Origin of the sequence: Brevibacillus brevis, from assembly GCF_900637055.1 — a bacterium.
GTDB lineage: Bacteria > Bacillota > Bacilli > Brevibacillales > Brevibacillaceae > Brevibacillus > Brevibacillus brevis.
Genome location: NZ_LR134338.1, coordinates 425,001 through 655,686, shown reverse-complemented (window position 1 = coordinate 655,686; position 230,686 = coordinate 425,001). Strand labels below are relative to the sequence as shown.

At 47.3% G+C, this 230,686-nt stretch carries 206 protein-coding genes, 5 tRNA genes, 1 rRNA gene, 3 other RNA genes, 5 pseudogenes and 1 riboswitch (2 of these 221 only partly in view); of the genes and pseudogenes, 84 read left to right on the top strand and 136 right to left on the bottom strand.

Translation table 11 applies throughout. From position 1 onward, the window contains the following. From EL268_RS03535 to EL268_RS03425, 23 genes and pseudogenes are all read right to left on the bottom strand, one after another. Positions 1 to 826 carry the 5' portion of a phage tail sheath subtilisin-like domain-containing protein gene (locus tag EL268_RS03535; RefSeq protein ID WP_106657188.1) on the bottom strand. The gene continues 512 nt to the left of window position 1, outside the view, so 826 of the gene's 1,338 nt are visible here — the first part of the coding sequence; its start codon is at positions 824 to 826; its stop codon lies beyond the left edge, outside the window. A gap of 2 nt (positions 827 to 828) precedes the next feature. Then, on the bottom strand, positions 829 to 1,020 hold the full coding sequence (locus EL268_RS03530) for a hypothetical protein (protein WP_106657187.1): 192 nt from the start codon (positions 1,018 to 1,020) through the stop codon (positions 829 to 831). Further along, positions 1,020 to 1,469 carry a hypothetical protein gene (locus EL268_RS03525; protein ID WP_106657186.1) on the bottom strand — a complete coding sequence of 150 codons (450 nt, stop codon included), beginning with the start codon at positions 1,467 to 1,469 and terminating at the stop codon, positions 1,020 to 1,022. Before EL268_RS03525 ends, EL268_RS03530 begins: the two co-directional genes overlap by 1 nt. Continuing rightward, complete coding sequence (locus EL268_RS03520) at positions 1,454 to 1,699, bottom strand: hypothetical protein (protein ID WP_115984484.1); 246 nt, start codon at positions 1,697 to 1,699, stop codon at positions 1,454 to 1,456. The genes EL268_RS03525 and EL268_RS03520 overlap by 16 nt, the downstream gene beginning before the upstream one ends. Before the next feature lie 190 nt (positions 1,700 to 1,889). Next, a complete protein-coding gene (locus EL268_RS03515) occupies positions 1,890 to 2,543 on the bottom strand; it encodes a hypothetical protein (RefSeq protein ID WP_106657184.1) in 654 nt (217 codons plus the stop codon). 250 nt (positions 2,544 to 2,793) lie between these two features. Continuing rightward, positions 2,794 to 2,991, bottom strand: coding sequence for a hypothetical protein (locus tag EL268_RS03510; RefSeq protein WP_017251814.1), 198 nt, complete (start codon positions 2,989 to 2,991; stop codon positions 2,794 to 2,796). After that, positions 2,988 to 3,215, bottom strand: a complete 228-nt coding sequence (locus tag EL268_RS03505; RefSeq protein WP_017251813.1) for a hypothetical protein — start codon at positions 3,213 to 3,215, stop codon at positions 2,988 to 2,990. The genes EL268_RS03510 and EL268_RS03505 overlap by 4 nt, the downstream gene beginning before the upstream one ends. Beyond that, positions 3,161 to 3,499 (bottom strand): sigma factor-like helix-turn-helix DNA-binding protein, encoded by a 339-nt coding sequence (locus EL268_RS03500; protein ID WP_106657183.1) that lies wholly within the window; start codon positions 3,497 to 3,499, stop codon positions 3,161 to 3,163. Before EL268_RS03500 ends, EL268_RS03505 begins: the two co-directional genes overlap by 55 nt. Before the next feature lie 479 nt (positions 3,500 to 3,978). Next, positions 3,979 to 4,029 carry a putative holin-like toxin gene (locus EL268_RS33185; RefSeq protein ID WP_231504337.1) on the bottom strand — a complete coding sequence of 17 codons (51 nt, stop codon included), beginning with the start codon at positions 4,027 to 4,029 and terminating at the stop codon, positions 3,979 to 3,981. Between the two features lie 234 nt (positions 4,030 to 4,263). Then, a pseudogene (locus EL268_RS03495) lies at positions 4,264 to 4,741 on the bottom strand (DinB family protein). Between the two features lie 28 nt (positions 4,742 to 4,769). After that, complete coding sequence (locus EL268_RS03490; protein WP_069851832.1) at positions 4,770 to 5,327, bottom strand: DNA-3-methyladenine glycosylase I; 558 nt, start codon at positions 5,325 to 5,327, stop codon at positions 4,770 to 4,772. Between the two features lie 123 nt (positions 5,328 to 5,450). After that, positions 5,451 to 6,194 (bottom strand): type I methionyl aminopeptidase, encoded by a 744-nt coding sequence (map, locus tag EL268_RS03485; RefSeq protein ID WP_106657182.1) that lies wholly within the window; start codon positions 6,192 to 6,194, stop codon positions 5,451 to 5,453. 135 nt (positions 6,195 to 6,329) lie between these two features. Beyond that, entirely contained in the window at positions 6,330 to 7,145 is an 816-nt protein-coding gene (locus tag EL268_RS03480) for an alpha/beta fold hydrolase (RefSeq protein ID WP_106657181.1), read from the bottom strand. Between the two features lie 96 nt (positions 7,146 to 7,241). Continuing rightward, the gene (locus EL268_RS03475) at positions 7,242 to 7,571 is read right to left on the bottom strand and encodes a DUF2085 domain-containing protein (protein WP_106657180.1); all 330 of its coding nucleotides are present in this window, start codon (positions 7,569 to 7,571) and stop codon (positions 7,242 to 7,244) included. 334 nt (positions 7,572 to 7,905) lie between these two features. Further along, the gene (locus tag EL268_RS03465; protein ID WP_106657178.1) at positions 7,906 to 9,429 is read right to left on the bottom strand and encodes a YcdB/YcdC domain-containing protein; all 1,524 of its coding nucleotides are present in this window, start codon (positions 9,427 to 9,429) and stop codon (positions 7,906 to 7,908) included. Between the two features lie 70 nt (positions 9,430 to 9,499). After that, positions 9,500 to 10,378: a PepSY domain-containing protein gene (locus EL268_RS03460; protein ID WP_106657177.1), complete on the bottom strand. Its 879-nt coding sequence runs from the start codon at positions 10,376 to 10,378 to the stop codon at positions 9,500 to 9,502. 12 nt (positions 10,379 to 10,390) lie between these two features. Beyond that, the gene (locus EL268_RS03455; protein ID WP_106657176.1) at positions 10,391 to 11,755 is read right to left on the bottom strand and encodes a HAMP domain-containing sensor histidine kinase; all 1,365 of its coding nucleotides are present in this window, start codon (positions 11,753 to 11,755) and stop codon (positions 10,391 to 10,393) included. A 3-nt stretch (positions 11,756 to 11,758) separates the two neighbouring features. After that, the gene (locus tag EL268_RS03450) at positions 11,759 to 12,445 is read right to left on the bottom strand and encodes a response regulator transcription factor (RefSeq protein ID WP_106657175.1); all 687 of its coding nucleotides are present in this window, start codon (positions 12,443 to 12,445) and stop codon (positions 11,759 to 11,761) included. Positions 12,446 to 12,542: 97 nt separating this feature from the next. Next, entirely contained in the window at positions 12,543 to 13,883 is a 1,341-nt protein-coding gene (locus EL268_RS03445; protein WP_307724123.1) for an SLC13 family permease, read from the bottom strand. A 56-nt stretch (positions 13,884 to 13,939) separates the two neighbouring features. After that, positions 13,940 to 15,124: a glycerate kinase family protein gene (locus EL268_RS03440; protein ID WP_106657208.1), complete on the bottom strand. Its 1,185-nt coding sequence runs from the start codon at positions 15,122 to 15,124 to the stop codon at positions 13,940 to 13,942. A gap of 142 nt (positions 15,125 to 15,266) precedes the next feature. Further along, positions 15,267 to 16,265: an ABC transporter permease gene (locus tag EL268_RS03435; RefSeq protein ID WP_016741326.1), complete on the bottom strand. Its 999-nt coding sequence runs from the start codon at positions 16,263 to 16,265 to the stop codon at positions 15,267 to 15,269. Position 16,266: 1 nt separating this feature from the next. After that, on the bottom strand, positions 16,267 to 17,757 hold the full coding sequence (locus tag EL268_RS03430; RefSeq protein WP_106657173.1) for a sugar ABC transporter ATP-binding protein: 1,491 nt from the start codon (positions 17,755 to 17,757) through the stop codon (positions 16,267 to 16,269). A 92-nt stretch (positions 17,758 to 17,849) separates the two neighbouring features. Next, positions 17,850 to 18,872, bottom strand: coding sequence for a sugar ABC transporter substrate-binding protein (locus tag EL268_RS03425; RefSeq protein ID WP_106657172.1), 1,023 nt, complete (start codon positions 18,870 to 18,872; stop codon positions 17,850 to 17,852). Between the two features lie 362 nt (positions 18,873 to 19,234). Further along, positions 19,235 to 19,354: riboswitch (SAM riboswitch) on the bottom strand. Between the two features lie 202 nt (positions 19,355 to 19,556). On the opposite strand from EL268_RS03425, the gene EL268_RS03415 reads away from it, so the two are divergent. Next, positions 19,557 to 20,810 carry an ATP-binding protein gene (locus EL268_RS03415; protein ID WP_174769414.1) on the top strand — a complete coding sequence of 418 codons (1,254 nt, stop codon included), beginning with the start codon at positions 19,557 to 19,559 and terminating at the stop codon, positions 20,808 to 20,810. 157 nt (positions 20,811 to 20,967) lie between these two features. Here the strand turns inward: EL268_RS03415 and EL268_RS03410 are convergent, their stop codons facing one another. From EL268_RS03410 to EL268_RS03395, 4 genes are all read right to left on the bottom strand, one after another. Then, the gene (locus tag EL268_RS03410) at positions 20,968 to 22,677 is read right to left on the bottom strand and encodes a hypothetical protein (RefSeq protein WP_106657170.1); all 1,710 of its coding nucleotides are present in this window, start codon (positions 22,675 to 22,677) and stop codon (positions 20,968 to 20,970) included. Beyond that, positions 22,661 to 23,206, bottom strand: a complete 546-nt coding sequence (locus tag EL268_RS03405; RefSeq protein WP_047069596.1) for an RNA polymerase sigma factor — start codon at positions 23,204 to 23,206, stop codon at positions 22,661 to 22,663. Before EL268_RS03405 ends, EL268_RS03410 begins: the two co-directional genes overlap by 17 nt. A gap of 21 nt (positions 23,207 to 23,227) precedes the next feature. Beyond that, positions 23,228 to 24,757, bottom strand: coding sequence for a hypothetical protein (locus EL268_RS03400; protein ID WP_106657169.1), 1,530 nt, complete (start codon positions 24,755 to 24,757; stop codon positions 23,228 to 23,230). Between the two features lie 100 nt (positions 24,758 to 24,857). Next, a complete protein-coding gene (locus EL268_RS03395; protein ID WP_106657168.1) occupies positions 24,858 to 25,601 on the bottom strand; it encodes an IclR family transcriptional regulator in 744 nt (247 codons plus the stop codon). 190 nt (positions 25,602 to 25,791) lie between these two features. Here EL268_RS03395 and EL268_RS03390 point away from each other — a divergent pair, with 190 nt between their 5' ends. Continuing rightward, positions 25,792 to 26,667: a dimethylarginine dimethylaminohydrolase family protein gene (locus EL268_RS03390; protein WP_106657167.1), complete on the top strand. Its 876-nt coding sequence runs from the start codon at positions 25,792 to 25,794 to the stop codon at positions 26,665 to 26,667. Between the two features lie 59 nt (positions 26,668 to 26,726). Here EL268_RS03390 and EL268_RS03385 read toward each other — a convergent pair whose 3' ends face one another. The 3 genes from EL268_RS03385 to EL268_RS03375 form a co-directional block, all read right to left on the bottom strand. Then, the gene (locus EL268_RS03385; RefSeq protein ID WP_106657166.1) at positions 26,727 to 28,130 is read right to left on the bottom strand and encodes a hypothetical protein; all 1,404 of its coding nucleotides are present in this window, start codon (positions 28,128 to 28,130) and stop codon (positions 26,727 to 26,729) included. Continuing rightward, complete coding sequence (locus tag EL268_RS03380) at positions 28,127 to 28,684, bottom strand: sigma-70 family RNA polymerase sigma factor (RefSeq protein WP_106657207.1); 558 nt, start codon at positions 28,682 to 28,684, stop codon at positions 28,127 to 28,129. Before EL268_RS03380 ends, EL268_RS03385 begins: the two co-directional genes overlap by 4 nt. Positions 28,685 to 28,823: 139 nt before the next feature. Further along, the gene (locus EL268_RS03375; protein WP_106657165.1) at positions 28,824 to 29,564 is read right to left on the bottom strand and encodes a GNAT family N-acetyltransferase; all 741 of its coding nucleotides are present in this window, start codon (positions 29,562 to 29,564) and stop codon (positions 28,824 to 28,826) included. A 145-nt stretch (positions 29,565 to 29,709) separates the two neighbouring features. On the opposite strand from EL268_RS03375, the gene EL268_RS03370 reads away from it, so the two are divergent. Continuing rightward, the gene (locus tag EL268_RS03370; protein WP_106657164.1) at positions 29,710 to 30,882 is read left to right on the top strand and encodes an NAD(P)/FAD-dependent oxidoreductase; all 1,173 of its coding nucleotides are present in this window, start codon (positions 29,710 to 29,712) and stop codon (positions 30,880 to 30,882) included. A 46-nt stretch (positions 30,883 to 30,928) separates the two neighbouring features. Continuing rightward, positions 30,929 to 31,795, top strand: coding sequence for an RNA polymerase sigma-70 factor (locus EL268_RS03365; RefSeq protein ID WP_106657163.1), 867 nt, complete (start codon positions 30,929 to 30,931; stop codon positions 31,793 to 31,795). Positions 31,796 to 31,885: 90 nt separating this feature from the next. Here the strand turns inward: EL268_RS03365 and EL268_RS03360 are convergent, their stop codons facing one another. The 3 genes and pseudogenes from EL268_RS03360 to EL268_RS03350 form a co-directional block, all read right to left on the bottom strand. After that, positions 31,886 to 32,452, bottom strand: coding sequence for an SMI1/KNR4 family protein (locus EL268_RS03360; protein WP_106657162.1), 567 nt, complete (start codon positions 32,450 to 32,452; stop codon positions 31,886 to 31,888). A 29-nt stretch (positions 32,453 to 32,481) separates the two neighbouring features. Then, positions 32,482 to 32,586: pseudogene (locus EL268_RS33180) on the bottom strand (histidine phosphatase family protein); the annotation flags it as partial. Positions 32,587 to 32,654: 68 nt separating this feature from the next. Continuing rightward, entirely contained in the window at positions 32,655 to 34,721 is a 2,067-nt protein-coding gene (locus tag EL268_RS03350; protein ID WP_106657161.1) for a methyl-accepting chemotaxis protein, read from the bottom strand. A gap of 248 nt (positions 34,722 to 34,969) precedes the next feature. Between EL268_RS03350 and EL268_RS03345 the strand changes: the two genes are divergently transcribed. After that, a complete protein-coding gene (locus tag EL268_RS03345; protein ID WP_106657160.1) occupies positions 34,970 to 35,539 on the top strand; it encodes a DoxX family protein in 570 nt (189 codons plus the stop codon). 235 nt (positions 35,540 to 35,774) lie between these two features. Beyond that, the gene (locus EL268_RS03340) at positions 35,775 to 37,406 is read left to right on the top strand and encodes a peptide ABC transporter substrate-binding protein (RefSeq protein WP_106657159.1); all 1,632 of its coding nucleotides are present in this window, start codon (positions 35,775 to 35,777) and stop codon (positions 37,404 to 37,406) included. 57 nt (positions 37,407 to 37,463) lie between these two features. On the opposite strand, the gene EL268_RS03335 is transcribed toward EL268_RS03340, so the two are convergent. From EL268_RS03335 to EL268_RS03225, 22 genes are all read right to left on the bottom strand, one after another. Then, a complete protein-coding gene (locus tag EL268_RS03335) occupies positions 37,464 to 38,483 on the bottom strand; it encodes a vWA domain-containing protein (RefSeq protein ID WP_115984481.1) in 1,020 nt (339 codons plus the stop codon). Positions 38,484 to 38,557: 74 nt separating this feature from the next. Further along, the gene (locus EL268_RS03330; RefSeq protein WP_115984478.1) at positions 38,558 to 39,676 is read right to left on the bottom strand and encodes an AAA family ATPase; all 1,119 of its coding nucleotides are present in this window, start codon (positions 39,674 to 39,676) and stop codon (positions 38,558 to 38,560) included. Between the two features lie 16 nt (positions 39,677 to 39,692). Beyond that, entirely contained in the window at positions 39,693 to 40,901 is a 1,209-nt protein-coding gene (locus EL268_RS03325; protein ID WP_106657158.1) for an MFS transporter, read from the bottom strand. Between the two features lies 1 nt (position 40,902). Then, a complete protein-coding gene (locus EL268_RS03320) occupies positions 40,903 to 41,382 on the bottom strand; it encodes a DUF6530 family protein (RefSeq protein ID WP_106657157.1) in 480 nt (159 codons plus the stop codon). Positions 41,383 to 41,405: 23 nt separating this feature from the next. Next, positions 41,406 to 41,642 carry a GIY-YIG nuclease family protein gene (locus EL268_RS03315; protein WP_106657156.1) on the bottom strand — a complete coding sequence of 79 codons (237 nt, stop codon included), beginning with the start codon at positions 41,640 to 41,642 and terminating at the stop codon, positions 41,406 to 41,408. A 213-nt stretch (positions 41,643 to 41,855) separates the two neighbouring features. Further along, the gene (locus tag EL268_RS03310; protein WP_106657155.1) at positions 41,856 to 42,944 is read right to left on the bottom strand and encodes a C45 family autoproteolytic acyltransferase/hydrolase; all 1,089 of its coding nucleotides are present in this window, start codon (positions 42,942 to 42,944) and stop codon (positions 41,856 to 41,858) included. Between the two features lie 17 nt (positions 42,945 to 42,961). Then, a complete protein-coding gene (locus EL268_RS03305) occupies positions 42,962 to 43,426 on the bottom strand; it encodes a GNAT family N-acetyltransferase (protein ID WP_106657154.1) in 465 nt (154 codons plus the stop codon). 12 nt (positions 43,427 to 43,438) lie between these two features. After that, complete coding sequence (locus EL268_RS03300; RefSeq protein ID WP_106657153.1) at positions 43,439 to 44,569, bottom strand: mandelate racemase/muconate lactonizing enzyme family protein; 1,131 nt, start codon at positions 44,567 to 44,569, stop codon at positions 43,439 to 43,441. Then, on the bottom strand, positions 44,566 to 46,032 hold the full coding sequence (locus EL268_RS03295) for a serine hydrolase domain-containing protein (RefSeq protein ID WP_106657152.1): 1,467 nt from the start codon (positions 46,030 to 46,032) through the stop codon (positions 44,566 to 44,568). The genes EL268_RS03300 and EL268_RS03295 overlap by 4 nt, the downstream gene beginning before the upstream one ends. A 41-nt stretch (positions 46,033 to 46,073) precedes the next feature. Further along, on the bottom strand, positions 46,074 to 47,714 hold the full coding sequence (locus EL268_RS03290; protein WP_106657151.1) for an ABC transporter substrate-binding protein: 1,641 nt from the start codon (positions 47,712 to 47,714) through the stop codon (positions 46,074 to 46,076). A 161-nt stretch (positions 47,715 to 47,875) separates the two neighbouring features. Continuing rightward, complete coding sequence (locus EL268_RS03285; protein WP_106657150.1) at positions 47,876 to 49,189, bottom strand: helix-turn-helix domain-containing protein; 1,314 nt, start codon at positions 49,187 to 49,189, stop codon at positions 47,876 to 47,878. Positions 49,190 to 49,209: 20 nt separating this feature from the next. Beyond that, entirely contained in the window at positions 49,210 to 50,214 is a 1,005-nt protein-coding gene (locus tag EL268_RS03280; protein WP_106657149.1) for a dipeptidase, read from the bottom strand. Positions 50,215 to 50,231: 17 nt separating this feature from the next. Further along, positions 50,232 to 51,338, bottom strand: coding sequence for an aminopeptidase (locus EL268_RS03275; protein ID WP_106657148.1), 1,107 nt, complete (start codon positions 51,336 to 51,338; stop codon positions 50,232 to 50,234). Between the two features lie 21 nt (positions 51,339 to 51,359). Then, a complete protein-coding gene (locus EL268_RS03270; RefSeq protein ID WP_106657147.1) occupies positions 51,360 to 52,322 on the bottom strand; it encodes an ABC transporter ATP-binding protein in 963 nt (320 codons plus the stop codon). Further along, positions 52,319 to 53,308, bottom strand: a complete 990-nt coding sequence (locus EL268_RS03265) for an ABC transporter ATP-binding protein (RefSeq protein ID WP_106657146.1) — start codon at positions 53,306 to 53,308, stop codon at positions 52,319 to 52,321. The genes EL268_RS03270 and EL268_RS03265 overlap by 4 nt, the downstream gene beginning before the upstream one ends. Positions 53,309 to 53,345: 37 nt before the next feature. Beyond that, the gene (locus EL268_RS03260) at positions 53,346 to 54,200 is read right to left on the bottom strand and encodes an ABC transporter permease (RefSeq protein WP_106657145.1); all 855 of its coding nucleotides are present in this window, start codon (positions 54,198 to 54,200) and stop codon (positions 53,346 to 53,348) included. Position 54,201: 1 nt separating this feature from the next. Then, entirely contained in the window at positions 54,202 to 55,137 is a 936-nt protein-coding gene (nikB, locus tag EL268_RS03255) for a nickel ABC transporter permease (RefSeq protein WP_106657144.1), read from the bottom strand. Positions 55,138 to 55,369: 232 nt separating this feature from the next. Continuing rightward, positions 55,370 to 57,259 (bottom strand): alpha/beta fold hydrolase, encoded by a 1,890-nt coding sequence (locus EL268_RS03250; protein ID WP_106657143.1) that lies wholly within the window; start codon positions 57,257 to 57,259, stop codon positions 55,370 to 55,372. Between the two features lie 57 nt (positions 57,260 to 57,316). Further along, positions 57,317 to 57,889, bottom strand: coding sequence for a TetR/AcrR family transcriptional regulator (locus tag EL268_RS03245; protein ID WP_106657142.1), 573 nt, complete (start codon positions 57,887 to 57,889; stop codon positions 57,317 to 57,319). Positions 57,890 to 58,235: 346 nt separating this feature from the next. Beyond that, positions 58,236 to 59,081, bottom strand: a complete 846-nt coding sequence (locus EL268_RS03235; protein ID WP_106657141.1) for a DUF2785 domain-containing protein — start codon at positions 59,079 to 59,081, stop codon at positions 58,236 to 58,238. Beyond that, entirely contained in the window at positions 59,078 to 59,806 is a 729-nt protein-coding gene (locus EL268_RS03230; RefSeq protein WP_106657140.1) for an alpha/beta fold hydrolase, read from the bottom strand. The genes EL268_RS03235 and EL268_RS03230 overlap by 4 nt, the downstream gene beginning before the upstream one ends. After that, the gene (locus EL268_RS03225) at positions 59,787 to 60,965 is read right to left on the bottom strand and encodes a DUF4272 domain-containing protein (protein WP_106657139.1); all 1,179 of its coding nucleotides are present in this window, start codon (positions 60,963 to 60,965) and stop codon (positions 59,787 to 59,789) included. The genes EL268_RS03230 and EL268_RS03225 overlap by 20 nt, the downstream gene beginning before the upstream one ends. 145 nt (positions 60,966 to 61,110) lie before the next feature. Between EL268_RS03225 and EL268_RS03220 the strand changes: the two genes are divergently transcribed. The 3 genes from EL268_RS03220 to EL268_RS03210 all read left to right on the top strand — a co-directional run bounded on the left by EL268_RS03220 (position 61,111) and on the right by EL268_RS03210 (position 63,794). After that, a complete protein-coding gene (locus EL268_RS03220; RefSeq protein WP_106657138.1) occupies positions 61,111 to 62,199 on the top strand; it encodes a suppressor of fused domain protein in 1,089 nt (362 codons plus the stop codon). A gap of 171 nt (positions 62,200 to 62,370) precedes the next feature. Next, complete coding sequence (locus EL268_RS03215) at positions 62,371 to 63,204, top strand: leucine-rich repeat domain-containing protein (RefSeq protein WP_106657137.1); 834 nt, start codon at positions 62,371 to 62,373, stop codon at positions 63,202 to 63,204. 53 nt (positions 63,205 to 63,257) lie between these two features. Beyond that, a complete protein-coding gene (locus tag EL268_RS03210) occupies positions 63,258 to 63,794 on the top strand; it encodes a hypothetical protein (RefSeq protein WP_106657136.1) in 537 nt (178 codons plus the stop codon). An 85-nt stretch (positions 63,795 to 63,879) separates the two neighbouring features. On the opposite strand, the gene EL268_RS03205 is transcribed toward EL268_RS03210, so the two are convergent. The 8 genes from EL268_RS03205 to EL268_RS03170 all read right to left on the bottom strand — a co-directional run bounded on the left by EL268_RS03205 (position 63,880) and on the right by EL268_RS03170 (position 71,155). Further along, positions 63,880 to 64,170, bottom strand: a complete 291-nt coding sequence (locus EL268_RS03205) for a hypothetical protein (RefSeq protein ID WP_106657135.1) — start codon at positions 64,168 to 64,170, stop codon at positions 63,880 to 63,882. Then, positions 64,167 to 64,469, bottom strand: a complete 303-nt coding sequence (locus EL268_RS03200; protein ID WP_048034874.1) for a DUF2089 family protein — start codon at positions 64,467 to 64,469, stop codon at positions 64,167 to 64,169. Before EL268_RS03200 ends, EL268_RS03205 begins: the two co-directional genes overlap by 4 nt. Before the next feature lie 138 nt (positions 64,470 to 64,607). Further along, positions 64,608 to 65,084, bottom strand: a complete 477-nt coding sequence (locus tag EL268_RS03195; RefSeq protein WP_106657134.1) for a DUF1579 family protein — start codon at positions 65,082 to 65,084, stop codon at positions 64,608 to 64,610. Between the two features lie 133 nt (positions 65,085 to 65,217). After that, positions 65,218 to 66,714: a YcdB/YcdC domain-containing protein gene (locus tag EL268_RS03190; RefSeq protein WP_106657133.1), complete on the bottom strand. Its 1,497-nt coding sequence runs from the start codon at positions 66,712 to 66,714 to the stop codon at positions 65,218 to 65,220. A gap of 109 nt (positions 66,715 to 66,823) precedes the next feature. After that, positions 66,824 to 68,518: a YcdB/YcdC domain-containing protein gene (locus EL268_RS03185; protein ID WP_106657132.1), complete on the bottom strand. Its 1,695-nt coding sequence runs from the start codon at positions 68,516 to 68,518 to the stop codon at positions 66,824 to 66,826. Then, positions 68,505 to 69,053: an RNA polymerase sigma factor gene (locus tag EL268_RS03180; RefSeq protein ID WP_106657131.1), complete on the bottom strand. Its 549-nt coding sequence runs from the start codon at positions 69,051 to 69,053 to the stop codon at positions 68,505 to 68,507. Before EL268_RS03180 ends, EL268_RS03185 begins: the two co-directional genes overlap by 14 nt. An 84-nt stretch (positions 69,054 to 69,137) precedes the next feature. Beyond that, positions 69,138 to 70,664 carry a YcdB/YcdC domain-containing protein gene (locus EL268_RS03175; RefSeq protein ID WP_106657130.1) on the bottom strand — a complete coding sequence of 509 codons (1,527 nt, stop codon included), beginning with the start codon at positions 70,662 to 70,664 and terminating at the stop codon, positions 69,138 to 69,140. Between the two features lie 110 nt (positions 70,665 to 70,774). Then, complete coding sequence (locus tag EL268_RS03170; protein ID WP_106657129.1) at positions 70,775 to 71,155, bottom strand: winged helix-turn-helix transcriptional regulator; 381 nt, start codon at positions 71,153 to 71,155, stop codon at positions 70,775 to 70,777. A gap of 236 nt (positions 71,156 to 71,391) precedes the next feature. Between EL268_RS03170 and EL268_RS03165 the strand changes: the two genes are divergently transcribed. Then, the gene (locus tag EL268_RS03165) at positions 71,392 to 72,054 is read left to right on the top strand and encodes an NAD(P)H-dependent oxidoreductase (RefSeq protein ID WP_106657128.1); all 663 of its coding nucleotides are present in this window, start codon (positions 71,392 to 71,394) and stop codon (positions 72,052 to 72,054) included. Between the two features lie 192 nt (positions 72,055 to 72,246). Further along, positions 72,247 to 72,675, top strand: coding sequence for a hypothetical protein (locus tag EL268_RS03160; protein ID WP_106657127.1), 429 nt, complete (start codon positions 72,247 to 72,249; stop codon positions 72,673 to 72,675). Positions 72,676 to 72,783: 108 nt separating this feature from the next. On the opposite strand, the gene EL268_RS03155 is transcribed toward EL268_RS03160, so the two are convergent. After that, positions 72,784 to 73,980, bottom strand: a complete 1,197-nt coding sequence (locus EL268_RS03155) for a hypothetical protein (RefSeq protein ID WP_106657126.1) — start codon at positions 73,978 to 73,980, stop codon at positions 72,784 to 72,786. Positions 73,981 to 74,156: 176 nt separating this feature from the next. On the opposite strand from EL268_RS03155, the gene EL268_RS03150 reads away from it, so the two are divergent. Both EL268_RS03150 and EL268_RS03145 read left to right on the top strand, forming a co-directional pair. Beyond that, a complete protein-coding gene (locus EL268_RS03150; RefSeq protein WP_106657125.1) occupies positions 74,157 to 75,473 on the top strand; it encodes an MBL fold metallo-hydrolase in 1,317 nt (438 codons plus the stop codon). A gap of 201 nt (positions 75,474 to 75,674) precedes the next feature. Beyond that, positions 75,675 to 76,322: a hypothetical protein gene (locus EL268_RS03145; RefSeq protein WP_106657124.1), complete on the top strand. Its 648-nt coding sequence runs from the start codon at positions 75,675 to 75,677 to the stop codon at positions 76,320 to 76,322. A gap of 285 nt (positions 76,323 to 76,607) precedes the next feature. Here EL268_RS03145 and EL268_RS33175 read toward each other — a convergent pair whose 3' ends face one another. Beyond that, positions 76,608 to 76,766: a hypothetical protein gene (locus tag EL268_RS33175; protein WP_232030241.1), complete on the bottom strand. Its 159-nt coding sequence runs from the start codon at positions 76,764 to 76,766 to the stop codon at positions 76,608 to 76,610. A gap of 123 nt (positions 76,767 to 76,889) precedes the next feature. On the opposite strand from EL268_RS33175, the gene EL268_RS03135 reads away from it, so the two are divergent. Continuing rightward, the gene (locus EL268_RS03135; RefSeq protein WP_106657123.1) at positions 76,890 to 77,747 is read left to right on the top strand and encodes an SDR family NAD(P)-dependent oxidoreductase; all 858 of its coding nucleotides are present in this window, start codon (positions 76,890 to 76,892) and stop codon (positions 77,745 to 77,747) included. Between the two features lie 38 nt (positions 77,748 to 77,785). On the opposite strand, the gene EL268_RS03130 is transcribed toward EL268_RS03135, so the two are convergent. Beyond that, a complete protein-coding gene (locus EL268_RS03130; protein ID WP_269149407.1) occupies positions 77,786 to 78,271 on the bottom strand; it encodes a DUF2165 family protein in 486 nt (161 codons plus the stop codon). A 348-nt stretch (positions 78,272 to 78,619) separates the two neighbouring features. Here EL268_RS03130 and EL268_RS03125 point away from each other — a divergent pair. Beyond that, positions 78,620 to 78,940: pseudogene (locus EL268_RS03125) on the top strand (aminotransferase class I/II-fold pyridoxal phosphate-dependent enzyme); the annotation flags it as partial. 155 nt (positions 78,941 to 79,095) lie between these two features. Here EL268_RS03125 and EL268_RS03120 read toward each other — a convergent pair. After that, on the bottom strand, positions 79,096 to 80,052 hold the full coding sequence (locus EL268_RS03120; protein WP_106657121.1) for a carbon-nitrogen hydrolase family protein: 957 nt from the start codon (positions 80,050 to 80,052) through the stop codon (positions 79,096 to 79,098). Positions 80,053 to 80,244: 192 nt separating this feature from the next. Between EL268_RS03120 and EL268_RS03115 the strand changes: the two genes are divergently transcribed. Then, the gene (locus tag EL268_RS03115) at positions 80,245 to 81,540 is read left to right on the top strand and encodes an MFS transporter (RefSeq protein WP_106657120.1); all 1,296 of its coding nucleotides are present in this window, start codon (positions 80,245 to 80,247) and stop codon (positions 81,538 to 81,540) included. A 75-nt stretch (positions 81,541 to 81,615) separates the two neighbouring features. On the opposite strand, the gene EL268_RS03110 is transcribed toward EL268_RS03115, so the two are convergent. Together EL268_RS03110 and EL268_RS03105 are read right to left on the bottom strand one after the other, a co-directional pair. Continuing rightward, complete coding sequence (locus EL268_RS03110) at positions 81,616 to 81,798, bottom strand: hypothetical protein (RefSeq protein ID WP_007723975.1); 183 nt, start codon at positions 81,796 to 81,798, stop codon at positions 81,616 to 81,618. Positions 81,799 to 81,810: 12 nt separating this feature from the next. Continuing rightward, the gene (locus tag EL268_RS03105; RefSeq protein ID WP_106657119.1) at positions 81,811 to 82,641 is read right to left on the bottom strand and encodes a hypothetical protein; all 831 of its coding nucleotides are present in this window, start codon (positions 82,639 to 82,641) and stop codon (positions 81,811 to 81,813) included. Positions 82,642 to 83,146: 505 nt separating this feature from the next. On the opposite strand from EL268_RS03105, the pseudogene EL268_RS03100 reads away from it, so the two are divergent. After that, a pseudogene (locus tag EL268_RS03100) lies at positions 83,147 to 83,771 on the top strand (hypothetical protein). A 42-nt stretch (positions 83,772 to 83,813) separates the two neighbouring features. On the opposite strand, the gene EL268_RS03095 reads toward EL268_RS03100, so the two are convergent. From EL268_RS03095 to EL268_RS02990, 23 genes are all read right to left on the bottom strand, one after another. Further along, positions 83,814 to 84,899 carry a DUF5050 domain-containing protein gene (locus EL268_RS03095; protein ID WP_106657117.1) on the bottom strand — a complete coding sequence of 362 codons (1,086 nt, stop codon included), beginning with the start codon at positions 84,897 to 84,899 and terminating at the stop codon, positions 83,814 to 83,816. Positions 84,900 to 85,159: 260 nt separating this feature from the next. Beyond that, complete coding sequence (locus EL268_RS03090) at positions 85,160 to 86,134, bottom strand: ABC transporter ATP-binding protein (protein WP_106657116.1); 975 nt, start codon at positions 86,132 to 86,134, stop codon at positions 85,160 to 85,162. After that, positions 86,131 to 87,177, bottom strand: a complete 1,047-nt coding sequence (locus tag EL268_RS03085) for an ABC transporter ATP-binding protein (RefSeq protein ID WP_106657115.1) — start codon at positions 87,175 to 87,177, stop codon at positions 86,131 to 86,133. Before EL268_RS03085 ends, EL268_RS03090 begins: the two co-directional genes overlap by 4 nt. Continuing rightward, entirely contained in the window at positions 87,153 to 88,133 is a 981-nt protein-coding gene (locus EL268_RS03080) for an ABC transporter permease (protein WP_106657114.1), read from the bottom strand. The genes EL268_RS03085 and EL268_RS03080 overlap by 25 nt, the downstream gene beginning before the upstream one ends. Then, positions 88,130 to 89,101 carry an ABC transporter permease gene (locus tag EL268_RS03075; RefSeq protein WP_106657113.1) on the bottom strand — a complete coding sequence of 324 codons (972 nt, stop codon included), beginning with the start codon at positions 89,099 to 89,101 and terminating at the stop codon, positions 88,130 to 88,132. Before EL268_RS03075 ends, EL268_RS03080 begins: the two co-directional genes overlap by 4 nt. A gap of 85 nt (positions 89,102 to 89,186) precedes the next feature. After that, entirely contained in the window at positions 89,187 to 90,932 is a 1,746-nt protein-coding gene (locus tag EL268_RS03070; RefSeq protein WP_106657112.1) for a peptide-binding protein, read from the bottom strand. Between the two features lie 202 nt (positions 90,933 to 91,134). After that, complete coding sequence (gene ltaE, locus EL268_RS03065; RefSeq protein ID WP_106657111.1) at positions 91,135 to 92,190, bottom strand: low-specificity L-threonine aldolase; 1,056 nt, start codon at positions 92,188 to 92,190, stop codon at positions 91,135 to 91,137. Next, a complete protein-coding gene (locus EL268_RS03060; protein ID WP_106657110.1) occupies positions 92,187 to 93,443 on the bottom strand; it encodes an ATP-grasp domain-containing protein in 1,257 nt (418 codons plus the stop codon). The genes ltaE and EL268_RS03060 overlap by 4 nt, the downstream gene beginning before the upstream one ends. Beyond that, positions 93,418 to 94,470 (bottom strand): PLP-dependent cysteine synthase family protein, encoded by a 1,053-nt coding sequence (locus tag EL268_RS03055; protein WP_106657109.1) that lies wholly within the window; start codon positions 94,468 to 94,470, stop codon positions 93,418 to 93,420. The genes EL268_RS03060 and EL268_RS03055 overlap by 26 nt, the downstream gene beginning before the upstream one ends. Then, on the bottom strand, positions 94,460 to 95,986 hold the full coding sequence (locus EL268_RS03050; RefSeq protein WP_106657108.1) for an argininosuccinate lyase: 1,527 nt from the start codon (positions 95,984 to 95,986) through the stop codon (positions 94,460 to 94,462). The genes EL268_RS03055 and EL268_RS03050 overlap by 11 nt, the downstream gene beginning before the upstream one ends. Positions 95,987 to 96,038: 52 nt before the next feature. Continuing rightward, the gene (locus EL268_RS03045; protein ID WP_106657107.1) at positions 96,039 to 97,310 is read right to left on the bottom strand and encodes an MFS transporter; all 1,272 of its coding nucleotides are present in this window, start codon (positions 97,308 to 97,310) and stop codon (positions 96,039 to 96,041) included. A 93-nt stretch (positions 97,311 to 97,403) separates the two neighbouring features. Continuing rightward, complete coding sequence (locus tag EL268_RS03040) at positions 97,404 to 98,303, bottom strand: GHMP family kinase ATP-binding protein (protein ID WP_106657106.1); 900 nt, start codon at positions 98,301 to 98,303, stop codon at positions 97,404 to 97,406. A gap of 13 nt (positions 98,304 to 98,316) precedes the next feature. Further along, entirely contained in the window at positions 98,317 to 107,079 is an 8,763-nt protein-coding gene (locus EL268_RS03035) for a non-ribosomal peptide synthetase (RefSeq protein ID WP_106657105.1), read from the bottom strand. A gap of 18 nt (positions 107,080 to 107,097) precedes the next feature. Continuing rightward, positions 107,098 to 109,140, bottom strand: coding sequence for a condensation domain-containing protein (locus EL268_RS03030; RefSeq protein ID WP_106657104.1), 2,043 nt, complete (start codon positions 109,138 to 109,140; stop codon positions 107,098 to 107,100). 79 nt (positions 109,141 to 109,219) lie between these two features. Continuing rightward, complete coding sequence (locus EL268_RS03025; protein ID WP_164724427.1) at positions 109,220 to 115,591, bottom strand: non-ribosomal peptide synthetase; 6,372 nt, start codon at positions 115,589 to 115,591, stop codon at positions 109,220 to 109,222. 11 nt (positions 115,592 to 115,602) lie between these two features. After that, positions 115,603 to 122,724 carry an amino acid adenylation domain-containing protein gene (locus EL268_RS03020; RefSeq protein ID WP_106657102.1) on the bottom strand — a complete coding sequence of 2,374 codons (7,122 nt, stop codon included), beginning with the start codon at positions 122,722 to 122,724 and terminating at the stop codon, positions 115,603 to 115,605. 781 nt (positions 122,725 to 123,505) lie between these two features. Beyond that, positions 123,506 to 123,670, bottom strand: a complete 165-nt coding sequence (locus EL268_RS32625) for a hypothetical protein (RefSeq protein ID WP_164724426.1) — start codon at positions 123,668 to 123,670, stop codon at positions 123,506 to 123,508. A 70-nt stretch (positions 123,671 to 123,740) separates the two neighbouring features. Beyond that, entirely contained in the window at positions 123,741 to 128,708 is a 4,968-nt protein-coding gene (locus EL268_RS03015; protein ID WP_106657100.1) for an Ig-like domain-containing protein, read from the bottom strand. Positions 128,709 to 128,897: 189 nt separating this feature from the next. After that, entirely contained in the window at positions 128,898 to 129,425 is a 528-nt protein-coding gene (locus tag EL268_RS03010) for a hypothetical protein (protein ID WP_106657099.1), read from the bottom strand. After that, a complete protein-coding gene (locus EL268_RS03005; protein ID WP_106657098.1) occupies positions 129,406 to 131,190 on the bottom strand; it encodes a sensor histidine kinase in 1,785 nt (594 codons plus the stop codon). The genes EL268_RS03010 and EL268_RS03005 overlap by 20 nt, the downstream gene beginning before the upstream one ends. Beyond that, complete coding sequence (locus EL268_RS03000) at positions 131,187 to 131,867, bottom strand: response regulator transcription factor (RefSeq protein ID WP_106657097.1); 681 nt, start codon at positions 131,865 to 131,867, stop codon at positions 131,187 to 131,189. Before EL268_RS03000 ends, EL268_RS03005 begins: the two co-directional genes overlap by 4 nt. Positions 131,868 to 132,155: 288 nt before the next feature. Next, on the bottom strand, positions 132,156 to 134,726 hold the full coding sequence (locus EL268_RS33630; RefSeq protein ID WP_106657096.1) for a winged helix-turn-helix domain-containing protein: 2,571 nt from the start codon (positions 134,724 to 134,726) through the stop codon (positions 132,156 to 132,158). 240 nt (positions 134,727 to 134,966) lie between these two features. Continuing rightward, positions 134,967 to 136,085: a hypothetical protein gene (locus tag EL268_RS02990; protein ID WP_106657095.1), complete on the bottom strand. Its 1,119-nt coding sequence runs from the start codon at positions 136,083 to 136,085 to the stop codon at positions 134,967 to 134,969. Between the two features lie 135 nt (positions 136,086 to 136,220). Between EL268_RS02990 and EL268_RS02985 the strand changes: the two genes are divergently transcribed. The 3 genes from EL268_RS02985 (at position 136,221) to EL268_RS02975 (ending at position 138,353) form a co-directional block, all read left to right on the top strand. Beyond that, complete coding sequence (locus tag EL268_RS02985) at positions 136,221 to 137,294, top strand: RDD family protein (RefSeq protein ID WP_106657094.1); 1,074 nt, start codon at positions 136,221 to 136,223, stop codon at positions 137,292 to 137,294. Positions 137,295 to 137,601: 307 nt separating this feature from the next. After that, positions 137,602 to 138,018 carry a hypothetical protein gene (locus EL268_RS02980; protein WP_232030237.1) on the top strand — a complete coding sequence of 139 codons (417 nt, stop codon included), beginning with the start codon at positions 137,602 to 137,604 and terminating at the stop codon, positions 138,016 to 138,018. Positions 138,019 to 138,026: 8 nt separating this feature from the next. After that, positions 138,027 to 138,353 (top strand): hypothetical protein, encoded by a 327-nt coding sequence (locus EL268_RS02975; protein ID WP_106657092.1) that lies wholly within the window; start codon positions 138,027 to 138,029, stop codon positions 138,351 to 138,353. Between the two features lie 85 nt (positions 138,354 to 138,438). On the opposite strand, the gene EL268_RS02970 is transcribed toward EL268_RS02975, so the two are convergent. The 4 genes from EL268_RS02970 to brnQ all read right to left on the bottom strand — a co-directional run bounded on the left by EL268_RS02970 (position 138,439) and on the right by brnQ (position 144,925). Then, a complete protein-coding gene (locus EL268_RS02970; RefSeq protein ID WP_106657091.1) occupies positions 138,439 to 140,751 on the bottom strand; it encodes a S9 family peptidase in 2,313 nt (770 codons plus the stop codon). A gap of 197 nt (positions 140,752 to 140,948) precedes the next feature. Further along, positions 140,949 to 142,550 carry a sensor domain-containing diguanylate cyclase gene (locus EL268_RS02965; RefSeq protein ID WP_106657090.1) on the bottom strand — a complete coding sequence of 534 codons (1,602 nt, stop codon included), beginning with the start codon at positions 142,548 to 142,550 and terminating at the stop codon, positions 140,949 to 140,951. Positions 142,551 to 142,718: 168 nt separating this feature from the next. Then, complete coding sequence (locus tag EL268_RS02960; RefSeq protein WP_106657089.1) at positions 142,719 to 143,366, bottom strand: 2OG-Fe(II) oxygenase; 648 nt, start codon at positions 143,364 to 143,366, stop codon at positions 142,719 to 142,721. Between the two features lie 212 nt (positions 143,367 to 143,578). Beyond that, positions 143,579 to 144,925 carry a branched-chain amino acid transport system II carrier protein gene (gene brnQ / locus EL268_RS02955; protein ID WP_106657088.1) on the bottom strand — a complete coding sequence of 449 codons (1,347 nt, stop codon included), beginning with the start codon at positions 144,923 to 144,925 and terminating at the stop codon, positions 143,579 to 143,581. An 883-nt stretch (positions 144,926 to 145,808) separates the two neighbouring features. Here brnQ and EL268_RS02950 point away from each other — a divergent pair. Further along, a complete protein-coding gene (locus EL268_RS02950) occupies positions 145,809 to 147,287 on the top strand; it encodes a hypothetical protein (RefSeq protein ID WP_106657087.1) in 1,479 nt (492 codons plus the stop codon). 310 nt (positions 147,288 to 147,597) lie between these two features. Beyond that, positions 147,598 to 148,188 carry a DUF2306 domain-containing protein gene (locus EL268_RS02945; protein WP_232030235.1) on the top strand — a complete coding sequence of 197 codons (591 nt, stop codon included), beginning with the start codon at positions 147,598 to 147,600 and terminating at the stop codon, positions 148,186 to 148,188. 291 nt (positions 148,189 to 148,479) lie between these two features. On the opposite strand, the gene EL268_RS02940 is transcribed toward EL268_RS02945, so the two are convergent. The 5 genes from EL268_RS02940 to secG all read right to left on the bottom strand — a co-directional run bounded on the left by EL268_RS02940 (position 148,480) and on the right by secG (position 156,178). Further along, positions 148,480 to 151,878: an AAA domain-containing protein gene (locus tag EL268_RS02940; RefSeq protein WP_106657086.1), complete on the bottom strand. Its 3,399-nt coding sequence runs from the start codon at positions 151,876 to 151,878 to the stop codon at positions 148,480 to 148,482. A gap of 273 nt (positions 151,879 to 152,151) precedes the next feature. After that, positions 152,152 to 152,507: a transfer-messenger RNA gene (gene ssrA / locus EL268_RS02935) on the bottom strand. Positions 152,508 to 152,660: 153 nt separating this feature from the next. Beyond that, a complete protein-coding gene (gene smpB / locus EL268_RS02930; RefSeq protein WP_016740379.1) occupies positions 152,661 to 153,134 on the bottom strand; it encodes an SsrA-binding protein SmpB in 474 nt (157 codons plus the stop codon). A gap of 148 nt (positions 153,135 to 153,282) precedes the next feature. Next, a complete protein-coding gene (gene rnr, locus EL268_RS02925) occupies positions 153,283 to 155,793 on the bottom strand; it encodes a ribonuclease R (protein WP_106657085.1) in 2,511 nt (836 codons plus the stop codon). 142 nt (positions 155,794 to 155,935) lie between these two features. Next, positions 155,936 to 156,178: a preprotein translocase subunit SecG gene (gene secG / locus EL268_RS02920; protein WP_007728789.1), complete on the bottom strand. Its 243-nt coding sequence runs from the start codon at positions 156,176 to 156,178 to the stop codon at positions 155,936 to 155,938. Between the two features lie 281 nt (positions 156,179 to 156,459). Here secG and EL268_RS02915 point away from each other — a divergent pair, with 281 nt between their 5' ends. From EL268_RS02915 to EL268_RS02895, 5 genes are all read left to right on the top strand, one after another. Then, positions 156,460 to 156,855: a YqzM family protein gene (locus EL268_RS02915; RefSeq protein ID WP_106657084.1), complete on the top strand. Its 396-nt coding sequence runs from the start codon at positions 156,460 to 156,462 to the stop codon at positions 156,853 to 156,855. A gap of 82 nt (positions 156,856 to 156,937) precedes the next feature. Beyond that, entirely contained in the window at positions 156,938 to 157,690 is a 753-nt protein-coding gene (locus EL268_RS02910; RefSeq protein WP_106657083.1) for an ABC transporter ATP-binding protein, read from the top strand. Beyond that, positions 157,687 to 158,451 (top strand): ABC transporter permease, encoded by a 765-nt coding sequence (locus EL268_RS02905; protein ID WP_106657082.1) that lies wholly within the window; start codon positions 157,687 to 157,689, stop codon positions 158,449 to 158,451. The genes EL268_RS02910 and EL268_RS02905 overlap by 4 nt, the downstream gene beginning before the upstream one ends. Positions 158,452 to 158,558: 107 nt before the next feature. Beyond that, positions 158,559 to 159,083 (top strand): RNA polymerase sigma factor, encoded by a 525-nt coding sequence (locus EL268_RS02900; RefSeq protein WP_106657081.1) that lies wholly within the window; start codon positions 158,559 to 158,561, stop codon positions 159,081 to 159,083. Then, positions 159,073 to 160,311 (top strand): YjgB family protein, encoded by a 1,239-nt coding sequence (locus EL268_RS02895; RefSeq protein WP_106657080.1) that lies wholly within the window; start codon positions 159,073 to 159,075, stop codon positions 160,309 to 160,311. Before EL268_RS02900 ends, EL268_RS02895 begins: the two co-directional genes overlap by 11 nt. 43 nt (positions 160,312 to 160,354) lie before the next feature. On the opposite strand, the gene EL268_RS02890 is transcribed toward EL268_RS02895, so the two are convergent. Continuing rightward, complete coding sequence (locus EL268_RS02890; RefSeq protein ID WP_106657079.1) at positions 160,355 to 161,365, bottom strand: ABC transporter substrate-binding protein; 1,011 nt, start codon at positions 161,363 to 161,365, stop codon at positions 160,355 to 160,357. A gap of 182 nt (positions 161,366 to 161,547) precedes the next feature. On the opposite strand from EL268_RS02890, the gene EL268_RS02885 reads away from it, so the two are divergent. From EL268_RS02885 to EL268_RS02875, 3 genes are all read left to right on the top strand, one after another. Continuing rightward, positions 161,548 to 162,555, top strand: coding sequence for a FecCD family ABC transporter permease (locus tag EL268_RS02885; RefSeq protein ID WP_106657078.1), 1,008 nt, complete (start codon positions 161,548 to 161,550; stop codon positions 162,553 to 162,555). Continuing rightward, entirely contained in the window at positions 162,555 to 163,592 is a 1,038-nt protein-coding gene (locus EL268_RS02880) for a FecCD family ABC transporter permease (RefSeq protein WP_106657077.1), read from the top strand. The genes EL268_RS02885 and EL268_RS02880 overlap by 1 nt, the downstream gene beginning before the upstream one ends. Positions 163,593 to 164,086: 494 nt before the next feature. Continuing rightward, positions 164,087 to 164,914 (top strand): ABC transporter ATP-binding protein, encoded by an 828-nt coding sequence (locus EL268_RS02875; RefSeq protein ID WP_106656303.1) that lies wholly within the window; start codon positions 164,087 to 164,089, stop codon positions 164,912 to 164,914. Between the two features lie 77 nt (positions 164,915 to 164,991). Here EL268_RS02875 and EL268_RS02870 read toward each other — a convergent pair whose 3' ends face one another. Further along, a complete protein-coding gene (locus EL268_RS02870; RefSeq protein WP_106656304.1) occupies positions 164,992 to 165,402 on the bottom strand; it encodes a MerR family transcriptional regulator in 411 nt (136 codons plus the stop codon). A 112-nt stretch (positions 165,403 to 165,514) separates the two neighbouring features. On the opposite strand from EL268_RS02870, the gene EL268_RS02865 reads away from it, so the two are divergent. Next, positions 165,515 to 166,279: an SDR family oxidoreductase gene (locus tag EL268_RS02865; RefSeq protein WP_106656305.1), complete on the top strand. Its 765-nt coding sequence runs from the start codon at positions 165,515 to 165,517 to the stop codon at positions 166,277 to 166,279. A gap of 78 nt (positions 166,280 to 166,357) precedes the next feature. On the opposite strand, the gene eno is transcribed toward EL268_RS02865, so the two are convergent. From eno to EL268_RS02805, 12 genes and pseudogenes are all read right to left on the bottom strand, one after another. Continuing rightward, positions 166,358 to 167,644: a phosphopyruvate hydratase gene (gene eno / locus EL268_RS02860; RefSeq protein ID WP_048034946.1), complete on the bottom strand. Its 1,287-nt coding sequence runs from the start codon at positions 167,642 to 167,644 to the stop codon at positions 166,358 to 166,360. Between the two features lie 85 nt (positions 167,645 to 167,729). Further along, on the bottom strand, positions 167,730 to 169,271 hold the full coding sequence (gpmI, locus tag EL268_RS02855; protein ID WP_106656306.1) for a 2,3-bisphosphoglycerate-independent phosphoglycerate mutase: 1,542 nt from the start codon (positions 169,269 to 169,271) through the stop codon (positions 167,730 to 167,732). A gap of 12 nt (positions 169,272 to 169,283) precedes the next feature. Then, complete coding sequence (tpiA, locus tag EL268_RS02850; RefSeq protein ID WP_106656307.1) at positions 169,284 to 170,042, bottom strand: triose-phosphate isomerase; 759 nt, start codon at positions 170,040 to 170,042, stop codon at positions 169,284 to 169,286. Between the two features lie 21 nt (positions 170,043 to 170,063). Further along, positions 170,064 to 171,248 carry a phosphoglycerate kinase gene (locus EL268_RS02845; protein ID WP_106656308.1) on the bottom strand — a complete coding sequence of 395 codons (1,185 nt, stop codon included), beginning with the start codon at positions 171,246 to 171,248 and terminating at the stop codon, positions 170,064 to 170,066. Positions 171,249 to 171,347: 99 nt separating this feature from the next. After that, entirely contained in the window at positions 171,348 to 172,352 is a 1,005-nt protein-coding gene (gene gap, locus EL268_RS02840) for a type I glyceraldehyde-3-phosphate dehydrogenase (protein ID WP_106656309.1), read from the bottom strand. A 19-nt stretch (positions 172,353 to 172,371) separates the two neighbouring features. Beyond that, the gene (locus EL268_RS02835) at positions 172,372 to 173,736 is read right to left on the bottom strand and encodes a Na+/H+ antiporter NhaC family protein (RefSeq protein WP_106656310.1); all 1,365 of its coding nucleotides are present in this window, start codon (positions 173,734 to 173,736) and stop codon (positions 172,372 to 172,374) included. Positions 173,737 to 173,754: 18 nt separating this feature from the next. Continuing rightward, positions 173,755 to 174,780: a sugar-binding transcriptional regulator gene (locus EL268_RS02830; RefSeq protein ID WP_106656311.1), complete on the bottom strand. Its 1,026-nt coding sequence runs from the start codon at positions 174,778 to 174,780 to the stop codon at positions 173,755 to 173,757. Positions 174,781 to 174,946: 166 nt separating this feature from the next. Further along, a complete protein-coding gene (locus EL268_RS02825; protein ID WP_174769413.1) occupies positions 174,947 to 175,225 on the bottom strand; it encodes a glutaredoxin family protein in 279 nt (92 codons plus the stop codon). After that, the gene (gene rpoN, locus EL268_RS02820) at positions 175,225 to 176,598 is read right to left on the bottom strand and encodes an RNA polymerase factor sigma-54 (RefSeq protein ID WP_106656312.1); all 1,374 of its coding nucleotides are present in this window, start codon (positions 176,596 to 176,598) and stop codon (positions 175,225 to 175,227) included. Before rpoN ends, EL268_RS02825 begins: the two co-directional genes overlap by 1 nt. A 148-nt stretch (positions 176,599 to 176,746) precedes the next feature. Then, positions 176,747 to 177,205 (bottom strand): annotated as a pseudogene (locus EL268_RS02815) (FecCD family ABC transporter permease); the annotation flags it as partial. Positions 177,206 to 177,604: 399 nt separating this feature from the next. Next, positions 177,605 to 178,384 carry a hypothetical protein gene (locus EL268_RS02810; RefSeq protein WP_106656314.1) on the bottom strand — a complete coding sequence of 260 codons (780 nt, stop codon included), beginning with the start codon at positions 178,382 to 178,384 and terminating at the stop codon, positions 177,605 to 177,607. 55 nt (positions 178,385 to 178,439) lie between these two features. Beyond that, complete coding sequence (locus EL268_RS02805; protein WP_106656315.1) at positions 178,440 to 179,453, bottom strand: helix-turn-helix domain-containing protein; 1,014 nt, start codon at positions 179,451 to 179,453, stop codon at positions 178,440 to 178,442. A gap of 161 nt (positions 179,454 to 179,614) precedes the next feature. Between EL268_RS02805 and EL268_RS02800 the strand changes: the two genes are divergently transcribed. The 46 genes from EL268_RS02800 (at position 179,615) to EL268_RS02575 (ending at position 210,207) form a co-directional block, all read left to right on the top strand. Continuing rightward, positions 179,615 to 179,827: a Rha family transcriptional regulator gene (locus EL268_RS02800; protein WP_092266365.1), complete on the top strand. Its 213-nt coding sequence runs from the start codon at positions 179,615 to 179,617 to the stop codon at positions 179,825 to 179,827. Between the two features lie 22 nt (positions 179,828 to 179,849). After that, the gene (locus EL268_RS02795; protein WP_106656316.1) at positions 179,850 to 180,164 is read left to right on the top strand and encodes a hypothetical protein; all 315 of its coding nucleotides are present in this window, start codon (positions 179,850 to 179,852) and stop codon (positions 180,162 to 180,164) included. A gap of 15 nt (positions 180,165 to 180,179) precedes the next feature. Then, positions 180,180 to 182,114, top strand: a complete 1,935-nt coding sequence (locus EL268_RS02790) for a Mu transposase C-terminal domain-containing protein (protein WP_106656317.1) — start codon at positions 180,180 to 180,182, stop codon at positions 182,112 to 182,114. A 12-nt stretch (positions 182,115 to 182,126) separates the two neighbouring features. Next, on the top strand, positions 182,127 to 183,026 hold the full coding sequence (locus EL268_RS02785) for an AAA family ATPase (protein WP_106656318.1): 900 nt from the start codon (positions 182,127 to 182,129) through the stop codon (positions 183,024 to 183,026). A 148-nt stretch (positions 183,027 to 183,174) separates the two neighbouring features. Further along, positions 183,175 to 183,354, top strand: a complete 180-nt coding sequence (locus EL268_RS02780; protein ID WP_106656319.1) for a hypothetical protein — start codon at positions 183,175 to 183,177, stop codon at positions 183,352 to 183,354. Further along, positions 183,351 to 183,584, top strand: a complete 234-nt coding sequence (locus tag EL268_RS02775; protein WP_092266360.1) for a hypothetical protein — start codon at positions 183,351 to 183,353, stop codon at positions 183,582 to 183,584. Before EL268_RS02780 ends, EL268_RS02775 begins: the two co-directional genes overlap by 4 nt. 9 nt (positions 183,585 to 183,593) lie before the next feature. After that, on the top strand, positions 183,594 to 184,040 hold the full coding sequence (locus tag EL268_RS02770; protein ID WP_126435337.1) for a hypothetical protein: 447 nt from the start codon (positions 183,594 to 183,596) through the stop codon (positions 184,038 to 184,040). Beyond that, on the top strand, positions 183,946 to 184,845 hold the full coding sequence (locus tag EL268_RS02765) for an ATP-binding protein (RefSeq protein WP_092266359.1): 900 nt from the start codon (positions 183,946 to 183,948) through the stop codon (positions 184,843 to 184,845). The genes EL268_RS02770 and EL268_RS02765 overlap by 95 nt, the downstream gene beginning before the upstream one ends. Positions 184,846 to 185,044: 199 nt before the next feature. Continuing rightward, complete coding sequence (locus tag EL268_RS02760) at positions 185,045 to 185,224, top strand: hypothetical protein (protein WP_106656320.1); 180 nt, start codon at positions 185,045 to 185,047, stop codon at positions 185,222 to 185,224. A 236-nt stretch (positions 185,225 to 185,460) separates the two neighbouring features. Then, positions 185,461 to 185,533: hammerhead ribozyme type II (locus EL268_RS02755), an RNA gene on the top strand. A gap of 22 nt (positions 185,534 to 185,555) precedes the next feature. Beyond that, positions 185,556 to 186,047, top strand: coding sequence for a host-nuclease inhibitor Gam family protein (locus tag EL268_RS02750; protein WP_164724425.1), 492 nt, complete (start codon positions 185,556 to 185,558; stop codon positions 186,045 to 186,047). A 217-nt stretch (positions 186,048 to 186,264) separates the two neighbouring features. Continuing rightward, an RNA gene (locus EL268_RS02745) (hammerhead ribozyme type II) lies at positions 186,265 to 186,335 on the top strand. Positions 186,336 to 186,479: 144 nt separating this feature from the next. After that, a complete protein-coding gene (locus EL268_RS02740; protein ID WP_106656322.1) occupies positions 186,480 to 186,935 on the top strand; it encodes a hypothetical protein in 456 nt (151 codons plus the stop codon). Then, the gene (locus tag EL268_RS02735; RefSeq protein WP_106656323.1) at positions 186,932 to 187,348 is read left to right on the top strand and encodes a regulatory protein GemA; all 417 of its coding nucleotides are present in this window, start codon (positions 186,932 to 186,934) and stop codon (positions 187,346 to 187,348) included. Before EL268_RS02740 ends, EL268_RS02735 begins: the two co-directional genes overlap by 4 nt. Further along, on the top strand, positions 187,345 to 187,683 hold the full coding sequence (locus EL268_RS02730) for a Mor transcription activator family protein (protein WP_232030231.1): 339 nt from the start codon (positions 187,345 to 187,347) through the stop codon (positions 187,681 to 187,683). The genes EL268_RS02735 and EL268_RS02730 overlap by 4 nt, the downstream gene beginning before the upstream one ends. 118 nt (positions 187,684 to 187,801) lie before the next feature. After that, positions 187,802 to 188,122 carry a hypothetical protein gene (locus EL268_RS02725; protein WP_106656324.1) on the top strand — a complete coding sequence of 107 codons (321 nt, stop codon included), beginning with the start codon at positions 187,802 to 187,804 and terminating at the stop codon, positions 188,120 to 188,122. Next, complete coding sequence (locus tag EL268_RS02720) at positions 188,115 to 188,417, top strand: hypothetical protein (RefSeq protein WP_092266353.1); 303 nt, start codon at positions 188,115 to 188,117, stop codon at positions 188,415 to 188,417. Before EL268_RS02725 ends, EL268_RS02720 begins: the two co-directional genes overlap by 8 nt. After that, positions 188,417 to 188,959 carry a phage protein Gp27 family protein gene (locus EL268_RS02715; protein ID WP_106656325.1) on the top strand — a complete coding sequence of 181 codons (543 nt, stop codon included), beginning with the start codon at positions 188,417 to 188,419 and terminating at the stop codon, positions 188,957 to 188,959. The genes EL268_RS02720 and EL268_RS02715 overlap by 1 nt, the downstream gene beginning before the upstream one ends. Further along, positions 188,946 to 190,583: a phage terminase large subunit family protein gene (locus EL268_RS02710; RefSeq protein ID WP_106656326.1), complete on the top strand. Its 1,638-nt coding sequence runs from the start codon at positions 188,946 to 188,948 to the stop codon at positions 190,581 to 190,583. Before EL268_RS02715 ends, EL268_RS02710 begins: the two co-directional genes overlap by 14 nt. Beyond that, entirely contained in the window at positions 190,583 to 192,094 is a 1,512-nt protein-coding gene (locus EL268_RS02705; RefSeq protein ID WP_106656327.1) for a DUF935 domain-containing protein, read from the top strand. Before EL268_RS02710 ends, EL268_RS02705 begins: the two co-directional genes overlap by 1 nt. Further along, positions 192,087 to 192,776, top strand: a complete 690-nt coding sequence (locus tag EL268_RS02700; protein ID WP_164724424.1) for a phage head morphogenesis protein — start codon at positions 192,087 to 192,089, stop codon at positions 192,774 to 192,776. Before EL268_RS02705 ends, EL268_RS02700 begins: the two co-directional genes overlap by 8 nt. A 92-nt stretch (positions 192,777 to 192,868) precedes the next feature. Continuing rightward, entirely contained in the window at positions 192,869 to 193,891 is a 1,023-nt protein-coding gene (locus EL268_RS02695; RefSeq protein WP_164724423.1) for a phage protease, read from the top strand. After that, positions 193,891 to 194,292: a hypothetical protein gene (locus EL268_RS02690; RefSeq protein ID WP_106656330.1), complete on the top strand. Its 402-nt coding sequence runs from the start codon at positions 193,891 to 193,893 to the stop codon at positions 194,290 to 194,292. Before EL268_RS02695 ends, EL268_RS02690 begins: the two co-directional genes overlap by 1 nt. Positions 194,293 to 194,305: 13 nt before the next feature. Further along, on the top strand, positions 194,306 to 195,199 hold the full coding sequence (locus EL268_RS02685) for a Mu-like prophage major head subunit gpT family protein (RefSeq protein ID WP_106656331.1): 894 nt from the start codon (positions 194,306 to 194,308) through the stop codon (positions 195,197 to 195,199). After that, complete coding sequence (locus EL268_RS02680; protein ID WP_106656332.1) at positions 195,199 to 195,555, top strand: HI1506-related protein; 357 nt, start codon at positions 195,199 to 195,201, stop codon at positions 195,553 to 195,555. The genes EL268_RS02685 and EL268_RS02680 overlap by 1 nt, the downstream gene beginning before the upstream one ends. A 13-nt stretch (positions 195,556 to 195,568) precedes the next feature. Beyond that, on the top strand, positions 195,569 to 196,012 hold the full coding sequence (locus tag EL268_RS02675) for a gp436 family protein (protein WP_106656333.1): 444 nt from the start codon (positions 195,569 to 195,571) through the stop codon (positions 196,010 to 196,012). A 1-nt stretch (position 196,013) separates the two neighbouring features. Beyond that, positions 196,014 to 196,520 carry a phage virion morphogenesis protein gene (locus EL268_RS02670; protein WP_106656334.1) on the top strand — a complete coding sequence of 169 codons (507 nt, stop codon included), beginning with the start codon at positions 196,014 to 196,016 and terminating at the stop codon, positions 196,518 to 196,520. After that, entirely contained in the window at positions 196,517 to 197,014 is a 498-nt protein-coding gene (locus EL268_RS02665; protein WP_106656335.1) for a hypothetical protein, read from the top strand. Before EL268_RS02670 ends, EL268_RS02665 begins: the two co-directional genes overlap by 4 nt. Then, entirely contained in the window at positions 196,992 to 197,216 is a 225-nt protein-coding gene (locus EL268_RS02660) for a hypothetical protein (RefSeq protein WP_106656336.1), read from the top strand. Before EL268_RS02665 ends, EL268_RS02660 begins: the two co-directional genes overlap by 23 nt. Then, positions 197,213 to 198,628 (top strand): DUF2586 family protein, encoded by a 1,416-nt coding sequence (locus EL268_RS02655; RefSeq protein ID WP_106656337.1) that lies wholly within the window; start codon positions 197,213 to 197,215, stop codon positions 198,626 to 198,628. Before EL268_RS02660 ends, EL268_RS02655 begins: the two co-directional genes overlap by 4 nt. Continuing rightward, positions 198,628 to 199,062, top strand: a complete 435-nt coding sequence (locus tag EL268_RS02650; protein WP_106656338.1) for a hypothetical protein — start codon at positions 198,628 to 198,630, stop codon at positions 199,060 to 199,062. The genes EL268_RS02655 and EL268_RS02650 overlap by 1 nt, the downstream gene beginning before the upstream one ends. Positions 199,063 to 199,100: 38 nt before the next feature. Continuing rightward, on the top strand, positions 199,101 to 199,430 hold the full coding sequence (locus EL268_RS02645; protein WP_106656339.1) for a DUF6848 family protein: 330 nt from the start codon (positions 199,101 to 199,103) through the stop codon (positions 199,428 to 199,430). 219 nt (positions 199,431 to 199,649) lie between these two features. Next, positions 199,650 to 201,956 carry a phage tail tape measure protein gene (locus tag EL268_RS02640; protein ID WP_106656340.1) on the top strand — a complete coding sequence of 769 codons (2,307 nt, stop codon included), beginning with the start codon at positions 199,650 to 199,652 and terminating at the stop codon, positions 201,954 to 201,956. A gap of 13 nt (positions 201,957 to 201,969) precedes the next feature. After that, the gene (locus tag EL268_RS02635; RefSeq protein WP_092266336.1) at positions 201,970 to 202,491 is read left to right on the top strand and encodes a hypothetical protein; all 522 of its coding nucleotides are present in this window, start codon (positions 201,970 to 201,972) and stop codon (positions 202,489 to 202,491) included. After that, the gene (locus tag EL268_RS02630) at positions 202,491 to 203,231 is read left to right on the top strand and encodes a hypothetical protein (RefSeq protein ID WP_106656341.1); all 741 of its coding nucleotides are present in this window, start codon (positions 202,491 to 202,493) and stop codon (positions 203,229 to 203,231) included. The genes EL268_RS02635 and EL268_RS02630 overlap by 1 nt, the downstream gene beginning before the upstream one ends. Further along, on the top strand, positions 203,228 to 203,527 hold the full coding sequence (locus tag EL268_RS02625) for a hypothetical protein (protein ID WP_106656342.1): 300 nt from the start codon (positions 203,228 to 203,230) through the stop codon (positions 203,525 to 203,527). Before EL268_RS02630 ends, EL268_RS02625 begins: the two co-directional genes overlap by 4 nt. A gap of 4 nt (positions 203,528 to 203,531) precedes the next feature. Continuing rightward, positions 203,532 to 203,930 carry a contractile injection system sheath initiator gene (locus tag EL268_RS02620; protein ID WP_106656343.1) on the top strand — a complete coding sequence of 133 codons (399 nt, stop codon included), beginning with the start codon at positions 203,532 to 203,534 and terminating at the stop codon, positions 203,928 to 203,930. Then, on the top strand, positions 203,923 to 205,083 hold the full coding sequence (locus tag EL268_RS02615; RefSeq protein ID WP_106656344.1) for a baseplate J/gp47 family protein: 1,161 nt from the start codon (positions 203,923 to 203,925) through the stop codon (positions 205,081 to 205,083). The genes EL268_RS02620 and EL268_RS02615 overlap by 8 nt, the downstream gene beginning before the upstream one ends. Further along, on the top strand, positions 205,080 to 206,042 hold the full coding sequence (locus tag EL268_RS02610) for a hypothetical protein (RefSeq protein ID WP_106656345.1): 963 nt from the start codon (positions 205,080 to 205,082) through the stop codon (positions 206,040 to 206,042). The genes EL268_RS02615 and EL268_RS02610 overlap by 4 nt, the downstream gene beginning before the upstream one ends. Beyond that, positions 206,039 to 206,428, top strand: coding sequence for a hypothetical protein (locus EL268_RS02605; RefSeq protein ID WP_106656346.1), 390 nt, complete (start codon positions 206,039 to 206,041; stop codon positions 206,426 to 206,428). The genes EL268_RS02610 and EL268_RS02605 overlap by 4 nt, the downstream gene beginning before the upstream one ends. Before the next feature lie 45 nt (positions 206,429 to 206,473). Further along, positions 206,474 to 207,550: a hypothetical protein gene (locus tag EL268_RS02600; RefSeq protein ID WP_106656347.1), complete on the top strand. Its 1,077-nt coding sequence runs from the start codon at positions 206,474 to 206,476 to the stop codon at positions 207,548 to 207,550. Between the two features lie 18 nt (positions 207,551 to 207,568). After that, positions 207,569 to 208,546: a hypothetical protein gene (locus EL268_RS02595; protein ID WP_106656348.1), complete on the top strand. Its 978-nt coding sequence runs from the start codon at positions 207,569 to 207,571 to the stop codon at positions 208,544 to 208,546. Between the two features lie 2 nt (positions 208,547 to 208,548). Further along, a complete protein-coding gene (locus EL268_RS02590) occupies positions 208,549 to 208,857 on the top strand; it encodes a hypothetical protein (protein WP_106656349.1) in 309 nt (102 codons plus the stop codon). Between the two features lie 15 nt (positions 208,858 to 208,872). Beyond that, positions 208,873 to 209,010 (top strand): XkdX family protein, encoded by a 138-nt coding sequence (locus EL268_RS02585; protein WP_106656350.1) that lies wholly within the window; start codon positions 208,873 to 208,875, stop codon positions 209,008 to 209,010. Positions 209,011 to 209,023: 13 nt separating this feature from the next. Then, positions 209,024 to 209,950, top strand: coding sequence for an N-acetylmuramoyl-L-alanine amidase (locus tag EL268_RS02580; protein WP_164724422.1), 927 nt, complete (start codon positions 209,024 to 209,026; stop codon positions 209,948 to 209,950). Then, a complete protein-coding gene (locus tag EL268_RS02575; protein WP_106656352.1) occupies positions 209,950 to 210,207 on the top strand; it encodes a hypothetical protein in 258 nt (85 codons plus the stop codon). The genes EL268_RS02580 and EL268_RS02575 overlap by 1 nt, the downstream gene beginning before the upstream one ends. 190 nt (positions 210,208 to 210,397) lie before the next feature. On the opposite strand, the gene EL268_RS02570 is transcribed toward EL268_RS02575, so the two are convergent. Further along, positions 210,398 to 211,018, bottom strand: a complete 621-nt coding sequence (locus tag EL268_RS02570; RefSeq protein WP_106656353.1) for an iron chelate uptake ABC transporter family permease subunit — start codon at positions 211,016 to 211,018, stop codon at positions 210,398 to 210,400. Further along, positions 211,011 to 212,021 (bottom strand): FecCD family ABC transporter permease, encoded by a 1,011-nt coding sequence (locus EL268_RS02565; RefSeq protein ID WP_106656354.1) that lies wholly within the window; start codon positions 212,019 to 212,021, stop codon positions 211,011 to 211,013. The genes EL268_RS02570 and EL268_RS02565 overlap by 8 nt, the downstream gene beginning before the upstream one ends. Before the next feature lie 145 nt (positions 212,022 to 212,166). Here EL268_RS02565 and EL268_RS02560 point away from each other — a divergent pair. After that, a tRNA-Arg gene (locus EL268_RS02560) sits at positions 212,167 to 212,241 on the top strand. Positions 212,242 to 212,299: 58 nt separating this feature from the next. Here the strand turns inward: EL268_RS02560 and EL268_RS02555 are convergent. Then, on the bottom strand, positions 212,300 to 213,271 hold the full coding sequence (locus EL268_RS02555) for an ABC transporter substrate-binding protein (RefSeq protein WP_106656355.1): 972 nt from the start codon (positions 213,269 to 213,271) through the stop codon (positions 212,300 to 212,302). A 212-nt stretch (positions 213,272 to 213,483) separates the two neighbouring features. Between EL268_RS02555 and EL268_RS02550 the strand changes: the two genes are divergently transcribed. Then, positions 213,484 to 214,053, top strand: a complete 570-nt coding sequence (locus tag EL268_RS02550) for a TetR/AcrR family transcriptional regulator (protein ID WP_106656356.1) — start codon at positions 213,484 to 213,486, stop codon at positions 214,051 to 214,053. A gap of 86 nt (positions 214,054 to 214,139) precedes the next feature. On the opposite strand, the gene EL268_RS02545 is transcribed toward EL268_RS02550, so the two are convergent. Beyond that, positions 214,140 to 215,180 carry a FecCD family ABC transporter permease gene (locus EL268_RS02545; protein WP_106656357.1) on the bottom strand — a complete coding sequence of 347 codons (1,041 nt, stop codon included), beginning with the start codon at positions 215,178 to 215,180 and terminating at the stop codon, positions 214,140 to 214,142. Further along, positions 215,173 to 216,189, bottom strand: a complete 1,017-nt coding sequence (locus EL268_RS02540; protein ID WP_106656358.1) for a FecCD family ABC transporter permease — start codon at positions 216,187 to 216,189, stop codon at positions 215,173 to 215,175. Before EL268_RS02540 ends, EL268_RS02545 begins: the two co-directional genes overlap by 8 nt. A gap of 272 nt (positions 216,190 to 216,461) precedes the next feature. Here EL268_RS02540 and EL268_RS02535 point away from each other — a divergent pair, with 272 nt between their 5' ends. Then, positions 216,462 to 217,478 (top strand): ABC transporter substrate-binding protein, encoded by a 1,017-nt coding sequence (locus EL268_RS02535; RefSeq protein ID WP_106656359.1) that lies wholly within the window; start codon positions 216,462 to 216,464, stop codon positions 217,476 to 217,478. A gap of 75 nt (positions 217,479 to 217,553) precedes the next feature. Here the strand turns inward: EL268_RS02535 and EL268_RS32620 are convergent, their stop codons facing one another. Beyond that, positions 217,554 to 217,712, bottom strand: a complete 159-nt coding sequence (locus EL268_RS32620; protein ID WP_164724421.1) for a hypothetical protein — start codon at positions 217,710 to 217,712, stop codon at positions 217,554 to 217,556. Between the two features lie 194 nt (positions 217,713 to 217,906). On the opposite strand from EL268_RS32620, the gene EL268_RS02530 reads away from it, so the two are divergent. Together EL268_RS02530 and EL268_RS02525 are read left to right on the top strand one after the other, a co-directional pair. Then, positions 217,907 to 219,775: a PAS domain-containing sensor histidine kinase gene (locus tag EL268_RS02530; protein ID WP_106656360.1), complete on the top strand. Its 1,869-nt coding sequence runs from the start codon at positions 217,907 to 217,909 to the stop codon at positions 219,773 to 219,775. Between the two features lie 35 nt (positions 219,776 to 219,810). Next, complete coding sequence (locus tag EL268_RS02525; RefSeq protein WP_015893478.1) at positions 219,811 to 219,945, top strand: DUF4023 domain-containing protein; 135 nt, start codon at positions 219,811 to 219,813, stop codon at positions 219,943 to 219,945. Positions 219,946 to 220,197: 252 nt separating this feature from the next. Here the strand turns inward: EL268_RS02525 and EL268_RS02520 are convergent, their stop codons facing one another. Further along, complete coding sequence (locus EL268_RS02520) at positions 220,198 to 221,433, bottom strand: branched-chain amino acid ABC transporter substrate-binding protein (RefSeq protein ID WP_106656361.1); 1,236 nt, start codon at positions 221,431 to 221,433, stop codon at positions 220,198 to 220,200. 215 nt (positions 221,434 to 221,648) lie between these two features. Continuing rightward, the gene (locus EL268_RS02515) at positions 221,649 to 222,116 is read right to left on the bottom strand and encodes a copper amine oxidase N-terminal domain-containing protein (protein WP_106656362.1); all 468 of its coding nucleotides are present in this window, start codon (positions 222,114 to 222,116) and stop codon (positions 221,649 to 221,651) included. A 214-nt stretch (positions 222,117 to 222,330) separates the two neighbouring features. Between EL268_RS02515 and EL268_RS02510 the strand changes: the two genes are divergently transcribed. Next, positions 222,331 to 222,552: a hypothetical protein gene (locus EL268_RS02510; protein ID WP_026043328.1), complete on the top strand. Its 222-nt coding sequence runs from the start codon at positions 222,331 to 222,333 to the stop codon at positions 222,550 to 222,552. Positions 222,553 to 222,683: 131 nt separating this feature from the next. Beyond that, positions 222,684 to 223,286: an ATP-dependent Clp endopeptidase proteolytic subunit ClpP gene (clpP, locus tag EL268_RS02505; RefSeq protein ID WP_007720441.1), complete on the top strand. Its 603-nt coding sequence runs from the start codon at positions 222,684 to 222,686 to the stop codon at positions 223,284 to 223,286. Positions 223,287 to 223,398: 112 nt separating this feature from the next. Here clpP and EL268_RS02500 read toward each other — a convergent pair whose 3' ends face one another. The 13 genes from EL268_RS02500 to EL268_RS02440 all read right to left on the bottom strand — a co-directional run. Then, the gene (locus tag EL268_RS02500) at positions 223,399 to 223,584 is read right to left on the bottom strand and encodes an H-type small acid-soluble spore protein (RefSeq protein ID WP_106656363.1); all 186 of its coding nucleotides are present in this window, start codon (positions 223,582 to 223,584) and stop codon (positions 223,399 to 223,401) included. Between the two features lie 15 nt (positions 223,585 to 223,599). Then, positions 223,600 to 223,782 carry a hypothetical protein gene (locus tag EL268_RS02495; RefSeq protein WP_106656364.1) on the bottom strand — a complete coding sequence of 61 codons (183 nt, stop codon included), beginning with the start codon at positions 223,780 to 223,782 and terminating at the stop codon, positions 223,600 to 223,602. Between the two features lie 128 nt (positions 223,783 to 223,910). After that, positions 223,911 to 224,168 carry an HPr family phosphocarrier protein gene (locus tag EL268_RS02490; RefSeq protein ID WP_048034964.1) on the bottom strand — a complete coding sequence of 86 codons (258 nt, stop codon included), beginning with the start codon at positions 224,166 to 224,168 and terminating at the stop codon, positions 223,911 to 223,913. Between the two features lie 49 nt (positions 224,169 to 224,217). After that, positions 224,218 to 225,165 carry a DNA-binding protein WhiA gene (gene whiA, locus EL268_RS02485; RefSeq protein ID WP_106656365.1) on the bottom strand — a complete coding sequence of 316 codons (948 nt, stop codon included), beginning with the start codon at positions 225,163 to 225,165 and terminating at the stop codon, positions 224,218 to 224,220. Between the two features lie 8 nt (positions 225,166 to 225,173). Then, positions 225,174 to 226,184 carry a gluconeogenesis factor YvcK family protein gene (locus tag EL268_RS02480; protein ID WP_106656366.1) on the bottom strand — a complete coding sequence of 337 codons (1,011 nt, stop codon included), beginning with the start codon at positions 226,182 to 226,184 and terminating at the stop codon, positions 225,174 to 225,176. 78 nt (positions 226,185 to 226,262) lie between these two features. Beyond that, entirely contained in the window at positions 226,263 to 227,144 is an 882-nt protein-coding gene (rapZ, locus tag EL268_RS02475) for an RNase adapter RapZ (protein WP_106656367.1), read from the bottom strand. A 235-nt stretch (positions 227,145 to 227,379) separates the two neighbouring features. Next, positions 227,380 to 228,339, bottom strand: a complete 960-nt coding sequence (trxB, locus tag EL268_RS02470; protein ID WP_106656368.1) for a thioredoxin-disulfide reductase — start codon at positions 228,337 to 228,339, stop codon at positions 227,380 to 227,382. Positions 228,340 to 228,403: 64 nt separating this feature from the next. Continuing rightward, positions 228,404 to 230,047, bottom strand: coding sequence for a tetratricopeptide repeat protein (locus EL268_RS02465; RefSeq protein WP_106656369.1), 1,644 nt, complete (start codon positions 230,045 to 230,047; stop codon positions 228,404 to 228,406). Between the two features lie 146 nt (positions 230,048 to 230,193). Beyond that, a tRNA-Gly gene (locus EL268_RS02460) sits at positions 230,194 to 230,269 on the bottom strand. Positions 230,270 to 230,310: 41 nt separating this feature from the next. Further along, a tRNA-Lys gene (locus EL268_RS02455) sits at positions 230,311 to 230,386 on the bottom strand. A gap of 5 nt (positions 230,387 to 230,391) precedes the next feature. Continuing rightward, a tRNA-Phe gene (locus EL268_RS02450) sits at positions 230,392 to 230,467 on the bottom strand. A gap of 31 nt (positions 230,468 to 230,498) precedes the next feature. After that, positions 230,499 to 230,575: transfer RNA gene (locus EL268_RS02445), tRNA-Asp, on the bottom strand. Between the two features lie 50 nt (positions 230,576 to 230,625). Continuing rightward, positions 230,626 to 230,686: ribosomal RNA gene (locus EL268_RS02440) — 23S ribosomal RNA — on the bottom strand; it runs 2,881 nt beyond the window's last position.

Sequence of the window (230,686 nt, the reverse complement as noted above, 5' to 3'; positions counted from 1 at the left end):
GGCTGCCATATACTTTCCCGTTGTTGTGTTGACCAGCAATAGCACTGTTCACGACAAAACGGGCATTTTGCGCCACAGATCGCTCGATGTGCTTCGCCATGTTCTCGTCATCCGCCGCCTTGCCGCCGATCACCAGCGTGCTGAGCTTCTTATTTTGCGCACGACGGTCGCTCATGAATTGTTTCGCTGCCGCTTGTACAGCCGCATCGTCAAAAGGCAGATACATCGTGTCAAAATCAGCGCCGGACACAGCCATGAACAGCTTAGTCGAGTCCGCAGAAGTGAGCGCTGCTGTACCGCTTGTCGCTCCTGTCAGCGCTGTATCTGGCACAATTGTAACGGCAGTCTCACCCAGCTTTTTCACACGCACATAATTGGATTGGCTCGTTTTCGCTGCCAGCTCATTCGCATCCGCAAACGAAAACTTCTCGGTTTGAAGCGGGCCTGTTACCTGGAGTTCCTTCTTGCCTGGCTCAGACGTTGAGGCAGTGATCGCAACCTTCAACTCGTTACCTACCAAACCTGGGTACAGAGCCTCGACTCTGATCGCATCGGCTTGCTCATACGCTGCTTTTGTGGCTGTGCCATTCGTCATGCGGTACGCGAGAATCGTCGCGCCACCTTCTGCTGCCAGCTCCACGGTATCGACCTTGCCAAATGTATGTGCAAGCCGCTCCTCAAAGCTCCCCAGCTTGACGAGCTCATCTGGCGCGCCCCACTCTGCTTGATACGGCACCAGTACGACACCGCTCTTCGGTACTACACGTTCTTTTGCTTTTGCGATCAGTTCTACCGTTACACCCGGACGTTCACGTTGAATGGTCATGCTTACACCCCGCCTTTGTATTTGGTCAGTCGGCTCTTCACTTGTCCTTCTGCCAGTTCTTGATTATCTGCTTCAGAAAAAAGAGCACCTGCTACCTCGAACCGTTCGGCTCCAAGATAGGCGGCGCTCTTGATCCACTCTTGTTTGGTTTGCACAAGCTCTGGGGCCTGTGCTTGTTGATCTTTTCGTGCCACTATGATCGGACCCCCTCTACATCAAATTCGTTGATTTTGTCTGTGGCTGCTCTCTGCACCGCCACGTTGTAGGTGAACTGGAACGCGATTTCCGTCCGGTCCTTTTTATCCCGCCAAATACGCAAGGTGGAGCTGTCGATCTCGATGGACAATCCAGACGTCCTGCCTTGATAGCTGAACTGCCTTTGGCGAAGAAGCTCACGCAGCGGCTCTGCTGAAAGCGGCTGGTAGACACCTGCTACCTTTGGATAGTGGAGGACGATGGCTGCTTCTGAGACCACTTGATAGGAAGTGAGGCTTCTTCCTTCTTCGCGGACCCCTTGCGTCAAAAGAAACGCGATAGGCGGCTGGAATCGCTGCGCCATCCAGTCGTCCACATTCACAACAATAGCCAGCCCTGGATACGCTTCATTCACCAGTTCAATGAGAACGGCTAGCTCTCGATCCATCCAGCTCCACCTCCCATGCTTGCGGTATTCTCTTCTGTCTTCGTCACATGTCTCTTCCCCCCACTACTTCCCTTCATTTGGCAAGGCATCCACGGCAAATGCCCGCCGAGCAGGGAGCGAGTAGCCTGTGGCTTTGAACTCGCAACATCGTGTGGCGCCAATCGCCATTTTCCCTGATCGCCGGACATTAGAGTCGGCGGTGTACATAAAAAGCCACCCGACAGCTTCATCGGATGGCTCGTATCTCTCTTACTTGTTTCGCTTGACTCAAGTATAACCGATTCGGAGAAAAAACCGGGAAAATGACCCGATGTGTCAGGAAGTGTCAACCTTTGTCAGCCTCTGCCATGCTTGCGAAAATGAAAAGAAGCTGTCATCATCAGACAGCTTCTCGTCTATTGAGCCAGGTTCTGTTTTTCATTATCCAGTCTGCTGAGCCTGATCGCCATACATCGCCCATGCCATTTTCATCACGGCACTGCGCTTGATTTCGTAATACCGCTGACGGGACACGCCGATTTCTTTTGCAATCAGATTGTTCTTGTCGCCATCCAGCAAAGCTTCGACTACCAATCGCTCCTGCTCACCCGGAATCGTCTCGACCGCTTTATTGATCCGCTCGATTTTATCCTGCAAATTTTGCAGCCTCTTCCATTTCCGCTCCCGGCGTACAACCTCCGCGTGCGTCTTATCTCCCGTAGTACCCTTTCCTTTTGGCATGCCTGCATCCAATCCGTACTGTGCGACCATTCCTTCCCCCGCCTCGCGCAAAAAACGCTGGATACGCACGATCTCGATCTGCATGTAATTGTAGTCGCGGATTTCTTCCTCGGCTTTTTGTAGAAAATCTACGATGGGTGCTTGCTCACTCAACCGGACTAAGCCTTCTTTTCTAGCGGATACTGTCTCTTGCTGCCCTTTTGCCTCTTGATCCCGCATGTACTTGTCCCACTCCGGGCAAGATTCGATTTTTCCTACGTGCTTATCATGAACCTGGCAATGTGATTTCTTTCCCCAGCACGTTGCCGGACACACCTCGCATACTGCTTCCATGAAAACATCTTTGCTGATCAAGGCACTATTCCCCCTCGGTCATATATATGAAGTCCGTATGATTGCTTATCGGTTTTCGTTGACTCTTGCGTCTTTTCTTAATCTTTGAGACAAACCGATCTGTCCGATAATGACTCCGATCAATAAGACAACTGCTCCGATTAATGCTGCTTCTATCATTTCGTACGTATCTCCTTTGCATCATCATTTTCTTGTATAATGAAAGGGGGCAAAGAGGATACTCACCAGTTGTATTCTTTGCCCCAAGCCTTCAATGGGGATTCCGATCGTCAGTCGGAGTCTCCTTTTTTTGTTCCAGTTGCTCTTTCTTTTTCTCTTTGTTTGCCTTTAATTGCAGGTTGAACAAGTTATTAATCCGAATCTGCAAATCTACCTGCTTAAACGTGACGATTAAAGCAAGGAAGCACACGACAACCGCGAGAACCTGAACGTAATCAATCGTCATCATAGCATCACTTCTCCACTGCGGATCGCTTCGAGCATTGCGGTTTTCATCTCTTGCATGCTCTCTTCGCGAGGTAGTTTGATAAAGGAAGCAAGATACTCCATGTCGGGAAGCAGAAAGTCGAGGATCGTCAGTACGGCCCGATTATCCCCTGACTGTGCTTTTTGGAGGGTCAGGCTGAACGAGTCAGCTTCTCGGCCAATTGGCGCAAATATTTGTTTTTGCATTTACTCACTCCTTGTCTGGTCATATTCAGTTTTTTGGCTACCTGTTCTTCCGTCATTCCATGTATGACGACATGCTTGATAATGATCCGGGCTTTTTCTGGGAGTTGCATCAACACCTCCTGAACATACAGTTCCGACAGGTTGTCCTCGATCGCTTCCGTTCCCCGCATCCCCTCTTTGATCACCGTCTCCCTGTACAAACGCTTCTTGGCGGCGTACTGCAATCGCCAAGCAATCCTTTTGAGCACTTTTCTGCAATGCTCTTTTAACTGCTCATCTGTCACATGCTTCACCTTCTGTCTTTTTCATCCGGAAATAGGAACACTCGTTCTCTTTGTAGTACAAGTATCTCATACTCGGAATCAAAGTTCAAGTTTTTTCCACTACATTTTTTGGAATGCCTACCTCTCAAAAAACATGAAAAAGGCACGATCCATAACCAAGATCGTGCCTACGTATATATATTCGATTGTCTTACAAAACGAACTCACCTTACATCCCGAAAGTACATAATTCTCATACTTTTTCATTTTCATCATTTGTACGTACGTAAGACCTTTCATGATGGGTTTATTGAACAGAAAACACAAAATATGATATAGTAAATAAAAATCCGTTGTAAAGTCATTTCTTCAAGAGTTCTGGATATAAATAAAACCGTAGGTGTTCCAGCACCTACGGTTGATCCAATAGACGTTCCCAAAAGGGATCGGCTCATAGGTTACAGCGTATAGACCGCCTGGCTCCCAAGCTCAAGGGCGGTCTACTTCTTTTTGAGGTATGTCAGTAAGGCAAGAATGAACATGCCAAACATGAACATAAGCGAAAGCGCCTGATATACCTCCATCAGCATCACCCCCCCATTGTTAGACATGAGTGAGTGAGCCGACCACCCTTGAGAAAGCCGATCTATTGAATTGCATTAATTTTACGAGAATTCCTAATTGAACACAATGTATACAGCCCCGTTATTATAAAATAAAAAAGCAAGCCCCCCTCGCATATCACAATAGAAGAGTTGGCTTGCTTTTCTATCTTTCGCACTCTTTTAATCCCAAATATTCGGACGTTCAACACCCATGCTTCTCATATAATCTAGCAGTTGACCGGTATGTACCGACTCATGATAGGCGATTCGCAGCAGCATGTCTCCAAGCGTGCGGACATAGCCTACATCGGATCGATCGATGCGGACACTCTCCAGGTCGCTCTTGGACAACCCTCTGACGAAGCGGAGAAATTCTTCTCGATACGGCATAGCAAAGGCCAAATCTTCATCTACAGTCGAAAACTCTTTGGTTTCATACGGATTGGGGATAGTAGACAGAGCGGCACTCCCCCGTTGGATCAAAAATCTGGTGATACAAAAACTCACCCTCGATGACATGGCGAATCATTTCCCCGCACGTGAACGCTTTATCGTCAGGCTTCCAGTTCAGCATTTCTTTAGGAATTGCCCTCCAAACTTTGATGCTTCTACGTCTTACTTCCTCAAAGTTTAAGATTAAGAGATCATTTTCGTTCATGTCATTCTCCCCTCTCCGTTAGCTCGTCCTAGTTTTTTTGATAGAGATCACATGTCGCTACGTGATCATTAACCATGCCGACTGCTTGCATAAAGGCGTAGCAAATTGTTGAACCGACAAACGTAAAACCGCGCTTTTTCAGGTCCTTGCTCATCTTGTCGCTGATTTCGGTAGAAGCAGGCACATCCTTCATTTCCTGAAAATGATTATGGATCGGCTTCCCGCCTACAAACGACCAAATATAGCTGCTAAAGGACCCAAACTCCTCCACAACCCGCAAATACGCGTGGGCGTTCTTCACGACACCGCGAATCTTCAGCCTGTTTCGAACAATGCCTTCGTCTGTCAGCAATTGCTCGATCTTGGCTTCATCGTATTGAACGATTTTCTCCGCTTCAAAGTTATCAAACGCTCTTCGATAATTTTCCCGCTTCTTCAAGATCGTGTACCAGCTCAGTCCGGCTTGAGCCCCTTCCAAATTCAAATATTCAAAGAGCAAGCGATCCTCATAGACAGGAACTCCCCACTCGTGATCGTGATAATCCATATAGATAGGGTCTTGATTCACCCAGCCGCACCGATTCATGGAAAGAAACCTCCTCTACATAATACGAACATATATTCTTATATAAAGAATATACAATCATTGGGTATTCTGCAAGTTTTTCTTTACAAAAAAAGACCTCATCAACCTGAGGTCTCCATGCAATCAAGCAGTTAAAATAATTGGCTTCCCCTTCGTTATAACGATGGTGTGCTCGTATTGAGCTACGTAACTCTTATCAGGCGTAATGATCGCCCAACCGTCCCTGCCATCCTCCACAAATTCCGTCCCCGTTGAAATAAATGTTTCGACTGCCAACACGAGACCTTCTGTGAGCAAACGCCTATCCTTCTTATCATAGTAATTCAAAATGTAAGCAGGCTCTTCATGCAAGCTTTTGCCGATGCCATGTCCCGTAAGGTTTTTGACCACTGTAAAGCCTTTTTTCCTGGCCTCCTGGTGGACAATGCGACCAATCTGGCTTAGCTTTGATCCCGCCTTTGCTGCATCCAATGCCTTGTACAGCGACTCCTCGGCGCATTGGCATAAGGATTGCTTCTCAGGCTCGCCTCCCCCTACCACGATAGAAGCACCTGTATCGGCAAAATATCCATCCAGCTCTGCCGAGACATCAATATTGATGATATCGCCATTTTGCAGAACTGTATCATCAGGGATGCCGTGCGCAACAATGTGATTGACACTGATGCACGTATGCCCAGGAAAATCATATGTGATATTCGGTGCAGACCGCGCTCCGTACTTTGCCAAGATCTCTCCGCCAATCCGGTCGAGTTCTTTTGTTGTCACGCCTGCCCGCACTGCTTTTATCATCGCCTCTCTTGCTTCTGCCACAATGCTACCGATCCGCTTCAAACAGATCAAATCATGTTCATTTTGAATCGACATGTGTTTCCCTCCTTTTCGCATTTACCAGTATTTACCCGATCCGTTTCTTCATTTGAACATTTTTCTTCGCCAATCGCAACCTGCAGAAAAACAAAGAACCCCAGAAGCATCCTCTGCGGCTCTTATCTTACGAAACTAGGCTAGATTCAGTGCATATATTCCTTGCGATGCGGTCGACTGCTTTTGAATAAACCCGATGGAGATTCGGTTAAATTCTTCCGGCTGATCGACATTGACGACATGGCCGCAGTCAGCGACTAGACTCAACTGTGCAAATTGTCTTTTTTTCACACGCATCTGGACGAACGGCAAAAACATATGGTCTTCGTCACCCATAATGAACAAGGTAGGGATGGGAGACTCTTTATCAAAGAGGGTTCCTAGGAAGCGATTAATGCCTTTTGTCAGCTTGAACCATCTCTTGAATTCTTTTTGACAAAGCTTTTTGGCTTCGCGGATAAACAAGGACCGCGATTCTTTATGACGCTTACTCGGCATGATCACCCAGGCAAACAGTCGATACAGCCACATGTACGGGATGAAATGTTTGACCATATTCCCCAGCGTGATCAGCACCCGCGACCGCACGTTCATGTGCGTCACAGCTCCTGCCAACACCATAGAGCGCATTCTCTCTGGGGCCTGCTCCGAAATAATCTGCACAATGATCGTCCCCAAGGAAATCCCCACAAAATGGGTGGAAGTGATTTTTAAATGATCCAAAACCTCTATGATATCTCTGCTGACATCATCAAAGGTGTATGTTTTGAACAGCTTGCCTGGGATGTTCTTCGATTTTCCGTGACCACGCATATCTACTAGAAGAACATTGAATTTCTCTTTGTATGCCTTAAGTTGTTTATACCAAATCGATGAGCTGCCCCCTGCCCCATGGACAAAAGTCACCCATTCGCAATCTTCACCACGTATGTATGTCTTATAATGGATCACTTATATATCCCCCCACCAGTATTATATAGGAGGGCTGTCCCAGGTGAAAGGATTACCATAATATTGAAATTTTTGTGTACATAAAGGCATATCGTTTCACCCCAGTCTCTCAACCAAAAACCAAACGACATTTGAAATGAGTAAAGACTGTCCGATTCCAAAACTGAACCCTGTGAAAAATCGCAGCATGTTATTGCTTGTCCGCCACTTCCATTGTTGGGTAAAGCCATCAATCAGCATCGGCAATAACAGGAATCCAATCAAATAGTAAGAGGTCACGATATGCATCCCTGCAAAAACAGGCGCCAGCAGGTATCCAGCCAATATCGAAACACATCTGGCACATAGCGGCATTTTTTTACCCGCTATATAAAAGGAACGTTCTGGGCGCCGATGACATGGTATCCACTGCAAATTGATCTTCATCAGCTCCCTCAATGTGAGCAATCTGGCTTGCAATCGCAATCGGGTGTATCGCAATCTGGAACCGGACAATCAGCTGGAATATAGTTGCAATCTAACGAACAACTTTTACGCTTCTTACGATAGAAGATGATCATGCAAATAAAAAGAAGAAGACCTACACCAATCAAGACTCCCCCCGTTACATAATCCCCTTCATACAAGAATACGCCTCCCGCAATCCATGCGATCATGCAAAACGTTAATCCAACAAAAAACAGAAACATCCTCTCCCTTCTTTTCTTTCTACGTTAAAGAGTATCCGCCGTTTCACTGTGCTGGATGATCGCAAGCAAAATCATCTACCTGGCAGGCTTGTCATTGCGTCGAAATATTTATAGCGCTCTGTACATGTGTATATGAGCTGATAGATTGGGATCGGAACAGGGGCTTTTTCCCTTCTACTTTTATCTCTGTCCTCCACTTGCACATATTCCAGTTCAATGTGAAACAGACGTAAGAAACTCTCCGCTGCCCTCCGAGTAGACACAACAGAGGAGGGATCGGGAATCTCCTTATTTTTGCGAGCATCGTGCTTGTAAAAACCCGTTACCTGGCCTGTCCAAGGATTGACTTTTACTGAGTAGACTCGATTTGTAAGTACGATCCCTTGTCGGCGCTCATAGAAATAATAGGTATTTCCGGTACCACGTAAAGAACACAGTTCATAATAGTGAAGCTCGGTAATTCCCTGCTCGATGTATTTCTCCAAAAACCTCTTTCCAATTTGCAACGCATCGTGCTCCGAAAGCCGTGGCGCTATATATTTCATTTTTTGATTAACCGTAAAGGAAAGCAGCTCGTTGGTCGTTCGATTGAGTGTAACCCATACAACGTCAGGATCGTAAACGGTTTCAGCGTCCTCATCTTCTGGTAATGGCCAGAAATAATGGATAGTAGAAGGCCAACCAGGTTCCCGCGCTTCGGCAACGAATCTGAAATATCCGGTCATCGGATTGAAAGTTTCCCCATCCTCATTCGGAGTCACAAGCGTTTTTCTTTTCATCCCTGTGTGAGTCAAATCTATTTGAAAATGTTCCTTTACCCATTGCTCGATCTCCTGCAAATTTGGGAAAACAAGGGATTCTCCTTGGGCCATGATTGGGATGACCTCTGAGTATTTTTTTATAATTCGTCTTTTCCCTATGACCGTCTTTGCTATTTGGCCTGTCTTTGCATGAATGACGACATCGTCCAGCGGTGCCTCATCAGGGATATACTTGAGCTTCCCTTCCTCCTGTTCATCGCATATGAGCATCATGTTTTTCTCCAATAAAGCAAGGTACGCTTGTTTCGCCTCCTCCTTCGTTATCACTTCTGGCTTGGGAGGCTTATTTTTGCGATCAAAATCGTGAAATCCGTGGTATCGGATGTCTACCAAATTTCCAGACTCGTCTAAAGCGATTCTCAAAGACACACCTGAATGCGGAATCCCATGAAAAAAATAACGATAGTACAGCTCCCATTGTTTTCCATCTTTATACTCTCTCAACTTTGCTAAATGGTCTCTTACCATTTCGTTCAGATGATCTCCGTATAATTTTTCCGCTACTTCTATGGCCCGCTCCGTCGCTGACTCGGCATCGATTGGTTCGCCAGAAGGAAACCATTCTCGATCTTTTTTATCCAAGTCGAAATCAATCATATATCCCGTCTCTTTGTCTATCTCCAGTTCTGTACGGTTATGACCTACTCTTATCTCACAAGTTATCCACTTATCGTCCATATTGATTTGCAGATGAGACATTTCACGCAAACCAGGAAGCATAGCAAACCATTTCTCCATCGTCTCTCGAACCGCTTCTGTCGGATATGTAATCATCAATTTCCCTCCCGAACGAAAAAACCGTCAATGCAGACACTGACGGCTTTCTCTATTTAAATGCTAAATCCTAATCATCATCACCATCATCCAGATCATCGTCGTCGGTGTCATTCGTGTTCGTGTCATCACTTGTAGATGCATCTGCCGGAGCGCTGCCATTTTTATCGGCTGGTGTCTGGTCATCATCGTCATCATCATCATCGGTAGAGCTATTGTCGATGGTGGTAGTCGAGAGCACTTTTCCGGTAATGGCATGTATGCGTACATCTACCGTTTGGGAGTCTTTTTTCGTGATCACTCGATAGACTGCTCCACTCTTTGTTTCGATTAAATCAACATCATCGATCTTGCCGCCACTTGTTCTTTCCGTCGCAATCTGTTTCGCTTGCTGTTCCGTAATTTTTGTCTGTGGCTGCGCTGGTGGATTTGAGCTTTGATTCGGCTTCGACTGCTGCTGTGTTTGTGTCTGGGTTGAAGTAGCAGGCTGTTGTTTGCCTGGCGCAACAGTCCCCATCATTCCCGCTCCTGCTGGTTTTGTCGCGTTGCCTGAAGCATCCTTCCCGCTGCCGTTCGGTTGCGCTGTGCTGGCTGTCGGATTTGAACCCGGCTGCGTTGAATTCGTCGCCGTTTCATTTGCCTTCGGCTGCGCAGTGGCTGCGACCAAGGAGAGCTCTTTCAAATCAATAATTTCGCCCGTCTGTGCATTCACCATCACACTATACGTTCCGCGCTCATTGAGGAGTTGGAGATTGTAGATGCTGTTTTCTCCTACGTCCGTCATGGAAATCGATTCAATCTTCCCCGGGTAGCGGGCCGTCACGATCTGTTTGACTTCCTCCGCTGACAATGACTGCAAATCCATGCTCGCGAAGATCCGTTGCATGCCAAATGCCGTCGTGACCAACAGAAAGCTCGCCAGCAGCCCTATTTTCCATTTTTTATTCATACGTACCTCCTGCTATTTCTTAGCCTGCCCTGGCAGAAAAACGGTCACGAGCGTCCATTTCCCTTCTTCGCTATCCAGTGCAATATCGCCTTGATGGGCATCAACGATCTGTTTGGCAATGGAAAGCCCCAGTCCTACGCCACCTGTTTCGCGGCTGCGGGCTTTGTCAACACGGAAGAAACGATCAAAAACATGCTGCAAATCTTCCTTGGGAATCCCCATTCCGTAATCCTTGACTGAGATATATGGGCGGTCCCCTTGAAGCCCCACCCCAACCTCGATTTCATTCGAGCTGTATTTCATCGCATTGTCGAGTAAAACGACGAGCACTTGTTTTAGTTTTTGTTCATCGGCCATCACAGGAACCGATTCGTGGTTTGCGCCCAGTTGAAAGGACCTGCCATACGCATTGGTTAATTGCGAAATGGTCGTTTGGCACATCGGGATCAAGTCGATTTCTTTGACATCCAGATTCCATTCGGCGCTATTGTTGGCGAGAAGGAGCATTTGATTGGTCATATCCTTCATGCGCACGGCTTCCGAATAGATCGCTTCCACCGACTCTGCCAGAACCTCCGGCTTTTTCGTCCCCCAACGCTTCAATAGCTTCGCATAGCTTTCTACTACGGTCAGCGGCGTCTTCAATTCATGGGAAGCATCTGAGACGAACTGCTGCTGCTTCTCGAAGTTTTGCTGCAATAAATCCATCATTTTATTAAAGGTACTGCCTAACGCGTGCAATTCATCCTTGGATGTGTGCTCAAGCGGTATTTTCTTAAAAATACTGCGCGCTTGAATGTCTTCCATCGTTTGAATCATCGAGTTGACTGGTCGCAAAATCAGATTGCTCAACATGCGTCCAGCAAAAAATGCAGGAATCAGCACGAACAGCGAAGCAAATAACAGAACGTTTTGCAGCAGGTTCAAATTCTTTTGCAAGCCCGCAATACTTTCAATCACTTCTAGCGTGACAATTTTTCCATTCGTCCAAATAATCGGGACCTTGACGTACGCGTATTTCACACCTTTGACATCGAAGACACCGTCACTCGCCTTTCTTTCAAAGAGGGGCTTCGGGGCCGGGATTGGTTGCGTGCTGTCTACTTCCTGCGTGACGATGGCCCGTGACTGCTGATCGATAATCCGGATCATCCCGTACGATGGCAAATACGGCTGTAGCAGCGTAGCAGGGTCAAAATTTTCCACACCGGTCTGATTGAGTCCACTCTGGATATGCAGAACTTCTCGTTGCAGACGATCCAGCTCTCCGTCTGTTGTCACTTTGTAGAACACGAAGTAAATGAAGCTGTTGACCATGAGCAGCAGAAGCAAGAGCGCGACCGTGGAGAACAAATGAATTTTATTTTTGATTTTCATAATCTACCCCTTCAGCATATAACCAACGCCTCGTACTGTATGCAAAAGCGGGGTTTCATACCCTTGGTCCACCTTTTTACGCAAGTAACGGATATACACGTCAACGACATTTGTGTCTCCGAAATAATCAAATCCCCATACGTGTGTAAGAATCTGTTCACGATTCAGAACTTGGTTTTTATTCTGCATCAGATAAAGCAACAAATCGAATTCACGCGGTGTCAGCTCGATCTGACTGGAACCTCTTGTTACTTCCCTCGATTTTTCATCCAGGCTTAAATCTGCTACTTCTACTTTGCAGCTGGCTTCCACTTTTCTTGTCATTTGGGACAAGCGGAGGCAGGAACGGATGCGAGCCAGCAGCTCTTCGATTTCAAAAGGCTTCGTGATATAGTCGTTCGCGCCTTGATCGAGTCCATTTACCTTGTCCACGACAGCATTTCTTGCCGTCAACAAAATGACTGGCGTCGCGGAGTCCTTTACCCGAATCCGGCGAAGCACTTCTATCCCTGACAAGCCTGGCAGCAATACATCGAGCAAAATCAAGTTCCATCCGCCTCGATTGTATTGTTCCAGCGCCTCTAGCCCTGTTTTGGCGATCTCGCTTTCGTATCCTTCGTATTCCAGCTCTAATTGAATCACACGAGCAATTTTCTCTTCATCTTCCACAATTAATATTCGCTCCGACATGTAATCCTCCTAAACCTTGCATCCATTATCCAGATGAGTTTAGCAAATATTGGCTGTGGATCAAAGAGTAATCCGTACGAAAGATATAATTTTTTACTTATATCGTTAATCCCACCCACTGCCAGTACGCGTAATAAAAGACGACCATCAGGATCGCGTGGGCTACACCTGCATACAAGCTCAATCGCAGCAAATCCTTAGGCAAAAAGGTTTCCTTGCCGCTTTCCTGGAACATGAGCAATGCTTTGGAGCTGACAGGGAAGGTCAGGCAGTAGTTCATGCCGATCATTCCTAAGAACAACACGGTCACTTCATTCAAATCAAGGCTGCTCGCAAAGTAGAGAAGCGGCGGAACAAGAATGACGGCTCTCGTCGTGTGCGATGTAATGTACAGATGGGATGTCAGTGTCAGCAAAGTAATAACCACAATAATCAGAAGCGACGATTCGCCTTCCAGCTGCTCGGTGATCGCGAACAGCTTCTTCATGATCCACTCTGCCGCGCCGCTCTCCAACAACGACTTTCCGAGGGCAATGGCCGCCCCTACAAACAGAATCAGGTTCCACGAGACAGACTGTACGCCATCCTTCCACTTCATGACGCCCACATTGGGGAGTGTCAAAAGAAAGGCGCCGACAACTGTCGTGGTAGCAATCTCGATTCCGTGAAAACGCTCTGTCAGCCAGAAAATGACCATCGCCCCGATCACAGCAACCGTATATTTTTCGTTGCGGGACAAGGTAAGAGAAAGCTTTTTACTCGCGAGTGGGCGCTGCATCTCTTCTTTAGAGAGAAACAGAGCCAGAACAATCCGGCAAGTAACGATGCTGGCCACAACCCCGAACGGCAGTCCCCACAACAGCCACTCCGCGAAACTAATCCCTTCCCCATTGAACTCCTTCAGCATATCGAGTGCGATAAAATGGGAGCCCGCTCCAATCATGGTGGAGCTCGTCGATACTAAAATAATCGTCGGAATCAGGATCGCCATGGCTTTCGTAATTTGTTTGTTCCCGATTTCTGAGGTCAGCGAGTGGAAAACAGGCAGTAGCACCGCTGCGCGTCCAGAAGTAGACGGGATAAAGAATGCGAGAAATTGAACGACGACCGTCAAGAGCCAAAACAAGCTTTTGACATTCTTTGCCTTGCTCACGACCAGATCTGTGAGTTTTCCTGCCAAGCCTGTCACTTGGAGAGCGCCGCCGAGAATGAACGAGCCAATCATTAACCAAATGACATCGGAGGCGAGCGAGTCGAACAAAATTTCCTGGTCAGCCGTTCCTGTCACGACGAGGAGTAACACGGAGCCAATCGCTACATAGGCGGAGTTCATCGAGGTTGTCGTCCACAGGATCACAGCGACACAGAAGCCGAACAAGCTCCATTTGGCCTCAAATGTCAGGGAAGACGGCAGCATGAGCAGTAATTCAACGAACATAATCAGGACGATCGGAAGGACCCACGCAGGCCTTTCCTTTGCAATAGTCTGTGCAATCACGATACTTGCTCCTTCTCCATTAAACGATTTGCGAGCTGCAGGCCCACCATGATGGTTCTCATGGAGCTTTCCGAGCAATCGGTCAGCCATTTCTGCGCATGCATGAACGCTTCCTCCAACGTAGACGGCATTGGCAAAATACTCGTGTATGCATCAATACCGTATTCATAATTGAGTCGCGCGCCTTTGCCAACAGTCCCAACCAAAGCCACTACCGGCAGGGCATGCTTCTTCGCTCTCTTTGCCACTTCTACTGGAATTTTTCCTCGCGGTGTTTGAAAATCAATGCTTCCTTCTGCCGTAAACACAAGGTCTGTCTCTTGAAGCATCCGATCCAAATCAATGTATTTCATGATGATGTCGTAGCGTGGATAGAGATTCGCACCCGTCAGCGCATGCAGTCCGGCACCCAAGCCACCCGAGGCACCACTGCCCGGCATGTTTCTGACGTCGATACCGAAATCTCGCTCGATGATAGCCGCGAATTGTTCGAGTGCTGCTTCCAACTCAACGACTTGTTCAGGTGTCGCTCCCTTTTGCGGGCCAAACACGCGAGCGACCCCGTTTTCCCCACACAGCTTGTTAAACCAGTTGCAAGCCACATCGATTTGCACCTGCTTGAGTCTTTTGTCCATGCCGGAAACATCGATTTTCGTTACTTTTGCCAGCGAGATTCCGCCTTCAATACGGATTTCTTGACCGCTGTCATCCAAAAATTTCGCGCCAAGTGCTTGCGCCATGCCTGCACCGCCATCGGAAGTACCGGAATCGCCGCAGCCTAGCAAAATACGATCTGCCCCCATGTCCAGCGCCGCTTTGATCAATTCACCGACGCCATGTGTCGTCGTTTTGCGCGGATCACGCAAGCTTCTTGGAACCAGTCGCAGTCCGGCTGCTGCTGCCATCTCAATCACAGCTGTTTGACCTGTCGTCTTTGACCCGAATATCCCGAAATGGGAAGGAACCTTTTCTCCTACGGGACCTGTTACTTCCTTATCAATAATTGAGCCATTCGAAATTTTCACAATCGCTTTTGTAAAGCCTTCTCCTCCGTCTACCATCGGCAGTGTTTGTACTTGGGAGAGCGGGAGTACGCGCAGAATTCCTTCTTTCATGCACTCAGCTGCTTGCTCGGCATCTAAACTTTCCTTAAAGCCCGAAGGCACAACGAGTATACGCATAAAAAACAACATCCCTTCTCTTTATTTGAATTTGCTTTCGCATTTGTCTCACTTGAGTAAGACCCATACTAAGCTTCAAAAAAGAGAAGGGAATAATAGGAAGATGAGAAATTGATGAGAGAAAAGCAAGAAGATTACGATTCTAAGCGTTTCGTTTTCTGCGCAGCTGATAATAGGTCACAGCCAGGGCAAGCGCCAGTACCGTCCCCTTAATTATATCGTAAGCATAATACGGCAGATTGAGCATCGTCATGCCGTTGAGTAGCACCCCGATCAGGATGGCTCCCACAAATGTACCAAAAACGTTTGGCTTTCCTGCACCGAATACGGAGAAGCCTACGAAAGCAGCCGCTACTGCATCCATCAGCATGGAGCCGCCGCTACTCACCTGCCCGGTACCGATCCGTGCTGCCAAGAGCATCCCGCCCAAGCCTGCAAAAAGAGCGGAGAGCACATAAGCCAAGGTACGATAGCGATTCACAGGAATCCCCGACAGACGGGCCGCTTCCAAATTGCCGCCTGTCATGTACAGCATCCGCCCCTGCCTCGTATAGGTCAAGTACACATGCGTGATCGCCACAAGTAAAAAAGTCAGGATAACAGGAACCGGTACGGAGAGAATTTCTCCTTGGCCCAGCCATAGGAACCATTCCTGGAATTTTCCCGGAGCCTGTGAGCCGTCCTGCATTGGCATGTTTGCGTAGATCGAGTAGCCTTGGGAATACGTCATATGAATGCCGTTGACGATGTAGAGCATCGCCAGAGTAGCCAGCAAATCAGGAATGCGGATTTTCACAACCAGGAAGGCGTTGACCAGCCCGACGAGCAAGCTGAGTACAATCGGGACAACCAGTGTCGTGAAAACTCCTTGTTCGTACCAAACCATCATCGAAGCAGAAACGACTGTGGTCAACGAAACCGTCGATCCTACAGACAAGTCAAAGCCTCCGACGATCAGCGAGAACGTAACGCCAATCGCAACAAATGTCACAATCGAGATGGAGCGAAGAATGTCCGTCAAGTTGTCGTACGTGAAGAAATACGGGTTGGTCAAACTGAATAACAGCATGACAATGACAATAACTGCAACCGTACCGTATTTGTAAACAAAATCAAATAAACTAAACTTTTTATCTGCCACGTTACTCACCTCCGCTTGCGTAGTACATAATCAGCTCTTGTGTTGCTTCCTCGCGACTCAATTCCTTCACGATCCTGCCCTCGAACATGACGAGAATCCGGTCTGCGATCCCGATGACTTCCTGAAACTCACAGGAGAAATACAGGACACCCTTTTTCTGCTCAGCGAGATTTCCGATCAGGCGGTAAATGTCGCTTTTCGCGCCAATATCTACCCCTTTTGTCGGCTCGTCAAACATAAAGAGGTGAGCGTTTGTATCCAGCCATTTGCCGATTGCGACTTTTTGCTGGTTTCCGCCGCTGAGGAAACCGACCAGCTGCTTGATATCGGCTGTTTTCACACCAAGGCGCTGCACGAGCTCTCTTGCGTTAGCCGCTTCCGCTCCTCTTTTGATAAAACCGAACCAGGACTTCTTTTTCAACGAGGCGACAGACAGGTTGTTCTGCACAGACTCCTCTACGAAAATTCCTTCCTTGCGCCTTTCCTCCGGAACGAGCACGATTCCAGCATCGACGGCGTCTTTTGGCGAGCGCAGTTGGATACGTGTTCCATGCAATCGAACGGCTCCAGCCTTTGCCTCATCTGCACCGAAGAGCAATCGGGCAAGCTCGGTCTTCCCTGCCCCAACCAGACCGACGACGCCCACGATCTCTCCCTCGCGAACCTGCATGTCGACTCCGCGTACTTTGCCGCCAGCCACACCTGACACCTCAAAAATCGTTTCGCCAATCGGCACTTCCAGCTTCGGGAACTCCTCGTCGAAGCTTTTGCCCAGCATGTTCGCGATCACTTCGTCCATATTGGTCTTCGCCGTGTCTGTGGTCACGACATGCTGACCATCACGCATAATCGTGATCCGATCACAGATTTCAAAGATTTCCGGCAGGCGGTGGGAGATATAAATGATCCCGACCCCAGCTTTTTTCAACTGGGCAATGATTTGAAACAGCCGTCCGCTCTCCTTTGTGCTCAACGGCGCGGTTGGTTCATCGAAAATAACGTACTTGGCCTTTTGAACGGTAGCCCGTGCAATCAAAATCAATTGCTTTTCCGACAGCGTACATTCTTCGACGAGCATCCTCACGGGAATGGAGAAGCCGAATTTTTTTAAAATCTGCTCTGATTCGTTGTACAAGCTCTGCCAGTTGATCAGCCCCTTGGTTTTTGCTTGGACAAGCTGGTCGAGCAAAATATTTTCGGCAACGCTCAAATACGGGATCAAGGCGGTGTCCACTTCCTGATATACACATTGAATGCCCTGTGCTTTAGCGTCCTGCGGAGATTGAATCGACACGGACTGGCCATCGATGGTGATTGTACCGCTATCTGCCTGATACGCTCCCGTGAGAATTTTCATCAGGGTACTCTTCCCCGCGCCATTGGCTCCGAGCAGTGCATGAACCTCCCCTGCGCGCACCTCAAAATCAACGGATCGCAGGGCAGGAACCCCAGAAAACTGCTTCGCTATCCCTTTCATCTGCAATGTGGGCATCATTCACACCTCCTGTTTACCTGCGTGTTCCAACCTCTATAAGGAAAAATCCCGTTGACGATACAGATCAACGGGAAAAGCCAATTTGGTTCTTACTTGCCCCACTCTTGCACGTATTGGGACAGGTCGCCCATCGTTACTTTCTTATCCTTCGGCAGGTCTTCCTGTTTCACCAGCACTGGATTCAGCTTCACGTTGTCTGGCACTTGTTCGCCTTTGATTTTTTGGAACACGGTTTGCGCATGAATGCGTCCGATATTGGATGGGTCTACTGCTGCCGTCGCTGCCCACGGAGAGTTTTCCGCCTGAATCATTTGCAGATCCTCATCACTCAAATCGATGGAGTATACTTTGATTTCCGTACGCCCTGCCTGCTGGATGGCACGTGTAGCCCCTTTGGCAAATTCATCCCAAGCCGCCCATACTGCTGTGATGTCGCCTTTGTTCGGATACTTTTTCAAGATCGCTTCCATCTGCGTTTGTGTATCGAGTGCCGTATTGTTGGTGGCAGAACCAAATGCCGCAATTTCTTTCAAGTCCGGGTATTTCTTCTGGAAAGCTTCATACGTGACTTGGCGTTTTTCCATAGGAGCAAAGCCAGCTACCCAAATTTTGACGATGTTTCCTTTGCCGTTTGTATCCGCTGCCAGCTTCTCCAGGCTCAGCTCTGCCAACTTGTTGTCATCCTGCGCCACAACTGGCACACCAGGAATGTTGATGTCTGTATCAAACAGGACGACCGGGATTTTTTTATCCACGGCCTTTTGCGTGCCCTGCTGCAACGCTTCCGCCGTACCATGGTCGATCAGAATGCCATCAAACTTTTGGTTCACAGCCGCGTCGAGGTTGGACGCCATTTTTGCCAGATCGGTATCTGCGTTGAATACGGTCAACTCGCTGCCGTTTTTCTCCACCTCTGTCTTCACGCCATTGATGTATTGTGCAGAGAATGTTCCTACGTTTTGACGCATGATCAGTGCGATTCTCTTCGCCTTCTCTCCCGAAGCACCGCCGTTTGTGCTGCCAGTTCCCGTTGTCGCTCCGCTGCCGCACGCCGTCACAAGAATAGATGCTGCCAAAACAAGTGATGTAATCAGACCGAGTTTCTTTTTCATTGAGATGCTCCCCCTTTTTCTTTTTGAAAACAGATAACAAGATTAAATATTTTGTTTCCCTTCATTCACTTTCAAGAAGGAAACAAAAGCCTCGTAGAAGAAGCGTATTTCCAGTCCAAGCGCCTCTGGAGCCCACCCCAGCGTAGGAAGAAATGGCGGGGAATTTCAGCTTCAGTTATGAAATCCTTCCTCGAACCTTCTACGTTTGAAGCGCTCCCGCCATTTCTTCCGAAGCGGACAGTCTTCACTCACAGCGGGGCGGAGGCCGAAGCGTAGACTGGAAATGCGCTTCTTCCCCACGACAGCTACGCAAAAAATCCTCTTTCACAGAGAAAGAGGACAAAAATCGACAAGATTCTCGCCTCTTATCTGTCAGGTATTCTACCTGTTGGAGTTAGCACCTTGGCTCGAAAGAACGCATTCTCTCGTGCTAGGTTGCCGGGCTTCATAGGGCCATTCCCTCAGCCTTCTCTTGATAAGAGTAGTTTCTATTTTCAAAACGTTTGTATAAGTATATACAGAATATAATCTGGCAATTAACTATCTGTCAACTAGGTTTACCGAAAGAATTTTCTTGATAAATATTCCAGTTTCTTGTGTAACACCAAGAGGGATTTTGTTGTGTCTTGTCGAATTATCGTAGATTGATACAAGCCTAGCAAATATTTGCGATGGGGATGCTACATGAGTCTATTAAAAGAAGTCATTCTTCAATGGTTTTTCGCGATTATCCCGTTTGTGTTTTTCAACATTTATTACCGTGACAAAATGAGGAACTACAGCCGTTCCTTTATCGTCATCACCAGCTCAGCCTGCATGTTTCTCGCGATGACCTTCGCCCCGAGTGTCACGACTGGCATGTTTTTTGATATCCGACATGTCATCATTCTTTTCGGACTGGTTTATGGCGGAATCGAGATTGCCTTGCTCCTTCTGATAGAAGCCTTGGTTTATCGTTACTACCTGGGTGGAGAAGGAACATGGGTTGCCCTGCTGATCCTTACAGTCAATTTTGTCTTGTCACTCTTTTTGTATCGACACTACAAAGCCAGTTATCGGAAAACACTGTATCTTTTTATGACGAGTGCGATTTTTTCTACGGTTGCTTTAGGGACTACTTATTACTTTTTTCCCGCGTATGTAACTCAACACCTCGTTTACTACACCATGCTGATTCCTATTCAAAACTTTTTCGGCCTCTGGTTATTAATGTCGCTTTTCAGCAAATGCGTTTCGGATAAGGAGCTGTTTATCCGCCACGCGCAAAATGAAAAAATCCAAACGATGAGCCATGTTGCTGCATCGCTCGCACACGAGGTTCGCAATCCGCTGACAGCAGTCAAAGGCTTCTTGAAATTAATACAGGAATGTCCGGAAAATTTGGTAAAAGTCGAGCAATACATTCGCATCAGTCTCGATGAAATCCAACGGACAGAAGCCATTTTGACCGAGTACCTTGCGATTTCCAAGCCGCTCAAGGAACGGCATGAGATCATTAATGTTAGCGAGCATTTGCATGCCATCCGCGAGGTGATGCTCCCCTTTGCCAATATGCATAACGTGGAGCTTACGCTGCAAGATTTTGAGAGACCTGTGACGATCAAGGCCAATCCAGACGAGTTCAAGCAAGTATTGGTGAATTTCATCAAAAATGCCATCGAGGCGTGCGCGGATATTTCGGACGGAAAAGTCTCCCTGGACTTGCTCATCGAGCGAAACAAAGCCCTGTTGGTCATCAAGGATAACGGCGTCGGCATGGATGCAGGACAGATCAGCCGCCTCGGAACGATTTACTTTTCTACGAAAACAACTGGGACCGGCCTTGGATTGACGTATTCCTATCATGTCATTCATGCGATTGGCGGAACGGTCAATGTAACCAGCAAACCACGAGTAGGAACCAAGTTCACCATTATGCTTCCGTATAAGGCACAGTAGCTGCATGCAGGTTTTGCAGAGGGACTGTGTCTTTTTCCATTCGATCGCTAATGATGCAAACGACGGTCGGTTGCCCTTCCCCTCACGCTTTACTATGCAATTTCCGGGAGGCATTACGCAAAACAAAACACCAGGAGTCTCCCCCTGGTGTCTCTCTTTATTGGAATGGCAGCCATTCTCCCGTAATGGCATCCACATCCCCGTTGCTTTTCAGTATCTCCGCCGAATAGACCAAGACCGGTTGCTCTTGAATCCTATTGTTTTCAAGCGGGAATAGATAACGGGGACTGAGTGATTTATGTTGGAGATAAACCCGCGCCGCCTCTTCTGCTGAAATCACCTTGGACGCATCTGGGAAGGTCTCCTGCTCATGCGGGAATGTTAAATTCACCCCGATAATTTCTCCTGTCTGCCCGTCGATCGTGACCTTATAATACTGATCCGGCACCATTACGCCGTTTACTTCTCGGACAAAGTTCAATTCAACCTGTCTGCCCATCACATAAATTTGCTCCTGCATCCGAACAGTCTTCACCCGTGAATCCAGATACGGCTCCAAAAACAAGATCGCTCGCTCCTGCAATTCTGCAACGGCAAGTGTCGGATCACCTTCTCTCAGCTCAGGATAAGATATCTTGAACGCTGCTGCCCGATTGTTGACGGTAGTCAGCTGCATGAATCGCTCTCCTTTTTTGGCCTGGTATTCCCGTTCGTTGTCTCCCATCATATATTCAGGCACATTACTCCCGGTAAATGTGAAGCCCTCCACCTTCTGACCGAAGAACTCCATGGCGGCCGCAGCCTCTTTTTCCGATGCAACCATTGTCTTCTTGCCTCCGGGATTGACGGCAATACTGTCGCGAAACGACTCCCCGCGCCACAAGGTCGTTTTCACTTCCTTGCCAGTACGAGCGTCGAGATACCCGGAGAAGTTTTCCGTGTAGCGAAGAACGTAGTCCACATCCTCCTTCCCGACTCTCTGATACGTCAGTTGCATGACTTCCGCAAGTCCGCTCTCCGTTTTCTTCGGAGAAGGCCGCTCAGCAATTGAAGGAAACTGCCCGGTGTCCAAATTCATTCCCGTTGAATCCCCTGAATTGACATAGCGAATATGCCCGGCATCGCTCATGCCGATCCCATAGTTATCTCCCTCTACCTGCACGTCATTCACGTAGCGTTGCAATCGGACGGCTTCATGCGAAACGGTATCTGCTCCCTCTTGCCCATCTACTTGTTCGATCCGATACTGTTCCAGATTTTTGCCCAGAAACGGTTCCATAAATGCCTTCGCCTGTCGCTCTATTCTCTCCTTGGAAGGCACTCCTTCGACTTTCTCTTGCCCTGGAATCTTTTCCAGGTCGAACCCGAGCAAGAGTCCGCTTTTGGCGTCCAATTTCGCTCTGGCATATAGCGACACTTCTGTTCGATCTTTGTTGCTGAACGTGCGAAAATCTATGTTGTACACCTCGCGAGGAGCTTTGGTTACGTAGACCCTCTTTTCCGCTTCCCGAAAAGGAGGATATTTCTCGTACAGCTTTTCCAACGTTCTAATCGCCGCTTGGCTTAGCTCGCTTTCTGTTATTTCTGCCGATGAGAAGGAGCGGGGTACCAGATGCGCTTGTGATTCAAACCGAGATTGCTTGAATATCTCCGGGGTTACCCCCATCATCCATACTGCTGCTGCCACCGTCGCAGCGGAAACTGTCCATGTCGCCAGCTTGAGGACGATTCTTTTCGGACGATTCGTTTTGGTGCGTGCCCGTTGCACCAGCTTTGCTTCCAGCGCTTCTACGAATTCGCTTCTTGGTTCCGCATCCTTTGACCGAGGAAGAGCCGCGAAGAATTGCTCGTCATTTGGAGTATTCATTGGCCAACCCTCCTATCCAATCGACATGCAAAACTTTTTTGAGTTCTTTTGTGGCCCGATGAAAATCTACGCGGACCTTGGCTTCGCTTGTCCCGAGGATTTCTGCCGTTTCCCGAATACTGTAGGCCTTGATGCCACGCAAAATCAGTACATTCCGATGATGCGGCTTCATTTTCTGCATCGCCTGCTCAATTTCCAGCTGTTCTTCCTTGGAAGCCAGCTCCGCTTCCGGCCTTCCCAGAAGAGAAGGCAGCCCTTTTAACAAATCCATGCCAAAAAGCGTTTGCACCCGCCTCTTCCGGTAATCATCGATGGCGACATGCTTGGCAATATGCAAAATCCATGTCTTCACACTGGAACGCTCTTCATATCTGGCTAAAGCGTCCAAGACCCGGATAAACACTTCCTGTGTCAAATCCTCCGCATGCTCACGCTTCCCCGTAAAGTAGTAGAGATATTGATAGACATCACGGTAATGCTCGCGATAGATCGCTTTAATCCGCGCTTCGTAATCGACTGTGTCCTGCACTGGATTTCCTCTCCCTGCTCCCTACTTGATAAATTGACCTGTAACCGCGTCAACCTTTCCGTTTCTTTCTTTCGGCTCATAAACAAGGACAGGTGTTCCCTGGTACCGTCCGTTAAGGGAAGGAAACACGTAGCGCAGTGTAAGCGGATTAGCTTTCAACAATGCTTGTACGGCTTGCTCGGGCCCTACGACATTTGAGACATCATCATAGGATAATTTACCAGTAATTACTGGTAAACTGGCGGATACAATGTCTCCCGTATGCATGTCAACTTTTACTGAATAGCCCTGTCCCTCAACCATAATCCCTTGGTGTACAGGGGAAAATAGAAACGTTTGCTTGCCTGCTTCTCTGTTATTCATTTGTGGTACCAGCTCCATTTGTGGCACCAGCTCCGTTACCTCTGCGTCTACAAACGGTTGCAGAAACACCACTGCTTTTTCCTCGGCAGCTGCCTCTGTAATCACTTTCTGCTTTGGTGGGTTTTCAACTACATGGAAGTACGTAATCTGATCATTTACTGTCCTCACTGAGAACTTTTTGTTTCCAACCACGGCATCATACTCCTTTTCCCCTTCGAGAACTGGCGCACCTTTGGTTATTTTAAACTCAATTCCTTCAGGCAATGGAATAAAAGTGGAGAGTGCGGTGGCTATCTCCTCATTTGTTTTGGCGAAGACCCGCTGGTTGCCAGGCGTTATCGGGATTGGTTTCCCGTACTTATTTTTCTTGGTCCATCCGGACTCTACCTCGGCTCCTGATCGTGCATCCAGATATCCGGAAAAATTCAGGCTGTAGACTGGGCGGAAGCCAGCGCTTATGTCTCTTGCTTTTTGCTCATAGCGAAGGTGGAGCATGTCTTCTAATTGTTTGCCGAATTCGTCTGGATTCTTAACCCCTGACGGAGCGGCGAATTTACTTGCGTCCATCTGCAATCCTGTTGTGTTTCCTGCGTTTATATAGTCTAGCTCGCCTACACCATTGATCGCTACTACGTAAAGATCGTCTTTTACCGGAATCTGATTCACAACCCGAACGAAACGCACATTTGCCACGGCCTCTGCACCCTCACCATCAACTGTTACCTCGTCTATTTGGTATTGCTTGATGGCGTCACCGATGAAATCCTTCAGAATACTCGGCGCTTTTTCTTTTCCCATCGCTTCCGTAGGAGGTGCAGTCGGTTTCTTTTTGGGAATGTCGTGTGCAGAGAAGAATAACAGCATACCGTTGTTTGCATCGATTTTGGCATCCGCATACAGGGATACTTCCGTCCGCTCCTTGTTGCTGAAGATGCGGAATTGGATGTGGAAGACATCTCGCTCCTGATTGTTACGCGAAATGGTTTTTTCCGCATTTTTTAATTCCGGGTAGTGTTTGTTCAGCCTGTCTACGGTTTTTTGGGCTAATTTGCTCAATTGGGGTTGTGTCGATTTGACTGCCGCGGCTTGTACAGTTACTTGTGGTTGCGCAACCCACAATGGGCTTGAGAAGAGCAAAACAGCAGCTCCTACTGTGATCATCAGCTTTTTGGTTGCGTATGGTTTCATTTTGAATTTCCTCCTGGCTTCCTCTTTTTTTACGTTCATAGCCCAATAGTCGGAAGCAAAAGGGAAATGTTACAAGGAAATCAAAATAAAAAAAGGCCAGTCAAGCCTTTGACAGGCCGCCTAGCCGTTGCGAGGTTTTGTGAGCGACATCCTTTACCCGTTCAATCAAATACTGGAGCCGTTCCTCCTTCAAATCATACGTAACAATTCCAATGCTTAACGCCCCGATTACCTTTTGGGTGTAATCAATCACCGGTGCTGCGACGGACGCCGTATTTTCCGTCCGTTCCGCAAAGCTGACCGCATGACCAGCTGCTCTGATCTCCTGGAGCTTCTCCATAAAAGCAGGCGCCTGCTCTTCACCCACGAGCTGGACTACCGTTTGTCTGGCTTCTTCCACAGGCATGTGTGCAAGCACGACTTTATTGGCCGCACCGATATGCATCGGAATCCGCAAGCCCAACTGGTCGTATATGCGAATATTGTGCTGACTGTCTACGCGATCGACGACAATGGATTCGAGTCCGCTAGGCTGACTGAAATAAACACTTTCGTTCACTTCTCTGGCGAGCTCCTCGATCATCGGCTTGATTACTTTGCGATAATCGATCCGATCGAGCACCCGCAAGCCGAACTCCATCCATTTAATCCCCAACGTATATTGCTTGGTCGCAGCATCCTGCTCTACCAGTCCATGCTTCATCAACGTGTACAACAGTCGATAAATGGTGCTGACCGGAAGCTGGCATTCCTTCGCTAAATCATTGATCGTCCACCATTTTCTATGCTCGTCCGACGAAAGTGCCGTTGCAATCGCCATCGCTCGATCAAACGATTGGATCACGGTCATCCCCCCTTTTCTCTCTATCTTCTCATATGAAACTATGTTAAACCATTTGCTCCAATTTTGTGAATCGCAAAAAAACTCCAGGTACGAATCACAGATTGACAGTCAGAAATCAGAATGTGTAAACTAATGAAGAACATTTCGAAATATGAATAATATTCTGTAATGTGGAAAAAGGGAGGCAACTATGTTCCAAGGCAGCCAATCCATGGTCAAAAAGATGAAAACCGTCATCATCAAGCATCCCCATCAAGCATTTATCAGTCAAGAACATCTCGATCAATCGTGGAAAACCTTCAACTATACAGACCGCCCTGACTGGGACACGGCTCTTCATGAGTACGCCAAATTCGAAGCGATCCTGCGCGAGCATGTGGAAAATGTCTTGCATTTGCCACAATCCGATAAGACCGGATTGGATTCCATTTACGCCCACGACCCGGTGAAATTCACTTCCAAAGGGGCGATCATTCTCAAATCTGGCAAGGAGCTCCGTCAGGGAGAAGCAGAAGTATACAAAGCCTTTTTAGAAGAAAACAATATTCCGATCCTGGGACAGCTCACAGGCGATGCCTTGTCAGATGGCGGCGATCTCGTGTGGCTGGATGAAAAAACGCTCGCGATCGGCCTTGGCTTCCGTACGAACGAAGCGGCTATCGCTCAAATTACGGAAATGGTCAAGGATTTTACGGATGAAATCATCGTCGTCCAGCTTCCGTATGATCGCGGTCCTTCGGAATGTCTGCATCTAATGTCGATTATCAGCATGGTCGATCATAATTTGGCAGTCGTCTACTCCAAGCTGATGCCTGTATTTTTCCGCCAACTGCTCATCGACAGAGGCATTCAGTTAATTGAGGTACCGGATCATGAGTACGATAATCTTGGCAGCAATGTTCTCGCCCTCGCGCCGCGTGTGTGCATGGTCGTGGCAGGCAACCCGATTACCAAGCAGCGCCTCCTCGACGCAGGTGCGACTGTGTACGAGTATGAGGGCGAGGAGATTTCTTACAAGGGAACAGGTGGGCCTACTTGCCTGACAAGCCCGGTGGAGAGAGTGTAACAAGTCGAAAAAGCACAGAAAAGACCACATTCCGTGGTCTTTTCGTTATTTCAGCACCGTTATTTGGTAATAGGTATCACGCCATCCAAAGGGAATCTTTCAAACTCCAGTCCGCTCATCTCTACCTTGTATATTTCCTGTTTGGGTACCTCGAAAGTAAGTGAAACGGTCTCCAGGTTCTCTGCGATAATAAAATCCTTGTAATACTGACCTTCTACACGCAGATTAATCTTCTCTGGTCCTTCGTTCGGGATGACGATGAAAAGCTTGCCTTTGTCGTAATACACCTTTTCGATGTTCAGCTTATTCTTTTTGCCAAATGAAATGCTTTGCGGGTACTTGGCATTCCGATCCAGCACGATGTTTTCTTTAATGGACTTATTCGCAGATACCTCGTCGAATCGAAGCTCGAGTTTTTCCGGTACGTCGTCAAAGAAGAGAGATGGGGAAAACTGCATGGTATACTTGTCGCTGCCTTGAACCCGGGTAGCATCGCCACCTCGAACCCGTTCCAGATTCTCATTGATTCGGTCATCTATTGCCGGATATTCCTTTCCCTTCCCATCTACCAGCTTCACATTCTCCAAGCGATACAGCTCGAATCCATCCTGCAAAGTAGCTTCCAGCTCCGCTTCCATCACAGTCGGAGAAGCTACTATCTGGTTTACTTTAAGCCTCGTCAACAGGCTGTCTGTTTCTAGCACAGCCTCTACTTCTGTGTCCGGTTCGATTACTTTTTCTGCTGCAGCGACGGACCTTGGTAGGGGCAGCAACAGCTCGGCTACCACTTCATCAGCTTCTTTCTTGCGCATATCTACAATTTGCACAGGCAGAACGGGCTTCGTCTGATTCATGATCTCTCGCATTTTTTTCTCGTCAATTCGGTAATTCGATTTGATGATAAGATAATGCACACCATCGATCAATTGAAAATCCTTACTTGTACCGCCAATTTCTCTCAGCTCCCCCAAATCTACACCAAGTCTCCCATAAAGCATATCGCTTCTTTTCGATTCGTCCGGAATCCGCGCAATCTCCTCCATTTTTTCACCGGAGATTAACAGCGTAAACGTAATCCGTCTGTGATCCACCATGGCATCCCTGATCTGATAAACAAAACCATCCTTCTCCAATTTCACCTCTGGCAGAATCGGATAACCGTTCTTCAAAGCATGCGTGAAACCTTCATCTGGCGTGATCCATTCAAATACTTCCTGGCCTCGCTCTGCACCAGTCAGTCCCCACAAGCTTCCATCAAAGGGCTGAGCAATCTGGAAGAAAAGGGTAGCAGCAACTGCCACTCCGGCTGCCCAAGAAGTTACTTGCCAGCGACGGCGACGCTTCTCACGCTGAATTTTTGTGAGTACTTCCTGCTCGAATTTTTCCAAATGAAACGGATATTTCTCACGAACGGATTGCTTTGCTGATTGACTCCATTCCCGCCACATGCGATCATCGCTCATCCTTTTACCTCCTTAGACATGGTCTTCTTCAATTGCTTTCTGGCTCGATGCAAACGCGTACGGACGACCTCCTGCGAAACCGAGAGAATCTCCGCTACTTCCGCAATCGACAGGTCTTCGTAATAGTGCAAGAGGATAACCTGCCTGTATTTCGGTGCAAGCGATTGAATGTATGTGACGATCTCTTCCCGCTTCACCCGGTTCAATATCTCTTCCTCTACCTGATTGTTTGCCTGCCGATCCATCAGGTCGCCCAGATGATCATCCATCGTCGGAAAAATGTTGCGGAACGACCAAGACCGAAAATGCTTTTTGCTTTCATTCATCGCGATCTTGTAGAGCCAATGCTTGATCTGTCCGTCCCCCCGGAACTGATCGAGATGCCGATATGCTTTGATAAACACGTTTTGGGTAATATCGTCCGCCAAGGCATGATTCTTTACCGTGAGACTCACCAGATGAAAAATCTTCTCCCCGTATTGCTGCATTAGCCATTTCAGTCTGGCTTCCCGTGTAACCTCCAGACTCGCTGGCATTGTTTCAACTTCGTTCAACCCGTTCACCTCATCCGTTGATTGCTTGCTATTAGGTATGATCCGTCTCACGGCAAAAAGGTGACAGAAAAAGCAAAAAGAAACCGCTGTGGCTTCCAAAAGGCTACTTCGCTGTTTGTTCTTCGCGCAATGCTTTGCTTTATAAAACATGCTGCATCCAAATATTCGGCTCGATATATACCACTTCGTCCTTTTCCACGTCAACTTGCACGGGAACTAATGCGTCTGGAATGATGTACGATCCGGACTCCGGGAATTTCATCCCTGTCCAGCTTTCCCAATCCTTCAGATTTCCTCTGATCAGCATGGATTCCGGCGCCACCTGCATGATTTTCGCTCCCAACTTCCAATGCGTGCGCACCCACGGATCAAAAGGAGCGTCATCGCTCGTTTTCCACTGAATGTACTTGTCCATTGGCGTGAGCGGGTACTTGTGCTTGAGCGATGGACGTACAGGTGCCACCAAGTGCACCAAGCCATTTTCCTTGGCGATATCCTTCATCGATGTAACCATCTGCTTGCTCAGACCGAGTCCGCGATACTGGGGATCGATGGAGATGGAGAGTGCCGATAACGCGTTTGGCTGTTTTTCTTGGCGGTAGTCTTCAATCCCTTGCAGAAAGACATCATCCCAGCCTTTTGGCAGCCCTTCTGCAGTGCCATCCCAATAAAAGGGAATCGCATTTCCTACAGCCATTACCTTGTCAGCCTCGTCCGTCAGCATGAATTGATAAGAAGAGAACCAGTCATACAGATGACCGTAATATTCGTTAGCCACTTCGTCATTCAGCATGAAGGCAGACCAGCTTGCTTCAATGAGTGCATCAGCTTGATCTTCTAGATCCGATCTTTGTGCGAAAGTGTAGATGTTGTATGACATGCTTGGAATCCTCCTACGAGCTCTGATGTGCCTATCTTCCCATCTATTCCCTATTCGTTTTTTTTCGACATTTTCCTCTTACGGTGTGTCACACAATCACTCCCACTCTCGTTACATGGTCAAACCAAACGAGGAGCTGATTGGCATGAAAGAAGTAACATGTGTGATTGTCGGAGGCGGGTACGCAGGTATCAACGCACTAAAAGCCGTTCGGGATACATGCAAAGGACGCCCGATCCGCTTCATCTTACTTGATAAAGAGCCTCATCACCTTCGCAAAGTCCTGTTGTTCAAACCAGCTGCTGCCAAAACAGACATCTCGATTCCGCTAAAAAATCTGTTTCCAGAGGGCGTCGAATTCGTGCAAGGTACAGTCACGTCGATCAAAGGGAAGGAGAAAACCCTCTTATTCCGGAACAAAAACGGCCAAGAACAACCGTTGCCCTACGACATTCTCATCCTGGCAGTAGGAAGCGTCATTCGCCAACCGGAACCAGAGCAAGGCGGCATTGCTTTGACGGGCGTCGAGGCGGCCGAGTCCATTCGGGATAAGTGGCTTGCCAACATGCGCCAAGCCGTCCATGAGAAACAGCCATCCGAACGAGAGCGATTGTTGACGATCGCCGTTGCGGGAGCGGGCATCAGCGGGATGGAGACTGCTGCAGAAATGGCTTTTGCCATGCGTGGGGAAGCGAAGAGCCTCGGCATCCATCCTGATGAAGTCAAAGTCTATCTCATCAACGCACAAAATCGTTTGTTTATGGAAGGGTCCGCCAAAATGGGGCGCAAGCTGGAGAGTGCACTCACGGATGGCGGCCTAACCATTCTGCATGGTCAAAAGGCACTTCATGAGCGGGACGGAATGCTGACGCTAGCCAGTGGTCGCACACTTGCTGTCGGGCTGTGCGTCTGGTCGCTTGGCTTGCAGCCTAATCCCGCATTGCGCAGCATGGGCGTGCCACTGACCACACACGGACAGGTGGTCGTCGATGAATCCTATCGTGTAGCGGGAACGCCGGGGGTGTACAGTATTGGCGATTGTGCACGCATCGTAGATCCAGCAAGCGGTCAAGCGGACACGATGACCTGCAAGGAAGCCTCCGGACAGGCGATACGTTTGGGAAAAATTGTGCTGGCTGACTTGGAAGGAACCCCTGCTCCCACACACAAAAGCTACATGGACATTTACTGCGTCGGGCTCGGCCCTGAACGCGGAATGGTTTGGACGAGAAAATGGGGACTCGATATCATTTTGACAGGGAAATTGGGGTGGAAATTTCGCGAGTTCACCTGGAATATTGCCAGCATGATAAAATAAGAAAAAAACAGGGACGCACGAAGACACAAGAGGAAGTGACACAGCCATGGAGGCTCTGTACAAACAATATAAGGGGCTCATGTTCCGCCTTGCCTATCAGATGCTTGGCTCGGCCACGGATGCGGAGGATATCGTGCAGGACGTATTCGTGAAGTCCCATGATGTCTCGCTGGAGCAGATGTCCGAACCGAAGGCCTACCTGTGCAAAATGACCACAAACCGCTGCCTCGATTTGTTAAAATCGGCCCGCAAAAAACGGGAGCTGTACACTGGACCATGGCTGCCAGAGCCCATCTCTACCCCTGATGCAGACAGCTATGATTCTGTCATTATCAAAGATTTGCTATCCTACGCAATGCTCGTCCTCTTGGAGCGGCTGTCTCCCGCAGAACGAGCGGTGTTCGTCCTGCGAGAAGCCTTTGACTTCCAATACGACGAGATTGCCGAGCTGGTTGGAAAAACCGAAGCGAATTGCCGCAAGATCGTTAGTCGGGCAAAAAAGAAAATGGGGATTGATCCTGCGGAACCTCATCTCCCCCCAGAAAAAGAGTTCGGCGAAGAATGGATCGGCCGTTTTCTGTCTGCGCTGGAGCACGGAAATGTTGAGACATTGCTCACGCTGCTTGCCACAGATGCGGTATTGCTCTCCGACGGCGGCGGCAAGGTCACCGCAGCTCTGCATCCGATCCTATCTGGCGAACGCGTGGCTTCCTTCTTGCTCGGTTTGATGCGCAGCTTCTCGAAGCGTCCAGATTTTTCTGTAGAGCTCGCACCTGTAAACAACCAGACCGGGTTTGTGATCAGACAGGACGGCAGAATCGACACCGTGGTGTTTTTGCATATCGAACATGGAGTCATTCGCAACCTCTACTTTGTCAGAAATCCTGATAAGCTAAGATTCATAGAGTCGTAGTCGGCTCCTAGCGTATCAAACGATTCTCACAAAAATCTCACAAGCAAAACCCTCTTTCCTATTTTAGTGAAAGAGGGTTTTGCTTTCGCGTCATGCGCGTTCTAAAAAAGTGTGGTCAAAATAAGATTTGAAATTCGGATACAAAAAGATCAGTGATTCTTTCAATTCGTTGCGTTCCGTATTTTCTTCATCCATCTCAAATAATATTTCATGATCAATTTCGTAGATGGCACACTTCTCTTCATCCGGGCTTTCTTGCAAATCGATACAGTATAGTTTGCCGTACTCCGTATCCCATGAAAAAGGAAGGTAGCCTAACTTGCAGAGCAATGGATTGTACATATCCCGAATACGATCAAATGGCTCATCAATCCCTTGTTCAGGAATGACGTCGAAATAATGATGATAGGTAGAAATGAAGGCTTTATACCACTCCGGAAATTTCAACCCAAATTCTTTTTCGAGCGCAGCCACATCCTCGTGACTTACGATAGAAGGAACCAGCTTCCATCTGGACCATTCGTCATCGACATCCGCTACCTTCATGGCATCAGGGACGTCTGGCCGCATCCATCTGCAAAAGCCTTCCTCTGTCACTTGGTTATATCGGGCATAGTAAGCTTCAAAACCATTCTTGATATACTCTTTTATATCCATATGTAAAGCCTCCGTTTTCCTATAGGAAGTCAGTTCCCCCATAATCGCTTCGTTTCCACGAGCACTTCATCCTGGAATTCCATTTTGTATATATCGGGCTTTGACGTCGTCAATAAAAAATCCAAGTCGTACTGCCTACATCCTTCCTACAAATATATTACAACAAAACCCCCTTTCCATTTTTACTAGAAAGGGGGCACTTTTAGATTTTGAACCGATGCACGATCTCTTCCATCGTTTGCGTCAAGCCGACATTTCTCTCTGAAATAGCTGCGACCTGTTGGTTGTTATCCGCAATAATGTGCGATTGCTCTGTGATCGCCTCCACACTGTGTGCACTTTTCTCCATGGAGTTCGTCACTTGCTCTACGACAGAAACCACACTGCTGATTGTGGAATTCAACTCTTCAAAAGAGGCATTGAATTCTGCCAGCAACGTATGGAAATGGTGTGCATCCAAATTGTACTTCTCCGATGTTTCCATCATGCTATCATAGTCAGGACTGACCTGCGTATCGATGAAATCCAATACGCTCGACGAATGAGTCGCCAGATTGTCTACGGATTCACGCGCGACTTGGATAATGCGTTGAATATCAATCACGACCTCAGACGATTGTGTCGCCAGTCTGCGTATCTCGTCCGCTACGACAGAGAAACCTCTACCGCTGTCTCCTGCACGTGCAGCTTCAATCGCCGCATTCAATGCCAACAGATTCGTCTGTTCAGAAATCGTGAGTATCGCCTCTGCCAACAGGTTGATTTTTTCCATCGATTCCTTCGAGTCGATGATCGCGATTTCCGTTTGCGCCTTTACATTCATATAGAGCTCTGTCGTCATTTTATCCGCAGCCAATGCATGTTCCCGCAAAGCAGTTGCCCGCGAGCTGACATCCTGCGCGGTCGCAGCCGCTTCTTCCGTTCTTTTCGTAATCGAGTGAATGACGTTCTGCATATCATTCAAGGTCGCATTCATCTCTTCTGTGGCCGCCATCGTCTCTTGCATATGTGCGAGCAAGATGCCCGTAGCCTCCGCGGTTCCACTGGACTGCTCGCTTACTTTGTTAGTAGATTGCTCGACGCTCTGCGCATTTTCAGCGACCGAGCGGGACACGGCTGCCAACTTGCTCACGACCTCGCTCAATTGCTCACGCATGACAATGATCGACTGTGCTGTCAATCCAATCTCATCCTGCGTGCCCTGCTCGTTCACCGCCATTCTTTCCCGCAAATCAAATTGAGCTGTCTGCGTAATGATCTCCCTCATTTGATCAATCGGGCGGGTAATCCAGCGACTCAGCAGGAAGGATAGAAGCAATGCTCCTGCCACGGAACAAACCAGCTTCCAGACAACGGACTCCAGATTTTCCGCCAGCTTCTGGTTCAGCCCTGTATTATCATACACAATCTTGATGACACGTGATCGGCTGAGATCTTTGGGATCTTTGCCCAGCTTGTACGGGACGAGGCGATAAGTGAGATCTTTCTCCTCAGTTTTTTCATGAAACTCTCTGATCTCTTGTGATTGGTATGCTTCCGTAAAAATCGGCAAGTGACTCTCGATCACTCGCAAAGCTTTCCCGTCGCTCCCTGTTCTCCCCAAAGCGTAACCATCGTGAGAAAAGACCAGAATGTCTTTTACCATGTCGTATTTCTCCGTGATCGCCTGCGATACAGCCAAGAAATTAAAGGTCTGGAAAAGAGCGCTGTCCTGCAAATTCACACTGACTTCAAACAGGTACTTCTGGTCAAACGTAGGGAGATAAGCGAACTTTTTGATTTGACCTGTATTGACGGAAACCTCCATGCCATCGGCAGAAAACTCATTTCCATCGATCCGCTTTTTCAACAGCTCCGTAAATGCCCCGGCATTGCTGAAATCCAGCCCAATATCAGTTTTGACGCTGGAATGAACGACCTTGATATTTCGGTCAATGATGAAAATATCCATCCCATACTGCTCACGCAGGGCTGCATAGTCCCACGTCTCCACCGCTGGATTTTGCCGATAATTGTTCGTTAACACTTGCAGTGTTTGCTGCATGCGGCTTTCCATGTCTTTCTCAAAAACGCCGTATGCCATATCCACATTCTTCACTGCATTCGTGACATGATCCTCTACCAGCTGGTACTGTACCGCTTGGTCAGAAATAATATTCGCCTTGAACTGAACATAGTCCGTAATAGACAACACAATGGCTACCAGCATCGTAAATAAAGAAATCATCAAGGTAAGCTTAGTACGAAAAGACATCCACATTCGTTTCATAAGTCTGCTCCAAGAAGTTTTATTTTTTTAACATAACTTAACATAATTTACCACATCTTAACTTGTCAATCCTTTCATGAATTTACTGTATTTTGGCAATATACACACTAGGATTTACCATTAACACCGTGCTTATAGTGTCAATGAACACCGTATGAACTTATGCCCAAACCGCACTACACCGCCATTTGTTATGTTAAAATCGGCTCGAACAAAGATATGCAAAACGTATGTAGGAGGACACCCACATGCAAAATCGTCAAAACGAAATTATTATTCCTGAAAATCCTGTTTCACACTTCCTGTTCACCAGCACCAAATCGGCTGCGATCTGGTTGATTATCAGACTGTATGTCGGCTATTCATGGATTACTGCCGGATGGAAAAAAGTCCAGTCCGATAGCTGGACCGGAGATGCGGCTGGCGGAGCGATTCAAGGGTTCGTAAAAGGCTCCTTGGCAAAAGCAGCCGAAGGAAAGGACGTAACGGGGTGGTACGCCTGGTTCCTGGAAAATATGGTATTGCCAAATGCCAAGGTGTTCGGCTTCCTCGTTGCTTGGGGTGAGGTACTCGTTGGACTCGGCTTGATCCTCGGTTGCCTGACAGGGATCGCAGCGTTTTTCGGCGGCTTGATGAACGTCAGCTTTCTGTTCGCAGGAACCGTCAGCACCAACCCACTCCTTTTTGTTTTTGCCACTTGGCTCGTTCTGGCTTGGAAGGTTGCTGGCTGGTATGGTCTTGATCGCTGGGCGCTTTCTTATCTCGGAACACCTTGGACGAGAAAATCGCGCGATGGTGTTTTGCCGATGAACAAGTAATCCTTACTTTAACTCCCTAATGACAAAGCCACCTTTTGCGGGTGGCTTTTGTTGTCCCTTCAAATCGATCGTTCATGAAGGAACGGACAAATTGTATGAATTTATTCCGACTTGTAACCATGATTTTTGGTGAATATTTATACATTATGTTGAATGACTGTCTGATTGCTGTGCATTATTCTTTTGAGGAACTATAAATTTTCTTATTTTTCAAATAATTTAACAGGAGGACTGTATGAACAAGTGGCTACTAGGCATTTCTACTGCTGTTTTGTTGTTTAGTCTCTCAGTCGGCTGTAGCTCGAAGCCCGCCGACAATATCCAATCCCCTCCAGCGGAAGTGACAGCAAAGCCTACTACCTCAGAGCCAATGGTCTTGCAATGGAGCATCACCGGGGAGCCGTCTACCATGGATGCCGGCATTGCAACAGATTCGACCTCGATGGACATGATCAATCTCACCTTCGAAGGACTGACCAGCGTCGACCGTCAAGGCCAGATGATCAACGCTATCGCGGAGAGCTATACGCATACTCCTGACTTCACTCATTTTACTTTTACCATTCGAAAGGACGCCAAATGGAGCAATGGCGATCCTGTTACCGCTCACGATTTTGAGTACGCCATCAAGCGCAATCTCGACCCCAAAACCGCTTCCGGCTACGCGTATCAGCTCTTCTATATCAAGGGTGGCGAGGATTATTACTCCGGAAAAGGCAAGCAAGAGGACGTCGGGGTAAAGGCAAAGGACGACTACACACTCGATTTCACCTTGCGCTCACCAACACCGTTCTTCCGCGAATTGACCTCATTCACTACCTACTACCCGCTTCATAAAAAGACCATCGAGAGCAATCCCCAGTGGGCAACAGAAGCCAAAACGATTGTCGGCAATGGCCCGTTTATCATGGATACGTGGGAGCACAAGTCCAAGCTCACCTTCAGCAAAAGCCCTACCTATTGGGACAACGCCAACGTCAAGCTAGACCAGATCCATATCGTCATCATCGAGGATAACAACACCGCCCTGTCCATGTTTGAAAATGGCGACCTGGATTGGGGAGGCTACCCTTCCTTTGGTTTGTCGCCGGATGCGGTCGGTCAGATCAAAGAAGAAGGCAAGCTGCTCGTCGCAGATAACCCCGGCACCAAGGCCGTCATCTTCAATACAGAGAAGCCCCCTTTTACCAACAAAAAAATTCGCCAGGCGTTTTCGTATTCGATCAACCGCCAGCAATTGGTGGATAACATCCTACAGACCGGTGTTCCGCCCGCTTATGGCTGGGTTCCCGTTTCCATGGGGTTGAATCCGGACGGCTACTTTAAAGAAGATGTGGCGAAGGCGAAGCAGCTTTTGGCAGAAGGCATGAAAGAGCTCGGGCTGACTCAATTCCCTAAAGTCACGTACTACTACGACACCGGAGAAACGGACAAGAAATTGGCTCAAGCACTCCAGGACGAGTGGAAGAAAACATTGGGCGTCGACATTGATATTCGCACCTCAGAATGGAAAGTGTTCAACGAGGATGTCCAAAATGGCAAATACGACTTCGGTATCTGGCTATGGGGAGCCGATTTCAACGACCCGATCAATTTCCTCGAAATGTACAAGGACTTGGGTGGCAACAACGTCGTTCGCTTCGACAACAAGGAATACCGCGATCTGCTCAATAAGAGCTACTATGAGACCGACGAGCAAAAGCGCAAGCAGCTGATGTTTGACGCCGAAAAAATTCTCATGGAAGAAATGCCGCTCGCACCGCTGCACTTCCGCGGCAATGCTTATGTGAAAAACGACAAGGTGAAGGACTTTGTAATCTTCCCTCTCGGCGGTTCCTACTTTAAATACGCCTATATTGAAAAATAATAGAGCGCGGGCATCCTCTCTATGCGAAACAGATAGAGAGAGATACCCGCGCTTCCATCATAAATACCGAGCGATAATCCGAACTAACTTTGCAGGGAACTCATGTAAATTGGTAATATCCAAAAATCTTTCATTCCCATAGATTTTACTTATGACATCCTTGTCTTGACCGATTGCGGCTGCAAGAAATGTGACTCCTTTTCGTTCATATTCCTGTATGGTCTGTTTCATATCTGTAACAGCGTAACTTCCGGTATAGTCATCCATTGCTTTCGGTTGTCCGTCACTTATGCTAATCAACAGTTTTGTCTTTTGGGGAGAAGCGGCTAATCGTTCCGCCATAATTCTAAGAGCCATTCCATCGCGATTATTACTTCTCGCATGAATTCTCATTAACCTGAAGCGGTCATTGGCATCCGCTTTATCGAAGTCGGCATAGGCAAAGATCGACATTTGCTCCAATCTGGAAACATCCGCCGTATCGCCGTAGATCAAAATAGGGATATGACACAGTTGACAATATTCATATACGGCGATCACTGCTCGTTTTGCTGCTTCTAATCTCCCGTAAGCCGACATAGATGCGGATTCATCAACCCTAAGACCAACCACAAGAGAAGGAGATTCCGTTGGAGGACGTTTCTTGGCAAAATACTTGTAATCCCTGTAAGCAACGCTGTCTGCCTGAAATTTGCTGCCATAGTAACGATTCCTCGCAAAGTCGGAAGAAATCTCATGTTTCAGATACGGAAGTGTCTTTCTGGCAATCTCTTGCACGATAGGCATGAGTCCCTGACAAAGCCGGACATATTCCTGTTGGTTTTCCTGATCATAGTCTGGACGGTGAACAATGAGCTTTACTTTTTTATGAATCGAATCGGAAATGACCTCTCTTGCATCTCGATTCAGCTTTTTACGAAAATCGCGTTCCTTTTGTTTCGCTTCCTCTGACATGGATTCAGGATTTGCCTGATGATAGTTGGGAGAGCCATCCTCACCCAAACCTGAACGTTCCATATGGGTAGAATCATCGGAGACACGGGAAGAGCTTTCGTCACTATCGGCAGATTTTTTCAATGCGATTCCTTTTTCCTCTCCATGGTTGTCTTTGCCAAAATCAGTGTCGTCTATATCTCCCCATGTCCTGATCTCTATGGCGTCGTCAGATTTTCGTTTTTTTTTAGTTCAATCTCGGCTTCTTCCAAGCTGGCAATCAAACCATGATTGATTAGTGCTTCTTCTAAAAGCTTTATTTCTTCCGAATCGGTTGTTATCTTGTAGATAACCTTATGATAAAGAGATTCTTTTGCGGAAGCTCCTCCAGCAATTGCATCTGCCCAGTAGAAAAAGGAACGCATTCCCGCCACGCCCTTGATCGCATTGGCCCGCGCTGTTCTGTCTAAAACCATAATCACGTCCGCTAAAATACCCAACACCTTTCCATCTTGAAAACCGGTTTTGGCCATCACACGTTCGATCATGATTTCTTTGGTCGGCAGGTCCATCTTTTCCGTATGCTGAACCCTGTCGCGCAGCGCTTCGTTTAACGGTCTGGTGCCCGCATAACTGCGGTTTGTTGTGATAACCGCGATGAAGTCTGGGTGCCTGCGTATGATCTCGGTGGGAAGATTGATGCTGCCATCCAGCTCCAAAGCAGAGTTTAAGGCCATTAACACCGCAGCATCACGAATAACGTTTGGTTCTTGGATTTCCAGAAGATAACCCTTTTGATAGGCTCTGACGATTTCGGAAGGGTAAAACCGGTACTCAATCGCTTCGCCATCAGTGTTTTCCGCTGCACGCTTCAGTAATTGCTTCATCTTTAAGGCAGCCTGTTCCTGTGTAATCCCCAGTGCGTCCATCAAAATTTCAGATATGCTTTGAAACCCATCGCTCTCATATATTACTTTCCATACCGTTTGCTCGGCAGGCTCCATTTTCTCTAGACGTTCAGAAGAAATGACCGGCAAAATAGCGCCGATAATATCGGATTTATCCATATCAGCAAAACAAGTCACTTTCGTATACGGCAGCCCGAAATTAGCCGATAATGCTTTGGCTAGTTGTGTTTTACCAGAACCGGCGTCACCTTCTAACAGTATATTGGCAATTTTCATTTCCCCGCGATGCCAGTTGCGTTTGATTTCTTTACAAATGCGCTGTTCTTCTTCACTGACCTGATGCGTGGAAGGCTTTTTCCACACAAGCTTTTTTTCTGCATCCGTCAGCTGTCTTTCGGGTGACAAAGCATATTTTTCATTTTCAGTCATCACATTTCTACTCCCCTCATAGCGCCGGTCCACTCTGATCTTTGCCCTTTTTCTCAAGAAGAAGAGGAAGCAGCAAAGACGCACCAATTATAATCAACACACCGCTCACCACATATACCGCAACTAGCGAGAACGTATCCTTCAGATAGCCGGATATAAACATGCCAATCACCATCATCCCCATAAAAACAGGCGTGATCGTACCAGATACGCGGCCCATAAATGCCCCTTCTGTGTTACGTACAAGTAGCGTCTGGATTCCGCTTTGAATACAAGGGAAAAAGAAACCGCTGATCACTAATAGAGCAATGGTTAGCCAAATCATTGCAGATGCGCCTATTCCCATCGTACAAACGGCCGTGACAAGCAAGCCTACCATGAGCAACATCTGTGGCCTTATCTTTTTCGCTATCCCGATAATGATAGCTCCTCCTGCCAACATGGCTGCCCCATTGGCCATAACCAACCATTGCAGAAATTGTTTGTCCTGCCCCAAATTCTCGATGACAAGGAAGATCTGAAGCGGCTGTGTCAGACCTGACGCCAATCCGACAGCTGAAAAAGTCAAACAGAGAGTTCGTAAGGATTGATTGGTCCCGATATAGCGCAGTCCGGCCTTCAATTCCTTTATGAAGCCGCCGGCATCGTCAGACTTCGGTTCCTCCACGTCACGGGGAAGCGTCACTAATATGAGGGAAGACCCTAGGAACAGAACGGCAGTCAGAATCAGAGAGACTGTAATTCCAAACTGGATGAAAATAAACGTGCCGATGACCGGACCTAAAACCATAAAAATAGCGACAAGCGTTTGGGACATTGCCATTGCGCCCTGCAGTTGTTCAGCTGGCACATGACGCTTGTACAGTTTCATGGCCGAGGGTTGAGAAAATTGAGACAGGCTGGCAGAAATAAAGGTTCCGATGAGAAGGGCCACCCATCCCCCATTCATGAGTACAAGCAGCACAGCCCCGACGGACACGGCAGACAACAGATCGCTCCAAACCATTGTCCGCTTCGGCCGCCATCGGTCGGCAAAGGTTCCGCCAATAAGGCCGAATAGAAAAATGGGTGCGAATTCTACAACCGAAATCAGTGATACATAAACCGGATTATTATTCGTCCATTCGCTAACGAAAAGAAGAACGGCATAATTCCGAATCCAAATCCCCAAATGCAGCAGCACGCGGGAGAGGACAATCGTTCGAACATAAACATTGGAAAACATTTCAATACCCCATATCCTTTACTAGTTTTGATAATGTGCGCAGACGTTCGCTGATCATCTCATCGTCGTTGCTCAGAGCTTGGCTGAACAGCTTAATGTCTTCATGAAGACCCTCATTGTCCGTACATATCGCCACGTTCATGGCATCCCCTTGCAGGGCAACCCGGTCGATGACGGGCTCCTGCGGGTCATAATAATGCTCATATCTGTATGCGTCGCGAAAATGGGCCAAAGACCTACAAATCAGTATGGCCATATCAAGAACGCGATGGAGAGGCAGTTCCTCCGATTGTTTTGACCATTCTTCTCCCGTGTGTCTCCATACCTTGGCGGATAAATCGACCTTTCTTCTGGAGCTGCCCTCTGCCACTCCCAGGGAAAGTGCTTTCGCATCTGTATTCCTGGCAAATCGGCCATCAACACGCTCATAGTTATCCGACACGACAACAGGCTTATGGTTCAAGTTAGTAGGTATTTTCATTTTCTTTCCCTCTTTTCGTTTGATTATTGCTCTTTCTTTTTTTCCTGGTTGTATCCGCGCTCTCCGTACTCATTCCATTCCCGTTGAAGCTGCTTGTTTATATGCGAACCCATTTTGAGACTGAACAACTTTCCGTTCATCGTCTTGAGGTTGCGGGTGGCGCTGATCCAGATTTTTTGGTTTTGGTTGTTTTTGATCTGATACACCCCTGCCTGCGTTTCCGATTCTTTATACAGTTGTTTCAGTTCTTCTCGATTCATCGTTTCTCCCTCACTTTTCAATGACCAAAATTAATAAACGAAATGAGTTTTTGTTTGTTATTTAATAAACATAATGATTCATTGTCTTGTATTTGTCAAGCAAACAAAAAAACACCGGAACATGTCCGGTGCCTAATTTCGGTCGGGTTACAACGAGTACAAGGCAAAAAACCTCCAACAAACAATAAAGAGAAATGTCTACGCTTATGCTTGTTAGCTGGATGAAAAGCGGTACGTATGGTACGGCGTATTGCACGGTTGACCCTTGGACAATTCAAACTGTCCTTCTGTCAGATTCATCACGATGGAAAATAACGTGCGACCGACCAGCTCTTCTGCTCCAGTCGACTCCGCGTCCCCATGTCGGCATATGGCTTCTGGAAAGCTCATATGGTCACGAAAGATCGCCTTGATGTGGTCAGCTTCGATCTGTCCTTGCGCTGCCGCCAATAGCTTCATGGCCCGCCCCATGCGCAGATGCGTATCGGCTTCCCCCATTTTCGCTTGATCATCTACAGCTATACGGGACCCGACAAAGTGATTGGCATGCGCGATATACCCTGCCATTGGATAGAGAACTTCGTGCGCTCTTGAAGTCGCTTCCACATCCACCGTCTCTCCTTCCCGATGCGCAAGCAAATAATTGGCTGAAGTGCCGCGTGGTAGACGGGTTATTTGTCGGATGGCTTGTGAGAGCGTCCCACTATTCAAGATTCCCCGCAATACGATATGGATAGGAACTCCGACGGTTCGCTCCGATATTCGCAAAAAATTCAGACAAACACCCATACCTTTGTCGTTCATTCCGATTTTACCTACGATCCCCGCTTCGGTAATCATCAAAATGGTTGGACGTGGCTGTTGCTCGATCTCCAGTACAACAAGCCCCTTTTCCATGAGGTGTATCCAATCCCAGTTTTGCCCGATGATGGTCTCTTGGTTTTTCGTTGCAGGAGGGACGGCCGCCACACTCGTACACCCATCTGTTTTCCCAAATGGATCGCCTAAGTTGGTCATGATTTCACTGCGAACATTAAGCGTCACAATATCAAGCAGATCCCGCTCCGCCCCTTCGCTAATTCCTCTGATTTCCTCCATAATCTCTTGGTCATACTGCTCGATCCAAGGGATGAACTGAGTGGCATATTCGGTTGCGTCCTTCCAGCGAAGACCTGCTCCCTCGTAAAAGGTCCGTTCGTACGCTTCGAGATTGATCCATATTTGCTCTTTGGTGAGTTGGCCCATTTGTTGGCCCCGTTCCCGCGCTGTCCCCCTGATCCGATAAACAGGAAACCGTTCCATCGTAAGCGACTCCCCTTTTATAGCGTTTTCTCCATATAATAGCGATCGTTTCCACTACCATATTCCGCAATCCGTGTCTCGATAACCGCAAAGCCTGCTTTTTGATAGAGTCCAACTGCTCCAGTATTATCAGGACTTACGGTCAGGCAAATCTGACGAAACCCATCCTCACGCAGCTGCTCCAGCAATCGGTTCAAGAAAGAGAATCCATACCCCATCCCTTTACGATCTGCACGGATGTAATACCCGTACATGTAGCACTTATCCGGTTGACGAAAATCCCTTATGAGCTGGCATACCCCAACAGGATGCGCTTCCTCTGTTTCCATGAAAAGTGCAACGCAGCCATGTCTCGCGAGTGGTACGAGCACCCATTCGTCAATCGCTCCATGTGGGCCAAAAGCCTCCTGCTCCATTGCCTTGATCATCTGAAGCTGGCTCTCTGTCAATGCCTCGACAATTTCTATGCGCGTATTTTGCATTCAGTCCTCTCCCTATACGGGCTGCCGCTTCGCTCCGATGACCTGCTCTGACTTAACCGTGATGTCGGCAAGCACCGCTTCATCTAGCTCTACACCTAACCCTGGCTGATCTGACACGACAATTTGGCTCCCGTGAATCGCAAGCTGAGCCACATCCCGTGAAATGATCGTAGGTCCTGCCAGCTCGTTGGAAATGATGTTTTTCTTCGCCAGTGACAAATGAGCACCAGCTGCACTGCCAATCGAGGACTCCAGCATCGAACCGATCTGACACTCCATCCCTGCCATTTCCGCCTGATTCACCAATTTGAGAGCGGGATAAATCCCTCCACTTTTCATCAGTTTGATGTTTACTTTATCTGCAGCTCTTTTCGCGATGACTTCCCGCATTTCCTTCATCCCGTGCAGTCCCTCGTCTACCATAATTGGAATCGTCGTTTGCCTGCGAATTTCCGCCAGAGCATCAAGATCATCTGCCAAGACAGGCTGCTCCATCCAATCAATGTGACAATCCTCGATCTGTCTCAAAACAAGCAAGGAGTTTGCACGGTTCTCCCACCCTTGGTTGGCGTCCACCCGCAGCCCTACGTCAGGGCCAACTGCCTGCCGAACAGCCCGGATTCGCTGGATATCTGTCCGAAGATCGGCTCCCACCTTTATTTTGATCGAGTCATACCCAGCTGCCACTGCTTGCCTAGCTTCGGCTGCCATGACCTCTGGCTCTAAAATACTTAACACATAGGGGAAGGAAAGCGTCGTGTGATATTTTCCGCCCAAGAAATGATAAACAGGTTGACCAGCCGCCTTGCCCATCAGATCATAGCAAGCGATATCGATGGCGGCTTTTGCTGCTGGGGCTCCCCAAACAGCCTGGTTCATCTTCTCGTGAATTCTCTCGATATCAAACGGATTCTCTCCGATCACAACAGGCGCCAGGTTTTGAACGAGCATCGTATAAGTAGACTCCCATGTCTCTCCGGTGACATTTTGATCTGGTACCGCTTCGCCTAGTCCGACCAAGCCATTGTCTGTCTCCACTTTTACAATAATGGACGGCATATCCGCATAAGAGGCGTACGCGATAATAAATGGGCGTTTTAGCGGCAACCTTATGGCATGAACCCATACAGACTTTATTTTCATACTCGACTACCCTCCGCAGCTGCTACTCGTGGTATGATTCGATAAAAAAGGGACATGGCTGTTACAGAGCCGTCTTCGCCTTTCACAAACCCAACTGTAAACTCGCTCCCCTCTCTATCGATGAGAAATTGATGCTCTCCAATGGGTCGCAATAGATAGTTCAGTTGTTTTCCACCAAACGCATTCGACGTCTTATCTATCATCATCAGGACATCCTCTACCACATATACGATGATATCCATTCCTTCCCCACTCACGTACCGACCGACATACTCTCCTAATTGGGCAGCAGGGACACTGTATGTCTCGAATTGGTACTGCGGCGTATTCAATGGACGCCCTTCTATGGCATGGAATGCTGTCAGTGTGGCTTTTTCGACTGGGCTTCCGATCAAATTGGCTAAAGCCATGGATGTAATGCCCCGCTCCGGAACAATCGCTAACTGGGCGGCGACACCTTTGATCGCTCCACCGTGCTTGATCAAGGTACCCCCATAGTAGTCGGGTTGAATGAATAAGCCATATCCGTAATACCTGCTGTAGCTGTTCTTGACATGCGGATGGATCATTTGTTTGACGCTCTCCTCGGATAAAATCCGTTCCTTGCCCACGCATCCGCCCGTACGGAAAATTTCAGCGTAGTTCAACATGTCATGCACTGTTGAATTCAAATGCCCCGATGCCGCTACGAGTAGCCCATCCTCCCAATTTGGATCAGGGTAAATCTCAGATACGCCATTGCTCTCTTTTGAATGATAGATGGTCGTTACATCCGGCAGGTGTGGCAGATCGCTCAGAAGAAAGGTGCTGCTCTTCATGTCTGCTGGTTCCAAAATATGCTCTTTGACATAAACGTCATACGACTTCCCACTTACTCTGGCTATGATCGCTCCCAGAAGAGAATAGCAATCATTCGAATAGCTGAACAATTGTCCTGGAGAGCCCACCAGCTCATATTCCGCCAGGGCAAGAGCTTCCATCAGCTCTTCGAACGTGTAGATTGGTTTCTGGTACTCCTTTTTCAAATAACGGTGTAGCGGGTTATCCTCGTCAGCCATGTCTTCGAGCATGGAGTTGCGAATCGCCAGGTTATCAATAGGCAGCGGCGGCATACCCGTCGTATGCGTCATAAAATGGTGGATCGTCATCTGCTCCGTTTTTTGACGATCCGGGGTACGGAACTCAGGGAGGTATTTGATCACCGGATCATGAACAGAGAGCTTCTTCGCTTCCTGTAGCTGCATGATCGCCATGCATGTAAAGGACTTCGTAACGGAGGCCAATCCCATCACGGTATCAGGAGTGATTTCGAGTTGCTTTTCACGATCACGATAGCCAAAACTTTTGCGAAACAGGCTCTTCCCATTCAGATTCACACCCATGACGAAGCCTGGAACTCTGGCTTCCTTCATTTCTCTTTCAACCAGTTCTTCCCACTCTACTAACCAGCCTTGCTGTCTCATTTCTTCCACCTCTTTCGAATGTTGTAATGCCAGACCTACTCCTACTCGTTCACCCACATGTCCTGAATAATCAAGGATGCTAATGGATTTGGCTTGACGCCTTGAATCCGGTTACTGACAACCACGAATGTTTTTGCGGAATAGAGCGGAATCCAATAGGCCTGTTCCACGATTCTTTTTTGAATGTCCGCAAAAACCTGCTGCCGCAGCGCTTGGTCTGTTGTCGTTCGTCCTTTATCTAGCAGGCTATCGAGCTGTTGATCACTGAGGCGAAAGAAATTCAATCCCCCGATCTGACTCGAATGCAGTAACAAGTGCAAAATATCTGGATCGACGCTGCCATGACTCGTTGAGAACAAATCGAACTCGCCCTTCAGTGCCTGTTCAAGAGCTGTCGCTGATTCATACTTTTGGATATGCAATTCGACACCAATCTCTTTGAACATGCTTTGCACCAGCTGATGTCCGGGATTTGTATCTTCGATGAGCATCGTCAGGCTGAGCGTTTTCCCATCCTTTTCCCTTATCCCTTGCGCGTTTGTCTTCCATCCTGCCTCTTCCAGCAGTTGTCTGGCTTGATCAGCATTGTACTTGTAGCCGTACTGCTCTACTGCCGCATCGTATCCGATCATCGTTGGTGGGATCGGTCCGTAGACAGGCACCCCCTCTCCTTGCAGATCCGCTATGATCAATGCGTCTTTGTTGATCGCCAGGTTCAGTGCCTTTCTCACGCGGACATCCTGCAAGATTTCATTTTCGAGATTCATCCCAATAAAATTCTCTGTAGGCTGCATCCCTTCCAACAGCGTAAAATCTTTGTGATCCTTGTATTTCTTCGCGTCTTTCGGGGGTACAGTGGCAATATCAATCGTCCCACTGTCGAGAGCAGCTATCATGGTCTGGTTGTCTTGAATAAATTTCAGAACGAACTTGTCGGGTCTTACAGGTCCTTGATTCAGAGCAAAAGGAGCTGCCCACTTATACTCGTCGTTTCGTACCAGTGTGATCGATTCGCCTGTTTTCCAGCTCTCGAATTTCCACGGACCTACCCCGACAGGATTGCGCCCCAGCTCATTTCCGTATTTGTTTCGTGCCTCTATGGAAATGGGTTGCTGGTAGCCGCCATATGATAAGTTAGAAAGTAACGAAGCGGAGGGCTCATCCAAATGAAAGATCAGTGTGGAATCATCAGGAGCTGAAATGGATTTGATCGAAGATACGTCCGGTCCCGTAACCGGTGAGGCTGTTTTCGGATCGAGTGCACGTTCATAGCTTTGCTTAAAAACTTTCGCAGTGAGCGGTGTTCCATCATGGAACTTCACGCCAGGGCGTATCTTGAACGTCATGGTCTTGCCGTCTTCCGAGATCGTGTACGATTCAGCCAGATGCGGCTTCAACTCAAACGTAAAGGGATCGAGGATCAGCAGAGCTCCCCCCAATAGGCCCCCAACAAAATTTCCCGCTGGCAACGACGTCTTTTGCGGGTCCAGCGTATCTGGCTCCATCTGGTAGCCCATGGTGATCGTCCCACCCTTTTTGGGCTGGGAGTTTTTTGCTGGTTGATTTGCTTGCTTCCCGTCTGTAGCCGGAGTGGGAGCAGAGCTGCAGCCAACGATGGAAAAGACGAGTACACACATGAGTAAAACGCTGCGTATTTGGACTTTTGACCGTTCTGATAGCATGTCGCGCCCTCCATTTTTCGAGTCATTTCCATTCGAAGCCTTCTTGCGTCGGTATATAGTCGCTAATTAGATCGGATTGCTTCTGAGATGAGGGATGTGGGGGTCCCGGACTTCCTTCACAAACGGAAAAACCGGGACAGGTAGATGTTACATGAGGAGAATCATGGATGATTAAGGCGATACACAGCCCGCGGGCGTCCTTGCTGATATGGCTGCTCTTCTCCTACGACCTCTACGACCTGATGCTCGATCAGCTTTTTCAAGGTTCTTTCTGAGCTGCGGCGACTGATTTGGAGGTACTCGGCTAAATCGGAAGCTGTAAAGCGGTTATCGCGGCGAAGCTTGACAAACTGCATAATTTTCGTGATCGTAGCGACACTTGCGCCAGTCTTCTCCGCGATCTCCAGCACTTCCTTGTTCTCGCTTTTTAAATGGAACGTCTTCGATTCGGTATTCAACGGACCAATCACTTCTTTTTCATCCGTTACCAGATACGCACTGCTTTCCTTTGTTTTCTGGGCATGATAAATCGCAATGCGTGCGTTGGCTTCGGCCTCTTTCGCGGTTAGGCCAAAACCAAATCCGATGGCAACCGTCACTTTGGCAAGCAGATCGACATTGCCCAATACTTGCATGAGCTTCCCGGATTCAATCATTTGCTCGATGCTGCCTCTCGTGCCATAGATGATGAATTGATCCATTCCCAATTTTTGAATGGAAGCGTCCGTCTCTTTGACGAGCTCCAGCAGCTCTTGCAGCAAAATAATCGTCGCATCCTGCCATTGTGTTTCTACTGGCGGACCATCATTTTGCTGGATCGCTGCAATTCCCACAGCTATCTGCGAATTTTTGCTAATTTTCAATTGACCATAAGCAACGGCTTGATTGACGGCATCGCGAATATTTTTATCTGGACAGACGAGCGATGCGGAAGGGATGTTCAGCTCACGTAATCGACTGTATACGTAGTCAACGCCAGTCAAAGCAAAATGGCTCTGATTCCGTTCCCAGCGCTCCTTGTGGAACTGGATAATCTCCTCCACGTCAAATGTCGTCCCGCCTTCTTCAATAATCTCACTGTAGTCTTTTACATACCAAGGCGTAGAAGTTATGCCCAATTCTTCAGCAACCTTCTCAATATACTCCGCTTTTGGCAGATCTATCGAGATGCGGTCCAGTCCTCCTGGAACGTTCAGCAAGGTATGAAACAAAGAGAGGGAAATGGTATATTCATCGAGCGGAATGTACACCGCAGGCAGCTTCTTTTGCTCTACCTTTTCCTTGGAAAAAAAATAAGGAAGTGGGCCAGCAAAAAGCAGCACATCGCAGTCATGGATTTGATCAAGCAACGCAGCGCTCTCTTTGGGGTTCTGGTAGGTATACGAAGTCAGTTGGATGTAATCAATGGATTGGGTATGCTTCAAGATTCTTGGCAAAAATTCTTCCGAAGAGATTATCGCTATCGTAATGGTCAATGTTCCACTCCCTCATCTCTCTATGATTTCCACACGTCCTTGAACACGCGGATGAAGTTTTTGCCCAAAATACGCTCTATCGCTTCATCCTTGTACCCTCTTTTGGCTAGGGCACGCACAAGCTCCGGAACCTGGGTATGTCCTTTTACGATATCAAACTCTTTGCGTCCTGCTTGGATAGGCATATCTGGAGAATCGTATTTCATAAATGGCTCGATGATGTCCAGACCCAGTCCCACGTGTTCAACCCCAACCAGCTTCACGACGTGATCGACGTGGTTGATCATGTGCTCAATATCAGCCTGGTCGTCTGTGTCCGCTACGAACAGATTGACGCCATTGATGCCGATTACGCCGTTCGTGAATGCGATCGCTCTGATTTGCTCATCCGTCAGATTGCGCATGGAGCTTGCTAGTGCCCGACAATTGGAATGGGAAGCGATGATGGGCTTACGAGCTACCTCGATCAGATCCCAGAAGCCTTCGTCATTCAGATGGCTGACATCAATGATGATCCCCATCGCTTCTGCCTCTTCGACGACTCGGATGCCGAACTCGGTGAGCCCGCCCTTGCGTCCTTCCCGTACCGGACTAAAATGACTGCCATCTCCAACGAAGTTCCGCCTGCTCCACACGAGACCCAAAAGGCGCACGCCCAGCTCGTAAAAAACACGAAGCATGCTCAGATCATTATATAACGGTTCCGCGCCTTCCAGAGAGAGCACAAAACCAATTTTCCCCATTCGCTTCGCGGTCTCGATGTCGCTCACACTTTTGCAAACCATGATTTTATCAGGTGATTCATCTGCCTCCGCATGTAGCGCGCTGATTTGTTGCAGAGCTTTTCTCAAGCCCATCTCCGGCAGGAATTTGTTGTCGATATAAATCGCTGCGACAACCGTCTGTACCCCGCCCGCTACGAAATCGGGCAAGTAATCCGTTTCAATAACTTTTCGCCTGCCATGCTCCCGTTGAATAGCAACATCCAGCAAAAGGTCAAAATGCGCGTCGATTCCATGTGTCATGCCTTATGCTCCTCCTGTTATTTCAGGTTTTCCGGGTTAAGTGGTGCAAGCTCCGGCAAAAGAAAGCGTCCGTCTTTGCGAATCAAGTGGTCATCGAACCAAATCTCACCGCCACCGTACTCCGGGCGTTGAATCATGACCATGTCCCAATGGATATTCGACTTGTTACCGTTGGATGCCTCGTCATAGCATCGTCCCGGGGTAAAGTGGAAACTGCCGTCGATTTTTTCATCGAATAAAATATCCTGCATAGGCTCCCGAATGAGCGGGTGGACTCCCAAAGCAAACTCCCCAATGTACCGGGCACCTTCATCCGTATCCAAAATGTTGTTCAAGCGCTCCGTGTCATTGGCTGTGGCGTTAACGATCTTCCCCTCCACAAACTCCAGCCGTACTTTTTCAAAGGTAAAGCCTTGATAAGGCGAGGGCGTGTTAAACGATATGACACCGTTCACCGAATCGCGAACAGGGGCCGTAAATACTTCACCGTCTGGTATGTTATAGTGCCCCGGACATGGAATCGCTGGAATGCCTTTGATAGAGAAGGTCAGCTCTGTGCCAGGTCCGGTGATTTTCACGCGGTCAGTTCGCTCCATCAGATCCTTGAGCGGCTGCATGGCTTTTGCCATTTTGACATAATCCATCGTGCATACATCGAAGTAAAACTGTTCGAACGCTTCTGTACTCTTGTTCGCCAGCTGCGCCATGGAAGGCGTCGGATAACGGAGATAGACCCATTTCTTTTTGAGACGCACGATGCTTACTTCTTTTAAAAAGGACATAGCCAGCTTCATCTGCTCATCAGGGACATCAGACACTTCATTGATGTTCAGCCCACCCTCGATAATGATGCACGCTTGCATTTTTTCCATTCGTTCTTTGTCCATCTCTGCCCCTAAACGGAATTGCTCCTCTGTTCCCGCTAGCAATAACTGACGGCTAATCGAGGATTCACGCAGGTTCACAAAAGAATGTCCGCCTGCTCGCGAAACTGCTTTGACAAGCTCCTTTATCAGAGCGGCGTCCACCTCCATCGCTTCGATTAGCACGTTATCTCCCGGCTGAACATTCGTAGAGTAATTCACCAAAACATTCGCCAGCTTCGTAAGACGTGGGTCCAACATCTATCTATCACTCCTGCTCCCTTATTTTTCATAGAGATGACACGCAACCAGTCTGCCATCTGTTTCTGTAAATGGAGGGGCTTCTGTCTTGCACACGTCCATGCATGCCCAACAACGCGGATGAAACTTGCAGCCCTGCGGCGGATTGGACGGAGACGGCAGATCCCCTGTTAAAATGATTCGCTCTTTTTTCTCGTCAGGATCCGTGATGGGAATGGCAGAGAGAAGCGACTGTGTGTAGGGATGCAGCGGACGTTGAAACAGCTCTTCTTTTTTCGCCAGCTCAATCACTTCTCCCAAGTACATCACCGCTACTCGATCCGCGATATGCTCGACGACACTCAAGTCATGCGAGATAAAAAGATACGTGAGCGAAAGCTGCTCCTGCAAATCCTGAAGCAAATTGAGAATTTGCGATTGGATCGATACATCCAGAGCGGACACAGGCTCGTCAGCTATGATGAGCTTTGGCCTGAGCATCAAGGCGCGAGCGATCCCGATTCTTTGCCTTTGTCCTCCGGAAAACTCATGCGCGTATCGCGACAAATGACTTTTGTTCAAACCGACGATCTCCATCGTCTCTTCGATCATGGCTGCTCGCTCGCGCTTTGGGATACCATGGGCTATCAATGGCTCTGACAAAATGTGCTGGATCGTCAGCTTTGGATTGAGGGTATCAAATGGATTTTGAAACACCATTTGCATGTCGCGCCGCAGCTTCTGCATGTCTGCCTTCTGTAAGCTGCGGATATTTTGACCCTCGAAAACAATCTCGCCGTCTGTCGGCTCGATCAAGCGCAAAATGCATCTGCCCAGTGTCGACTTGCCACAGCCTGATTCTCCCACGATTCCCAGCGTTTCACCTGCGTTGACACTCACGTTCACTCCATGGACGGCTTGCACGTAACTCGGCTGCTGAAACCATCCTTTGCGGACAAGGAACTTCTTATTCAGGTTCTTCACTTGCAAAAGAGGCGTCTTCATCCATTCACCGCCGTGCTTTCCCTGTTCTCTCGATACAGCCAACAGCGGCACTCCGACTGTTGATCCACATCCAGCAACGGGGGATTTTGTTCCAAACAGACAGGCATCGCCTTCTCGCATCGCGGAGCAAAACGGCATCCCTTCGGATAATCATCGGGGGTCGGCACACTTCCCGCGATACTGTGCAATCTCTTCTGGCCTTTGGCATTATGTGGCGTTGATTGGATCAAGCCCATGGTGTACGGATGCTTGGGGCTGCGCAGCAGTGTGCGAACATCAGCCGCTTCAATGACCTGCCCGGCATACATCACCAGTACCCGGTCACATGTCTCAGCGACGACCCCCAAATCATGCGTGATCATGATGAGTGACATGCCCAGCTCTCTTTGAATTTTTTTCATGACGGCCAATATTTGCGCCTGGATCGTTACGTCTAGTGCAGTCGTTGGTTCGTCCGCTATCAACAGCTTTGGATGGCAGGCTATCGCCATCGCGATCATCACGCGCTGCCGCATCCCCCCTGACAGACGATGCGGGTACTCGTGATAGATTTCATTGGCACGTGAAATGCCTACCTGCGTCAACAGCTCGAGCACTCTTTGTCTCGATTGGTCTCGGTTCATGCCCTCATGCTTTTCCAGTCCTTCGCTCAATTGCTTGCCGATAGTCAGTACGGGATTCAGCGAAGTCATCGGCTCCTGAAAGATCATAGCAATCTCTTTTCCCCTGATCTTCTGCATCTCTTTTTCGCTATAGCGCAAGAGATCGGCTCCGTTCAGTTGAATACGGCCTGCAATGCTTCCGTTTTTACTGAGCAAGCGCATCATGGATAGGGAGGCAACGCTTTTTCCACATCCTGATTCTCCGACGATCCCGACCGATTCACCTTTTTTCACCTGCAAGCAAAGATTGTCTACAACCCTGAAAGCCTTTTCATTTTTCGAAAACGTGGTAGTCAATCCTGTCACTTCCAACACGTTTGTCACGTTACTCACTCCTTTTTCGGGAATGGAAGCTCGTAAACTATGATTTGGGATCAAAGATATCGCGCAAAGCATCCCCGAGCAGATACACCGTAAAGACGACTGCCGTAATCGCAAGACCAGGAAAAGTAGCGAGCCACCAAGCTTCTCGCAAGTAATTTTTCCCTTCATTCAGCATCGTTCCCCACTCCGGTGTAGGAGGCTGGGCACCCAAACCGATGAAGCCCAGTGCCGAGGTACCTAAAATGGCACCGCCAATAAACATGGTCGTATAGACGATCAGCACGTTGGAGATGTTTGGAATGAACTGGCGCGTAATGATCCACCAATTCGAGCTGCCGATGGAGCGGCTTGCTTCCACATAGCCGGATTGCTTGATCGAGAGTGCCGCACCACGGATTAGAATCGAAAAGGCCGGAATCGATGATATTCCAATCGCGATCATCGCATTTTCCTGACTCGGTCCGAGTACAGCTACAATGGCTAAAGCCAGCACAATACCGGGCAACGCCAGCATGATGTCCATAATTCTCATGATCAGATTGTCAACAATTCCTCCGAGGTAAGCACATGTCACACCAATCAGCGTTCCTGCTACAAACGTCATGACAGACGCCAGCACAGCTACGGTCAGTGTCACTCGTGTTCCGTACAGCATCCGGGATAAAATATCGCGGCCAATCGCATCTGTCCCTAGCCAAAAGTCCTTCGACGGCCCTTGCATAAATGCTTCGTAGTACGTTTTCGTAGGATCATGCGGAGCAATCCACGGCCCGATGATTCCCAGCAAAACAATGCAGAGCATCATCAGAAAGCTATATTTCGCTTTCTTTTGCTGCATGATCTTCTCCCATAATTCGAAACGAGGCATGGACCATTTCCTGCTCCAGAACACGCTACACCCCCTCCTTTGCGGTATAGTCAATGCGTGGATCGAGAAGCGCGTACAGGACGTCAATCAAAATGACGACAAGGACATACACGGTCCCAATAAACAGGGTCGTTCCCTGAATCATCGGAAAATCCCTCGAGCTAATCGCTTGAATCGCCAAAGTACCCACTCCCGGCCAGCCAAAAACCTGCTCGACAATCACAGCCCCGCCCAGCAATCCAGCCAATTCCAGGCCAATGACAGCCACAATCGGAATCATCACATTGCGAAAAGCGTGCCGCAGCAGCACAATTCGTTCATTCATCCCTTTTGCACGGGCTGTTCGGATATAGTCATTGGACAAAACCTCTACCATGCCTGCACGAGTGAGTCGGCTGAGTGCCGTCGCCATCAATGTCCCCAAGGTAAACGCTGGAAGAACCATGTCTTTTAGCCCCGTCCCTCCTGCAATGGGAAACCAGCCCAAATGGACGGAGAACACAAGGATGACGAGCAACCCTAACCAAAAGCCGGGTATGGACATTCCAAAGGTGGAAAAGGTCATGATCGCTCCGTCGATGGGTGTATCCTTGTATTTTGCCGCTAGGACACCCAGCCCGATACCGATCACAACTGCTACTACGAGGCTGGCTACTGCCATTTTTGCTGTTGCGGGAAAACGATCAGCAATTTCTGTGCTGACAGGTCGGCCCGTTTTCAGGGAAGTGCCGAGATCCCCTTTCAAAACACCAGAAGCATAGTCGAGATACTGAACGACCAAAGGTTTGTTCAAGCCCAGCTCTCCGCGAAGCGTCTCGATTTGTTCCACAGTCGCCCGCTGCCCCAGCATGATCCGCACAGGGTCGCCAGGGATGAGATGAATGAGCAGAAACGTAAAAACGGAGAGTCCAAACAGGACAATGATGCCCGACAATAAGCGCTTTACGATAAATTGCTTCATGAGGTCTTCACCCAGATGTGAGAAACCGTATAAACTAGCTTCTTCTTGTTGCGTTCCAGCACTTTGCTCTCCTCCCTTTTTTTCACTAACGACACTTGTCGTTATAGTGTCGCTATTAGTTAAAAATAGTCTATTCCAAATTTACAGAAAGTTCAACTCGTTTTTTTCACGCCCCAGTCAAAAAGAGCATGGTCCCTTTCTACCATGCCCCTTTTGAAGAATCGCTTCGTCGTCATTTTTTGCCGTGCCTCATCTGTAGCAATACGTTTGCCGTTAGCTGTGGATGACTGAGTGGAAAATGATGAGCAACGGAAAGCCTTTCGATCTCTACATTTGCTTTTATGAATGCATCCGCTGTTCCTTTTGTCAGCTGATACGTTTTATCCTGTGTCCCCCATACGATCTGGGCTGGAAAAGGAAACGGCTGTGTTGTTGTTAGCGACATTTGCCGGTATTCATTCATAAAATAGCGTAGCACGTCTGTATGCGTCTTGCTGATGCGCGGGGATTGCAGGAGCTTCCCCGCCTTTTCTACATAGCCTTCTGGCATTTCATCCGTGGACTGGAATACCCCTTGCTCAAGCATTGCTTTTTCCATGTTGGCTGGCGTTAGCTGCTTTTGCAAAAAACGCTGAAGAAGGGCTGGACTTTTCCCCAATCCCGCCAGCAGCAAAGAATACTTCGGCGCATGCAGAGGCGGCTGCAAAAGGTATAGCTTCTCGATTTTTTCCGGTACTCGCTTTGCTGCCTCCCACGCCAAAAACCCGCCAAATGAATGTCCTGCAAGATGAACCGGAGACGGCAGCTGTCGCAATGCCTCTGCCACTGCCTCGATAAAGCCCTCGATCGGTTTTTCATGATGGTGATAGGGCGATCTGCCAAACCCGGGCAAATCCAGTAGCCATACTGCCTGTTCACCCAGCTGTTCAGCGAGCGGGAGTAAATCGCTCATCTCACTGAAAAGCCCGTGCACGAGCAGCCACGGAGTACCCGAGCCTTCTTTCTTGTACGCAGCCATGCCTGCGATTTGCTCACGGTGAAAGTGAGGAGGCACTTTCTGATCCTTGACCGACAAACGATAGTCCAGGTCGGCAATCACACTGGGAAGATACGCCGCTACGTCGTATGCATCGATGCTTTTTTTCGCTTTCATTTGCTGAAAGGGAGCGAGCGGGAAGTCTTTCTTTACGAGAAAATCCATCGAATTGGCAGGTACCCCGAGCAAGCGGCTGCCGCCGTTATGGAGAATTTTTTTCAAGACCGATACCGGGAAAGGAATGGTTGGTGGCTTCATCCGTAATTCTTTAGCCATCAACGAAATCAGCTCTGAAAAAGCTGGCGTGGCACTCCGCTCATTTAAGGCGTAATACGTTTGATGCTCGATGTGATTTGTCTCTACAATCCCCACAATGACCTGGGCAAAATCGTCGACGGAAAGCAAGGGCAGCCACCACTCCTTACCACCGGGAAGAACAGGGATCTTACCACGCCGCATGGAGCTGATCACGAGCCCGAATCCATCTGTTTGTTCTGTGTTCCCGGTGCTTCGCGGGCCTATGATCGTACACGGATTTACCACGACCAGCGGCATTCCTTTTTGATACGCCTCTTGTCTGAGGTATAGATCTGCCAGAAACTTGTATTTCTCGTAGCCCCCTGCCTCTCGATAAAAATCGGTTGGCGCAAAAACATCTGTCGCCAGCTTTCCACTCTCATCGTCAAACGGACTCATGTAGCCAACGATATGAATCAGCTTTTGCAGACGCTGTTGTTTATGCAATTCGTTTGCTACTGCTGCGAGGTGACTTGCTCCTTGCAAAATCACGTCCCTCCCCACCGTTTCATCCATCGAAATATCCATCGGGACACCTGCATGGATGATGACAGTTGCGCGCAAAACCTGCTCGTAATCGCTCGCCGATAATCCCAAGCCCTCCTTTCGCAAATCACCCCGCACGGCATTGCAATAAGACCTCTCTGTTGGTGTCATCTGCATCAGCAATTCATCCCACTTCTCAAGCGAACGAACCAGCGCCAGTACGGTATGACCAGCCCGCGCCAACTGCTTGGTTACCTCCTTGCCGATAAATCCAGTCGCGCCGGTTACAAATACGAAAGCCATTGTTTCTGCCTCCTTTATTTTTAGTACTAATTAGTACTAATCGGTTTCAAAAAAATCCTACACTTGAATCAAGTGTAGAAGTGTCTGACCAGTGTTTACGAGTACCTGTGTATGCCCCTGCGATTCAGCCATGAGCATCGCTCCTTCCATAATGGTCACGAGCAAGACTGCCGTTTGCGGAATCGAGATATTTTCCTTGAATTCTCCACGGGCGATTCCCTCCACGAGCAGCTTTTCCGCTAGGTTCTGCCATTCGATCAGGAACTCGTTGATTCGCGCTTTGACTTCTGGTATTTGTGCTGACAGTAAGGAAAGGATCGGACAGCCTCCTACGCAGGAGCGCCCCTCCAGTTCCTCTGCGATGGTGGTAAAAATCAGCCCCACCCGTGCGGAAACAGACAGGTCTGTTCGTTGCAGGATGGCTTCCAGTGCTCCTCTCAGCACATTCATTCTGTAGCTGAGCACAGCTACGACGAGCTCCTCCTTGCTTTTGAAATGGTAGTAAATGTTGGACTTGGAGACTCTGCTATGGGCTACGACGTCATCCATGCTGGTATTCATGAGTCCTTTTTGCAAAAACAAATGGGATGCAGTGACGATGACATGGTCACGGTTTGAGGTTCGTTCCATAATTAGGACTATATAGTACTACTTGGTGATTGTCAATCAGTGGAGGAGAAGAAAAAGCGCAGTTCTCTTCGACTCTGACACGCCAGCGGGGGGGATTTACTGTCCGTCTCCACTTCAAAAAGGGGACCGTCGAGCCAAAGCCACCCTACGGGCGGAAGGTTCTCGAGGAAGAAGTGTTCGACAAGCTGGTCCCCTTTTTGAAGTTCCGACTGGGTAGGCGTTGTCAAGGTCTACGAGCCCTGCGCTTTTTCTTCTTACCAGCTTTGTTGGTTCATCGCTACCGTTTAAAACTTCGTATAAAAAAGAAAAGGTTGATGCCGTCTGTCACGGCATCAACCTTCACCCATTAATTGATCGCAAACCTGTTACATTTTGTTACGGCAGCAAGCATAGTAGCCGTCAGCTCATTTTCTTGGCTATCTCTGCCTCTTCTGAAATAAAGACAGCGTAAAAAGTTCTTGCTGTTCACACGAGCAATAACTTGAGTACGGCTTTTCGGTAGTTCTGCACAGCTTGCTAAATCATTGATCCAGTCAGAGAGCTCCTGCTCTGGGAGCAAGTTTTTCTCTATCATGGTATCCACGATGCTCGCGAGTCGTTCGTCCTCTTCCTCATTGAAAATGTGCTTTCCGTTATGCAGCACACCCTGGATCGCATGAAGAACGTCGCGCTGTACGGCTTCATCACTTTCTGGGCACTGCACCAGCTCTACGAATACGTCTGCACCGTGAGCGGTACTGTGAGCCCATCCTCCCTCGGACAAATAGCCGCGCAAATCCTTTTCTTCTTGAAAATAGCGGAGCAGGGCATCTTTCACGTGCTGGAAATCGGCGAGCTCCAAAAATGGCTTCTGTCTGTGACGGCGCACAATCAATGCGATCGGCAATGAAGAGAATGTTCTCGTAAAGACGGATGGGTCACCATCGTTGCCGATCAGATAGAACAAACGCTTCTCGTCAGTCAGTTCTCTGAGGAGGCTGCGCAGTTGCGCTTCTGTCAGCTGGTTCTCGTCGAGAATCCAATAATAAAATGCCGGGTAGATGAGGTTATCCCGCAATTCCGGGTCAGGGTCCCCAATGTATTGCAGCAATAGTCCGACGAAATCTTGCAGCTGTTCCCCTTCACGTAACTGGTATTGTTCTTGCTCCAATCTTTGCAGATCCAGCATGAGCTTGGTTCTTGTATTATTCACGTGTTCATTCCCCTCAACATAATCAAAATTTCCTCGATCACCATTTCCGGTTCATCGTGATGAATATAATGCCCGCTGCGAGTAGCCATTCTTTGCTTGCTTGACGTTGAAAGCCTAGTGAAATCGGCTTGCAGACGTTGTTCGATTGCTAAGATTTCCTCGTTCGGCCACTCCTCGTCCCACACGTCCGGCAGGCCTCTCGTGATAATCGAGACAGGTATGTCACTTTGCCGAAAAGAGTCCACGATCTCTTGATAGCTCCGTATCTTATCAATCTTCTCGCTGTTTCGCATCGGATTCTCGTAATATTCTCGATTGGCTGCGATCAGGTTGTCAGGCAAAACCTTTTCATAGGCGAGCTCCTTGTATTCAGGTGCAGCGTCAACCAAAACCATCCCTGAAACAAGATGCGGATATAGACTAGCAAATAATCGAGCAACCAAACCTCCAAAAGAATGTCCGACTAAAATACACGGTGGTTCCACGTCAATCTCCTGCAGCAAATCATATAGCTCCTCGACCAGATCACGGCAAGTCCGCGGTATGACTGCTGCCGCTGGACTCCTGCCAATCCCCGCCCGATCATAGGATAAGGTAGACGCTTCTTGCGAGATTCGGTCTTGAACGATCTTCCATGTCTCACCGCTATCGCCCATTCCTGCTAAGAAGATCACACTAGGTGTCCCACTTTTTCGCGAATACAGCCTATGTATCCGTCGAGACATGATCCCAGTCATCCTCCATGTAACGAACCAGCCAATTCAATGCTCTGTGTCTTTCCACAACGACTTCGTCATTCAAACCGCCTGCAACCACACGATTGTTGATACGCGCATCCACGCATGCCCAGTCATAACGATAGATTAAATCCGCTTGGTCGAGAATCTCTTGTTTGCTTCTCACAACCGCATTGCTGTAGAAGGTGTCATAGTCACCTGCGCTTCTGAGAGCGTCAATCGCAGTGTTTACATCACAAATCTCATCTGGGAAATGGAGTTCTTCTACATAGCCAAGTGCCCACAGCAGTACCCAGTAGCATTCGTACATCCACACCATCTGAATCATATCGGTTCGGTCTGGCTGTGGATCATTCAAGAAGTCTCTCTCTTTTTCCGTAAAGAATTCAGCAGCGCCAAACTGCTCAATAATTCCCTCGATAAACTCCCGCTCTTCCTTGATTTGTCCGTTTTCGGCGATCCCTCCGGCATATACCGCAATCAAGCACAGGGCAATCGCTCGCTGAACCACTTCATCCTTGCTCCTGATGACAGCGTCCTCATCCCCTACGATGACAGGAAGATGCGGGATGTACGGAATGCCTTGCTCCTGCAATAGCTTGATGCTCCGCTCCTTGCGCGCTTCTCCTGACTGGGAGGGCTGAATATGTCCATCGATCAGGTCTACGCTGACCGTCACCAGAAAATCGTCCACTTCCGATTCCCCTGCCGTATTGAGAATCAGCCTTCCTTGTTTATCGAGCATATCTCCGGTAGGGAGAAAGACGATCCCGTGCACTTCTTCGGCAATCGTTATAATAGACGCAAACATCTTCTCATCGATTTCCTTGCTCGCCACGATCCCTACCGCCACATTGAGCGCTGTAATTTGGTACAGCAGCTTTTGCTGGACCTTCTCGTGGGCCGTTTCGATCTGTGCGAAGTAGCCGTACATCCCTTTTTTCATCTGGAGAAACTCTTCTTGGTCATCGTCCTCGCGCATAAGATTGAAGGTGATCTTACTCTTGCTAAACCATTTTTTATCTGTCACGGTCACTGACCGCTCATCTTCAGATACCTCTACCAATAGATCACGAAAAGCCTCGACAATCGCAGCGACTACTTTTTCGCATTGTTGGATGGAGACATAGATGGTGCATTGGTTCATCTGGCAACCTCCTTAGCTGGGGAAAAATTTTCACAGTGCTGAATTTTGTAATCAATAGTCAATTATGGTATTCTAACCCTGTTTAATCAAGCACAAATCTTTATAGTTATCGGCGAATCTATCACGATGATTGAAGGTGAAACCTATGAAAAACATCCTATTAGAGGAGTTCTCTCCGATTTGTCCGATTCAAGCTTTTGTCGAAGAAGATGAGAACGGCGTCTTTTTTTATTTGTGGGATTATCCCGGTGAGGAGCATGCTAGCATTCGTTCTTGTTGGGTAAGAAATTACGGACCTGCACCGGACTCGATCGATTTCGCTGCCATGGAGGATGGTCAAGCTCCCATGCTTCCACGCGATTGCTGCGCTCATCCGGATGGAGCAGACAGGCTAGACCCGGAACAGCTCTCGATCGTATGGCTAGAGGAAGGCGATGCGGCGGCACTCCTGTATGAGGATGAGGTACTGTGTGTGATTCCCGGCTGGGCTGGCCCTTCCCCGGACGGCTCGCACTATCCTTCTTATGCACGAGATTGCACCGGAGAATCTCATCTGTGCTTTCCGCTGGGAACACCAGAGACGAACGCCATGTTTGCCCGCATCGAAGCTGCCCAGCATTTTTGGGCGAGCTGGGATGGCAACCCTTGGCCTGACATCCAGCACCAGTTCATGGATGCAATTACCTCGACCCTCGGCCCAATTAAACAGTATTACGGCATCGACGGCGGACACTGGCCCCCGAAAGCATTGGTGACCATCGAAAAAGGCGACGTTACCTATGCGATGACCCTCGGCGTATCCATTTTGCGTCAGCCAAAAGTCGAGCAGTATACAGAAGAGCCGGAGCAATTACGCCGATTCGAGCTGGCCTTTGCCTGCGACACCAAATGGCTCGCCCAAAACGAACAGCAATTGCTGGCCTACATCAGCGGCCAAACCTCTCTGCCGTGGTCGTATATGACGTTCCTCGCACAAAGTCACACCATTCCGTGCCAGGAAATCAGTCAGATCAACAGCAGCTTCTCCTCTATGCTGCTCGCAAAACCTGAGGATGCACCAAGCATTCCACTTCCGCTCATGGCGGGCGATCCTGTGAATCTGTTATGGATGATTCCGATTACCGCGGAGGAACAGCAGTATGCAGAAATGCATGGGTCTGAGCAATTGCTTCAACGTTCCTCGGGAGATGGTGCGGATTGGATTTTTAATGGAGAAACAAAATTTATGAAATAAATGTGCTCCTCGTTAGATCGAGTGTGTGAAGCAGCTCAGTAGCTATGGGCTGCTTCACGTATTTACACTGTTTTTTTATTTCATTGCTTTGTGCTCCTCAAACAGAAACCATTTTATGGAATTCCGCGTCCTATCATAATAATAACCGTTCTAAAAAGTGGGGGATGAATCTTGAAAAAATGGATTACTCTGTTGATCATTTTAGGTGTATTAAGCGGGTGCGAAGCTAACGAAAAGAATTTAAATGAATTCACGCAAGAGCGCTATCAAATGGAAAAGCTCTCCCCAGTTCTATTAGAGTCCTTGTCTAAATCAATAAATAAACCAGTTCAGGATATCAAAGTCGAGGATTTTTTAAATATCGAAGAACTAACTTTAGATACAGATAGTTTTCCTCTGGAACAAAAAGATGAAAAAATTGATTTATCTGTTCTATCTAAAATGAAAAAACTAAAAAATCTATCTTTGAATAAAATAAATGCTAAAGACTATCTTTTTCTAAAGGATTTAAATGAACTTGAATATCTTTCAATCACTGGTTTTCGGGAAGATCAGCTACCTGCTTTAAATAATAGTAAACTAATTAGCCTCTCACTGGATGAGGGGGATTTATCAAGTTTGAGAATACTTGAAAACAGTAAATCTGTTACACAATTATCTATTAGGAATAATAAAATAAACGATTTGTCATTCATTCAACTACCTAATCTTACTTTCTTAGATGTATCAAATAATCCTATTCCTTCAATAAATTTTGTAAAAGAACTACCGAATTTGGTACGTTTACAAATTATGAATGCACCCATCACAGATATAGCAGCTGTACAGTATACACCTAAACTTAACTACTTAGATATTAGAGGGACTAAAGTAACTTCTATACATCCACTGATCAACCTTGAAGAACTTGCGATTCTATTAGTCGATCGAAAAAGCATACGTGATTTAAAACTACTGAAAAAAGAAATCAAAGTCGCTGAAAATGGTTATGAAATTAATGATTGAAAGTAAGACTCTCGTATAAATATGACTGTAGCAAACAAGCCTGGAGGTCGTGGATGAAAATCAGCATATTTCCAATTATGTTTATCCTTATAGCTTCCATAATGGTAGCCTGTTCAAACGAGAAAACCTTACAAACGAATCAAGCGGAGATAGAAAGGTTACAAGCGGAAATCACTCAATTGAAAAACAAAAACAAAGAACTTGAAGCCTCTTTAGTTGAGGAAAAACAGAAAAATGATATGAATACTAAAATCTATAAATTACGAGATATCATTGATCTACAGACAAGAGAAATGTTTCGAGCCATGATGAAAGGTGACACTGAAAAAGTCAAACAGTATATTTCCAAGCAAGCTACTGTGGAAGGAAAGAATTTTGTTTATAAAGTGGCGAACGAAATCATAAGCATTCCATTCGTTAAGGAGGGAAGCACTTTTCGGCAGAGGTCTTTTGATATTTATAAAGATGGACGATTTATTACAGATTATGAAGTATGGATAAACGATGAGACTTACTCAGGAACACTAGAGTTAAGCTTCACAGAGGAAAATAACGAATGGAAACTAAGTAGTATGCAAGGCGATAGATAAAACATAAAAGCCCTCAAAAACGAGGGCGTCAGGTTGACCTTGCCTGCAGTCGACAGTCCTCCTCTTCTGCAGGCCTTAGATCCACTTACAAATCAAGCAGCTCCATTCTCTCCATCTCTTTCTTCCTCTTCGCCTTCATCGCTCTTCTGCCTTCCGACCAAGCCAATGATAGAATCGCAATCCCACCAATTGCTACCAAGATCAACGTCAGTTCACTGCCTTCTTTAAATAAACCTGTGACATAACCGTAGACCAGGTACGCAAGAAAAAAGCCCGGGAAAATAGCCCCCCAATAAGCGTGATTCAGCCTGCCGAGTAAATTTTGCATGCCTACAATGCCGAGCCCAGCCAAAAATTGAATCATCCCCATACTCATCTGTTCTCATCTCTTTCTTGTTTGTATTTTTCAATAATGAGCTTGGCTACCTCCAAACTCATCCGTTCGTCAATGACCAGGTTTTTGATCATTTGCACGAATTCCACTTCCGCTTCCTTGCTATGTAATTCGATCTTTTTAATGATTCGGTCGAGCTTGGCCCGAACTGTTGGGTACGATACACCATACTCATCTGCCATACCCTTGAGAGAGCCCGAACTGATGATAAACTTCCTGATAAATTCGAGGGTTTCCTTGTCTAAAGCTAGCACCCAAGATGGAATTTCGTCGCGCTCCATGATTCGCCTCAACCTCCTGTCCTTTAATTATATTAAGATAAACTTTAATTTTATTCAAGTGTTTTTGAATAAAATTAAAAGAAACCAACAAAAAAGGAGCATCCTCACCTGATGCTCCCTCACTGCTCCTCCACTTTTTTACTCCATCTTCGTCAATCGAATATCCATCCAATGTGTCCATTTCTCATCATTGCCCAACAACTCCCAAGTGCCAATGAGTGTGTTGCCATCCACACTAAACTTACCGGAAAAACGTTCGGTATTCCCTGTTATCTTCCAGTCTCTGCCCAAAAGATTCGCATAGTAGGAAGCCATACTTCCATGGTTGTCATAAGCGTGTGTGAAGTACACCTGATGAGACGCATCATAGCCGATGATCTCAATGGTTTTGACTTCTTTATCCCCTATCAAACCATCTACATGGTGAATAAGAAAAAATCCCCCGGGTAGCCATTCGTATGTATCTATTGCTTTCAACTTCACGGCTGGCCCTGACGGACTTTCCGTAATCAGTCCTTCTGTCATCCATTTCCCTACAAAAACGTTCAGATGAGAAAGAGCCGGATCAGGCTTGAGCATCTCTTGTGAAGTATGATTGACATGTTCATTCGTCATTCGGAATTCCTCCTTATCGGACAGTGAATTACTGTTTATTCTAGGGGATTCATGGAATGCATGCTTCTTATCGATTGCTATTTACCAACAAAAATCCCGCCCCTCATGATGGGAAGCGGGAGAACGTATGTGTTTACTTGAATGCCTTTCCTGTTACCGCATCCAACTTGAAGTATGACTTTGTGTCTATCGAATATGCTGGAACTGGCTGTGCTTGCACTTTTCTGTTTAGAACAGGGAACACATACCCCAACTCTGTAGGATGGGCTTTCAAAAACAGTTTGGCAGCTGCTTCTTTGGAAATGGCTTTCTTTTTGTCCGGGAAGGGAGCGGTCGGCTTCGTGAAGTAATCCATAAAGTTCACAATTTCCCCTGTCTGTCCGTCTACATTTACGAGGTATTCCTGGTCAGAGACGACAACACCATCGTACAGGGCGAAAAAACTGAAGCTGTACGCCGTGGCAGTAGGCATCGAGATTTTGCTTTGATCGATTTTCAGCTCTTTCACACTTGCGTCAAGGTAGGGTTGCAAAAACTGAACGGCTTTTTCCTTTGCCTCTTCATACGTAAGCTGGACATTTTCTGGATTGTTATGATGCTGTGTGGCCTTAGCTGCCTCGCCATCTTTGCGGATTTGGAAGCCAGTCACGTCCTTGTTGTTCGTATAAACCAAGATCTTGTCAGTTCCTCCCTTAGACTTGAAAAGCGTCCCCTCTACTCCTTTCTTTTCCGGTAGGATCCGCTCATCCGTATCAAAGCTGATTCCCTCCATATTGAGCTGGAACTGTTCTGCTAATACTCGCTTCACGTCATCGGCATTTCGAGCTGAAAACCGCTTACCTCCAGACTTGACCGCAATAACTTCAGAGTAACGACTTGTATGCGAAGAGGCGCTTTCGACCTTTTCTCCTGTCACTGCATTCATATATCCACTCGATTTTAGCGAATACGTCAAAGCAGGCTTTCCTGTTGCCTTTTCATGCGCGGAATACGTAAGTTCCATAAACGACGCTACTTTCTCTGGGAGCTTAGCTTCCACCAACACTTTCCCCGGCTGGACAAACAACTCAGATGATGCTCGTAATGGCGCACCTTCCAACGTATCCACGTACATAACACCTTTACCGTTGACGCCGACGACATAACGATCGGTGAAAACAGGCAAACCATTTTCGTAGCGTGTATACGTTACCTGCCAATCATTCGATTCTTGACTGGCTCTGTATTTGTTGAAATCGTCGCCCAATAGCGCCTGTAAGAACGCGTCCGCATTTTGTTTGGCAACTGCTGCTGATGGCTTGTTCTTCTGCTTCGCCTCATATTCGTTTTCATACGTATGCAAAGCACCAGTCTCTGCATCAAGTAGCAGCCTAGCATACCGCTCCTTTTGATCTGTAGAATTAAAAAGCAACTCGTACACACCACTTTTCGGCGGGTTGATCATGAGGTCCATACTTTTCAAGTCCGGCTGGAGAGTGTAAAGCGTTTGGAGTGTTTGTTCTGCTGCTGGCGGCAATCCCAGATTTGTCTCAGCTTGTGCAGTCAGCACTGGATGCTGGCCCCACATTGGGGTCGTTGCTAAAATACTTGCCGTCAGCATTGTTGTTACCAGTTTCTTTGTATAATTCATAATCTTTTCCCTCCATAGTAATTTTTTATTTCCTCTATGTAATAGTCGAAAAATAACCACGGAGGTTACAAAATAGGGAGCATCTTCACCCGATACTCCCTCTCTTTTACTACTTGACTAACTTTCCTGATATCGCATCAAGCAAGAAATAAGCCCTCGTGTCTACGGAATAAACCGGAAGTGGTCTTAGCTGCAGCGTCTCCTTTTCTAAAGGCAGTATGTAACCCAATTCAACAGGGTGACTCTGCAAAAATTGCTTGGCTGCTTCTTCCCTCGATATGGCCGTATCAAAATCCGGGAAAGGTCCAATCGGCTTGATAAAATAGTCCATGAAATTCACAATCTGTCCTGTCTGCCCATCTACATTGACGAGGTAATTCTGGTCAGTGACGACTACGCCATCATGCAGGGCGAAAAAACGAAAGCTATACGCTGTTGAAGTAGGCATCATGATCTGACTCTCATCGATCTTCAGTTCCTTCACACTACTGTCCAAATAAGGCTCCAAAAACTGAACGGCTTTTTCCTTTGCCTCTTCATACGTAAGCTTTGCATTTGCAGGCTTGTTATTATGCTTTGTTGAACTAGCCGTCTCGATTTTCCCGCGAATTTGGAAGCCTGTTAGCTCCTTGTTATTCGTATAAACCATAATCTTTTCTGTTCCACCCGAGGACTTGTAGAGAGTCCCTTCCACACCTTTCTTGTCAGGCAATATACGCTCATCTGCCTCAAAGCTAACCCCATTCATGTCAATCCCGAACTCCTCTGCCATTACTTTCGCTACTTCATCCGCATCCCTAGCCGCCAGCTTTTTACCTCCTGGCTTGACAGCAATCAGGTCAGAGTAACGGCTCGTATGTGAGGAGACACTCTCAACATCTTCTCCTGTCTCCGCATGAAAATACCCTGTCGTCTCAAGAGAATACGTTAACAACGGTTTACCTGTATCTCTCTCTAATGAATAGGTCAGCTCTATGAGCGTTGCCACTTTTGCGATCACCTCTTCTTCGGACAAAAACGTGCCCGGTTTCGGAAATGCCTCTGACGATACAGGGGGTAGTGCACCTTCAGGTGTATTTACATATGTGACTCCCTTACTGTTGACACCAACGAAATAGCGGTCCAAAAATACCGGCAGCCCATTTTCATAGCGAGTGTACGCAACGCTACTCCAATCATTATTGGTATTCTGACTTACTTGGTATTGCTTGAATTCGTCTCCCAACAGCGTTTGTAAAAAGGCAGCAGACATTTGCTTTGCCTGTTCTTCTGTAGGCGAAGGGGCTTCCTCATTCATCGCTTTCTCATTTTCGTAGTTACTGATTTTCCCCGTGACTGCCACCATCTCGACAGACGCGTACCGCCGTTCTTTTCCTTGCACCGTTTGATAGAAGATAATCTCATAGACCCCATCTTCTTTTCCGATGACCTCGGGTTCCAGCGTTTTTAGTTCAGGAACAAGATTAAATAGCTTTTCCAAGGTTTGCATGGCGGCAGGGGATACTTCCGTAAGCTCCAGCTGCTGACCCTTTAACACAAGTGGAGCTTCTGGCTGAGTCGTCACAACCGACTCCGGATTGGTAATGATGCGGGTAAAAATCGGCGCCAGCAAAAAGACCGCGAGAACGACCGCTGCGGTTAATCCCAGTCGGATTGTCGTGCGTCTAGTTTTGCTTCTGCTTCGATAGATTTGATCAACCTCGACAAGCTTTCTTTCCAATGTGTGCAAAAACTCGCTGCGGGGGACTGCATCCGGTCTGTTTTGAAATTCCTGTAACACTTCTTCATCGCTAGGAAATTTCATGCACACCATCCCCCTTTTCATAGATGTGTAACGCCGTTTCTTTTACCATCTTCATCGCGCGGTGAAAGTCTACCTTGACCTTCGCCTCTGTGCATCCGAGAATTTCTGCTGTTTCCTTGACTGTATACTCTCTGATTCCCCGCAACACGATGACATTTCGGTATTTCGGCTTCAATTGCAGCAGCGCATTTTCAAAATGAGTGCGTTCTTCTTTATCCTGCAGTTCTTTTTCCGGCAACCCCTCTGAACTGGGCAACAGCTTCAATAATGTCCCGGCAAAAATCGTCTGTAGACGTTTCTTTCTGTATTCGTCGATCGCGACATGCTTGGCAATATTCAAAATCCAGGTGCGCATACTCGAGCGCTCCTCAAACCTGTGCAGGGATTTAATGACGCGCACAAACACCTCTTGGGTCAAATCCTCTGCTGCTTCCCGACTTCCGATAAAATGATAGAGATACTGATAGACTTCTTTGGAATACATCCTGTATATCCCTGATATGTCTTGCTGACCTCGATCTTCTCGAGCATCCAAGGCTTCTTCCTCCTCTTCTCGCGACAGGGCATGTCTACATGATGGAATCCCGCCCCTCATGATGGGAAGCGGGATCGAATACGATTATTTGAATGACTTTCCTGTTACCGCATCAAGCAAGAAGGAAGAGACTGTGTCGATGGAATAAACCAGAGTCGGCTTTGCTTGCACCTTGTTGTCCTGAACAGGGAACATGTACCCCAGCACAGCAGGACGGTCTTTCAAAAACTGTTTAGCGGCAGCTTCTTTGGAAATGGCTGTCTTTTTGTCCGGGAACGGAGCAGTAGGCTTCGTAAAATAGTCCATAAAATTCACGATTTCCCCGGACTGTCCGTCTACGTTGACGAGGTAATGCTGATCTGTCACGACTACACCGTCATGGAGAGCATAGAAGCTGAAGCTGTATGCCGTTGCAGAAGGCATCATGATCTTGGTCTGATCAATCTTCAGCTCATTTACACTGGAGTCGAGGTAAGGCTGCAAAAACTGAACCGCTTTTTCCTTGGCTTGCTCATACGAAAGCTGGGCATTTGCTGGTTTGTTGCCATGCTGGGTAGCACTGGCCATCTCGACTTTTCCTCGGACTTGGAAGCCGGTCACTTCGTTGTTGTTCGTATAGACCGTGACCCTGCCGTCTCTTCCCTTGGACTTGTAAATCGTTTCCCCTTCCCCTTTCATATCCGCTGGGGTATGCGTATCTGTCTCTAACGCGATTCCATCCATCTTGATTTGGAACTCTTCTGTCAGTACCTTCGCAGCTTCATCCGCATTGCTGACTGTGAACTTTTTGCCGCCTGGCTTGACCGCTATGGCATCAGAGTAGCGGCTTTTATGAGAGGAGGCACTCTCGATTTCAGCTCCTGTGACGGCATTCACATATCCGGTCGACTCCAGCGAATATTTCAAGGCAGGCTTTCCTGTCTCCTTTTTATGCGCGGAATACGTGAGCTCCATGAGCGAAGCGACTTTCCCCGTCACTTCTTCTTTGGACATTACCTTTCCTGGCTTGGCAAACAAGGAGGAGGCTGCTCGGAGCGGGGCGCCTTCAAACGTGTTCACGTACATGACACTCGAACTGTTGACGCCAACGACATAGCGATCAGTGAAAACAGGTACTCCATGTTCGTGACGCGTATAGGTAACAGCATCCCATTCGCCCTTTGTTGTCTGAGTGGCTTTGTACTTTTTGAAATCATCGCCCAAGAGCTTTTGCAAAAATGCCGCTGATTTTTGTTTGGCAATCGCTTCCGATGGCTGATTGTTTTGCTTCTGCATTTCCTGTTCGTTTTCGTAGCTATGCAAAGCTCCTGTCGTTGCATTCAAGCCCACCATGGCATACAGCTCCATCTTGCCTGGGGCAATTCCTTTGTCAAAGCGCAGCTCGTACACGCCGTTTTTCGGTCCGTTCATCTTTTTGTCCATGCTTTTTAATTCAGGCTGGATGGCGTATAGCTTCTGGAGTGTTTTTTCTGCTGCTGGTGAGAGCTTCACTTCCTGCCCCTGATTGGTCGCAGCTTGTACGGTCATCGTTTGGTGTTGCAGCCATAGCGGAGTTGTCGCCAACAGGCTTGCCATCAAAAAAGTACCTGCCAATTTCTTTGTATGCTTCACAGTTGTTCCCTCCCGAGGAATTTTGTGTTTGTTTTTTTGTCCTATGTAATAGTCGGAAAAACCACAGGGAGGTTACAAAATAAAAAAACCACCCATTCAGGTGGCGGTTTTCAGGACCCGTGAGCAGTAGATAGAGACTCTTCTGGTTCCTCTGTTTGAAAATGTTCTCCCCATTCTCGCAAATACTCAATGACAGGTCCCAAGCCTTGCCCTAGCTCGGTTAACTCGTATTCTACTTTTGGCGGAACGACAGGATACACTTCACGCTTGACGATTCCTGCTTCCTCCAACTCCCGCAATTGTTCTGCCAGCATTTTATGATTCACACCGATTATATTTTTCTTTAACTCTCCGTACCTTTTTTTCCCTTTGAACAGCTGACAAATGATTGATACCTTCCATCGTCCCGCAAAAACCGAGACGGCAAGCTCGATCGGGCATGGATATTCCTTGCCATTTAATAGGTACCTCATCGCTGGTTTCTTCTTCATCCCACTCACTTCCCTTTTCGTAAGTATTAACCGAAAAAGTGCGTACTTACTTTTCTTTAGTGTATTCGGTATGCTCTATTTTGTAAAACAATTTTAAAGGAGGGAGCTCATGGAAAAGCAAGTTCGGGTAGACCAAGTTGACGTCGCTCTCCACCCCTAAAGGGAGAGACCCTCATCGGAAATCGCCCATTTTCTATCAACGGTTTCATAAACTTATTCGAAAGTAGGATGACATTATGCATAAAGATCAAATCATAGAAGCTTATCAATTCAGACATGCCTGCAAAGAGTTTGATGCAGCTAAAAAAATTACGACGGAAGACTTTGACTTTATTATGGAGACAGCTCGCCTGTCGCCCAGCTCCTTTGGCTTCGAGCCATGGAACTTCCTTGTGCTGCAAGATCCGACTCTTAGAGAGAAGCTGTTACCCGTCACATGGGGTGCACAAAAACAACTGCCGACCGCAAGCCATTTCGTCATCGTACTGGCGCGGACGAAACAAGATATGGCAGCTGATTCCGAATATATCCAACATATGATGAAAGACACGCAGGACTTGCCGGAAAACGTTGTACAGCAAAAAGGCGCTGCTTACGATCACTTCCTGAAAAACGACTTCGCCCTGTTTGACGACGAGCGAGTCATGTTCGAATGGGCATCCAGACAGACCTATATCGCGCTTGGCAATATGATGACGTCTGCTGCCATGATCGGCATTGATTCGTGCCCCATTGAAGGCTTTGCAAAAGAAAAAGTTGAGGATATCCTTGCGGCCGAGGGACTCCTCGACAGAGAACGCTTCGGCGTCGCTTGCATGGTGGCTTTTGGCTACCGGAAAAATGAGCCCCGTACGAAAACCAGACAAGCGAAAGAAGAGATTATTCGTTTTATTGGGTAAAACCAACAATTGGGTCCACGTAAAAAGCATTCGTATTCCGAATGCTTTTTGTCGTTTTATATAAATTTCAGTGAGTCTTCCTAATCACTAAATGTGAAAGATTAGTGAACACAGTTAGCATATATTTACAATTATCCAAATAATTGATATGTTTTATTTGTCCCAAATTTTACATACTCAGGAGGTATTTACATGAAAAAATTTGCTACTACTGGTCTACTTGCCCTAACACTCGTACTAAGTACATCTGCATCCGCATTTGCTGCCGTATACCATGATAATGAGCCAAACAATAACAGAGACACTGCAAATGTTTTTCATGTAGCTGATGGAAACCAAATTAACGGTAAACTGGATAGAAATAACGGAGACCAGCAAGATTACTTCAAGTTTACTCCTACCGTAAATCAAAAAGTCCGTTTTCAACTCGCCTACTCCAAAGCTCCTAAGCAAGAATTCAGACTAATAATGGGTTCAAACGAGACTACTTTAACGAAAGATTATTTCGATGTGGATTTAGTTGCTGGAAAAGAATACACTTTTAAAGTTGAAGGACACTCTTACAATTACGATTACAACAACTTCAATTATTCTGTATATACTTATGTGTTACCAAACTAATAAACATGACAAAGTCGCCAGCACTGGCGACTTTGTCTCTTTTCTTTCCTGTAAAATAACAGCCATCGCCAAAACTACAAGCGATAGCTAATAGGTTAATACTACGCCTTATTCCGTATACTGAAAGCCTACAATACGACCGGATTCATCTACAGAAATGGTGATCCCCTTGCCGTTGGCTGGTCGGAATGTCACATCTGCTGTCACAAAGCCATAATCATAGTCTTCAAAAATGGCACCGCCACCGCCCCGCTCGACCTTTGCCTCTACTTTATACTGGCTTGCTTGATCACCCACCAGCTGTTTCAAGAAAGCGGCTGCTTTCTCTTTTGCCACCTTCTCGGCAGGGAGCTTTTTCGACACCCACTCTGGATTTTGGATCATTACTTTACTCAATTCATTTGTACGGGTATCCATGATAACGAAAGCTTCTGCACGAGGAGTCGGACTGTATACCCGTTTTTGCGCTTCAAACATTTTCAGCAGTTGCCAGTTACCTTCGATGCCGTAGTTATCATAATCGGAAAACTGTGCAGTGTCTGGGAAAAGCTTGGTTACCTCGGCTACTACCTTTTCCACCTCAGGGGAAAACTTGCTCTGCTCCACACCCGCTGGAATGCTCACTTCGAATGTTTTCTCGTCAAAAACGGGTTGGAAATCCACCTTGTCTACGGTGTACGAAAATGCTTGTGCTTGATTGTGGGTGAAGGTGCGCTTGAGCAGCAGCCCCGTTTCTCTGTCAATCCACAGGTCATCCTGGTAATGGTGAGGCTTGCCATCGATTTTCGCCTCTTCTTTTTTGACGACGTGATACACGGCTCGATTCAACAGTTGTGCTTCCTTCACGGTGATCGCCACCTTCGAATCTGGCAACGCCACTTTCAAGCGCTGTAGCTCTCGCTTCGTCTTGTTGATTTCGTTATCGTATGTGCCAATCGTTGCGGAGTGAACAAATCCTCTGCCACCTTCTTGATACGCTGCCACCTGGCCTGCCTTCCCTACGGCATGCTGAACCCTTTTCCCGTCTGAGATTTCCTCTCTCCATTCTCCTTTGATCGTGTTATCCCATGTTTTTGCCTTTTGGATCCCGGTGCCCTGCTTCGATTTTGATGTGTGCGTCGATTCGATGTACATGGAAACGGGTTGTTTTTTGTCCATTTCTTTGACCAGCTGATCAAAAGTAATCGCTTGGGCTTTATCCGCGGCGACTACCATGTTGGTTTGTGCCTGTGCGATCCCGAATGGGGATACCGCTGAGAGAAGGAGTGCTGCCATGCCGACGGTAACAAGTGCTTGCTTTTTCATGTCGTTTCATCCTTTCGACTCGTTGATTGCTGTTCACTTGTTACGATCCTCGTCATGCACAGCTTGTGACACAAATCCCTGAAAAAATATTTTTTTCAAATTCCTGTCACGTTTTTCTCCCCGGCAGGATCATCCCTTTTAGCAAATCGCTAGTATACATAGGGAGAACAACTCACATGAAATTTCAAATGGTCAACCACGCTTCGTTTCTATGGGAACATGATTCCATCAAATTAATGACCGATCCTTGGCTAACGGGAACTGCCTTTGATAACGGCTGGGGCTTGTTAGCCAAGACCCGCTTCACCCCTGAGGATTTTGCCGAGATTACGCATATATGGTTTTCTCATGAGCATCCGGATCATTTTCATCCACAGAGTCTTCGAACCATACCCGAGGAGTATCGCAGACGAATCACGATCCTCTACCAGCAGTCAGCCGATAAAAAAGTGATCGAATGGTGCCGTGCCTTTGGCTTTCAGCAAGTCATTGAGCTCTCCCCGGACAAATGGTACTCCTTATCCGACGATGTTTCTGTCTTGTGTCGGCCATTTCCGGTCGGCGATTCCTGGCTGTGCATCAAGACACCTGACATGACGATCCTGAATCTGAACGATTGCGAGGTCAGCACCACCCAAGAAGCGAAGGATATCCTTAACCGTGTCGGTGACATCGATCTATTATGGACGCAATTCTCGTATGCGGGCTGGGCAGGGAACAAGGAAGACTTCCTACTCCGCAAAAAAAGAGCCATGGAAAAGCTCGCCCGGGTGAGAAAACAGGTGGAAGTCCTTCAGCCTCTCTACGTGATTCCCTTCGCCAGCTTCGCCTGGTTTTGTCACGACGAAAACTATTACATGAATGATGCAATCAATAAAGTAGATAGAGTGTACCGCCTCCTGCAGGAAGAAACGGATGCCATCCCAATTATTTTGTATCCCGGCGATACGTGGACGCCATATGAAGCTCATGATCCTGAGAAGGCGCTCGCCCTCTACGCACGAGACTATGAGAAGATGGCTTCCTCTCCCACTCTTCTTCCTTCGGTCAAAATCGAACCGGACAGGCTCTTCCAGGCTGGCTTGGACTTCAAGGAACAGATACGGAAAAATAATCATTCGCTGTTTCTCTCTATCGTTCGGCCCGTTACCTTTTATTTGTCAGACTATCAAAAGACTTTTTGCTTTTCCCTAGCCGATGGGTTGATCGAATCCCCATGCGATCCACTCGATTGTGATGTGGAGCTGTCATCTGAAGCCCTGCATTATTGCTTCACCCATTTGTGGGGATGGAGTACGCTGCGCATCAATGGAAGACTGCAAGCTCCGAAAGGTCGGAATGCCCGTTTCAAGCGCTTTGTCATGCTCGGGCATGTCGCACAGCTGAACAATTTTGGTATTTATATGGGATGGAACTGGGCGTTTGTCCGTTTTGCGGTAAATTATGTGGGAGAGAAGATTCGCAACCGCTATATGACGACACACAATATATGAAAATAGGAAAATACACCCATTTTTCCATCAGATGATTGGGTGTATTTAGTCCTAATACCTATGAGCATGTAAGAGAGGAGGACTATTATTCGAATATTCTCAATTAACCTCATCTATTCCCATTATTATACACAGCATGATAGAATCGGAAAGGAAATTCCGTACATTTCCAATTATGTATAAAAAGGTGGATCAATTCAGATGAAAAAACTAGTATCCGTAGCTTTGTTGCTCTCCATGTTGGCTGTCTCCGCTTGTTCGAACAAGCCAGCTGAGACAAAGCCAGCTGAGCAAAATGCAGCACAAACCACAGAAGCTGCTAAAACAACTGAAGCTCCAAAAACAGATTCGGCTGCACCAGCGCCAACTGCAACCACAAACGACAAGCTGGAAGCGAAAAAGGTTCTGAACGACAAAGTGGAAATCTTGATTCCAAAGGGCTTTACTGTCATGTCTGAAGAAATGGCGAAAGTAAAATACCCAACGGAAAATCGTCCTTCCTTGATTTATACCGATGAAAAAGGTTCTATTAACATCGCGTTTAGTCATACGGAAACACCTGCTCAGGACAGCATCATCAAAGACATGAAGGACCCTATGAAACAAGCGTTCTCCAACATGTACCAAGATGCAACCTGGTATCGCGATGAAGTAATCCAAATCAACGGGAAAAACGTTGGTGTGTTCGAACTGCTGACTCCTGCTGCTGATACGAAAATTTACAACCTCATTTTCTTTACAGAGCTCGACGGCAAAATGCTGATGACCACTTTCAATTGCACCGAAGCACAAATGGAAGAGTGGAAGCCGCTCGCGCAAGAAATTTTGATGTCTTATAAAGTGCAATAAGGAAACAACATTCCCTTTATAGAGTAAAAGCACCCTCCCATGGGTGCTTTTTTTTAGCTTTTTCTTTTTCTGCATCCAACTCTTTCTTCCAACGAAGCAAAGCCTCCCGAGAAGGGTACGGATTGGGCTTGAGCATGCATCTCTGCCTTTCTTTGCGCGTCCCACCTATACACCTCTGCTTGAAACGCTTTTCCGCTATCATGTATCCATGTTCGACCATACCCTACCTGTTTGCCACCTAATCAATAAGCTATCCATTTGGGCAGCCACTATGGGGGCAGCCAATTATTCGGAAACCGTGTAGCCTTGTCCCTTGAAATTGGCGATCAGATGCCAACGATCCTCGTCCTGCTTGGCGATCACGCGAATGCTGCGTTCCGATTCGCTCCATAATGGTCTCACCCATTTTCCTAGTCTAAACAAAATATATGCTTCTTTTTTCACCACATGCCCTCACAGTATCATCGATTACACTCGCGCACAAATAAAAATAGACATTTTTATAATTTGTCTATTATAATCAAAACAATATTTTATATTGTCTGCATTTTAAAGAGGAGGCTTATCATGAATCAGTTTGAAAACAAAGTAGCGGTCATTACCGGAGCTGCCAGCGGTATCGGACGTGCATTGGCAACGCGCTGTGCTGAAGAGCAGATGAAGGTTGTCCTTGCCGATGTGGAAGTAGCGGCGCTCCAAAGAGTAGAGCAGGAGTTACAGGCGGCAGGAGCAACTGTCCTCGCTGTCGTAACGGACGTAAGCAAAGAAAAAGATATCCAGATGCTTGCACAAAAAACGCTAGATGCGTTCGGTGCTGTCCATCTATTGTTCAACAATGCAGGGGTTGGCGCAGGCTCGACAATCTGGCAAAGCACCCTTGCTGATTGGCAGTGGGTCATGAATGTGAACTTGTGGGGAGCCATTCACGCTACACGGATATTTGTACCCATGATGGTAGAACAAGGGACAGAATGCCACATCGTGAACACAGCCTCTCTCGCTGGCCTTGAATCCGGACCAGGGAATAGCATTTATCGTGTAAGCAAGCATGCGTTGGTCAGTCTGTCGGAAACCCTCTACCACGAATTGAAAATAATCCAATCTAAAATCGGTGTTTCCGTTTTATGCCCCGGCTTTGTTCAGACGCAAATATGTGACGCCCATCGCAATCGTCCAGCCGAGTACAGCAAACCAGAAGATATCGCGGAACCTTCACCGATGACTACCGCTATCGACCAGTTCATTCGTTCAGGTGTCGAGCAAGGAATCTCTCCGAAAGAAGTAGCTGATCACACCTTCCTGGCGATCAAGAGCAATCGCTTTTACATTCTGCCAGATCTATCGTATAAAGAGACTGTGCGTCAGCGAATGGAAGATATCTTGAACCAGCATAACCCGACATTCGTGATTCCTTCGCATATGTAACATAAAAGCCACGCTCTCCAAAGAACGTGGCTTTTATGTTACATATCGGCTATTTCTCGATCTCGCAAGGAAACCAAGATAACGAATCCAATCATCACCTCTGTAATATTAAACGCTACCTGCTGACCATTCCATACTTGTGATTGCCACATGGCGAACCACTCTGCGCCCACAATCGCAAATCCGAAAAACCAGATGCAAAAAGCGACCATATAAGCGATGTATGCGAATGTTTTCGAGTTATTGAACGTTTTTGCATCCTTCTTTACATTACGCAGCATATTTCCAGCCGCGATCCACCCAAAAAGTGAGAATAGCCCTTCCGCAATAATGATTCCGATATAAGCAATGGTGTGAGCAGTCGGATCAGTAATCGCTCGCCACATAAGTGCGTTCCCCTCAAACGTGGTATCCATGGACAGAACATGTTGGACAAATTGATAATTGGAATGGTAGTCCATAAGATTCCCTAGGAAAATGGACGTCCCAAATGCTGCGGATAAGGCTACGACCAAAACCTTCAAATACCGTAACGTTAAATTACTCAATGATGATCACGCCTCTTTTCCCTTCTTCTTTACCCCTATTCCCATATACTGTCTTTACTCATTCTCGATCGGATTGACACCCCCTTTCTCTTTGCAAGAAAAATCTATCTATTTTCATCACGAGTATTCATCTCCACTAGATGGAAACCTAATCATACTTATTCGGAAATGGAACCATCCAATTCATGATTTTTTTCCCCATCCATGTTCAACAGTTTGGAACGGTTTTGTCACATGTGTTTTTCTTAACAATGTTATGATGAAATGGATTCCCCCATATAACAAACAACGAATATGTGCAAGGTTGTGATTATCATTTGGAAGCTTGAGGACGATCCTTTCAGTCTGACTTCCTATGACGGCAAGCCTCCACTACCACTCAAATCATTGGATCAGCTTGGCTCCGTAGTCTATATTGGTTCCTTTTCCAAAATTGCTGCATCCGGTTTACGAGTCGGTTGGATGGTGGCGCCTCATTCCGTTGTCGAACGTTTGGCTGATGCCCGCCAACAAATGGATTTTGGCCTGAGCGTGGTGCCACAAAAAATCGCGGCCCAGTTTTTGCATTCCGATAACTTCCTGCCGCATTTAGAGCGATTGCGTATGCATTTGCAGTACAGAAGAGATTTGCTTGTGGAAGCTGTGGTCGGGGGAAGCCCTGCCACATGTTTTCCAGTCGCCTGTATCCTCTCTACGTTCGGGCGGTCTCCTTCCAAACTTCTCCTCACTACAGCAAACTAAGTAAGAGCTCCACCGCTTTTTACCAAGCAATGGAGGTCTTCTGCATTTTACAAAAGGACTTACTTCATCCACTTCACATTCTCTTTTTTCTCTTCATTCACCAACAACGTAAAAACATCCGGTCGCGAGTAATGTCCAACGACATCAAAATCGAATTGGCTATAAGCGATATCGCGAATGTCCAGATCAGCATAGAGAATCTCCTCCCGACCAAAAACAGGCTCGACGATATAGTCACCCAACGGCCCCACAATCGCACTTCCACCTCTGCTCATCTCGTCTGGCGAAGAAGCCAGATCGTCGTAGCAAGCCAAATCAGTCGGATACATATCTTTTGTTACGTACTGATTGCTCGATAAGACGAAGCATCTGCCTTCCAGTGCGATATGGCGGATAGTCGCTTGCCATGCATCCCTCGCGTCTGCTGTTGGTGCGATGTAGATTTGAACGCCTTTTGCATACATCGCTGCTCGCGCTAACGGCATATAATTCTCCCAACAAATTAGAGCCCCGATCTTACCGTACGGAGTATCAAATACCGGCAAAGTACTTCCGTCCCCTTCGCCCCAAATCAACCGTTCGGATGCAGTCGGCTTCAGCTTGCGATGCACGCCGAGCAACTCACCATCAGGTCCAAAAAATAAGACGGAACAATATAAGGTGCCGCCGCTGTTTTCATTGTCTCTCTCGATCACACCAATGACGAGATACACGCCAGCTTTGCGTGCTGCCTCCCCGAGCTTGTCTGTCTCTTCACTCGGGACGACAATGGAATTGTCCCAATAACGAAACCAGTCTTTACGACCCTCATGGGAACGACTGCCTACTTTTGTCCCAAAAGTAAGGCCTCTCGGATACGCCGGGATAAAAGCTTCGGGAAAAACAACGATTTTCGCTCCTTTTTCTCCTGCTTCCAGTGTCAGTGAAACAGCCTTTTCCGTACTTGCCTCAAGATCCATGATGACAGAAGCAGCTTGAACAACAGCAACTCGAACGTTTTGTTGCGGATTAGACATATTGACCTCCCCTGCTCTCCTAGAGAAATTCGCTTGTTCTCCTACTATTCGGTGTATCCAAGGGTCTTCCCTACTGCGGTGTTTTTTCTTTTGCAAAGTGTTTCCTAAACAGGATTCTCCTTGTGTTTACCCGTCGCCAATACTATACTGAATGCAAATTCCCCAGTCATTTCCACACGAAAGGTGGATCAGATGTCACTCAAACCTGAATATTTACAAAACTACATCGACTCCCCAGATAAACAGCAAAGACTATACAAACGAACGCTCTGGATTGTAGTCATCTCACAAATTTTCGGCGGTGCAGGACTTGCGGCAGGTGTCACCGTAGGGGCTCTCCTCGCTCAGGATATGCTCGGTTCGGAAAGTCTCGCAGGTATCCCTTCCGCATTGCTCACGCTTGGCTCTGCTGTCGCTGCCTTGCTGGTGGGTCGACTCTCTCAACGCTTTGGACGCCGTTTGGGACTCGCTAGCGGATTCTTGGCCGGAGGTATTGGCGCAATTGGGGTGGTTATCGCAGCCGTCGCAAACAGTATTGTCCTTCTGTTTGCTTCCTTAATTTTGTATGGGGCTGGCACCGCTACTAACCTGCAGGCCCGCTATGCAGGCACAGACTTGGCAAAGCCTAAACAGCGAGCGACTGCCGTGAGTATTGCCATGGTCTCCACTACATTCGGGGCCGTTGCAGGACCAAACCTGGTGGAAGTCATGGGACGATTCGCTACATCCATCGGTGTCCCCGCACTGGCTGGTCCTTTCATCTTGGGTGCGGCAGCCTTTATCCTCGCTGGTCTCGTATTTTGGGTGTTGCTTCGCCCGGACCCGTTCATCGTTTCGAAAGCAATCGCCGAAGCGCAGCAGGTGGATCAGAACTCGTCATCCTGTCTAAATGAGAATCAGCTTGCAAGCAACAACCGGGGAATCATCGTGGGAGCCACCGTCATGATTTTGACGCAGATTGTCATGGTTGCCATTATGACGATGACGCCTGTACATATGAAGCACCACGGACATGGTCTCTCTGAAGTAGGTATCGTCATCGGTTTTCATATCGGTGCGATGTACCTTCCCTCGCTCTTGACGGGGGTACTCGTTGACAAGATCGGTCGCTCCACAATGGCCTATGCTTCAGGTGTCATACTGCTTGCGGCCAGCCTGCTTGCTGCTTTTGCGCCAGCCGATTCGATGCCGCTACTCATTACCGCTCTTGTGCTGCTCGGACTGGGCTGGAATTTTGGATTAATCAGCGGCACAGCGCTCATCGTGGATGCAACGCAGCCCGCCACTCGTGCGAAAACGCAGGGAACGGTTGATGTCTTGATTGCCTTGGCTGGTGCATCCGGTGGAGCCCTGTCTGGTATGGTCGTCGCCAATGCCAGCTACGCAACACTTTCCCTTGCCGGAGGCGCTTTATCGCTGTTGTTGGTCCCTGTCCTGATATGGTCCCACAGGAAGAGCAAACACAGTGTAGAGATCTCCCAAAACTAAAGCCACCCTCAGCAGGTGGCTTCTCCTCTATCCCAAGTACCCCGAAACAAAAAATAACACTGCTCACAGGCAGTGTCATTTTCCTCCAACCACTTTATTATCATGCCGCTCATTCGGACTATGCTCATCTACAATCTGTTTCAAGCTAGCGAAGCCAGGAGTAAATTTGCTGTTGGGAATCTTCTTCTTGGAAGAGAGATTTTTCGAGTAAACAGCAGTTTCGTTGCCTCTTTTCGCGAAGAACTCAGCTAATTTCATCGTATCCCACTCCTAACTAGCTCTCTTTAAGGTTTTGACCTTATTCACAAACTTGGTAACAAATCCTAATAATAACATATACGTAGTCAACCGCTCGAACTCCTGCATATTTTCGGGAGTAAATGTGTCATTCTTGTAAACAGCGACCGCGAATCCAAGCCTGAACTTTCCAAAATTTTTTACAATCGCAAATTGTTCAATATCCGTGTTTTGAATGCGTCCCTTTACTTGTTTATCGGCAATTCTACAATCCTCTTGAAGCATGGAAGACAGTAGCAGCGTACGTACTGTTTCAAAATCTTTCAACTCGGTTAAGTAAAACACTTCAAACTGCTTGTCATTATTCGTAGGTACGATCCAATAACAGCATAGCTCGTCCGGCTTCAATCCATAAATCGTCTTTACTTCCATTTCAAATGCCTTCATAAACGTGATCGCATTCGCATTAATAATAGCTGATGATTGACCACTTCCATCCAAACTGTAAATCGCATTGGCCAATTCTTTCTCACAATATTTCACTTCCATCTGAAACTCGATATCGTTCCCTCTAATCTTGTTGCAGATGAACAAAACGATGAATACCATTCCTGCCAAAATGGCGGAATACAAGATAGACAAACCTAGAACAGAGCCTAATGAAGCTAGTTTGTTTTCCTCAGGTGGCGGTGCTAGGATAAACAGCCATTCGATCGGTTGAAACATCCACTTATGTATGACTGCTATCAAATCTGGCAGCAAACCTTTTAACAATTCAAATACGAGCCATGAGACCAGAACGAACAAGATGCCAAGAACAGAAAAAACAATTTTTACATTGCTCTGTACAAGATTCTTTAGCACCTGTAAACCTCTCCTTCTGGTAAAGTTTTACATTATTTTAACATTTTATTTCGATTCTACAAATAGGAAAAAACTACCTACATTTAGGTAGTTTTTTAGGCGTCTCTATCGTAATCGTACTGACTTTTTGATTACCTATGTACTGTATCGTCTGCTGTACAATCTTGCTGTTTTCTTCGATTCTCTTTAGCGGTTTAAATGAACTCAACAATTGCGAATTCCCCCTATCGGTATACTGGGTGTACTTCGTAACGAAACGCTCCTTTATTGGTCTGCCCATTTTTCACCTCTATCAAACACGAAATGATCATCATGACCTTCAGCCTTCTAGGCAATACCCCATACCTTATGCCGTTCTGATTTTGTTTAGACCCCTCTTCTGGGTGCTGCTTTTCCACTGTTAGTGACGGTTTTGTTACAAACAATGTTGCACCCATTGACACAATAACCTTCCACATTCCTTGCAACAAAAAAGGATAATCCAAACGAAAAGGAGTTAGTCAGAATGAATTCAGTGATATCGAAGAATGAAACCATTCTTTCCTATATCATTGCCATAGCGCTTATCTTGCTCATGGTAGCGGCTTCCGCCATACTCGATGATCCCGAAGTCATTCTACCTGAAATAGCAGCGATGGCGATAGGCATTTGGGTATATCGAGAACCGGGATGGATCAGGCAGCCTTCTAAAATTTTTGTGGCTCTCCGTCGTCATTTTTTCCTTTCTCATCATGCTCGGCGTTCTCGCCTCCAAACTGAATGGCGGTCTGGAGAAGAAAGTGAAGATACCGTATCAGTATATGCTCGTGTTCTTGATTTTGACTTTCGTTTGGATCGGTTTATGCTGGGTGGCTGGTTACCCACAGTTAGCAGCTATTCCGCCCATACTCGTCGTTGTATATGAATCTTTTCACAAGCCGATGTTCAACGGCAAGATGGCCTTCAAGCTCGGATTGGTGTTAACCATATCAGCGACAGTCGGTACATTGCTCTACTTTGCGATTGATTCGTGGGTGATTGTCATGCTGCCCGTGAGTGCGCTCATCGCTTCGACTTTCTTCTTTGGCTCCGTGCTCATATACAAGAAGTGGGAAAGAAAAAGAAGTCAGCTTCATGCCCCGAGGAAATAGCCCATAACAATAGAGCCACCCATCTAGGGGTGGCTCTTATCCTTATTTCGCCTTTGAGGTTACCTTCTCTACTTTGTTTTCGCCCATTTTCACTTTGAATACATCTTTTTTTTCATGATCGGAAGCTTGATATTCGTAAAAAAAGATGAACTCTCCCCCGATGTTTATCGATTGATTGGAATTGCTGCCTAATGGATACAGCGGGGTTGTCTTGCCGTCCGTCATATTCATTCGGCCTACCGTGTGTACCCCTTTTATTTCTGAGATGTAGTATAGATACTTCCCAGCAATAATGATCGGATTCTCTGCTGGAGGCAATCCTTTCTTGACGAGAGCAGTCTTTCCATCCGTTAGTCCGATTTTGTAAACATCGACGACTCCCTTATCGTTGACCCATTTTGTGTAGTAAATGAAATCACCAGACAGACCGACAAGGGTCAGCCCTGTGTCTTTGCTTACGACCTTTTTCTGCGTTCCATTCCGCTTCATTTTGTATAGTTGACGACTCTCATTGGTGTAGAAAATCCAATCCTGATAGAAATAAAATTCCTCAAACTGATCAAGCAGCTTCTTTTGATTTTTGCCGTTCGTGTCCATCCTGTACAAAGGACCATAACCATCTGCGTAGTAGATGATATCTCCCACTACATACAATCTATATACGTTATTGCGATCCCCTTCCGCAAGGCTTCCACTTTTGATGACTGTTTTCGAACTGCCGTCTGTCTTGATTTTCATGAGCTCCGTCACATCTTCATACGTATCATTGATATCGAAATGGGGCATCTCTAGCTGATAGATTTCTTTCATAGGCTTATTGCGCGTATAGTAAATCCAGTCACCTACAACATTCAAATTATCGGCCCAATCACTGCTCAACTTTTGAAGAGAGCTTCCATCCTTTTTGATTTTGTATAAGCCATCGTTGTTATAAAAAATCCACTCTCCTTGCACGGTGACAAAGCTTCGATCTGAATTGATATTGACTGGATCGCTGCCCAAGACATTTATCACTGGCTTTTTGGTTGGCGCAGTCGCCATTGTTTGTTGATTGCCAAAACCAAAGACCACAATCAGACATACTGCCATCGCAATGGTGATTATCCATTTCCCTTTATGTTGCACCATGCACCCTCCCGTTCATAGCCTACTATAGACACAGTGGAGATATCCCCCATTCCTATACAATCCGGCAACACTGATTGATATGTACCAAAACGAATCCGCTTTTGTATACCATTATATGGATTTTTTTCAAAAATATATACAGAAAATACTAATACATTTGAACAATGTAACCTCGTGGCGGCAATATGTCAGTATTACCGTTATCGAGTTATTTTGAGAAGAGAAGAAGCCACCCATCATAGGTGGCTCTCTCTCTGTCTCTATGCTAAAGGGAAATGACACGCGACCTGCCGATCCTGTCCAACCTCTATAAGCTCGGGAATCTCCTTGCTGCATCTCTCCTGCGCCATTGGACAACGAGGATGAAAACGACAACCTGACGGCGGATTAGCCGGAGATGGTACATCCCCTTGCAGGACGATCCGCTCTTGTCGCCTATGCGGAGTAGGCTTCGGAATCGCCGACAACAATGCCGCCGTATACGGATGCAGTGGCTGTGCAAACAAGTCATCCGTTCGTGCAATCTCCACCATTTTCCCCAAGTACATCACGCCTACCCGATCAGAAATATGGCGTACCACATTCAGACCATGCGCGATAAATAGATAGGTCAGCCCCATCTCTTTTTGTAATTTCATCATCAGGTTCAAAACCTGTGACTGTACGGACACATCCAGCGCAGAAACAGCTTCATCCGCCACAATAAACCGTGGTGAGAGTGCAATCGACCGCGCAATACCGATCCGTTGCCGCTGTCCCCCGGAAAACTCATGCGGGTACCGATTCCGCCTCGAAGGATCAAGTCCCACCAGACTCATCAGCTCGACTACGCGATCATCTATTTCCTTTGCAGACGCACGCAGATGAACCCGTAACGGCTCTCCAATAGTATCACTAACCAAAAATCGTGGATTCAACGAACCAAACGGGTCTTGGAATATAATCTGCATATCCCGTCTCAGCTTCAAATTCTCTTGTCTGTTCACTTGATGAATATTGGTTCCATCAAACAAGACTTCTCCACTCGTCGCCCTTTGCAAATTCAGCACGACACGCCCCAGCGTCGACTTCCCGCAGCCGGATTCTCCTACGAGCCCAAATGTCTCCCCTGGCCGAATTCCGAATGATACATCATCTACCGCTTTTACATGACCGACGACACGACTCAACAAGCCTGCCTTAATCGGAAAATACTTTTTGATATCTTTTGCTTCGATCAAATATTCCCGGTTCATTGGGGGTTCACCTCTGCTTTGCTTCCAGCGACTGAATTGGCACGCTGATTTCTTCTGAAGTGATTGCTGACATCTTCGTTCAACCAGCAAGCCACTTGTTGTCCCGTAACCACCTCGCGCAAGATGGGTTCCTCTTTTCGGCATTTGTCAATCGCATGCGGACAACGCGGGTGAAAACGGCAGCCCGTCGGCAATTGGGTAATGCTCGGGATGGTGCCCTGGATCGTGTACAGTTCACCACCGCGCTCCCCTTCAAATCCGGGAATGGACTGCAGCAAGCCAATCGTGTAAGGATGCCGGGGCTCGTCAAAGATCCGTTCGACCGTTCCCTCCTCCACAATCGTTCCTGCATACATCACCGCGATACGATCCGCCATCTCTGCTGCTACCCCCATGTCATGAGTGATCAGTAAAATCGACATGCCCAATTCCTTTTGCAGCCGTCTGAGCAAATCCAAAATTTGCGCTTGAACCGTTACATCAAGAGCAGTAGTTGGCTCATCTGCTATCAGCATTTCCGGGTTGCAGGCCAAGGCCATCGCGATGACAACACGCTGGCACATTCCTCCGGACATTTCGTGCGGATACTGCTTCACTCGTACTTCCGGCGCCGGAATCCCAACCAGGCGAAGCATTTCGATCGCTTTTTTAAACGCATCCTGCTGGCTCATATTTTGATGCAGCATCAAGCTCTCCGCAATTTGATCGCCTACCGTAAACACCGGATTGAGAGCCGACATCGGGTCTTGGAAAATCATCGCGATTTTGTTTCCGCGAATGTGCATCATTTCATCCAAGTCCTTTGCCGCCAGATCCTGACCGTGAAACATGACGTTCCCACTCTGAATAAATCCGCCCGCATAATCAATCAGTCGCATGACCGCAAGTGACGTCACACTCTTCCCGCTGCCGGATTCCCCTACCAAGCACACCGTCTGTCCTTTGCCAACGTTGATGCTCACTCGATCCGTGGCCTTGACCGTGCCGTCATCCGTAAAGAAGCAAGTGGTCAAATTTTTTATTTCGAGGATGTTGCGTTCCACTTGTTCAGCCTCCTTTTCGGGTTCTTCTTTTTCTTCCGTGGGTCGAATGCATCGCGAATACCGTCTCCGACGAAGTTAACCGCTAGCACCACGAGCAAAATACAAAGACCAGGATAAAGTGCTTGCAAAGGATCGACCAGCATGAATTCCTGCGCCTTGCTCAGCATTAATCCCCAGCTTGTTTCAGGTGGTTGAATCCCCAAGCCTAAATAAGAGAGACCTGACTCTGACAAAATGGCCGAACCAACCATGAGAGTTGCGTACACAATAATCGGAGCCATTGCATTGCGAATCAGGTGACGCGTAATAATGCCCCAGTGCGAAACGCCGATCGCTCTTGCTGCTTCCACATACTGCATTTCCCGTAGCTGCAAGAACTGGCCGCGCACCAGACGTGCCACACTTGTCCAGCTCGTCAGTGACAAAATCAGGATCATGTAGATAAATTCCGCTCCGAAGAGAGCCAGAACCAGAATGTTAAAGAACAAACTCGGAATGGAGTTCATCACGTCCACGAGACGCATGAAGCAGGTGTCAATCCAGCCGCCGAAATAGCCAGAAATCGCTCCAATCAGCGTCCCGATGACAACCGCAGCAAAAGCAACGCTGAAGCCGACTAGCATGGACACCCGGCTGCTATGAATGAGGCGGGATAAGATATCACGACCGAGCTCGTCTGTTCCGAGCACATACCCTTCTGTTCCAGGAGGCAGGTTGGTAATCATAAAATCGACCTTTGCTGGATCATGCGGCGCAACCCAATCGGCAAACACAGCGATCCCAATAAAAAACAGGAGCACGATCAAGCCACCAACGGCATACGGATTGCGCATGAATTTTTTGCCCGCAGTTGTCCAGAGCCCAGGGGGCTTTTGGCCAACAGGATTCGTCGGGAGCTGTCCACCCGGTCGATTCGTTTCAACAACAGTGTCATCTTGAAGCTGTACTTGACTCATGCTGCCCTGCCTCCTTTGCGTCCAAGCTGCACACGTGGATCAACCAGTGCGTAGATTAAATCGGCTAGCAGGTTTCCGATAATTACCATCAGCGAAATCAGCAACGTGATCGACATCAACACAGAATATTCACGGGCTACAGCCATTTCTACAAACAGACGCCCCATGCCTGGCCAGTTAAATACACTCTCTGTCAATGCTGCACCTGCTACCAGAGTCGGCAAATCCAATCCGATGATCGTCACAACAGGAATTAGTGCGTTCCGCAGAGCATGGCGGAAAATAACGCGTCTTTCCTTCATCCCTTTAGCACGAGCCGTCCGAATATAATCCTGCTCCAAAACCTCCAGCATACTGGCGCGCGTATATTTGACATAGGCTGCAATGTTCACCAGTGTTAACACCGAAACAGGTAGAATCAAGTGCAAAATGAGGTCGCTTACTTGTCCCTCTTTCCCCATCGTGTACATGTCAGATAGTGGGAGCAGATTCAACTGCATCGCGAAATACTGTTGTAGCATAATCCCAAACCAGAAGGTCGGCATCGCGAATCCGAGATAGGCAACGATGGAGGCGATTTGGTCAGATAGGCCGTATTGTTTTGTGCTGTTGTAGATCCCCCAGGGGATGGCGATCAGCATGGAAAGTCCCCACGCTACAGACATGAGCACAAACGTATTCCAGACCGTTGGCCACAATATATCGCCAACAGGAACGTTATTTTTAAAGGTATGGCCCAAATCTCCTTGCAGCAAATTACCGACCCATTTCATGTATTGAATATGGACTGGCTGATCCAACCCCATATTTTTCATCTGGATGAGCTGTGCTTCAGGAGACATTCCTGGTGAAAGCATGACTTTTAGCGGTCCTCCGGGTGCTGCATGCATAAGTCCGAACGAAACCACTGTGATCAAAAATAAAACAAGCACGGCTTGTAGTACGCGGCGTACTAAATATTCAGTCAATCAGCATCCTCCTTTCGTTTGAAAGGGGAAGGGACATAAGGCTGCCCTTCCCCCTTTTCCTATTGCTAACCGCTACCAGCCGAGCTTATTTTTTGGTATCGTCGATCCACCAGTTCAGGAAGCCAAAGGTCTCCCCATATGGAATCATGGATACTGGTTTAAACTCATCCTTATATTTGACGCGAGAAGTCATGCCTCGTGGCGTTCCGTACTGATACATGAATACGTATGGCAGGTTCGTCGAGATTTCTTTTCCGACTTCTTTATAGATCGCTGCACGCTCCTCTTGTTTAACCGTGGATACCGCTTTTTCCCAGAGCGCATCCAGCTTCGGATTGTCGTACCAGCCAGCGTTGTTGCCAGGCGGGAATGCCTTTTTCCCGAAAGTAGAAATGCCATCTGGATCTGGATCAGACAATTGCCATCCGAGTAGCAGAACCTGGAATTTACCAGGGTTGGCATACTGATCGACAAGAGCCGAGAAGTCTAATGCTTTTGGCTTCGCTTCAATTCCGACCTCTTTCAGGTTTTGCTGAATAACAACTGCTGCCTGTTCACGACGACTGTTCCCCGAGTTGAAAATGAATTCAAAGGAGAAGCGATTGCCGTCTTTGGCAAGGATTCCATCTGTCCCGGCTACCCATCCGTCTTCTTTCAGCAATTGTTTTGCTTTCTCTACACTATATTCGTAATGGACTGCTGCATCGCCCGGGTCTGCCCATGTACCTGGCAGGAACGGTGCATCCATAATTTTTCCGGTTCCTTTCAAGATATTGTCGATAATACCTTGACGATTGATTGCGTGAGCGATGGCCTGACGCGTTTTTTGACCTTCAAACAACCCGTAATTGTTCGGGAAGTTCTTCTTGTCGAAGTTGAAAGCAAAGTATTCATAGCTAGGACCTGGCTCCGTCGAAATGTTGATATTTCCTTTCGCCTTCACCGCTTCGAGCTGCGTGACAGGAATAGAATCTACCAAGTCAACGTCGCCTTTCATCAGAGCCTGTACTTGTGTGTTTTGATCCGCATAGATTTTGTACACAACCTTTTGGATATGCGGCTTCTTTTCACCCCAGTAATTTGGGTTAGCATCTAGGACATGGAATTCCTTTTGTTTCCATTCTGACCATTTGTACGGTCCGGAAGTAGGTGTCTTGGCTGGATCTTTTCCGTAAGGATGTGCTTGCAATTCTTTAAACGGTACGTCTTTCAGCACGTGGGCTGGTGCCAACTTTTGCATTAATCCAAAAGCAAATGGAGCGTACAATTGAGTCAATTTGATTTCTACGGTGTAATCATCCAGTTTTTTCATCTCTTTAACTTTGTCGTATTTCGTAATTTCTGGTGATCCAGTCTCAGGATTTTTGATGGCATTAATGGTATAAATCAAGTCGTCAGCCGTAATTGGCGTTCCATCGGACCATTTCGCATGATTCTTCATCTTGATTGTATAGGTGAGGCCATCCTCGCTTATTTTCGGCAACTCAGCTGCAAGGGACCAAGGGTAAACAGCTAAATCAAAAGATGGATTTCGATTGTACAAATACGCCTGGGTGTACTCCATCACGTCGCCGGATGCCGTGTCATTTCCGAAAATCGGATTGATCGTGACGATGTCAGACGTCGTAGAATGCGTAAACGTTCCACCGTCTATTGGTTTCTCATCATCCGTACTGGTCGCCTGAGGAGCCACCTGCTCCACCGGTTTTTTTGTTGGTGCGGGTGTTGCAGTTCCTGGCGAAGCGTTGTTCCCGCTTGAGCACCCGACCAACAGCGCGCCGGTTAACGAGAGCAACGCTAACGGCTTCAACCAACCTTTCCCTTTTTTCAAATCATTTCCCCCTCTTTCACATGATTTCAAGCCTTTTCCATAATGGGCAATACATCCCAAGACTTGTCTTTTTAATATTAAATAATTTTCTGTTATTTGAAAATATTTTCCCTTTAAAAGATTTGAAAAAATCAGATGATTTTATATCCTTTTATAAATTTTAACAAATCCCCCTTCTAATGAAGGGGGGTGAAATGCCTGTCTAAACAGATTGATCCCGCAGTAATTCACGTACAATGCTCAGCGCCTTGTCGATATCCGCTGTCTCAATACCTGAATGAGTCACCGCTCGAATTCTGCCGTGACCGAGCTCAGCTACGCGCAGCCCATGCGCATGCGCGGCTTCTATGAAGGTCTGCCACGTATGGACTGGATGGTCAATCCGGAAGAACACAATATTGGTCTCTACATCCTCCACATGAATCACGATTCCTGGAATCTCCGCCAGACCACGTGCCAAGCGAAGGGCGTTTGCGTGATCAACTGCCAATCGATCCGTCATTTGCTGCAAGGCAACCAGGCCTGGCGCTGCAATAATTCCTGCCTGACGCATACCACCACCCAGCATTTTGCGAAGACGATACACTTTCTGAATAAAATCCTCTGTTCCCACGACAATGGAACCAATCGGGGCTGACAACCCTTTCGACAGACATATTTGCACGGAATCCGCATAGCGCGCAATCTCAGACGCATCCACGTCAAGAGCAACTGCCGCATTGAACAAGCGTGCGCCGTCCATATGAACTGGCACAGCCTTTTCGTTTGCAAATGCGCGAACCTCTTCCAAATAAGACAGCGGTAGGACACGTCCCCCCATCCGGTTATGCGGGTTTTCCAGGCAGATCAGGGAAGGCAATGCGAATTGTGGATCTTCTGGCTCCAACGGAAATACCTGCTCCATATCAGCGATGTCCAACCTTCCATCTGACTGTGTCGGAATCGGCTCGTACATAATGCCGCCACACACGGCCGCACCACCCGCTTCATAGATGTATATGTCGGTCTCATTGCCTACTATTACTTTGGAACCGCGAGGACAATGCGCCATTAAGGTTGCCAGATTGGCCATCGTTCCACTCGGCATGAGAATGGCAGCCTCTTTGCCCAGCTTCCGGGCCGCTTCTTGCTCCAATTGGCGAACCGTAGGATCTTCCCCATACACATCGTCACCGAGCACCGCCTCTTGGATTGCATCCATCATCTGCTGTGTCGGCAAAGTGAATGTATCGCTTCTCAATTCTATCAACGGTTTCATACCCCACTCTCCACTTGCTGTTCTACTTGTACTGTCAGGCAGTCTTTCACCTGCTGGATCAGCTCAGCGGTCTCGCTGTAATGCTTGCCTTCCACAATGACATAGCCTAGACGATGCGAGAAATTTTGCGGAGGCTGGACGTTTTGCCCGATTTTCGCATGCATCGCCACTTCAGCAATCCCCGGCAGGTTGAGAACGTTATCCATTCCATGCATCCCGCTAAAGGTTCCGTGACTCTCAGACACGAGAAAATGAATACCTGCATAGCGTTGCTCTTCGAGGGTTTGAGACAATTCAGGAGCCAGTCCAGCCGCACACCGAATCTGTTGCAAAAGCAGATCAATCCCTGTTGAACGGCGAACCAGCTCTGGAATCATTCCACCGGCAAGCCTTGCGTTGACTTCGATGACAACACAACCTGCTGATGTCCACTTCACTTCTGTATGGGCAGCACCGAACTGGTAGTTCACCGCCGCTAACGCCCTTTCCACTGTTCGCTCGATCTCCTGCTTAACTTCTGTAGACAGCGGTGCAGGGAAAATATGCCCTGCTTCCACGAAAAATGGATATCCCGTTAACCGTTTCTGGGTAATGCCGATGACAAAGCATTGCCCTTCCCACGAGAACGTCTCTACACTAAATTCAGGGCCCTCGACATACTGCTCGAGAAGAACTGTTCGAGCTGTTTCTTGACCGCGCGCATTGTACTTAATCGCAAGGATTTCCGCTACCATCTGCTCCACTTCCTCCCAGCTAAAGCACAGCCGCACGTTATTCGACCCGCTATCGTCAGCAGGCTTCACCACGCAGGGCAGAGAAATGAAAGAGCGCGCTTCCATCAATGCCTCTAGAGAGCCTATTGCCAAAAATTCAGGCTGAGACACTTGATGCCCCTGGAGCTTCTTCCGAAATATCGCTTTATTGCGGCAGGCCTCAATGGCCTCCAGAGAATTCCCTGTCCAACCGAATTTTCGGGCCAGCTTGGCTACCGATTCGAGGTAATAGTCGCTTGTCGACATGATTCCAGCTATCTCTCTGCCTTCCTTAATCACTTGTGCTACACTGTCAGTCAGCTCTGCTTGGGAATTCGTATCTGTCATGACTACGTGACATTCCAACTCATTCAAACCGTGGTAACGTTCAGGCTTCTCTGTGAAAAATAAGGGGGCAAACCCCAATTCGCGCGCCTTTTTCATAGCGAGCATACCTGTCCCCGTCGTATTCGCTTCAACGAACAGAAAGTGTTTGTTCATTTGGATACATCCCCATCAATTTGGAATAGGACCAGCTAGTCACGACTGTCTTTGGTTCCACACATTGCGGCGTGTCTCGCAGGTTCATTTGCATCAAACCTTTGCTCTCTCGGTAGGAGTGGCTATAGATCGTATCGACATAGCGATCCCCTCGATCGGGCAATATGGCCACGATATTGCACTCACTCCCGACTTGGCTCGCTAACCAGTTGGCTACGGCGTACACGGAACCCGAGCTGTTGCCAGCAAAAAGATGCTCGTTACGGGCCAACTGCAAGGTAGCCGCAAATGCCTCAGCATCGTTCAACCAATGCACTTCATCGATCATGGAAAAGTCTACATTTTTGGCGATCAAGCTGTTTCCCAAGCCACCTTGTAGACGCGTAGGCTGATCGGGCTGTCCGAATATCACACTCCCCGCTGCATCAACCGCAACGACGCGCAGCTCCTTATAATGACGCTTCAGTTCTCTGGCGGTCCCGGACAAGGAGCCTCCGCTGCCGACTGCACCAACAAGCACGTCAATTCGTTCGAGGTCCTGCATCAACTCGGATGCCAGCGCAGCATATGCACGCGGATTTTCCGGATTATCGTATTGTCGAGGCCAGAACGCTCCCGGATACTCGCTCAATAATTCTTGGAGTCGTTCCAGTCTGGCGCTTTGCCACCCTTGTTTCCCCATCTGCGAAACTATATGAACATGGCAGCCAAGCGAGGTCAACTTGGCATAGGTAATCGGGTCAATTCTCGGATCAGTCACGATGTGTACGTCGTGCCCCAACTGACGCCCAACCAAGGCCAAGCCGCAAGCCAACGTTCCTGACGAGCTCTCGATAATCGGCATGCCCTCCTGAAGTTCTCCCGACTGTATCGCTGCCAAGATCGACTGCTTGGCTACACGATCCTTCATGCCGAACGGATTCATTAACTCGAGCTTTGCAAATACGGAACCCACTGCCCTTTCATCAAGTCTCAGCTTGACCAGAGGGGTATCCCCGATCGTATCGGCCAACTGTTTATACCGCATCAACGCTCACATCCTTCCCTTGCTTGCCAGAATGAAGCCTCTTCATTACCCTCTCCCGCCTTTCTTCGATCGCCTGCAATTGCCCTTGTCGATCTTGCCACTCCCGTTGCAGCTTCTCTGCATGCTCCCTCTGTGCTGTCAGCATCCGCTGTACTTCCTCCGGATTCGTGGAGCCTGTTGATTTCTTGGCGTACAAGCCGCCCTGCACATCGAAGGAAGCAGCAAGGAGTGCAGCCGTATCCGGTACTTGAAAGCCTGCTTCCGCGCAAGCCTCATGGAGTAACCGTGGATCTCCCGGCTCCGGCGATACACCGTGTTCCAGCGCGCTAACGATGTATCGGCCTGCGATTACCTGGGCGGTGCGATACGGAATCTCATGCTTCAACGTCAGCAAATTCGCAAGAGTAAATCCTCCAAAAAAGTCCCGTTTACATATTTGGAGCAAACGCTCCTCATTGAATTGCAAATGATCGATAACCGCTTTTAACAGGCGCAGCAACGTTTTGGTTTGTTGAAACAACGTCAGAAGATGAGTGCCTGCCTCTTTGGACGTCTCTACCAAATTCGTGAAAGCAGTATTGCGCTGACCTAGCACCATATCCATATAAAATCCGGTTAGATGTGCACTCTTCCCCCGGATACGCTCCAGGATCGGGAAGTTTCTTTTTTGTGGCATGGCAGAAGATATTCCGGATAGCTCATCCGGCAATTGGAGGAAGTTCATTTCGCTGCTGCCCCATTGAATCAAATCCGTTGTAAACCGGGAGACCAATACCGAGAAATTGGACAGCTCTCCTGCCATCCTCAAAACCCATTCCCGAGATGCGACCGCCGACAATGCACTCATCCGAGGCTGTCGGAACCCAAGCAGCTTGGACAACCGTTGACGATCCCACGGCAGTTCCACCCCTGCCATGGCCCCTGCCCCAAGCGGGCACTGATTCATTTCGTCATAGATTTGTATCCATCGATTCAAGGCTTGCAAAAATTCACCGTTAATAGAGGAAAGATAGAATCCAGGGGTAATGATTTGTGCGGATTGGTAATGAGTATATCCTGGCATGGGAACCGAACGATATTGAACAGCCAATGTATGCATCGATTGAATAAGCTGTCCCAATTCTCCCATCGCCTCCAGCCATTGCGCACGACCAAATATCACCTGGGCGCACGCTTGAACATCATTGCGGCTGCGATCCATATGCCAACACGGTACCGATCCAGGGAGCAAACCTTCGATATAACGCTCGAGGGCAAAAGAGATATCAGACATGTTCCGTCCGGGGTCAGGAGCTATTGTTTCTGGTGTAGCGCCCTGAAGAGCCTGTGCGATAGGCAAAGCGTCTTGTCGTGTAATCAAGCCCATTCTGACATATTCCAAAAGCATGGCGAATTCAATCTGAATATACCCAGGCAGCAAATGATCGACTTCATATTTGAACTGTGGTTCCAATACTTCATCATGCAAGAGGCGGCTTGGTGTCGAAGCTATACGGCCCGTTAATTTTACACTCATGCAAAAATTACACCTCGCTTCCGACTGAGTAACGATCCAACCAGGAGTTGCACTAAAGAGAGATTCCCCCTGATTTCTGTTCCGCATAATCGTAGTGATGCTCTTTTTTCATTCTCAAGTGTGGATTCATCAACATGAGAACCACAATGAGAAGCCCGGCTCCGCCAATGATTCCAAATATCGTAAAGATGGAAACAAGACCTGTAGTCAGACCTACCAGGAAGACGGAGACAGGCATGGCGCACAGAACCATTACACTGATCAAGCTCGATGCTCTTCCCAAGATTTCCTTAGGCACCATCAAGGTAATCAACGTACTCATTTTGATATTGACGAATGCCGAGCCTATCCCATTCACGAATACACATATAACTTGCCAAACAAGCGGAATGCCAAACGCAAACATTCCGATTCCGATACTGAACAGACTAATGCCGCAGCAAATGTAAATAATCGCATCGTATCGATTCAAATAAGTAATGCATAGGGACCCAAGCAAAATCCCGATAAAAAAGCTGATCTCAAGCATGGCCAATTCGGTAACATTGGTAACGACCAGTGGCAGCAAAATCGCTTCTGGAGCCGTCAAAAAATTAAGGATGGTAAAATAAATCATGCAGTTTCGCAAAAAATCATGCTTTGTAATCGCATGGATTCCATCCTTCAAATCCGTCATGATCATCCTTGCTGTAAACTCACTGACAGTAGATAGGACAAGCTCCCTTTCGTTAATCCATAAAATAATCAGTGCACCTAACAAATAGGTGACGACATTCAAAATAAAAGCATATTCCATTCCAAACGCAATCAACCCCGCTGCCAATGCCGGAGCCGCCAAACTGACAACCGTTTGAATCATCTGCGATAAACTTTGGGCTTGCGTCATATACTGTTCAGGAACCAGTGTCCGTATCGCTACCGTGAGTGCAGGCCTGAAGAAGGCACTGACCGTGGTCAGCAAAACGGCAATGATGATCAGTACAGCAGGATGCAGCATGTCAAACAGGAACAACAGGACAATGCATAAAAGGAGCGCAGCTCTCAATAAATGCGAAACCACCATGATCCTCTTTTTATTTCCTCGATCAACAAAAACGCCCGCGAATAAACCGAATATGATCAATGGAATGGTCTCCGCTGCCAATAAAACCGACATTAACAAAGGACTTTCCGTCAAAACCTTCATTAGCCAAATAAGCGCTAATCGATACACTCCATCTCCCATATTCGAGACAAATTGCGAAAAGATTAAATAGCGATAACTTTTCAAGCCAAGCAACGCCCGAAAAGATACCTTTTCATTCACGCTTACTGGCTGTTCCATCTCGATAATCCACTCCCAATACGAACGGAATCAAATTTTTTGGGAAAGATGACTTCCGAGCCTGTCAGAAGCCATCTCTTGGGATCTGATCCTCTAGGTGTGGTACACATGCACTTCTTTATTCAGCTCACTCAACCATCTATACCCCAGTTCCAGCTTTTGATAGAAGTCAGGTTCTTCTTTCAACAATAAAATACCGAGGCTGGTCCCACTGTGTGCCACGACAGTACCTAACCCTCCAATTTTCTCGTTGATCTCCATGACTTCCGGCAATAATTTTTTAGGCAGAATTTTTTGATTCAAAATCGCACTTCGGGAAGACACGGCACCTATCGTGTGTACATCCCTTTCTCTGATCGCTTTCGAAATTTTTTGCAGCAGGAGACTGTATTCCATCTTTTCCTCATGGGTAAATGGTTTGGTTTGCTTGTTAAACTCAACCGTATCAATTGTTCCCCCCTCATCAATACTTACAATACACAAGGGCGGGAGCTCCCCAAGATATTCTCGGAGCTTGACCTCCTTATGGTAGTAAGCAACAGCTCCTTCATACATCACTCCGTCAGTCGGCTCTATCGTCGATAAAAACAACTCCAGTAAAGCAGGCTCCATTTTTATATGAAAACAATTTTCTACCGCTCTGGAGGCAGCCACCAAATCTGCTGATGAACTTGCCATGCCTTTTCCTACTGGGAGTTCCGAATTGATCTCCAAAATTCCGCCAGCTGGAAAGCCATAATGCTTGAGTATTTTTTCTACGAGTCTTTTCGATTTTTGCTTGGAACGAGGTACGATGACGATCTCTTGTAAGGTTGGAATCGAATAAAAAGTAGCATAGGATGCATTTTTAATAGGCAAAGTCACTAGAAAATCCCGATTATTTTCCCCGAGAATCCCCTGCAGAAGCTCCCCAAAAGTACCGTTAGCTGCTCCGATCCCTACGTCTGTTGTTTGAGGAAAATTACGAATGGAACTCGTCTTTATCATGCTCATAGAGGCCCCCCAATTAAATGGATATCGTTTCTGCAGGATGATAGTTCTTCATAAAATAATCAAAGAATTCTATTTTGTTAAATTGACTTTTATTCGTACTAATAAACACCCCCAGATTCTTTTCTGGCAGCAACCACATGAAGGAGTTATACCCGATTACCTCGCCTGCTTTCGCCAAAATATTTTCATGGACATAATCAGGATGGAATTTCGCAGTGAAGCCATACCCTGTATAAGCCCCTTGTGGGTGAGGCACCGCTTTACTGGCGAACATTTTGCCAATCGAATCTTCTTTTAGTACCCTTTCAGTCCCATAAGCGCCTTTGTTTAATAGCGTCAGCATCCATTTTGCCATATCGTCCCCAGTTGAGAGCAGGCTGCCATCAGGAGAGTCCGCAGGGCTAAAATCGTATCTTTGAATCGGATTATTTTCCAGATCATAGCCTGTTGCCAGCTTCGCCTCCAGCTCTGGCTGCAAAAGAAAATTGCTCCTTCTCATTTCGAGAGGCTTAAATAATTTCTCACTGACATAGCGATGGAAGGGAACGCCAGTCACTCTTTCTACTAAGTAACCTGCCAACATAAAAGAGAAATTCTCATTGCAGTATTGTTCCCCAGGTTGATAAATAACTGTTGGCATATAGTGTTGAATGTATTCCCGCAAGGTTAGGGACTCACGCTCGCCGTAATGGTAGCTTTGGTCATTTCCCGTAAACGGATCGTCAAATCCTGCTGTGTAACTGAGTAAATGCTCAACCGTCAGTGGTCCTTCAACCTTTCTCGGTATTTCCATATCATCTAGATACGGCTGAATATCATCGTTCCATCCAATAACTCCCTGCTCCACGAGTTGGAGGATGGCAGCGACTGTGACAATTTTGGATATGGAACCTACCTTCATTACCGTATCATCCGCACTCATCCGCACTCTTTCGTTTCGATTCGCGTATCCATATGCTTTCTTTAGTTGCACTTGACCCTGATGGACGACAACAACGACGGCACCAGGAATATCATTCATCCTAGAAGCATCAAAAAATCCGTCTACCACTCCCTCGAAATCTACCGATTCTCCGGGGATTCCGCGGTCAGTACTGTTGTGTATTTTCGTCAAGCAATGTTGAATGACTTCATATAAGCTCTCCTGAAGGCATGTCGCTAATCGTTCGATGGTTTCATTTTTATACTGGTTCTCACTGTAAGCCACCATAATGTGAAAACGGCCTTGTAACACCACGCACTCAATATCGATCTTGCATTCTCGGGACTGATCAAGACTCATAGATTCGCCACCAGAAAATGTCGACAATTGAATGTCGCCATCCTCTTCTTTTCGATCCAGATCAAACTGCCCCAAATAATTAAAGCTGACCTCAGGCATTATGCTGTTCTTCCGAGGATTTGCCGCCAAATATTTCAATATCCCGTAGTGAATCCCTTTGTGAGGGATCTGGCGCACATCCTTTTTCATTTTATGGATGATAGCAGACAGATTCTGCTCGTTGCCAACGTCTACAATCACGGGATATTCACTTGTAAACCAGCCTACTGTGCGGTTTATCTCCACATCAGGTAGAATCGATTCCCTGCCGTGCCCTTCCATATTGATGGCGAATCGATCGATATTCGCCCATTTTTTAAAGGCCACCCCGATCGCAGACAACAACAACTCATCAATTTCCGTGTGATAAGCCCGATTGGCCTGTTTCAACAATTCTCTGGTCTGTTGCTCATCCAGCATGATTGTTTTTGTCCTGGTTTGCTTCCGAAGAGGTTTCCATTCAACGTAATCGGTTGGCAACGATTGAAGTTCCATCTCCTCGACACGATTCCAATAGGCACGCTCGACCTCGATTCTATCGCTATGAGCATATTCGTTCAGCTTTTGCGCCCACAATTGGTAGGAATCGCTCTTAAGAGGCAGCGTCATCTCCTTGCCTTGAAGGAGCTGTAGATACGCTCGGTTGAAATCCTCGATTAGTATTCGCCACGATACCCCATCTACGAGCAAATGATGAACCGCCATCAGCAGATGATCGCCATTCTCGCATTGGAATAGCCCTAACCGAATAAGTGGACCATCAAAAATATGAAGACGGGATTGTATTGCGGTGCATTGTGCATCCAACACTTGCTGTAAATTTGCCTCGGTTATATTTCGATAGTCCCACACTTCCAGACTGTACATGCCGTCGCTTTCGCTGACCCCTCGGTTATAGGCTTGATAGCCCGTCTCCGTTTCTCGGAATACCATTCGTAGTGCATCATGGTGTTGCAGGAGCTTTTCCATTCCTTTGCGAACCAGCCTCTCATCAAACCGGTCTTTTCGATAGAGCATAAAAGATTGGTTATAGTGATGGGGATGCTGATTGTGCTCCTGAAAAAACCAATGCTGAATCGGGGTCAGCTGTACAGCACCTTCGATATCCCGCTGATCAATTTTTTGTTTCATCGGTTTCAGTCTTGTACCCAGTTCTGCAATAGTTGGAGATTTAAACAGATCTCTGATCTCCATCTTGTATCCCAAGGATGATAATTGAGAGGCAACTTGTATGGACTTAATAGAGTCCCCGCCAAGCTCAAAGAAATTATCCGATATCCCAACCTGCTTCTCACGCAAAACGTCTTGCCATACTGATACCAATGTCTTTTCGATCTCTGTTTGGGGTTCAACGAATTGCCTATCGCTACGCAGCGTTATGTTGAGTTCTGTTAACGCTTTTCGATCAATCTTTCCATTTGGGGTCACTGGTATTTCATCTAGCTGAACGAAATAAGAAGGTACCATGTACGCCGGCAACGTTTTTCGTAGCGCCTCTCTCACCATGCTTGCTTCCAGCTCTTGCGCAGCCACACAAAAGGCAACCAGCCTCTTTTGACCTGATTCATCCTCTTTTGGGATAACGACAGCTTCTCGAATATCGCTTGTTTTTAACAATTCCGCTTCGATTTCTTCCAATTCGATGCGATTGCCACGTATCTTGACTTGATTATCGAATCGCCCTAAAAATTCGATGTTTCCGCTGGGGAGCCATCTAGCCATATCCCCTGTCTTATACATTTTTTCCCCCGTACAAAACGGATTCTGAACAAATTTTTCATTCGTCAAATCTGGTTGCTTGAAATATCCCCTTCCTACTCCCCGTCCACCGATATACAGTTCGCCAGGAATCCCCGCAGGCACTGCATTGCCGTTCGCATCCAAAATATACATGTTCACTCCTGGCAGCGGCTTTCCAATCGGCAAAAACTTGTAATCTTGCTGTGTCTCTTTCTCGTAATAGGAAGCATCAATGGTTGCCTCCGTCACGCCATAGCTGTTAATGATGCGCATGGTGTGACCGTACCTGTCTACAAGGTTGTGGAATACATGCAACGGACATTGATCCGATCCAAGAATGAGTATTTTCATAAAATCCATGTTGAGGCCCTTCTCATAAATATCGTTCATGAGAGGGATCAGAAGGACCGGAGTGGATTCAAACAGGTTGATTTCGTGCTTTTCCATCAGCTGATAAATCCGTTCCAAATCAATTCTTGCGTCCGCTGGGCAAATGACCAGCTTTCCGCCGTATAACAGGCTCCTTATATAATCTCCAGTAAAAACATCAAAAGCAAAACTCGCCCATTGCAAGCATCGGACCGGGAATTCGTCCAGCTTGTATTCTTGCTTCCATGCCTGTGCAAGCGCTTGAAGCTGTTGGTGCTCGATCATGACTCCCTTCGGCGTTCCCGTTGTACCTGATGTATAAATGACATAGGCTAGCTGATCGAACTGTATGGATAATCCCAAATTTGTATGCTCATGATGATAGGATTCATGGTCATCGAGTACGATTATTTTTTTGTCAAAATCGACTTTCTCTCTTAATGCTTGATGCAGTAGTAAAACTTCCGCTCCCGAATGCTCTAGCATATACCGAATCCGTTCTTCCGGATAATCAGGATCAATCGGAATGTAGGCTCCACCTGCTTTTAAAATCGCCAATACACCGACAATCATCTCAATCGATCTCTCAGCCATGATGCCTACCAATTGATCGGCGCAGACACCCTCCGCTACCAATGTTCGCGCCAGTTGATTCGCTCGTTTATTCAGTGCGGAATAGGACAGCTCTTGCTCTTCAAAAACGACAGCAATGCGATCTGGAGTTCTCGCACTTTGCTCTTCGAACAGTTCAATGATCGTTTTATTTTCATCCCCATTGGTAAAATGCACGTCTATAAATTTGCTTACCGCAGCCTGTTTTTCTTCCACGGACAATAACTCTATCTGTTTGAGAAAAATAGTTGGCTGATTCACTACTTGTTCGATGATAGTATGCAAATATCCAAGCATCCGTTGAACAGTTTCTGGCTGAAATAAATCTGTCCGATATTCAACGCTAAGACTCGCCCCATCTTCTTGATCCAGGCATACAAGCGACAAATCAAAGTTCGTCATGGAATTATAGGATTCGACTGCCTTCATTTCCAGGCCGCTTATCTTTCCGTCTTCCTCTAACTTTTCAATATATTGGAACATAAAAGAAAAAATAGGGTTGCGGCTTACATCTCGCTCAGGGTTAATTTTCTCGACCAATTTATCGAATGGATATTCATTGTGCGCGTATGACTCCAGCGCCAGTTGTCTGCAAGCCTGAAGCGCTTCAACAAAAGTGTGCTTCCTATTCACTTCAAGCCTTAAAGGAAGGGTGTTCACAAAAAATCCGATGACTTCTTCGATATCCATGTTGTTTCTTCCCGCTTCCGGAGTACCGATGATAATATCCTGTTGATTCGTCAGCTTGGACAGCCAAATGCCGACAACGGATAAAGTCACCATAAACATGGATGCATCATACTGCTGAGCAATCTCCCGCATACGACCGAAGATATTTTCTGGAAGATGATAAGATTCCACTGCCGAGAAAAATGTTTGGACGGGCTGACGCTGATAGTCTGTAGGCAAGTCCAATACAGGAATTTCTTTTTGGAACGTCTTCAACCAGTACGCTTCTGATTCTGCCAGCTCTCCGTGATTGATAGCATGGTTTTGCCAGACTGCATAATCTTTATACTGAATGTGCAGAGCAGGTAATACGGGATCGATCCCTTGCTGCAAGGATTCGTAAATCTGACTGAAATCCTTCAGTAAGATCCCCCATGACCATTGATCACTGATCATGTGGTGCATGTTCAGCAGCAATGTATATTTTTCTTCGGCCACCTTACATAACTTCACGCGAAACAGTGCATCGCTCTCCAGGTCAAAGTACGTCTCCGACTCTTGTTGCATGATCAGTTGAATGGCTTCTTGCTTCGCGGCTTCTGACTGCTTGGAAACGTCAACAAATGAATAAGTAAAATCATGATTCCGCAGCACCTGTTGCACCGGATGTCCGTCTTTTACCAGGAATTTCGTTCGCAGAACTTCATGCCTTTGAACCAAGAGCGAAAATGCCTTATGCAGGATACGCTCCTTCAAGGGTCCCGTTATATGGTAAATCGTCGGCATATTATATGCCGTACTTTGAGGCTCCAGCTGCTGAATAAAAAATAATCTCCGCTGCGCATGTGAAACCGGGTAGTAATCCTTCTCCTCTGCCTTGTGAATCGTCGTTCTCTCCTGACTGGTATGGAGCTGACCACTTGCTGACTCTTCCCTGTTAGCCAGTAAGGAGGATAACTCTCGAATCGTTCGATGCTCGAACAAATCCTTGATCGTAGCTTCAATGCCCAACTCTTTTTTCATTCGCAAGCGAACCTGAATGGTTTTCATAGAATGTCCGCCAAGTTGAAAAAAATCATCATCGATCCCCATGTCATCTATGCTGAGCACTGTACTCCAGATCGCTGCTAGCCTTCGCTCCAAATCGTTACGAGGTGCGACGTATGCTTCATTCTTGGTTTGAACCGTATCCACTGCTGGCAATGCTTTTTTATCTACTTTTCCGTTTCGATTAAGAGGCATCGCATCGAGGATCATGATACGCTCTGGAATCATATATTCCGGCAGAATCGTTTTGAGATATTGCTGGAACTCCTGTTCATCCTGTTTTTCATGCAGGACAACATATGAGACGATTCGATTGTCTCCATTCCCATCCTCGCTTACGACCGCGACACATTGTCTAACGCTCTCATGACGTAAAAGGGCACTTTCTATCTCGCCAAGCTCAATGCGATGTCCGCGTACTTTTACTTGGAAATCGGCACGCGTCACGAATACAAGTCTCCCACTTGGCAAATAACGTCCCAAATCGCCTGTTTTATAAAGTCTTTCTTTTTTCTCTTTCAAAAAGGGATTCTCTGAAAATGCATGCTCGGTACGCTCGGGATCATTTACGTATCCCCGCCCTACTCCCATCCCGGAAATGTAGATTTCTCCTACACAACCAGTGGGAACCGGACGCATCCATTTGTCCAGCAAATAGTGCTTCATATGGTCGATGGAGTTGCCCAACGCAACATACGGATAATCATCATGCTGATAAGAACGATCAATGATTTCATGCATCGTATCATCCGAGCATTCTGTCGCTCCATATGTGTTCACTACAATGCCTTCAGGGTACAAGGTCTGCCACTTTTTACACAGTGTTACCGGCAGTCCCTCACCAGTAGAGATCATATATTGCAAGTGTGGCAAGGCTTGTTGTTCCGGAGAGAGAGCCAGCGCAGAGTTGTGCACGGCTTCAATCATTGCTGGAACCATTTGAATCACCGTTACCTTGTCACGGCTTATGGAATGAAACAATAACTCCGGGTCAGTTGCTGTCTCGTTGTTATAAATCACCACTTTCCCCCCTACCATCAGGGGAGCCAGGAATTGCCACACCGATATATCGAAGCAATGGGAAGCATTCTGTACAACAATGCTGTCTTGATTCAGGCCGAGCACATCGATTTTTGCAAATAGGTGATTCAACATTCCTCTGTGCTCAATCATTGCTCCTTTTGGTATTCCGGTAGAGCCCGAAGTAAAAAAGACATTTGCCAAATCATCAAAGGCATTAATGATCTCAGGATCATACGTATCCGCTGTTTGCAAAGAAGTCTTATCCGGACTTACGCCGTTGCCCTCGTTCAAGCAAAACACGATTGGTTTTTGCGCTACTTCCATTGCCAATGTCATGCTGCGTGACTGATAACTCTCCTCGGTCAGTATAACTTTCGCCTTGCTATTTTCCATAATCGTAACCAATCGTTGATCAGGGTGAGCGGTATCCAGCGGAACATAGCAGCCCCCTGCTTTTAGAACGGCCAGAATGCCAACCAACATATCGATGCTTCTCTCTAAAAAGATGGCAGCCAGATCATTTCTACCAAATCCTTCTTTGCGGAGCCAATGAGCCAAACGATTGGAAGTTTCATTCAATTCTCTGTAGGTAATAGAGTGGTTCATATAGACAGCAGCGACAGCATCAGGATTGCGCTTAACCTGTTCTTCTATGATTTGCTGAGCCAGTTGATCCATGTTTCGATGTGACTTCGCAAAATTGCCCATCACGTTCGTCATCATGTTTTGCTCTTCATCCGTCACGGCATTCAGATCGCTGATTTTCATTTCGAAATCCGAGCAAACCTGCTCAAGTATACGGATGTAATGAGACTGTAGCCTTTCCAGATCGCGCTTGGCAGAAGCATGGGGATGAATGAATTGAATCTGTATGGACTGGCCAACCCTCACCATTATTTCAAGCGCGGGAAGGCCACCTCGATAAAGGACGAGCGATTCATAATCATCTCCTACACCACTCACTACCGTCACTATTGTTCCGATGAAAGGATGATCTTCCGGGACTCCAGCATAGTTACGAATCATCTCTTGTGTAATGAATTGATTTTGTTGCAATTCTTCCCAGCTTACCTGAACGATCTTTACAAAATCACATATGTTTTGATTCGCATGTAATGTCAGGAAGACTGGCAAGCTGTGAGCCAATGGCCCAACAATGGTATCTGCCCCTTCCAGTGACTCAGGTCTCCCGGAGACGGTAACACCAGTCGCCACCTTTTCATCCCCACTATACATATTTAATAACAGCAGCCAAGCAGCCTGAAAGACAGCTTCAATCGAGACACCTTGTTTGAATGCCATGCTCTTGATTGTTTGGGAGAATGGTTCGGAAAGTACAGCATGGCAGCTGGTCTGCTGATTCGCTTCCTTTTGTGCGCCCTGTACTGGATAAAATATGGACTCGTTATCATTGTGATTGATTTTATCTATCCAATAGCTTTTCGCTCTGGAGCCATCTTGACTTGACTCCCAGATAAAATAGTCTTTGAATAATGTTCGCTGATGATTAGATGAATGATTGCCCTTTGCTCTCTTTAGCCATTCCTCCAGAAGAAGGCCGCGACTGACATCGTCCATACACAATGCATGATTGGTCCAAATGATAACCGTTTGATTTTCCTCCATCTGCATCACAGATAGTCGGATCAATGGACCTTCCTCAAAGGCAATAGGCTCCTGATGGGATGCAATCTCAGAAAGATACCTTTGCTCTTGTTGTTCAGGAGATAATCCTCGCAGGTCGTGCCAGTCGATAGAAATCGGGAATTGCTTTAAAACCACTTGTACATGTTTATTTTTTAGTTTACGAAAAACCGTTCGCATTAGCGGCGTCTCACTGACTATTTCATTCCACGCTTCTTGAGCTCTTTCCCGTTCGATAGGCTGTTTGATCAGATAGCGCACCGTTGTCATCATGTCTTGGTGTAACAATTGCTTCTGCACCATCGAAAGCTCAATTACTTCCCCTACATTTTCTTTTGTTAAATGCTGCAAGCCCGTGCACCTCTTTCGCTAAAGGAATAGTTGCTCATAATCATCATTTGAAAGAAATTGGCTGTTTAGATGACTGACAAGTTCACGGATTCGTTGATGCGGCTGGGCTATCACACTTTGCAATACGTATTCATATTGGGATAACATTTTTTGCGCGGTCTCCCTCTTGAACACATTTGCATGATAGGTAATGGTTCCATGCAGTTGACCTTGTGACTCGTGGATGCGGAATTGAAAATCTATCGTGGAGTGTGGTTCTTCCTCGTTCATTTCAAACAAAATTTGCGGCTCAGGTTGTCCATGCAGCAACGATTCCAAGCCGTCTTTATATTGATAGGCTTCTTTTACCTTGCGCTGTACTTGCAGAACTAGCTCGGAAAAAAGTGGATTTCCTGATAGATCCGTTCGTAGCAATATGAAAGAAATTCCTTGTAGCTGATCACAACCCGCCCGAAATGCCAGGGCCATATCCTCCTTCTGGCTTTCAGCATGCAAGAGGACCAAAAATGTACTCATGAAAATCTCAAACGAAGAGCAGTCCCAAGATTGAGCCAGACGGGATATTTGAGTCGACAGCACCCCTGTTATTTCAAACTTCTCCCGTTCAAACACAGTTGAATCGCTAGAAAGACCGCTTCCTTCCTCCGGCAATATTTGAAAGGATGGAAAATTGGCAAAGTTCTTCGTCCAGTAGTCTTTTATTGCTTGGCTTTTTAGCATCAGAATATTTTCGCTATCATTTTTCAAAAGAAACAGACTGGCAGCTTCAAAATCGGCAATCCATTTGACGACCGTTTCTTCGTTCAAAATATCCGCATTGTATTCAAATCCTGCCAATATGTCCTGTCGGTTGTCCTTTTCAACCACAAAACATAAATCATACTGGGATATATTTTTATGAATAGGATAAGAACTGATTGTTAAGCCATTGCTTTGAAACGTATTTTGGGCATTGCCCACAAAATAGGCCCCCTCTTGCTTAATCGCTTTTTGATGGACAAAAGCGGTTGAAAAAAAGGACGAATATTTTTTATCGCGATCATAATCCAGCTCTCCTGCTATCAGAGAAAATGGGTAGTTTTGATACTGGGAGTATAATGACAGCTCTTCTTGAACAAGTCGGGCTAACGCTTTAAATGAACAATTCTTCGGGATCTTGATTCGGAGTGGCAGCATTACAAGACATGGTCCCATGATGGAATAAAACTCCTTTTGGGGCCTGCCAAATCTAGGTACACCGATAGTAATGTCATCTTGGCCTGAAATACGAGAAAGAAAAGCAAGGAAGAGAGACAAATAAATAACATCCGATTGATAGTGATGATTTTTACGGTAAGCGATCATCTCATCGCGAAGCTCGTATTTGCACGTAAAGAAAGAAATCCCGCCTTTAAACGACGGAGTACTGGGACGAGTTTTATCCATCGGCAACTCTAGCCTCTTTAGAGGTCCGCCCAGCTTCTTTTTCCAAAAAGCTCTCGCTTCCTCTCCTTCTTGGCTGGCTAAATAATTCAGTTCCCACTCAACAAAATCCGCATAATGATGTGTGGACGGTTGTATCACAAGCTCTTGATCTGCTATCAACTGTTGATAGATCATCGTAAATTCATCGAGCATGAGCGAAACACTCCACCCATCTGAGCAGATGTGGTGGTACTTAAAGCTTAGAATGCTGCCCCTTTCTTTATAATCCAGCAATCTGCAACTGAATAACGGCCCCTCGTCCAACTGAAACGACTTGCTCAGTTCCTGATTCAGATATGCTCGAATCGTCATATCGTCCCAGTCATCAGAAGCCACATGCTCAAAATCCAATACAGGCTCGCTGTAGACTTTTTGTATGGGCTCGTCTTCTAATACAAAAATGGACCGATTGATTTCATGACGCTTCACGATCTCGGTAAGCGTACGTATCGTCATCGTTACATCCAATCGCTGTTCGAATCTGAAAAGAAACTGCTCATGATAAAAAGCACTTGTCGGGTGTACCAAATAGTGAATAAAGTAATCCTTTTGTGTTTCAGACAGCGCGATTGTTTTGATAAAGGTTCTCTGCTTCATTCATGATCACCCCGATACTTTACTGCGTAATGGTTAGGCATGCGGCTTTCACCAGCATGCCCGACAAGCAATCAAGCCGTTAGCTGAACAGTTCATTGAAATCGTATTCTTCCGCCAATTTCAATTGAGATAAACGCTGCCTTGGATTTTCAGTCATTTGGCATAGGATGTGCTCGATTTGACTCATAAACGTATCCATGGCATTCCTGCTAAATACATCCGCATTATATTGTGCAGTAAATGTGAGCTGGTCATGATTCGTGGACAAAAATAACATCATATCCAATTGATCATCTTTTATAAAATGGCTGCCTTCATATGTTTTGACCATCGTTTCATCCAGGAAACGACTTAATGGACAATACCTGTAGATAATGCCGTTTGATTCAGTTAGATTGTTCGAGGCTTGTTGTCCAATAAAAACAACGGAATACAAATTCTTCTTCAGGCCCTTGGCGGCTAGTTGGTCCTCTACGACCAAATTGTACGGATACTCTTGATTCTCATACGCCCCATACGACGTTTCTCTCGTTCTCTTCAACATTTCCAAAACGGTTGGGTTGCCGGACAAATCTGTGCGCATGGCGACGGGATTGATAAGAGGACCAATAATTCCTTCGAGGTCCGCCTGGGTACGGCCAGATAAAGTAGATCCGACAGTAATGATCGTTTGGTCCGTGATGAGCGAAAGCCAAATGTTTATCGCCGTAAGCATGGTCGTATAAACGGTACCGCCTGCCATTCGAGTCAATTCAGAAAGCGACTGTGCTGTCTTTGATTCAATGGGAAGCGACGTTACATTTGAAATCTGGTTGTCGCGAGTGAATGGATGTGCCTCTCGCGGTATGAGCGGTGCATCGACATTTTGTTGCAGCTGTTTTAACCAATAGTCCCGCTGCCGATTCAATTCTCCATTTTGTAACCGGGCTTGCTGCCACAAGGTGTAATCAATATAATCCAGCGGTTTGGAAAACGGACGATGCCCCCCGCTACTTTCTTGTTGATACACGTCCGCCAAATCATTCATAAACACATCTAACGACCAGCCATCAAATCCAATATGATGAGTGCCCAAGAGGAAGAAGTGCTTCGTTGGTGCGACTCGATATAGCCTCATCCGAAAGAAAGACTCTCGGGAAAAATCAAATGGCTTGTACAAGTCAGATTCCAAATCCATTTTGATGCGTTGCTCGCCTTCCGTAACAGATAAGGAAGACAAGTCCACATACTCGTTGTCCGCCTTCAGGTCATCATGCACTTTTTGATACAATTGCCCTTCCTTTTCTATGATGGTCGTACGCATAATTCTGTGCCGTTCAAACATGAGACCCATAGATTTGTGCAGGACATGACTATCAACGGGGCCCTCAACTTCAAAGAGGTACACCCCTCCCACCGCTTCCTGGTCACTGAATTTTGCATGGAACCATTGTCTTCTTTGGCCGTGGGATACTTCAAATAATGACTGACCCGGCTGATCCTCTACTCGTGAAACTTCATGAATATGGGTGTTCGACTCGCTACCTTGCTTGATTTCAGCTATCCGGGCTGCTAGAGCTTCGATCGTCGTAAACTCAAATATGGTTCGCAAGGGGATGTCCATTCCCAGAACTGCTCTCATACGGGATATCACTTGGGTAGCCAATAAGGAATGCCCACCTATATCAAAGAAGGAGTCCTTGATACTAATCTGATTCAGCTGCAAGATATCGCACCAGATGGAGTAGATAAGCTCCTCAGGAATCGTACGCGGTTCAGCGATAGAGGAGTCGGATGGTTTCATCACGGGCATTTTCAGTGCGTTGCGATTAATTTTTCCGCTCGTTGTTTTCGGGATGCTGTCCAGCTTTGTGAAATAGGTCGGAATCATATAAGCAGGCAATTGTCCCTTCAGGAATGTACGCCATTCGTTTACATTCCCTTCGCCCACGATATACGCAGCCAGCTCTGTAGATCCCCTGTCGTTTTGAACGGAAATGACGGCTGCTTCACGAATGGACGGAAGTCTGCTCAATGTCGACTCAATCTCCCCTAGTTCAACCCGGATGCCTCTTATCTTGATTTGATTATCTTGTCTGCCAACAAATTTGATATTTCCGGAAGGCAAGTAATATCCTTTGTCTCCGGTTCGATACATTCTTTCCCCTGCTACAAATGGATTCTCTATGAAAGCTTCCTTGGTTTTTTCAGGATTGTATAAATAACCTCTTGCCAGTCCCAGACCACCGATATAAAGGTCGCCTATGACACCAATCGGAACCGGGTTCAAATTTTTGTCCAGAATGTATATTCTGTTGTTGTCAATCGGCTTTCCTACACTGACACAATCCTTTCCAAACGCGTCCTCGGGCGAGCAGGTATAAATGGTAGAGTCAATTGAGACCTCTGTTGCCCCCCACGTATTATGGAGCTTGGCGTTCAATTTCCGGTAGAACTTGCCTACTGTTTCCGGTAATAGCGCTTCTCCACTGGAGATGACATTTTTTAATGTCCCCAATTTTGCTGCATCATCAGGTGTAAGGGCATCGACAAACATGTTGAGGATGCTCGGCACAAATTGAATGCATGCCACTTGATACTGAATAGCCGCCTGAATAATTGCCTCTGGATCTCGATGCAACCACGGCTCCATCAGTGAAATCCGACCGCCTACAGACAATGGCCAGAAAAACTCAACAGCTGCATCATCGAATGTCAGTGTTGTTTTTTGCAGGACGGACTCCCCTTGCTCCAAGCCATGCTGGCGCTGCATCCATAGCATTCGATTAACCCATCCGACATGGAGGTTTTCAACCCCTTTTGGAATGCCCGTCGATCCTGATGTGTAATAAATCGAAACCAAATCCGTCGGTGTTACGGTTTGCTCCGGCAATCCCTCAGGCATGCTTGCTATCTTTTCCTTGTCTGCCTCTAGCTCTATGCATTGAACATGCGTCGCTTGCTCGAACAGATGCCTGAATTCCCGTTCTGTTATGCAAATATACGTTTTTGAGCTTTCCAGCAAATGAGCCATCCTTGCTTCCGGCAGCTCGGTATCTAAGGGAATAAATGCTCCGCCTGCCTTTACGATGCCGAGAATCGATATGACAAGTTCAAGGGAACGATTCATGCATAGCCCGACAGGTGTATTGGGTCGAACGCCCAGCGTAATCAAATAATGCGCCAGCTGGTTAGAACGCCTGTCCAGTTCCCGATAGGTTATCGTTTCACTGCCCATTTCGGCAGCGATTCGATCCGGGGTCTTTCTTGCCTGTTCGATGAACAAATCATGCAAGCATGTATTCTCGGGAACGGTTGCTTCTGTCCGATTCCAATCCCATACGATTTTGTGACGCTCATCCTTGGGTAACAATTCGAGCGATGCAATCGGAGCGTCCGGTGCATTCACCAGTTCTTGCAGCCAATTTTCGAAATGAACAGCCATTCTTCCCATGGTTGCTTGGTCAAATAAATCCGTGTTATAAATCATGTTCATGATCAGACCAGCTTCAGACTCACCCATGGATAACTCAATATCAAATTTTGATACATTATGACGAACTGGCATGATTTCCAACGCCCCGGCAGACGATTGATAAACATTCGATGACAATTCAGCCCACGTGAACATGGTCTGAAAAACCGGGGAGTAGCTGGTATTGCGTTCAAGCTGAAGCGTCTCTACGATTTTTTCAAAGGGAACATCTTGGTTTTCCTGTGCCAGAAGTGCTTTTTCTTTTACGCGAGCAAGCAGTTGTTTAAAGGTAGGACCGTCTTGAAAACTTGCCCGATATACGAGCGTGTTCACGAAGAATCCAATTAATCCCTCGATTTCTTTTCCATTTCGATTCGCTACAGGGCTCCCCACCAAAATATCCGACTGTCCGGTATATCTGGATAAAAAGCTTTGATAAGCTGCCAACATGGTCATAAATAAAGTCGCATTCTCTTGCCGGCTTACGGTTTTCAATTTCTCAAGCAACGTCGATGGCAGCATGGTCTTATACATACTTCCTGCATAACCTTGAATCGCAGGTCTAGGCCGATCAATCGGCAATTGCAAGACGGGAAGCTCTCCAGACAGTTCCGCTTTCCAATAATCTAGCTGTACACCTATCGCTTCGTCCGTCAGCCATTCACGCTGCCACACAGCGAAATCGGCATATTGAATCGGTAGGGCAGCAAGCTCCGCACGACTTCCACTCTGTGCCTCCTCATAGAAGGCCAGCCATTCTTTCAATAAAATTTCCTCAGACCATCCGTCCGTAATGATATGGTGCATGGTACACAGCAGAACGGACTCTTCTTCCCCTAATGCAATCCATTTTGGCTGAATCAAGGGGCCTCGATGCAAATCAAACCTTATGCTTGCTTCCTGCTCAATAAAGGCGTTGAGTTGCTCTTCTTGCGAGTCCTTGGTTCGTTCTCTCAGATCGATGACAGGCAAAGGTGTAAACTGATACGGTTGGACAGCTTGGAAAGGTTGACCATTTTCATTTGGAAAAACTGTACGCAATATTTCATGGCGCGAAAGCAGCGCATTCCATCCTTTTTCCAGCGCACTTGCATTCCACGGTCCAGTCAAACGCCAAATATGAGGAACGTTGTAAGCTGTACTATCCGGTTCCAATTGATGCAAAAACCATAGGCGCTGCTGTGCATGAGATAATGGGAACTTTTCTGTATGCGGCGCTTTCGGAATCGTTGGTATCCGCTCTCTTTTTCCATTCTGACTGAGCTCCATTATTCTTGTATGTAAACTCGCGATCGTCGGACATTCAAACAAGATTCGCAACGGTATAGACAGCTGGAAAGCGTCCTCCAGGCGGGATATGAGCTGTGTCGCAAGCAGAGAGTGACCGCCTAAATCAAAAAAGGAGGAGTGGATACTAATTCGTTCCACTTTTAAAGTCTCACTCCAAATGGACGCTATCCGACTCTCTGTCGCGGTACGTGGTGCGACAAATTCCTCCTCCATTATGACGGTTTCTGGCAATGGCAACGCCTTTCGGTCCACTTTTCCTTGCGTGGTAAGCGGAAATGCTTCCATTTTCACAAAATAGGACGGAACCATAAAAGGAGGCAATTGCGTACTCGCATACTTTTTCCACTGTTCGACATCTCCATCTCCAGCCATATAGGCGATGAGCCTTTTATCGTCAGCTCCATACTCCTGTGCAATGACGATGGCTTCCCTGACGTCTTCCGGCTGATTCAAGACGGTCTCAATCTCGCCCAGTTCGATACGGTACCCTCTTATTTTTACTTGGTTGTCTTTTCGACCAATAAATTCAAGTCCTCGATCAGGCAAATATTTCACCATGTCACCCGTCTTGTATAAAATGGCTTCCGGGTCTGGATCAAAGGGATGTTTAATAAATTTCTCTTGATTAATCTCGGGTCGATTCCAATATCCCAGAGCCAGTCCCTTGCCACCCACGTACATTTCCCCTACGAGACCAACAGGCACAAGCTTTTGCTTATCGTTTAAGATATACACTTCTGTGTCATTGATAGGGCGACCGATCGAAACGGAGTGTTGGATGGCGCTTCTATTGGTTACTGGATAAAAGGTGGCAAATGTCGTGGTTTCCGTAGGACCATAGCAATTGATCAATAACGTACCAGACAAGTTGTCTACTACCTTTTGAGCGTGCTTGGGGGACATAATATCCCCACCCACCAGCAATTGACGTAACCCTTTTACATCCTCCAGATGGAAATCAATCAGTTGGTGAAAGACTCCTGCTGTTAGCAATAACGTACTGACTCGATAATCACGCAATACCTGCCCCATCTCGCCAAGATCAAGCTCTTTGTATGGAAAAACAACGAGCTTCGCTCCATTTAACAAGCTGCCCCATACCTCGAAGGTGGATGCATCAAATGAAATCGACGCCATATGCAGCATGGTTTCTTCCGCCGTAAGCGATACATAGGATACATGTTTAACGAGCCGGATCACGCCGCGATGAGGAATGAGTACCCCTTTCGGATTTCCTGTCGAGCCGGAAGTATACATCAAATACGCAAGGCTTTCTGGAGTTGCATGCTGCTCCAAATTCGCATCTGATTCCATGCTGATCGCCAGTTGGTCACGCTCAGGGCATACGACCTTCAAGCCTTCTGGCAGCCGCGATACCAAGCTTTCTTGTGCGAGTACTATCGTAATACCTGCGTCTTGCAGCATATAATGGACTCGCTGCAGAGGGTAGGCAGGATCAAGCGGGACATAAGCCCCGCCAGCCTTTAAAATCGCTACCATACTGATGATCATTTCGAACGAACGATCCATATACAAGCCGACCTTGCTATCCGTCCCTACCCCACACTTTTTCAAATAATTTGCCAGCCTGTTGGCCCTGCTATTCAGCTCTTGATAAGTGAGTGAGGCATCCTTCCATAGCAAAGCAATGTTGTCAGGATGAAGCTCAACCTGCTCCTCAAAGAATGCAGTGATGGAATTGTTCATACAGGCCCCTCCTAATTGCTCTTCCATAGTTCCAGCAATTGCTTTTCTTCATCCTCGGTAATGAGCCGCAAGTTTTCTATGCTCTCGTCAGGATATGCCGTCACTTGTTCAAGCCAATTCACAAAATGCCCGATCATTCGTTGTATGGTGGCATACTCAAACAAATCCGCATTGTATCCAAACGAAATCCATACAGAGTGCTCATTCATCACTTCGATTGAAATAGACAAGTCAAATTTGGCAACTTTGATTGCAGTCGTCACAGGCTCAACTTTTCGATTCGGCCATTCCTTTACGTTTCGCAGATGAGTATTCATTGTAAAAATCGTTTGGAAAACAGGAGAGTAGCTTGTATTTCGTTCTGGTTGAAGGGCTTCTACTATTTTTTCGAACGGTACGTCCTGATTCTCTTGTCCACGCAATGCTTTTTCCTTGACTTGGGCGACCAATTGCCTGAAGCTCGGCCCTTCTTCTACATTCGCACGGTAAACAAGCGTGTTTACAAAGAACCCGATCAATCCTTCCATTTCTTTGCGATTGCGATTGGCGACCGGACTTCCGACCAAAATATCTGTTTGTCCGGTATAGCGGGAGAGGAAGCCTTGATAAGCGGCCAGCAAGGTCATGAACAGGGTTGTCCCTTCCTGTCTGCTGAATGCTTTTACTTTCGCTAATAAGGCAGGCTCCACTTGTATATGCTGCATGTCCCCTCTATAGCTTTGAATGACTGGCCGTGGATGATCGAATGGCAACTGCAACACGGGAAGGTCACCCGCCAGCTCATTTTTCCAATACACCAGCTGCTCGTTTACTGTCTCATCCGTTAACCAATCCCTCAGCCACACTGCATAATCCCCGTATTGAATAGCCAATGGCGGTAGATCGATTGGCGTGTCACTGACTGCTTCTTCATAGAAAGCCATCCACTCGTCCAGCAAAATATCCTCTGACCAACCATCGAAAACAATGTGATGAACGGTACACAAAAGAACATACTCCGACTCATTCTTTTTAATCAGCTCCGCTTCAATCAGCGGTCCTTGACTCAAGTCAAATACGCGCTCAGCATTCCGTTGAATATGATGAGTGACGTGCCTTTCCCCTTCTTCCATAGAGAGATGGCTGAGATCAATGACAGGCAACGCTAACGGTTGATAAGGCTTGACGAGCTGTACAGCGGTATCATTTTGTTTTGCGAATACCGTACGAAGCATTTCATGACGTTCAATCAATCGGTTGAAGCCTTTTTCCAATCCGCTAACGTCCCAAGCACCGCTTAAACGCCAGACATACGGAATGTTGTAGACGTTGCTTCCGGGCTCCAGTTGGTCAAAAAACCATAGCCGCTGCTGCCCAAAGGATAGCGGAATCGGTTTCGTCCTATCCACTTGATGCAATGCGGGCAATTGAGCCACTTTTCCGCCTAGACGCAATTCGGATATCCGCTTGGCCAGACTCTCGATGGTCGGACATTGGAAAATATCTCGCAGAGGGAGATGCTGACCGAACACTTCTCGTATGCGCGAGGCGACCTGCGTCGCTAATAGAGAATGGCCTCCCAAATCAAAGAACGAATCAGATACGCCAATTTGATCGATACGCAAAATATCGCTCCATATGAGTGCTAGTAATTCCTCTGTTGTGTTGCGAGGAGCTGTATAGTGATGGCTTACCGTATGGCTGTCAGGCAGCGGCAATGCTTTGCGATCCAATTTGCCACTTGATGTGAGCGGCATTTCCTCCACCTGTACAAAATACGAAGGAATCATGTAAGGTGGCAGCTGTTTTTGCAGAAGGAGCTTATACTCTTCGACCGATGTGGTACCACTGTAATAGGCGATTAACCGTTTATCTCCCGGCTCAAATTCATGGGCAATCACAGCGACTTCCCCAGCGCCTGGCTGCTTCCTCATGAGCGCTTCGATCTCACCCAATTCAATTCGATATCCGCGAATTTTCACTTGGTTGTCCATCCGGCCCATATACTCAATATTGCCGTCTGGCATCCACCGCGCATAATCCCCTGTCCTGTACATTTTTTCTTCCGATAAACGACCATATGGATTCGGGATAAAACGCTCTGCTGTCAGCTCGGGCTTTCCTACATACCCTCGCGCAAGCCCTACGCCCCCAATCACTAACTCTCCCATTACGCCAACGGGCTGCAAGTGACATTCTTTGTTGATGATATAAGCCTGCGTATTATCAATCGGTTTCCCAATGGGAATGACCGTACTGTCCGCGTGACAATCATAGTAGGTCACTTCAATGGTCGTTTCCGTCGGACCATACAGATTGTGGAGAGTCGTTTGATTCCGCTGCTGAATCAATCGATGAAAGCGTTGAACCTGTTCCGCAGTCAAAGCCTCCCCAGTCGTATACACACGCTGCAAGCTTTTGATTTCATCCGCACAATCGTTGCTTTCCAGATGGTCTAAAAAGATGCTGAGCATTGATGGAACAAAGTGAATATAGGTAATCTGGTGTTTGGCGACCGTTTTTACAATCAGCTCCGGGTCTTTTTCTGCATAAGGAGCGAGAAAACATAGCTTGCTGCCGGTGAAAAACCATAAAACTAATTCGGTTACCGAAACATCAAAGCAATAGGGAGTTTTTTGCATGATCGTGTCGTGTTCGCCCAGAGGATAGCGATGAACCATCCAGTTCATGCGATTGACGACAGAGCGATGTTCGACCATGACGCCTTTTGGTGCTCCCGTCGAGCCTGACGTATAGATGACGTAAGCCAAATTTGTCGAGTAAGCAACTGGTTCAAGATTGTCGCATTCTACTTCTTGCTCAGGCATATTCTCGCCAAAGTACAGAACCGGACCATTGAAATCGATCGATGTCCTGAATTTCTCTTGCATGACGACTACTTTCGTATCACTATCCTGAAGAATATAGGACAGTCTTTCTTTCGGTGCCATCGTGTCCATCGGCATATAAGCCCCACCAGCTTTTAAAATGCCAAGGATACCAATCATCATGTCAGGTGAACGTTCCGTCATTAACCCGACTAATGTATCCGGTTTCACTCCCAAGTTTCGCAATTTTCTTGCCAGGAAGTTGGCACGATGGTTGATTTGCCGATACGTCCACTGTTCGTTTTCAAATATGACCGCGATTTGCTCTGGTGTCTGTTCAGCTTGCTCCTCAAAAATTTGATGAATGGTTTTCTGATCCGCAAACGCAACAGAAGTGTCATTCCACTTCTGGAGTATTTGATTCTGCTCAGAGACGGTCAACATTGGCATAGAATGGAGCGTTTGGTCACTGTGGGTAAGAACACTTTTCAGCAATTCGATATAGTGCTCAATCATGCGGCGCATGGTAGATTCGTCATACAAATCCGTATTGTATTCCCAATCCAAGCTGATACTCCCGTATTCCTCCTTCGTTAATAGAGAATGGGAGAGCTCAGAGTGGTTCGTCACTACCACGTTAATATCAAATTTTGCCGATCCGTTGCTAATGCCTTCGGTGAGTTGAATATCCAAATCGGATACAGGTAAATGGGTAACTTTCGTGTCTTGGAAGCTAAACATGACCTGGAATACAGGGTTCCGGCTTTGATCGCGTTTCAGTTTTAACTCATCGACTACCTGATCGAATGGAATTTCTTGATTCTCATAGGCTTCCAATGCTGACATTTTGACTGCTTGCAAAGCATCCTGAAACGTCATCTGATCGGTAAACTGCGTCCGAATCACAATATTGTTCACAAACATCCCGATCAGGTCTTCGGTGTCTTTCCAGCGCCGATTCGCGATACCCGAACCTACAATAATATCTTCCTGATTCGAATACCGATGCAGCAATGTCTGAAAGGCAGCCATCATGACCATGAATAAGGTCGTGTTTGTTTTCATGCAGTAATCACGCAATTGAAGATACAACTCTTCCGGTATTAAATGGGTGAACATGTTCCCGTTAAATGTTTGATTGACCGGACGTGGCCTGTCGGTTGGCAGTTCCAGAATCCCGTTGGCTCCGTTCAACAAATTCTTCCAGTATGTTAACTGCTTATTCTCCTTGCCTCGTTTAAACATCTCGTTCTGCCATACGCAGTAATCTGCGAATTGAATCTGCAATTCCGCGAGTGGAGATGGTTTATTCTCCAGATACGCACTGTACAGCGTAAAAAGTTCTTTCAGGAATTTGCGGAACGACCATCCATCGTGAATCAGATGATGCTCAACAAACAGAATGACCGATTCCCTATCAGAGATCTTGTAAACCAGCCATCTAGCCAATGGCAGCTGCGAAATATCGATCGGCTTCTTGATCTCTGCTCGAATCAATCTCTGCACTTCACGTGCACGATCGCTCTCAGGTACATGAGAAACATCAATAACGGGCAATTTCACATCGAATGGTTCATAAATGACCTGATACGGCCGCCCATTTTTCTCAAGAAAAACGGTTCGAAATATTTCATGTCTACGTACAATCTCGGTAAAGCATTGATTCAAAATGGGGATATCTAGCATCCCTCGCACTTTCATGGTTGCCTGAAAGATGTAAGCCAAATTATTGGAGCTTAACTGTTCTAAAAACCACACTCTCTCCTGCGAATAAGAGAGCGGCAAATCTCTGTCTCGCGATGCCCTGCTTATGGCAGGAAACGCATCCATCGAGTATGTATCCTCTGCGGCATTGATGACTGGCACGATGCTTCGGATTGTCGGATATTGAAACAGGGTAGACAACGGGAGTTCTTTCTTGAAGACTGCACGGATTCTTGCTACAACCTGCGTCCCTAACAGCGAATGTCCTCCTAATTCAAAGAAATTATCCTCTACGCCAATCTCCTCATATCCAAACAAATCTTTCCAAATGTCCAAGAGCTGTATTTCCAGTTCTGTTTCCGGTTTTTTATATTCCGCTGAAATATGCGGTCGGCTATTCCCTGCCTCTGGCAGTGACTTTATATCAATTTTTCCGCTGGGCATAAGCGGGAAAACATCCATTTTCACAAAATACGCTGGAACCATATACTCTGGAAGCTGAGCCTTCAAATAATCACGCCATTCCGTTATGCTTCCAGTCCCTATCACATAGGCGATAAGCTTGTTATTTTCATAGGAATCCTTTTGGGCCACTATAATGGTTTGCTCAATAGATGGATGAGTGCTTAAAATGGTTTGAATCTCCTCAAGCTCAATCCGGTATCCTCTCACCTTGACTTGATTGTCATTGCGACCAAGATACTCCAGATTACCGTCGGCCGCATACCGAGCCACATCTCCAGTTCGATACAATCGCGAATCTGATTCTGGATGATAAGGATTGGTAATAAAGCGCTCTTCGGTTAATTCAGGACGGTTTAAATACCCTCTTGCTACACCTGCTCCACCAATATAGAGCTCGCCAGCCACTCCAACGGGTTGGATTTGTAAATGCTCATTGAATACGTACAATTGTGTCTGACAGTTTGGCTTTCCAATGGGGATCAAAGAGCGATGATCCTCAGGCATACATTTGTAGCTGGCAACCTCGACGGTAGTTTCCGTTGGACCATAGGTGTTATATAAGGTTGTCCCATAAGGAATCGTCAGTAGATGCGTAAATTTCTGGGCAACTTGAAGTGGAAGCACTTCCCCACCGGCAGTGACATATTTCAGAGAGGATAGGGAAGAAGACGTACGATCATTCTCGATATAATCCAAGACTACTTTTAACATGGATGGCACAAACTCAAGATGGGTAATGTTATACCTCTCCACTGCTTTTACTAGCAGGGCAGGGTCTTTCTCTTCGCCGTTAGGGAGGATGTACAAGCTCGCACCTTTCAACATCCACCAATAGAGCTCCCAGACAGACGCATCAAAAGAAATAGATGTTTTCTGCAAGATTCTGTCTGTATTCGTCAGTTCACTACGCTTCTCCAGTGTTTGAAGAAAATTCATAATGGAGCGATGTTCGATCATGACCCCTTTCGGATTGCCAGTCGAGCCCGAGGTATAGATTACATAGGCCAGATCGTTGCCATTCACTTGGTTATCAGGCTTTTCCATGCTTTCATTCGAGATTATTTCAGAATCATCAGATAAATTGACGGTTTTTATTCCGTCAGGTATTCTTGCGACAGATGCTTCACCCACGATGACGATTGGCAAATCTGCATCTTCTATCATATAGTGCAGTCTTTGAACAGGATAAGCAGGGTCCATCGGGACGTAAGCGCCTCCTGCTTTCAACACGCCCAAGATGCTCACGATCATTTCAATAGAGCGCTCCAGGCATATGCCAACGAGTGTCTCACTCGTAACACCTATCTTTCTAAGATGATGGGCCAACTGATTCGAGCGTATATCCAATTCCTTGTAGGTGACTTCCTCTTGCCGGAAAACGAGTGCGATGGCCTCAGGATGACGATTAGCTTGGCCATCAAAGGCAGCCAAAATGGTATCCGGAAGCCCAAAAGCCTCGTCATTCCTGCACCACTCGTCCAGCAATTCGCTTTCCTGACTTTTCGTGATCAATCGCAATTGATCGACAGGTGTTTCCCTATTCGTTACAACCTGTTCGATCCAGTTACAAAAGTTTTCAAGCATTCTTCGGATGGTATCTTGTGTAAACAACCTGGCATTATAGGTGAAAGATATGCGCAAAGCGTCTGCCTCTTCAACATCCACACGCAAATCTACAGTTGACTCGTCGTACTCGATAGAAAGCTTGTCCATCGTATCTACATTTCCGGCTTTTCTTACTCTCATTAAGGTATGAAAGAATGGCGTGGCTGCTGAATGACTTGCGAACATCTGTCCCTTCTCTGCTTTATCCTTGCCCTCGGTTAGTAGCTGTTTAAAATTCATAGCTCCATCAACAATGGCTCGATTTATCCAAAACGCAGAGTCTGTCACCGCACCAACCCGAATATCCTTTTGACCCGTATACCTGTAAAGATAACTGTGATAGGCAGCTAAGAGTACCGTAAACAGATCGGCCTTTTCTTGTATCCCCACCTGTATGGCTTGCTTGCTCACCGTATCTGAAAGATCAATCGTTTGAGTCTCGCCCACATATCCAGTATGGTGATGCCTGGAGATATCTACCGGAAGCTGTAGCAATGGAGCTTCTCCAGCTAATTCTGACAGCCAATGGTTCATTTGATCTTCCATGGACATGGTTATCCTCCCTTTTCGCGTTTGGTAATGATGAGAATCTCCAAAACGAGCGAAGGTCCTCACCTGTTCTGATTAATCAACACGACACCTCCCCTCCTCTCAGCAATGCCGCAAAGGAATCAATGAGTGGCTTCATCGCACAGCATATGAAATAATCAGGCCAGCGTCTGATAATCGGTCTTTGTCAGTGCTGACACGCTAGTGGAGTATGCAATTGGAAGAATACCAAGAATGACAGTTTGATGAATCGACAATTCTAGCCCACGACTGTAATCTCGCCGCAGGGTGACTCTTCTTTTTAGTTGAAATGGGAGTATAGATTTCATGTGGGAGTTGAATGAGTAGCGCTTTCATACACTAGTTGATTGGATTGCTATGATGGAAGATGGAGTGTAGAGTGAGGATGTTGTTATGTGTAATCAAACCAATGCAGGACATTGTACTTGATCATGAAATGGTTCTTTTGAATCAGAGTTGCTAAACTAGCTACTGACTCTATCAAAGGAGGGAAACTTGTTGAAATGCAAAGTAGTTGGTTAGGAAAGAATCGCAGAGAATTACCCATATCAAGTATGAATTGTAACCTTTTGCCATTTAAGGATATTATATCATGTCTGAATTTTATGTCAAATAAGATGATATTGAGTCGTCTTTGCTCAATCAGAAACTGTAATTGGAAAATTTTTACACATAAAAAAACAGAAGACATTTCTTCTCCCTTGTGCTAGGTTCGATTCACAGCTTACCTAACACCAAGAAAGGAAAAATGTCTCATACATTTCTAGGAAAAGTTATACACACCTACGCCCAACGACACGGCCAACAAAATACCAAAGTACCACTTCGTAAACCGAAGACTGAACCACGAGCCTTCCCACCATAAGATCCCAAATAGAATAGCCCCAATCAAGATGCTACTTGCAAAAGCAATGAGTGCATTTTCCATGTTTCTTCACCTTTTAAACAGAATGGAAAAGAGGCTGCCCTCCACAGCAGATCGAACAGCCCCTTTTCATTTACCAGACCGTAATCTTAATCGTAATCGTTTCGCCGCCGTATTCCACTGTAATGGTTGTTTTACCAGATTCCAGTGCGGTTACAACACCATTTTCTACAGTTGCGATCTCAGGATCTTCCACTGTCCATACGGCATCTTTGGTGACGATCTCCTCGTATCTTTTTTCATAGACCGCATACAGGACGATCTCTCCAGTCTTGTCTGCCTTCAAGCGCAGCGAAGAGCGCGATACTCGCAAATCTTTCACTTTCTTTTCCTCTACGACGAGCACACGATTGGTTACTTTTTTACCGCCATATTTCGCAGTAATGACAGCCTTCCCTTCAGCCAGCGCTGTCACTTTTCCCTCTTTTGTTACCTCGATGACCTCTTCGTCGCTTGAGGACCAAGTTGCTTCCTCTGTCACCTCTTCGGTGTTCTTGTCACTGAAGACGGCTGTCAGCGTTAGCTGCTTCTCCTCATCGATCTCCAGCACCAAATCCTTGAAGGAAGTCGTCAACGAACGAATGGTTTTCTTAGAAACCGTCACCGGAATCTCCAGCTCCTCGCCCATATAGCGAACGGTAACGATGTCTTCTCCCTCTTCTTTGCCTGCCGTAATGCGGCCCTGCTTGACGGTAACCAACCCGTTTTCCGTGTCGTATTCAACATTTTTGTCTCGCGTGATGTCTTTGCGTTTTTTGCCTTCTACCTTATAAAGGCGTAGGGTCGCGGTTCCTCTTGGCTTAATCCAGAAGGACGGCTCGTTTGTTTCCAACTGGAAGGTGGCTATTTCCTTAACGGTGATTTCCACCGAATCCGTTTTGTTCCCGTCCTCGGTCGTCACTGTGATCGTCGCCGTCCCAGGAGCTACTGCCTTGATCTTGCCTTCCTCATCTACCTCGACGATCTCAGAGTCGCTGCTCTCCCACTTGACTCGTTTGTTGGTGGCATTCGCTGGTTTTACAGTGGCACGAAGGCTTTCTGTTTCGCCAACACGCAGCGTTAACTCCTCATCCTCCAACTCAACTCCGGTGACCGGCTCTCTTGTTGGTGGATTCGGCACATTTGGCACATATAGCTCAATGGAATCATCCAGTTCGACGGTGTTTCCTGCCTGGTCGCGAAGCTGAATCAGAACTTTTTTCATCCCATTGCCATAAGGCAGGTTCCACGGTACTGTTCCCGTCACTTTTTCCCAGCTGCTCCACTTGCCTTGGTCATTGGAGATGCGCATCTCTACATCTCCCAAATTGTCCGTGGCAGTAACATGCAGTCTCACGCTGGTGGAATAGGTTAGACGATCATCATTGTTAATGACGAACGTTCCCGTTGGCGCTGTCTTATCCAAGGTAAACGTGATCTTGGTTTCGTTTCCGGAAGCATCTACGACCCGCAGCTCATGCTTGCCTTCACTGGTTACCTGGTCGCCACTTGCAAACGGAGCACTATTCAACGTCGCGGTTCCTTCGTTGAAGGTGATTGTCACGTCATCTTTGTAAATGCCTTTGTCCTCGACTCCTGTGACAACTGGCGCATCTGCATCCATCTCGATCGTATCGGAAACGGTTGTGACGTGCCCTGCCCTGTCCGTGATCTGCATCTCGACGGTCTTGGTTCCATCACCGGAGTTCAACTGCCATGCTTTGGTTGCAGTTGCTGCCTCCCAATCGCTCCAGTCGTTGTCACCATTTGCGAAGCGGATTTGTACATCGCTCGTACTGTCGTTCGCTGTGATGGCGAGCGTAACATGACGAGACTTGGTGGAGTTGTCTCCGTTATTGATCGTGATCGATCCAGTCGGCGCCACCACATCCAGCTCAATTGTATCGCTTAGCTTAGTGACGTTCCCCGCTTTGTCCCGCAGCTTGACATATACCGCTTTGGTTCCGTTTGTACTGCCATCCGCCAGCTTCCATGCTTTTGAGGCTGCGAACCGCTCCCAGGTTCCCGAATTGTCATCGGCGTTAGAGATCGCCATTTCGATGTCGTCTATATTTCCTGACGCAGTGAGTTGCAGCATAACGTCTTCTGTTTTCGCAAATTCGGCTCCGTTATCGATGCTGAGCGTTCCAACCGGTGGTGTTTTATCCAGCGCGAAACGAATTGTGGTGTTGTTTTTCGCTTCATCTGTCACGACCAGCTCATACGATCCTTCAGCGCTGACAACAGAACCGCTCGTAAACGGATTGCCGTTCAGCAATGCTGTTCCCTCGTTGAAGGTAATCGTTACGTCGCTCGCATAGACACCATCCTGGGCAACTCCTGTGACGACTGGTCCAGTGGAATCCAGCGTGATTTGCTTCTGGAGGGCCGTTTGGTTTCCAGCCGAATCTTTCAGCTCGAGATAGACCGTTTTGGTTCCATCAACACCGCTCAGCTCCCATGAAACGTCGCCTTTGGCGGGTGCTGTTTTCCAATCGCTCCACGTCAGGTTGTCATTGGACAAGCGCATTTCCACTCCATGGGCATCAGCCGACTCCACACTCAACGTAACCTTGCTCGTGTTGGTATACAACTGGCCTTGATTGATCTCGAAGGTACCCGTAGGGTTGGTCATATCGAGTGTGATCTCATCGGTAAAGCTGGCAATATTCCCTGCTTTGTCCTTTACTTCCATGTAAACCGACTTGGTTCCGTCCCCAGCGGACAAGGTCCACGCCTTTGTTGTGGTCAGCGCTTCCCAGGAAGTCCAATTGGCTGAATCACTCGTATCATGGGAAAAGCGCATCTGTAGATCATTACTGAAATCGGTAACGGCAATTTGTAATGTCGTTGCAAGTGTATTGGTATAATTGGCGTCACCATTGATCTTGAGACTGCCTGAAGGCTTCGTTTGATCGATCGAAAACGGAAGAGTCGTTGTATTGCCCGCTTCATCAGTGACAATCAGCGTATAAGCGCCATCCTCATTGACGATTTCTCCGTCAGCTATCGGCTTTCCGTTCAAGATCGCCTTCCCTTCGTTGAAGCTGATCGTAACACTCTGATTGTACAGCTTGTTGTTCTCTACCCCTGTGACAACAGGTGCAACTGTGTCGAGTGTAATCGATGCCTGTAAATCATGGGTGTTGCCAGCTTCGTCGATCAACTGTAGATAGACCGTTTTCTGTCCATCCCCATTTGTTAGCTTCCAAGCCTTGGTGGTCGCCACATCCTCTGGCGCACTCCAGCTACTCTTATCGTTGGACAGCTTCATTTTCACCTTGCTGGAAGCGTCCGTGGCATCGATTTGCAAGATGACATCCTCGTTATTCGTATGGGTGGCTCCGTTATTGATCGCAAGTGTTCCGGTAGGCTCGGTTTTATCCAGGGTAAAGGTTACCGTAGTCGTATTTCCCGCTGTATCCGTCACTATCAGCGTGTACTTGCCCTCCACACTTACCTTTGTGCCGCTGGCAAAAGGAGTACCATTCAATGTTGCTGTGCCATCGTCGAAGGCTGGGGTGACATCTGCCGTGTAGAAGCTGCCATTTGCAACCCCCGTCACAACAGGTGGTGTTTTGTCTAACACGATAGTATCGGATGTATAATACAAATTCCCTGCATTATCCCGGAACTTCGCGTAGACTGTTTTTTGTCCGTCTCCACTAGCCAAGCTCCATTCCAGCTTGTTGTTGGCTGGGACAGGAATCCAACTGCCTGTAAAGCTGTTATCATTCGACAACATCAGTTCTACCGGGCCGCTCGCATCACTACCCTGAATGGTAAGCTCTACCTTTTCCGATGAAGTGGCTACGTTCCCGTTATTGATCTCGATGGTCCCTGCCGGCGGTGTCGTATCCAGCACAATGCTATCCTGCGCTTGCAAGACCGTTCCTGTTCCGTCACGCAGCTCCATGAAGACCGTTTTGGTCCCTTCGTCTGTCGTAAGGGTCCACGGTACAGGTGTCGCAAACGACTTCCATTCGCTCCAAGGACCGCCTTGCACGTTCGTCAAACGGTACTCGGGCTTGGCAGCGTCTGGGTCATCATGGGTCATGGTGAGCGTCACATTGGAGGAATTCGTAACGGCAGCACCGCCATTAATCGTAACCGTCGCTGACGTAGGCGGTTCATTTACATCCGTGACCTGAATGGTCATCACCTTGGTGAATATATTGCCAGCCGAGTCTGTTGCAGTGATCGGTACAGCGTAAGTCGACTTCGTTTCAAAATCAAATTTCTCTGTCGCCTTCAGTTGATCTCCCTCAACAGTAAATGGAACCGTAGGGTTTTGAATACTGAAAGTAACAGTGTCTCCTTGATCAGGATCTGTTGCCAAAAGCGTACCAACTACCGCTCCTATTGGATTGTTTTCGGGAATCGAATTGGATGATAAGAGGATATCGGTTGGTGGAGTGTTGGGAGCATAAGTGATTTCTAGCTGAGAAGCATAGCTAAGATTTCTTTTGTCGTAGAAAATGATTTGAGGCTGATACAAAACAGGAGCAGGTGGTGCTGTTTGTCTTCCTCTTAAAACAAAGGTAGCTTTTTTGTCTACAATATTGGTCTTGATAAAGCTGGTTACATCAAACGATTTCCACCCTGTGAAATTAGCAGGAATAAACTCATTTGTTATGATTCTTTCATGATACGAAGGCAGCACAGTTGTAAAATCATCATTCCAGTTGTCATCAAACGAGCCCCATAGATCAATGAAAGGCATATCTCCGCCTGTTGCTTCTGCCTTATGCACATAAATTTTCAGGGCAGCAGACTCAATTTTCCTCTCACTTTTCACCCCGCTCAGGTCAAAACGCAGGGCAGCATTCGCAGCCCCATAATCCTCAGCATCGTCTCGCGCATACCCGACGATCAGCGCATTCGGAACACCCTGATAATTCAGACCCTCAGGATAGGCACCAGACGCATCCACGAACTTGTCTGCCTCTACTCTAATCACATCTGGAAGATCAGCTGCATTCACTTTTTCTTGAAGAAACGCAGGTTGGACGATTGCGAACAGCAAAGTAAATACCAACAAACGAGCGATTATTCTTTGCATGAATAATGTTGTCCTCCTTTCTTCTTCATTTCAACTCCCCCTACTGTCGACACAGTCCCCCAGCAAAACATCTAGGTGAAACAAAAATATGGTAACAACAGTCTTTTGCAAAAAATACTAACTAAAGTTATGTCTTTTCGTGATGCAAACAAAAAGAACCCCAAAAATGAGGTTCCAATTGATCGGGCGTTATTTAAGGGTTAGCTCCTTCTCCCATGTCTTTTCATTGCCTTGCTCATTTCGAAATACCAAGATCAATTTCCCCTTTTCCCCCTTCAACTCATCCTTGTAAAAGAAACCGGTGAACTGTCCATTGCCACTGATGTAAAAGCCATTCCCACCAGGGATACCTTCTGTGTCGTTTTTGATCGCTTGCTCTATCGTGTTTACGATGTCAGTTTTCTCAGACTTCCACTGCATGCTAGCTAACGAATAGCCGGCAGGTAGCTGTTCAATAAAGAAATCGAAGCTATTCCCCTCGATGGGTTTCGGTTCCTGGTCGACCACGACGAGAATTTCTTTTTCCTGCTGCTCTGCGGCCATGTCTTGTGCAACGTTCTCCGGTTGTTTCTCCTTGTTTTCTTTGTTCTCCTGAGGAGCTTGCGGCGGCACTTGACCAGTCGATTCTGAAGGAAGCGGTGTGCCACAAGCACTAGTAACGAGTGATAGGACCAATACAGCCAGTAAGCTTTTCATTTTATTCTTTTTCAGATTCATCGTCATTTCCACCTTTGTTTTCATTTTCAACCAACGTGAAGGAAAAAGCGACTCCATTCACGGTATTTTCCGCACCATAATAACTGCCATGCAGATCGAGGATATGTTTACAGATCGCCAATCCGAGACCCGTGCCTCCAGATTTCCGCCACCGAGAGCTATCTACTCGATAAAATTGCTCCCATATCCGCGTTAGTTGATCGTCTGGGATGTGCGCTCCTTCATTTTCGATTCGAAACCGGATGCACTCCCGCTCGCGGGTCCCCGTAATCCGAATCTCACTTGATGGATTGGCGTGCCGGACTGCATTGCCGAGCAAATTCACGATCACTTGCTCGATACGTCTTGGATCTGCCCATACGTTGGTCTCTTCAGGTAAGGCGAGCCATAGTCGTACCTGCTTGTTTGCCAGTTGTAGTTGAAAGGAAGCGGCTACACGATCTATGATTTCCGATACGGGAAACGATTGTCTACGAAGCAAAATGGCTTTGGCTTCGAATTTGGACAACTCCAGCATATCCATAATGAGCTCGTTCATCTTGTCGACTTCGCTTAAAATGACGTCCATGTATCGCTCCCGCTTTTCATGTGCGACATCATCCTTTAGCCCTTCCGCAAAGCCCTTCACAATGCCAAGCGGGGTCTTGAGTTCATGAGAGATGTTAGCAATCAATTCTTTGCGAAGCTGTTCCATTTTTTCCTTATGCTTGAGATCCTCGCGAAGAGTGACGTTGGCACTCGTCAGGTCTTTTAATGTCTGATCCAGCTTGCCAGCTAACGTATTCAGATGGCGAGAGAGCTCACCGAATTCATCCTGAGAATGAATCGAAGCAAGTTCTGTGAAGTCCAGATTAGCCATGCGTGAAGCGGAATGACTCAGCGTAACTAATGGTTTCGTGATGATCTTCGAAAAGACAAAGGAAAGCAGCAGTAAGATGACGAGGATGACTGGCGTCGCGTATAGGGAATAGCTGGTCAGCATACTTACCGCATCGCTCACTGGCTGCAACGTCGTCACCGCCAGTATGTAATTCGCCCCTCCCTGATAGGAGAATCGATGAATCACGATGGCATAGTTTACACCACTCCACGGATCAGTCCACTTGCGCTGGATGAATGATCCGCTTTTCATCTGCGTAATCTCGTCGTATTGCTGCGTCAGCCATGGTCCGATTTGATCCGCTACGAGAGAATCCTGATAAAAAGGGTTATGTGCCCGCTGGTGACTAGGCAGCATGAGCTCAGAAATAACAGCCGTAACCCGGGTTAGTCCATTTTCCGACACATTTGTGGATGGACTTTGCCTTGCAATCCGTATCGGCTTCATGATCGTATCGTTCTCATCCATATAGATTCCGTCGATGGTAATCGTGTCTCCAACATGAAGTCCTTCAGGGAGATCGGTCCTTTTCATTTCTTTTAGCGGTAAGGTAATCACTTGATTTTTATTTGCTGCTTTTATTTCCAGAAAATAGGGATCGAGATTCAATTGCCTGAGCTGCTCATCTACAATCGCGATGCTGGCATCTGTGCGATTCATCAATGTCCCCACCATCTTATCCAGCTTGTGCTTGTCGGGAGGGAGTTTGGCGTACTCATCCGGGAAAGATGCCATTGCTTGCGAGAGCTCGCTTACTTTCGCATTTAAATAAAAGCGCTCAAAGAAAAACTTTTCCCCTATCAATATCAAAGCGTAGAGCAAAAAGACAAAAACAAAAGTGGCGGCAAATAATTTTGTCACAACGTTTAGTCGAAGTCGTTTCATTGTTTTGCCTCAAACTTATATCCAAAACGGATCATCGTCTGAATCAGATGCTGCTCTGCATCCAGCTTGGCACGCAGTTTTTTCACGTGGGTATCAACGGTGCGATGGTCGCCAAAGTAGTCCATCCCCCAAACCCCATTCAATATGCTATCTCGGGACAAGACCGTCCCTTCATGCTTGATGAAGAACAGAAGCAGCTCATACTCTTTTGGTGTCAATGAAATCGGGACGCCTGCAATCGTAACGGTGTGAGCTCGTTTGTTTACCGTCAATGCTCCAAACTGGGCGATATCATCTCCCCTCCCGATGCTCCCCTCTGCCCTTTTCATCAGAGCTTTGGCACGGGCCACTAATACTTTTGGGCTAAACGGTTTGGTGACATATTCGTCCGCGCCAAGCTCGAAACCCATCAACTGGTCATCGTCGTCTACTCTGGCTGTAATGATCATGATGGGAATGTCGGATTGTTGACGGATTTTTCTGCACACCGACCAGCCATCCATCTCGGGCATCATAATATCTAGCACAACTAAATCGACAGGGTGCAGAGCGAAAAGCTCCATCGCCATTTTACCGTGCTGCGCTTCGAACACTTCCCAAGCTTCTTTTTTAAAATAATCCGATACAAATTCACGTATGAGCTCGTCGTCCTCAACGAGTAACACTTTCCGTTTCATTTCCGCACTCCTTACTCGTGGTTGTGCATTTATTGCATAGATTACCAGTTTATTGTGAAACTTACGAATCCATATCTCACCGTCACCATTCTTATGACGACCAACCTTGGTTTTACAAGTTGAGTATAGATCGCTGATGTGATCGTTGTGTGTACATGAGATGGATTTGCAAAGAAAACAAACACCTGAAAATGGCTGAGGGCACTGAAAACATGCAAAACGAGCCTTAGAATCGATTCTAAAGGCTCGTTTTGCTTTTTCAGTGGCCTCCGTAAAGGCGGGGCGATTCTAATGGTCGATCTCACTTTCTCTTAATCTGACGATGGCTTGTGCCCGATTCTTTACCTGGAGCTTGCTAAAAATTTGATGCACATGCCCTTTTACCGTCCCCAGTGTGAGATGCAGCTTGTCCGCAATCTCCGAATTGGATAACCCTTCACCGATCAGTGCCAGCACTTCCGACTCTCTTTCCGTCAATTTTTCCAATGCAGGGGATACCCGAATTTGAATATCAAGCGTAGGAAAATCCTTCTCCACGCTTTTGAGCAGCTTCGAAAGATAAGCCATCTCTTGCTTGGATACGTTTTTGCTTTTATAGAGCGAATAGAGCATTTTGGCAACGCCAGGGCCTTCATCCAAAAAAGTTCGTACATAGCCTTCTGGCGCGGCTAACGTCACCGCCATGCGCATACACTCCATCGCTTCATGCTGCTGTTTTTGGATCATGTAAGCTTGGCTGAGCAGAAGAAAGGCTTCAATTTGACTTCCGAGCCGATCCTTTATTTCTGCCTCATGCTTTAGACTAGTTAGCAGCATGATGGCTGCACTGTCGTTTTTTAAATAGAGGTATACCCGGGCCAACGTCATTCGCTCAAATTCATGTCGGGAAGCGACAATATCGACATTCATTTTCGTGTAGGGCTCGGCCCATTTTTCTATTTCTTCCCGTCGATTTTCTTCGATCCATAATCGGACGCGGAATGTTTCTACAAATGACATCCAATGGGGAGGCGCATCATGCTGGCGGCAGAGCGAAGTGATTTCCTCCATGGCCAGCCACATCTCGTCGTTACGATGCTCTGCTTTTCTCCATCGGGCCAAAGTCAGATACACAGGGACCAATACACCAAAGTTCAAGGAGATGGTACCTAACTGGATTGCTCGCGGAACGAAATATTTTAACTGCTCAAAATCATTTTGCTCATAATAAAACTCTGCCAACACGATAGAACCGTAGGCTAATATACCAAGACCACTGTGCTTCCAGATCGCCCTTAATTTTGGATAGTATTCTTTCACGTGGGACAAATACCCGCTCAATCCCACACGACTACGAAGCACGTATGGCTCATCTGAATTCAGCTCTATGCCTACAATGAAGTAGCGGCTGAATTTTGGCTTCATTTGAACCGATTCTTCCATATATGTAAGAGAAAGATATACATTGCCCCGCATCACTTCGATATATCCCCGAAGCACACACATTTCTACTCGACAGTCGTCAAAGCTCCCATGATTGGTCCGTGTTGCTTCGTCAGCCAATTGAAGGAGGATTTCCGCCTGATCAATTTCGTTGGATACCGCATGCAGCCAAGCAAAAGCAATGCACAGCTCAGGGTTGCATGCCAACCAGGACTCCTCAAAGTATTTCATCCATCTGCGCAGTGTTATATTCTCGTACTGTTTCAACATCCACGGCGCATGTGCGACGATCAAACGGCTCGCCCGGGTCCAATCTTTTCCGAGAAGCGCATGCTCAGTCGCCTCCATTACCCATCCGTGACGTTCAAACCAACAGCTTGCAGAAATATGTAGGGCAGGAAGCAGTTCATTATATGTTTTCCTTACATGGGAATGCAGAAGTTCCGCGAACAAATGGTGATAACGATACCACTCATTTACGCCATCCAGTGCGATGACAAATGAATTCGTTCTCTCCAGCATGCGAAGGATACCGTGAGCGTCCGGCTCTCCGGTAACAGCTGCGCATAGATCTCCTGTCAGACGCGGCAGTATGGACGTTTTCAGCAAAAACATCTGTACTTTTTCTGGCAGTCGTTTCAATACTTCTTCCGTCAAATAGTCCCCGACATACTTGTCATTACCGGAAAATTGATGAATGACCTTAGACACTGCGGGCTTTCCTTGCATGGACAAGGCGGCTAACTGCAATCCAGCCACCCATCCCTCTGTTCGTTTGCTTAGCAAGTCAATGTCTTGTTCTGACAAACTCAGACCCAATTGCTCGCGGAATAAGCGCCGGCACTCCTCCTCATTGAACCGAAGAGTGTCTGAGCCCAGTTGCTTTAGCTGTTTTCGAACGCGTAGACGGTGCAGGGCAAAAGGAGGTTCCTCCCTCGTAATCAGGACGACATGCATATATAAGGAAGCATGCTGGATCAGTGTCTGCAGTCCTTCATGAATGGAAGGCTCCTTTATAAGATGGTAATCGTCCAATACGAGATAAAAATCACGTTCAAACCCCGCAATTTCTTCGAGCAACACGGACATCAGCTGCTCAGCAGAAGCCGTGTACTGTGGGTGAAGCACTGAGGAAGATGCTTTGCCCAAGCCTTCCTGTGCCCTATCAATTGCCCTGGCAAAATACCGCCAAAAGCGCACGGGATCATTATCGGATTCATCCAGAGAGATCCAACCGGTCGGTCTGCCGGAATTTTGCGTCCATTGACTGACTGCTGTCGTTTTACCGAAACCCGCTGGCGCGCACACGAGAATCAATCTTGCTTCGCCCGCGTCATCGATTTCTTTCAAGATCTGATGCCGAAGCAACAAGTCCGAACCATACTTCGGAACATGAAGCTTGGTTGCGATAAGTGGACTGTACGTTACTAAATCCATACGCATCTCCTGCCTAGAAGTAAAATGACATTCATGAAGGAAACATGGAAAGTAGCCTTGCTATCGATGTCCTGAAGCGCAATGAGGTTGGCTAACGGGGAAAAAGAGATCATATAAAGATAGGAAATATTGCTCAGATTAAAGATACAGCAAAGTGATCCCTGCGTGGGTATTTTTTTTATGAACGTTGCATCCAAACAAAGAAAAACCCGACCGTTGCAGTGTCGGGCTTACCTTGAGTCATCTAAGCATTCTGTTGATTCGTCTGGCTTCTATCGCGACTTTTTTACTGTACAGCCTTTTATCCTGTTTGAGTTGCAGCACCTTGGCACACTGGTGCGCCTTTCTCAAAACGTTACAGCTGTAGTTGTTTGTCGATTTCAACATCTGGTCTGCCCAGCGGTACGCTTCTCTAGCCAAAGAATCATTGCTGTCCTTTGCCATCAAGCTGATATCCAGCAAGGTCTCGCTCAAGCTTCTGCCCAAACCGGCACTCCTCCAGGAGGAAAAGAGCTTGAGCTCTGGTTCGCACTGCTTGACGCTGGCAAAAGACTGTCCCCAGTCCTGCTTGAGCAAATGGATTTCGGCAATTTTTAACCAAAGGGATACTTTGTCAAAAGAATCTTCCTGTTCGGTGAGATCTTGTGTGAGATAGTGAAGCGCTTTGTCGTACTCCCCCAATTCTTTTGCGCGATGATACAGCAAAGAATAATTCTTTTTGTCAGAGCCAAGCTGCTCCTCCAGCTTTTCCAGCAATTTTCTGGCTTCTTCCATGTTACCAAAATCGCTTGCTCTGTCCATTAACGTAATCAAGGACTCATCCTCGAGATTGGCAGGATAATTCCTGGCCTTGGATTGAAACCATCGCTCCAAATCTTCAGCCGTATACATCGTTTCCAGCTCCTCTTTCTTATCCTGAAAAAAAGAGCTGAATCGGTACAGATCATTCTCTTCGATATACGTGATCGCCTCTTCAATTCCGCCCGAAATGATATATTCAGTGTCAAAGCCATAGTAGGTATCGAAATTGCTTAATTTTGCCTGCTCAAACAGTCGGATATGGTTGACATCCTTAAACTTTGCCAACAAATAAGCCACGATGTCCATGGATTCATGAAATCCCTGATACGGATGGGACTTATGCATCTCAATCTCTTGGCTCATCAAATAGTGCAGGAACTCCTTGTCTGCTTCTGTCACAGTCTGATCGTATTGCAGCTGAACAATCAGCGCGTATCTTTTCAGCCCGTTCTTGTCATAACCGTATGCATCCTTACATTTGCTGTATGCAAAAGAGCTCCAGAGGTCTTTGGAATGTTTGATCAATGGCAATTGCTCTGGTATTTGGTGGATTTCCATATGCGATTCTCCTCTCGCCGGAATGGGACGGCAGCGCCCAGTTATCTTTTCCCATTCTAATCGTCTACAATTGACAATACAATTTTCAAAGTGGTTAAATGTAATATGTTTACATTTTTCAGGAGGTGCACAAAATTGGAGCAACAACCGCCATCACCATCGGTACCGACAGAGTTTTCTCCCCTTGCCCAGCATGAACCACCAAAAAACATGGGGGATTTATCGAAATCGTACGACAGGGCGACGATTTTTTTCACGAGATGGGGAGCCCATGTTCTTGATCATATTCTCCTCGCTTGTTTTCTAATCGGATTGCTCTCACTTGGGGTTTCCATCGATAAAGACGCCAACAGTCTCTACTTCTTCATCCTAGCCGCAATTATCCTATGTTCTTATTATGTACTGTTAGAAGGACTCACCGGATATACGATCGGAAAATTTACTTTCCGCATCATTGCTGTCAATGCGGAAGGACGACCACCGGGGTTATGGAAATCATTCATCCGTTCCCTCATTCGTCTATTCGAAGCGAATGCATTTCTTCTAGGCGGGTTGCCGGCTGGTATCAGTGTGTTGGCTTCCGACAAAAGACAACGGTTAGGCGATCTAGCAGCGAATACGTACGTCGTGAAAGTGAAGGATTTGAACAACGTCAGCAAAAAGCAAACAACCGTACTCGCTGTTGTCTTCTCCATCGTAGCTGTTTTATCCATCATTGGTATGATTTTTGGGATAGTCGATCTCGCATCAAGAACGCCTACCGAAGAAATCTTCTATAGCAAGGATAAAAAGATTCAAATAACAGCCCCTTCCGATTGGGGCAAGGATTCATCCCTTCACGATGAAGCTGATTTAGAAATCTCCAATCGTTTTAAAGAAAAGTATGTATTGGTACTGTCAGAATCGAAAGAGGATCTAGACAGTTCATTCACGCTTCAAGATTATACGCAAGCGATTGAAGCAAACCTTCAAGAGGCAGTAGAGAATGTATCCGTCGATAAACAGATTCGTACTGTAGTCGACAACCAGGTGGCCATCCAATTCAATGCGAAAGGCGAAATAGACGGCATTAAGGTCGCTTATATTGTGACATTGGTCGAAACGCCTACCCATTTTCATCAAATCATGGCTTGGACAGAAGAGAAAAGGTTTGAGTCCCTCAAGCAAGAGCTGCAAAAGGTCAGTGCAAGTTTTCGCGAGGTAAAATAGCGACTGAACACAGAAGCCACCTTCATTAGGTGGCTTTTTTCCTTTGTAAAAGTAGGGACTCTATTCCTAGTTGTAGACAGGACCATATAACGATTGAAAAAAGTGGTGTATATGTATAATTGAAGGGTAGTCCTCCTTTTCATATAATGTTAAAGTAATACAGAGAACCATTTTTTTCTAGAAGATTTATTCCGATAAGTGTTAATTTTCAGGTCAGAATTCCACTAGGTTTTCTGCCTCCACCACTACGGGTAGCGCTCTTATTTCTTAAGAGTTACTAATAATATTTCTTGAGGGGTGCATGTACATGTTTATGGGGAAAGGAACAGTCCGCGAGCTCGGAAATCAAATCGACAAGGTTCTTGCAGATATTAAAGACATCCAGGCAGAAATCGACCGCGACTCCGATAAAATTGACAACGAATTGAATTCTTGCTCTCGTGAGCTGATCAACGCACAGACAACGCTGGGTGAAATTCAGCCACTGATCGAAAGTCTCGTTGCTCAGGTTGGTCAAAATGCTCCTGATCACATCAAAGTGCTTGTTGGTACCATTGCAGATGGTATTACGGGTAAAGTGAAAAATACGCTGAACAACCTGGCAGAGGTTCAAAAGAACGTGAAGGACGTTGACAAGCTGACAGACGCCATTGATGGGCATACGGATAAAATTGCACAAAAAGTAAAAGAAATCGATAGCATCACTGACAAAGTTCAAAAGTAGGTGATCGAATGTCGTACATAAACAATTCGAACGGTTGGGGTAATCAGCATACGAATCATGTGGCAAATAAGGTTGACCATCTCGCCGACAAAATTTCCTTTGCAGTGGATATGGTAGCCAATGCAGCGATTAACCTGGACGGCGCTCAACAAGAGCTGCTTACACTGGCAAATGCACCCTACCCACCACAATCAACCCAATTAATTTCGTTAGCGAATCGCATTGCAGCGAATAAGCGCCAGATTGATGATGGATTGGCCAAGATCAAAGAAATGGCCCGCATCATCGATCAAGAAACGAATCATATCCAGACCCCTCCTCAAAGAGGCTGGTAATGGACGGAGGTTCTACTTTTGTAGAACCTCTTTTATTTTTGCGACGCTGCATGGGTTAAGAATTCTTTCCTCTCGCGCTACTTCTCTATCGCTCTTTATCACTGGGCTTTTTGCTGGCTATGTGATTCCCCCACGGAGGCTCTGTTCTCATCAAGTGCCGTACAAAATAATCCCATTTTCTGCGGATAAAATACGGTTCCAATGAAAAACCGTGATGTCGGTTGGGCAAAATCAACATGTCAAAATCTTTATCCGCTTTAATCAATGCATCCGCCATTCGAATCGTTTGGGAAGGATGCACATTATCATCCAAATCTCCGCTCACCAGTAAGAGCTTTCCTGTCAGATTGGCTGCCAGACGTGCATTATCTTGATCCCTGTACAAGTCCGGGTCATACAAACCTTGATAGCGTTCTGCCCATGCTGCTATATACAGCCGTTGATCATGATTACCACACGCGGAAACCGCAGCCTTGTAAAACTCAGGAAATGAGAGTATGGCCCTTGCCGAAGCGTAGCCTCCCCCTGAGGAGCCCCAAACGCCTACCCGATCAACATCTACATACGGGTAGCGCTCAGCCAATTGCCTTACCGCTGTCACATGGTCAAGCAAACCTCCTGCTTCCTCCAATTTTCTGTTGGAGATGTCATGGAACCATTTGGAACGATAAGGTGTCCCCATTCCATCCAGGATCAACACGATAAACCCTAACTGCGCCAATGATTGTCCCCCACCAAGCGGGTCATGGTTTCGACCGGGATCAAGCGCGAAAGCTTTCGGTGTATTGATGATCTGTGGTCCCCCGTAAATGTAGTCTACGACCGGATACTTGCGTGAAGGATCAAACGGGAATGGACGCAGCATCACCCCATAAAGATCGGTCACACCGTCTCGTGCTTTGACGGTAATCCTTTCTGGAAATTGGTACCCCATCTCGAGCAGCATTTCTACATCAGCGTGTTCCAATTCGCGAATCAGGCTGCCATCTACCGAGCGAAGAACAGAAACAGGCGGCAAATCAACTCGCGAAAATGTATCGACGAAATACTTCATATTGGGAGAAAACACAGCATCATGCTCTGCATCTTCTGGCGTCAGCAACGATAGACCCGTTCCATCGAGACGAACGCGATACAGGTGTTGATAATAAGGATCGCGCCCCTCCTCGAGCCCCCCTCCAGTGATATACACCCATCCTTGCTGCTCGTCCACTGCCATCAGCCTACGTACTGTCCAGGAACCCGATGTGATCGGATTGCGAATCTCCCCCGTTTTGCCATCGCAATGGTAGAGGTGGCTCCACCCATCACGCTCCGAATGCCAGATGAACGAACCATCGGCCAATAACCGAATATTCGGATTGGATGCTCCGAGATTATGCAGGTCTTGATTCAAAAACGTATCGCTTTGTTCCCGCAGTAGCGTGCAAACCTCACCGGAGCATGGATCAGCTACGGAAAATTCGACAGAGCGGGCATCACGGGACATCCGGGCGAAATATACCTGTTTACTGTCGGATGACCATCCGGCCATTTGCATCCCCGGAGTGAGGGGTGAGACTGGGCATGCCATTAAAGGCTCGCTTTCAATCCGGACTGTGGTTCGCCTTTCCAGGTCACAGACGACCAGCTCTGCCAACGGTACGTGTGGATCGCCAACCAGTGGATAACGGTACGAGTGCAATACCGGTCTGATTTCTTCACCTTTCGGAACTGATTGGATCAGATGCATATTGCGTACCTTTCTTCGGTCAAGTCGATGGGTCAGCAGCATTTTGGAATCGGGTGACCAAATGGCTACAGGAGGGAGCTTAATGTTTTCCAATCGCTCCGCCAATGTCGATAGCCGACATTCAGGTTGGGTTCCGTAATCATAGTAAGCCATGCCGTCGCGGGTCAGCCTGATACGATATCCAGTCTCGAGTGACCGAACATACAAGTTGTGATCGTAGACAAACGCCACCCACTTTCCATCTGGAGACGGCAGTTCCTCCATCGATGGCTTCTTCAAATTATCTAAAGGCTTGCAGCTGTATTCCTGTAACTCGCAGCTCCAAACAGTACCGTCCACCTCAAACTTGAATAACGATCCATTCTCGGTAAACATAAGTTCCCCAAGTGGCAATGTTTCTGCGCTATACGTTTCTCCTGCAATTCCTGACAAACAGACAGCTAATCGTTCGTGATCGAATGCTGGCTGACTCGTATTCTGTTCAGCATCCACGATCACATATTGCCTGCCAGTCCCCTTTTCCAAACGGATTTCACGGATGTACCAGAACTGATTCCCGCTGATCCAGTTTGGCCTGATAAAAGCATTGAATACTGCGTCGTAATAATTGGCAGGATGCAAGCGTTGTGCCCTCTCATACTGTTCCCATGTGACAACATTCTCCATTTGAATCCCCCTCTTTCAAAGTGAGATACAAGAATCATGTGCTTCACATTTTTGAACAAAATAAATTTCCTTAATTATCCATTTGTAACATGCATATGTAAAATCCGAGATAATATATCTCCGAATTTACTTTTTTAGCACCTGAGAAGTAAGTCTTTCTTTCATGAAGAAAGAGGCGATCTCTCGCCTCTTCGCTCTTAACACGGATCACTCACTTCCGCTATCACTGTTTGGTTCCTACCCGATCTCTTCGCCTTGTACATGGCCTCGTCAGCTACATTCATCAGCTCTTCGGCCGAAACAGCATGGGAAGGATAGTGCGCAATGCCTTGTGACACGGTTAGCGGCTGCCCGATTGGATTTGAACTTGTTTCTAAGGCAAGACGAATTCGTTCGGCAACCTGATAAGCCTCCTCCAGTCCAGCATGGGAAACAAGGACAACAAATTCCTCACCGCCAAAGCGACTGCTCACATCTTCGGGCCGAAGTGATGAAGAAATGATTTTCGCAAAATGCCTCAACACTTCATCTCCAGCCTGATGGCCAAATGTGTCGTTAATGGCTTTAAATCGATCAAGGTCCATCATAATAAGAGAAAAGGGGATTTGCTCCGCCATCCATTTTTGCATGGTTTCCTCGAGCGTTCTTCGGTTCGTTAGCCCTGTCAACGGATCTGTTCGCGCATCATGGGCCAATTGCTCCGTCTGCTTTTTGATATCGGTTAATGCAAAGCGAATGGCACGAGATAACAGCTCGGCCTCCCGATTCCAATGCTGGCTACCCTCAGAGAGTTCCACCTCTTCTCTCCCGGCCTTACTCACAAGATCGGCCAAGGATACGAAAGGTTTCGCTACTTTGCGCGCAAGCCCGATCACAACTAGCATTAATACTAAAAAGGGAGGCAGCGTATACAACAAAACGGATTGAATATCACGATTTAATTGTTCTTGAACAACACTGATAGGTGACACGACAACGACACCCCAGTCATTCGCTGGAACCTTTACGTACGCGGCTAATACCGTCTCTCCCCTCAAGTTGACGATCTGTTCATAGCCACTTTTCCCTTGGATCAGCTTGCGTACGGCTGGATTGGCACTGATATCCTCTCCGATCCGATTTGTATCACGGTGGAACAACAAATGACCATCAGATCCTACGATGTAAAAAGAGGAACCTAGTTCGTCTGTTGGATTACTTCCAAAGATCGTATTCAAAATGTTATCTTCATGAAGATAAATCGTTCCCCCGATAACCCCCCGGTAGATCCCGTCTTTATCAAATATGGGCTCGCTCATCAATACAATGAGTCGCTTCGTGCTTGTTGTTACGTAGGGCTTCGAAATGTATGGCGTTTTTATAGCCAATGCCGTTTTCCCCGTTTTCGATTTAACATAGCTTCCTACTGTACCAATAGATCCGGGAGACACACTTCGAACAAGCCCCGTTTCATCTACCACGGTAACCGAATTAAAATAGTTGTTTGTACGACGGATCAACTCAAGCTTGGAATATACCTCATCCGCATTCATCTCGTTCCGATTGGAAAAGATGCTCGCCGAATACTGTAAGCTACTGCGCATGGATTTAATCAAAGCATCTAGGGTATGACTCATTTTGGTTGCACTTGTATGATTTAAGGTCAACGTGGTGTGAATCAGTGCCTGTTTTTTGGACTGATAGAATGAGATAAGGAGAATGGTAACAGTCAGAACAACGGATAAAGAGACTAGTCCTGTTAATAGTGTCACCAGACTAATCTTTTTTGAGTGGTTTGCTTTTTTTCGTAAGACAGGCATTCGATGCCCCCTTGTATTTGGCATGTAGCTATTATGCAATAAATAAAAAATAGTCTAACACTTGATAATATTCGTTTCAAGTATATAAGAAAGTTCAAACTGCCGACTCTTGGCTTGTGGACACAAAAAAGCCACCTTTTTCAGGTGGTAGTTTTCGTACATCATCATCTAGGAGACCCGAATGCTTTGCCTTCTCATCCACATCGTTGCCACCCACTTTTCCCCATGGATCACTTGTGTCCCAGCATGCAAAGTGAACTCGTTTACTTCTTGATTTCTATAAAAATATTCAAAGTAGACAGCCATGCCTTTGGTAGGGAAAACAGATAAATTAAGCAAAGGGAACACCGTTTCTCCGCCTTGCTCCACATCATTCAAATACATCACGAGCGTACTAATGCGATTGTTCGTACTTGCTCGACTCGTTTCTGCAAAGAAATCATAATGGGGTTTATATTCTTGACCAGGGGTATATCGTAGAACTTGCAAGCCATCACCGTGCTCAATCGGAATATTCATGATTTGAGAGATTCGCTTCTCGATTCTTGCAATCGTCTCCGTCTGCTCGCAGAACACCCCGCTGCTCGTTCGAATAGAATTGACTGAACGATCTTCGCCTATTTTTGAGCGTTCCAATCGTTCTCTGGAATGTTCGATTAGCTCATCACATTCGCTATCGCTAAGCACATTTCCTAACACGACAATCAGCGGTTCCTCATACTTAGCAAGGATTCGAATCTCTCGATCTTCTGTCTTGATCCTATTCCCAGTATGATCAAAAATCGTCCGTTCTTTCTCTGTTGTGTGCCCTACCATCATTATGCACCCCATATATATGACATTCATCGCAAAAAATAGAATACCATAAAGTGGGTAAAACCAATCAGCAAACTTTAGAAAAATCCAAATATTTTTAACTGTGACTCGATGCTGATTGACTTATGAACACAAAACCCGTCTCCTATATGGTAAGAGACGGGTTTGTAAAGCATCTTATAAGTGGCATGTGTCTATGTGAAAAGCTATTTTCATGCCTCCTTTTGTTTTTGAACGTGGTACGTATTCTTCCGGCATACACTGATCATGTATCCGCATATCCCCCCTATTAGAGAGGGCAGCAGCCAGCCCGAACCTACCTCATACAGTGGAAGGTACTGAGTAAAATAATGATGGACAACACTGTTGTCAATCCCGCCAGCCTTTAAGCCATCAAACAGACTAATCAGAAAAGTGAACAGTAAACTTCCTTGATACACTTCTGGCCTGCCATTGAATGCTTTGTGCAGAAACGTCAAGAAGAGTAACGAGATCGCAATCGGATACATGGTCATTAAGATCGGAACGGAGACCTTAATGAGTTGCGTTAGTCCAATATTGGCAACGAGTGTACTGAAAACAGACAAAATAACCGCAAATTTTTTGTAAGAGATCTTCGGAAACAATCCATGAAAAAAAGAAGAACAGGCTGTAATAAGCCCTACACTTGTAGTCAAACATGCCACTGTAATCATTAATCCCAATAAAATGGCACCATAAGAACCAAAGTAGTAATGCGAAACTTTCGCCAAAACTTCAGCGCCATTTTCTAAGTGGCCCAACTTTTCCACACTAGAGGCACCCATAAAGGAAAGTGCGGTATAGAAAAGAGCGAGAAGGATACCGGCTATGATTGTTGCTTTTGCGCTCGTAGCCAAAACTTGTTTTTTGGCAGTCACTCCTTTTTCTTTAATCGCATTCACGATGATCATTCCAAAAACAAAAGCGACAAGCGCATCCAATGTTAAATACCCTTCTTGAAAACCCTTGAAAAATACATGGGATGTGTAATCTGCTTGCGGAGCTTGAAGGGCTCCAATTGGATAAAGAATAGCCGTTACTGCAATAATTCCGATAAATGTCAATTTAATTGGAGTTAAGATTTTTCCGACTACATGGATAATTTTCATAGGATTGAGCGATAAGAAGCAGGCAATTGCGAAAAACAGGATGGTGAATAGAATCAACGGTGCCGGACCTGCCTGTTCTGATAGGAAAGGCTTTATCCCAATATCAAACGATACATTGCCGGATCTAGGTATCGCAAAAAACGGACCGATTGCTAGATATAGAACAATCGTGAATACCATTCCGAATACGGGATGCACGCGACTGGCTAAGGAGCGCAAGTCGTCTTTTCCCGAATAAACTAAGGCTGTGATCGCTAGTAATGGTAACCCAACCCCTGTCACCAAGAAACCTGCATTGGCTAGCCATACATTTGTTCCTGCTAATTGGCCAAGCATTGGCGGAAAAATTAAATTACCCGCTCCAAAAAACAAAGCAAATAACATGAATCCTATCGTAACTACAAAAGAAACTGGCGCTTTCTGTGACACAACAATCCTCCTAATTGTTCTATATCTCTCATTCATAAATGTTCATTCAGTTGGTTGCTTACCAACCCCAAATTTATTCATTCTGATACTATACTCTAAATAAACATTCTGTTCAAACACATATAACTCAAAGTACTGCCCCCAAGAGAAAGAATTATCTTTCTCTTGCAAATATGGAGTGGGCTCAGGCTCAGGTACTCCATGGTTACCGGACATCAAGCTTACACCCCTGATACAGTATACTACAAGCGTCCTTAGTGTCGCATCTGGAAGTACCTTCCCTGGATACGAGAAGGGAGATTCGACCCCCTACCCTTCCTAAAAAGTTGGTGGAGCTTTTCGACTCCTGTACCCCGGATCCCTGGAATGAACCGTCGTATCTAAGACATCACCTAAGTTTTATATATTTCAGAAAATATTTATTTTTCTTAACTTGAAATCAATTGTCAATTTTCCTTATAATTACAATTAATCCTTTTGTTGAAAGTAAGCACATATAGTTCCATCCTTTTGGAAAGGAGGTGTAAACTCATGAAAAAAGTCGTGAAAGTAGCAGTAAACAAGAACAAACACGTACAAGAAATGAAAGCGTTGAAATGGCGCGTAGTTGTTGATGTTTGCTTGTAAGAGAGTCAAAAAAGTATGCATGATCTCCGTAACCATATAAAAGTTAGGAAGGACGGATTGCCATGAAAAAGGTAGTGAAAGTACAACTTTCTAACAATCAAAACGTTCAAGAAATGAAATTGCTTTTCCATCCAATTATGACCCTTGCGTGTAAAAAGTAATCGATTGTTCAAGAGCACCTCGTGTGCTCTTGAATTTTTTGCAAAGAGTTCTCGCTTTCTAGGCAGTAAGCAAACATGACGGGATGGTGCAGTTAATGAATCAAGCGCATTTGTTGGATAGATATCATCAGTTAAGAGAGCTTGCCGAGGATGCAGACACATGGCTAGAATCAGAGATCGGTTCCGATCTTTGGGTGGATGGAATTAACGTATTTTTAACGGTATCAGCAGAGGATTTTATGGAAGGACTTGAGCGATTCGAGGGTAACTACGGTTTTCAGAACCATGGAATTGTAAGCGATATACGTCAATTTCAACGTTATTGTAGAGAAGCATCAGCGGATGGTGAATTTCCTTTATATCAGGCTCTAGCAGTTGGGATGACCTGGTTGAGCTTACAGCCTCAAATAAACGGCGGCTATTTCAACTTGCCTGTTCAAATTACCAATCACTCCATCGCTTTGTTGTTAAGCCCAACCTATTTAGCTGTTTGGGCACATAGTTACAATGAGGGGATTGGATTATACTTAGATTTGCACTCGACGCTACCCACGTTATTCCGACCAGAGCATGGACGAATCTATCAAAATGCAGGCTCGTATTTGGAGGGAAATCACATCAAGTTTCCTTTCCAAAATTACTTCCACGAAATTGCTCATATCCTCTTCTTCCATGACGTCTATCAACGTGTACTCGGGAGCGAAGCCGAATGCAGAAGCTACTGGACACATATCGAAGCATGCATTTATGGACTTGAGGAGCAGGTGCTCGCTGAAATGATGGAAGTGCAACCAGATTTGCACGCCATCGATGATGGGTTCGGAAGTAGTAAAGGATTCGAGGATTTTATCTCTTATCGATTTGGTATTCTTGGTGCTCAAGAGGATAAATCGATACCAAAAGACGCGGTTCGAACGTACATCAAAAGAAACATGCAATTAGGCGAAGCTAATGAAAGCATCCCTGATAATCAGGTAAAAGCAAGGATTCTTGCTAGTCATAAGCTAGATGAGGAACGATTAGAAGAGCTCGATACACACTGCAAGTCATTTGCTACTGCCTTGCAGGTACATAGCTTGTGGGGGATCAAAAGCTATCAACGAAACTCGATTCCAGCGTTTCGTGAAGTGGTAGAGTTACTCTCTCCTGATGCGTACTGTCTGCAAAAACTCGAAGAATCTTTGCGACCAGATGCATGGGGTACATTAGAGGATTTGTTATCGAAAAATCCGTTTGTTGAGATATGCTCTCAAACAAGAGAAAAGAATATACAAGCATGGAACTGGCGTGATACTATGTCGCGCTTGGCAGAAATGCGCGGATATTTGGCAAACGCGAATGAACCTGGTTACGATGAGACCAATCAAGAGCTATTTGAGATAGCAAAGCGTTTAGCTAAAGCCATTCACGAGGAGAAACAAAAAGAGGGTCTGGAAGAGCAGTATGAAAGCCAGTACGCGGACATGAAGCGGGAAATAAGCGAATCTTTAAACCGATTGTCTAACGTGGAAGTACGCGATCATTTGCACAATCTTCTCTCCAAACCGTATTACTTTGTGTTAGAGCCCAATTAATAGCTAAATATGAGTCAAAGACCGGCGATATTTACTATGTTGGTCTTTGTTTTTTTATGCAAGGAACGGGAATTGTGATCCAGCCAATCCAGTGATTGGTATTTTCCTAGATCAGTTCCATTACTTTCATCTTTACTACCTCCCTGCATCAGCCTGTCTCCTCAGCAAATCAGTGTTAATCTGCTGAATCATTTGTTCTACCCCATCACCTCTAGTTTTTATCCTTTTTTTAGAAATCGGTTAGGGTTTGTTTTGAACTTGCGTTTAGGATGGGCATAAGACAAATGATTCAGAAGAGAGAGGTTTTTGCGTGCTTGAGAAGCTTCCTAAAATTTGGTGGGGATTATTTCTTGTATCTCTTGTGGTTATCCTTCCATTTATGGCTCCCTATTTAACATTGGATCCTGCAAACAGTCGCATAACGATTATTTCCGGCACTGTTCACTATCCTTTATTAGTTGCTCATATCGTTTCTGCTTTCATTGCTCTTCTCACTGGTTTTTTCCAGTTTGTCGACCGGATTCGCCTACAGAAACCAAGAATACATCGTTTTCTTGGGAGAGTTTATGTGTATAGTGTGTTTATCAGCGGACTACTCTCTTTAGGGAGTATCTTTTATGCAGAAAATTTCATGAAGGCAACACGCTTCCTTATCTTATCTTTGGCTTGGCTGTTCACCTGTTGGAAAGGGTATCGTACCGCCATCAACAGGCAATATGAGGAACACCGAAAATGGATGATTCGCAGTTTTGGAATCCTTAGTTGCCGTAAGCGCGCGTCTATTGGTGCTAGTATTACTTCTTCTGTACTTTATCCTACACGGTTTTTCTCTTCCGCATGGTATGGAAACCGTCATTGGAGAGGTATTGAATGTAAACATTTGGGCTGGGCTTATTCTTAATATTGTGATTGTCGAGTGGGCTATATTGAAGAAATCTTAATATCCACAGTGCCCTCATGGATGCTTTAACAATTAAATAAGCTGACCAAATTGGCCAGCTTTCCTGTTATAGTCCTGTGATTATGTATTGGTGGAGGCGGGGGGATTCGAACCCCCGTCCGAAAACAGCGATACATGAGCATCTCCGAGCGCAGTCACTCATTTAAATTTCGGCACCGGATTCGCGGAGTGACGCGCTGACCTGGCATTATCTGCTTAAGATACTCCCTGTGCAATAAATATCTCTAAGTTTTATGCCATCTGCATTACTTTTCTCTTCTCCAAATCAGAGCAAATCTGCTGAATCATTTGTTCAACCCCATCACCTTTATAGACAAGAGATGTTTCATACCTGCACCATGGATCATTTGGACTTCGCCTTGCTGATAGCCAGTTAAAAGATCCTTCAATGAGTAATCTATTATCTACCCAAAGCGTCTTGTTGTGGATACGGTTGGCAACGACAACTTTAACTCCCGCACTTTGCAATGATTCTTTTGCTTTAACGAAATTGTTTCTCTGCCTTTCGTTTTGCTCGTTTAGTTTCTCATCGGTGTATATAGTAACTTGAGTTCCATTTCGTATGGTGTCAGCAAATACCTCAAGCAATCCGTCCGCTTCGATTGCCACCGAAGACATGAACGGTGAAACAATATGTATTTCCTTCTTGGCGGCACGAATGCATTCTTTCAACACTCTTCTATGTTCACCCAACTCCCTTATATGATGGACGGCTCCGCTGAGATTTGACAATGCACGTGACGAGATTCTGATATTCTTTATTTCATTTGCTTCATCTGCAAACAGATACCGTGCCAGCAAACCGGATGGCGTAGATGCATTGGAATCAAAAATCTGCATATCCCCGAACACCAGGAAGCTGTCTTTTGCACGGGATACAGCAACGTTCATCATGTTGACTCCATTATCAAAAAAATATCCCGATTCTGTACTGCTGTCATACACTGGCGAAAAGATAACGATTGGTCTTTCCGCCCCTTGAAGTGCATGAACCGTCCCCACCTTCATATCCTTTATTTCGGCTCTTTTCAACGCAGTTTGAATCAGTTGTCGTTGCTGGGTAAAAGGGGTTACGACTGCAATAATATCCTCTATTTTAGATAGTTTTTGATCTTCATACATCTTTATCAATCGCTCTTGATTGTCCAATATCCAGTTAACGATAACATCTGCTTCAATCCGATTACGATTACTACCGCTAAATTTTTCGGATACCCCTTGAACATGTGCGTAGCCCAGATGTGGCAGTGGATAATCAGATTCACTTCCTCTTTTCGGCAAGAGTCGTCCCTTGTATGCCAATCTGTTGCAGTAACCGATGATTTCCGGCACACAACGACGATGTTCAGTCAGATACATCCCTCTGGCTTCATTATATTTCTGATACTTGCTTGCCCTTTGTGCAATATGCATCACTGTGCCATTGGAAGCACCAATGTATTTGTTCAACACGGTTTTTTCTGCATCATCATATGTGCTGGCAAGTTTGAATTTCTCCATGTTTTTCAGATCAATTGATTTTGGAATGTTCCATACTGGTTCAATTTGCAATGTATCTCCAACAACCAAAGCTTTCTTTGCCAGTGCAAATGTTGCTCCTGCTATCTCAGGACTCACTTGCCCCGCTTCATCTATAATCAGCAGGTCAATGAACTTATACAACGGTATTGATTCGCCTTGGTATGCCTTGAAAAAAGATGGCGTCATAAACAATGTTGAAACAAAGCATGGGGTAAGTTTCGCGTTTCTTCTCCACCTTGTTTTCTGCTTTGCTTCACCACGAGAGTCTTCATAGTTAGTAGAAAACTCATTCTGCATTTGCAGTATCCAGCGTCCTTCCCAGTAGTGGGTTGCCAGTTTAAAAGCATTGTATCTGTAACCGCTGTCCAATCTTGAGAGCAAATCTTCCTCTTCATTCAAACGCAATTTGTTTTTCCAATCGTTCCATACATTACGTGTATTCTGATACCATTGCTGATCTTTCTGTACCAGTTCAAATTCTTCCTGAGCCATATCGAAATCCCGCTGAAGATTCTTTTTACTCGTCTGGATAGATGTTGTAAACTCGTCCTCTTCCATTTCGTCATATCCATATGAAAGCATGAATATCTTGTTTCGCAATCGTCTCTTTTTGTCGACGTAGCCTTTAAGCGGAAAGAAATTCAGTTTTGTCATCCACCACGGTTGAGAGTACAGATGCTTGTTCCATTCGATTTCCGTCTGTTTTTTTGTGTTTAACTCGTACTGTATTTGTTCAAGCTCATCCCTTTTATCCGCTAACGCTTTTTCGATTCCCTGCGGATACTTTTCCTGCTCAATTTTGTTGATATGCAAAAACTCATGGTAGTCCTTAATTAACTGTCTCTGCTCATCTACAGTCTGCTTCAATTCACCATGCAGAAATTCCACCGCTTCCTTAACCGTAGTGAATGTCTTTTTCGCATATGAACTACTTTTTTCTAAAAAGAGCTTCTCTGCATCTGCAACATATTCTTGTGTCTCAAGTTTGGTTGTAAATCCACGCGGCTTCTTCTCATCCCTTTGATACGGATAGACTGTCTGGAAACCTGGATTCTCATCTTGGGAGATAGACGACAAATATAATCCATAGCTATGAACATTGGGTATCCACCTGCCCTCAAGCGAATTAGGCTTTTCAGTTATTTTTCCAAAGCTGTCTATTACATTGGTTACAGCTTGATTATTAGTTGAAGTAACAACGATCACTGGAGGTTCTGTTTGTTCATACGCCGCTTTAATCCATAGTGTCGAAACAACGCTCTGTAGCATTGTTGTTTTTCCTGTTCCCGGTGGCCCGTTGACGGCAAGAATTTCTCCTTCATTCAATGTTAAAAAGTGATGAATAGTTTCCCGTTGTGATTCTGATACAGGAAACACATTACTCATCTGCCCCAAATGATTTCCTGATTGTAAAATGGAATCCATATCATCCAATAGGGGTTTTAGCTGTGTATCTTCTAATGAAGCATAACTTTTCAAAAGTGGTGGTATGTATTTCTTTCTCCTGATATCGTCGTACAATTCAATAATATTTTTGGACATACCTCGTTTGACTGATTCATCTGAAACAAATGCCTTTTTCCATCTCATATACTGTTCGTGTTCAAATGCAGACAACGCCTGTCCTGTGACTGAGCAAAACAGATTCAGGGCATAATTCCAATAGTCTGTCCAGTTTTCTTCAGGTTGACGGTGAGAGGACAAAAATACATCCATGCTCTCCAATTTGCCAATAGGAATAATATCTGAAGAACACGGCTCAAGAAAGTTCCTTGGAATCCACGGAAATGCATCAGGTTTCACTTGAAGCTGACCTTCTTTGTGCATTTTGGCAGGAACCCATAACGGAACCAGCACTTTCAAGTCTTTCTTTAAAGTCGCCCCATGTTCAGTCTTGATATAGGCAACAACAGGAGCAAGCAGAACATCTATCACTTGTTCCTCTTTATACTTATCTTTGCTGAAATATGCCTCAACAATCGCAGGTGGTAATGTACCACGCTCAATATCCGAAAATGCTATTTGTTTGGGAGAAGAGAGTTTTGACAAATCCAGATTCAGACGATCTGCATCCGCCAGACTGTTTCTCCAATAAGTGATCACTTTCATTTTGAACTTTCACCTACCTCTACCCCTCAAAGTTTTCCCCTAAAATTATACAGGAAAGCAAGTAAAAGATATGCTAATTCTTTGAAGTAATACTTGATTATTTCACATATATGGTGTTCACCGACTCGAATAACATCAAATATTCTTCGCTATACATTTACTCAACTCCCCACAATGCTTGATATAACAAGCTTTCCAAATCGCTATGTGTAGCGAAACTTCCCAATAAACGCAAAAAAACCACCCTCATCAGGTGGCTTCACTTTATGTATTTGGTGGAGGCGGGGGGATTCGAACCCCCGTCCGAAAACAGCGATACATGAGCATCTCCGAGCGCAGTCACTCATTTAGATTTCGGTACCGGATTCGCGGAGTGACGCGCTGACCCGTTACCTAGCCTGATTGATCTTCTTCCTTCGGCTCCAGGCGGAAGCCTCCGGCGTATCCCACTAAAGTTGAGCGCTAGTCATGCCACATGGGCGATGGAATGGTAGCGCCTCACTGGTTATTAAGCAGCGAGAGAAAGTTGTTTGTTGCCAGTTAATGGCGTTCCGCGTTGTTGACGAGGTCCGCAGCCCCCCGGCTCGCTTCTCATGCTCTACCATCCCCGTCGAATCCAGAACGCCCCCAGGTAGGTGAGAAAAAGTCTAGGTGAAGAGCCATTACATCCACACCTAGACTATATTAAACAGTGTATTGGCTTGTTGTTGCTTATTAAATATAGCACAGGCGACAGCCAAAACTCAACGTTGATTGCTGCCAAGCCTGCCAGTGCAATCCAATCAGCCTTTTTGGCGTTCGCGCAGAGCACGCTCGATATCACGCGCAGACTCTTTTTTCTTGAGGTCTTCGCGCTTGTCGTAGTTCTTTTTCCCTTTGACAAGTGCGAGCTCGACTTTGGCCCAGCCGCCCTTCAAATAAATGCTGAGCGGGACCAGCGAGTACCCTCTTTCGCGAATCAGACCATTGAGCTTGAGGATTTCCAAGCGGCGCATCAGCAGCTTGCGAGTCCGCTCTGGCTCATGGTTAAAGCGATTTCCCTGCTCGTACGGACTGATGTGCACATTGTACAGAAGCAATTCGCCATTCTGCACACGGGCGAAGCTGTCCTTGAGCTGGACACGCGCCGCACGCACGGACTTGATCTCCGTACCGGTCAGCTCAATGCCTGCCTCGTATACTTGCTCGATGTGGTAATCGTGGCGCGCTTTTCGGTTTTGGGCGATTGTCTTGGTTCCGGCCTTATCTTTTGACATGGAGATCACCTCACTTGTACGTACTGCGTTTCGTACCAGTTAGTCTAGCAAATTTTGCCCATTGTGGCAAGTCATTTACCCGGTAAATAAACATCCCCGAAAAGGGAAACGGATCGTTCCGAGTACTTTTCGGGGTTTAAACAACTGTTTAACGGCGTTTCCGTTTCGCTTGACTGGCTACGTTTTTGCGATTCTTTTTCTTGGACTTGACGAGATCTTCCCAGAATCCCTTCTGGCGTTTCGCTGGGGTATCTCCTTCTCCTGCACTGATTGGCAGCACTTCCTCACCGCTCGATGCTTTGCCCGATCCAGCACGGCGAGGGGCGGTGTTCCCTTCCGCTTTACGGCGATCCTTGTATTTCTGACGGATTTCCGCCGGATGCTTTTTATCCTTTTGACGATCTGGTTTGCCAGGACGATCTGCACGGCCTGCGCGTGAACGATCTTGTTTGCCACGTGTCGGCTTACGATCTCCACCGCGACCATCTATTACGCGAGGCGTACGCTCACGGCTACCACGGAAGCCAGCCTTCGGCATCCCGACGATTTCGAAGTCGATGGTGCGTTCATCCACGTTGACATTCGCTACACGTACCTCGACGACATCTCCGATCCGGTACTGCTTGCCTGTGCGCTCACCGACCAGCGCAAACATTTTCTCATGGTAATGATAGTAGTCGTCGGTCAAAAAGCTGACGTGCACCAAACCTTCAATGGTGTTAGGCAGTTCGACGAAAATCCCAAACGAAGTGACACTGGAGATGACACCTTCGAATTCTTCTCCCACTCGCTCCAGCATGAACTCGGCTTTTTTCAGATCGTCTGTTTCACGCTCGGCATCGACAGCCAACCGTTCACGCTGTGACGCATGCTCCGCGATTACTGGCATTTGCTCTGCCCAGTACCCCAGACGTTTTTCTGATATTTGATTCCCCAACTCGATCCATTCGCGAATGCGACGGTGGACGATCAGGTCGGGATAACGGCGAATCGGCGAAGTAAAATGGGTATAAAACTCCGTAGACAAGCCGTAATGCCCCAGACTTTCCGCGTCGTAGCGCGCTTGCTTCATCGAACGCAGCATGACGGTGCTGATAATAATTTCTTCCGGCGTTCCTTTTACCTCTTCCAGCAACTGCTGCAACGCACGTGGATGAACAGAATTGCCCTTCCCGCGGATCGAGTAGCCAAAATTCGTGATGAACTCCATGAAGGCCATGAGCTTTTCAGCGTTCGGGTCTTCGTGAATCCGGTACATGAACGGCTGCTTCATCCAGTGGAAATGCTCTGCCACTGTTTCGTTGGCAGCGAGCATGAACTCCTCGATGATCTGCTCCGCAATCGATCTCGTACGGAAGCCGATTTCCGTAGGGGTTCCCTCTTCATCGACGTAAATTTTTGCTTCGCGGAAATCAAAGTCAATCGCGCCGCGCTGCATCCGTTTTTTACGCAGCTTCAAGGCCAGCTCTTTCATATCCTCGAACATCGGAACGAGTCTGCTGTATTTCTCGGTCAAGGCTTCGTCCTTGTCTTCCAAAATACTGCGTACATCTGCATACGTCATACGTTCATCTGTACGAATCACACTCAAAAAGATGTCGTACTTCACGGTGTTTCCGTTCGCATCCATCTCCATATCGCAGGAAATCGTCAATCGATCTACCTGCGGATTGAGACTGCATATGCCATTGGACAAGCGATGCGGCAGCATCGGAATGACGCGGTCAACTAAGTAGACACTGGTACCGCGACGATACGCCTCATTGTCCAGCTGGGACTTTTCACGAACATAATAGCTGACGTCAGCGATATGCACGCCGAGTCTTACATTTCCGTTTGGCAGCCTCTCCAGAGAAACGGCATCGTCCAAGTCTTTGGCATCCGCACCGTCAATCGTAACCATCATTCGCTCGCGCAAATCACGACGGCCGCTGATCTCCTCCTCGGAAATCTCATCTGGTGCTGCCTCAGCCTCTGCTAACACGTCTTCTGGAAAAGCTTCAGGCAAGTTGAACTTGCGGATAATCGACAGGATATCGACGCCCGGATCATTCTTATGGCCGAGAATCTCGACGACTTCACCCTCAGGATTCACTCGTCCCTCTGGGTAGCGAACGATGTTCACAACTACCTTGTGACCATCTACGGCACCGTTATAGGCTTCTTTGGGGACAAAAATATCCTTGCCGAGCCGCTTTTCATCGGGAATGACAAACGCATAATACGTCTCGTCCTTGAACGTCCCGACAACCTGCTTCATTCCCCGCTCGACGATGCGAATAATCTGCCCTTCCAGACGATTGCCGCCCGCTTCCTTTTCCACACGAACCAGTACGGTATCCCCATGCAACGCACCGTTCATATCATTCGCATGAACGTATACGTCCTCCGTGCCCTGTGTTTCCGGGATCACAAATCCGAAGCCCTTCGGATGACTTTGCAGACGTCCACGTACCAAATTCATTTTTTCAGGCACGCCATACCGATTCGCTCTGGTGCGGATCACCTCTCCGCTCGCTTCCAGTGCATTCAGCGTTTTCACAAGCTCCTTGAACGTGGCAGAATCCTTGATTCCAAACGCTTCTTCCAGTTCCCTCACCGTCATCGGGTGATATGCTTGCTCTCGCATAAACGCGAGTATTTTTTCTTGGTCTTCCATTCACAAACCTCCTTTTTCGCGTGGCATTCCCGCGTTTCTCCATGACCATCCTATTATGTAGTATTCACCGTTCCCGCATATCGCAATCGGAATAGAGAAAAAGACAGCAAGTTGCACTCGCTGTCTTTCGGCCGTTCGTCTATTACGCTCCTGATTTCAAGAAATACCCGAGCAAAATCGCAAAAATCATGAAGCCAACCGCAAATACAACGGTCAGTTTCCCTAAAAGTGCGTCAATCCCGCGGGCTTTTTGTTTGCCCATCAGTTGCTCTGCGCCGCCACCAATCGCTCCGGAAAGGCCGGCACTTTTTCCCGATTGCAGCAACACGACGATAATTAAGCCAATACTTGCGATCACAAGTAAAATTTTCGCAGCCAATGCCATTTTCATTCACCTCAAAACGTATTTCCAAGGCGGAAAAAACCAATACAACAACTTTATCACACTTGTCTGGTAACAGCAACCCGCTATCCCTTCCATTATAAGAGAAATTCTCTCAAATAATATTGACCGTTGTAAGGTAGAATAAGAGCAACGTGTTTTTAATAAAAAATGGCAAATTGTGTACTTTCTTTGTCTTGTTTGGTAGTCGCCTTGATATTGTCAAACTTTTGCCGTAAAATTACCATGAAACTTTATTATTTGCTTTGGGAGGTCTTTGTCAGATGGCTGGGTCCAACAAAAAAGACATGAATCAAAACGATGTAATTGATTCCGCGAAGGCCTTTTTTACTTCGTTTGGTATCTTGTTTCTAGTTTTTCTCATTGCACTTGTAGGATCAATCATTTTCCCACCAACACATGGGGAAGAAGCAAATGGTGGCGGCGCACCAACTGCACAAATTGACGCTGCTGCTGTATTCAAACAAAATTGCGCTTCCTGTCATGGTCAAAATCTCGAAGGCATTGCAGGTCCAAACCTGACGAAAGTTGGAGCAACACACAGCGCTGAAGACATTGCCAAAATTATCAAAGAAGGTAAGGGCGGCATGCCTCCTGGATTGCTGAAGAAACAACCAGAAATTCAAGCGGTTTCACAGTGGCTGTCGGAGAAGAAATAAGTACATAGATAGCCAGTAGGAAAGAAACACCGAAGACTCGTCCTCTTCGGTGTTTTCCGCGTTAATGGGGAGGCTTTTACATATGACCATCAAGATCGAAGCTTTAGGGAAACAAATCCACTCTCCCACGAGTACATGGTTGTTCCGTGACGTAAACGCCAGTATTACAGAGCCTACGATTATTGGAATTCTGGGAAAATCAGGCCAAGGAAAAAGCACCTTGCTCCGTATTTTGGGTCGTCTTCTGCAGCCTGACGCCGGTACGGTTTTCTTAGAGAATAAAGAAATGTTACTGTGGGACGCGAGAGCTTGGCGAATGAAAATCAGTTATGTGGCACAGCAGGCTGTTATGCTGCCAGGCAGCGTGGAAGACAACCTGCGTACAGTGAGCAGCCTGCATCAGCGTCCTTTTGATAAGAAGCTCGCCTCTGACTTGATGGAGCAGTTATATATGGAAGAGATCGATTGGGCAAAACCAGCCGCTCAACTGTCCGGCGGTGAAAAGCAACGGCTCGCTCTCGTCCGCAGCCTGTTGCTTCAGCCACCTGTCCTGCTCCTGGATGAGGTCACTGCTTCACTTGATCCGAAAAGCAAGCAGGCTGCTGAGCGGCTCCTCGTCGATTTGCACCGCCAAACGGGTACGACCTTAATTTGGGTCACGCATGATTTAGAAGAAGCACGAGTCGCTTGCAAGCGCATCTGGTTTATGGCCAACCACCAGCTCGCAGAAGACGCTGATTGTGATGCATTTTTTCACTCGCCCCAATCCGTTGAAGCCCGTGAATTTTTGCAAGATGGCTATGTCCATGCTGCCCTAAGTGAGGTGCAGCGATGACGCATACGTTTACGTTTTCATACACGTGGCTACTCTTTGCCTATGCCTTTGTTTTCATTGCCCTCCTGCTCTCTGTTTGGCAGAAGCTCGGTTTGGAAAAAGACATTTTGATTGGCACCATCCGCTCTACCGTTCAATTGCTCGCGATCGGCTACGTCCTACATTTTGTCTTTGCTGCCGATAGTGTCTGGTTTATTTTATTGATCATTCTCATGATGATCTTGGTCGCTTCGTGGAACGCCGCCAGCAGGGCGAAACGGTTATCGGGGATCTTTTGGCGGATCTCCATTTCACTTGCGATAACAGAGGTCATCACCATGGGACTGTTGATTGTACTCGGGCTTGTCTCTCCTACGCCGCAGTACCTTATCCCGATGAGCGGCATGATTATTGGCAGCTCCATGATCGTCACGAGCCTTTTTCTCACGCACATGAACAGAGAAGTGGAAGCCTCCCGTGGGGAAATCGAGACACTGCTTTGCCTGGGAGCCACGACTCGCCAAGCTGTGCATGTGGTGTTGAAGCGCGCTGTTAAAGCGAGCATGATTCCTACCTTCGATACGATGAAAACAATCGGACTCGTCCAATTGCCAGGGATGATGACCGGAATGATCGTCGCGGGTGCCAGTCCCATCGAGGCCGTGCGCTACCAAATCCTCATTATGCTCAGCTTCAGCTCCTCTGCGGCCATTTCGGCGGTTCTGATCAGCATGCTCAGCTATCAGCTCTGGTTTACACGGGATTCCATGCTCCACTCTTAAATACACGCACTGTCGGACCTCTGCTTCCGGCAGTTTTTTTGTTTTTGTAATGAAATGCCCCCTGAGTCGTCAAATTACAAGTAGAACGTACAAAAGGTGGTTCAGCTATGGACAAAAACGGTTTAATGGAGCAATGGTTCCTGCGCTATGGCGATGATATTTACAAATTTCTTATTTACTACACCGGAACCCGCGATGTAGAAGATCTCGTTCAGGATGTCTTTTTAAAAGCGCTTCGGTCTCTGGATGCATTCGAAGGCAGATCGCAGCCAAAAACTTGGCTATTGACGATCGCGAGGAATACCGCCATCGATCATAGACGAAAGCAACGTCTTCGCAATTGGCTCCCAGATAAATGGCTGGCGAACATAGAGACTGAAGAAAAAACACCGGAAGAAATTCTGCACGTACATGAGGAGCAGCAAGCACTTTACCATGCAATCCGTGATGTAAAGCCCGCTTTTCGCGAGGTGCTCATTTTGCGCGGAGTCAAGGGACTGTCCTCCAAGGAGACGGCTGAAATACTTGGGTGGTCCGAAAACAAAGTAAACGTGACACTGCACCGTGCCATGAAAGCGGTCAGGGAAATACTTGAGCGTGAGAAAAAGGAGATGATTGGCGATGCGATCTAATTCAGACCATGACTTACTAGCGAAATTGAAAGGGATGCCGGATATGAAAATGAGCGGAGAAAAAAAGCAAGAGATCGTTTCTGCTATTCGCCAAACAAATGTGAGCAAAAATGGAGGGACTACTTCTTTTCGTGGTTTCTCTGCGCTTGGCAAGGGATTGGCCCTCTGCTCCGTACTCGCTGTGACCGTCTGGCTGGGAGCCTCACTCCTTACGAACCAACAACAGAGCACATTGCCAGACACCGTTGCGCCTATCGCTCCTGGCTCTCCTACCGCTTCTCCGGGACCGAGTCCGAACAACAGCGTAACAACACAACCTGCTCCGCAGTCAGAGGAGCTATTGTCACAAATTCGCTCAAATGCTAAAGAAGGCAGAGTCATCTCCCTTCCTTTCGTTCTGGAAAAAACGGTAGATGAAGTGGAAAAGGGCTGGGGAAAAGCTGAGAAAACCTACACAGCAAATGGACTGATCTACTCCGCCTACCCGAAAAAAGAAGTCGTGTTTGGCTACAACAAAGGCATGCAGATCGTAGACATGCACAGGACAGATTCACGTTTGCAGCAAATCAGCCTGTCTGCCGTCGAAAAGAGCTGGGGAAAGCCGGGGCGTATCAGCGAATTTGGCAATCAAACGATTTACACCTATGATGTCACAAACAACTATCAGGTGAAATTCCTCTTCCAAGGAACAAAAAGCACGGGCAAGGAAGAACTGATTCTTGTTGAATACCATCTGTATTACCCACAAGGAAACAAAAATCTGATGCTGTATGGGGACAATGCCGAGATGTTGCAAAGCGTGCGTGATCTCGCCGGGAAAGGCCAAATCTTTGGCAGTCAGTATCGAGTAGAAAAAGATGTGTTCGATGAAGCAGAAAAACAACTTGGCAAACCGGATGTCGTCTCTGTCATCAATGGCATCACATATAATACGTACCGGGATCTCAATCTAGTCTTCGCCTTTAACAAAGGAATGCAGATCGTTGATATTCGTTCCTATGACCCACGTCTGCAAGCAATCACACTTGCCGAGGTGCGTGAAACACTTGGGGAGCCAGTTAGCAAAACCACCACGGGCGGCCAAACCATCTACACCTACAAGGTAACCCCTGATTATGAATTGAAATTCATTTTCTCAGGCATCATGACCGATGATCCAAACAGCCTCTACATCGATCATGTAAACATTTACTACCCGCGAGGAACATTCAACAATATGGCGGGATAACCACACAAAAAAGACGGGAGCATAATAGTCCCGTCTTTTCTCATTATTTACCGATGATGTGGCCTTCCAGCTCATCCAGTACTTTATTCGCTGCGATTACGCCACCGGAAGTATTCCAGATGGTGTCATCCACTTTAATTGCTTTGCCTGCTTTCACGACGTTCAGGTTTTTCCAGAGAGGATCATTTGTCCACTCTTGCTCCAGCTTGGAAGCCTCGCCTTTGCCTGTTTCGTACGTGAAGTAGAACATGATGTCGCCGTCCATTTCTGGAATGCGCTCTTTTGTAACTTCTGCTGCGAATTCGTCTTTGTCTTGGGAAGCTGGACGAGCCAGGCCAAGGTCTTTGAAGATAGCACCAGTGAAAGTGTCTTTATAGTAGATGCGAACTTTACCAGGCATAAAGCGTACAACAGATACTTGTGTGTTTAGCTTGTCGCCAGCTTTTGCTTTAAAGTCTTCAACGCGCTTGTTCCAATCAGCGAGGACTTTTTCTCCCTCAGCCTTTTTGTTTACTGCTTCTGCGAACAAGGAGAAGTTTGCTTTCCAGTCGCCGCGTGGCTCTTCAACGAATACGGTTGGAGCAATTGCAGTCAATTGTTGATAAATTTTTTCATGACGGAATTTCATACCCAGAATCAAGTCAGGCTTCAGTGCCGCGATTGCTTCCAGGTTAGGTTGACCTTCTGTACCTACGGATTTTGTCCCCTCAAGGAAAGACTTGGTGAAATCGTAGAATTGAGTAGGATCAATGGTCGAACCTACAGCCCCTACTGGCTTCACACCGAGAGCCATCAAGGTTTCAGTACCTTGGTTGGTCAACATGACGATGCGTTCTGGTGTTCCTTTGATGGTTGTTTCGCCCATCGCGTGTTTCACTGTGTAGCTTTGGCCGGAACCGTCGGAATTGCCAGTTGCTTGATCAGCAGGCTTTTGTTCTGCCGGCTTTTGTTCGCTTGCTTGCGGAGCACCACAACCAGTAACAACCAGCAAGAGCGCCATTAAGACAGCAAAGAAAGCTTTACCGCCTGCGGTCCGATATGTACGAGAAAACATGATGAAAGGACCCCTTCCCTTTTCTATAATGAGAATGCATATCAATGACAGAGTCTATCCTACTCCCCTGCTTGTCAAAAGTCAATCATAAAATGATAATGACTATCAACGTCATTGACACTTCCTTTATGTAGCTCTACACTTAACTATGAAACCATCTAAGAAATAAGGATGTAGCCATCATGAATTCTTTTTTAGCTAGCAACTTTCGTAAAATTCTGGGAGTGGCATTCGCCCTTCTCCTCTTGACTTACCTCAGTTATGCCAGCCTCATCTTTGGCGTCATTGACACGAGTTGGCAAACTGCGATTGATGCCTATACGAATTTCAACGGTTCCAATGAACACATCGTCATTAAAGAAGTGCGAGTACCGCGTGTGCTCAATGCGCTTACGGTCGGTTTCTGCCTCGGCTTGGCCGGAACTCTGCTCCAATCCTTGACGAGAAACCCTGTTGCAGACGTTGAACTGTTCGGTCTTAATGCAGGTGCTTCTCTTTTTGTTGTGTTCGCCGTTACATTCGTTGGGATCAGCTCCTTGACCCAGTTTACGTGGATTTCCTTTTTAGGAGCCGCTGTAGCAGGTTTGATCGTCTACTTGCTCGGTTCGTTCGGCAGAGATGGGCTTTCGCCTGTGAAGCTGGTTCTAGCGGGTGCAGCGATCACCGCTTTGGCTTCCTCGATCCGACACGGCATGATGGTTCTTAATGAAAAGGCCATGGACGAAGTGCTTTTCTGGCTGGCAGGGTCAGTCGGAGGCAGAAAGCTGGAGTATTTAGCCACTGTCTTTCCTTATATGATCATCGCCTGGATCGCTGCTTTTGTCCTCGCACGTCCGATTCAAACGTTGTTGATGGGTGATGACGTAGCAAAAGGTCTCGGACAACGCACATTATTGGTCAAATTCAGTGTTGGAATCGTCATTGTTCTCTTATCCGGTTGCGCGGTTGCTGTTGCTGGACCTATTGGTTTTGTCGGATTGGTCACTCCGCATCTGGCCCGCTATCTCGTCGGAATCGATACTCGCTGGGTGCTTTTGTACAGCGGTCTGCTTGGTTCCATCCTGCTGCTGTTAGCAGACATCGGCGCTCGCTATATCGCAATGCCTGCTGAAGTTCCTATTGGAGTAATGACAGCCCTGATCGGGATTCCGTTCTTCATCTATGTCGCACACAAGGGGCTGGATAAATAATGAAAGACTACCTGTCTCTTCGCATCGGCAAGCGCTTTTCATCGTTTCAGCTACATAAAAAGACGATCTGGTTTTCGCTACTCGCCTTGCTTATTGTCGTAGCAGTGGCGGTTGTCAGTCTCGGAATGGGTGAAATGAAAATCGCCCCGCTCGATGTGGTAAAAGTTTTGTTGGGAATCGGTTCAGAAGAGAATGCTTTGATAGTGGAGCAATTTCGCCTGCCGCGCATCGTCATTGCTATTCTCGTAGGTGCCGCACTCGCCGTTGCTGGTGCCATCATGCAGGGCCTCGTCCGCAATCCGCTGGCTTCCCCGGATATTCTTGGGGTGTCAGGTGGAGCATCTGTTTTTGCAGTCGGCTTCTTGATCTTATTTGAAACAGCGAGCATCCAGTGGCTTCCTCCCATTGCTTTTTTGGGAGCAACATTGACGACATTCCTGCTGTACGCCCTCTCTTGGAAAAAAGGCGTCACGCCGCTTCGTCTCGTCATGATCGGTGTTGGAATCAAAATCGCAGCGGGTGCCATCGTCACCATGCTGATCATGTTCAGTCCGTTTTTGCTGCAAAATAAGGCATTGCTCTGGCTGACAGGAAGCATCTACGGCGTTGCCTGGAATGACGTATTCATGATTTTGCCTTGGGTTGTCGGACTGATTCTCGCAGCTGGCTTCCTTGCTAGACGCGTGAACATTCAGCAGCTCGGCGATGATCTGGCGACGAGTCTCGGCAGTTCCTTGCAATTGGATCGCTTTCTCCTGCTCATGATTTGCGCGGCTTTGACGGGAACAGCTGTCTCTGTTGGAGGAGATATCAGCTTTGTCGCTTTGCTGGCCCCACACATTGCCAAGCAACTGATTGGTCCGTCCTTTGGCGGTACCATGACACTCTCGGCTTTCTTGGGCGCCATTATCGTATTGCTTGCGGATTTGATTGCACGCATGGCTTTTTCACCAATCGAAGTGCCTGTAGGGGTATTCACCTCCGCCATCGGCGCTCCGTTTTTCATCTACTTGCTGTACAAAAACCGAAATCGTTAGGAAAAACTTTGTCCCGCTGTGGTGGTGGGGAGGAAACAGGAGAAAACGCTCAGCTTCTTGGGCTACCCGCTGTGGGATGGACTGCCCGACTCCATGAAAAAAAGCGAAACCCGCGTCCAAAGTAGCCATTTCACGTTGTGTCACAGAGGTGGACGCTAAAAGCGCGTTTCTCTTTTTTTCATTGCGTCTCGGTCGGCGTCCCAAAGATCTTCGCTTATTTCTCCTGTTTCCTCTACAAGCTTGCCATGTTATCCATGTTTTTAAAGATTGAAAAGATTGAAGAACGCCGTCAGTTACGACAGAGAAGAATATTTCCAGACGTAGCGACTACCACTTTTGCGTTTCCCCGCGAATCCCTTCGGAGCGGACAGTGCACGCCTTCCAGTGGGACGTAGCCTGGAGCCTAGACTGGAAATATTCTTCTCCCACCACAGCCACATGCGGCCCTGAAAATATTTTTTAACTTCCTATACGTTGAAAGGAGTCAAGACCATATGCAAGCTTTGGAAACCCAACGGCTTACGTTATCGTACGGAGAACGCAATATCATTGAAGCGTTAGATTTAAATATCCCACGTGGAAAAATCACGGTTTTCATTGGCAGTAATGGCAGTGGCAAATCGACATTGCTGCGCTCTCTGGCACGTTTACTCAAACCAAAGGAAGGCGCCATCCTGCTTGAAGGTGAATCGATCGCGAAACGCTCTACCAAAGAGGTAGCCAAACGCCTTGCTATCCTGCCTCAAGGCCCATCTGCACCAGAAGGATTGACGATTCTGCAATTGGTCAAACAAGGACGCTATCCCTATCAAAACTGGCTACAGCAATGGTCAGAAGAAGACGAGCAGATGGTCAACAAAGCATTGGCAGCTACTCAACTCACGGATATGGCTAACCGTGCCGTCGACAGTCTCTCTGGCGGCCAACGTCAGCGCGCCTGGATTGCGATGACACTGGCCCAAGGTACCGAAACGATTTTGCTGGATGAGCCTACGACTTATTTGGATATGTCACATCAGATTGAAATTTTGGACCTGTTGTTTGAACTGAATCAAACGGAACAGCGCACCATCGTCATGGTTCTCCACGATTTGAATCTCGCTTGCCGCTATGCCCATCATATCGTTGCCGTTCACAATCAGACCGTAGTGGCAGAAGGGGCTCCGAACGAAGTACTGACGACAGACCTTGTCCGTACGGTTTTCGATATGGATTGCCAAATTACGCAAGACCCGTTGTATGGGACTCCTATGTGTATCCCATACAGCAAAAGCCGTCTGAGCACTGTGCAGGCTGAACCAAAAGCATTCGCCATGTCCTAAGCACCAAACAACAAAAAGACTGTCCATCGAATAGTATGGGCAGTCTTTTTTCGTATGCAAAAACGTCCTTCATGAAGCTAATGGGCAGGTTGCCGCAAAGCCAATGTCGCTCGCTCGTCCATTTTTTTGACCAATTCGGGATCTTCGTAGGTTGCTATCTTCGCATCAATGAGCGCAAGGTTTTTCTGGAATTCCTCGATTTGCTTTTCCACTTGTTCACGATGAGCGATAAGGAGGGCTTTTCTCTCCTCTAGCTTTTGGCTGCCTTGCTTACACCAATCACTATATTCTTTGATTTCTTTAATGGGCATGCCGGTATTTTTGAGGCAGCAGATTAAGGCTATCCAATTGAGATCCAATTCGCTAAAGAGATGGTTGCCGTTTTTGTCTCTTGAGACAAAGGGTAGCAGGCCTTCTTTGTCATAGTAACGCAATGTATGAGCGGGTAGGCCGAATCGGTCAGCCACCTGCTTAATCGTGTAAAACATACTTTTTACTCCCCCTTGACTTAAAGTAAACTTTAACCTTTATGCTCACTATAGATCACATGTTTACAACCATTCAAGTGGTCCAACCATAACGTAAAGGGGATAAATCGCTATGAAAAAAACACAAAAGATCGCGCTGGTAACGGGTGGTAGTCGCGGGCTAGGGCGAAATTCAGCTATCGCACTATCTCGAAAAGGATTTGATGTCATCCTGACGTATCATTCTCGCAAGGAAGAAGCGGAGTTGGTAATCAAAGAAATTGAGGAGAATGGTCAAAAAGCTGCTACCCTGCAACTTGATGCGGGTGGCGTATCCACTTTCGAAGGGTTCGCATCCCGCCTTGCCGATGTACTGAAAGAAAAATGGCATACGGAGCATTTCGATGTTCTGATTAACAATGCTGGTTTCGGAGTGAACGCTCCGCTTTCAGCTACCACTGAGGAACAGTTTGACAGTTTGGTAAACGTGCACCTCAAAGGTGTATTTTTCTTAACACAGAAATTATTGCCCCGTATTTCTGATGATGGACGAATCATTAATGTCTCGACTGGATTGACCCGGTTTGCCCTTGACGGCTATGGAGCATACGCCGCCATGAAAGGCGCCGTCGAAGTATTGACGAGATATATGGCAAAGGAATGGGGAAAACGGGGCATCCGGGTTAATACGATCGCCCCGGGAGCGATTGCTACGGACTTTCGGGGAGGAGCAGTACGGGATAATCAGGAAATACAAGACTTTATTGCTTCGCAAACAGCGTTAGGCCGGGTTGGGAGAGCTGATGATATTGGTGGTCTTGTCGCGTCATTGTGCACCGACGAAATGGGCTGGGTGAACGCGCAACGAATCGAGGCTTCCGGTGGCATGTTTCTTTAATCCTACAAAAAGAACAGCGGCAGTCCCGGACTTTTTTTCGTCCTGGACTGCCGCGCTCTATCTAGCAATCATGCAAGCTTACTTCTTCAGGTTGTAGAATGCAGAACGACCGCCAAAACGAGCAGTATCAGCGAGTTCGTCTTCAATGCGCAGCAATTGGTTGTACTTCGCTACGCGATCCGTGCGGGAAGGCGCACCAGTCTTGATTTGACCTGCATTTGTAGCCACTGCGATATCCGAAATCGTAGAGTCTTCGGTTTCACCGGAACGGTGGGAAATCACCGCAGTATAGCCAGCCAGCTTCGCCATTTCGATTGCTTCGAAGGTTTCTGTCAGCGTACCGATTTGGTTTACTTTTACCAGAATGGAGTTACCTGTAGAGGTCTCGATTCCGCGAGCCAGACGCTCTGTGTTCGTTACGAACAAGTCGTCACCTACCAGCTGAACTTTGCTGCCAAGTTTGTCAGTGAGTGCTTTCCAGCCATCCCAGTCGTCTTCAGACAGACCGTCTTCGATGGAGATGATTGGGTATTTGTTTACCAGATCTTCGTAGAACGCGATCATTTCTTCTGTTGTTTTCACAACGCCTTCGCCTTCGAAGTGGTATTTGCCGTCTTTGAACATTTCTGTAGCTGCTACGTCCAGCGCGAGGAACACGTCTTTGCCTGGCTCATAGCCTGCTGCTTTGATCGCATCCAAAATGGTTGTGATCGCTTCTTCGTTGGATTTCAGGTTTGGAGCGAAACCGCCCTCATCCCCTACTGCTGTGCTCAGGCCTTTTTCACCCAATACTTTTTTCAGGGAGTGGAAAATTTCCGCACCTGTGCGCAGCGCTTCCTTGAAGGAAGTAGCACCTACTGGCATAACCATGAATTCCTGAATGTCTACAGTGTTGTCTGCGTGCTTACCACCGTTCAGGATGTTCATCATAGGAACTGGCAACATTCTCGCGTTGAAGCCGCCGAGGTAGTTGTAGAGAGGAACGCCAAGAGAATCTGCAGCTGCACGTGCTACTGCCATGGACACGCCGAGAATCGCGTTTGCGCCCAGCTTGCCTTTGTTAGGCGTGCCGTCGAGCTGAATCATCGCCATATCGATGCCGACTTGATCCAGGGCATCCATGCCGATCAGTTCAGGAGCAATGATTTCATTCACGTTTTCTACGGCTTTCAGAACGCCTTTGCCCAAGTAACGGGATTTGTCACCGTCGCGAAGCTCAACTGCTTCATACGCACCTGTAGACGCTCCAGATGGAACATCTGCGCGACCCATCGAGCCATCTTCGAGATACACTTCTACTTCCACAGTTGGATTACCGCGGGAGTCCATAATTTCGCGTGCATAAATGTCAGTAATCATTGCCATTTCTCGTCCATCTCCTTTTTTCATGTGCACTTACACTCTATTTCGATAAACGCCAAGCTACCCTTACAGTGTGTCCCAGTGAAGCCTATTTTGCAAGTAACGATTTACCTGTCATTTCAACTGGTTGCGCTACCCCCAAAAGCTCCAAAAGCGTTGGCGACAAGTCGGCCAAAATACCGTCTTCGCGCAGAGCAGCTCCGTCTTTGGTCACGATTACAGGCACCGGATACGTACTATGTGAAGTAATCGGACGTCCCGCTTCATCCAGCATCAGATCCGCGTTGCCGTGGTCAGCCGTGATGACGGCTACGCCGCCTTTTGCTACGATTGCATCGACTACTCTGCCCAAGCATGCATCGACTGTCTCGACTGCTTTGATGGTTGGCTCCATCATGCCGGAATGACCCACCATGTCGCAGTTGGCGAAGTTCAGGATGATCGCATCAAAATTATCTGCCTCGATCTCAGCGACAACAGCGTCTGTCAGCTCTGGTGCACTCATCTCCGGCTGCAAATCGTACGTCGCTACTTTTGGCGAAGGAATCAAGATACGCTTCTCACCTGGAAACTCCTTTTCACGCCCGCCGCTGAAGAAGAATGTCACGTGCGGGTATTTCTCCGTCTCGGCAATGCGCAGCTGCTTCAAACCGTGCTGGGAAAGCACCTCTCCCAACGTGTTATCCAGATTGGAAGGCTTGTAAGCGACATACCCGTCAACCGTCTCGGAAAAATGCGTCAGGCACACAAAATGCAGATCGCGTGGGCGCTCATCTCCGCGGTCAAAGCCACGGAAATCTTCATTCGTGAATGCCTGCGACATTTGAATCGCACGATCTGGGCGGAAATTATAAAAAATAATCGAATCGCCGCTTTGAACGGTCGTCACTGGTTTTCCTGCCTCGTCGAGAATCACGGTTGGCATGACGAACTCATCCATAATGGACTTTTCGTAGGATTCCTTTACCGCTTGAACCGGATCACGATAAGCCGGAGCATCTGCGTACACCATGGCACGATACGCCTTCTCTACGCGTTCCCAGCGTTTGTCACGATCCATCGCATAGTAGCGACCTTGTACGGTAGCAATGCGGCCAACGCCGATCTCTGCGATTTTGGCTTGCAGCTGTTCGATATAGCCCACTGCACTGTCAGGCGATACATCCCGGCCATCGAGGAAACCGTGAATGAACACATCCGCAAAGTCCTGCTTTTTCGCCAACTCGAGCATCGCAAACAGGTGGTCAATGTGACTGTGTACACCACCGTCGGACAAAAGCCCGAACAGATGGAGCTGCTTGCCGTTTTGCTTCGCGTGCTGGAAAGCAGCGATCAATGTTTCGTTTTCAAAAAATGCGCCTTCTCGAATCGACTTGGTAATGCGCGTCAGATCCTGATAAACAACACGCCCTGCCCCGATATTAAGATGGCCTACCTCGGAGTTCCCCATCTGTCCTTCTGGCAGTCCAACAGCCAGCCCACTTGCCTCCAGGGTCGCATGAGGGTATTGGTTCCAGTAACGGTCGAAATTCGGCTTGTTGGCTTGTGCTACTGCGTTTCCATGCGTTTCGTTACGCAGAGCAAAACCATCCAAAATCAAAAGGGCAACCGGTTTTGGTCTTTGTGCCATTGCTTTCTCCTCCTATCGCGACGTAGCTCCTGCCACAAGCTGCAAGTAACTGTCCGCTACGAGGCTCGCTCCACCGACCAATGCTCCGTCGATATCCGGCTGTGCCATGTAGCTTGCGATGTTTTCCGGCTTTACGCTTCCGCCGTATTGAATGCGCACTTTCTCCGCTGTCGCTTGTCCGAAGCGTTCTCCGATTACGCTGCGAATAATCGCAATCGTTTCATTCGCATCCTCTGCCGTGGAAGACTTGCCTGTGCCAATCGCCCAAATCGGCTCGTATGCAATAACCGTATCCGCCACTTGTGCAGCGTCTACTCCAGCAAAGGCACCTTCTGTCTGCGTACGGACTACGTCAGCTGTCTCGCCCGCTTCCCGCTGCTCCAGACTCTCGCCTACGCACACAATCGGTACGAGACCTGCTGCTAACGCGGCTACAACCTTTTTGTTCACCGTCTCATCTGTTTCATGGAAATATTGACGGCGCTCGGAGTGACCAAGGATCACGTACTCCACACCAATCTCTTTCAGCATGGACGCGCTGATTTCGCCAGTATACGCACCTTGCTCTTCAAAATGCATGTTTTGCGCGCCGATGGCAATATCCGTACCCGTCAGCTCTTCCTTAAGTGCAGCCAACGCTGTAAAAGGTGCGCAAATGACTTTTTGTACTCCAGAAGTATTATTGCCTGCCTTGGCTTCCTGCGCAAACGCTCTTGCCTCGGCCATCGTCTTGAACATCTTCCAGTTCCCCGCGATAATTGGTGTTCGCATGCAAACTCCCCCTCTTCGCTCTTATTGGTTATCTGCCAACACAGCTACGCCTGGCAGTTCCTTGCCTTCCATGAATTCCAGGGACGCTCCGCCGCCTGTAGAAATATGTGTCATCTGCTCGGCTACGCCTGCTTTCTCCACAGCTGCTACGGAATCACCGCCACCGATGATGGTCGTACCGCTGCATGCTGCCATCGCCTTGGCTACGCCAATCGTGCCGCCTGCAAAGGCATCCATTTCAAATACGCCCATCGGACCGTTCCATACAACCGTTTTCGAATCTACAATGACCCTGTGGTACTGTTCCACTGTTTTTGGCCCGATATCGAGTGCCATCCAGCCATCTGGGATTGCATCGATTGCCACGACCTGCTTTTCTGCATCTGCCGCAAAACGGTCAGCTACCACTACATCAACTGGCATCAGCAATTGAACGCCGCGCTCTTTTGCCTGATCCATCAACGTACGTGCGAGATCGAGCTTGTCGTCTTCACACAGAGAAGCACCAATGCCATACCCCTGTGCTTTGAGGAATGTATTCGCCATACCGCCGCCGATAATTAGGTGATCAACTTTGGTCAACAAATTTTCAATGACAGCAATTTTATCTTTTACTTTTGCACCGCCGACAATCGCTGTAAACGGACGCTCCGGATTGGACAAGGCTCCGCCCATGAAGCGAATCTCCTTTTCCATCAACAAGCCCGCAACTGCGGGTATGTACTCAGCGATTCCCGCTGTAGAAGCATGTGCCCGGTGAGCTGTCCCGAATGCATCATTGACAAACAGATCAGCCAAGGCCGCAAAGCTTTTTGCCAGTTCTGGATCGTTCTTTTCTTCTCCCGCATGGAAGCGCACGTTTTCCAACAGGATGACGTCGCCAGATTCCATCCGTTCCACTGCCGCTTCTACGTCAGCACCATGGCAATCTTCCAGCTTACGCACGTCCTTGCCCAAGAGCGAGGATAGATGGGCTGCGACAGGAGTAAGACGCATCTCTTCCACTACTTGGCCTTTAGGACGCCCAAAATGGCTCGCCAGGATTACTTTGGCCCCTGCCTCCATCATGAAACGGATGGTTGGTACAGCAGCACGAATGCGTGTATCGTCGGTGATTACCCCGTCCTGCATCGGCACATTAAAGTCGACACGGCAGAATACGCGCTTGCCTGCCAGCTCAACATCGCGGATAGATTTCTTGTTCATGAACGATCCTCCCAAATCATTGGCTTTTTATTCGGAAAAAAGATATGGGAAAAGGGAGATTGCTCTCCCTTTTTTTCCACAACAGTTCTATTTTACGTGTTAGAAGCCGCGCTGTGCAACATAATGACACAAGTCTACGACACGATTGGAGTAACCCCACTCGTTATCGTACCAGGAAACGACTTTCACCATGTTTCCTTCCAGTACCATAGTAGACAAAGCATCAATTGTGGAGGATGCAGGGTTTCCGTTGTAATCAGACGATACGAGCGGCTCTTCGGAGTAGCCCAGAATGCCTTTGAGCGGGCCTTCTGCCGCTTCCTTCAGCGCGTTGTTGATTTCTTCAACAGTTGCATCTGTCTTCAGCTCAACTACCAGGTCCACTACCGAAACGTTTGGAGTTGGTACACGCATAGCGAAACCATTCAGCTTGCCTTTCAGCTCAGGCAATACGAGTGCCACTGCTTTTGCCGCTCCTGTAGAGGTTGGAATGATGTTCTCCGCAGCAGCACGGGCACGGCGCAAATCTTTGTGCGGCAGGTCGAGAATTTGCTGGTCATTGGTGTAAGAGTGAACGGTTGTCATCAATCCGCGTACGATGCCGAATTTTTCATTGAGAACCTTCGCGTATGGCGCCAAGCAGTTCGTTGTGCAGGATGCGTTGGAGATCACGGTGTGTTGTGCTGGATCGTACTTGTCTTCGTTTACACCGATTACGACTGTAATGTCTTCATTTGTTGCTGGAGCAGAGATGATGACTTTTTTCGCGCCACCTTCCAAATGCTTCGCTGCATCTTCGCGCTTCGTGAAGCGTCCAGTCGATTCCACTACGATTTCAACACCGTAATCTGCCCACTTGAGTTGAGCGGGGTCGCGCTCTGCCAACACCTTGATTTCTTTGCCGTCAACGATGAGCGTGTTCTCGGAAGCTTCAACGTTCACGTTCAGTACGCCATGTACGGAGTCATATTTCAAAAGGTGCGCCAGTGTGTGCGCATCTGTCAGGTCATTGACCGCTACGATTTCTACATTCGGATTGTTCAGTGCTGCACGAAATACGTTACGACCGATACGACCAAATCCGTTAATACCTACTTTTACCATAATGTATACCTCCTGCTCATTAGCTAGCTTTATTCTTCATCGCGAGAAACCTGCCCTCCGGCGAAAACCAGCGGGTCGATAATATCGTTACAATCGGTAATAAGATTGGAAAAAACACAAAGGGCAATGTCTGGATCGTCGAAACACCTAACGTGAGCGCCATCATCATCGATAGTCCGTTCCACGGAATCAGTACAGGCATGACAACTGTGGAGTCCAGCATCGTCTTGCCCAACAGCTCGCGCCCTCCCTCCCATTGGGAGAACCGCCCGAGAAGAGTAGAGCCGAGAACCAGAATCGGAATGGTTTGATTACAGCTGATGATGACCACTAACAACGACAATGCCGCTGCCTTCGCTACCAATACTGTCTTATTTTTTGTATGGCCCATCATTTTGTCTACGATGGGGGTTAATAAATTGGCTCTGTTCAAAATGCCGTTTAAAAAGCCTGCGAGAATGATTAACGCCAGAACACTGAAGATGGCGAACATCCCGCCCCCATGGACCAGTTGATCCAGCGGCGTTCCTGAATGAAGCTCAAATCCAACTAGCATCGATGTAAAAAACGTCTTCACATCCAAATTCCCATTGATCCCGACTAGAATCGCACTGGCTCCGATACCGTAAAACAATGCCTTGACCGCCTTGACTCTCAGTGCAAAAGAAGCAATTAATACGACGAGCGGCAGCATCAAGCTCCAATGTACAGAAAAATGACTGACTAGCAGCTCTTGGTACATTTGAATGGTATCCGTCGAGTTCGCCTGCGGTCGAAACAGATCAAGGATCAGGAAAAGCAACGCGCAAATCGCTACCGTAAGCAAAGCAGGACGCCGTATTCTTCTTTCCTGCTCTTCTGTCATACCGACATTGGAAAGCACCAGTAAACGACTGCTGGATATCGGTGAGAAACGTTCCCCCACCATCGCTCCAGAGATGAGCGCACCTCCTACGATCGCAGGTGATATCCCTGCTGCGTGTGCAATGCCCATCAGGGACAGCCCAATCGTACTCAGCGTACCGATTGATGTACCCAATAAATAACTGACGCCTGCGGTCAACAGAAAAGAGAGGACGAACAAATACTCGACATTCACAATCGACAATCCGTAGTAAATGATGGCGGGTATGGTTCCTCCCATCATTAATAGCGGAATCAAGAGTCCTACTAAAAACAGAATCGTAAGGACGGGCTTTGCCTTTTGGACACCTTCCCAGCCAAAAACGAGCTGCTGCTTCCACGGATACCCCAATCTTTTTACACTAACCAGTGTGACCAAGATCGCAAAAACAATCCCCCATGCGATCGGAAAACCGAGCGATAGGCTCAAAATGATGCCAGCGATCATTGCCAAGATGGGTGTTACCGATGTGATAGACATGCGACCGACTTCCTTCCGTTACAATCGTGTGGACAACAGCGTGTAAGCTGCCCCTTCGTCCGTAATGAGTACATTCTGACACGATTGCTTAGCAAAGGAAAGAATCGCTTTTGCCTTGCTTTCGCCCCCCGCAATGGAGAGCACCGTTTCTGCCTTGTGCACTTCCTCAAGCTGCAAACCAATGGTCGGCATTCTGTGGACCGTTTCTCCCGCTTCATTAAAGTAGTAGCCGAATGCTTCTGATACAGCACCCGTCTCCACTAATTCTGCGAGCTCTTCCTCCGAATAATTTCGCCTTTTCGCCATCTTGACGGCATCCCCGATTCCATGCAAAACGATTCGAGTCTCGCCCAAGAGCGACAACACATCTTGCACTTGCGGCTCTTTGACCAATGTCTGCAAGGCTTCTGGATGGAGGCGATCCGGTACGTGAAGAAGCCGATAAGAAGCACCTGTTTTCGCTGCCATGGCGGAAGCGAGCGTATTCGCTTGCAGCTCTACGCGTTCTCCCAGTCCACCGCGAGCAGGGACAAACTGAACGTTTTTGAACGAAGCAGAAGGCGTCAGATGACTTGCTACGCTAGCGATGGATGAACCACCTGTTACCGCTACAATGTCTCCTTCTTGCACGACCTGTTTGAGGACCCTTGCCCCTACCCGTCCCAGCTCTTCCTTTACCCAAGGCGATTGGTCTGCGTTGCCCTGCACCACAATGACTTCTGGTATGCCCAGCTTTTTTTGCAGGCGCTCCGCCAAGTCAGTAAGGCCGAATAGCTCTCCGACGAGAGGCTCCATGTCGTCCAAGACTTGTTGTCCTTCTTCACTCAGGCTCATTCCGGCAGCCGTTACATAAAGGAGCCCCGTCTCTTTTAGCAGTTCCACTTCTGCCCGCAAAATACGCTCAGTGGTATCCATGGCTTGAGCGAGACCTCTTCTGCCAATCGGCTGCAAATGATAGATGGATCGGAGCAACATGTACCGCTGACGCAAAACCTGAATCAAGTCAGGCAACAATTTTTGTTGCAGTTCCAGTAAACGTCGCATTTGGCCTTCTTCCTTGGTTACAAATTGTTGATCGGGACGTTTTATGTCCCTGTATATACATTTTTTGTCCCGCTTGGTGCAAAAAAAAGATCACTTGCTACAACTCGAATGTATCATATTTAACAAAATCTTGCAAGTTCCCCCGAGCCTATATAAAAAGTGCCACTCATGACTGAGCGGCACGTCTATCTAATTCGTTTCGCAGCTCCTCGAGCGTCACCACATGTGTAATGGAGCGAAACACGATCTCTCCATCTATCTCAACTACTGGAATGACAAACATCATTTCTTCATGCAAGACCGGATCACTTTCAATATCAACCATGCGCATACGAAGGGGGAACTCCTCCGCCAGACCTCGGATGTAGAGCTCCACCTCGTCGCACAAATGACATTTCTTTCGTCCGTACAAAACAATTTCAAACGTTTTTTCATTCATTCTCATTAAAACCTCTTTCGTTTGGCCGACGATGGGATCAGCATCTCTTCCCGGTACTTGGCAACCGTGCGGCGGGAGATTTCAATCCCCTCTGTAAGGAGCATCTCACCCAACTTTTGATCAGATAACGGAGACTTCCGATCTTCTTGCTCGATCAGTGCTTTGATCCTGCGCTTCACACTCTCAGAAGAAGTCGCTTCCCCGCTGGAAGTAGAGAGTGCTGACGTAAAGAAATACTTCAGCTCAAAAATTCCGCGCGGTGTTTGGACGTACTTGTTGCTGGTTGCCCGGCTGATCGTCGATTCGTGCAGGCCGACCCGCTCTGCTATTTCCTTTTGCGTCATGGGCTTTAAATAATGAATTCCCCGATCAAAAAACTCCCGTTGCATATCGAGGATGGCCTGTGTTACACGCATAAGCGTCAAGCGGCGCTGCTCCAGACTTTTTGCCAGCCACATGGCGGCATTCAGCTTATCGTGAATGAACTGTTTGGCTTCATCCTGACTTTTTTGCTGGCTCAGCATTTTTTCATAGAAGCTGTTGATTTTCAGTCGCGGTGCAGCAACATCATTGACCAATACTACATAATCATTCCCGACCTTCTCTACCGTCACATCTGGAATGACATATCTTGTCTCTACTGTGGAAAAAGCCGCCCCTGGACGCGGATTCAGCGTACGGATCAGGTCTGCCATCGCCTGTACCTCTTGCGGTGTACATCCGATTTTGTCTGCGATCCGCTGATAGCGATTGTCCGCCAAATCTTGCAGGTGGTTGCGAACGACCTGAACGATCTTTTCATCATCGAGCGCCAAATGCCCGAGCTGCAGCAAAAGACATTCTTCCAGGCTGCGTGAAGCTACGCCTACCGGATCAAAATGCTGCAAAACGGACAACACGTCCTCAATCTCCAGCATTTCAGCGCCCAGGCGCGCACTCGCTTCCTCCAATGTAATTTCCAAATACCCCTTCTCATCCAGATTCCCGATCAAAAAGAGAGCGATCTGTTTTTGCAGCGACGAGAATCCTTTTACATAGCCGAGTTGACGCTCCAGATGTTCGTACAGCGTCTCCGCACCTTGCTGGACGTGATCCAGCGGATTGTAAGTGCTTTCATTTTTCGACGAGCCGTACTCACCTGTCGCGCGATTGCCCACAATTTCTTTCCAGTCAATCTCAGGAGCTGGTTTCTCTGCTTTTGCAGAAGCGACTTCTCCAGCCACTTCAAGGTCGAAAACAGGATTTTCATTTGCCTGATCCTGCAAATAGGAGATGAGATCAATGGCTGAATACTGCAATATGGTAATCGCTTGGCGTAATTCCGGCGTCATCACTAATTTCAATGTTTGTTCTTGAAATAACCCCAATCCCATGTTCATGAAGCTCGCCTCCTTCGCACTTGCTCATGCTGCTCGATGACTCTTTATTTTCATTATATTCGTTCTCTCATGCAATTTTCCTGCCAAATTATGATACAGCAGCACAAAAAAGTGACCCTTGTGGTCAGGATCACTTTTGGAGTCTTTCCTATCCTTGGCGGCTGCGATAAAGCATCATGATAAAAAAAGGAGCTCCTACCGCTGCCGTAAACACGCCAACAGGCACATCCAGTGGGACAAACAGCGTCCGTGCCACCAAATCAGCCACTAAAACGAAAAGTCCACCAAGTATGGCAGAGGCAGGGAGTAAACGACTGTAGCCTGAACCGATCAGCTTGCGTGCCATATGCGGAGCCATCAAGCCAACAAAGCCTATTCCTCCTGCAATCCCGACTGCTGCCGCTGCCAACGCCACACTAATGGCAATCAAAATGAGCCGCTTCCGTTCGACGGAAACACCCAATCCTTTTGCTATTTCGTCCCCTAGCTCCAATGAATTCAGTGTCCTTGCCTGCATCATAATCAGAATGAAGAATCCGACTGTCCACGGAAGTAAACTAAACACATGATTCCACGAACTCCCGTACACAGTCCCGGACATCCAGCCAAGCGCTTGGTGTACTTAGACACACAGAATGAGATATGACGAAAACCGAAAAAAAGTGATGAAAAGTGAGCTATACCAAGGATTCTACGATAAGACAAGTACGAAAAGCAAAATGAGAAAAAACGAGAAAAAAAGGCGATTTCAGACTGTAAGGGTCCGAAGGTCGCCTTTTAAATTTAGGTCATTAAAAGCTGTTTAAAACCGCATTATATTGCGTTTAACTCGGCTTTGAAAGGGAGTAAAAAACGGAAATCTTCTCGCCGTACCTAACGAACTTTTCCAAACGAACTTACGAACTGGTTCGTTAGTTGAAAATACTGGTGTTATAAGCAAGTTTCTCTTGTGGAAGTCTTTTTAAAAAGCAATTGAATAAACATGCGGAATAATGAATAAAAAAACTCAATTTGCTGGCTTGATCTTAAAAGCAAGACTTTTAGCAGAATCATTAAAGGAAAACTCGAATTTTTTACCATTAAAGTCATACTCAAGTGGTTCATTGGGTTTCTTTACTGATTCGGAAGCCAGGGCAAAAATTTTATTCATGTCGGCCTGTGTTACATCTGGAATTACAATCTTAGTTGCAAATCCCATTAAAGTCATTTGTTCAAGAACCGGGGTGTTGCTGTTCAATTCTGAAGTAATCATTGAAATGCTGCTCACTTCACCATTAGTATTTTCAAAAACCTCTATGTAAGAAAAACCAGTAGGATGCGATATGTAGGAGGTTTTACCACCAATGTTTTGTTTCTTCCATTCTGTTACCGCTTGAATAGGTTCGGTAGTTACGTTCCCCGGCTCCATGAATGATGAAATAACTACCTGTGTTTTAACGCCTAAAGAAGATAATTCTTGTACAGGCGGCTGAGCTGACTGAATGCTTGGTGCTTCTGCTGGCTTGTCCTGTACTACCGTCTTGGCCTGGGTGACTGGTTGGGGTGTGGCAGCGGGTTTACTGTCGGCATTTGCGGAGGTTGGGCTGATTTCTTTGGAGATGCTGAAAGCCAGGATCATTACTAGGCAGACTATGAACATTAGACTAGCCTGGATAATAAAATGTTTTCTTGAAAACATCCGGCCCTTCTGAGCTTTGTTCATAATATTGGGGCTAAATATTCCAATTACTCCTAATAGAAAGCCAATAAAACTAACGAAACTTAACCCACCAAAGACAAGAGACATAAACTATTCTCCTTTTTGTGATTTTATTACAAATTATACCACAATTCGATGGTGGTTATATCGTTTGATTCATTCTGGATACAGCTTCTTCAGGTGAAAACCACTCAACAATTTTGCCCAGGATATGCACTCCGTCATTTGCTCCGTAAATAAGGGGTTGATACCTGTCGTTCTCGGAAATTAAATGAATTTTGTTACCGTCTTTCTTAAATCTCTTGATGGTGACTTCCTCTTCGTCAGCTCCCCCAATCATAACTAAAGCAATGTCTCCATTATCAACGGCGTTTTGCTGCCTCACAACGACATAGCCACCATCCTTAATACCAGCACCTACCATACTATCTCCGCGAACACGGACAGAGAAACAATTCTTATATTGTTCCGGCACTTTAATATACCCATCAATTAGCCTAAATACTGAGATCGGTACGCCAGCAGCAGCTTGTCCCAAGATAGGAATTTCAACAAAAGTCTCTCCTTCATCTTCATAACCCGTTTCTCTATCTTCAGCGATAATTTGACCTGTGATCCGTGTGCCTCTACCCATCTGTTGGGTGAATTCGCGAGGTGCTTTATTCTGAGCGAGTCTTTTTATTAGCGGAGTAAGTAGCTCGATATCTTCTTTGTCTAGTGCGCTTATAGCGGAATAAAGAGGATTATTGAGAAATAAAGTCGATGCAGTCTTTCCGCTTCCTTGTCTATGAGAAATAATCATGGTTCTTCTGTTGATACTCTCATCGTATTGGGTACTCAATTCCCGTTTTTGACCCGAAAAAATGTTGTTCCAGACATTGGTGTCTAAAACAACTGGAGGTTCAGTGTTTTTGTATTTAGGTCCCTCTCCAGTAAGGAGCCATTCCAGAGTGACGCCAAACTTCTCGGCAAGTCTCACTACGAAAACGGAGGATGGATCGCCTCCTTTGTTTTCCCAGTCGCTGATTCTGCTTGAAGAAGTTCCGATTTCTTTTGCTAACGCATCCATTGAAAGCTTTTCTGCGGTTCTTAGCTCCCTTAACCTCTCCCCGAAAGTTGTTGTCATATCAATATCACTCCGTTTGAGTAGTGCCATTTTTTAATTCCCCCTAAAATTTCATTCCGAAAACGGAATAAAAGTATTGTGTTCGCTCCGTATTCGGAGTAAAATGAAATTGTGGGAAGTGAGTTACCACAAATTATAGCGTAGCACTATCAATCTGACTATGACTTACTTTGTCGATGGAGGTGAGAAATTTGTTGAGAAAAAAGCCAATCACTCCATATGGCTGGGCGATCAAAACAAGATTGGCTGAATTGCAGATGGATCAAAAAGAATTCTGCGAACGGAATGGAATTCCCGAAAACAGAATGTCAGACCTCATTTCTGGGACAAGACCAGCAAAAAAGTATCGAAAATTGATAGATGACATTTTGTTCACGGAGCGCCGCCTTCCGAAAGCGGAGTAATTCGATTGAAAGAGGGAGTTAAATGAACGAAAAGCCTCATCTGATCCACCCCAGCGATCTATCCGTAATGTTGAAATCTTTGGCGACTATTGACGAAACGAAGAAAAATTCAGCATACAGGAAACATCATGAATCTATCATGCTGCATTGTGCTTCTATAGCGGCACAGATAACACCCGAAATTGAAGAGTTAAGCACTCAAATTTCTTTCCTAACTAAACGCCGTGAATATCTGATGAGTCTTTACAACGATATTTACACCAAGTATTCGGAAAGTAGCAAGGAGTGGGAACAGTACAATCATTCATCTACAGAAACAAGCCAAAAAGCTGAATAAGGAAGGAGGCAGACCGTGGGCGAGTTGCAACTTTTAACCGTCAAGGAAACCGCTCGTCTCATGGGCATATCCGAGCGAGCGGTACAAAAGCAAATCAGTAGCAACAAGCTAAAAGCTAATGCTGTAAAAACTGGAACGCGAGGGCGCGGAGGAATTGAGTATCAAATCCCTGTTTCTTCTCTCCCGATCCAGGCGCAGAAAAAAGCAGTCAAGTTGTTTAAAGAAGTAGTTGAAAATAGCACGGATCAAAAAGCGCAAGCTCCACTTGAAGTATTTAGCGATCAAGAGCGTGAGCAAATTGGTTACTGGAGAAAGTGCTTCGATCAGTGGCAAGCCTTCCGATCTCAACCTGGAATGACCAAAGCTGAGCTTGATGAAATGTTCTGCGAAAACTGGAATCTTGCCCATCCTGAAAATCAAGTGACAGCCAAAACGCTACATCGGAAATACAAGTCCTGGATGGAACAGGGAGACGCTGCCCTAGTAGATCGCCGAGGCGGTTGGAATCGTGGTGAGTCAACTATACCCGAGGTGGTCTGGAGTATATTTCAGCAGTATTACCTTGATGAGAATAGGCCCAGCGCCCAAGCGTGTTACAGATGGGTGAGCATTTGGGCCAAGGAAAACAACTTCGGCCCGTTACCATCATGTAAGGCTTTCGAGCGAAGGATCACAACCATTCCCTATGCAGTCATCCGCATGTATAGATACGGCGAAAAAGACTTCGATGATAAAGTCGCACCATTTGCCCGCCGTTCTTATCAAGGACTTGCAAGCAATGATATTTGGGTCGCAGACAACCATAAGTTTGACGTAGTGGTAAGGCGTCCAGACGGATCAACCTATCGCCCACAAGTAACCATGTACACCGATGTCCGAAGCCGAAAAACAATGTCCATTGTCGTATCTGAAAACCCAAACTCCGATACAAACCTCCTGGCAATACGGAAAGGCATCCTCAAGTATGGCATCCCCAAAGTGGTCTACACCGACAACGGTATGGACTTCCTCGCAAGCGACATTGGAGGACGTGGACGGCGCAAGACAAAGAAAAACGATGGTGAACACAAACCGCCTGCGGTGTTTGAGCGATTGGGCATCCGAATGATGAATGCCAAGGTAAAAAATGCAAAGGCGAAACTGGTTGAACGGACCTTCAGGGAAGTGAAAGAAAACTTCTCCAAACTGTTCCTCACCTATCAGGGTGGACATGTCAAGGAGCGTCCAGAGCGGCTGCTAAAAATCTTAAAAGACCCGAACAACATCGTCACGGAAGAAGAGTTTGCGGAAGCTTTTGAAACCTTCGCTTTTGGCTGGTTGGATCATCAACCACACTATGGCGATGGGATGAACGGCAAAACACCACACCAAGTATATGCCGAGCAGTTAATTGAAAAACGCACTGCGCTGCCGGAGGACTTAGACCTGATGCTGATGCGTTCTTCCAAGCCAGTTACGGTTGGCAGAAACGGTGTCCGGCTTACGCTTTACGGTTACGGTCTCGATTTTTACGACACAGAGCTTGTTGCTCAGTATCGCGGCAAGAAAGTCTATGTCCGATTCGATCCGGCGAATTTGGGAGAGGTTCGGGTCTATGACCTGGAGGACCGTTTCCTGATGACTGCCACACATAAAAAGGCTTTGGAATACGGGGCCAGCAAGGAAGATATTAAGAACGTGGCAAGCGAGTCCAAGAAGATTAAGAAGCGCGTAAAAGCTTACAAGGAAGCACTTGTCGCAGAAATTTACGCACCCGATCCAATGGACCTTGTGATGGGACAAGCCCGCAAGAATCTTGAGGAAGCAACTGAAGCTGAAGCAAAAGTCCTCTCTCCGGTTCGTTCAGGTGAGCGGAAAGTCGAAGCAGCTCCTCTCAAAAAAGCTGTGGGCCAAACCAATAACATTAACCTATCTCGCATGATAAGTGCGGCTCAAAAAACCAAGAAGTAAGGAGCGGTTTTCATGGTTGTCACCAATGAATGGTTGGAACTGATCCAGGCCATAAAAGACCACATGGAAAAAACGGGGATGTCACAGTCAGGAGTAGCAAGAGCGTTGGGTATCTCGCCTGCGGCTCTCAGTCGGTTTTTGAAAGAGACCTATCCATCCCCTCACAAGCTCTTTGGTAAGATTCGGGCTTTCCTCACAGTTGACGAGGCCAGGGAGGTTGCACCACAGAAGCCGGACTTTGTACATACTTCTCAGTCACAAGCGGTCCTGGACATCATCACTTACTGCCATGTTGCAAACGTGCTAGGTATTGTCTACGGCGACGCAGGGATCGGCAAGACCGAAGCTATCCGGGAATATGCCCGCAACCATCCTGAAGCGGTTGTCATCACTATGTCGCCAGCTTTCGGAACGACTAAAGGTGTTACGGAAAAACTTGCAAAGGCACTGAAAGTCCAAGAAGGCCGATCCATTCGTCGGATGTATGAAGAGATCAACGAGAAACTGGTCGAATCCGGCAGGGTTATCATCGTAGACGAAGCGCAGCATCTTCCGCTGAAAGCCCTGGATCATCTGCGATCCATCGCGGACGAAAGCGGCGTCGGTTTGGTCCTGATCGGAAACGAAGAAGTTTATACCCGAATGACGGGCCGAGGCGAAGCAGCTTTCGCGCAGTTGTTCTCTCGCATCTCCATGAGAAAGAATGTCCGCACGGAACTAACTCAGCCGGAAGATATGGAACTGCTGTTCCCGCACCTGCAAGAAGAAGAACGAAACTTCCTGCTGCGAATCTCCAGAAGCAAATACGGCATTCGTGGTGCAGTCAACGTGTATGTAAACAGCGCCGCCAACCAAAACGTAAAGCTGCAAGGTCTGATGGACATGGCGCGATATATGGGGATTGGAGCATGAGGGCAATAAAAAAAGCCTGAGTTAGCGGCTCAGACTTTTTCCGGGATAACACCCGATCCATTCACTTTTCAGGGACCAGTATATCACGGCTGATGTTCCGATGGAAAGGGTGTTTCCTTCGACAACAAATTTTATGGAGGGATCGCCAATGTTCGTTTGGAAAGGCAAGTTTGTATCTTTCGAGGGTCAGCAATGGATTATCAATGAGATTCTTGGCAATGACGTTACACTGATTCGATATGTTGAGCGGATGCCACTTGAACGTCAGGTCAGCCTTACTCAACTGGATGGCGGCGGATCGTGGGCAAGAAGAGGGCTGGTTGGATGACTTTGGAAAAAGCGACTCTTGACCGATTTATCGCCAGCGTGTTCCAGCAGCTAGATGACGACGGCCTGATCCAACGAGCTGATGAGGATTTTGTCCTCACCGAAAAAGGCAAGGCCCGTATACAAAAGCAAATTGACAAGATGACTCCAGGGCGCTTGCTCATGTTGGAAATGTACTTTGCTGAAAGGTTTGGTGTCCCCCTCTCCTACGACATTACACGAAAGGACTGAATCATCCGAATGGATGCACAAAAGGAAAGTGTGTTCCGGGTTTGCCGACACGCTCTGACCGATGAACAGCAACATCTTGCTGATGTGCTGCTCAAGAGGTATAGCGAAAGCGATCTCCAAAAACTAGCTGCATACTTTGCTTGCATCGCAAAGACTCGCAAGGCCGAGAAGCTTGCTTTAAACGTCGTTTTAACACAGCTTAAATACTTCATGGATTACCCGCCTGAACTGGTTATCCAGGCGGCGGTGATCCACTCAAGCAAGTACCCGGACAGGAAAGAGAACTACACGCAAGGCATCCTGAGAAACCTTGCACAGCAGGAAGGATTCAAGAAAAAGAACTATGGGCAGGTGATCGTTGATGGAGGGCCTGCAAGGGTTTCTGGATCAACTGAAGGCCAGCATCGCGGGAAATATGCCGACCACTACGTCACAGGAAGCGAGCTGCCCATTTAATAAGTGCGACGGCAGCATGTGGAAGGTTGTACAGCTCCCAGGCAAAGGTAGCTCTGAAGTGCGCTGCGAGTGTTACGATTTCAAGCTTTTTCAACTGAGCATATCTGACAAATGCCCGCATCGTGAATGCGATGGCAGCGGTTGGACGCTCTTTCTGGATGAAGAAAATGGCGTCTGCCGCCGCAAAGAATGTAAATGTCTCATTCAGGAAAATGAACAAAGACGCCTGGACAAGCTCTTCAAAATTGCACGAATACCAGCGAAGTACCTGGACAAACGTCTTGAGAATTACGAGGCCGCGCCTGGATCAGAGCAGCATACAGCTTGGCGCATGGCAAAACGATACGTTGAGCGGTTCCAGGAACTCCGTTCCGAAGAGAAAAACGGACTCTTTATGTTTGGTAATCCAGGAACGGGCAAAAGCCATCTGAGCTATGCCATTCTTCAGGAAATGATGAGGCAAGGAGTCGCTGGCATCTGTGCGACGGTTCCCGATCTCATGGAGTCCCTACGGCCCGGTGGTGATGAGTCTCAGGATACAAAGAAGATGCTAGAAGCCCTCAAGACAATGGACCTTCTCATCCTGGACGATCTAGGAGCCTGCAAGTCCACGCCTTGGGTAACGGAACGGGTGTACATCATCCTGAACGCTCGCGCCTCTAATAACCTCCCGACCATCATCACAAGCAACGAGGACCTGGACACGCTGGAATCTCTTCCTGGATGGGATCGGATTGTGAGCCGAATCCTGGGCATGACGCATGTGGTTCCTGTTCATGGCGATGATTACAGGAAAAAGAAATGAAACGTGACATCAAGGTTCTGAGCGAGTATTTCCGTGAGAGGGATTCCCTTCCTGCTCCACTGGAAAGGGATGCAATACCGGGTGTCTGCGTTTGCGGTCATCGGGGGCCATTCAAACTACGGTTCAAAGCTCATGTGTTGTACAGGCATTGCCCCACTTGCAATGATGCGGTGGACATGGATAAAAGGAGCTGAAAAGCATGGAATACGATTATCTGCCTGACATCATCGAAAGAACTTGCAACGCAGATCACTACGCAAACAACTACAACAGCAAAATCAAAGGGTTTCGTGGTGCATTCACCATCGAAGATATGATCTTCTTCCATTCAAAATTAGAAGGAGCTGTACAGGATGAGCCAGAAGCGCAGGCCGGGTAAACCGCCCGTCATTATCCCTCGTAAAATATCCGATTGGATCAAGCAGAACACGACTAACACTGCTGTGAATAACTACAAGGTTGGCGGAGGGCTTACCCCTTGGAATGCACAAAGCCAACGCTTGAATTGAGGGAGGAAGTAGAAATGTCTGGTAAAGACCCAAAAGATATGACGCTTGAGGAACTTTGGGAACTTATTGACAAGGAAGGTATCCAAATTCACTCTCCTGATTGAACTGTCGAAACGCTCCCGGCCCTCCGGGGGTGTCAGTGGGAAATGGCCTACCCACTCTGATGATGACAGGCCAAAAACTACACAAAGGATGATGAGATTGGCAAAAAAGAAAGCAGCTCCCGTTTTCCAAAGCTGGGAAGAAGTCAACCAAGCGATGCGGGAAATAAGTGTGCTTGACGCCCAGGTTTCCTCCGCTGAAGCGAAAATGAATCAGCTTATCAACGACATTAAGGCCGATACTGAAGCCGTGGTCACTCCGCTGCTCCAGCGAAAGGCGGAGCTTGAACAGCATATCCAGGTTTTTACCGAGTCCTGCATTGATGAGTTTAAGGACAGCAAGACGAAATCCCTGACGTTTGGAGAAGTCGGCTTCCGAAAAACCACAAGCATTGTCACCCGAAACGTCAAGGCGATCCTGGAGGCACTGAAGCAGAACAAAATGTTTGATTGCATCGTCACCAAAGAGTCTATCGACAAAGATGAGTTGGCGAAGTACGACGATGCGGCCCTCGCAAAAGTCGGCGCAAAGCGCGATACGAAAGACAAATTCTTTTATAAACCAGCAGTTGAAAGGATTGAGGCCCAATGACAACCACACCGCGCAGCCAAAGAGGTAACGATCCTCAAAAGAGATTGAAGTCCATTCCCCAGCCTACTGAAGAAGTATCCCTGAACATCATGCGGAACATCGAAGGGAAGGACGTCGAGAGGGTGCTGACCGCAGCCAATGCGTTTGTAGGGTCCTTCGATCCGGCAGAACGATACGAGCTGACGCTGATCGTCAGGAAAATGGAGCCAGCAATACAAGCCGAAACACCCTGATTCGTCAGGGTGTCGCGAGGGGATGACCTTCCTCGCCTGATGATGGCAGGTCAGGGATATACGCTGAAGGTGCTGGATACGAGCAGGAGCTTTACTACCCCTTCCTCCTGCTCCCTAGCATCTTCAGGGTATATCCCTATTTCAAAAGGCTTTTAAACTCCGTTTAAAAATCTGTGAAACCATACATAGGGGGATGAGGATGACAACCAAACGGAAAAAGAGACGGAAGAAAACGGATCGCATGACGCCCGCACAAATGCGGGAAATGCTTGGTATCCGTAAAGAACCAAAGCCTCGTGTCAATCGGAAGAAATACGCCCAAGAAATTGACCAAAGATGGCGAAAAAACCGAATGAATGCCTTTGAGTTTGAACACTACTTTGGGGTTATGATTACCTACTTCCTGGGTAGAATCTCAGCCAGGGCCGAGTCAAAGCCTGATTTACTGGAAAGTCACCGAATTACAGACGAAGAAATGGGGATTTTACAGTTGATCGAACGAGCTTTGAACCTGCATGAGCTGCGCGATCAAATTAAAAACGGGTTGCATGAATACAACATCATGAACGGTGATCCGATTGACCATGACCCGTTTGACGTCTTGGAGCGAAAAATTGAAAAGGTAACGGCTGGACTGGAGGGTGTCTCCGTATGATTGAACGCAAGCAGCTCGCCGTCCTCCACATTGCAAAAAAGGACTTGAGCCTTGATGACGATGTGTACAGGCAAATCCTTCAGCAAGAAGCCGGAGTCTCCAGCAGCCGTGATCTCTCCCTTGACGGCTTCCGAAAAGTAATGAAACGGCTGGAACAGCTTGGCTACAAAGGCAGCGCGAAGCCCAAACAGAGCAGGAGCAAAACGAAAGACCCGAACGCAATTGTCGGGCCGTGGCAAGCTCAAAAAATCCGGCAGCTATTTGCGGAGCTGGGCTGGCATGAAACTGAAAGGCAGCAAGGGTTTACCAAAAAGATGATCGGCAAGCCCTGGGCGCAGACACGATCCGAGGCAAACAAGATCATTGAGGCGCTAAAAGCGATGAGCAAACGCCAGGAGGTGCAAAGAAAATGAGTCTCGCCCAGGAAAAAGAAGAAATCAGGCTCGATGACTGGATGCAGGAAGTTACACTGAAGGAATTATCCTCTACGGCTCTTGAAATTGCTGAAATCATCGGGATTGAAGCGACACTGAAGCTAATCAAGAAATTTGGTGGCGACATGCTCTATCTCCCCAAAGAGGAAACCATTTTCCGATCCATCCGAGACAAGCGAATCAAAGCCGAATACAACGGGGCCAATTACAAAGAACTTGCACAAAAGTACAACATCACGGTATCATGGGTCCGTGAAATCCTAGCGGATACTCCCCACCCGGATCAAATGAATATCTTTGATATTGCGGAATAGACAAGTGTTTCTATCAATTAAGTTTCTCAAGAGCATTTTTGGAATGTGAATATCTACCAATGATAACCTCAATCTACAAGGATTGAGGTTTTTTATTTTGCCCGAAAGGAGGTTCCGAATGAAATTTTCGTATGACTTGCTCATTCCGTTTCTCTCGATTGCCGTTGCTCTCATCTACATCTTGATTGGCGTCATTGGTTTTTTTGCGAGAGACGCATACAACCGAATGAAGGAAGAGCAAACCAAGCAATCCACGGACATCAAGAGCCTGGAAGAAAAGTTTGTCAAGACCAAAGAGGACATTTCCAAGGAGTATGTCCGCAAAGACGAGTTTTTCCGGGAGATCAACAAGATAGATCAAAAGATTGATAGAATCGGCGAACACATCACCGAGATTCACAAAATAGTTTCAGCAATGGGAGGAAACCACCGTGCTTAATGACGATGCAAAAGAAATGCGCGGCTGGGTATTGCGGATCACCGAGAGAGCTTACCCTGATCCACTGTCCGTCGATCTCGTCCGCCAGCACCTTCAGGAGTTAAATTACGCACCATCTGAGCGAGAAGTAAAAGCCCATCTCGCTTATCTTTCTGAAAAGCAGCTCGTCGTAACTGAAACCATCGGCAGCAGCTCAATTGCAAGAAATACCGTCAGACTCACCGCCAAAGGTAAAGACCTGCTGGAAGGCAACATTCCGCCTGATGCCGGGATCAACTTAGGAGCCAGATTTTAATGGCTGAAGATCGCAACCGAAGCCATTCCAAAGTCACCAAGCTACCTGCCAATCTACAAAAAGCGATCAACGACGCTATTGTAAACGGCAGGCTCACATACAAGCAGATTCATGAAATGGTTGTCTCTGCTGGTCATGACATTAGCGAAGCGAGTCTCCAACGGTATGGTAAGAAATTTCTTGCAAAACTAGAAGCGATCAGCATTGCAAGAGACCAAGCAAAGGCAATCATCGAAAGCAGCAACGGGCCAAACACTGATATGGCAGAAGCTACCTCGACGGTGGCCTTTCAGATTCTCATGGAGATGCTGGTCAACAGTCCGAAGAAGCCAGGGAAAGCAACGCTTGACGCAATCAAGGCACTGGCTACGCTTGAGCGCTCCACCATCGCCCGCGAAAAGCTAAAGTTTACAGCGGAAAAAGCTGTGAAGGAAGCTGCGGACCGGATCAAGGCGGAGCTGCGCGAAACCATCACGAATGATCCAGACCTTTTGGACAAGCTCATCCTGATTGTGGAGTCGAATGCCAATGTCCCTGCTTAAAGACCTTGTTCCCAAACGCGAAGATCAGGCGATCTCGTTTATCGAGTATTGCCGAAAGCATCTGACTCTTGACGATGGCAGGCCCTATGATCCTATCGGCAGAGGCTTCATGAAAGAAATCGTGGACAATTATCACACCCACCCGCACATGACTGTAGAGAAAGGCGCTCAGACGGGTTTCTCTACTCTAGCAATCGCCCACACGCTTTACATGGTAGACGTCCTGGGCAAAAACATCATCTACTATCTACCAACTGATGCAATGGCAAATATGTTCGGCCCAACCCGGTTTGATCCGTATGTCCAGCGCAGCGAATATCTCAGCAGCCGCATACGTGGGACCGACCAAAAGAGCCTGAAGCAAATCGGGACCCACTTCTTTTATATCCGTGGTCTTGTCAGTAAAACGGGGGCAATCTCCATTCCTGCCGACGAGATCATCTTTGACGAAGTGGCGCTCATCAACCCGGAAAATATGGAGCTGGCGCAAGACCGTATTTCCGCGCCTGGATCACTTGGCTGGCAGAAATACTTCTCCGTTGCCTTGTTTGAATCAGATGGGATCGACGAACTATTTGACGCTTCAGATAAGCGGCAATGGATAGTCACCTGCTACGGTTGCAGACGAGAGGCCACGCTTGAGAGTGACTTCCCTGACAACATCGTGAAAAAGAATGGAGACGTTTTTCTTGTCTGTCCAAAATGCGGTCATAAGCTAGACGTCACCAACGCTCGTTGGGTCGCTGAACATCCAGACCGGGACAGTCGCCTTGGCTACCGTGTACCGCAGCTCATCATTCCAGACACAAAGCTTTCCCTGATCTATGAAAGATGGGAAAAAGCAAAGGATCGCCCATCGAAACGGGCGACCTTCAGGCGAAGCGTCCTTGCTCTTCCTGACTCCGGCAACATGCAGCCGATCTCGCCTGCTGTCCTGCAACGTCTGGAAGAGCTGTCCGACTACTACTTCCACGATCATAGCGATGTTGTGACGGGCGTCGGGATCGACATGGGCGACAAAGCCCACGTTGCGATTGCCCAGCCCTATGGGTCAGAAGGAATGCTCCCTATCGCATTCTTTGAGGTAGAGGTTGAAGAACTGTCCGAGCTGGTCAAACACATCGAAGAAGCGTTCAACCCTGGCGCGTTGGTCATTGACGCTATGCCGTACAAAACCGAATCGAAGAAGATCGTCCGGCAGCTTACAAAATGTCGGGGGTACATTCAGTATTTCAAAGGCACGGAGCTGAAGGAAGGTGAAGAAGGCGAAGGCGAAAAGGCCGTCAACAAGGTCACTGTAGATCGGGACGAATCCCTTGACGAAACGACAGACCTATTTGCTGCCAACCCGCCGCTTGCTCTTCTCCCCAAACCGCGCAATCCGAAGGAAGAAGTCACCATCAACACCGTCAAGCTGCATCTGAAAAAGCTGGTCAAAGAAACATCCGGCAGCGGTGAGGACGCGACCATTCACTACAAGAAGAATGTCGCCAACCACTTTGGTATGGCGATCAACTCAGCCCGTATCGCCTTGCAACTGGCCCTGGGCCAAAGCAGGATGACGGGGCCTGCCGAATACACGCCAGTGGTCAGATCGAGGTTTAGGAAGAAAGGAGCGTACTAATGGCACAAACACCTGAAATGAATCGAATAGCCGTTGTGTCGGTGCGTGATCGTTTTTACTCCTATCCGACATCCGGCCTTACTCCTGAGAAACTGGCCCGGATTCTGAGACAGGCCGATGAGGGCGACATCGCTCTGCAAATGGAAGCCTTCGCAGAGATGGAAGAAAAAGACCTGAAGCTTGGTTCCCTTCTCCAGACAAGGAAAAACGCCGTGCTGGGACTCAACTGGGAGGTGATGCCTGCCGACGAATCCGAGGAAGCAAAGCGCCGGGCCGAGCTGGTTAAGAAAGCGATGGAGTTTGAAGGGCTGGAAGATACCCTGCTTGATCTCTTGGACGCGATTGGCAAAGGCTTCTCCGTCTGCGAAATCGAGTGGAATTATGACCAAGGGATGGTGCTTCCCAAAAGAATCCCGTGGGTGGACACAAGGCGCTTTACCTTCGACCTGGAAGGCAACATGCGCCTGATAACAGACGAGAACCCAACGGGCATGCTGCTTCCGACCAACAAATTCATGATTCATCGCTACAAGGCAAGAAGCGGATCAATGGTCAGAGCTGGGATCATCCGCTCCTGCGCCTGGATGTACATGTTCAAAAACTATTCCATTAAGGACTGGATGACGTTCCTGGAGGTCTTTGGAATGCCGATCCGGGTCGGGAAGTATGAACCTGGAACGCCCGATCATGATAGAGCGGTTCTGGAAAGGGCCGTTCAAGCTATCGGATCAGATGCAGCAGCCGTGATCTCCAAAAACACGATGATTGAGTTTATCCAGACGGCGCAAAAGTCTGCTGATCCTTTCAAGGACATGGTTGCTCTTGCCAACTCCGAAATGGCCCAAGCTGTATTGGGGCAAACCCTTTCAAGTGACGTCGGATCATCCGGCAGCCGAGCCTTGGGTCAAACGCATGGCGAGGTACGTCAAGACCTGCTGGAAGCAGATTGCAAGGGATTGGCTGAAACCTTCAGGCGTTATCTATTCAAGCCGCTGATCTTCTTCAACTTTGGGGATTCCCATTTACTGCCCTGGCTGAAATTCCACTATGAACCGCCAGAGGACATGTTGGCAGCGGCTGATCTTTACAAGAAGGTACAAGACATGGGCGTGGCGCTCCCGGCCAACCACGTTTACGAGAAGTTTGGAATCCCGCAGCCAAAAGATGGCGAGGCCGTTCTGACAGCGCCAAAGCAAAACCCAGTGACTACTCTCTCATTCTCCGAAAGGGATTCTATCAAACCGCCAAGGACGAACCCGGCCCAGGCAAATGTGGATCGGTTTGTCCAGGATGCCGTACAAGCTGCTGGCGATCCCGTTGGACAGATGATAGAAACCATCAAACAAGTAATTGCAAAAAGTAGTAGTTTCCAAGAAGCCAAGCAGCAGCTTGAAGAGCTGATTGAAAAGATGGAGTTTGATCCTCTTCAGGAGACGCTTCAGCAATCTATCTTCGCTGCCTCCCTGTTTGGTCGCAAGGCTGTATTGGATGAGGTGGACCAGGATGGCTGACTTTGAAAAAATCACGCTGCTACCGATGGATGAAGCCATAGACTACTGGCGGCTGCGTGTTCCGATGTCGCCGGACGAATACAAAGCGCTGGCAGCAGAGAGCAAAGCAAAAGCCTTCTCTTCCGCTCTAGCAACTTCAGCGCACATGGTCGCCCAAGTCTATCAAGCCATCGAGGATGCCCTATCAGATGGGGACACGTTTGAAGAGTTTCAGGACAAGACCAAGGACCTTTTTGAAAAAGCTGGTTATGAGGTCAAGCCCTATCAAGTTGAGACTCTTTTTTTAACGGTTGTTCAATCGAGCTACAACGCTGGTAGATGGAAGCAGCTCACCGATCCTGACATCCTCGAAGAGTTTCCCTACTGGGAATATGACGCCGTGGGAGATAAACGAACCCGGCCTTCTCACATGGCAATGGACGGCCTTGTCTATCCTGCCAATCATCCGTTCTGGGCCTCCTGGTTTCCGCCGAATGGCTTTCGCTGTCGGTGCAGCGTCCGCGCAAGGTCGGCTTCATCCGTTAAGAGAAACGGCCTAACGGTCCAAAAGGATGCGCCAAAGCTGCTGCCGGACGAGGGATTCAATCACTCGCCTGCTGCGGTTTGGAAACCGAGTTTTGATAGTCTACCAAAGCCTCTAGCAGATCGAGCTGAAAGAAGGCTCCTAGAAGGCCCAAATTAACAGTTTAGGGAGGTGAGGGTAAAAATATACCTGCGATAGTCTATTAAACGCTTTTAAAGCAATTTAAACGGGTTTTAAACGGGGGTGTGCATGTGGCAAAGAGGTCAAAACTTCCTCTACGAAAAATTGCCCTCACGGAAATTCATTCCTTGAATGAGGTTCCGAGTGAAGTCCAACTGCTCCCTCGCGGATGGACAAACACCAAAAAAGGCAAGTTTTTGGTAGATGAAGAGTCTATCAGATTGATCCTGAGAGACTTCCAGGCAAAGGCGAATGATGCGGTGATAGATTACGAACACCAAACCCTAACGGGTCAACAAGCGCCTGCTGCTGGATGGATTATGGAGCTGGTAGATAAGGGAGACGCCGGATTATGGGGACGAGTTGAATGGACGGATCGGGCCAAGGAGTACCTTGCCAACCGCGAATATCGTTACCTCTCCCCTGTGATCCATGTCAGGGAAGATGGCAAGGTCATTGGCTTCATCAATGCCGGATTGACCAACTTTCCTGCTATCGACGGGATGGTTCCCGTCTCATTCAAAGATCAAGAAACGGAGGAAGAACAACCAATGAACGAATTTTTGAAAAAGCTCGCTGCTGCTCTTGGCCTTCCTGAGACAGCGACGGAAGAAGAAGTGCTTGCTGCCATTCAAGAGCTGGCAAAAAACAAGGGTGCGAAGCCGGAAGCACAATACGAGGCGTTCAAGTCCACAATCGCCCAGGCATTGGGTATGGGAACAAATGCCAGTGACGTAGATATTCGCGCAACGGTTCTCTCCCTGAAGGCATCCAGTGACAATAATTCCGTTGTCAAGGAGCTTCAGGAACGACTTGATAAACGGGATCGCGAGGAAGTGATCCAACTGGCGCTGACACAAGGCAAGATTACTCCGGCGCAGAAGGATTGGGCGGAAAATTATGCCAAAGTTGACCTGGAAGGATTCCGTAAATTCGTAGAGACAGCGCCGCAGCTCGTTCCTATGGGTAGTGGCGGCACAACCTACGCGCTGAAGAATCCGGGTGTTGGCGGGTTGGATGACAGCCAGGCCAACGTCAACAACCTCCTGGGCATTGATGCTGAAACTTATAAGAAATACGGAGGCGATCAGTAATGTTGACCCAAGACCGTAACACCAAACAAATGGCAACAGCCGACAGGCTGATCCTCCCGATTGCAGCAAACACCGTGATCTATCAAGGCGGGTTGGTTGCGATCAATGCTGCTGGCGAGGCTGTACCTGCTGCTGCAACGGCTGGCCTGAAAGTCGCCGGACGTGCTGAAGCACATGTTGACAACCGATACAGCGGGGCTGGAGAAAACAGCATCGCCGTTGGGCGCGGGATCTTCCTCTACAAAAACAGTACGGCAAACCCTGTTACCGCAGCACAATTGCTGGAAGATTGTTTCATTGAGGATGACGAAACGGTTCGCGTCTCTACGGCAGGCACAAACATTCGCGCAGGAAAGGTAATCTCCCTGGACGCTAAAGGCGTTTGGGTAGAGATTCGATAGGAGGTCGACCTAATTGATTATCAACGCAACCAATTTAAGAAGCATTTACACAGGCTTTAAAGTCATTTTCAATCAGGCTCTGCAAAACGCCAAGCCTATGTGGACAAAGATCGCTACGCTAGTGCCTTCCACGGCCCGTGATGAGGAATACAAATGGCTGGGCAAATTCCCGCGCATGCGTGAATGGATCGGTTCCCGTGTTCTGGACAATCTTGCGACGCATGGCTACACCATCAAAAACAAAAGCTTTGAGGCAACCATCGCGGTAGACCGCGATGACATCGAGGACGATCAGATCGGCGTCTACACTCCGATGATCGAAGGCTTGGCGCAAAGTGCTGCTAATCACCCGGACGAGCTGGTTTTCACTCTCCTGGCGAGAGGGTTCGCCGAGAAGTGCTATGACGGGCAATACTTCTTCGATGAGGAACACCAAGACGGAGACGGCCCGGTTCAGTCCAACAAAGGCACGAAAAAGCTGACCAGTGCTTCATACAGCTCGGCTTACGCTCAGATGATGAGCTTGAAAGATGAGCATGGAAACCCATTGAACGTAACGCCTACCGTCCTGGTTGTTCCGCCGCAGCTCCGCGAAATGGGTCTCAAAATCTTGCAAGCTGAGAACAACGAAAACGGCGAAACCAACGTGAACAGAAACAGCGCAGAGCTGCTCGTCGCTCCTTGGTTGGCTTCCGATCCGAACGCTTGGTTCCTCCTGGATACCTCTAAACCAGTGAAGCCGATCATCTTCCAGGAACGTAAAAAACCTCATTTTGACGCGCTGGATCAGCCGACAGATGAGAACGTCTTTATGAAAAAACAGTATGTTTACGGCGTCGATTCGCGGGATAACGCTGGCTATGGCCTCTGGCAGTTGGCCTACGGCTCTACCGGGGTGGATGCCTAATGAGTCAGGGAATCGCCATTACCAGTAAAGCTAATGGCTTCCGCCGGGCGGGGATAAAACACCCTGCCCAGCGGGTAGTCTATCCAGCGGATCGGTTCACCGAATTGCAGCTCAAGCTTCTGAAGGAAGAACCTATGCTCATTGTGGAAGAGGACGTCCCCCTTCCTGAAGATGAGCATGACGAGGACGACGACAAGGGCAAAGGCCAGCGCGGTGGAAACCGCCGTAAAAAGGAACAAGGTCAGGGGCAAGGTGAAAATCCTGCCCAGGCTGGCGAGCCGGACGACGATCCGACAAAAGCCAATGATCCAGCCCAGGAAAATCCACAGCAAGACCCTAACCAACAGCCGGAATAAGGAGGGCTGACACATGTACGCTGTAGCCTCTGACGTAGAAAGCAAGCTTTCACCCGACATCCTGATGAGACTGACGGATGACGATGGGACTGGAGAAATCAACTGGGATATTGTCACCAAGATGATCCAGGAGGCCAGCGCGGAAGTGGACGCCTTTCTTGCGATGCGATACACCTTGCCCTTATCCCCCGTGCCGCCGATCCTCTCCAAGCTGACCTTGGACATTACGCTTTACAACCTGTTTTCTCGCAGGGGCATTGATGAGAGCAGCGCGGACGGTGTGATCGTCACCAGGTACAACAATGCAGTTCGCATGCTGGAGAAGATTGCAGCCGGATCAATGGAGATTATCCCGCCAACCAGTGACACGGGCGGCGAGGCTCCTTCTTCCTCTCATTCCATGAGCTATCAAACGGCTCCCCGGATATTCTCACGGGAACAGATGAAAGGCTACTGACATGAGCAGCACAGAGTTTGGGGACTGGAAAAAGGCAATGTCCCTGCTGAACCACATGGGCGAGGCCAACATGCTCCGAATCAACAAGAAGATTGGTTCAGCTATGGTGGACAGCACGAGGGACAGATTCAAAACGGGGACCGCGCCGGATGGAACACCTTGGCCCAAATCGAAACGGGCCGAACGCGAAGGCGGAAAGACGCTCGTCAGAAAAGCGCGTTTGCGAAACTCAATCACCTTTCGGGCTACTCCGAGGCAGGTAGAATGGGGAACCAACGTCCCGTATGCAAAGACTCATAACAACGGCGAAGAGATCAGGGAACATGTCGTCAGGGCGAAAAACAAGCGCTCTCTTCGCTTCTTTGTAAACGGGCAGGTCATCTTCCGTAAAAAAGTCACCATCCCAAAGATCGAGATGCCAAAGCGCCAGTTTATCGGGCTTTCTGATGATGACGAGCAAGAGATCAAAGAAATAATCATTCGTGAGATTGGAGGGGGCTTTGTATGATCCAGGCCGTCCAAAATGGTCTGAAATCCGCCTTGCTGCAAACCGGGATCGCTGAAAAGCTGATTTATACCTCTGTTGCAGATGAAAAGGCGTATCAACATACACCCTCTGCCTTCATCCTGATGGAACCGGGAGAGATCAAAACGGATCGGCAGCGTGTAGCGATCCGCCCAGGTCGATTTATCTGGCAGCTCTATACGCTGACCATCCCCTTTAGTGTCCTGATAACGGACAAAGACCTTCCGAAAGCCGAAAGCAAGGCGCTCGCCTTTCTGACAAAGCTTCCAAGAAGGCTGCTTGATGGGGATTACGCGATTGCGCTACAGCCTGGGGCCATCAAGACGCTTGAGGATACAAGCATCATGTCTCAGGCAGTTGGGTTTGAAGTCATTGTCACCGCTAAAGGCGGGGTCTACTCCGAGCAGAAGGCCGCGCAAATGAAAGTCATAATCGAAGGAGTTGAATTTGACCTTGGAAACAACGAAACAAACTGACCAGCAAGAGCAAGCGCCTGTCGTCCCCGATGGAATGGAATCCATTGAGAGTTTGTTTGTACGTTTGGACGTTCCCACATGGCAAGCAAAAGCGCTCATGGTCCATGAAGGCTGGAGCCAGGGCAAGGCTATGACTGAAAAGCAGTTTAAGGCAGCTCTCAAAAAATTCCTGGGTGCGCCAATCGGAGGTGAAAAATCATGAGTATTCCTGACATTAACGTAAACCTGGAAGATGGCGGGCTTGGGGTTGTTCCCCCTAATTCAACAGGGTTGCATGTGAAAATTGGTGTCGCCGCAGCAGGCCCGGAAGGTGAAATCATTGCCATTTCTGGCCCGTCCAGTGCCAAACAATTCGGAAAAGGGCCGCTGGTTCGCGCTCTCTCAGATGCGTTTGCAGAAGGGACAAGCAACATGTATGCGGTTCGGGCCACTGCTGACATTGATGGCACAGTGAGCGCCGTTGAAAAAACGGGAACGGGAACGGGATCGGTAAGTGTTTCGGGAAAGCCGACGGATGAGATTCAAGTGGAGCTGCAAATTGTAACCTCTGGCGGTCTCAATCAAGCAACTTTTACACTGACCATCGACGGGCAAGCGCCGACAGCTCCGATCACGGTCCCGATCACAGGCAGCTATGAGCTGCCGGATTCCGGCCTAACCATTACCTTTACGCCTGCTGGCGACACACCAGAAAACAGCTTTAAAGCAAATGATAAATACACTTTCTCTGCAACTGCTCCGCAAATGTCCACGACAAGCCTGGTCAATGCGCTTGATTTCGTTCTTGAAAGTGAGTACCCATACGAGTTTATTCACATCGTTGGGCCTAGCACTCCGGCTGTCTGGACGCTATTTGATTCCAAGCTTGCCGCTGTACAAGAAGATGGCAAATTCGTTTTCGGTATCTGTGAAACCAGGGACATCAACAAAGGTGAATCGATTGACCAGTACGTCAAAGCGATGCTTGACCAAGCCGCGAACTTTTCTTCAATCTTGGTATCCGTGGTTACTGCCGGGATCAGCAAAGCTGACTTTCTGAATGGGAAAGAAGATGAGCGGAACCCTGCCGGGATCATCGTGGGCCGGGTGGCTCAAATTCCTGTTCATCGAAGTGCAGGCCGTGTCCTGGATGGCGCTCTTTCTGCAACGGAGTTGCGCCCGGCTGGAATCAAAAAGGCCCACATCATTGCTCTGGACAATGCCCGATATACCACGGTACGCCGATATGACGGAATCCAAGGTATCTACTGCACCAACTTCCGCATGATGGCGCCAACCGGCTCTGATTATCTGTATGGGGAACGGACACGGGTCATGCTGAAGGCAGCTCGTTTGGTTCGCGCAGCAGCTCTCTTGCAAGAGCAAAACGAAATCCCATTCGATGATGCTACTGGGAACATCGACTTCACGCCAATGGAAAACCTCTTGACAGCGGCGCTCAACCCTATGCTGAACGCTGAAGAGATTACAAAGGCCCGTGTCGTCATCAAGCCAGAGCAAAACATCCTTGCTGGCGAACCCATGAAGGCTGTAATTCGGATCACGCCTCGCGGGGCATATCGGGACATGGAGCTTGAGATCGGGTTTGAAAACCCGTTTGGAGGTGCTAACTGATGGCGGTAAATGGACAAAAGTATGACTGGGAGAGCATTACAATTACACTCCCGCATGGCATCCTGATCGACGTTGAATCCATTGACTACAGCGATGAGCTGGAAAAGGAAGTCTTGTACGGGAAAGGCGCTTTACCTGTCGGAACTGGTAACGGAAACTACAAACCTGAAGCGAAGCTAAACATACGGCGTGAAGAATATAACAAGCTGCTGGAGTATGCAGCCAAAATGAAAAAGCCGTTGTATCGCCTGCCTGCCTTCCCGATCACGGTATCCTATGCGAATGACGATCAGCCGAAAGTTACCGACACTCTTCCAGCATGCCATGTGAATAAGACAAGCACAAACCCAAGCCAGGGCGACAAAGAGGTCAAAGTAGAATTGGGCCTCATCCTCTCCAAGCCGATCCTCTGGAACGGCAAATCGAATGTTTAAAAATCGTTTAAAAGCCATTTAAATCAGGAGGAAAAACCATGAAAGAAACCTTGAAATTTGCAAAACCTTCCGACGAGCAAGCCCAAGAACTGAAAAAGAAACATGGGGAACTCCATGAAATCTCTAACGACGATTACTATCTTCTTTTCAAAAAGCCAGAGCGGGACAATCTTTCTCGCTTCCTGAAAGAGTCGATGAAAGACACTTATCGCGGCTTGCGAAACCTCATTATGGACACGCTGGTTTTCCCGACGCGCGAAGAACTTGACAAGGAATTTGAGGTCCAGCCAGGTCTTGTCATCGGGATCGGGACAGAACTGCAAAAACTGGCGGGTACATCTGTTGATTTTTTCAGCAAGAAGTTGTAAAGGCCAAAGAGCTGGTCGAGGCTAACCCATTCTTAGCAATGGAGGCCCTGATTGCCGACACGCTCCATGTATCCCCGCTCGATCAGCAGCAGCTTTCCCATGAAGATTTTCTGATCCTTGCGGGGCAAGCCTCCTGGCTTATGGAGTTTAAAGCCAAAATGTCAAAGCCAAAGGGGTGATCGTATCGAGGGCATATTCAAACTTGGGTTTATCCTGGACTTGATTGATAAGATGTCCGGCCCTGCTGGTCGAATTGTTCAACAGATGCAACGAGTCCGGGAATCTGTTGCCCAAACAGGCCAAACCCTACGGACCATCGGGAATCAGGCTGCCGTTGCCGGAACAGCGTTTGCGGTACTGGCAGCGTCAGGAGTTGGCCTGATAGGTGGGTTGATACAGCCTGCGGTAGCAGTCCAAGATGCGTTAGCTCCCCTGGAGGTTGTGACCACATCCACTATGGGGAGCATGCAAAAATCGTTGGAAGCGTCAAAGAATGCCGCCATTGAATGGAGTATGGCCCATAAACAAGCAGTTGCTGAATTTTTGGACGCCAATACGACAATGGGATCGGCGGGCCTCAATGACATCCAGGCATTAGAGGGTACAAGACAAGCCCTAGCCCTTGCCACTGCAACCAAAGGAGACAACATCGAGGCGGCAAACCTTTTGGCGGTTGTTTACAACAACGTGGGTGATAAGACAAAAGATGTAACGGGTGAGATGACACGACTAGCCGATGTGATGGCTAAGTCTCAAGCTCTCTTCCAATACGCAAACTTAAACACCATGAATGAATCGCTAAAGTACGCAATCCCGTCCGCTTTGGGCGCGAAGCATGGGTTTGAAGAGCTGAATATCGTTTTAGGCCAGCTCAACAACGCAGGTCTGCAAGGATCAATGGCAGGTACAGCCTACTCAGCATTCATGAGGCAAATCCTGAAAGCATCGGGTGAACTGGGATTCGCCATCGCCAAAAATGCTGACGGCAGCTTCAACTTTATTGCTACCCTGGAACAAATTCAGAACAAGTACGGGGACCTCTCTAAGGCTTCGCCTCAAGTACAGATGGCCTTTCAAAAAGCGTTTGGAGATGAGGGGATTCGAGCGGTGCAGCTTCTTCTTCCTCAAATTGACAACATGAAGAAAGCTTTGCAGGACCTTGGGGATTCTGCTGGGGTCACAGCAGAGATGCAGGCCATTATGGAGCAGGCTCCTACAGCTCAGTGGCAAATCCTGCAAAACAATATCAAGGCCGTGCAATTACAGTTGGGGGATGCCCTACTCCCTGTACTGCAAAGTATGATCCCTCCCATACAAAGTGTGGTCCAATCGTTAAGCGGCTTTATGCAAGCCCATCCGATTCTAGCGCAAATTATCGGTCAATTTCTGCTGTGGGGAACCGTGATATTCGGCTTGCTGGCAGTGCTGGCCTTCTCTACTACTGCTGTGCTGTATATGGCTTCCTCCCTCATGCAGCTATGGCAAGGGCTAGTTTGGGCAGGTAAAGGAATCGGAACGCTCCGAACAAAATTGTGGGGCATGATAACGGCCCTGTATCAAAGCTCAGTTGCTGCGTTTCGCTTGGGAATGGTAGGACTCCGAATGTTAGCGCAGAGTGCCGTCACCCTAGCAGTGAGATTCTGGGCGCTGCTTCCGTCCATCTGGGCGACAACCGTTGCACTTCTCGCCAATCCTTTCACATGGATTGTCGTGGGAATCGTGGCCTTGATGGGGGCGCTGATATGGTTAGGCCAGAACTATGACATGGTTCGGGACAAGACTATCGAGCTTTGGAACACCATGACGACATGGTTCATGAACGGTTGGAATTGGGTCATGGGGATTCTTAATCAAGCGATTGCTTTCCTCCAACAATGGGGACCTACATTCTTGGCAATCTTCATGCCGATCATCGGCGTCCCGATGCTGATTGCTCAACACTGGGATCAGATTGTCGCCTACCTCTCCAACCTTTGGCAGACGTTCAAGAACAGCGGAGCTGGCTTGATTGAAGCCTTTGTCCAAGGGATTCAATCAGTCATCAACAAGCCTTATGAAGTCATGGAGCAAGCATTGACAAAACTTCGGCAGTTGCTCCCGTTCTCCGATGCGAAGGAAGGCCCTCTCTCCGAGCTGACAAGAAGCGGTCGGGCTGTTCCAGGAACCATCGCGGAAGGGATTGCCCAGGCCGGACGTGTTCTTCCACAGGCGCTGCAAAAAGCAATGGACCCGATGCTGCAAGGCATTCAACCCATTTCCATCCCGGTTGTTCCGGCGTTTGCTGGAGACGCAGGAATGGAGTCCGCCAGTGATTCGTTTGCTAGACGCTCAAGCAGCAGCATGTTTTCCGGCTTCTTTGGTCAAGATGCGACAACCGACGGAAGCAGCGGCGGATCAATCAGCCAAAGCAGCAGCTCCGTTGAGAGCAGACAGAACACGTACAATTTCAATCTGTACCAAAGCGGCAGCTCAGATCACAGCTTGCTTTCGGGCATTCGTCGCTACTTGGAAGCACACGAAGAATAGGAGTGCAGCCGTCATGATGATAAACGGACAGCTACTTCCCGCCATCGTTCAAAAAGTTGAAATTGATGGCGAAAGCGTAACGGATACCCTCGAAATTGAGGGCAAAAAAGACAAGATCAAAGACGCGACAGGATACCAAAACAAGACGATTCGCCTCTCGCTATTGATTATGGATGACGAACAAGGGACCTACCTGGACAAGATCGCAAAGATTGAAAAACTGGCGAAGCAGGGAAAGGTCCCCCCTGTTTATCCGATCAGCGATCCTCACCTCTTGGCCCGTGGGATCAGCAAGGTAAAGATCACCAATTTCAACACCAAAGAGTCCAGCGAGAAAAGCGATAATATCACGGCATCACTGGACATGATCGAATATATCCCGGTCCCTGTAAGCCTCATCAAGAAGAAAAAAGGCGAAACGAAGAAGAAGAAGTCCGATCCAATGCCGACGTTTGTCACGGTCCAAGACCCTCTGAAGAAATCGCCAGCCGTGGACGACGATACGCCGCACCGCCTGGGAGGTCTGAAAGAATAATGGCCTTAAACGTAGAGCTACACACCGATGACCTGGAACTGACTGGCGGCATCCTGAAGGTGGACATCTACCACGCTGCTGACTCTCCTGCCGATCTCGCCCGGCTCACGTTAGAAGATGAGCTGGCACAAGGAATGAGATTGCAAAAGGATCAGCGTGTCGAGGTATGGCTTGGAATTGAGGAAACGGAACGAGTATTCACGGGGCGGATCGCCTCCGTCGGAACGGAAATTCTCATCAAAGACTTTATGGTGGACATGCTGAAAACAAAAGTGACAAAGGCGCTGCGGGATGTTGACTTCCATGAATCAGCAGGTTTGCTCTTCCGTGAGTGCGGTCATTCAGAAGTTGTTCTCCCGGAAGATCCCAGCCCGATAAAGCCGAGCGTCATTTTTCACGGTTGGAGCGCTTATGACGAAGCCAGAAAACTAGCAAGAGCTTTTGGTTATTCGTTTCTTCCCTACTTCGATGCGGATGGCAAAGGACACTTTCATCCTGCCGATGACATTGACGAATGCCCGGCCTTTGAGCGAGGGAATAACATCGTCAATCTGCTGAAAACAGGAAACATGGTGGAAGTCAAAACGGTCTGCATGCCCAGCCTGTTCCATTCGATGGAGGTTATCATCGACCATCCGCAAGTGAAATCCGACGTCGTTCTCGTGAAGTCGATCCGGCATATCAGTGAAGGCGGGTCCCTCCGTACTATCTTCACTTTTGAGGATGTGACAGCCTCATGAGTGAAATGCAAGACGTGCGGATGCTACAGAGCTTCATTCTTCAGGTTCTCCGCAATGAACACCCAGACTGGTTTGCTCCTTTCAGGTATCCGATGTATGGCACGGTGATGAAGGCCGGAGGCGGGAAAGCTGACGTGCAAATTCTCACACAAGATGGTCAGCCAGATGAGGCAATTCCTGTACTGCTGGCAACCTACGATTCCAGGCGATTCCTTGACCTATTGAACGGCGATAAAGTATTAGTGGCCTTCCCATACGGCGATCCCACCGAAGCCAGAATCATTGAAAGGATGTGATAACATGGCTGATCTACAGCTCAAAAATGGCCAATTCGTCAGAACAGCGGACGGAGACCTTGCTCTCATAGATGATGAAGAGCTGACCATTCAGGAAGTGAGGCACGAATTTATCACGGAAAAAGGCGAAATTGACCTGCATTCTGAGTATGGCGCTCCACTGCTCCAGTTTCTGCATATGGAACAAAGCGAAGAGGCGGAAGCTGCAATCGCCAACGTCATTGCTGAAACCGTGAAAAAGTATGAGGTTGACGAAAATTCAATCCATGTCACCATTACCCGCTGGAGCTTGGACGGCATTCGGGGGCGAGTATCCTTCCGTCCAGTAGATCGCAGTCTACAGACTCAGCCCACGGTAGTTGACTTCTCCGTGAGCTATCAAGGGGTGGTCCTCCTTGATTGATCCTCAAGAATTGATTGATCCAATGCCTTCAGCTCCTGTATGGATTGATGAAATGAGCAAGGACCCGAACGTCGAAAAGTTGGGGCTGCGTAACACCAAACCGGGCGGCGTATGGCGAACGCTTTTGGAGGCTTTCTGGCGCGGTGGGCGTGACATTCGGAACCTGTTGCGATCCGTGGTCAATTCGATCTTCAATCCAACGGGTGACTGGGCAGACCTGAAAGCAGCCGAGCATAACGTCCAGCGGATTCTTGCGCGGCAGACGGAAGGAAAGGTCATCCTCACCAGGAGCGACGCCACAACGGACAGCATCATCCCGGAGGGTAGCATCTTTCGGACAAAGCCGGATATGCAGGGGAAAACCTACCGCTACCTATCGACAGCCCGCATGCTGTTCCCGGCGGGTCAAACGGAGCTACCTGTCCCGATCCGAGCTGAATCGCCTGGAGCTGCTTACAACGTCCCTGCCAACACCATTACGCAGATCGTCACACACTTACCAGTGGACGCTGTTACAAACCGCGACGATTGGATCACGGCTGAAGGACTTGACCGTGAATCGGACGACTCTCTGAATCTGAGAAGGCAGCTCGTTTGGACGGAGCTGGCCCAGGGCGGCGGGAATGCACTCACCTATGAGTCCATCGCCCGGAGTGTTCCAGGAGTCCTTTGGGTATCCGTTGATGATACCCACCCAAGGGGCCAAGGAACCGTGGACGTCTACATCGGCGGCGTCGCGGGTGCGCCTCCTGCTGAACTGATCGAGTTGGCCCAAGCAAAGCTGAATGAGAAGAAAAGCATCATTGCAGACGTTTTGGCAAAAGCGCCTACCATGATCCCGGTGAACATCGAAGGGACGATCTTTTATGACCCGGATTATGGGGACCCGACAACGCTCTTACCACAACATACCGAGGTTCTTCAGGTGATGGTTCGCATTGATCCTGACGACAAAGACAACTATCCGCTGGTTGAGAAAGTGGACAAATTCGGTTTGCCCGTTGATCGAATCGAAGGGAATCTGAGAACTATTCCCTATACGGTTAGCGTCAAGCTTACTTCTCCAGCTCAAGACCTGCTGCCATTGAAGAATCAACGGCTTGAGATCGGGACGATTAACCTGACATACCAAGCGGCGGTGAAACAATCATGAGCGCCTTTGGCAACTACTTTTATGAAATGGTTCATCGGGTTTTTAAGCTTCAGCCCACCGATGAGGAAAACGACATCTATTATTTTTCCCAGGGCTTGGGAAGCTTCTTTGACAAAGCAAAGCTTGATGTCTTTAAAATCCGTCGTGACGCTATGATCCCCACCGCTTCGGAAGCAGCGCTTGCCCTTCACGGGCGAGATCGCAACATGCCTCGCTATCGTGGGGAGACCGTCGAAGAGTACCGCAACCGCCTTTTGGCTGCTGTTCCCCTTCATCAAGAAATCGGAACAGAACCAGGAATGAAAAGAGCGCTTGCTCTCATCGGTTATCCAGGCGCAATCGTCTTGCCCTTCTACAAGCTGAAATACAGCGAGAACAAGATCGGTCAGATTGTCCGCCTCAAGATCGACGGGCTGCAAATTGATGGGAGCTGGAAGGTTGGAACGTATCACGTTCTCAACCAAGGCAGCGCAGCTCTGAAGATTGACGGCACATGGAAAATCGGAGTCGGATACAACCTGGACACACCAAACGGCGAGGACCTTTCCAAGCGATGGGCTGAGTTTATGGTCGATCTTAACGAACCAGATCAGCCATTCCTTCCCCATCACTTGCGGATCGTGGCAGACGCCATTCAATTCATGAAGCCTGCCGAGGCAAAGCTTTACTCCATCCGATTCAACAGAACCTTTGAAACACCACAAGTCACCGATCCAGCCGGGGAAATCAGTCTGATCATCACCGCTGAAACTGCCTTGCCCATCCTTCAGCCGGAGGTTGGCCTTGTGGTCAACCAGGAGGCAATGGCGATAGACGACATGATGACAGTCCATGAGCGGATCATCTTGTCGGCGGACCCGGTGAATTGGAAAGTGGATGGCTCTTGGAAGGTTGGCGGCAGCACAGAAAGACGCTTGCAGATTGAATACAGCGACAGCACAAGGAGGGTTAGACTTTGAGCAACATTGTAACAACGAGGCAGCGCGGCATTGATTTAGCCAATGCTTGCCTGAATGGAACCGCACCGCCTGGAATCACACAGATGAGTTTTGGTACTGGTGGTCATGCTCCTGGAGACATAACCACACCAGTACAGCCGGGCAGAACAGACCCGATGGAAAACCAAGTGGCTATTCTCCCATGCTCTGTACAGCATGATCCTACTGATCCGACCATCCTGGTTTACACCACGATTGTTCCCAAGGGTACGCTTGATGGCTATTCGATCACAGAAGCTGGCTTGCATTACGCTGACGGCACACTGGCCTACAGGATGACGTTCGGGGCCATCACCTTCGGTCAAATGATGGTGGATGGAACCTTCAAGATTAAAGAACGGTTTTAATGCCGTTCAAACGATATTTAAAAGCTATTCAAGGTGGTGAACAATTTGGCTGATCTTATCGGACAGTCTCAGTTTAAAGATCGTGTTCGCGGCATTGTACAGGGCGATGATGCAACTCCTGAGCTGTGGAACGGTCCCTATCAAGACCTCATAAACAATGACAAGTTTCTGAATGATACAAAGCTCGACAAGACTGAAGTCGCAGCCAACGGAGCAAATAAGGTCCCGCGCCTAGACGCTGCGGGCAAAGGAGCCTTTAGCATCACGGGCGATGCAGCCAGCATCGGCGGAAAGGTCCCCGCTGATTTTGTTCCAATGACTGAAGTCGCAGCCAACGGAGCAAATAAGGTCCCGCGCCTGGACGCTACGGGTAAGGGAGCCTTCAGCATCACTGGAGAGGCTGCAAGCGTTGCAGATGGATCGGTGTCTGATGCGAAAATTGCAAACCGCACCATCGACCAGACGATAGCACCCACAAACACAGGGTTGTTGTCCGCTCTGCTTGGCGGAATCGCTAATATGATTAAAGCCATTACTGGGAAAGCTGACTGGAAAACTGCGCCAAGAACCACATTGGAGAAGGCCGCAGCACTCGACCAAGACAACACTTTCACTGGAAATGTAATTGTAGACGCATCGGCAGCAGTGAGATATTTGATTGCTCGCATGGCTGGTGGCACTGGGGATCAAGGCGGTCTAATTGTAGATCAAGGAAGCGCCTACCGTATCCGCATGACGGCGCAAGGCACAGCTCTCGATAACGGATCAAACAGGTTTGATGTTAGGTTTGAAAAGGCGGCAGATAAAACTCTCGCAGGGAAAGGGAAAATTAACATCCTCGGTGCTTCGCAGATGAAGCTGGGAGACATTGACGTGGTTAGCCCCAACTACTTGGTACGACGCAGCGGCAAGGATGCGAATGGAAAATTTACGCAGGTTGATTATTTGCGGCCTGATGGTACTTTAGCAATTCGTACAACATTGACGGGCGCAGTAGATGCTAATGGGAATTACCCAACCATGCAGGTTGTAAAGTATGAACTGGATGGGGTAACTGTCATTTCTACAGTCAATAACCCGGTTACCTATGATGCCGACGGTGATTATCTGAATTGCGGTTAAGAAGGGAGGAAAGAAATCGTGGATACAGCACAATTATTGGCAGCGCATGGCATCGGATCGGGCGGGAATAAGAAAAAAGTAATGGTATTGGAGAAGGTTGCACAATACGGTGGTGCGAGTTTTTACAACGGAAAAATCCTTTTGAAAAACGGGTATATGTATGGACATGGCCCGAATACCAACGAATTTACTCGCCAGAAGTTAGACGATCAAACCGTTATCACAAAGACAATTAACCCACTTACAGACTACTTGCTTGACGGAAACTATATTTATGTGCTTTCAAGCGGAGTAGCCATTTATAAGTACGATTTGGCGCTGAACCTTGTGGCACAAAGCGCAGCATTTCCGGCAGGCGCAGCTATAGCGCAAACAGCAAACTATTTATATGTCATGGATGCGGCAGGAAAGAAGATTTATAAAGTCAGAAAGAGCGACCTTGTTACGGAGTCCACAACCACAACAGCAGATGCTGGTTACAACCTTGGCTATGGTTACACATGGTTTGCGATTAATGAAGAGTTGGGGTTGGCGGCATTTCAGTATTCTTCAACGTCCATTGTTGTTGCGAGGTTGTCGGATGGCGTGAGGGTGGCGCTATGTTCAACAACCTATCAGACCGTTGGGTTATTCTTCACGAAGGTTGACGGTATTGTTTTGCTAAACGCATTGGTGCAGGATGGGGCCAATTATTATTCCTTGTTTTACCGATGGAGAATGGATACCTATGCCAATACCGTTAATGGGGTTGGGTTGGAAAACCGAGGATCATCCGGGCGTATGTACGGCACGCACCAACTATTCCCAAATAGCAATATTTATATAAGTGCTGATAACGGCAGCCCGGTGGTTATATATCCCGGCGTTACTGATTTTACATGGACAGATACTCCGCCCAATAGCGGGGAACAAATTGCATCGGATGGGGTTTCTCAGGTGCTTGTGCATCGTTATTACACCACAAGAGTTTTATACAATATCAAATGGAGGGGTTAAGCATGATTTTTATTCGCCATGAGTCACCAGTTGGAGGAAAAGCCAAAGTATTGACAATTCATTATTTGCCGGAGGAGATCGGCATAAACAATGCGGCGGATGCAGAAAATGCAGGCGGCGTACTTGTTCCGACAGTACCCACCCCGGACAATATCGCAGGGAAAGAAGCGGTTTTATATTTCAATCCGACAACAAAAGAGTTTTCTTATGAGTATGTAGATAAGCCTTTAACGCAAGATGAAAAGATTGCGCAGCTAGAGCAACAATTAAAAATCACACAAGATGCACTAGATGCACTCTTGCTGGCATAAAACGGAGGGATTAAGATGGCGAGCAAACTTTATTCGTATTGCGCGATGAGATGGGAATCCGGCGCGTGGACTGAAGCTGAACTGACCACAGCCGTTACAAAAGGCTATATCACCGAGGGAGAAAAACAAGAGATCATGGCTTCGGGCCAGTAAGAGGTGAATTTTATTGAATAAATCACAAATCCAGAGCAACAAGTATTACAAGCAATTGCTAGAAATAGCTGTCGAGGACTTCATCCATGTAAACCAGTTTTCTAGGGATGGACAAGCCCTCAAGTCTCAATCTTCGGCGGTGTGGCACTACACTGCCGATCCTGGAGCTACTGCGAAGCGTGAGCAGCAATATTTCGATAATTTGAGGAATCAAAACCCGAATGACAACATCCCAGACCGCTACGCTGGCGCTCACATCTTCATTTACCAAAAAGATATTCGGATTATCATTCCCCTTTGGGAACGTGCCTATCACGCCGGGAATAGCTGGTATAACCTGAATGCAATTGGAATCGAGCTTTGTATCGAAAAAGACGGCAGCTTCCACCCTGACACTGTTGCTTCAGCCGTTAAAGTGGGTGCTTTGTTGCAGCTCCTTTTTGGGTACAAGACGGATCGCAACATAAGACACTATGATATTGAGCAAGTGAATGCACACGGCACAAGATGGCGGAAGCTCTGCCCTAAACCGTGGGTTGAGCAGCCAGCTCTATTCACCAAATTCAAAAAAGACGTTGAAGCTCAGATTCAGGCGCTTGTAAATCCACCTATGAGCAAACCTGTGAATACTGTGAATAGCCAAACTGTTGTGAAGCTTGAAATCGACGCAAAACCTACAGAAATCACAGGTTTCTTGAAAGATGGAAAAGCATACATTCCAGTACGAAAATTGGCTGATGCTCTCGGCAAGGGTGATGCGGTGGGTTGGTGTGAAGCGTCGAGAATGGTCCTTTTCTCCGGCTACGTCTTGAACAGCTCTGTTTTGATCGAGGGTACTGGCTTCGCCTGGGTTCGGGAAATTGCAAACGTCATGGGCATGGATGTTGACTGGTCTGAAGATACAAAAACTGTAAAATTGAAAGGCAAGGTGAAGCTGTAATGTTACAATTTGACTTGTCAGTATTCGATGCAACTGTAATCCCTGCGATGCTCTTTCTCCTTTGGATCGCTATTCAATTGGGTGTGCCGAAGAAGTTTATCCCGCTCCTTGCTGTTGTGCTATGCGTCCCAGTTGGCCTGTACTTCATTGGGATGAATGGAGTTGGCCTGATCGCTGGAATACTGCTCGCTGCTTCTATAGTAGGTTTCCATAGTGGGGCGAAGAACACTATGCAGCTTTTCAAAACGAGCAAATAACGGGCTTCTAGGGCTTGTGGGAACGACTCGCCTTGAAGGGAAACTAGATTTAAACGAATGTATGTTCGTATAAAATACCCTTCAAACTTGATTTAAAGAGCGTTTAAATGCAATATAAAAGGGTCTCCTGTTAGCATATTCAGGGACCCTTTTATACATTATTTCATTCAACCTACTGAATCGGACTATCTCATTTTGCGCGTCGCGTTTTCTCATTTTGCGCGTCCGCATACACTTGGGAAGCGAGATAGATTGGACCAGATAAGATGAAATAAATAGACAATGCACTCATTGCCGTTGAGATCGAAACACCTATTAAAGCAAAGCGAAACGGAGAGACCCCACGTTTCCAAGCAGTTATGTAAGTGAGAAAAGCAGCAAAAAATCCACCGATTAGCGCAGCAACTGGCAGCCAGTGAATACTGTACGCTCCGTTGGAAAATGCGATGAAAGCCATAGCCGAAGCTGTTGCACCACTTGTCGTCCCGATCAAATCTGGCGAAGCCAGCGGGTTGCGGACGAGGGCTTGGAGAATAGCACCGGACACAGCCAACGCTGCACCCACAAGTACCGAGAGCACAATGCGCGGCAGACGCAACTCGAGCACGATGAGTTGCTCAGTGCCATTTCCCAAACCAACCAAGGTTTTCAAAACTTCCAACACGGGAATGCGTGTACTGCCCAATCCGATACTAATGACGACAGCAGCCACCAGCAGAATAGCCAAAAGGATCAAGATGCCCATCGACCTTTTTTCCACATGAAAAGAGAACATCGGCTTCTGACTTCGAATCACTTTAAAGTTATTCATGTGCCCTCCTCCTTACAATGGCAATGACGAACGGCACTCCTAGAACGGCAGTAGCTACTCCTACAGGGACTTCTTCCTGCACAAGCAAGAACCGGGAGATCACGTCAGCCACAACGAGGAATATGGCACCTAACACGACGCTGTAAGGCAAAATCCAACGGTGATCAAAGCCGACCAAATACCTCGCAATATGGGGAATCATGATTCCAACAAAGCCAATGGGGCCGGTCAAGGCTACAGACCCACCTGCGAGAAGTACGACAACCAATACGATCGCCGTCTTTATCCATATAATCTTTTGTCCCAGACCTGTGGCAACATCGTCACCCAGTGCCATCAAATTGAGAGAGCCTGCCATAAAACATGCCAGTATCCACCCACAGAACAAATAGGGAATAATCATCAAGGCGTGCTGCAAATCGCGTCCAGACACAGATCCCACCAGCCAATAGAGCGCTTCCTCTAACGTCTGGTTACTCATGAGCATCAATAAGGAAGTCAACGAAGAGGCAAAAGCGGCCACAGCCGAGCCCGCAAGTGTCACTTTTAACGGCGAGCTCCCACCTCGTCCCGCTGATCCAAGCAAATAAACCAGAATAGCCGTAAATCCCGCGCCCAAAAATCCAATCCACATCAACTGTGTAAAGGAATAAACGTTCCCTGCCAAAAACAACGCAATCACAATGAACAGGGCCGCTCCCGAATTGATTCCCAAAACAGAGGGGGAAGCTAACGGATTGCGGGTGAGTGCTTGCAGAAGAACTCCCGCTACAGCCAGGCTTCCTCCGACAAATGCAGCCGTAATTGCCCGAGGTACTCTCGTATCCTTAATAATAAGATGTTCTGTGCTCCCATCGAACTGAGTATACGCCTCAATGGCTGTTGATAGAGGTAAGTTTTGCAATCCATACAGTACGCTTGCCGTCATGGCCAACGCAAGAATCACGATCCCCATAATCAGTACAGACCATTTTTGAACACGGCTGCATAAAAAAGATTGCACGTTCGATCCCCTTCTCTCATGCTGCTGCCCATTTAGATATGGACCGAGTTCATATTCATGAAAAAATCCACTAAAACCACTTTTTTCGTTTGCATTTTGCCTGATCGCTGTCATATAATGAAATAGTGTCATTAAAAAACACTATACGCCTGTAGCTCAGTGGATAGAGCAATGGTCTCCGGAACCATGTGCGGGGGTTCGATTCCCTTCAGGCGTACCATAATTGCTAACCAAAAGGCTGGATGCTTCCAGCCTTTTTTATTTTCCTATCTCTTCTATTAGTTGATGTCCGCAAAGATCCTCTCGATATCCTTCACCATCAAGTCCGCTGCCAGGATTCCCCCGGCCGTATTCCAAATAGCTTCGTTTACTTGATACGCACGGCCTGTCTGTACCACCTTCATGTTCTTCGCGAGTGGATCACTTAGCCATTCTTGTGCGGTCTTCGAAGCTCCGGTATCCCCATTACGGTCAGAGGTGAAGTAAAAGAAAACATCTCCGTCCAGTACATTGATCTGCTCTTTTGCGATATCTTTGGAAAACTCCGCCTTGTTCTGCTCCGCTGGACGTGCAAAGCCTAGCTTGTCGAAAATAACCCCTGCAAAGTTTTGTTTATAGTAGACACGTACTTTCCCAGGCTGGAATCGTGCCAACGAGATTTCCATCTTCGCTTTGTCACCTAGCTTGGTTTTAGTCTCGGCGATCAATTTATCGAAATCAGCCAGGACTTTCGCTCCTTCTGTTTCCTTATTTACCGCATGCGCATATAATTCGAAGTTTTCAATCATGCTGTCACCAAGGTTTTCTGTAAAAACGGTTGGCGCAATCGCTGATAACTGCGTGTAAATCTTCTCTTGTCGCACTTTTGTTCCGAGGATCAGGTCGGGCTTTAAGCTGGCAATCAGCTCCATGTTAGGTTGTGTCTCGTCCCCTACGACTTCAACCCCACTCATCTGATCTTTAATATGGTCGAACCACGGTTCTCCGATCCATGATTTAACTGCTCCTACCGGCTTGATTCCCAATGCAAGCAAGCTTTCTGTCCCCTGGTTGGTCAAAACAACGATGCGTTGTGGGGTACCCTTGATTTCTGTTTCACCCATGGCATGTGTAATCTTGCGGACCTGTTCTGACTGCGGCTGCTCTGTTTGTGCCTGTGGGGCTGGAGCAGCCGTTTCCGTACCGCAAGCAGCCAAAAGCAGCGACATGATCATCGTCACTAGCAGTGAGAGCTTTCCTGTTTTAAACATAGTTGTGTCCCCTTTTACGGTAATGAGTATCATTATCAATTTGGAAGTAAAAAAATAGGCCTATCTATCTGTGCTTCCTCTTCCACCACGTTCTCCCACTGCGCAAAGGGAGATCAAATGTTACAATTGTACACTAATATAGATATCTTCCATTTTCAATTGAATTCAGGAAAAACCATTCGAAAATAGACAAAAGCAAGGATGTGTCACATTTGAATCTCAACGTAAGAAATCGAACACAACCGTCAAAAGAATGGATCACTCTTGCTCTGCTTCAACTCATGGAAAAAACGCAATACTCCCACATCTCCATTACCGAGATCACACGAAAAGCAGGGCTTGCCAGACAAACCTTTTATCGCAATTACGAGGATAAAGACGAAATCTTATATGAATATTTGTGCGCTCAGTATGCGACCTACTGGAGGATCATAGATGAAGAGAACGAGCTGAATGAAGATATGCTGATAGCTTTTTTCGAGATGTGGCAGCAGCACTCTCCCCCTTCCTTAATAGAGAACATTTGCAGTGGTGACAGGAAAGTGCGACAGATCATTTTTCGGAGCGTTGACTTTTCTATTCAAGAGCGTTTTCCAAACAAGGCAAATCCAGAGAACCATCATCACCAGGAGAGCCTCTACTACTATGCACAAAGATCGATGTCCTCCACCCTCCATGTGCTTTTGATTGAGTGGACATTGAGACGATTTCAAGAGTCCTGTAAAGAGATGGGGCGACTTGCTTTTCAATTGACAGCCTCGATGCGCGAACTTCTTCTCTAGTAGGAGCTTCTTCTGCACCCTTGGAAGAAAAGCAGCCCGCTTCCTTAAGGAGAACGGGCTGCTTTTTTTCGTTAAAAAGCTATTTCCTACTGATGATTCCTCGTTTTATACAAAAGATACACAAAAAACGGCGCTCCAATCGCTGCGGTAAAAATCCCTGCTGGCAAATCATGCGGTAAAAACACCGTTCTCCCAATCAAATCAGCCAAGACGACAAGCATCCCGCCCAAAACGGCGGAAGCCGGCAGCAAGTAGCCATACGCAGAACCTACTAGCCTACGCGCAATATGTGGAGCCATCAACCCGATAAAACTGATTCCTCCTGCCACTCCGACAGCAGCACCAGCCAATGCCACACTAATCGCAATCAGGAGCAATCTCTTCTTATCAATCGCTACGCCAATACCTTTGGCGATATCATCCCCGAGCTCCTGGGCATTCAAATAACGGATTTGGAAAATCGTAGCGCCGAGAAACAAAACAGTCCACGGAAGCAAGGTCATCACATTTACCCAAGACATACCGTACACGGTTCCTGTCATCCACCCGAGAGCGTTTGAGGCTTTGCGGGTTTGAGTGATCACCATGAAAAAGATCGTTAATGCCCCCATGCCTGCTGAAATACATACACCCACAAGCGCGAGACGGAAAGGGGAGACTCCCTCCTTCCAGGCAGTGAGATACGTAAGCGTAGCGGTTAACAATCCACCGATCAAGGCCACCAATGGCATCCATTGCACACTTACATCTTTTGCGAATGTAATAAATGCTACCGCCGCTGCCGTCGCTCCCGCTGTAGTTCCGATCAAATCAGGCGAAGCCAACGGATTTCGCACCAAGGACTGCAAGATAGCCCCAGATACTGCCAAGGAAGCCCCCACCATGACAGAAACGACAACGCGAGGCAATCGCCAATCGAGCACGATCAATTCATTCTGTTCACTGCCCGCGCCCACAAAAGCTTTGATGACTTCCCACACAGGAATATGCAAGCTTCCTAAGCCAATACTCAATACAATCACAACAGATAAGAGCAAAAATAGTATGAAATTCATTCCTAACGCCCGCTTATTTACATGAAACGAGAGCGCTGGTTTTTTGGTCCGAATGACTACATGTCTATGCATACGCCCTCCTCCTGACCAGCGGGATGATAAAAGCCACTCCGATCATGGCGGTTGCTACGCCTACTGGTACTTCCAAACGCATAGGCATCAATACAAGGCGAGAAAGCAAGTCCGCGCAAACCAGAAAAGCTCCGCCGAAGACAATCGAATAGGGAATCAACCAGCGATGATCAAGACCGACTAAAAAACGACAAAGATGCGGGATGATGATACCCACAAATGCAATCGGTCCGGCGAGCGCGACACTCCCACCTGCCAAGAGCACCACGATCAATATCGCTGAAGCTTTTACCAAGATAATCTTTTGGCCCAGGCCAGTCGCTACATCATCACCGAGTACCATCAAGTTTAACGAGCCGGTCAGTAGCATAGCACCTAACCAGCCTACAAGCAAATAAGGAATGAGCATAAAAAAATGATCGAGCTGTCTTCCCTCCACAGAGCCAACTAACCAGTAAAAGGCCTCTGTCATCGTCTTTTCTTGCAGCAGCATAAACAGAGAAGTCACAGACGAAGCAAAAGCAGCAACCGCTGCACCCGAAAGTGTCAGCTTAATCGGAGTCATGCCTCCCCGCCCAGCGGAAGCCAATCCGTATACAAGCAATGCAGTCACACCCGCTCCGATAAAGCCTGCCCACATCATTTGCGACACTGGGAATTTCGAGCCAAAAACAGCAATCGTCGTCACTATAGCGGCTGCAGCTCCAGCGTTCACACCGATAAGAGATGGTGAAGCCAAAGGGTTGCGAGTCAACGCCTGCAACAAAACACCTGCTACAGCGAGACTGCTCCCCACCGCTACTGCTGTCAGTGTACGCGGCATTCGGGATGTCGTAATAATCAAATGTTCCTCCGAACCGGAAAATTGAGTGTATGCCTCTACTGCCGTAGTGAGCGAATACCGATTGATTCCAAAAAGGATACTAGCTACCATCACGACCGCCAAGATGACGAGTCCTACTATGAGTACAGTAGTCTTTTGCAGTCGGCTGGACAAAATTACATTCACGCTTGTTCCCTTCTTTCCGTTGCATTCTCCCTATTCTGTCTATTTCCTTTTCGTTACATCTGTATGTAAGTTTCTCCCACTAATCAGTCTAAGCTTGCAGATAGGGCTAGTCAATGATATTGATTTTTATTATCGCTAATGGAAAAGATCGCACAAAAATATCTATAGTTTTCCTTTGGTTCCAAAAAATATATTGACACATTGTCATATGAGCATATACAGTAGTGAAGAAAAATGATAATCATTATCAGTTAAAAGGGGGATTTTCCATCATGCGCAAAACTTCCCTGCGTTTGATGCTCGGGGCTATGCTTTCCGCTGTCATGCTCGTAACAGGTTGCGGAGGACAGGCAACGCCTTCATCCGACTCGTCTTCTTCTACACCAGCCGCATCAACAACTACATCAGCACCTGCACCGGCAGCGTCTGAAGAGAGAGAAGTCAAACACTTTATGGGGTCAACAAAAATAAAAGGGACTCCTCAACGTGTCGTCACTCTCACCAGTGAAAGCACAGAGGCTGTTCTCGCATTAGGAATTACACCAGTTGGGGCTGTCATGAGTGGCCTCGGCAAACCTGGTGACCCATGGCATCCACATATTAAAGAGAAAATGAAGGATGCAGTTGAATTGGGCGATGAGAACCAACCGAACGTTGAGCTGATCGCCAGCCTGAAGCCAGACCTGATTCTGGGAACAAAAGGACGCCAAGGGCAAGAAAAAGTATACGCTCAGCTTTCCTCGATTGCCCCAACCGTCTTCTCCGAGGATCTCGTAGGACGATGGAAAATCAACTTTGCCCTTTACTCAGAAGCGCTGAATAAAAAAGCTGAAGGCGACAAGCTGATGGCTGATTTCGATAAGAAGATTGAGGATGCAAAAGGAAAACTGGGTGACAAGACGAAGATGAAAGTCTCTGTCGTACGTTTCGTAGCTGGCAAAACTCGTCTTTACTTGAAAGACACTTTCTCTGGCGTTGTTCTGAGCCAGCTTGGCTTTGCTCGACCAGCCTCCCAAGACATCGATGAGTTCAAAAAAGACATTCCAAAAGAGCTCATGGCTGAAATGGATGGCGACGTCATGTTTTACTGGATCGGCGATTATTCCGGTGATGGCTCTGCTAATAAATACACCGAGGAATGGATGAAAGATCCGCTCTATCAAAAACTGAATGTCGCGAAAAACAATAAGGCATTCCAAGTTGACGAAGTGATCTGGAACGTAGGCGGCGGAATCCTTTCTGCTGAACTGCTTGTTGATGACATCGTAGAACGCTTCTCCAAACTGTAGGCTATATACTTTCCGATTCCGTCAATAAAGCAGGAGTGGTTGAGATAACCACTCCTTTTCTTTTGCCTGCTGGCATTATTGATCGAGTTCCTTATTTCCAGCAATATCCTTACTGGGCAGGATCGGATCTATTTGTTCAGGTTTACGCGAATAAGCTTTGTTTGTAACCAAAATCGTCGCACCGATGATGACGATAAAAATGAGCACCAACGCAACGATAAAACCAGTTGTCATGCATACACCCCCGACTTTTTTCTAACTCTCATTATAGCGGATTTCCATGCAAGTCAGAACCTTCATGCATAACCAATTCATTATGGAATAACAAACTATTCCAAATTTTGATAGGAAAATGGCTCCTATATCTCGAATAGTTACGACAACACTATCTCATTCAAATACTTGATAGACTATGCGGGGGAAATCTGATGAACAAGCTTAAAACCCCTTTCTTATGGAAAAAGAAACGCTCGAAAAAGGAAATCACGCAAGTGTTATTTCCAGATCAAATATTAAAAGCATTTTTCCACTTTACAACAGATGCCATCTCGATTAGTGATCTCGATAACAATATCGTCTTGGTGAATCATGCTTTTGAGCAATACTACGGTTGGTCCATGGAGGAGATTTACGCTTCACCGCTCTGCTTTATTCCAGAAGAGTACAGGAGCGAAACCAAACAGTTATTTGATGCGGTCAGGAGCATGGGTGTATTACTAACCAATTACGAAACCATCAGACAGCGAAAAGATGGCACGAAGATGGATGTCATTCTGTCGGCTGCTCCAATCAAAGATGAAACGGGAAAAATTATTGGTGCTTCCTGCATTACCCGTGACATTTCCGACCGCAAAAAAATTGAAGAGGCCTTGCGTCAAACCGAAGCCAAATATCGTCTCCTCATTGATCATACCCAGGATATCGTGACGATTTATGATTTATCCATGCGACGTATCTATGCATCCCCATCAATCGAGCAATTGGGATTTGTTCCAGCCGAGGTTACTTCCCCTAACAATCTGCAACTCACACATCCAGAGGATATCCCCATGTTCCGGGACAAATTTCAAGAGATCATGACAACGAAACAACCCGTTCATTTCGAGACGCGCTCTATGGATAGGAATGGAAACGAGGTTTCCTTTGAAACACGCGGTATCCCCATTTTAAGCGCGGTAGGAGACGTCCAAAACATCATGTTAGTCTCGCGAAATGTCACAGAACGTAAATACTCTGAGGCTGCCTTGTTTAAAAGCGAGAAAACGAACAAAATCATCTCGGAATACACAGATGATCTTATTCTGATTACAGACAAAAACGGGGATATCCTCTATCTCTCCCCTTCGCATTCACGCGTAATCGAAACGAGTGAAAATTGCCGTCAGCTCACCTTTGCCGAGATTCATCCAGAAGATCGGCAAACTGTCATTGACCACTTTCATCATTTGCTGGCGAGCCAAGAACCAAAAATATGCGAGTTTCGTTTCCAAACAAAAAATAACAAATGGATCGTTCTCGAATCAAAGGGTACCCCTATCCTGACAAAAACGGGAGATTGTGACGGCTTTATCATCGTATCGCGGGATATTACAGAACGCCGAAATAACGAGGAATTATTACGGAAGGCTGAGAAGCTGTCCGTGATTGGGGAACTGGCTGCTGGAATCGCCCATGAGATTCGCAATCCGCTCACATCTTTGAAGGGCTTCATCCAATTTCTTTATCCGAGCATGAATGATAACCAGCAGTACGCCGACATCATGCTCTCTGAACTGGACCGGATCAATTTTATTGTGAGTGAATTGCTAGTCTTGGCAAAGCCACATAGCATTCAAATCAAGCCTCTTCCGCTCATCCCTTTGCTGGAAAGCGTCTTGGCACTATTGAGGTCAGAAGCAAATTTGAAAAACATCGATTTCCGTACCGCATTCGCTTACCATCCGATCATTGCGGGAGAAGAAAACCAGCTCAAGCAGGTCTTTATCAACATCATTAAAAATGCCATTGAAGCGATCGACGGACATGGTGAAGTTCTGATTGCCACCACTTTAAAAGACAATCATCAGGTGCTCATTACGCTCACGGATACTGGCTGTGGAATCTCTGAAGAAATGATTCACAAGCTGGGCGCCCCCTTTTTCACGACAAAAGAAAACGGAACTGGCCTCGGCCTCATGATCAGCAGCAAAATCATGAAAGACCACAACGGCAGCCTGGAAATTAAAAGCAGGGAGCACGAAGGTACAGTAGTAGAGATTACACTTCCGATTGTACAGGACCAAATTGGGTCATCCTAGAAAGGTGTACATCCCATCATCAGTGGAGGTGCCCTATGGATTTCACTAAAATGAGCACGAGTGAGTTCGTGGCCAAAATTCGCGAATCCCAAGCGAAAAATCTGCGAAGCAGACAACATCAAGGCTACGGTCATCCCGAAAAGCGTTTGCCCAGCAAGCAAGGCATTTAACAAGCAAAAGCCCTCCCGCGAGCTCCTTTGGCTCAAACGGGTGGGCTTTTGTCATTGTTATTGTGGATCTTGCTTATTCAGGTTACGATCTCTTTCGGACTTTTGCTTCTGGGTGCCTTGCGTCTTGCTGCTGTGTCCTTGATTGCCGCCATTCTTCGTGTTTCGATTGTTTGACATTAGAATCCCTTCCTTTTCATTCTGGTATTCATGCCAAACCTAGTATGTCCCAGACGGCTTATTCCTAATGAAAAATTACTTCGCTTCACCCATAAATACTTTCTTTCCGTCCTCATACTTGTACACGTATACGGAAGCAAAGTCGTTATCGCCTTTATCATTGAATGTTACGTTGACGAATTTGCCTTTGTAATCTTTGGTTTTGTGAACAGCTTCCAGCACTTGTTCACGAGTTGGCTTTTTGCCGCCGTTTGCTTTGATCGCTTCTTCCAGTCCGTTCAGCATAACACCCATGGAGTCATAGCCAAACGAAGTGAAAATCCCTACTTTGTTGCCTGTCGCGCTCTCGAAGTCTGTGATCCATTTCTTGCCGTCTTCGGTAGCACCAATATCGCCTACAGTAGAAGTAAAGACTACGTTATTGGCATTTTCCGCACCAGCAATTTTCACCATGTCAGCGGAGTCGTAGCCATCGCCACCCATGAAGACACCTTTGAAGCCTTTTTCACGTGCTTGCTTCACAATGATCCCTGCATCAGAGTAGTATCCACCGAAGTAGATCATCTCTGGATTTTTCGCAAGGATTTGGGTGATGATCGCACTATAATCCTTCTCGCCTGCCGTTACCCCTTCAAAGCCGAGAACTTGTACACCGTCTTTTTCAAATTGCTTTTTCACTTCTTCCGCAAGACCTTGTCCATAAGCAGCCTTGTCATGCATGACGAAAGCCGTTTTTACATTCAACTGATTTTTGGCAAAAATAGCAGCCTTGGAGCCTTGCTGATCATCACGCGCACAAATGCGGTGTACGATCTTCTTGCCTTGCTCAGTCAAATCTGATCCCGTTGCGGAAGGAGATACCATCACAAGCTTCTCTTGCTCGTATTGGGCTGCTGCTGTAATCGAAGCACCTGTTGTAGCATGGCCTACCACCCCGACTACATCAGGATTCGAAATCAACATTTGCGCGACTGCTACCCCTTGTTTCGGGTCAGCTTGGTCGTCTTGAGCGGACAATTGAACGTCAAAGCCAAGTGCTTTGAATGCCTCCGCCTTTTCTTTCAACGCATATTCAGCACCAGCTTTTGCTGTGCTTCCGTAATCGGAGTACTGACCAGACATCGGACCAACGACAGCAATCACGAGCTTCTCAGTTGCTCCGCTTGCACCGCCCGTGCTTCCTCCGCTATTATTGCTCGGCTGTGGTGTCGCGCTTTGTCCACCAGTCCCTGTACCTCCACCACAGCCTGCGAGCAATGTGCTCAAAGCAAATGTTGCAGCCAGTATCGACAATGATTTCTGTTTTTTCATAGCAAAACATCCCCCTCTTTATTTATGAGCAAACTATGAATCACAATCTTATTGTAGGATATTTTAGAAAATTTGCAATAGAAATGATTAAAAGAAGAATCAATCAAAAAGCCTCTATCGCTGTCTGCTAATAGAGGCGTACACGTGTAGTATTGAGGCAGATAGCCACTTCTACGCATAGAAGTGGCTATCTTGATGAGAAGTTCCATTCATTTTTAGGAATTAATTGGAATGCTCAGCTTGTAAGTGAGCGTTTTTGCATCGTACTCTACTTTTGCACCCAATTCTTGGGCAATAAATACGAGAGGAACGAGTACTGCTCCGGTCACTGGACGTGGCGGATTTGCTACACTGGTTTCTTTGCCGTTTTTATAAGCAAAGTTTTTGTTCTCGTACATACGCAGAGCGTACGTGTTGTCTTTGGCAACCAGCAGAGATTTGGTCGTGCTATCCCATGCTGCGGAACCACCCAAAGCAATCGCCAATGTGCTCGCATTCACATACGCAACACCATTTTCAGTAACGATTTCTTGTGGGAATGGGAACTCCTTGCCGTTTAGCTGAACCTTGATTTTTTGTTGCTGTACAGGAGCAGGAGCAGTTTGGGCAAACGCAGCCGTTGCCGCTACACTTCCTGTTAGAAGAGCCGCTGTCAGCATCATTGTCGAAAACTTGCGAAGCATAATGAACACCCCTCAAATATCATGAAATGAATTCCAATTTTGTAATGTTCGACATAAATCAACTTTTTCCTTCTTTTTTATCCCATACATTTCCTATGTAATTCTCTCGCCAAACATGACCAGACTAATGAAAAAATAAATATCCCGCGAACAAATGTTTTTGTGCACAACCTGTGTATAACATTGTGGATAACTTTCGAAGGTGAGGTTTGCCATGGCAGGGGAACGTTTTTTTCTCATTTATCAAGAGGCCAGTGACGAAGAATGCTTATTGACCATTGAACCATACAAAGACCAACAGGAGCTAGCGGAAGCCATCAATCAATTGCAAGCCAAACAAGTCGATGAGTATACGATCATCAAGGGAAAAAAGATGAAAGCCACGCTGAAACTCGCCGTCGATTTGACCGAAGCCGATGAGAATTCCAAGGAATGAATGTTTTCTTTTTCGAGTAGGTTTAGACAGAGGGAAATTGGCAAACATGGTAGTGAGGGAGCGCACTTATGTGTTTGACCTTCATTGACCTTTTGTGTATGATATTGTTACAAAGAGAGGAGGAAGACTAGATGCATATGAATTTAATTCCAACCGTCATTGAACAGACAAACCGCGGGGAACGTGCTTACGACATTTATTCCCGCCTGCTCAAAGACCGCATCATCTTTCTGGGAACCCCAATCAACGACACCGTAGCCAATATCGTTGTGGCACAGTTGTTGTTCCTTCAGGCGGAAGATCCGGAGAAAGACATTCACTTGTACATAAACAGCCCAGGCGGTTCTATTACTGCTGGTATGGCGATTTACGATACTATGCACTTCATCAAGCCTGATGTATCCACCATTTGTATCGGAATGGCTGCTTCGATGGGAGCATTCCTGCTGGCTGCTGGGGCAAAAGGCAAGCGTTTTGCTCTGCCAAACAGTGAAGTCATGATCCACCAACCATTGGGTGGTGCCCAAGGACAAGCGAGCGACATTGAGATTGCCGCAAAACGTATTTTGAAGATGCGTGATCATCTGAACACCATCCTGGCTGAACGCACTGGACAGCCTTTGGAGCGCATCCAAAAGGATACCGATCGCGACAACTTCCTCTCTGCCGCAGAAGCAGTAGAGTATGGATTGATTGACAAAGTCATCACTTCCGAACCGTCTTCCAAAAAATAAGCGATACGTAGTAAAAAAGAAGCACTCGTGCCTGGACTACTGGCCGAGTGTTCTTTTGTATGCCGAGCAAACCCCAAGGGCTTCCCTTCGTTTGCTCGGCTTTTTCGATGGGTCATTGTGATACTTCCATTAACTGACTGACGTAGACAGTCTGGCTATGTGCTGGATTTTTTTCGTCATGCACACGTGCTGTCGAGGTTTTTTCGTCTACAGCATCGATCCAAACAGCTTGTCCCTCGTACTCTACCTTGATATGGTCGTCGGATTTCATGATGGATTGTGCTCTCGTTACATTCATAAGCGGCTCCCCCCTCTACTGGTCATCGTCAAGGGCTTGCTTGGCTGATGTAGCCCCTGTCATCGTGTCTACAGACGTTTCTTCAATCAGGCCGTTTTGGTCGGAAACAACTCCGCCCCCCAGTCCCTCGTTCACCATCCGATCAATGTCCATATCATAACAATCGCGGCCTTCGTAACACTTATCACGGTTACTCATGTCTCATCCCTCCTTCATGCAATATACATGGTTAGAAATGCCCTGCCCGAAGTGAATTGATACATATTCATCAAGATGACCAACAAAAAAAGACACCTCCCTAAAAGGGAAAAGTGTCTCTCGTGACTCTATTCTTCCTTGCTTACCAGATTCGTAAGGCTGGTGACTGCCTGGGAGGCATCCGGCCCTTCTGCCAAAATGGTAATTTCCGTTCCAGAACTGATTGCGAGGCTCATGATACCCATGATGCTTTTCGCATTGACCTTCTTGTTGCCTTTTTCAACGAATACTTCCGATGCAAAACGGTTAGCTTCCTGTACGAAAAAGGCTGCTGGACGAGCTTGCAAACCGGTCTTTAACTGAACCACGACCTGCTGTTGAACCATGAATGGACCTCCTTACTTGTAGACTATTATCCTTTAGTATATCATGCATCTACATCGAAATATTTTGTTTTTCTCGTATTTTGTCAGCGATTTCGTTAATTTTTCGCAAGCGGTGGTTAATGCCCGATTTGCTTACTACTCCGCTTGGCACCATCTCGCCCAATTCTTTCAAATTGATGTCAGGATGAGCCACTCGAAGCTCCGCGACCTCACGCAGACGTTTTGGCAAATTCTCCAATCCCATCTCTTGATCGATGAGCTGAATATTTTCCATTTGTCTCGTGGCTGCATTCACCGTTTTGTTTATGTTGGCGATTTCACAATTGTGTAAACGGTTTACCGAGTTCCGCATGTCCTTTACGATTCGGACGTCCTCGAAATACAGAAGCGCCTGATGAGCCCCTATCAAGCTCAAAAACTCTGTAATCTTTTCGCCTTCTTTGATATAGAGAACATACCCTTTTTTCCGCTCGATGCACTTGGCATTTAGTTTATACCGATTGGCGATCTTGGTCAATGCTTCGCAAAAATCCTGATAGGAAGTGAAAATCTCCAGATGGTAGCTGGATGCCTCTGGATGATTTACAGATCCCCCCGCCAAAAAAGCACCCCGCAAATAAGCAGCGCGGCAACAGGATTTTTTCACGATCTCAGGAGCGATTCCTGGGATAAACGATAGGCTTTGATCCATGATGCCCAAGTCCTGCAAGATCTCATTGGCCTTATTCGGAATACGCACAATGTAGACGTTGTTCTTTTTCAGACGCATTTTTTTGCGAACCAGCAGTTCAGCGTGTATCTGAAACAACCTCTTGATTAACGTGTAAATGCGTCGGGCAATCGCCGCGTTCTCTGTCGTCACATCCAGCACCAGTCGTCCGGCTCCAAACTGCAGACTTCCATTCATCCGAATCAAGGCTGAGAGCTCTGCCTTGCTGCAGCAATCGGCACCCTCCGTCATGGTCAGTTCTTTTTTGGTATGCGCGGCGAATGACATCGACTTCACTACTCCTTCTCTATCTTCAGCACCTTCCGTCTACGTTTGACGAGTGACACAACCTGCTTGCTGACAGCATGTGCATCATGACGTAGGTAGCCATCCTCAAATGTGACTAATGGCTTCGCCACCACATGCAGACCGAGTTGGCGCAATTGCTTTAGGTCACATCGGACAGGAGCTGCTCCTTTTTCCGCGTATTTGTCCAATACATGGGTAGGCAGCTCGGCTGAATTGACAATGATCGTATCCAGAAATGGTCTATCTACATGTTCATACATGACATTCACGTGCTTGGATGCAGAAAAACCGTCTGTCTCCCCCGGTTGTGTCATGACGTTACAAATGTAGATTTTCGGGGCTTGTGCGCGTGTAATCGCTTCAAATAACCCGCGTACTAATAAATTGGGCAGAATGCTCGTGTACAAGCTGCCAGGCCCAATCAAAATGGCATCCGCGTCGGCAATGGCCATCAGGGCCTCGCTCAGAGGAACAGCATCCTCCGGATCAAGGAACACCCGCTTGATTTCTTTGCCAGTCAACGGTATTTGGGATTCTCCGATTACGAGAGATCCATCTGTCATTTCCGCTTTCAACCGAATCGATTGCGTGGAAGCTGGCAATACATCTCCACGCACTGCCAAAACCCCGCTTAATGTTTTGACTGCGGTGACAAAATCTCCAGTGATTTCGTTCATCGCTGCAAGTAATAGATTTCCCAAATTATGCCCGGCTAATCCCGTGCCTGTGGAAAAACGATACTGCATGACTTTTTCCATCAGCGGCTCTGTATCGGCCAGAGCAGTCAAGACGTTTCGAATGTCGCCAGGTGGAAGCATATCCATTTCTTCTCGCAAACGTCCAGAGCTTCCCCCATCGTCTGCTACCGTCACAATCGCTGTAATATGCACCGGCTCGTGCTTCAAACCGCGTAGAAGGACGGACAGACCCGTTCCTCCGCCAATAACGACTACCCGTAATGGCCTTGACTGTAGCCTCCCGACTCCCTTAGTAGGCATATGTCACCTCATTAGTTCTAATACACATACCACAGGTGGCTTTTTACGTACGCTTCAGTCTTTCCTGCCATCTTATGCTCATTTGTTTTTTTCCATGTCTCGATGACTGACACGGACAGAAAAATCTTTGCCAAAGGTTTCTCCCAAATGTTCTGCAATAGCGACCGAGCGATGCTTGCCACCGGTGCATCCAATTCCTATCACAAGTTGACTTTTTCCTTCACGCTGGTAATGCGGCAGGGTATACCCCAAAAAGTCTGTAAGCTTTTCTAAGAATTCCTTTGTGTCCTTGTGCTGCATCACATACTCTGCCACGTCTGGATCACATCCTGTTTTCGGACGCAAATCCTCCACATAATGCGGGTTGGGCAAAAAACGAACATCGAACATCAAATCAGCGTCTATCGGTGCGCCGTATTTGAAACCAAACGACAAAACATTAATCGTAAGTGGTGATCCTTGTTGACCGTATTGGTTGATGATTTTTTCTCGAAGCTGAACTGGCTTCATTTGACTCGTATCGATAATCTGATGCGCCCAGCCCTTCATTTCCTGCAACAAACGGCGCTCAGCGTGAATTCCTTCCAAAGGCGAACCGTTTGGAGAAAGCGGATGTCTGCGACGTGTTTCCTTGTAGCGAGAAACCAATGTCTGATCGTTCGCATCCAGATAAAGGATGTGGTACGATAATCCATTCATCTGATTGAGGCTTTCCATGGTTACGGCAAGATTTTCAAAAAACTCACGCCCTCGCAAGTCAATCACCAATGCGACTCGCTCAATACTCCCACCAGACTGTTTGACCAACTCAGCAAATTTGGGAATCAGTACAGGGGGTAGGTTGTCTACACAAAAAAAGCCCAGGTCCTCCAAGCTTTGTACAGCAACTGTCTTTCCCGCACCTGACATTCCGGTAATAATCAGGAGATTCATGGCCTTGTCGTTTCCCAATTCCGTCACGCAACTCGCCTCCTACGATTCTGACAATAGCATACCATATTGTCCACCTTATTCGCACCTTTTTGAACCGCTTCCCCTGTTTTTCCAATGACGTCTTCTACAGGCGTACAAGCTTTTTTAGAAAAAAAGATGCGTGACTGAATGCCAGCCACGCAACAATTGTTTATATAGATAAGGGGGTCAATTCATTGTCTATAGATTACTCTTGAATTATTTCACCCATGTTACAAGCAGGTTAAGAGATTGTGACATTTTGTTCTTTTAGCTTTTCATTCAGCTCTTCTACATAGTGTTGAGCAGATTGAGCAGCGATAGAACCGTCTCCAGTAGCTGTCACGACTTGACGCAGCATTTTTTCGCGTACATCTCCTGCTGCAAAAACACCTTTTACTTTGGTGTTCATTTTTTCGTCTGTCAGTACGTAGCCTGCGTCGTTAGTGATGCCCAGTGGACGTACGCTTGCAGTCAATGGGTCCATACCTACGTAGATAAACACCCCGTCCGCTGGGAATTCTTTTTGTTCACCAGTTTTGGTGTTTTGCAAGAGAACCGCTTGTACTTTGCCTTCACCACGGATCTCTTTTAGTTCTGTATCCCAGATCACTTCGATTTTTTCGTTATCGAAAGCGCGTTTTTGCAGGATTTTCTGTGCACGGAACTGATCACGACGGTGTACGATCGTCACTTTGGAAGCGAAGCGAGTAAGGAATACAGCTTCTTCCACCGCGGAGTCTCCTCCACCAACTACCACCAGCTCTTTATTGCGGAAAAATGCACCGTCGCAAACCGCGCAGTAAGAAACGCCACGGCCGGACAATTCTTTTTCGCCTGGTACACCGAGCAAACGATGCTCTGCACCAGTTGCCACAATAACAGATTTAGTCAAGTATTCCTTGTCACCCGTGATAACGCGCTTGTACGGCTCTTCATCGCGGATTTCCTTGATTTCGCCATATGCATACTCCGCACCAAATTGCTGTGCATGCTCAAACATTTTTGTAGAGAGATCAGGACCAAGAATGGAAGTGAAACCTGGGTAGTTTTCGATATCTTCCGTGTTCGCCATTTGACCGCCTGGGATTCCTCTCTCCAGCATCAATGTGCTCATGTTCGCACGGGATGTATATACAGCAGCCGTCATTCCAGCAGGGCCAGCTCCGGCGATAATAACATCATAAATTTTTTGATCGCTCATGCTTGTTGCCTCCTCATCTCACACAGTTCTGTTTCCTTATTTAAATTAATTATAATGTAATAATCTATTTAAAATCAAGTGTCGACAAAACTTTGACGCACTTTGCCAAGGTAGCGGCAGAAATGCCATATTTTTGAGCTAGAAGGGCTTGTGACTGCTTTTCGTTGGTTATCGTTCCGTATACATATTCTAATGCTGCGACCCACGCTACTTCTTTTCGCACTTGTACACGACTTTGGGCATATTCATGATGCTTGCGCCATACATCGAGGCACCATTCTCCCGCCTCTTGCTTGCCCTGCGAGAGCAAATAATGGCTTATGCCTTCTTCTATACTGCTCTTTTGCTCTTCCGTCGTCGGTGAATCATTCGAACCTTCAGGAGTTCCCTCTGGCATGTCTGCACCCATATCAGCCAAAGCCAGCAAAGCCAACTTTTGCAGCTGCTGGTTATCCGTCTGGTAATAAAATTGACGGACCGCAGTTTCAGCTTCATCGTCTCCAATCAGAGACAACGTTTGCAGCACCGCAAATTTCACTTCATCGCGTCCATGTTGCAATGCCCAGAGAAGGGAAGCTCGGATCATTGGATCTGTTTTAAAATCTTCCACTCCCGTGAATGAAGCCTTTTCCCAAGAAACATCACGTTGGGTCGTATTGTATTGGTAGGGGATCGGTTTTATAGTCTCCCCTTCTTGTTCGTTTTTTACCATTTGAATGTATTGATCTGCGATTCCTGCTTCTGGATCTAGCTGCTTGGCTTTTTGCCACCAGCGCAGTGCCTGATCCTTTTTCCCGCTCAAATAAGCTGAGATCGCAGCATAGTGGTACGTGCACGCTTCATGCGGCCGTCCATTTCGCAGCATGCGTTGGTAATGGAAATACGCTTCATCATGCTGGCCGAGCACTCCCATGGTTGTTGCGAGCTTATAGGTATTTTCCGGATGGAACGGAACGACCTTTTTCAGCACATCAATCAAGCTCAACAGCTCTGTCGTTTGATTGTGATGGGAGAGCAAAACCGCCAAATTGCACAGTGCATGCAGGTTTCCTTCTTCCTTATCCAGCGTCTGTTCGATTGTCTCCATCGCCTTCTGGAATTCTCCAGCATAATAGTAGGCGAGAGATAAATTGTTCCACGCCGGCAAAAAGTCAGGATCGGCCTCGACGATTTCTTTTAAGGTATCCAGTGCCTCCAGGAAACGTCCCTCTTCCAGGCTGCGACGAGCTCGTTCATGCTTGCTGTATACGTCCTCTTTTTCGCTTGGGAGGAAGTGTCGCGGTGGCATGTCCAGCTCAAAGTAAATATAGTCGAGGAGCTCTTCAGCATCTTCCCGATACGGTCCGGTACTGTCCTCTTGTAAATAACGAACAGCCATTTCTTCTGCCATATGGTAATCTTCTAAGTTGGCATAGTTGTTCGCCATGTAGAAATACACTTCTGTCATGGATGGGTCCCATTTTTCTATCACTTCATAGAGGACTTCATTCGACGCTTCAAACTGTCCGGTTTCAGCTAAGGCACTAGCCAAATGGCAATGGCATTCTGCATTCGTCGGCTCCATTTCAACTGCTCGGCGAAATGAACGCAATGCTTTATCATAGTCGTACCGATTCAAACAACGCATTCCCCGGTCAACAAAAAAAGCAGCATCTTGCTTAAAGTCAACGACGGTCGTTTTCTTCAAAATACTTTTGTTATGTTTCATAAAACCTCCAACATCGTAGGAGCTTACACTCCAAGTATCGTACCAGAAGCATCAGCACCCTACAAGCTGACTCGTCTTTTAAAGTGTTCAGCGGATAAAGCAAGAAACACCACTGGCCCATAGCAAGTGGTGTTTACGAACAAAAATGGAGCGGACGAAGGGTCTCGAACCCTCGACCTTCGCCTTGGCAAGGCGACGCTCTACCAATTGAGCTACGTCCGCATATCTTATCAACTATTCATATTTTGTCCGATTGAAAAAACTGGTGAGCCATGAAGGACTCGAACCTTCGACCCTCTGATTAAAAGTCAGATGCTCTACCAACTGAGCTAATGGCTCGTACATGGTGGCTCGGGACGGAATCGAACCGCCGACACGAGGATTTTCAGTCCTCTGCTCTACCGACTGAGCTACCGAGCCATATACTTTGTTCGCCACTCTTGAGTAAGAATGGCGGAGCTGACGGGACTCGAACCCGCGACCTCCGGTGTGACAGACCGGCGTGAACTCCAACTTCACCACAGCTCCATATAGAAGGCTTGTTCCTTCAAAACTGAATACGCATGATTGCTAAGTGTGTGGATAAGTCCTCGACCGATTAGTATTCGTCAGCTCCACGCGTTACCGCGCTTCCACACC

Bases quoted from the DNA above. Each gene is read 5' to 3' on its own strand.
- EL268_RS03525 (WP_106657186.1), bottom strand. From the start codon at position 1,469: ATGGATCGAGAGCTAGCCGTTCTCATTGAACTGGTGAATGAAGCGTAT.
- EL268_RS03520 (WP_115984484.1), bottom strand. From the start codon at position 1,699: ATGAAGCTGTCGGGTGGCTTTTTATGTACACCGCCGACTCTAATGTCC.
- EL268_RS03510 (WP_017251814.1), bottom strand. From the start codon at position 2,991: ATGATGACGATTGATTACGTTCAGGTTCTCGCGGTTGTCGTGTGCTTC.
- EL268_RS03505 (WP_017251813.1), bottom strand. From the start codon at position 3,215: ATGCAAAAACAAATATTTGCGCCAATTGGCCGAGAAGCTGACTCGTTC.
- EL268_RS03490 (WP_069851832.1), bottom strand. From the start codon at position 5,327: ATGAATCGGTGCGGCTGGGTGAATCAAGACCCTATCTATATGGATTAT.
- map (WP_106657182.1), bottom strand. From the start codon at position 6,194: ATGTCGATTCAAAATGAACATGATTTGATCTGTTTGAAGCGGATCGGT.
- EL268_RS03475 (WP_106657180.1), bottom strand. From the start codon at position 7,571: ATGAAGATCAATTTGCAGTGGATACCATGTCATCGGCGCCCAGAACGT.
- EL268_RS03465 (WP_106657178.1), bottom strand. From the start codon at position 9,429: ATGATTACATATCCGACAGAAGCGGTTCGAGAGACGATGGAGAAATGG.
- EL268_RS03460 (WP_106657177.1), bottom strand. From the start codon at position 10,378: ATGAATAAAAAATGGAAAATAGGGCTGCTGGCGAGCTTTCTGTTGGTC.
- EL268_RS03455 (WP_106657176.1), bottom strand. From the start codon at position 11,755: ATGAAAATCAAAAATAAAATTCATTTGTTCTCCACGGTCGCGCTCTTG.
- EL268_RS03450 (WP_106657175.1), bottom strand. From the start codon at position 12,445: ATGTCGGAGCGAATATTAATTGTGGAAGATGAAGAGAAAATTGCTCGT.
- EL268_RS03445 (WP_307724123.1), bottom strand. From the start codon at position 13,883: ATGTTCGTTGAATTACTGCTCATGCTGCCGTCTTCCCTGACATTTGAG.
- EL268_RS03440 (WP_106657208.1), bottom strand. From the start codon at position 15,124: ATGCGTATACTCGTTGTGCCTTCGGGCTTTAAGGAAAGTTTAGATGCC.
- EL268_RS03430 (WP_106657173.1), bottom strand. From the start codon at position 17,757: ATGCCCACATTGCAGATGAAAGGGATAGCGAAGCAGTTTTCTGGGGTT.
- EL268_RS03425 (WP_106657172.1), bottom strand. From the start codon at position 18,872: ATGAAAAAGAAACTCGGTCTGATTACATCACTTGTTTTGGCAGCATCT.
- EL268_RS03415 (WP_174769414.1), top strand. From the start codon at position 19,557: ATGAGTCTATTAAAAGAAGTCATTCTTCAATGGTTTTTCGCGATTATC.
- EL268_RS03410 (WP_106657170.1), bottom strand. From the start codon at position 22,677: ATGAATACTCCAAATGACGAGCAATTCTTCGCGGCTCTTCCTCGGTCA.
- EL268_RS03400 (WP_106657169.1), bottom strand. From the start codon at position 24,757: ATGAAACCATACGCAACCAAAAAGCTGATGATCACAGTAGGAGCTGCT.
- EL268_RS03390 (WP_106657167.1), top strand. From the start codon at position 25,792: ATGTTCCAAGGCAGCCAATCCATGGTCAAAAAGATGAAAACCGTCATC.
- EL268_RS03385 (WP_106657166.1), bottom strand. From the start codon at position 28,130: ATGAGCGATGATCGCATGTGGCGGGAATGGAGTCAATCAGCAAAGCAA.
- EL268_RS03375 (WP_106657165.1), bottom strand. From the start codon at position 29,564: ATGTCATACAACATCTACACTTTCGCACAAAGATCGGATCTAGAAGAT.
- EL268_RS03370 (WP_106657164.1), top strand. From the start codon at position 29,710: ATGAAAGAAGTAACATGTGTGATTGTCGGAGGCGGGTACGCAGGTATC.
- EL268_RS03365 (WP_106657163.1), top strand. From the start codon at position 30,929: ATGGAGGCTCTGTACAAACAATATAAGGGGCTCATGTTCCGCCTTGCC.
- EL268_RS03360 (WP_106657162.1), bottom strand. From the start codon at position 32,452: ATGGATATAAAAGAGTATATCAAGAATGGTTTTGAAGCTTACTATGCC.
- EL268_RS03350 (WP_106657161.1), bottom strand. From the start codon at position 34,721: ATGAAACGAATGTGGATGTCTTTTCGTACTAAGCTTACCTTGATGATT.
- EL268_RS03345 (WP_106657160.1), top strand. From the start codon at position 34,970: ATGCAAAATCGTCAAAACGAAATTATTATTCCTGAAAATCCTGTTTCA.
- EL268_RS03340 (WP_106657159.1), top strand. From the start codon at position 35,775: ATGAACAAGTGGCTACTAGGCATTTCTACTGCTGTTTTGTTGTTTAGT.
- EL268_RS03330 (WP_115984478.1), bottom strand. From the start codon at position 39,676: ATGACTGAAAATGAAAAATATGCTTTGTCACCCGAAAGACAGCTGACG.
- EL268_RS03325 (WP_106657158.1), bottom strand. From the start codon at position 40,901: ATGTTTTCCAATGTTTATGTTCGAACGATTGTCCTCTCCCGCGTGCTG.
- EL268_RS03320 (WP_106657157.1), bottom strand. From the start codon at position 41,382: ATGAAAATACCTACTAACTTGAACCATAAGCCTGTTGTCGTGTCGGAT.
- EL268_RS03315 (WP_106657156.1), bottom strand. From the start codon at position 41,642: ATGAATCGAGAAGAACTGAAACAACTGTATAAAGAATCGGAAACGCAG.
- EL268_RS03310 (WP_106657155.1), bottom strand. From the start codon at position 42,944: ATGGAACGGTTTCCTGTTTATCGGATCAGGGGGACAGCGCGGGAACGG.
- EL268_RS03305 (WP_106657154.1), bottom strand. From the start codon at position 43,426: ATGCAAAATACGCGCATAGAAATTGTCGAGGCATTGACAGAGAGCCAG.
- EL268_RS03300 (WP_106657153.1), bottom strand. From the start codon at position 44,569: ATGAAAATAAAGTCTGTATGGGTTCATGCCATAAGGTTGCCGCTAAAA.
- EL268_RS03295 (WP_106657152.1), bottom strand. From the start codon at position 46,032: ATGAGACAGCAAGGCTGGTTAGTAGAGTGGGAAGAACTGGTTGAAAGA.
- EL268_RS03290 (WP_106657151.1), bottom strand. From the start codon at position 47,714: ATGCTATCAGAACGGTCAAAAGTCCAAATACGCAGCGTTTTACTCATG.
- EL268_RS03280 (WP_106657149.1), bottom strand. From the start codon at position 50,214: ATGACACATGGAATCGACGCGCATTTTGACCTTTTGCTGGATGTTGCT.
- EL268_RS03275 (WP_106657148.1), bottom strand. From the start codon at position 51,338: ATGTTGGACCCACGTCTTACGAAGCTGGCGAATGTTTTGGTGAATTAC.
- EL268_RS03270 (WP_106657147.1), bottom strand. From the start codon at position 52,322: ATGAAGACGCCTCTTTTGCAAGTGAAGAACCTGAATAAGAAGTTCCTT.
- nikB (WP_106657144.1), bottom strand. From the start codon at position 55,137: ATGAAGCAATTTATCGTAAAGCGCTTATTGTCGGGCATCATTGTCCTG.
- EL268_RS03250 (WP_106657143.1), bottom strand. From the start codon at position 57,259: ATGGCTTTCGTATTTGTAACCGGCGCGACTGGATTTATCGGCAAGGAG.
- EL268_RS03245 (WP_106657142.1), bottom strand. From the start codon at position 57,889: ATGGAACGAACCTCAAACCGTGACCATGTCATCGTCACTGCATCCCAT.
- EL268_RS03230 (WP_106657140.1), bottom strand. From the start codon at position 59,806: ATGTCTCGACGGATACATAGGCTGTATTCGCGAAAAAGTGGGACACCT.
- EL268_RS03225 (WP_106657139.1), bottom strand. From the start codon at position 60,965: ATGAACCAATGCACCATCTATGTCTCCATCCAACAATGCGAAAAAGTA.
- EL268_RS03220 (WP_106657138.1), top strand. From the start codon at position 61,111: ATGAAAAACATCCTATTAGAGGAGTTCTCTCCGATTTGTCCGATTCAA.
- EL268_RS03210 (WP_106657136.1), top strand. From the start codon at position 63,258: ATGAAAATCAGCATATTTCCAATTATGTTTATCCTTATAGCTTCCATA.
- EL268_RS03205 (WP_106657135.1), bottom strand. From the start codon at position 64,170: ATGAGTATGGGGATGATTCAATTTTTGGCTGGGCTCGGCATTGTAGGC.
- EL268_RS03200 (WP_048034874.1), bottom strand. From the start codon at position 64,469: ATGGAGCGCGACGAAATTCCATCTTGGGTGCTAGCTTTAGACAAGGAA.
- EL268_RS03195 (WP_106657134.1), bottom strand. From the start codon at position 65,084: ATGACGAATGAACATGTCAATCATACTTCACAAGAGATGCTCAAGCCT.
- EL268_RS03190 (WP_106657133.1), bottom strand. From the start codon at position 66,714: ATGAATTATACAAAGAAACTGGTAACAACAATGCTGACGGCAAGTATT.
- EL268_RS03185 (WP_106657132.1), bottom strand. From the start codon at position 68,518: ATGAAATTTCCTAGCGATGAAGAAGTGTTACAGGAATTTCAAAACAGA.
- EL268_RS03170 (WP_106657129.1), bottom strand. From the start codon at position 71,155: ATGAAGAAGAAACCAGCGATGAGGTACCTATTAAATGGCAAGGAATAT.
- EL268_RS03165 (WP_106657128.1), top strand. From the start codon at position 71,392: ATGCATAAAGATCAAATCATAGAAGCTTATCAATTCAGACATGCCTGC.
- EL268_RS03160 (WP_106657127.1), top strand. From the start codon at position 72,247: ATGAAAAAATTTGCTACTACTGGTCTACTTGCCCTAACACTCGTACTA.
- EL268_RS03155 (WP_106657126.1), bottom strand. From the start codon at position 73,980: ATGAAAAAGCAAGCACTTGTTACCGTCGGCATGGCAGCACTCCTTCTC.
- EL268_RS03150 (WP_106657125.1), top strand. From the start codon at position 74,157: ATGAAATTTCAAATGGTCAACCACGCTTCGTTTCTATGGGAACATGAT.
- EL268_RS03145 (WP_106657124.1), top strand. From the start codon at position 75,675: ATGAAAAAACTAGTATCCGTAGCTTTGTTGCTCTCCATGTTGGCTGTC.
- EL268_RS03135 (WP_106657123.1), top strand. From the start codon at position 76,890: ATGAATCAGTTTGAAAACAAAGTAGCGGTCATTACCGGAGCTGCCAGC.
- EL268_RS03120 (WP_106657121.1), bottom strand. From the start codon at position 80,052: ATGTCTAATCCGCAACAAAACGTTCGAGTTGCTGTTGTTCAAGCTGCT.
- EL268_RS03115 (WP_106657120.1), top strand. From the start codon at position 80,245: ATGTCACTCAAACCTGAATATTTACAAAACTACATCGACTCCCCAGAT.
- EL268_RS03110 (WP_007723975.1), bottom strand. From the start codon at position 81,798: ATGAAATTAGCTGAGTTCTTCGCGAAAAGAGGCAACGAAACTGCTGTT.
- EL268_RS03095 (WP_106657117.1), bottom strand. From the start codon at position 84,899: ATGGTGCAACATAAAGGGAAATGGATAATCACCATTGCGATGGCAGTA.
- EL268_RS03090 (WP_106657116.1), bottom strand. From the start codon at position 86,134: ATGAACCGGGAATATTTGATCGAAGCAAAAGATATCAAAAAGTATTTT.
- EL268_RS03080 (WP_106657114.1), bottom strand. From the start codon at position 88,133: ATGAGTCAAGTACAGCTTCAAGATGACACTGTTGTTGAAACGAATCGA.
- ltaE (WP_106657111.1), bottom strand. From the start codon at position 92,190: ATGAAACCGTTGATAGAATTGAGAAGCGATACATTCACTTTGCCGACA.
- EL268_RS03060 (WP_106657110.1), bottom strand. From the start codon at position 93,443: ATGAACAAACACTTTCTGTTCGTTGAAGCGAATACGACGGGGACAGGT.
- EL268_RS03055 (WP_106657109.1), bottom strand. From the start codon at position 94,470: ATGCGGTATAAACAGTTGGCCGATACGATCGGGGATACCCCTCTGGTC.
- EL268_RS03050 (WP_106657108.1), bottom strand. From the start codon at position 95,986: ATGAGTGTAAAATTAACGGGCCGTATAGCTTCGACACCAAGCCGCCTC.
- EL268_RS03045 (WP_106657107.1), bottom strand. From the start codon at position 97,310: ATGGAACAGCCAGTAAGCGTGAATGAAAAGGTATCTTTTCGGGCGTTG.
- EL268_RS03040 (WP_106657106.1), bottom strand. From the start codon at position 98,303: ATGAGCATGATAAAGACGAGTTCCATTCGTAATTTTCCTCAAACAACA.
- EL268_RS03030 (WP_106657104.1), bottom strand. From the start codon at position 109,140: ATGAAGCAGAGAACCTTTATCAAAACAATCGCGCTGTCTGAAACACAA.
- EL268_RS03025 (WP_164724427.1), bottom strand. From the start codon at position 115,591: ATGAACAATTCCATCACTGCATTCTTTGAGGAGCAGGTTGAGCTTCAT.
- EL268_RS03020 (WP_106657102.1), bottom strand. From the start codon at position 122,724: ATGTCCATGGAAGATCAAATGAACCATTGGCTGTCAGAATTAGCTGGA.
- EL268_RS32625 (WP_164724426.1), bottom strand. From the start codon at position 123,670: ATGGAAAATGCACTCATTGCTTTTGCAAGTAGCATCTTGATTGGGGCT.
- EL268_RS03015 (WP_106657100.1), bottom strand. From the start codon at position 128,708: ATGCAAAGAATAATCGCTCGTTTGTTGGTATTTACTTTGCTGTTCGCA.
- EL268_RS03010 (WP_106657099.1), bottom strand. From the start codon at position 129,425: ATGAATCTGAAAAAGAATAAAATGAAAAGCTTACTGGCTGTATTGGTC.
- EL268_RS03005 (WP_106657098.1), bottom strand. From the start codon at position 131,190: ATGAAACGACTTCGACTAAACGTTGTGACAAAATTATTTGCCGCCACT.
- EL268_RS03000 (WP_106657097.1), bottom strand. From the start codon at position 131,867: ATGAAACGGAAAGTGTTACTCGTTGAGGACGACGAGCTCATACGTGAA.
- EL268_RS33630 (WP_106657096.1), bottom strand. From the start codon at position 134,726: ATGGATTTAGTAACGTACAGTCCACTTATCGCAACCAAGCTTCATGTT.
- EL268_RS02990 (WP_106657095.1), bottom strand. From the start codon at position 136,085: ATGGAAATCCACCAAATACCAGAGCAATTGCCATTGATCAAACATTCC.
- EL268_RS02980 (WP_232030237.1), top strand. From the start codon at position 137,602: ATGTTTATGGGGAAAGGAACAGTCCGCGAGCTCGGAAATCAAATCGAC.
- EL268_RS02975 (WP_106657092.1), top strand. From the start codon at position 138,027: ATGTCGTACATAAACAATTCGAACGGTTGGGGTAATCAGCATACGAAT.
- EL268_RS02970 (WP_106657091.1), bottom strand. From the start codon at position 140,751: ATGGAGAATGTTGTCACATGGGAACAGTATGAGAGGGCACAACGCTTG.
- EL268_RS02965 (WP_106657090.1), bottom strand. From the start codon at position 142,550: ATGCCTGTCTTACGAAAAAAAGCAAACCACTCAAAAAAGATTAGTCTG.
- EL268_RS02960 (WP_106657089.1), bottom strand. From the start codon at position 143,366: ATGGTAGGGCACACAACAGAGAAAGAACGGACGATTTTTGATCATACT.
- EL268_RS02950 (WP_106657087.1), top strand. From the start codon at position 145,809: ATGAATCAAGCGCATTTGTTGGATAGATATCATCAGTTAAGAGAGCTT.
- EL268_RS02940 (WP_106657086.1), bottom strand. From the start codon at position 151,878: ATGAAAGTGATCACTTATTGGAGAAACAGTCTGGCGGATGCAGATCGT.
- smpB (WP_016740379.1), bottom strand. From the start codon at position 153,134: ATGTCAAAAGATAAGGCCGGAACCAAGACAATCGCCCAAAACCGAAAA.
- rnr (WP_106657085.1), bottom strand. From the start codon at position 155,793: ATGGAAGACCAAGAAAAAATACTCGCGTTTATGCGAGAGCAAGCATAT.
- secG (WP_007728789.1), bottom strand. From the start codon at position 156,178: ATGGCATTGGCTGCGAAAATTTTACTTGTGATCGCAAGTATTGGCTTA.
- EL268_RS02915 (WP_106657084.1), top strand. From the start codon at position 156,460: ATGGCTGGGTCCAACAAAAAAGACATGAATCAAAACGATGTAATTGAT.
- EL268_RS02910 (WP_106657083.1), top strand. From the start codon at position 156,938: ATGACCATCAAGATCGAAGCTTTAGGGAAACAAATCCACTCTCCCACG.
- EL268_RS02905 (WP_106657082.1), top strand. From the start codon at position 157,687: ATGACGCATACGTTTACGTTTTCATACACGTGGCTACTCTTTGCCTAT.
- EL268_RS02900 (WP_106657081.1), top strand. From the start codon at position 158,559: ATGGACAAAAACGGTTTAATGGAGCAATGGTTCCTGCGCTATGGCGAT.
- EL268_RS02895 (WP_106657080.1), top strand. From the start codon at position 159,073: ATGCGATCTAATTCAGACCATGACTTACTAGCGAAATTGAAAGGGATG.
- EL268_RS02890 (WP_106657079.1), bottom strand. From the start codon at position 161,365: ATGTTTTCTCGTACATATCGGACCGCAGGCGGTAAAGCTTTCTTTGCT.
- EL268_RS02885 (WP_106657078.1), top strand. From the start codon at position 161,548: ATGAATTCTTTTTTAGCTAGCAACTTTCGTAAAATTCTGGGAGTGGCA.
- EL268_RS02880 (WP_106657077.1), top strand. From the start codon at position 162,555: ATGAAAGACTACCTGTCTCTTCGCATCGGCAAGCGCTTTTCATCGTTT.
- EL268_RS02875 (WP_106656303.1), top strand. From the start codon at position 164,087: ATGCAAGCTTTGGAAACCCAACGGCTTACGTTATCGTACGGAGAACGC.
- EL268_RS02870 (WP_106656304.1), bottom strand. From the start codon at position 165,402: ATGTTTTACACGATTAAGCAGGTGGCTGACCGATTCGGCCTACCCGCT.
- EL268_RS02865 (WP_106656305.1), top strand. From the start codon at position 165,515: ATGAAAAAAACACAAAAGATCGCGCTGGTAACGGGTGGTAGTCGCGGG.
- eno (WP_048034946.1), bottom strand. From the start codon at position 167,644: ATGGCAATGATTACTGACATTTATGCACGCGAAATTATGGACTCCCGC.
- gpmI (WP_106656306.1), bottom strand. From the start codon at position 169,271: ATGGCACAAAGACCAAAACCGGTTGCCCTTTTGATTTTGGATGGTTTT.
- tpiA (WP_106656307.1), bottom strand. From the start codon at position 170,042: ATGCGAACACCAATTATCGCGGGGAACTGGAAGATGTTCAAGACGATG.
- EL268_RS02845 (WP_106656308.1), bottom strand. From the start codon at position 171,248: ATGAACAAGAAATCTATCCGCGATGTTGAGCTGGCAGGCAAGCGCGTA.
- gap (WP_106656309.1), bottom strand. From the start codon at position 172,352: ATGGTAAAAGTAGGTATTAACGGATTTGGTCGTATCGGTCGTAACGTA.
- EL268_RS02835 (WP_106656310.1), bottom strand. From the start codon at position 173,736: ATGTCTATCACATCGGTAACACCCATCTTGGCAATGATCGCTGGCATC.
- EL268_RS02830 (WP_106656311.1), bottom strand. From the start codon at position 174,780: ATGCGACGTTTACTGGAACTGCAACAAAAATTGTTGCCTGACTTGATT.
- EL268_RS02825 (WP_174769413.1), bottom strand. From the start codon at position 175,225: ATGAGAATGAATGAAAAAACGTTTGAAATTGTTTTGTACGGACGAAAG.
- rpoN (WP_106656312.1), bottom strand. From the start codon at position 176,598: ATGAACATGGGATTGGGGTTATTTCAAGAACAAACATTGAAATTAGTG.
- EL268_RS02810 (WP_106656314.1), bottom strand. From the start codon at position 178,384: ATGTCTCTTGTCTTTGGTGGGTTAAGTTTCGTTAGTTTTATTGGCTTT.
- EL268_RS02805 (WP_106656315.1), bottom strand. From the start codon at position 179,453: ATGGCACTACTCAAACGGAGTGATATTGATATGACAACAACTTTCGGG.
- EL268_RS02795 (WP_106656316.1), top strand. From the start codon at position 179,850: ATGAACGAAAAGCCTCATCTGATCCACCCCAGCGATCTATCCGTAATG.
- EL268_RS02785 (WP_106656318.1), top strand. From the start codon at position 182,127: ATGGTTGTCACCAATGAATGGTTGGAACTGATCCAGGCCATAAAAGAC.
- EL268_RS02780 (WP_106656319.1), top strand. From the start codon at position 183,175: ATGTTCGTTTGGAAAGGCAAGTTTGTATCTTTCGAGGGTCAGCAATGG.
- EL268_RS02775 (WP_092266360.1), top strand. From the start codon at position 183,351: ATGACTTTGGAAAAAGCGACTCTTGACCGATTTATCGCCAGCGTGTTC.
- EL268_RS02770 (WP_126435337.1), top strand. From the start codon at position 183,594: ATGGATGCACAAAAGGAAAGTGTGTTCCGGGTTTGCCGACACGCTCTG.
- EL268_RS02765 (WP_092266359.1), top strand. From the start codon at position 183,946: ATGGAGGGCCTGCAAGGGTTTCTGGATCAACTGAAGGCCAGCATCGCG.
- EL268_RS02760 (WP_106656320.1), top strand. From the start codon at position 185,045: ATGGAATACGATTATCTGCCTGACATCATCGAAAGAACTTGCAACGCA.
- EL268_RS02740 (WP_106656322.1), top strand. From the start codon at position 186,480: ATGACAACCAAACGGAAAAAGAGACGGAAGAAAACGGATCGCATGACG.
- EL268_RS02735 (WP_106656323.1), top strand. From the start codon at position 186,932: ATGATTGAACGCAAGCAGCTCGCCGTCCTCCACATTGCAAAAAAGGAC.
- EL268_RS02730 (WP_232030231.1), top strand. From the start codon at position 187,345: ATGAGTCTCGCCCAGGAAAAAGAAGAAATCAGGCTCGATGACTGGATG.
- EL268_RS02725 (WP_106656324.1), top strand. From the start codon at position 187,802: ATGAAATTTTCGTATGACTTGCTCATTCCGTTTCTCTCGATTGCCGTT.
- EL268_RS02715 (WP_106656325.1), top strand. From the start codon at position 188,417: ATGGCTGAAGATCGCAACCGAAGCCATTCCAAAGTCACCAAGCTACCT.
- EL268_RS02710 (WP_106656326.1), top strand. From the start codon at position 188,946: ATGTCCCTGCTTAAAGACCTTGTTCCCAAACGCGAAGATCAGGCGATC.
- EL268_RS02705 (WP_106656327.1), top strand. From the start codon at position 190,583: ATGGCACAAACACCTGAAATGAATCGAATAGCCGTTGTGTCGGTGCGT.
- EL268_RS02700 (WP_164724424.1), top strand. From the start codon at position 192,087: ATGGCTGACTTTGAAAAAATCACGCTGCTACCGATGGATGAAGCCATA.
- EL268_RS02690 (WP_106656330.1), top strand. From the start codon at position 193,891: ATGTTGACCCAAGACCGTAACACCAAACAAATGGCAACAGCCGACAGG.
- EL268_RS02680 (WP_106656332.1), top strand. From the start codon at position 195,199: ATGAGTCAGGGAATCGCCATTACCAGTAAAGCTAATGGCTTCCGCCGG.
- EL268_RS02675 (WP_106656333.1), top strand. From the start codon at position 195,569: ATGTACGCTGTAGCCTCTGACGTAGAAAGCAAGCTTTCACCCGACATC.
- EL268_RS02670 (WP_106656334.1), top strand. From the start codon at position 196,014: ATGAGCAGCACAGAGTTTGGGGACTGGAAAAAGGCAATGTCCCTGCTG.
- EL268_RS02665 (WP_106656335.1), top strand. From the start codon at position 196,517: ATGATCCAGGCCGTCCAAAATGGTCTGAAATCCGCCTTGCTGCAAACC.
- EL268_RS02655 (WP_106656337.1), top strand. From the start codon at position 197,213: ATGAGTATTCCTGACATTAACGTAAACCTGGAAGATGGCGGGCTTGGG.
- EL268_RS02650 (WP_106656338.1), top strand. From the start codon at position 198,628: ATGGCGGTAAATGGACAAAAGTATGACTGGGAGAGCATTACAATTACA.
- EL268_RS02645 (WP_106656339.1), top strand. From the start codon at position 199,101: ATGAAAGAAACCTTGAAATTTGCAAAACCTTCCGACGAGCAAGCCCAA.
- EL268_RS02635 (WP_092266336.1), top strand. From the start codon at position 201,970: ATGATGATAAACGGACAGCTACTTCCCGCCATCGTTCAAAAAGTTGAA.
- EL268_RS02630 (WP_106656341.1), top strand. From the start codon at position 202,491: ATGGCCTTAAACGTAGAGCTACACACCGATGACCTGGAACTGACTGGC.
- EL268_RS02625 (WP_106656342.1), top strand. From the start codon at position 203,228: ATGAGTGAAATGCAAGACGTGCGGATGCTACAGAGCTTCATTCTTCAG.
- EL268_RS02620 (WP_106656343.1), top strand. From the start codon at position 203,532: ATGGCTGATCTACAGCTCAAAAATGGCCAATTCGTCAGAACAGCGGAC.
- EL268_RS02610 (WP_106656345.1), top strand. From the start codon at position 205,080: ATGAGCGCCTTTGGCAACTACTTTTATGAAATGGTTCATCGGGTTTTT.
- EL268_RS02590 (WP_106656349.1), top strand. From the start codon at position 208,549: ATGATTTTTATTCGCCATGAGTCACCAGTTGGAGGAAAAGCCAAAGTA.
- EL268_RS02585 (WP_106656350.1), top strand. From the start codon at position 208,873: ATGGCGAGCAAACTTTATTCGTATTGCGCGATGAGATGGGAATCCGGC.
- EL268_RS02575 (WP_106656352.1), top strand. From the start codon at position 209,950: ATGTTACAATTTGACTTGTCAGTATTCGATGCAACTGTAATCCCTGCG.
- EL268_RS02570 (WP_106656353.1), bottom strand. From the start codon at position 211,018: ATGAATAACTTTAAAGTGATTCGAAGTCAGAAGCCGATGTTCTCTTTT.
- EL268_RS02555 (WP_106656355.1), bottom strand. From the start codon at position 213,271: ATGTTTAAAACAGGAAAGCTCTCACTGCTAGTGACGATGATCATGTCG.
- EL268_RS02545 (WP_106656357.1), bottom strand. From the start codon at position 215,180: ATGCATAGACATGTAGTCATTCGGACCAAAAAACCAGCGCTCTCGTTT.
- EL268_RS02535 (WP_106656359.1), top strand. From the start codon at position 216,462: ATGCGCAAAACTTCCCTGCGTTTGATGCTCGGGGCTATGCTTTCCGCT.
- EL268_RS32620 (WP_164724421.1), bottom strand. From the start codon at position 217,712: ATGACAACTGGTTTTATCGTTGCGTTGGTGCTCATTTTTATCGTCATC.
- EL268_RS02530 (WP_106656360.1), top strand. From the start codon at position 217,907: ATGAACAAGCTTAAAACCCCTTTCTTATGGAAAAAGAAACGCTCGAAA.
- EL268_RS02525 (WP_015893478.1), top strand. From the start codon at position 219,811: ATGGATTTCACTAAAATGAGCACGAGTGAGTTCGTGGCCAAAATTCGC.
- EL268_RS02520 (WP_106656361.1), bottom strand. From the start codon at position 221,433: ATGAAAAAACAGAAATCATTGTCGATACTGGCTGCAACATTTGCTTTG.
- EL268_RS02515 (WP_106656362.1), bottom strand. From the start codon at position 222,116: ATGCTTCGCAAGTTTTCGACAATGATGCTGACAGCGGCTCTTCTAACA.
- EL268_RS02510 (WP_026043328.1), top strand. From the start codon at position 222,331: ATGGCAGGGGAACGTTTTTTTCTCATTTATCAAGAGGCCAGTGACGAA.
- clpP (WP_007720441.1), top strand. From the start codon at position 222,684: ATGCATATGAATTTAATTCCAACCGTCATTGAACAGACAAACCGCGGG.
- EL268_RS02500 (WP_106656363.1), bottom strand. From the start codon at position 223,584: ATGAATGTAACGAGAGCACAATCCATCATGAAATCCGACGACCATATC.
- EL268_RS02495 (WP_106656364.1), bottom strand. From the start codon at position 223,782: ATGAGTAACCGTGATAAGTGTTACGAAGGCCGCGATTGTTATGATATG.
- EL268_RS02490 (WP_048034964.1), bottom strand. From the start codon at position 224,168: ATGGTTCAACAGCAGGTCGTGGTTCAGTTAAAGACCGGTTTGCAAGCT.
- whiA (WP_106656365.1), bottom strand. From the start codon at position 225,165: ATGTCATTCGCCGCGCATACCAAAAAAGAACTGACCATGACGGAGGGT.
- EL268_RS02480 (WP_106656366.1), bottom strand. From the start codon at position 226,184: ATGCCTACTAAGGGAGTCGGGAGGCTACAGTCAAGGCCATTACGGGTA.
- trxB (WP_106656368.1), bottom strand. From the start codon at position 228,339: ATGAGCGATCAAAAAATTTATGATGTTATTATCGCCGGAGCTGGCCCT.
- EL268_RS02465 (WP_106656369.1), bottom strand. From the start codon at position 230,047: ATGAAACATAACAAAAGTATTTTGAAGAAAACGACCGTCGTTGACTTT.